This is a genomic window from Paraglaciecola sp., assembly GCF_039942875.1.
Taxonomy (GTDB): Bacteria; Pseudomonadota; Gammaproteobacteria; order Enterobacterales; family Alteromonadaceae; genus Paraglaciecola.
The window spans coordinates 1-230,686 of the sequence record NZ_JBDVBQ010000024.1; the positions used below are offsets into that span (position 1 = coordinate 1).

General features: G+C 38.7%; 221 protein-coding genes, 6 tRNA genes and 1 pseudogene (1 of these 228 cut by a window edge). 122 read left to right on the plus strand and 106 right to left on the minus strand.

Annotated features, from left to right (window positions below):
- Positions 1-81: 81 nt before the first annotated feature.
- Positions 82-1,479, minus strand: coding sequence for an asparagine--tRNA ligase (gene asnS / locus ABJE44_RS06445; protein ID WP_348112246.1), 1,398 nt, complete (start codon positions 1,477-1,479; stop codon positions 82-84).
- A 306-nt stretch (positions 1,480-1,785) separates the two neighbouring features.
- Here asnS and ABJE44_RS06450 point away from each other — a divergent pair, with 306 nt between their 5' ends.
- Entirely contained in the window at positions 1,786-2,178 is a 393-nt protein-coding gene (locus ABJE44_RS06450; RefSeq protein WP_348112247.1) for a hypothetical protein, read from the plus strand.
- 113 nt (positions 2,179-2,291) lie between these two features.
- A complete protein-coding gene (locus ABJE44_RS06455) occupies positions 2,292-2,633 on the plus strand; it encodes a 5-carboxymethyl-2-hydroxymuconate Delta-isomerase (RefSeq protein ID WP_348112248.1) in 342 nt (113 codons plus the stop codon).
- Between the two features lie 8 nt (positions 2,634-2,641).
- Here ABJE44_RS06455 and ABJE44_RS06460 read toward each other — a convergent pair whose 3' ends face one another.
- Positions 2,642-4,099 carry a PLP-dependent aminotransferase family protein gene (locus ABJE44_RS06460; protein ID WP_348112250.1) on the minus strand — a complete coding sequence of 486 codons (1,458 nt, stop codon included), beginning with the start codon at positions 4,097-4,099 and terminating at the stop codon, positions 2,642-2,644.
- 91 nt (positions 4,100-4,190) lie between these two features.
- Between ABJE44_RS06460 and ABJE44_RS06465 the strand changes: the two genes are divergently transcribed.
- The 6 genes from ABJE44_RS06465 to ABJE44_RS06490 all read left to right on the plus strand — a co-directional run bounded on the left by ABJE44_RS06465 (position 4,191) and on the right by ABJE44_RS06490 (position 10,395).
- Positions 4,191-4,811: a GNAT family protein gene (locus ABJE44_RS06465; RefSeq protein WP_348112251.1), complete on the plus strand. Its 621-nt coding sequence runs from the start codon at positions 4,191-4,193 to the stop codon at positions 4,809-4,811.
- A complete protein-coding gene (locus ABJE44_RS06470; protein WP_348112253.1) occupies positions 4,798-5,442 on the plus strand; it encodes an FMN-binding negative transcriptional regulator in 645 nt (214 codons plus the stop codon). The genes ABJE44_RS06465 and ABJE44_RS06470 overlap by 14 nt, the downstream gene beginning before the upstream one ends.
- Before the next feature lie 20 nt (positions 5,443-5,462).
- The gene (locus ABJE44_RS06475) at positions 5,463-5,993 is read left to right on the plus strand and encodes a DUF6817 domain-containing protein (RefSeq protein ID WP_348112254.1); all 531 of its coding nucleotides are present in this window, start codon (positions 5,463-5,465) and stop codon (positions 5,991-5,993) included.
- A gap of 287 nt (positions 5,994-6,280) precedes the next feature.
- Positions 6,281-7,654, plus strand: a complete 1,374-nt coding sequence (locus ABJE44_RS06480) for a Na+/H+ antiporter NhaC family protein (protein WP_348112255.1) — start codon at positions 6,281-6,283, stop codon at positions 7,652-7,654.
- A gap of 514 nt (positions 7,655-8,168) precedes the next feature.
- Complete coding sequence (locus ABJE44_RS06485) at positions 8,169-9,902, plus strand: GGDEF domain-containing protein (RefSeq protein ID WP_348112256.1); 1,734 nt, start codon at positions 8,169-8,171, stop codon at positions 9,900-9,902.
- A gap of 25 nt (positions 9,903-9,927) precedes the next feature.
- The gene (locus ABJE44_RS06490) at positions 9,928-10,395 is read left to right on the plus strand and encodes a DUF2919 family protein (RefSeq protein ID WP_348112257.1); all 468 of its coding nucleotides are present in this window, start codon (positions 9,928-9,930) and stop codon (positions 10,393-10,395) included.
- Positions 10,396-10,430: 35 nt separating this feature from the next.
- Here ABJE44_RS06490 and ABJE44_RS06495 read toward each other — a convergent pair whose 3' ends face one another.
- Positions 10,431-10,844 carry a hypothetical protein gene (locus ABJE44_RS06495; protein ID WP_348112258.1) on the minus strand — a complete coding sequence of 138 codons (414 nt, stop codon included), beginning with the start codon at positions 10,842-10,844 and terminating at the stop codon, positions 10,431-10,433.
- Between the two features lie 94 nt (positions 10,845-10,938).
- Positions 10,939-11,763 (minus strand): tRNA cyclic N6-threonylcarbamoyladenosine(37) synthase TcdA, encoded by an 825-nt coding sequence (gene tcdA, locus ABJE44_RS06500; RefSeq protein ID WP_348112259.1) that lies wholly within the window; start codon positions 11,761-11,763, stop codon positions 10,939-10,941.
- 176 nt (positions 11,764-11,939) lie between these two features.
- Between tcdA and ABJE44_RS06505 the strand changes: the two genes are divergently transcribed.
- Both ABJE44_RS06505 and ABJE44_RS06510 read left to right on the plus strand, forming a co-directional pair.
- Positions 11,940-13,361, plus strand: coding sequence for a mannose-1-phosphate guanylyltransferase/mannose-6-phosphate isomerase (locus ABJE44_RS06505; RefSeq protein WP_348112260.1), 1,422 nt, complete (start codon positions 11,940-11,942; stop codon positions 13,359-13,361).
- Positions 13,362-13,384: 23 nt separating this feature from the next.
- Positions 13,385-14,830: a phosphomannomutase CpsG gene (locus ABJE44_RS06510; RefSeq protein WP_348112261.1), complete on the plus strand. Its 1,446-nt coding sequence runs from the start codon at positions 13,385-13,387 to the stop codon at positions 14,828-14,830.
- Between the two features lie 89 nt (positions 14,831-14,919).
- Here the strand turns inward: ABJE44_RS06510 and lipA are convergent, their stop codons facing one another.
- From lipA to leuS, 14 genes are all read right to left on the minus strand, one after another.
- Positions 14,920-15,882: a lipoyl synthase gene (lipA, locus tag ABJE44_RS06515; protein ID WP_348112262.1), complete on the minus strand. Its 963-nt coding sequence runs from the start codon at positions 15,880-15,882 to the stop codon at positions 14,920-14,922.
- Complete coding sequence (lipB, locus tag ABJE44_RS06520) at positions 15,875-16,534, minus strand: lipoyl(octanoyl) transferase LipB (RefSeq protein ID WP_348112263.1); 660 nt, start codon at positions 16,532-16,534, stop codon at positions 15,875-15,877. Before lipB ends, lipA begins: the two co-directional genes overlap by 8 nt.
- A 24-nt stretch (positions 16,535-16,558) precedes the next feature.
- The gene (gene ybeD / locus ABJE44_RS06525; RefSeq protein WP_348112264.1) at positions 16,559-16,822 is read right to left on the minus strand and encodes a DUF493 family protein YbeD; all 264 of its coding nucleotides are present in this window, start codon (positions 16,820-16,822) and stop codon (positions 16,559-16,561) included.
- A complete protein-coding gene (locus ABJE44_RS06530; RefSeq protein WP_133470896.1) occupies positions 16,822-17,991 on the minus strand; it encodes a serine hydrolase in 1,170 nt (389 codons plus the stop codon). Before ABJE44_RS06530 ends, ybeD begins: the two co-directional genes overlap by 1 nt.
- A gap of 145 nt (positions 17,992-18,136) precedes the next feature.
- Complete coding sequence (locus ABJE44_RS06535; protein WP_348112265.1) at positions 18,137-18,946, minus strand: septal ring lytic transglycosylase RlpA family protein; 810 nt, start codon at positions 18,944-18,946, stop codon at positions 18,137-18,139.
- A 32-nt stretch (positions 18,947-18,978) separates the two neighbouring features.
- Positions 18,979-19,947, minus strand: coding sequence for a lytic murein transglycosylase B (gene mltB, locus ABJE44_RS06540; RefSeq protein ID WP_348112266.1), 969 nt, complete (start codon positions 19,945-19,947; stop codon positions 18,979-18,981).
- A gap of 69 nt (positions 19,948-20,016) precedes the next feature.
- Entirely contained in the window at positions 20,017-21,135 is a 1,119-nt protein-coding gene (gene rodA, locus ABJE44_RS06545; RefSeq protein WP_348112267.1) for a rod shape-determining protein RodA, read from the minus strand.
- Between the two features lie 4 nt (positions 21,136-21,139).
- Positions 21,140-23,065: a penicillin-binding protein 2 gene (gene mrdA / locus ABJE44_RS06550; RefSeq protein WP_348112268.1), complete on the minus strand. Its 1,926-nt coding sequence runs from the start codon at positions 23,063-23,065 to the stop codon at positions 21,140-21,142.
- A 2-nt stretch (positions 23,066-23,067) separates the two neighbouring features.
- On the minus strand, positions 23,068-23,538 hold the full coding sequence (rlmH, locus tag ABJE44_RS06555; RefSeq protein ID WP_348112269.1) for a 23S rRNA (pseudouridine(1915)-N(3))-methyltransferase RlmH: 471 nt from the start codon (positions 23,536-23,538) through the stop codon (positions 23,068-23,070).
- 18 nt (positions 23,539-23,556) lie between these two features.
- Positions 23,557-23,874, minus strand: a complete 318-nt coding sequence (gene rsfS, locus ABJE44_RS06560; protein ID WP_133470890.1) for a ribosome silencing factor — start codon at positions 23,872-23,874, stop codon at positions 23,557-23,559.
- A gap of 53 nt (positions 23,875-23,927) precedes the next feature.
- Complete coding sequence (nadD, locus tag ABJE44_RS06565; RefSeq protein WP_348112270.1) at positions 23,928-24,620, minus strand: nicotinate-nucleotide adenylyltransferase; 693 nt, start codon at positions 24,618-24,620, stop codon at positions 23,928-23,930.
- 3 nt (positions 24,621-24,623) lie between these two features.
- Positions 24,624-25,658, minus strand: coding sequence for a DNA polymerase III subunit delta (gene holA, locus ABJE44_RS06570; protein WP_348112271.1), 1,035 nt, complete (start codon positions 25,656-25,658; stop codon positions 24,624-24,626).
- Positions 25,658-26,200, minus strand: a complete 543-nt coding sequence (gene lptE / locus ABJE44_RS06575) for an LPS assembly lipoprotein LptE (RefSeq protein ID WP_348112570.1) — start codon at positions 26,198-26,200, stop codon at positions 25,658-25,660. Before lptE ends, holA begins: the two co-directional genes overlap by 1 nt.
- Before the next feature lie 5 nt (positions 26,201-26,205).
- The gene (leuS, locus tag ABJE44_RS06580; protein WP_348112272.1) at positions 26,206-28,797 is read right to left on the minus strand and encodes a leucine--tRNA ligase; all 2,592 of its coding nucleotides are present in this window, start codon (positions 28,795-28,797) and stop codon (positions 26,206-26,208) included.
- 377 nt (positions 28,798-29,174) lie between these two features.
- Here leuS and ABJE44_RS06585 point away from each other — a divergent pair, with 377 nt between their 5' ends.
- Both ABJE44_RS06585 and ABJE44_RS06590 read left to right on the plus strand, forming a co-directional pair.
- Positions 29,175-31,562 carry an AAA family ATPase gene (locus tag ABJE44_RS06585; protein WP_348112273.1) on the plus strand — a complete coding sequence of 796 codons (2,388 nt, stop codon included), beginning with the start codon at positions 29,175-29,177 and terminating at the stop codon, positions 31,560-31,562.
- Positions 31,563-31,650: 88 nt separating this feature from the next.
- Positions 31,651-32,142, plus strand: coding sequence for an FKBP-type peptidyl-prolyl cis-trans isomerase (locus ABJE44_RS06590; RefSeq protein ID WP_348112274.1), 492 nt, complete (start codon positions 31,651-31,653; stop codon positions 32,140-32,142).
- A 91-nt stretch (positions 32,143-32,233) separates the two neighbouring features.
- Here ABJE44_RS06590 and yhbY read toward each other — a convergent pair whose 3' ends face one another.
- Complete coding sequence (yhbY, locus tag ABJE44_RS06595) at positions 32,234-32,530, minus strand: ribosome assembly RNA-binding protein YhbY (protein WP_348112275.1); 297 nt, start codon at positions 32,528-32,530, stop codon at positions 32,234-32,236.
- Between the two features lie 456 nt (positions 32,531-32,986).
- Here yhbY and ftsH point away from each other — a divergent pair, with 456 nt between their 5' ends.
- The 6 genes from ftsH (at position 32,987) to ABJE44_RS06625 (ending at position 38,548) form a co-directional block, all read left to right on the plus strand.
- Positions 32,987-34,930, plus strand: a complete 1,944-nt coding sequence (gene ftsH / locus ABJE44_RS06600) for an ATP-dependent zinc metalloprotease FtsH (RefSeq protein ID WP_348112276.1) — start codon at positions 32,987-32,989, stop codon at positions 34,928-34,930.
- Positions 34,931-35,022: 92 nt separating this feature from the next.
- Positions 35,023-35,853, plus strand: coding sequence for a dihydropteroate synthase (folP, locus tag ABJE44_RS06605; RefSeq protein ID WP_348112277.1), 831 nt, complete (start codon positions 35,023-35,025; stop codon positions 35,851-35,853).
- 1 nt (position 35,854) lies between these two features.
- Positions 35,855-37,195 carry a phosphoglucosamine mutase gene (gene glmM, locus ABJE44_RS06610; RefSeq protein ID WP_348112278.1) on the plus strand — a complete coding sequence of 447 codons (1,341 nt, stop codon included), beginning with the start codon at positions 35,855-35,857 and terminating at the stop codon, positions 37,193-37,195.
- 99 nt (positions 37,196-37,294) lie between these two features.
- Positions 37,295-38,041 carry a triose-phosphate isomerase gene (gene tpiA / locus ABJE44_RS06615; RefSeq protein WP_348112279.1) on the plus strand — a complete coding sequence of 249 codons (747 nt, stop codon included), beginning with the start codon at positions 37,295-37,297 and terminating at the stop codon, positions 38,039-38,041.
- 9 nt (positions 38,042-38,050) lie between these two features.
- The gene (gene secG, locus ABJE44_RS06620; protein WP_133470878.1) at positions 38,051-38,449 is read left to right on the plus strand and encodes a preprotein translocase subunit SecG; all 399 of its coding nucleotides are present in this window, start codon (positions 38,051-38,053) and stop codon (positions 38,447-38,449) included.
- Positions 38,450-38,463: 14 nt separating this feature from the next.
- Positions 38,464-38,548 (plus strand) — tRNA-Leu (locus ABJE44_RS06625).
- 401 nt (positions 38,549-38,949) lie between these two features.
- Here ABJE44_RS06625 and smpB read toward each other — a convergent pair.
- The gene (gene smpB, locus ABJE44_RS06630; RefSeq protein WP_133470877.1) at positions 38,950-39,426 is read right to left on the minus strand and encodes an SsrA-binding protein SmpB; all 477 of its coding nucleotides are present in this window, start codon (positions 39,424-39,426) and stop codon (positions 38,950-38,952) included.
- Positions 39,427-39,565: 139 nt separating this feature from the next.
- Here smpB and ABJE44_RS06635 point away from each other — a divergent pair, with 139 nt between their 5' ends.
- The 3 genes from ABJE44_RS06635 to ABJE44_RS06645 all read left to right on the plus strand — a co-directional run bounded on the left by ABJE44_RS06635 (position 39,566) and on the right by ABJE44_RS06645 (position 41,734).
- Entirely contained in the window at positions 39,566-39,997 is a 432-nt protein-coding gene (locus ABJE44_RS06635) for a type II toxin-antitoxin system RatA family toxin (RefSeq protein WP_348112280.1), read from the plus strand.
- A 4-nt stretch (positions 39,998-40,001) separates the two neighbouring features.
- A complete protein-coding gene (locus ABJE44_RS06640) occupies positions 40,002-40,328 on the plus strand; it encodes an RnfH family protein (protein ID WP_348112281.1) in 327 nt (108 codons plus the stop codon).
- 203 nt (positions 40,329-40,531) lie between these two features.
- Positions 40,532-41,734, plus strand: coding sequence for an HDOD domain-containing protein (locus tag ABJE44_RS06645; RefSeq protein ID WP_348112282.1), 1,203 nt, complete (start codon positions 40,532-40,534; stop codon positions 41,732-41,734).
- Positions 41,735-41,762: 28 nt separating this feature from the next.
- Here ABJE44_RS06645 and ABJE44_RS06650 read toward each other — a convergent pair whose 3' ends face one another.
- The 10 genes from ABJE44_RS06650 to ABJE44_RS06695 all read right to left on the minus strand — a co-directional run bounded on the left by ABJE44_RS06650 (position 41,763) and on the right by ABJE44_RS06695 (position 49,617).
- Positions 41,763-42,287: a DUF3833 domain-containing protein gene (locus tag ABJE44_RS06650; protein WP_348112283.1), complete on the minus strand. Its 525-nt coding sequence runs from the start codon at positions 42,285-42,287 to the stop codon at positions 41,763-41,765.
- Positions 42,284-42,820 (minus strand): DUF2878 domain-containing protein, encoded by a 537-nt coding sequence (locus ABJE44_RS06655; RefSeq protein ID WP_348112284.1) that lies wholly within the window; start codon positions 42,818-42,820, stop codon positions 42,284-42,286. The genes ABJE44_RS06650 and ABJE44_RS06655 overlap by 4 nt, the downstream gene beginning before the upstream one ends.
- A complete protein-coding gene (locus ABJE44_RS06660) occupies positions 42,798-44,060 on the minus strand; it encodes a cyclopropane-fatty-acyl-phospholipid synthase family protein (protein ID WP_348112285.1) in 1,263 nt (420 codons plus the stop codon). Before ABJE44_RS06660 ends, ABJE44_RS06655 begins: the two co-directional genes overlap by 23 nt.
- Positions 44,061-44,068: 8 nt before the next feature.
- On the minus strand, positions 44,069-44,794 hold the full coding sequence (locus ABJE44_RS06665) for a DUF1365 domain-containing protein (protein ID WP_348112286.1): 726 nt from the start codon (positions 44,792-44,794) through the stop codon (positions 44,069-44,071).
- Positions 44,791-46,044, minus strand: a complete 1,254-nt coding sequence (locus ABJE44_RS06670; RefSeq protein ID WP_348112287.1) for an FAD-dependent oxidoreductase — start codon at positions 46,042-46,044, stop codon at positions 44,791-44,793. The genes ABJE44_RS06665 and ABJE44_RS06670 overlap by 4 nt, the downstream gene beginning before the upstream one ends.
- A complete protein-coding gene (locus tag ABJE44_RS06675; protein ID WP_348112288.1) occupies positions 46,041-46,766 on the minus strand; it encodes an SDR family NAD(P)-dependent oxidoreductase in 726 nt (241 codons plus the stop codon). Before ABJE44_RS06675 ends, ABJE44_RS06670 begins: the two co-directional genes overlap by 4 nt.
- Entirely contained in the window at positions 46,763-47,191 is a 429-nt protein-coding gene (locus tag ABJE44_RS06680) for a nuclear transport factor 2 family protein (protein WP_348112289.1), read from the minus strand. Before ABJE44_RS06680 ends, ABJE44_RS06675 begins: the two co-directional genes overlap by 4 nt.
- A gap of 146 nt (positions 47,192-47,337) precedes the next feature.
- Entirely contained in the window at positions 47,338-47,982 is a 645-nt protein-coding gene (locus ABJE44_RS06685; protein WP_348112290.1) for a ChrR family anti-sigma-E factor, read from the minus strand.
- Positions 47,975-48,604 (minus strand): sigma-70 family RNA polymerase sigma factor, encoded by a 630-nt coding sequence (locus tag ABJE44_RS06690; RefSeq protein WP_348112291.1) that lies wholly within the window; start codon positions 48,602-48,604, stop codon positions 47,975-47,977. The genes ABJE44_RS06685 and ABJE44_RS06690 overlap by 8 nt, the downstream gene beginning before the upstream one ends.
- Positions 48,605-48,804: 200 nt before the next feature.
- Positions 48,805-49,617 carry a pyruvate, water dikinase regulatory protein gene (locus tag ABJE44_RS06695; protein ID WP_348112292.1) on the minus strand — a complete coding sequence of 271 codons (813 nt, stop codon included), beginning with the start codon at positions 49,615-49,617 and terminating at the stop codon, positions 48,805-48,807.
- 208 nt (positions 49,618-49,825) lie between these two features.
- Between ABJE44_RS06695 and ppsA the strand changes: the two genes are divergently transcribed.
- Positions 49,826-52,198: a phosphoenolpyruvate synthase gene (gene ppsA / locus ABJE44_RS06700; RefSeq protein ID WP_348112293.1), complete on the plus strand. Its 2,373-nt coding sequence runs from the start codon at positions 49,826-49,828 to the stop codon at positions 52,196-52,198.
- A 101-nt stretch (positions 52,199-52,299) separates the two neighbouring features.
- On the opposite strand, the gene ABJE44_RS06705 is transcribed toward ppsA, so the two are convergent.
- Positions 52,300-52,518, minus strand: coding sequence for a tellurium resistance protein TerC (locus ABJE44_RS06705; RefSeq protein WP_348112571.1), 219 nt, complete (start codon positions 52,516-52,518; stop codon positions 52,300-52,302).
- Between the two features lie 250 nt (positions 52,519-52,768).
- Here ABJE44_RS06705 and ABJE44_RS06710 point away from each other — a divergent pair, with 250 nt between their 5' ends.
- Positions 52,769-55,792 (plus strand): FAD-binding and (Fe-S)-binding domain-containing protein, encoded by a 3,024-nt coding sequence (locus ABJE44_RS06710; protein ID WP_348112294.1) that lies wholly within the window; start codon positions 52,769-52,771, stop codon positions 55,790-55,792.
- A 238-nt stretch (positions 55,793-56,030) separates the two neighbouring features.
- On the opposite strand, the gene ABJE44_RS06715 is transcribed toward ABJE44_RS06710, so the two are convergent.
- The gene (locus tag ABJE44_RS06715; protein WP_348112295.1) at positions 56,031-56,816 is read right to left on the minus strand and encodes a DUF2071 domain-containing protein; all 786 of its coding nucleotides are present in this window, start codon (positions 56,814-56,816) and stop codon (positions 56,031-56,033) included.
- Positions 56,817-57,079: 263 nt separating this feature from the next.
- On the minus strand, positions 57,080-57,202 hold the full coding sequence (locus ABJE44_RS06720) for a hypothetical protein (RefSeq protein WP_348112296.1): 123 nt from the start codon (positions 57,200-57,202) through the stop codon (positions 57,080-57,082).
- A gap of 683 nt (positions 57,203-57,885) precedes the next feature.
- Between ABJE44_RS06720 and ABJE44_RS06725 the strand changes: the two genes are divergently transcribed.
- The 6 genes from ABJE44_RS06725 to ABJE44_RS06750 all read left to right on the plus strand — a co-directional run bounded on the left by ABJE44_RS06725 (position 57,886) and on the right by ABJE44_RS06750 (position 64,035).
- On the plus strand, positions 57,886-58,758 hold the full coding sequence (locus tag ABJE44_RS06725; protein WP_348112297.1) for an alpha/beta hydrolase: 873 nt from the start codon (positions 57,886-57,888) through the stop codon (positions 58,756-58,758).
- A 161-nt stretch (positions 58,759-58,919) separates the two neighbouring features.
- Positions 58,920-60,257: a serine hydrolase domain-containing protein gene (locus tag ABJE44_RS06730; protein ID WP_348112298.1), complete on the plus strand. Its 1,338-nt coding sequence runs from the start codon at positions 58,920-58,922 to the stop codon at positions 60,255-60,257.
- Positions 60,258-60,280: 23 nt separating this feature from the next.
- Complete coding sequence (locus ABJE44_RS06735) at positions 60,281-60,910, plus strand: alpha-ketoglutarate-dependent dioxygenase AlkB (protein ID WP_348112299.1); 630 nt, start codon at positions 60,281-60,283, stop codon at positions 60,908-60,910.
- Positions 60,911-61,303: 393 nt separating this feature from the next.
- Positions 61,304-62,098, plus strand: a complete 795-nt coding sequence (locus tag ABJE44_RS06740) for an ABC-three component system protein (RefSeq protein ID WP_348112300.1) — start codon at positions 61,304-61,306, stop codon at positions 62,096-62,098.
- A gap of 18 nt (positions 62,099-62,116) precedes the next feature.
- On the plus strand, positions 62,117-62,350 hold the full coding sequence (locus tag ABJE44_RS06745) for an ABC-three component system middle component 6 (RefSeq protein WP_348112301.1): 234 nt from the start codon (positions 62,117-62,119) through the stop codon (positions 62,348-62,350).
- Positions 62,341-64,035, plus strand: coding sequence for a DUF2326 domain-containing protein (locus ABJE44_RS06750; protein WP_348112302.1), 1,695 nt, complete (start codon positions 62,341-62,343; stop codon positions 64,033-64,035). Before ABJE44_RS06745 ends, ABJE44_RS06750 begins: the two co-directional genes overlap by 10 nt.
- A gap of 279 nt (positions 64,036-64,314) precedes the next feature.
- Here the strand turns inward: ABJE44_RS06750 and ABJE44_RS06755 are convergent, their stop codons facing one another.
- The 5 genes from ABJE44_RS06755 to mnmA form a co-directional block, all read right to left on the minus strand.
- A complete protein-coding gene (locus ABJE44_RS06755; protein ID WP_348112303.1) occupies positions 64,315-65,490 on the minus strand; it encodes a cupin domain-containing protein in 1,176 nt (391 codons plus the stop codon).
- 2 nt (positions 65,491-65,492) lie between these two features.
- Positions 65,493-66,725 (minus strand): adenylate/guanylate cyclase domain-containing protein, encoded by a 1,233-nt coding sequence (locus tag ABJE44_RS06760; RefSeq protein ID WP_348112304.1) that lies wholly within the window; start codon positions 66,723-66,725, stop codon positions 65,493-65,495.
- A 94-nt stretch (positions 66,726-66,819) separates the two neighbouring features.
- A complete protein-coding gene (gene purB, locus ABJE44_RS06765; RefSeq protein ID WP_348112305.1) occupies positions 66,820-68,193 on the minus strand; it encodes an adenylosuccinate lyase in 1,374 nt (457 codons plus the stop codon).
- A 9-nt stretch (positions 68,194-68,202) separates the two neighbouring features.
- The gene (hflD, locus tag ABJE44_RS06770) at positions 68,203-68,850 is read right to left on the minus strand and encodes a high frequency lysogenization protein HflD (RefSeq protein WP_348112306.1); all 648 of its coding nucleotides are present in this window, start codon (positions 68,848-68,850) and stop codon (positions 68,203-68,205) included.
- Positions 68,850-69,980: a tRNA 2-thiouridine(34) synthase MnmA gene (mnmA, locus tag ABJE44_RS06775; RefSeq protein WP_348112307.1), complete on the minus strand. Its 1,131-nt coding sequence runs from the start codon at positions 69,978-69,980 to the stop codon at positions 68,850-68,852. The genes hflD and mnmA overlap by 1 nt, the downstream gene beginning before the upstream one ends.
- 321 nt (positions 69,981-70,301) lie before the next feature.
- Between mnmA and ABJE44_RS06780 the strand changes: the two genes are divergently transcribed.
- Positions 70,302-70,805: an RDD family protein gene (locus ABJE44_RS06780; protein WP_348112308.1), complete on the plus strand. Its 504-nt coding sequence runs from the start codon at positions 70,302-70,304 to the stop codon at positions 70,803-70,805.
- A gap of 61 nt (positions 70,806-70,866) precedes the next feature.
- On the opposite strand, the gene ABJE44_RS06785 is transcribed toward ABJE44_RS06780, so the two are convergent.
- The gene (locus ABJE44_RS06785; RefSeq protein WP_348112309.1) at positions 70,867-71,466 is read right to left on the minus strand and encodes a pseudouridine synthase; all 600 of its coding nucleotides are present in this window, start codon (positions 71,464-71,466) and stop codon (positions 70,867-70,869) included.
- A gap of 261 nt (positions 71,467-71,727) precedes the next feature.
- Between ABJE44_RS06785 and ABJE44_RS06790 the strand changes: the two genes are divergently transcribed.
- Entirely contained in the window at positions 71,728-73,950 is a 2,223-nt protein-coding gene (locus tag ABJE44_RS06790) for an NADP-dependent isocitrate dehydrogenase (RefSeq protein WP_348112310.1), read from the plus strand.
- Positions 73,951-74,068: 118 nt separating this feature from the next.
- Here the strand turns inward: ABJE44_RS06790 and cspD are convergent, their stop codons facing one another.
- A complete protein-coding gene (gene cspD, locus ABJE44_RS06795; RefSeq protein WP_133470293.1) occupies positions 74,069-74,287 on the minus strand; it encodes a cold shock domain-containing protein CspD in 219 nt (72 codons plus the stop codon).
- A gap of 230 nt (positions 74,288-74,517) precedes the next feature.
- Between cspD and clpS the strand changes: the two genes are divergently transcribed.
- Positions 74,518-74,838, plus strand: a complete 321-nt coding sequence (clpS, locus tag ABJE44_RS06800) for an ATP-dependent Clp protease adapter ClpS (protein WP_348112311.1) — start codon at positions 74,518-74,520, stop codon at positions 74,836-74,838.
- A 51-nt stretch (positions 74,839-74,889) separates the two neighbouring features.
- A complete protein-coding gene (gene clpA / locus ABJE44_RS06805) occupies positions 74,890-77,163 on the plus strand; it encodes an ATP-dependent Clp protease ATP-binding subunit ClpA (protein ID WP_348112312.1) in 2,274 nt (757 codons plus the stop codon).
- A gap of 107 nt (positions 77,164-77,270) precedes the next feature.
- Here clpA and infA read toward each other — a convergent pair whose 3' ends face one another.
- The 4 genes from infA to trxB form a co-directional block, all read right to left on the minus strand.
- Positions 77,271-77,489, minus strand: coding sequence for a translation initiation factor IF-1 (gene infA / locus ABJE44_RS06810; protein WP_006010397.1), 219 nt, complete (start codon positions 77,487-77,489; stop codon positions 77,271-77,273).
- Between the two features lie 84 nt (positions 77,490-77,573).
- Positions 77,574-78,272 (minus strand): arginyltransferase, encoded by a 699-nt coding sequence (locus ABJE44_RS06815; protein WP_348112572.1) that lies wholly within the window; start codon positions 78,270-78,272, stop codon positions 77,574-77,576.
- A gap of 2 nt (positions 78,273-78,274) precedes the next feature.
- Complete coding sequence (gene aat, locus ABJE44_RS06820; protein ID WP_348112313.1) at positions 78,275-78,985, minus strand: leucyl/phenylalanyl-tRNA--protein transferase; 711 nt, start codon at positions 78,983-78,985, stop codon at positions 78,275-78,277.
- 69 nt (positions 78,986-79,054) lie between these two features.
- Positions 79,055-80,008 (minus strand): thioredoxin-disulfide reductase, encoded by a 954-nt coding sequence (gene trxB, locus ABJE44_RS06825; protein ID WP_289030878.1) that lies wholly within the window; start codon positions 80,006-80,008, stop codon positions 79,055-79,057.
- A gap of 240 nt (positions 80,009-80,248) precedes the next feature.
- On the opposite strand from trxB, the gene yfbV reads away from it, so the two are divergent.
- Positions 80,249-80,695: a terminus macrodomain insulation protein YfbV gene (gene yfbV, locus ABJE44_RS06830; protein ID WP_348112314.1), complete on the plus strand. Its 447-nt coding sequence runs from the start codon at positions 80,249-80,251 to the stop codon at positions 80,693-80,695.
- Positions 80,696-80,710: 15 nt separating this feature from the next.
- Here yfbV and ABJE44_RS06835 read toward each other — a convergent pair whose 3' ends face one another.
- Positions 80,711-81,202, minus strand: a complete 492-nt coding sequence (locus ABJE44_RS06835) for a SprT family zinc-dependent metalloprotease (protein ID WP_348112315.1) — start codon at positions 81,200-81,202, stop codon at positions 80,711-80,713.
- Between the two features lie 294 nt (positions 81,203-81,496).
- Between ABJE44_RS06835 and rpsP the strand changes: the two genes are divergently transcribed.
- The 9 genes from rpsP to ABJE44_RS06880 all read left to right on the plus strand — a co-directional run bounded on the left by rpsP (position 81,497) and on the right by ABJE44_RS06880 (position 89,938).
- A complete protein-coding gene (gene rpsP / locus ABJE44_RS06840) occupies positions 81,497-81,748 on the plus strand; it encodes a 30S ribosomal protein S16 (RefSeq protein WP_133470301.1) in 252 nt (83 codons plus the stop codon).
- Between the two features lie 27 nt (positions 81,749-81,775).
- Positions 81,776-82,318, plus strand: coding sequence for a ribosome maturation factor RimM (gene rimM, locus ABJE44_RS06845; RefSeq protein ID WP_348112316.1), 543 nt, complete (start codon positions 81,776-81,778; stop codon positions 82,316-82,318).
- Positions 82,318-83,097: a tRNA (guanosine(37)-N1)-methyltransferase TrmD gene (gene trmD / locus ABJE44_RS06850; RefSeq protein WP_348112317.1), complete on the plus strand. Its 780-nt coding sequence runs from the start codon at positions 82,318-82,320 to the stop codon at positions 83,095-83,097. Before rimM ends, trmD begins: the two co-directional genes overlap by 1 nt.
- Before the next feature lie 19 nt (positions 83,098-83,116).
- Entirely contained in the window at positions 83,117-83,476 is a 360-nt protein-coding gene (rplS, locus tag ABJE44_RS06855) for a 50S ribosomal protein L19 (protein WP_133470472.1), read from the plus strand.
- Positions 83,477-83,569: 93 nt separating this feature from the next.
- A complete protein-coding gene (gene rlmF, locus ABJE44_RS06860) occupies positions 83,570-84,481 on the plus strand; it encodes a 23S rRNA (adenine(1618)-N(6))-methyltransferase RlmF (protein WP_348112318.1) in 912 nt (303 codons plus the stop codon).
- A 21-nt stretch (positions 84,482-84,502) separates the two neighbouring features.
- Positions 84,503-85,060 carry a sugar O-acetyltransferase gene (locus tag ABJE44_RS06865; RefSeq protein ID WP_348112319.1) on the plus strand — a complete coding sequence of 186 codons (558 nt, stop codon included), beginning with the start codon at positions 84,503-84,505 and terminating at the stop codon, positions 85,058-85,060.
- 223 nt (positions 85,061-85,283) lie between these two features.
- Positions 85,284-86,372 carry a 3-deoxy-7-phosphoheptulonate synthase gene (locus tag ABJE44_RS06870; protein ID WP_348112320.1) on the plus strand — a complete coding sequence of 363 codons (1,089 nt, stop codon included), beginning with the start codon at positions 85,284-85,286 and terminating at the stop codon, positions 86,370-86,372.
- Positions 86,373-86,385: 13 nt separating this feature from the next.
- On the plus strand, positions 86,386-87,528 hold the full coding sequence (gene tyrA / locus ABJE44_RS06875; RefSeq protein WP_348112321.1) for a bifunctional chorismate mutase/prephenate dehydrogenase: 1,143 nt from the start codon (positions 86,386-86,388) through the stop codon (positions 87,526-87,528).
- A gap of 88 nt (positions 87,529-87,616) precedes the next feature.
- A complete protein-coding gene (locus ABJE44_RS06880; RefSeq protein WP_348112322.1) occupies positions 87,617-89,938 on the plus strand; it encodes a methyl-accepting chemotaxis protein in 2,322 nt (773 codons plus the stop codon).
- A gap of 112 nt (positions 89,939-90,050) precedes the next feature.
- Here ABJE44_RS06880 and pheA read toward each other — a convergent pair whose 3' ends face one another.
- From pheA to yciH, 3 genes are all read right to left on the minus strand, one after another.
- Entirely contained in the window at positions 90,051-91,232 is a 1,182-nt protein-coding gene (gene pheA, locus ABJE44_RS06885; RefSeq protein ID WP_133470309.1) for a prephenate dehydratase, read from the minus strand.
- A 234-nt stretch (positions 91,233-91,466) separates the two neighbouring features.
- Complete coding sequence (locus tag ABJE44_RS06890; RefSeq protein ID WP_133470310.1) at positions 91,467-92,267, minus strand: response regulator; 801 nt, start codon at positions 92,265-92,267, stop codon at positions 91,467-91,469.
- Between the two features lie 22 nt (positions 92,268-92,289).
- The gene (yciH, locus tag ABJE44_RS06895; protein ID WP_348112323.1) at positions 92,290-92,610 is read right to left on the minus strand and encodes a stress response translation initiation inhibitor YciH; all 321 of its coding nucleotides are present in this window, start codon (positions 92,608-92,610) and stop codon (positions 92,290-92,292) included.
- Between the two features lie 127 nt (positions 92,611-92,737).
- Between yciH and ABJE44_RS06900 the strand changes: the two genes are divergently transcribed.
- From ABJE44_RS06900 to purF, 17 genes are all read left to right on the plus strand, one after another.
- A complete protein-coding gene (locus ABJE44_RS06900; RefSeq protein ID WP_348112324.1) occupies positions 92,738-93,043 on the plus strand; it encodes an STAS domain-containing protein in 306 nt (101 codons plus the stop codon).
- Positions 93,044-93,049: 6 nt separating this feature from the next.
- Positions 93,050-94,696, plus strand: a complete 1,647-nt coding sequence (locus ABJE44_RS06905; RefSeq protein ID WP_348112325.1) for a fused response regulator/phosphatase — start codon at positions 93,050-93,052, stop codon at positions 94,694-94,696.
- A gap of 79 nt (positions 94,697-94,775) precedes the next feature.
- Positions 94,776-95,156 carry a GNAT family N-acetyltransferase gene (locus ABJE44_RS06910; protein ID WP_348112573.1) on the plus strand — a complete coding sequence of 127 codons (381 nt, stop codon included), beginning with the start codon at positions 94,776-94,778 and terminating at the stop codon, positions 95,154-95,156.
- Between the two features lie 80 nt (positions 95,157-95,236).
- The gene (locus ABJE44_RS06915; protein WP_348112326.1) at positions 95,237-96,250 is read left to right on the plus strand and encodes an extracellular solute-binding protein; all 1,014 of its coding nucleotides are present in this window, start codon (positions 95,237-95,239) and stop codon (positions 96,248-96,250) included.
- A gap of 109 nt (positions 96,251-96,359) precedes the next feature.
- On the plus strand, positions 96,360-97,931 hold the full coding sequence (locus ABJE44_RS06920; protein ID WP_348112574.1) for an iron ABC transporter permease: 1,572 nt from the start codon (positions 96,360-96,362) through the stop codon (positions 97,929-97,931).
- Between the two features lie 19 nt (positions 97,932-97,950).
- Positions 97,951-98,994 (plus strand): ABC transporter ATP-binding protein, encoded by a 1,044-nt coding sequence (locus ABJE44_RS06925; protein ID WP_348112327.1) that lies wholly within the window; start codon positions 97,951-97,953, stop codon positions 98,992-98,994.
- Positions 98,995-99,081: 87 nt separating this feature from the next.
- Entirely contained in the window at positions 99,082-99,525 is a 444-nt protein-coding gene (locus ABJE44_RS06930) for a TerB family tellurite resistance protein (protein WP_348112328.1), read from the plus strand.
- A 524-nt stretch (positions 99,526-100,049) separates the two neighbouring features.
- Positions 100,050-100,325, plus strand: coding sequence for a hypothetical protein (locus ABJE44_RS06935; protein ID WP_348112329.1), 276 nt, complete (start codon positions 100,050-100,052; stop codon positions 100,323-100,325).
- A gap of 94 nt (positions 100,326-100,419) precedes the next feature.
- The gene (locus tag ABJE44_RS06940; RefSeq protein WP_348112330.1) at positions 100,420-101,829 is read left to right on the plus strand and encodes a HAMP domain-containing sensor histidine kinase; all 1,410 of its coding nucleotides are present in this window, start codon (positions 100,420-100,422) and stop codon (positions 101,827-101,829) included.
- Entirely contained in the window at positions 101,826-102,404 is a 579-nt protein-coding gene (locus ABJE44_RS06945; protein ID WP_348112331.1) for a hypothetical protein, read from the plus strand. The genes ABJE44_RS06940 and ABJE44_RS06945 overlap by 4 nt, the downstream gene beginning before the upstream one ends.
- Positions 102,401-103,747, plus strand: coding sequence for a sigma 54-interacting transcriptional regulator (locus ABJE44_RS06950; protein ID WP_348112332.1), 1,347 nt, complete (start codon positions 102,401-102,403; stop codon positions 103,745-103,747). The genes ABJE44_RS06945 and ABJE44_RS06950 overlap by 4 nt, the downstream gene beginning before the upstream one ends.
- A gap of 113 nt (positions 103,748-103,860) precedes the next feature.
- Positions 103,861-104,646: a tRNA pseudouridine(38-40) synthase TruA gene (gene truA, locus ABJE44_RS06955; protein WP_348112333.1), complete on the plus strand. Its 786-nt coding sequence runs from the start codon at positions 103,861-103,863 to the stop codon at positions 104,644-104,646.
- 171 nt (positions 104,647-104,817) lie between these two features.
- Positions 104,818-105,666, plus strand: a complete 849-nt coding sequence (accD, locus tag ABJE44_RS06960) for an acetyl-CoA carboxylase, carboxyltransferase subunit beta (protein WP_348112334.1) — start codon at positions 104,818-104,820, stop codon at positions 105,664-105,666.
- Positions 105,666-106,958, plus strand: a complete 1,293-nt coding sequence (folC, locus tag ABJE44_RS06965; RefSeq protein ID WP_348112335.1) for a bifunctional tetrahydrofolate synthase/dihydrofolate synthase — start codon at positions 105,666-105,668, stop codon at positions 106,956-106,958. The genes accD and folC overlap by 1 nt, the downstream gene beginning before the upstream one ends.
- 4 nt (positions 106,959-106,962) lie before the next feature.
- A complete protein-coding gene (locus tag ABJE44_RS06970) occupies positions 106,963-107,643 on the plus strand; it encodes an SPOR domain-containing protein (protein ID WP_348112576.1) in 681 nt (226 codons plus the stop codon).
- A 136-nt stretch (positions 107,644-107,779) separates the two neighbouring features.
- Complete coding sequence (locus ABJE44_RS06975; protein ID WP_348112336.1) at positions 107,780-108,268, plus strand: CvpA family protein; 489 nt, start codon at positions 107,780-107,782, stop codon at positions 108,266-108,268.
- A 13-nt stretch (positions 108,269-108,281) separates the two neighbouring features.
- Positions 108,282-109,799 (plus strand): amidophosphoribosyltransferase, encoded by a 1,518-nt coding sequence (gene purF, locus ABJE44_RS06980; protein WP_133470323.1) that lies wholly within the window; start codon positions 108,282-108,284, stop codon positions 109,797-109,799.
- Between the two features lie 86 nt (positions 109,800-109,885).
- On the opposite strand, the gene ABJE44_RS06985 is transcribed toward purF, so the two are convergent.
- The 7 genes from ABJE44_RS06985 to ABJE44_RS07015 all read right to left on the minus strand — a co-directional run bounded on the left by ABJE44_RS06985 (position 109,886) and on the right by ABJE44_RS07015 (position 117,777).
- The gene (locus ABJE44_RS06985; protein ID WP_348112337.1) at positions 109,886-110,485 is read right to left on the minus strand and encodes a Yip1 family protein; all 600 of its coding nucleotides are present in this window, start codon (positions 110,483-110,485) and stop codon (positions 109,886-109,888) included.
- Positions 110,486-110,672: 187 nt separating this feature from the next.
- Positions 110,673-111,386 (minus strand): methyltransferase domain-containing protein, encoded by a 714-nt coding sequence (locus tag ABJE44_RS06990; protein WP_348112338.1) that lies wholly within the window; start codon positions 111,384-111,386, stop codon positions 110,673-110,675.
- 15 nt (positions 111,387-111,401) lie between these two features.
- Positions 111,402-114,602, minus strand: coding sequence for a response regulator (locus tag ABJE44_RS06995; RefSeq protein ID WP_348112339.1), 3,201 nt, complete (start codon positions 114,600-114,602; stop codon positions 111,402-111,404).
- 27 nt (positions 114,603-114,629) lie between these two features.
- Positions 114,630-114,839, minus strand: coding sequence for a hypothetical protein (locus ABJE44_RS07000; protein ID WP_348112340.1), 210 nt, complete (start codon positions 114,837-114,839; stop codon positions 114,630-114,632).
- Positions 114,840-114,891: 52 nt separating this feature from the next.
- Positions 114,892-115,716, minus strand: coding sequence for an SAM-dependent methyltransferase (locus ABJE44_RS07005; RefSeq protein ID WP_348112341.1), 825 nt, complete (start codon positions 115,714-115,716; stop codon positions 114,892-114,894).
- A 291-nt stretch (positions 115,717-116,007) separates the two neighbouring features.
- Positions 116,008-116,991, minus strand: coding sequence for an MDR family oxidoreductase (locus ABJE44_RS07010; protein ID WP_348112342.1), 984 nt, complete (start codon positions 116,989-116,991; stop codon positions 116,008-116,010).
- A 141-nt stretch (positions 116,992-117,132) separates the two neighbouring features.
- The gene (locus tag ABJE44_RS07015; protein WP_348112343.1) at positions 117,133-117,777 is read right to left on the minus strand and encodes a TetR/AcrR family transcriptional regulator; all 645 of its coding nucleotides are present in this window, start codon (positions 117,775-117,777) and stop codon (positions 117,133-117,135) included.
- A gap of 284 nt (positions 117,778-118,061) precedes the next feature.
- Here ABJE44_RS07015 and miaE point away from each other — a divergent pair, with 284 nt between their 5' ends.
- The gene (gene miaE, locus ABJE44_RS07020; RefSeq protein ID WP_348112344.1) at positions 118,062-118,832 is read left to right on the plus strand and encodes a tRNA isopentenyl-2-thiomethyl-A-37 hydroxylase MiaE; all 771 of its coding nucleotides are present in this window, start codon (positions 118,062-118,064) and stop codon (positions 118,830-118,832) included.
- A gap of 10 nt (positions 118,833-118,842) precedes the next feature.
- Here the strand turns inward: miaE and ABJE44_RS07025 are convergent, their stop codons facing one another.
- Together ABJE44_RS07025 and ABJE44_RS07030 are read right to left on the minus strand one after the other, a co-directional pair.
- Positions 118,843-119,604, minus strand: a complete 762-nt coding sequence (locus ABJE44_RS07025) for a FlgO family outer membrane protein (protein WP_348112345.1) — start codon at positions 119,602-119,604, stop codon at positions 118,843-118,845.
- Between the two features lie 10 nt (positions 119,605-119,614).
- The gene (locus ABJE44_RS07030; RefSeq protein ID WP_348112577.1) at positions 119,615-120,211 is read right to left on the minus strand and encodes a FlgO family outer membrane protein; all 597 of its coding nucleotides are present in this window, start codon (positions 120,209-120,211) and stop codon (positions 119,615-119,617) included.
- 170 nt (positions 120,212-120,381) lie between these two features.
- On the opposite strand from ABJE44_RS07030, the gene ABJE44_RS07035 reads away from it, so the two are divergent.
- Positions 120,382-120,933 (plus strand): NAD(P)H nitroreductase, encoded by a 552-nt coding sequence (locus ABJE44_RS07035; protein ID WP_348112346.1) that lies wholly within the window; start codon positions 120,382-120,384, stop codon positions 120,931-120,933.
- 500 nt (positions 120,934-121,433) lie between these two features.
- On the opposite strand, the gene ABJE44_RS07040 is transcribed toward ABJE44_RS07035, so the two are convergent.
- The 3 genes from ABJE44_RS07040 to ABJE44_RS07050 all read right to left on the minus strand — a co-directional run bounded on the left by ABJE44_RS07040 (position 121,434) and on the right by ABJE44_RS07050 (position 124,259).
- Entirely contained in the window at positions 121,434-122,765 is a 1,332-nt protein-coding gene (locus ABJE44_RS07040) for a DEAD/DEAH box helicase (RefSeq protein ID WP_348112347.1), read from the minus strand.
- Positions 122,766-122,879: 114 nt separating this feature from the next.
- A complete protein-coding gene (locus tag ABJE44_RS07045; protein ID WP_348112348.1) occupies positions 122,880-123,536 on the minus strand; it encodes a CoA transferase subunit B in 657 nt (218 codons plus the stop codon).
- A gap of 9 nt (positions 123,537-123,545) precedes the next feature.
- On the minus strand, positions 123,546-124,259 hold the full coding sequence (locus ABJE44_RS07050) for a CoA transferase subunit A (protein ID WP_348112349.1): 714 nt from the start codon (positions 124,257-124,259) through the stop codon (positions 123,546-123,548).
- Between the two features lie 108 nt (positions 124,260-124,367).
- Between ABJE44_RS07050 and ABJE44_RS07055 the strand changes: the two genes are divergently transcribed.
- On the plus strand, positions 124,368-125,279 hold the full coding sequence (locus tag ABJE44_RS07055; RefSeq protein ID WP_348112350.1) for a LysR family transcriptional regulator: 912 nt from the start codon (positions 124,368-124,370) through the stop codon (positions 125,277-125,279).
- 33 nt (positions 125,280-125,312) lie between these two features.
- Here the strand turns inward: ABJE44_RS07055 and ABJE44_RS07060 are convergent, their stop codons facing one another.
- Entirely contained in the window at positions 125,313-126,080 is a 768-nt protein-coding gene (locus ABJE44_RS07060) for a hypothetical protein (RefSeq protein WP_348112351.1), read from the minus strand.
- 52 nt (positions 126,081-126,132) lie between these two features.
- Positions 126,133-126,825 carry a HAMP domain-containing sensor histidine kinase gene (locus tag ABJE44_RS07065; protein ID WP_348112352.1) on the minus strand — a complete coding sequence of 231 codons (693 nt, stop codon included), beginning with the start codon at positions 126,823-126,825 and terminating at the stop codon, positions 126,133-126,135.
- A gap of 237 nt (positions 126,826-127,062) precedes the next feature.
- On the opposite strand from ABJE44_RS07065, the gene cysB reads away from it, so the two are divergent.
- Positions 127,063-128,037: an HTH-type transcriptional regulator CysB gene (gene cysB, locus ABJE44_RS07070; RefSeq protein ID WP_348112353.1), complete on the plus strand. Its 975-nt coding sequence runs from the start codon at positions 127,063-127,065 to the stop codon at positions 128,035-128,037.
- 89 nt (positions 128,038-128,126) lie between these two features.
- On the opposite strand, the gene ABJE44_RS07075 is transcribed toward cysB, so the two are convergent.
- Both ABJE44_RS07075 and pabB read right to left on the minus strand, forming a co-directional pair.
- A complete protein-coding gene (locus ABJE44_RS07075) occupies positions 128,127-128,705 on the minus strand; it encodes a CoA pyrophosphatase (RefSeq protein ID WP_348112354.1) in 579 nt (192 codons plus the stop codon).
- A 1-nt stretch (position 128,706) separates the two neighbouring features.
- Positions 128,707-130,137, minus strand: coding sequence for an aminodeoxychorismate synthase component I (gene pabB / locus ABJE44_RS07080; protein ID WP_348112355.1), 1,431 nt, complete (start codon positions 130,135-130,137; stop codon positions 128,707-128,709).
- A 126-nt stretch (positions 130,138-130,263) separates the two neighbouring features.
- Between pabB and ABJE44_RS07085 the strand changes: the two genes are divergently transcribed.
- From ABJE44_RS07085 to ABJE44_RS07095, 3 genes are all read left to right on the plus strand, one after another.
- A complete protein-coding gene (locus tag ABJE44_RS07085) occupies positions 130,264-131,781 on the plus strand; it encodes a fumarate hydratase (protein WP_348112356.1) in 1,518 nt (505 codons plus the stop codon).
- Positions 131,782-131,869: 88 nt separating this feature from the next.
- Positions 131,870-133,339 carry a DNA recombination protein RmuC gene (rmuC, locus tag ABJE44_RS07090; RefSeq protein WP_348112357.1) on the plus strand — a complete coding sequence of 490 codons (1,470 nt, stop codon included), beginning with the start codon at positions 131,870-131,872 and terminating at the stop codon, positions 133,337-133,339.
- A 135-nt stretch (positions 133,340-133,474) separates the two neighbouring features.
- Positions 133,475-134,491: a LacI family DNA-binding transcriptional regulator gene (locus ABJE44_RS07095; protein ID WP_348112358.1), complete on the plus strand. Its 1,017-nt coding sequence runs from the start codon at positions 133,475-133,477 to the stop codon at positions 134,489-134,491.
- Positions 134,492-134,580: 89 nt separating this feature from the next.
- Here the strand turns inward: ABJE44_RS07095 and ABJE44_RS07100 are convergent, their stop codons facing one another.
- The 3 genes from ABJE44_RS07100 to ABJE44_RS07110 form a co-directional block, all read right to left on the minus strand.
- Positions 134,581-135,675, minus strand: a complete 1,095-nt coding sequence (locus tag ABJE44_RS07100) for a glycoside hydrolase family 5 protein (RefSeq protein ID WP_348120700.1) — start codon at positions 135,673-135,675, stop codon at positions 134,581-134,583.
- 15 nt (positions 135,676-135,690) lie between these two features.
- A complete protein-coding gene (locus tag ABJE44_RS07105) occupies positions 135,691-138,156 on the minus strand; it encodes a glycosyl transferase (RefSeq protein ID WP_348120702.1) in 2,466 nt (821 codons plus the stop codon).
- Between the two features lie 71 nt (positions 138,157-138,227).
- A complete protein-coding gene (locus tag ABJE44_RS07110) occupies positions 138,228-139,781 on the minus strand; it encodes an MFS transporter (protein WP_348112361.1) in 1,554 nt (517 codons plus the stop codon).
- A 701-nt stretch (positions 139,782-140,482) separates the two neighbouring features.
- Between ABJE44_RS07110 and ABJE44_RS07115 the strand changes: the two genes are divergently transcribed.
- The 6 genes from ABJE44_RS07115 (at position 140,483) to ABJE44_RS07140 (ending at position 149,275) form a co-directional block, all read left to right on the plus strand.
- Complete coding sequence (locus tag ABJE44_RS07115) at positions 140,483-143,458, plus strand: TonB-dependent receptor (protein ID WP_348112362.1); 2,976 nt, start codon at positions 140,483-140,485, stop codon at positions 143,456-143,458.
- A 181-nt stretch (positions 143,459-143,639) separates the two neighbouring features.
- Entirely contained in the window at positions 143,640-145,187 is a 1,548-nt protein-coding gene (locus tag ABJE44_RS07120) for a tryptophan halogenase family protein (protein WP_348112363.1), read from the plus strand.
- 37 nt (positions 145,188-145,224) lie between these two features.
- Complete coding sequence (locus ABJE44_RS07125) at positions 145,225-145,953, plus strand: SapC family protein (protein ID WP_348112364.1); 729 nt, start codon at positions 145,225-145,227, stop codon at positions 145,951-145,953.
- Positions 145,954-146,009: 56 nt separating this feature from the next.
- Positions 146,010-147,014 carry a cupin-like domain-containing protein gene (locus ABJE44_RS07130; RefSeq protein ID WP_348112365.1) on the plus strand — a complete coding sequence of 335 codons (1,005 nt, stop codon included), beginning with the start codon at positions 146,010-146,012 and terminating at the stop codon, positions 147,012-147,014.
- Between the two features lie 18 nt (positions 147,015-147,032).
- Positions 147,033-148,532: a tryptophan halogenase family protein gene (locus ABJE44_RS07135; protein ID WP_348112366.1), complete on the plus strand. Its 1,500-nt coding sequence runs from the start codon at positions 147,033-147,035 to the stop codon at positions 148,530-148,532.
- A gap of 17 nt (positions 148,533-148,549) precedes the next feature.
- Entirely contained in the window at positions 148,550-149,275 is a 726-nt protein-coding gene (locus ABJE44_RS07140) for a DUF6445 family protein (protein ID WP_348112367.1), read from the plus strand.
- A gap of 42 nt (positions 149,276-149,317) precedes the next feature.
- Here the strand turns inward: ABJE44_RS07140 and ABJE44_RS07145 are convergent, their stop codons facing one another.
- Positions 149,318-151,120, minus strand: coding sequence for a PDZ domain-containing protein (locus ABJE44_RS07145; RefSeq protein WP_348112368.1), 1,803 nt, complete (start codon positions 151,118-151,120; stop codon positions 149,318-149,320).
- 107 nt (positions 151,121-151,227) lie between these two features.
- On the opposite strand from ABJE44_RS07145, the gene ABJE44_RS07150 reads away from it, so the two are divergent.
- The 4 genes from ABJE44_RS07150 to ABJE44_RS07165 all read left to right on the plus strand — a co-directional run bounded on the left by ABJE44_RS07150 (position 151,228) and on the right by ABJE44_RS07165 (position 154,491).
- Positions 151,228-151,914: a flagellar brake domain-containing protein gene (locus ABJE44_RS07150; protein WP_348112369.1), complete on the plus strand. Its 687-nt coding sequence runs from the start codon at positions 151,228-151,230 to the stop codon at positions 151,912-151,914.
- 104 nt (positions 151,915-152,018) lie between these two features.
- Positions 152,019-152,480 carry an Mpo1-like protein gene (locus ABJE44_RS07155; protein WP_348112370.1) on the plus strand — a complete coding sequence of 154 codons (462 nt, stop codon included), beginning with the start codon at positions 152,019-152,021 and terminating at the stop codon, positions 152,478-152,480.
- 99 nt (positions 152,481-152,579) lie between these two features.
- Positions 152,580-153,683: a histidine kinase gene (locus ABJE44_RS07160; protein WP_348112371.1), complete on the plus strand. Its 1,104-nt coding sequence runs from the start codon at positions 152,580-152,582 to the stop codon at positions 153,681-153,683.
- The gene (locus ABJE44_RS07165; protein WP_348112372.1) at positions 153,673-154,491 is read left to right on the plus strand and encodes a LytTR family DNA-binding domain-containing protein; all 819 of its coding nucleotides are present in this window, start codon (positions 153,673-153,675) and stop codon (positions 154,489-154,491) included. The genes ABJE44_RS07160 and ABJE44_RS07165 overlap by 11 nt, the downstream gene beginning before the upstream one ends.
- Here ABJE44_RS07165 and ABJE44_RS07170 read toward each other — a convergent pair whose 3' ends face one another.
- Positions 154,492-155,475, minus strand: a complete 984-nt coding sequence (locus ABJE44_RS07170) for an ATP-dependent 6-phosphofructokinase (protein ID WP_348112373.1) — start codon at positions 155,473-155,475, stop codon at positions 154,492-154,494.
- 186 nt (positions 155,476-155,661) lie between these two features.
- On the opposite strand from ABJE44_RS07170, the gene ABJE44_RS07175 reads away from it, so the two are divergent.
- The 4 genes from ABJE44_RS07175 to ABJE44_RS07190 are packed head-to-tail and all read left to right on the plus strand — an operon-like array spanning position 155,662 to position 158,542.
- Positions 155,662-156,837: an FAD-dependent monooxygenase gene (locus ABJE44_RS07175; protein WP_348112374.1), complete on the plus strand. Its 1,176-nt coding sequence runs from the start codon at positions 155,662-155,664 to the stop codon at positions 156,835-156,837.
- A 50-nt stretch (positions 156,838-156,887) separates the two neighbouring features.
- Positions 156,888-157,064, plus strand: a complete 177-nt coding sequence (locus tag ABJE44_RS07180) for a hypothetical protein (protein WP_166638760.1) — start codon at positions 156,888-156,890, stop codon at positions 157,062-157,064.
- A gap of 28 nt (positions 157,065-157,092) precedes the next feature.
- Positions 157,093-158,103: a ribosome biogenesis GTPase YlqF gene (ylqF, locus tag ABJE44_RS07185; protein WP_348112375.1), complete on the plus strand. Its 1,011-nt coding sequence runs from the start codon at positions 157,093-157,095 to the stop codon at positions 158,101-158,103.
- A 40-nt stretch (positions 158,104-158,143) separates the two neighbouring features.
- Positions 158,144-158,542 (plus strand): YkgJ family cysteine cluster protein, encoded by a 399-nt coding sequence (locus tag ABJE44_RS07190; RefSeq protein ID WP_348112376.1) that lies wholly within the window; start codon positions 158,144-158,146, stop codon positions 158,540-158,542.
- A gap of 19 nt (positions 158,543-158,561) precedes the next feature.
- Here ABJE44_RS07190 and ABJE44_RS07195 read toward each other — a convergent pair whose 3' ends face one another.
- The 4 genes from ABJE44_RS07195 to ABJE44_RS07210 all read right to left on the minus strand — a co-directional run bounded on the left by ABJE44_RS07195 (position 158,562) and on the right by ABJE44_RS07210 (position 160,455).
- The gene (locus ABJE44_RS07195; protein WP_348112377.1) at positions 158,562-159,968 is read right to left on the minus strand and encodes an alanine/glycine:cation symporter family protein; all 1,407 of its coding nucleotides are present in this window, start codon (positions 159,966-159,968) and stop codon (positions 158,562-158,564) included.
- 207 nt (positions 159,969-160,175) lie between these two features.
- Positions 160,176-160,250, minus strand: a tRNA-Gln gene (locus ABJE44_RS07200).
- Positions 160,251-160,266: 16 nt separating this feature from the next.
- Positions 160,267-160,351: transfer RNA gene (locus ABJE44_RS07205), tRNA-Leu, on the minus strand.
- Between the two features lie 27 nt (positions 160,352-160,378).
- Positions 160,379-160,455: transfer RNA gene (locus tag ABJE44_RS07210), tRNA-Met, on the minus strand.
- 256 nt (positions 160,456-160,711) lie between these two features.
- Here ABJE44_RS07210 and ABJE44_RS07215 point away from each other — a divergent pair.
- The gene (locus tag ABJE44_RS07215) at positions 160,712-161,722 is read left to right on the plus strand and encodes an alpha/beta hydrolase (protein ID WP_348112378.1); all 1,011 of its coding nucleotides are present in this window, start codon (positions 160,712-160,714) and stop codon (positions 161,720-161,722) included.
- Between the two features lie 60 nt (positions 161,723-161,782).
- Here the strand turns inward: ABJE44_RS07215 and ychF are convergent, their stop codons facing one another.
- The 7 genes from ychF to lolB form a co-directional block, all read right to left on the minus strand.
- Positions 161,783-162,874, minus strand: coding sequence for a redox-regulated ATPase YchF (ychF, locus tag ABJE44_RS07220; RefSeq protein WP_348112379.1), 1,092 nt, complete (start codon positions 162,872-162,874; stop codon positions 161,783-161,785).
- Between the two features lie 88 nt (positions 162,875-162,962).
- Positions 162,963-163,562 carry an aminoacyl-tRNA hydrolase gene (pth, locus tag ABJE44_RS07225; protein WP_348112380.1) on the minus strand — a complete coding sequence of 200 codons (600 nt, stop codon included), beginning with the start codon at positions 163,560-163,562 and terminating at the stop codon, positions 162,963-162,965.
- 5 nt (positions 163,563-163,567) lie between these two features.
- The gene (locus tag ABJE44_RS07230; protein WP_348112381.1) at positions 163,568-164,206 is read right to left on the minus strand and encodes a 50S ribosomal protein L25/general stress protein Ctc; all 639 of its coding nucleotides are present in this window, start codon (positions 164,204-164,206) and stop codon (positions 163,568-163,570) included.
- A gap of 402 nt (positions 164,207-164,608) precedes the next feature.
- On the minus strand, positions 164,609-165,556 hold the full coding sequence (locus ABJE44_RS07235) for a ribose-phosphate pyrophosphokinase (protein WP_133470368.1): 948 nt from the start codon (positions 165,554-165,556) through the stop codon (positions 164,609-164,611).
- A gap of 55 nt (positions 165,557-165,611) precedes the next feature.
- Positions 165,612-165,686: transfer RNA gene (locus ABJE44_RS07240), tRNA-Gln, on the minus strand.
- Between the two features lies 1 nt (position 165,687).
- Positions 165,688-166,566, minus strand: coding sequence for a 4-(cytidine 5'-diphospho)-2-C-methyl-D-erythritol kinase (gene ispE / locus ABJE44_RS07245; RefSeq protein ID WP_348112382.1), 879 nt, complete (start codon positions 166,564-166,566; stop codon positions 165,688-165,690).
- Entirely contained in the window at positions 166,551-167,123 is a 573-nt protein-coding gene (gene lolB, locus ABJE44_RS07250; protein ID WP_348112383.1) for a lipoprotein insertase outer membrane protein LolB, read from the minus strand. The genes ispE and lolB overlap by 16 nt, the downstream gene beginning before the upstream one ends.
- Before the next feature lie 192 nt (positions 167,124-167,315).
- On the opposite strand from lolB, the gene hemA reads away from it, so the two are divergent.
- From hemA to ABJE44_RS07280, 6 genes are all read left to right on the plus strand, one after another.
- The gene (gene hemA / locus ABJE44_RS07255) at positions 167,316-168,575 is read left to right on the plus strand and encodes a glutamyl-tRNA reductase (protein WP_348112384.1); all 1,260 of its coding nucleotides are present in this window, start codon (positions 167,316-167,318) and stop codon (positions 168,573-168,575) included.
- 34 nt (positions 168,576-168,609) lie between these two features.
- Positions 168,610-169,695 (plus strand): peptide chain release factor 1, encoded by a 1,086-nt coding sequence (gene prfA / locus ABJE44_RS07260; RefSeq protein ID WP_133470371.1) that lies wholly within the window; start codon positions 168,610-168,612, stop codon positions 169,693-169,695.
- Between the two features lie 17 nt (positions 169,696-169,712).
- Positions 169,713-170,594: a peptide chain release factor N(5)-glutamine methyltransferase gene (prmC, locus tag ABJE44_RS07265; RefSeq protein ID WP_348112385.1), complete on the plus strand. Its 882-nt coding sequence runs from the start codon at positions 169,713-169,715 to the stop codon at positions 170,592-170,594.
- A gap of 97 nt (positions 170,595-170,691) precedes the next feature.
- Positions 170,692-172,236, plus strand: a complete 1,545-nt coding sequence (locus ABJE44_RS07270; RefSeq protein ID WP_348112386.1) for a DUF3369 domain-containing protein — start codon at positions 170,692-170,694, stop codon at positions 172,234-172,236.
- 82 nt (positions 172,237-172,318) lie between these two features.
- The gene (locus tag ABJE44_RS07275; protein ID WP_348112387.1) at positions 172,319-172,693 is read left to right on the plus strand and encodes a SirB2 family protein; all 375 of its coding nucleotides are present in this window, start codon (positions 172,319-172,321) and stop codon (positions 172,691-172,693) included.
- A 124-nt stretch (positions 172,694-172,817) separates the two neighbouring features.
- Entirely contained in the window at positions 172,818-173,636 is an 819-nt protein-coding gene (locus ABJE44_RS07280) for a tetratricopeptide repeat protein (protein WP_348112388.1), read from the plus strand.
- Between the two features lie 36 nt (positions 173,637-173,672).
- Here ABJE44_RS07280 and argJ read toward each other — a convergent pair whose 3' ends face one another.
- Entirely contained in the window at positions 173,673-174,917 is a 1,245-nt protein-coding gene (gene argJ, locus ABJE44_RS07285) for a bifunctional glutamate N-acetyltransferase/amino-acid acetyltransferase ArgJ (protein ID WP_348112389.1), read from the minus strand.
- 161 nt (positions 174,918-175,078) lie between these two features.
- Here argJ and ABJE44_RS07290 point away from each other — a divergent pair.
- Positions 175,079-175,823: pseudogene (locus ABJE44_RS07290) on the plus strand (IS3 family transposase); the annotation flags it as partial.
- 244 nt (positions 175,824-176,067) lie between these two features.
- The gene (locus ABJE44_RS07295) at positions 176,068-176,487 is read left to right on the plus strand and encodes a hypothetical protein (RefSeq protein WP_348112390.1); all 420 of its coding nucleotides are present in this window, start codon (positions 176,068-176,070) and stop codon (positions 176,485-176,487) included.
- 25 nt (positions 176,488-176,512) lie between these two features.
- On the opposite strand, the gene bioA is transcribed toward ABJE44_RS07295, so the two are convergent.
- A complete protein-coding gene (gene bioA, locus ABJE44_RS07300; RefSeq protein WP_348112391.1) occupies positions 176,513-177,790 on the minus strand; it encodes an adenosylmethionine--8-amino-7-oxononanoate transaminase in 1,278 nt (425 codons plus the stop codon).
- Positions 177,791-177,904: 114 nt separating this feature from the next.
- Here bioA and bioB point away from each other — a divergent pair, with 114 nt between their 5' ends.
- From bioB to bioD, 4 genes are read left to right on the plus strand one after another with little or no spacing between them, the layout of a single operon-like run.
- Positions 177,905-179,032 (plus strand): biotin synthase BioB, encoded by a 1,128-nt coding sequence (gene bioB, locus ABJE44_RS07305; RefSeq protein ID WP_348112392.1) that lies wholly within the window; start codon positions 177,905-177,907, stop codon positions 179,030-179,032.
- Complete coding sequence (locus tag ABJE44_RS07310; RefSeq protein ID WP_348112393.1) at positions 179,032-180,204, plus strand: 8-amino-7-oxononanoate synthase; 1,173 nt, start codon at positions 179,032-179,034, stop codon at positions 180,202-180,204. The genes bioB and ABJE44_RS07310 overlap by 1 nt, the downstream gene beginning before the upstream one ends.
- 5 nt (positions 180,205-180,209) lie before the next feature.
- Positions 180,210-181,049: a methyltransferase domain-containing protein gene (locus ABJE44_RS07315; protein ID WP_348112394.1), complete on the plus strand. Its 840-nt coding sequence runs from the start codon at positions 180,210-180,212 to the stop codon at positions 181,047-181,049.
- Positions 181,050-181,058: 9 nt separating this feature from the next.
- Complete coding sequence (bioD, locus tag ABJE44_RS07320) at positions 181,059-181,769, plus strand: dethiobiotin synthase (RefSeq protein WP_348112395.1); 711 nt, start codon at positions 181,059-181,061, stop codon at positions 181,767-181,769.
- A 40-nt stretch (positions 181,770-181,809) separates the two neighbouring features.
- Here bioD and pepE read toward each other — a convergent pair whose 3' ends face one another.
- Positions 181,810-182,544 carry a dipeptidase PepE gene (pepE, locus tag ABJE44_RS07325; RefSeq protein WP_348112396.1) on the minus strand — a complete coding sequence of 245 codons (735 nt, stop codon included), beginning with the start codon at positions 182,542-182,544 and terminating at the stop codon, positions 181,810-181,812.
- Positions 182,545-182,780: 236 nt separating this feature from the next.
- On the opposite strand from pepE, the gene ABJE44_RS07330 reads away from it, so the two are divergent.
- From ABJE44_RS07330 to ABJE44_RS07345, 4 genes are all read left to right on the plus strand, one after another.
- Positions 182,781-183,251 (plus strand): low molecular weight protein-tyrosine-phosphatase, encoded by a 471-nt coding sequence (locus ABJE44_RS07330; protein WP_348112397.1) that lies wholly within the window; start codon positions 182,781-182,783, stop codon positions 183,249-183,251.
- 170 nt (positions 183,252-183,421) lie between these two features.
- Positions 183,422-184,765, plus strand: a complete 1,344-nt coding sequence (locus ABJE44_RS07335; protein WP_348112398.1) for a 3-deoxy-7-phosphoheptulonate synthase class II — start codon at positions 183,422-183,424, stop codon at positions 184,763-184,765.
- Positions 184,766-184,851: 86 nt separating this feature from the next.
- On the plus strand, positions 184,852-185,091 hold the full coding sequence (locus ABJE44_RS07340; protein WP_348112399.1) for a FeoA family protein: 240 nt from the start codon (positions 184,852-184,854) through the stop codon (positions 185,089-185,091).
- Between the two features lie 80 nt (positions 185,092-185,171).
- The gene (locus ABJE44_RS07345) at positions 185,172-186,986 is read left to right on the plus strand and encodes a ferrous iron transporter B (RefSeq protein ID WP_348112400.1); all 1,815 of its coding nucleotides are present in this window, start codon (positions 185,172-185,174) and stop codon (positions 186,984-186,986) included.
- 69 nt (positions 186,987-187,055) lie between these two features.
- On the opposite strand, the gene ABJE44_RS07350 is transcribed toward ABJE44_RS07345, so the two are convergent.
- On the minus strand, positions 187,056-187,529 hold the full coding sequence (locus tag ABJE44_RS07350) for an NYN domain-containing protein (protein WP_348112401.1): 474 nt from the start codon (positions 187,527-187,529) through the stop codon (positions 187,056-187,058).
- Positions 187,530-187,920: 391 nt separating this feature from the next.
- Here ABJE44_RS07350 and ABJE44_RS07355 point away from each other — a divergent pair, with 391 nt between their 5' ends.
- Positions 187,921-188,091 carry a hypothetical protein gene (locus tag ABJE44_RS07355; protein ID WP_289030729.1) on the plus strand — a complete coding sequence of 57 codons (171 nt, stop codon included), beginning with the start codon at positions 187,921-187,923 and terminating at the stop codon, positions 188,089-188,091.
- Positions 188,092-188,290: 199 nt separating this feature from the next.
- Positions 188,291-188,971, plus strand: coding sequence for a hypothetical protein (locus ABJE44_RS07360; protein WP_348120706.1), 681 nt, complete (start codon positions 188,291-188,293; stop codon positions 188,969-188,971).
- Positions 188,972-189,058: 87 nt separating this feature from the next.
- Here ABJE44_RS07360 and ABJE44_RS07365 read toward each other — a convergent pair whose 3' ends face one another.
- The 4 genes from ABJE44_RS07365 to ABJE44_RS07380 form a co-directional block, all read right to left on the minus strand.
- Positions 189,059-190,645, minus strand: coding sequence for an ABC-F family ATPase (locus ABJE44_RS07365; RefSeq protein ID WP_348112403.1), 1,587 nt, complete (start codon positions 190,643-190,645; stop codon positions 189,059-189,061).
- Positions 190,646-190,754: 109 nt separating this feature from the next.
- On the minus strand, positions 190,755-192,851 hold the full coding sequence (locus ABJE44_RS07370; RefSeq protein ID WP_348112404.1) for a transglutaminaseTgpA domain-containing protein: 2,097 nt from the start codon (positions 192,849-192,851) through the stop codon (positions 190,755-190,757).
- Between the two features lie 3 nt (positions 192,852-192,854).
- Positions 192,855-193,874 (minus strand): DUF58 domain-containing protein, encoded by a 1,020-nt coding sequence (locus ABJE44_RS07375; RefSeq protein ID WP_348112405.1) that lies wholly within the window; start codon positions 193,872-193,874, stop codon positions 192,855-192,857.
- A 13-nt stretch (positions 193,875-193,887) separates the two neighbouring features.
- On the minus strand, positions 193,888-194,808 hold the full coding sequence (locus ABJE44_RS07380) for a MoxR family ATPase (RefSeq protein ID WP_348112406.1): 921 nt from the start codon (positions 194,806-194,808) through the stop codon (positions 193,888-193,890).
- A gap of 310 nt (positions 194,809-195,118) precedes the next feature.
- On the opposite strand from ABJE44_RS07380, the gene ABJE44_RS07385 reads away from it, so the two are divergent.
- The 7 genes from ABJE44_RS07385 to ABJE44_RS07415 all read left to right on the plus strand — a co-directional run bounded on the left by ABJE44_RS07385 (position 195,119) and on the right by ABJE44_RS07415 (position 203,387).
- Positions 195,119-195,673: a Negative modulator of initiation of replication gene (locus ABJE44_RS07385; RefSeq protein ID WP_348112407.1), complete on the plus strand. Its 555-nt coding sequence runs from the start codon at positions 195,119-195,121 to the stop codon at positions 195,671-195,673.
- An 18-nt stretch (positions 195,674-195,691) separates the two neighbouring features.
- Entirely contained in the window at positions 195,692-197,344 is a 1,653-nt protein-coding gene (gene pgm / locus ABJE44_RS07390; RefSeq protein WP_348112408.1) for a phosphoglucomutase (alpha-D-glucose-1,6-bisphosphate-dependent), read from the plus strand.
- A gap of 244 nt (positions 197,345-197,588) precedes the next feature.
- On the plus strand, positions 197,589-200,030 hold the full coding sequence (locus tag ABJE44_RS07395; RefSeq protein ID WP_348112578.1) for a glycogen/starch/alpha-glucan phosphorylase: 2,442 nt from the start codon (positions 197,589-197,591) through the stop codon (positions 200,028-200,030).
- A gap of 93 nt (positions 200,031-200,123) precedes the next feature.
- On the plus strand, positions 200,124-201,443 hold the full coding sequence (locus ABJE44_RS07400; RefSeq protein ID WP_348112409.1) for a bifunctional diguanylate cyclase/phosphodiesterase: 1,320 nt from the start codon (positions 200,124-200,126) through the stop codon (positions 201,441-201,443).
- Between the two features lie 119 nt (positions 201,444-201,562).
- Positions 201,563-202,633, plus strand: a complete 1,071-nt coding sequence (gene astE / locus ABJE44_RS07405) for a succinylglutamate desuccinylase (RefSeq protein WP_348112410.1) — start codon at positions 201,563-201,565, stop codon at positions 202,631-202,633.
- Between the two features lie 9 nt (positions 202,634-202,642).
- A complete protein-coding gene (locus tag ABJE44_RS07410; RefSeq protein ID WP_348112411.1) occupies positions 202,643-203,059 on the plus strand; it encodes an HIT family protein in 417 nt (138 codons plus the stop codon).
- Between the two features lies 1 nt (position 203,060).
- Positions 203,061-203,387 (plus strand): heavy metal-binding domain-containing protein, encoded by a 327-nt coding sequence (locus tag ABJE44_RS07415; RefSeq protein WP_348112412.1) that lies wholly within the window; start codon positions 203,061-203,063, stop codon positions 203,385-203,387.
- A 17-nt stretch (positions 203,388-203,404) separates the two neighbouring features.
- Here ABJE44_RS07415 and ABJE44_RS07420 read toward each other — a convergent pair whose 3' ends face one another.
- The 6 genes from ABJE44_RS07420 to ABJE44_RS07445 all read right to left on the minus strand — a co-directional run bounded on the left by ABJE44_RS07420 (position 203,405) and on the right by ABJE44_RS07445 (position 206,709).
- Positions 203,405-203,560, minus strand: a complete 156-nt coding sequence (locus tag ABJE44_RS07420; RefSeq protein WP_348112413.1) for a DUF2897 family protein — start codon at positions 203,558-203,560, stop codon at positions 203,405-203,407.
- Complete coding sequence (locus ABJE44_RS07425) at positions 203,557-204,234, minus strand: M15 family metallopeptidase (RefSeq protein WP_348112414.1); 678 nt, start codon at positions 204,232-204,234, stop codon at positions 203,557-203,559. Before ABJE44_RS07425 ends, ABJE44_RS07420 begins: the two co-directional genes overlap by 4 nt.
- 1 nt (position 204,235) lies before the next feature.
- The gene (dapE, locus tag ABJE44_RS07430; RefSeq protein WP_348112415.1) at positions 204,236-205,369 is read right to left on the minus strand and encodes a succinyl-diaminopimelate desuccinylase; all 1,134 of its coding nucleotides are present in this window, start codon (positions 205,367-205,369) and stop codon (positions 204,236-204,238) included.
- A complete protein-coding gene (locus tag ABJE44_RS07435; protein ID WP_348112416.1) occupies positions 205,366-205,710 on the minus strand; it encodes an ArsC family reductase in 345 nt (114 codons plus the stop codon). The genes dapE and ABJE44_RS07435 overlap by 4 nt, the downstream gene beginning before the upstream one ends.
- Before the next feature lie 109 nt (positions 205,711-205,819).
- Entirely contained in the window at positions 205,820-206,326 is a 507-nt protein-coding gene (locus ABJE44_RS07440; protein WP_348112417.1) for a PTS glucose transporter subunit IIA, read from the minus strand.
- Positions 206,326-206,709 carry an ACT domain-containing protein gene (locus ABJE44_RS07445; protein ID WP_348112418.1) on the minus strand — a complete coding sequence of 128 codons (384 nt, stop codon included), beginning with the start codon at positions 206,707-206,709 and terminating at the stop codon, positions 206,326-206,328. The genes ABJE44_RS07440 and ABJE44_RS07445 overlap by 1 nt, the downstream gene beginning before the upstream one ends.
- Before the next feature lie 226 nt (positions 206,710-206,935).
- Here ABJE44_RS07445 and ABJE44_RS07450 point away from each other — a divergent pair, with 226 nt between their 5' ends.
- The 3 genes from ABJE44_RS07450 (at position 206,936) to ABJE44_RS07460 (ending at position 209,066) form a co-directional block, all read left to right on the plus strand.
- A complete protein-coding gene (locus ABJE44_RS07450) occupies positions 206,936-207,319 on the plus strand; it encodes a VOC family protein (protein ID WP_348112419.1) in 384 nt (127 codons plus the stop codon).
- 51 nt (positions 207,320-207,370) lie between these two features.
- Complete coding sequence (locus ABJE44_RS07455; RefSeq protein ID WP_348112420.1) at positions 207,371-208,438, plus strand: patatin-like phospholipase family protein; 1,068 nt, start codon at positions 207,371-207,373, stop codon at positions 208,436-208,438.
- Positions 208,439-208,643: 205 nt separating this feature from the next.
- Positions 208,644-209,066 (plus strand): universal stress protein, encoded by a 423-nt coding sequence (locus ABJE44_RS07460; protein WP_348112421.1) that lies wholly within the window; start codon positions 208,644-208,646, stop codon positions 209,064-209,066.
- A gap of 14 nt (positions 209,067-209,080) precedes the next feature.
- On the opposite strand, the gene ABJE44_RS07465 is transcribed toward ABJE44_RS07460, so the two are convergent.
- Together ABJE44_RS07465 and ABJE44_RS07470 are read right to left on the minus strand one after the other, a co-directional pair.
- A complete protein-coding gene (locus ABJE44_RS07465; protein ID WP_348112422.1) occupies positions 209,081-209,716 on the minus strand; it encodes a response regulator in 636 nt (211 codons plus the stop codon).
- An 11-nt stretch (positions 209,717-209,727) separates the two neighbouring features.
- The gene (locus tag ABJE44_RS07470; RefSeq protein WP_348112423.1) at positions 209,728-210,909 is read right to left on the minus strand and encodes a PAS domain S-box protein; all 1,182 of its coding nucleotides are present in this window, start codon (positions 210,907-210,909) and stop codon (positions 209,728-209,730) included.
- Between the two features lie 155 nt (positions 210,910-211,064).
- Here ABJE44_RS07470 and ABJE44_RS07475 point away from each other — a divergent pair, with 155 nt between their 5' ends.
- Positions 211,065-211,838, plus strand: a complete 774-nt coding sequence (locus tag ABJE44_RS07475) for a helix-turn-helix domain-containing protein (protein ID WP_348112424.1) — start codon at positions 211,065-211,067, stop codon at positions 211,836-211,838.
- Positions 211,839-211,883: 45 nt separating this feature from the next.
- On the opposite strand, the gene ABJE44_RS07480 is transcribed toward ABJE44_RS07475, so the two are convergent.
- Positions 211,884-212,873, minus strand: coding sequence for a 2-hydroxyacid dehydrogenase (locus ABJE44_RS07480; protein WP_348112425.1), 990 nt, complete (start codon positions 212,871-212,873; stop codon positions 211,884-211,886).
- Positions 212,874-213,008: 135 nt separating this feature from the next.
- On the opposite strand from ABJE44_RS07480, the gene ABJE44_RS07485 reads away from it, so the two are divergent.
- Entirely contained in the window at positions 213,009-213,848 is an 840-nt protein-coding gene (locus ABJE44_RS07485) for a cation diffusion facilitator family transporter (RefSeq protein WP_348112426.1), read from the plus strand.
- A 62-nt stretch (positions 213,849-213,910) separates the two neighbouring features.
- Here ABJE44_RS07485 and ABJE44_RS07490 read toward each other — a convergent pair whose 3' ends face one another.
- The 4 genes from ABJE44_RS07490 to ABJE44_RS07505 all read right to left on the minus strand — a co-directional run bounded on the left by ABJE44_RS07490 (position 213,911) and on the right by ABJE44_RS07505 (position 216,535).
- Complete coding sequence (locus ABJE44_RS07490) at positions 213,911-214,378, minus strand: c-type cytochrome (protein ID WP_348112427.1); 468 nt, start codon at positions 214,376-214,378, stop codon at positions 213,911-213,913.
- A 142-nt stretch (positions 214,379-214,520) separates the two neighbouring features.
- Positions 214,521-214,597, minus strand: a tRNA-Val gene (locus ABJE44_RS07495).
- A 184-nt stretch (positions 214,598-214,781) separates the two neighbouring features.
- The gene (locus tag ABJE44_RS07500; RefSeq protein WP_348112428.1) at positions 214,782-215,750 is read right to left on the minus strand and encodes a DUF3080 family protein; all 969 of its coding nucleotides are present in this window, start codon (positions 215,748-215,750) and stop codon (positions 214,782-214,784) included.
- Between the two features lie 41 nt (positions 215,751-215,791).
- Complete coding sequence (locus ABJE44_RS07505; RefSeq protein ID WP_348112429.1) at positions 215,792-216,535, minus strand: pteridine reductase; 744 nt, start codon at positions 216,533-216,535, stop codon at positions 215,792-215,794.
- 205 nt (positions 216,536-216,740) lie between these two features.
- Between ABJE44_RS07505 and ABJE44_RS07510 the strand changes: the two genes are divergently transcribed.
- Both ABJE44_RS07510 and ABJE44_RS07515 read left to right on the plus strand, forming a co-directional pair.
- Positions 216,741-217,064 carry a helix-turn-helix transcriptional regulator gene (locus tag ABJE44_RS07510; protein WP_348112430.1) on the plus strand — a complete coding sequence of 108 codons (324 nt, stop codon included), beginning with the start codon at positions 216,741-216,743 and terminating at the stop codon, positions 217,062-217,064.
- A gap of 2 nt (positions 217,065-217,066) precedes the next feature.
- A complete protein-coding gene (locus ABJE44_RS07515; RefSeq protein WP_348112431.1) occupies positions 217,067-217,534 on the plus strand; it encodes a hypothetical protein in 468 nt (155 codons plus the stop codon).
- 39 nt (positions 217,535-217,573) lie between these two features.
- On the opposite strand, the gene ABJE44_RS07520 is transcribed toward ABJE44_RS07515, so the two are convergent.
- Positions 217,574-218,224, minus strand: a complete 651-nt coding sequence (locus tag ABJE44_RS07520; protein ID WP_348112432.1) for an START domain-containing protein — start codon at positions 218,222-218,224, stop codon at positions 217,574-217,576.
- 176 nt (positions 218,225-218,400) lie between these two features.
- Between ABJE44_RS07520 and thrS the strand changes: the two genes are divergently transcribed.
- The 7 genes from thrS to ihfA all read left to right on the plus strand — a co-directional run bounded on the left by thrS (position 218,401) and on the right by ihfA (position 225,708).
- Entirely contained in the window at positions 218,401-220,314 is a 1,914-nt protein-coding gene (thrS, locus tag ABJE44_RS07525) for a threonine--tRNA ligase (RefSeq protein WP_348112433.1), read from the plus strand.
- 38 nt (positions 220,315-220,352) lie between these two features.
- Positions 220,353-220,880, plus strand: coding sequence for a translation initiation factor IF-3 (gene infC / locus ABJE44_RS07530; RefSeq protein WP_348112434.1), 528 nt, complete (start codon positions 220,353-220,355; stop codon positions 220,878-220,880).
- Between the two features lie 116 nt (positions 220,881-220,996).
- Entirely contained in the window at positions 220,997-221,194 is a 198-nt protein-coding gene (rpmI, locus tag ABJE44_RS07535; RefSeq protein WP_133470421.1) for a 50S ribosomal protein L35, read from the plus strand.
- Positions 221,195-221,210: 16 nt separating this feature from the next.
- Positions 221,211-221,567 (plus strand): 50S ribosomal protein L20, encoded by a 357-nt coding sequence (gene rplT, locus ABJE44_RS07540; RefSeq protein ID WP_133470422.1) that lies wholly within the window; start codon positions 221,211-221,213, stop codon positions 221,565-221,567.
- A gap of 460 nt (positions 221,568-222,027) precedes the next feature.
- Positions 222,028-223,008: a phenylalanine--tRNA ligase subunit alpha gene (gene pheS / locus ABJE44_RS07545; protein ID WP_348112435.1), complete on the plus strand. Its 981-nt coding sequence runs from the start codon at positions 222,028-222,030 to the stop codon at positions 223,006-223,008.
- Positions 223,009-223,022: 14 nt separating this feature from the next.
- A complete protein-coding gene (pheT, locus tag ABJE44_RS07550; RefSeq protein ID WP_348112436.1) occupies positions 223,023-225,407 on the plus strand; it encodes a phenylalanine--tRNA ligase subunit beta in 2,385 nt (794 codons plus the stop codon).
- A 4-nt stretch (positions 225,408-225,411) separates the two neighbouring features.
- Complete coding sequence (ihfA, locus tag ABJE44_RS07555; protein ID WP_133470425.1) at positions 225,412-225,708, plus strand: integration host factor subunit alpha; 297 nt, start codon at positions 225,412-225,414, stop codon at positions 225,706-225,708.
- 66 nt (positions 225,709-225,774) lie between these two features.
- Here the strand turns inward: ihfA and ABJE44_RS07560 are convergent, their stop codons facing one another.
- The 4 genes from ABJE44_RS07560 to ABJE44_RS07575 all read right to left on the minus strand — a co-directional run bounded on the left by ABJE44_RS07560 (position 225,775) and on the right by ABJE44_RS07575 (position 230,032).
- A complete protein-coding gene (locus tag ABJE44_RS07560; RefSeq protein ID WP_348112437.1) occupies positions 225,775-226,965 on the minus strand; it encodes an amino acid aminotransferase in 1,191 nt (396 codons plus the stop codon).
- Between the two features lie 84 nt (positions 226,966-227,049).
- Complete coding sequence (locus tag ABJE44_RS07565) at positions 227,050-227,811, minus strand: NRDE family protein (RefSeq protein WP_348112438.1); 762 nt, start codon at positions 227,809-227,811, stop codon at positions 227,050-227,052.
- A 20-nt stretch (positions 227,812-227,831) separates the two neighbouring features.
- A complete protein-coding gene (locus tag ABJE44_RS07570) occupies positions 227,832-228,788 on the minus strand; it encodes an FHA domain-containing protein (RefSeq protein WP_348112439.1) in 957 nt (318 codons plus the stop codon).
- Complete coding sequence (locus ABJE44_RS07575) at positions 228,779-230,032, minus strand: serine protease (RefSeq protein ID WP_348112440.1); 1,254 nt, start codon at positions 230,030-230,032, stop codon at positions 228,779-228,781. Before ABJE44_RS07575 ends, ABJE44_RS07570 begins: the two co-directional genes overlap by 10 nt.
- 441 nt (positions 230,033-230,473) lie before the next feature.
- On the opposite strand from ABJE44_RS07575, the gene ABJE44_RS07580 reads away from it, so the two are divergent.
- On the plus strand, positions 230,474-230,686 hold the start of the coding sequence (locus ABJE44_RS07580; RefSeq protein WP_348112441.1) for a cystathionine gamma-synthase family protein. The gene runs 1,026 nt beyond the window's last position; the window shows 213 of its 1,239 coding nt (coding positions 1-213); it begins with the start codon at positions 230,474-230,476; its stop codon lies off the right edge, out of view.

Consider the following 230,686-nt stretch of genomic DNA (forward strand, 5'->3'; position numbering starts at 1 on the left):
ATGGTATTCAATATTTCTAGTGTTCATTAGAAATAAAAAAGCCACCAGTAGGTGGCTTAATTCATACTTCGGACGTTATATCTAGTAATTTGCATTACCTGGGGTTCTCGGGAAGGCGATGACGTCCCTTACGTTTTGCATACCTGTAACATAAGCCACTAAACGCTCAAAACCTAACCCAAATCCTGAGTGAGGGACGGTGCCATAACGGCGTAAGTCTCGGTACCAAGAATAATCTTCTTGGTTTAGGTTCATTTCAGCTAACCGTCTGTCGAAAACATCTAAGCGCTCTTCTCGTTGCGAGCCGCCTATTATCTCTCCAATTCCTGGTGCTAATACATCCATGGCTGCAACTGTTTTACCATCATCATTAATACGCATGTAAAAGGCTTTAATGTCTTTTGGATAATTTTGCATGATGATAGGAGCGCCAACATGTTCTTCTGCCAAGTAACGCTCATGCTCTGAGGATAAATCTACGCCCCAGCTAACGGGGAACTCGAATTTTTTACCACAGTTTTGCAATATTTCGATAGCATCTGTGTAATCCATACGCACAAAGTCTTGGGCTATTACTTTCTCTAGACGACTAATGGCGTCTTTGTTGATACGTTGTGCAAAAAAGGCCATGTCGTCTGGACGTTCGGCTAGCACAGCTTTGAATACATATTTGAGTAAGTCTTCGGAAAGTTGCGCAATATCTGCTAAGTCGGCAAAAGCGACTTCTGGTTCAATCATCCAAAACTCAGCCAAATGTCGGCTTGTATTTGAGTTTTCAGCTCTAAAGGTGGGTCCAAACGTATAAATTTTAGACATGGCTGTTGCATAGGTTTCACCATTTAATTGGCCTGAAACCGTTAAAAAGGTTTCTTTTCCAAAGAAATCTTGGCTGTAATCTACTTCGCCTTTGTCTGTAGTAGGCGTGTTTAACATATCTAGAGTAGACACTCTGAACATCTCGCCAGCGCCTTCGGTATCACTGGCTGTTAAAATAGGGGTGCTTATCCAGCAGTAGCCCTGTTCATAGAAAAAACGATGAATGGCTTGTGATAAACAGTTTCTAACGCGAGTGACGGCACCGCCTACATTGGTTCTTGCTCTAAGGTGGGCGTGTTCTCTAAGGTATTCCATGCTGTGGCGTTTGGGTGCCATAGGGAATGTATCTGGATTTTCAACCCAGCCTACTATTTCAACGCTTTGGGCTTCAATCTCTAACGACTGACCTTGGCCTTGAGACTCTTTTAGAGTGCCAGTAACTATCAATGAACAGCTGGTTGTGAGCTTCTGGATATCTGTATAATTTTCAAGGGAGTTGAGAGCAATCACTTGGATGGGATCAAAGCAGCTGCCATCGTGCACTGCAATAAAAGATAAACCTGCTTTGGAATCTCGGCGAGTACGTACCCAGCCCTTTATTGTAACCTGTTCACCTATTGAATATTTACCGGCAAAAATCTCTGCCACCGGGGCGTGCGCCATCTATATCTCTCCACTTTAATGGGATTTAAGGTCTTTAGACCTGTAATCAAATTTAAACGTCAAATTACCTTGTTATAGTAATTTTTGGGGTATCTAAACCTTGCTAAAACTGTTTACAGATAAACAATTAAAGAAGATAAAAAACTATTGAAATTGTTTTGCTAGCCGAAAACATAGGCGATGTTACTATAAGACTCGACTAACGTTTCATTGGCTATTATTGCAAGGTGTGTAATCTTACGCAGCTAGCGCTTAGACTCAAGAAAAATCGATTTAAAAACACTATTTTGAGAACTTATTTATTGTATGAAGCAAAATCAACCATTACATAGTCGTACCCCAAATAGACGGAGAACTCGTAGAGAGAATGATCTGTTTTTTAGATGCATGGTTTTTGTGAATGTACTAGGCTGGTTTGCATTTATAGGTGCCTTGTTGGTTTTTCATAATGCCAGACCCGAATTCGTATCGGGTGTTCAAGCTTTTTGGGGATTGGAAGGACGACAAGAGTGGTCACAGACTCTAAGTATCTACCTTGTGGCGCTATTAGCTTTATGTGTGGTGATAAGTGTCGCTGTTTTAATCATGAAACGGTTTCGTAACCGACGTGAAAAAGATCATTTTGGGATCAATGGATATGTTTTATTGATAACGGCAATATCTAGTCTGATTATTTTATATTTTGAGTTTAATCCCTGATGTTTTCTGTAATGGTCACTTGGTGTTTTGAAGAGTGAGTCATTAGTTACTTGAAAATATGTTAGTTTTTTCGGAGTGATTTTTAATTACCCTTGCCTTAATTAAGAGGTTTTATGCCGCACTGTATTGTTGAATATTCAAAAAATATTGAAAAAGAATTAAGCCCTGAATCTTTGATTAAATGTATCCATCAAGGAGCTGTAGACTCAGAGTTATTTGAAGAAGCGTCTATTAAAACCAGAGCGATAGCATTTGAGTATTATCAAACAGGGGCAGGCGATATGCCTTTTATCCATGTCAATGTTAAAATTTTACAAGGCAGAAACCATCAACAAAAGAAAATGTTATCTGAGATGATGTTAAATTCTTTGACTAAAATAGCCAGGTCTCCAGTTTCTCTCACTGTTGAAGTGGTCGATATAGAAAAAGTGAGTTACAGAAAAACAATTTTGTAATTGTTTACTTAACTTAATGACTGCGCTTTGGTGTTAATTAACTTGACTAAGATTGATAGTCCCTCATTAAACTTTGTCTCTGGCATACTTGCAAAACCAATTCGTAAATAGTGGTTACGGTTACTTTGAGGAACCGTGTGATACTGTTTTTCGTGTTGAATATAAATCCCTTTATGCCTAGCTAGGGCTGCGAGCTTAGAGGTATTTATTGATGTACTCTTGAGTTTTATCCATAAGGCCATTCCGCCGTCTGGGCATATAAAATCAAATAAATTATATTGTTCTAGGCATTTTATAGCGTTTTCTCTACGTGCCATGTAGATGCGAGTTATACGTTTTAGGTGACGTTCAAATCCCCCTTCTTCCATCCATTTTGCTAGTGCCAATTGCATAAGTGCATTGCCTTTATGAGAGATTATCATACGATACTCGGCAACCGCTTTGGCTAGGGTTTTATTCACTGCTAATATGCCAATTCTCGCGCCTGGAAACATAATTTTAGAAAAGGTTGATAGGTAAATAACTAATTGCTGTGGATCATTTGAAGCCATTGGTGCTAGCGGTTGACAGCGATAATGGAACTCATGATCGTAATCGTCTTCTACAATAGGAATACTATACTTTGCCGCTAATTGGTAAACAGCCATTCTACGAGCAATCGGTAATGTCACGGTTGTCGGGTATTGGTGTAATGGCGTTAGGTAAATAAGTTTAATGCTTCCACTTTGTATTTTTTGCTCCAAGTCTTCAGGAATTATTCCCATCTGATCTTGCTTTATGGCGACTAAATCGGCACCTGCATTATTAAAAACAGCCATAGCTGGCGGATAACCTAGAGCCTCTACTGCCACTTGATCTCCCATCTGTAACAATAACTGCGCAATTATGAAAAGAGCTTCTTGTGAGCCATTAGTAATGATGACTTCTCGGTTTGTTATGGCTCTAGATTTACGAAGGTAATTTTCAATTTGTTGCCTTAATTCTGGTACTCCCATTATTTCACCATAGCTCAGTTGCTCAAGGTTAGGTCTTGTGAGAGTTGCAGACATATGTTGTTTAAATTCGTTGAATGGAAACTTAAATAAATCGGGCTGCCCACCTGAAAAATTATACTCATATTGAGTCGCTGGTGGATAATCGATAGAGGGGCCTGACCTGACTAACCTATATTTAAATTTAGGTTGTTTAGCGTCACTTTCTAATGGCTTTTGACTACCTTCAATGGGGATGTTTCCCCCCACTTTATAACCGACTCGTTGTTTTGACTCTACCCAGCCTTCGGCAATCAATTCTGCAAAAGCTTTCATTATAGTGTGTCGGTTTACATGTAAGTCATCACTGAAGGATTTAACAGAAGGTAAAGTATCTCCGGGTAACAAGTTACCTTTTCTAATATTTTGTTTAACAGACTCTGCTAACTGCAGGTATTTGGGAGTGCCGTTATCGACTAAACTAAATATCTTCATTGGTCTATTTAATTTGTTTTTATTGGTTGTTTACCATAGACCAGTTAGGGGCGATAGTAAATCACCTTTACTTAACTCTTGAGATTAATTGATGTTTACCATTGTTCCTACATTACAAGATGAATATGTAGCTTTAGAGCCCATGACAGTGAAACATATCGCCCCCTTATATAAGACTGGACAAGCTTCTTCTATCTGGGAGTGGACAAGTCATCACTATTGTAGAACTGAGCAGGCAACAAAAAACTGGGTAGAGAAGTGTTTATCAAACAAGCAACTCGGCGTACAAATTCCATTTGTGGTTATAGATAAGTGCCAAAACCAAGTGGTGGGCTCGAGTAGCTTTTTGAACATCGTTAAAGAGCATAAAGCCATCGAGATTGGGTATACCTTTTTAAATCCTAGCGTACAGAAAAGTCACGTCAACCGCAGCTGTAAGTTACTCATGTTAACCTATGCCTTTGAGGTTTTTGAGATGAATAGAGTCGCCTTCCAAACGCACCAAAAAAACCAACAATCTAGGACAGCTATTTTGGGAGTCGGCGCTAAATTTGAAGGCATACTCAGGTGCGCGCGTATTCAACAAGATGGTAGTCATCGTAATAGTGCGATTTACAGTATTATTAAATCAGACTGGCCTGCAGTTAAAGCCGATTTACACGCTAAGTTGACTTTTGCACATAATAAAAGGAATAAAAATGTTTGTTCCTAAGTCATTTGCAATGGGTAATCTAGCTACAATACAACAATTTATTGATGAATTTGGCTTTGGTATTTTAGTTTCGGATGATGCTAGTTGTGTGACTGGAAGCAGGTTACAGGCGAGTCATTTACCATTTTTATTAAAGTCTGATGAAGGTGAAATGGGGTGCCTTTATAGCCATTGCGCTAGAGCTAATCCTCAATGGAAAGTTTTTGATAAAGCCAATGTTTTAATTACTTTTAGCGGCCCCCATAGTTATATTTCACCAAGTTGGTATCAGGCGCGACCAGCTGTTCCAACCTGGAATTATGCAGCGGTGCATGTATACGGTTGTGTCGAGTTAACTTCTGGAAAACAGAGTGCTAAGGCGATCACCGCTCTGGTTCAAAAATACGAACCTGGTTTACTAGATAACCAAGAGGTCATCCCTGAACATTTTGTTGATAAACTACTAGCTGGGATTGTTGGCATTAAAATTAAGATACAAAAAGTTGAAGGTGTGCAAAAATTAGGGCAACAGCGAAATATATCAGACCAACTTGGGGTGTTTAATGGGTTATCAGGGGCTGATCGCTTTGATAGTCTTGCTCTGGCAAATTATATGAGTAAGTCTAATCTTGGGGTTGGAAATATAAAGTAGAAATGGCGTTAGGAGCGACTATGGATATTAAGTTTCGTAAGTTAATTGAGTTAGGAGCAGGGAAGTTTGAACACCTTGATAGTGATTTAATTACTCATCTTGAAAGTACTCGATGCCTACTGAAAGAATGGAATGCTGATTTGGCCCTACAACAAGCTGGTTTTTATTATGCCGCTTATTTAGAAAATGAACTTAATAACAGTCAAATAGAGACTGATTTGAGAACTAGCGTAAAAGAAATTGTAGGTAGTGAGGTAGAAAACATTATTTATTATTTTAGTATTTGGGATAAGACGCATTCTTTTAAGCAGCAATTGGCTACCGGTGACTTTGTTTTTTATAATAAAAATAGTGGCAAAGCGGAATCAATACCCCATTTCGCTTTGTGTCAACTTTGTGAGCTATTTGTGGCAATTGAGCTTGATAGCGTCTTTGAAGGGGCAAATTATGCATCTATAGATAAAAGCCTTGCGAATGATTTCCTTTTTACATTACAGCCATTTTTAAGTGTCCCTGCTAACCGAAAACTTAAGCTAGCTAAGTCTTATTAAGGTATTGCAATATACATGGTCGGTGTCTTTAGATTCAGTGCCTTGAATTAATAATAATAGAAAACGAAATTGTATATAGCGTTCCAGTTACTTAAAGGTACAATTTCTGTTTATGTTTAAAGAAGTAGTGGCACACATATAAGGCTTTGCTGTATTTTATATTAAATGATTAAAGGTGAGTGTGCTTTCCTATAATTTATCCTGTAAATAATGATACATTAAGCTGTCATTATCTGATTCAACTTATCACCATAATTAAAAAAGCTTCATCAAAATAAGGTTCTAGTATGCATTGGTATTCAATTCTCCCTCCTTTAATAGCTATCGTTATCGTTTTTTGGCGTAAAGAGGTCATTTTGGCGCTGGTTATGGCTATTCTAAGTGCTGAATGGCTATTGGCTTTTCAAAATGGCTCTGAGGTCTTGTTTTCGGGGTCAATTGCGTCAATCGAAAGAGTCATCGAAATTGTTACCTCTGGAGGCAATAGCCGAATTCTACTGTTTAGCTTGTTGATTGGTGCCCTGTTAGCTTACATGCGTAATTCAGGCGGGGTAACCGCCACAGTAGAGTTATTGATTAATAAAGGCGTTGCAAAGAGTAAAAGACAAGTTGGTTTGTTAACTATGTTTACGGGCATAGTGGTTTTTATTGAATCAAACTTAAGTGTTCTAGCTTCGGGGATTTTAGCCCGTGGGTTGTTTGACAAGTTTAAGATGAGTCGAGCCAGACTTGCTTATGTGATTGATAGTACCAGTGCACCTATTTGTATTTTAATTTTGTTAAATGGGTGGGGGGCTTTCATTCTTGGTTTATTGAGTAATTATGAAATGGAGCAAAGTGCGGTATCAGTATTATGGGGAACCATCCCGTTTAACTTCTACGCAATTATTGCTCTGGTAATCGTGCTGTATACAATTTTGGCTGACAAAGTACATGGCCCTCTTAAAGAAGCAGATAAAGAATTAGTTCAATTAGAAGGTGAGCAAGGCCAAATTACTGGGACTAAAGCCCGGTTTATGCTGTTACCTCTATTAAGTATGATACTAGGAATGATTGGTTTTATGCTTTGGACTGGGGATGGCGTTTTGGCCAATGGTAGTGGCAGCAAATCAGTACTTTATGCCACAGTGTTTGCTTGTTTTGTTGCGTATATTTTATTGTTAACCTCTAAGCAAAACACCCACAAAGAGTTAGTTGATACAGGCTTCAAAGGTATGGGGGAGATTTTACCTTTAGTTACTATCGTCTTATTTTCACTGACATTAGGTGCAAGTTTAAAAGAGTTGGGAACTGGGGTATTTGTAGCCGGGTTAGTGGGTGATTATTTGCCCCTTAGTTTAGTGGTTCCTGTGTTATTTTTAGCAGGCGCTGTTATGTCTTTTACTACGGGGACATCTTGGGGAACCTTCGCAATTCTTATTCCTATTGGTGTACCTCTTATTGAAACATTAGGGTTGCCTCCCTCATTTGTTATTGCCGCTATATTAGGAGGTGGGGTATTTGGTGATCACTGTTCGCCAATATCTGATACCACAGCTGTATCATCCATTGCTTCTGGTTGTGATTTATTGACCCATGTCAGAACGCAAATGCCTTATGCCCTATTTGGTGGAGCATTGACCTTCATCGGGTATTTTGTTGTCAGTTTGATTATTATTTAAAACCTGCTGGGTTTTGGCCACAAGCTAAGGTTTACGGCTTACCAACAAAGACACGAGTTATTTTAGATTAAAGTAAATAGGCTAATGCAGTTTCGAATGCCTTTGAGTTTAATTTTATAGCTTAGGTAGTTGTCAACTCTTTAAGGTTTACCCAACAACTGTTAACTAAGAATCAAACTAGGCTCCGTAGGGGCCTGATTCTCATTTGATTCGCGAACTGTAAGAGATAGGGTATAATACCAGACATAGAAGGTGTCGGTTTTATGCAGGTTATTTGTAACGTAAACCAAAAAATACTGCAGTCCCGAGATAAATGGCCTTATTGGAGCACTGCTCTTTTAGCTAAGAGTAATAAAGTGATGAACTATTAGCTGTTGGTTAATAACGTATTTTTATTGGTCTGTTTTTCAATTTAGGTAAAGCAAGCAGAACATTTTTGTTCTATTTATAATCGTATATATATGAGGTTACTTTGATCCGATTTGCAAAGATCATAATTTGGGGTTTGCTTTCAATGCAATTGCCATTCAGTGTGTTCGCTGATGATCTTGACGATTTTATAAAAGAGGTGCATGTCTCCACATTTGATTGCCCATCTGATAGCTCTATTACTAGAGTTGATAATTATTTAAAGGACATCAATATCTCTAATGAACAAGCCATTAAATTGAAAGTTCATAAAGCTCACTGGTTAATTTGTGTAGGCAATAGTGATGCAGCACAACGATTAATTGCTAGTTTGTTAGCTAATAAGAGTTTAAGTGAGTCTTCTGAAAGTTATGCCAGTATTCATTATCAGCTAGGGTTTATTTTTGATGTAAATGATGACCCTAGAAAGTGTGAGTATTATCAAAAATCTAAGCAATTATCTAAAGATAAGTTTAGCGATATTTACCTTAGCTCCCAATTAGGCTTAATAACGGAATGTGGAAAAGACAAGCAAGACTTTGGTGTTAAATTAGGCTTACTTTTCTCCTTACTTGAATCCTATTCCAAGCAAGATGATAGAAAAGCGTTGGCACATATTCACAATAATATTGGTTTACTATATAGCTCAATTGGGCAGCGAGTCTTAGCTGCAGAAGAGTACGAGAAAAGTTATCGCTTAGGTCTGTCTGTTTATGAAGAAAAAAATCAACTCGCTCCTCTCATAAGTATTATCTCAGCTTTAACGGGAAGTGGTGATTTTGATAATGCAAAGCGAATGATAGATGAGCTCGGAGAAGGCAATCTGAAAGTGAATACACCATTGACTAATAGTTGGTATCACTTTGCTTTAAGTCGTCATTATTATGTGACTGAAAATTATATAGAAATGAAAAAAAGCTTAAGAACTTGGCAAGCGTTTTTAACTCAAATTTCTAATAAAGAGATGGCTAAGCTATATGAATGGTATGCCACTGCATTATGCCTAAATGAAGCTGATAAAGAATGTGTCAAGGCATTTTTAGATAAACAACAAGACTCAAAAACCGCCATGTCTGGGAGGTTTACAAAACAGGAAAGGTATTTGAGTTTTTTAGTGAAAGCTCATTTATTTATGGGGAATTTAGAAGCTGCTGGGGATAGTTTTGATAAATACGTCGATATAACAGTAGAAAAAATGCAACAACAGCAAGCTTCGGGAAGGGTGTTAGGGGTTGCTAATTTACACAATAAAATTACTGGTCTTGAAACGAATATTGAAGAGTTTGAAAGAAAACGCTGGCAGGCCGTTTTTATTCTTCTGGGGATTACTTTGTGTTTCGCGTTACTGGTATATTGGACTGTAGGTAGAGCTTATTTAAGAAGGTTAGGCTCGGATCCAGCTACTGGCCTTTTGAACGAACAAGCTGTTTTATCTAAAATTCGGAAAATAAAGTCAACAAATAGTGAGCGAGTAAATGCGCTAGCATTGATTAATGTTAATAATTTATGTGATATACAAAGTCAATACGGCTCTACTGAGTCAGATCTTTTGATTACGCAATTGGCTAGCTGTTTAAAACACGCTACTAGAGATTTGGATATCGTAGGTAGAGTGAGTACAGATCAATTTATTGTGTGTATTCAAGATATTCAAGAGTCAATTGCAAAAGATTCCTTTAATCGGATTGAAAGCGAATTGTCAAAAATTGCCGTTGTTACTAAAAATCGTCACGATATAGAGCCCAATATAGTGATGCATATCTATAATGCCAATACCGGGTTGTCAGACGTTGATGAGGTGATATCAGAAATTAGAGAAAGCCGTAACAAAGCGATGTAAAGTGCTTAAAATATTGGATAAATGAGTGAAGCTGTTACTTCCCCTTAAATTTTATGATGCCTCAGGACGAATATTACCTTCGCTAGGTCTATATCTGTGTTTGTTATATTTAAGTCGTAGCTTTTTAATATTTATTGCTTCTTTATCGGGTCGTGGCAGCGGAGATACTCTATTACGAATTTTTTTTCCTGAAACTAACTTTCTTTATATAAGCCTTGCCATTGGTGTACCTGCTTTGGCGGTGCTTGTTATTGTAGGTTTTAGAGAAAAGATTTGGGTCAACAATAAAACTTGGCTGTTTGGGTTTATTAGACCTTGTATGACTATCTCAATATTAGGGGATTTAAGCTTCAATCTGATGTTAGCAAAATTCAATCATTGGCAATTTTCTTGGGCTATATCATTAACTACCTTAGTTAGTTTATTGTGTTTATATTTTTTACTGAAAGATATGCATATTAGATTGATGTTGGCTGATTGGAGAAAAGGGTAAAAACTAATTTACAACATCAATCTAAAACTCCTAAATTACTGCAAGTTATTAGCTACGGCCTCATCAAAGTAATTTTTAATACTTATGCTACTGTCATTGACTAAACGTTGGTAACACACCCCTGCAAATGCGTAGCTGCTGCCTGCATAACTAAGGACGACGTAAGGTGCATCTGGGTTAGACTCATCATAGGTCCAATCTCCACCAATTTTTTCTTTAAATATTTCCCCAACATAGGCCCCATAAATATTGCAAATGGTGAAAACCGCATTTTCTTCCAAAGCTTGGTCTTTATAGCGGCCTAACCATGCTAAAATAACATCATCAACTAAATTAATACTCTCTTCTGAAAAGTCTAAGGTAAGCTTAAATTCTTCTTGGGTCGTCGTTACCGCATTTTGAGCACTATCTAACATTAACTTGGCAAGCTCGGCTGATGTCATTTGCATAATATTTGTCCATTAAATTTATTGTATTCGTTATTGTGTGGTTTATTCGCCAATTTGTCGATGGTAAATAATGAGTGGTATTGTTTAGCCTTACTTATGTATTAGCCTTAGACTTTTTATCAATTAATTTTTCTATCAACCTCGCTGTTGCAACAAACCCAAAAGTAGCGGTGACCACCACTGCAGCACCAAAGCCATTATTACAGTCTAATTTAACACTGCCATCATTGAGGTTTTTTTGTTTACACACATTACCATCGGGTTGGGGGTAATGAAGTTGTTCTTTAGAGTACACGCAGTCAATAGCAAACCGGCGTTTGGGGTTAGTTGAAAAGTTATAGAACCGTCTTAATTCAGAGCGTAATTTTGCTGCCAGCGGATCTTGAATTGTTTTACTTAAGTCAGTTACGGCAATTTGTGTAGGGTCTATCTGCCCCCCAGCCGCACCTATGGTGATAATTGGGATTTTGTTACGTTTACAAAACGCAATCATTGCAGCTTTAGCTTTTATACTATCAGTCGCATCGACGACATAATCATAGTTTGCGGTAATCAATTCAGAAACGTTTTCGGGCGTCACAAAATCTTCGATAGTATTAACTTGGCAAAGAGGGTTTATTAGCTTAATGCGCTCCGCCATGACATCAACTTTCGCTGAGCCAACCGTATTTGTCTCTGCATGAATTTGTCTATTAGTATTGGTAACACAGATATCGTCCAAATCTATCAAAGTTATTTTACCTATGGCTGTTCTGGCAAGTGATTCTGCCACCCATGAGCCTACACCGCCGACGCCAACTACGCACACATGGGCATGGTGTAAAATATTAGTACCATCGACGCCATATACTCGCTGAGTGCCACCAAATCGATTGGGGTCAAACGCTTGATTGTTAACAAGTTGTTTTGAATTTTGCATAAATACTCTTTTATTCTTAACGCTTAGATATTCTATCAGTGCAGTAGTGAAAATTGTTAACGTTAATTTGTCAGTTCTTTATTGAATATGTAGGTAAGCTTTAATACTATTGGTGTTTACTGAATTAGCAGCCACTTCTTGTCTGTCAATATTGGATTAATCAAAAGGAAAGTTAAATGAAACCTGTTGTTTTAGCTGGCGGTAGTGGAAGTCGTTTATGGCCAAAATCAAGAGCTGCATTACCTAAGCAATTTTTGCGATTAACAAGTGACTTAACTATGTTGCAAGATACCATTGAAAGGTTATCTGGTAGTGATGCTGAGCAGCCAATTGTTATTTGTAATGATGCCCACCGATTTTTAGTGGCTGAGCAATTACGTCAACAAGACATCGCACATGGTGGAATTTTATTAGAGCCAATGGGGCGCAACACTGCACCTGCTATTGCATTAGCGGCGTTGCATGCATTCAAAAATGATGAAGATCCAGTTTTATTGATTTTAGCTGCTGACCATTTAATAAATGATGCGCCAGAGTTTCATAGGGCAATTAAACAGGCTGAGTTACTTGCAAACCAAGGTAAGTTAGTGACGTTTGGAATAGTGCCTGATTCTGCTCATACTGGATATGGCTACATAAAGAGAGGAGCGGATGTAGAAGCGGTTGAGGTTGGCTTTGATGTTGCAAGTTTTGTAGAAAAGCCTGGCTTGGCTACCGCGCAACAGTATGTTGATTCTGGTGAGTATTATTGGAATAGTGGCATGTTTATGTTCAAAGCAAGTCGTTATTTAGAAGAGCTTGAGAAGTATGCTCCTGAAATGTTATCTATATGCAAAAAAGCCATTGCCACAGAAGCTCCTGATCTAGAATTTGTCCGTGTAGATGCTGATGTATTTGCAGATTGTCCTGATGACTCAATTGATTATGCGGTAATGGAAAAAACAGACTCTGCTTGTGTAGTGCCGCTAGATGCAGGTTGGAGTGATGTGGGTAGTTGGTCCTCTTTATGGGAAACGGCTAAAGAAAAAGATGAAAACAATAATGTCGTTATCGGTGATGCTATCTTAGACGGCGTGAGTAATAGCTATGTTAATTCTGAACAACGCCTTATTTCTGTAGTGGGTTTAGAAGATGTTGTTGTTGTTGAAACTAAAGATGCTGTGCTCGTATCTCATAAAGATAAAGTTCAAGATATTAAGAATGTAGTTAATAAACTTAAAGCTGAAAGTCGACCAGAATGGCAATTCCATCGTGAAGTATTTAGGCCATGGGGAAGTTATGATTCAATCGATAACGGAGAGCGTTTCCAAGTTAAACGTATTACCGTTAAGCCTGGCGAGAAATTATCAGTGCAGATGCATCATCACAGAGCTGAGCATTGGATTGTGGTATCTGGTACCGCTAAAGTGACAAATGGTGATGAAACCTTATTACTATCAGAGAATCAATCTACTTATATTCCTGTAGGCGTGGTTCATGCTTTAGAAAACCCCGGGCGTATCCCTTTAGAGTTAATTGAAGTGCAATCAGGAACTTATTTAGGTGAAGATGACATAGTGCGTTTTTCTGACCGCTATGGGCGCGTAGCAGCTAAGTAAACTTTAAAAAATAAAGGGAAAGTATGAAAATTACCTGTTTTAAAGCCTATGATATTCGTGGGAAATTGGTTGAACAGCTTGATGAAAATGTAGCTTATAGAATTGGCAGGGCTTTTGCTGAGCAAATGAAAGCTAAGACTGTAGTGGTAGGTGGAGATGTTCGATTAACCTCTGAGCCTTTAAAGTTAGCTTTATCTGCGGGTTTGATTGATGGTGGTGCCATTGTCACCGATTTAGGAATGACAGGTACAGAAGAGATTTATTTTGCTACTAAACACTTAGGTATGGATGGTGGTATTGAAGTCACAGCCAGTCATAATCCGATTGATTACAACGGTATGAAGTTAGTAAAAACTGACTCTAAACCGGTTAGTGGTGATACCGGATTATTTGCAATTCGTGATTTAGCTGAGACCTACGACAACGAAGAAGTACTCGCTAGGTTAGGCTTTTATGCGAATGCAATGGTCTCAGAAAAAGCATTTATATCTGGGGAAAGCTCGGTTGAAATTGATAAGTTAAAAGCTTCAAATCAATACAAAGTTATTAGCAATATGGCTGCATATGTTGAACATATCCTGTCTTACGTTGACTTAAACAATATAACGCCTCTTAAATTGGTTGTTAATGCCGGTAACGGTGCTGCTGGTGATGCATTAGATGCTATTCAAAGTGCATTAGATAATGCGAATGTACCCATTGAATTTATAAAAGTTCATCATACTCCTGATGGTTCATTTCCTAATGGTATTCCCAATCCACTTTTGCCTGAAAGTCGTGCAGATACCGCAAATGCTGTTAAAGATAGCGGTGCTGATATGGGGATTGCTTGGGATGGAGACTTCGATCGTTGTTTCTTGTTTGATGAAACAGGCGAGTTCGTTGAAGGTTATTATATAGTTGGCTTACTAGCGAAGGCCTTTTTAGATAAAGACCCTGGGTCTAAAATTATTTATGACCCTAGAGTCTATTGGAATACGGAAGATATAGTGACCTCAGCTGGCGGTGTGCCGATTAAGAGTAAAACAGGTCATGCCTTTATTAAAGAGCGGATGCGAGCTGATGACGCTGTTTATGGTGGAGAAATGAGTGCTCATCACTACTTCAGAGATTTTGCTTATTGTGACTCTGGCATGATCCCATGGTTGTTAGTGGCAGAGTTGTTATGTACCACTAAAAAGCCTTTGTCACAGCTAGTAAAAGAGCGTATTGCTGCGTTCCCATCTTCTGGTGAGATTAATAGTACGTTGGCTGATCCAGATGCATCTATCAAGTCAGTGTTAGATAAATATGAATCACAGGCTACAGTTATAGATTATACCGATGGTATTGGGTTGGAGTTTGGTACATGGCGCTTTAATTTACGTAAGTCTAATACCGAGCCAGTGGTTAGATTAAATGTTGAATCTAAAGGCGACATAGCTTTAATGGAACAGAAAACAGCAGAGTTATTAGCATTGCTAAAGTAGTTCGCTAATGAGGGAATAAAAAAAGCCCAGTCATTTTTTAATGATTGGGCTTTTTTTATTGTTTGTAGCAACAGTACTCTAAAGAGCTCTTATTTAACTTCTTCGCCTGCTGCTTGTTTATCGGCATGATAACTTGAGCGAACCATAGGACCACATGCTGCGTGGGTAAAGCCTAAGTCTTTTGCTATAGCGTCTAACTCGTTAAACTCATCAGGGTGCACATAACGCTTTAAAGGGAAGTGGTGTTTACTAGGCTGTAAATATTGACCCAGAGTTAACATCTCAACATTGTGGGAGCGTAAGTCTTTTAAAACTTCAGCTATTTCGTGTTTATCTTCTCCCATTCCCATCATTAACCCGGATTTAGTTGGAATGTCTGGGTGTTGCTCTTTAAATTTTTTGAGTAGGTCTAATGACCACTGATAATTAGCGCCAGGTCGACACTCACGATAAAGGCGAGGAATGGTTTCGAGGTTATGGTTGAATACGTCAGGTGGACCTTTCTTTAAAATCTCTAAAGCTCTATCCATACGGCCTCTAAAATCTGGTACAAGTACTTCAATTTTAGTTGCTGGGCTATGCTCACGAATAGCGCTAATACAATCCACAAAATGTTGCGCACCGCCATCCCGCAAGTCATCCCGGTCTACAGAGGTGATAACTACATATTTTAGTTTCATTTCAGCTATGGTGGTGGCTAACTTAATTGGCTCTTCTGCGCTTGGAGGCAAAGGTTTACCATGAGCTACATCACAAAATGGACAGCGCCTAGTACATATATCACCTAAAATCATAAAGGTGGCAGTACCATGGTTAAAACATTCAGCTAAGTTTGGACAACTTGCTTCTTCACAAACTGAATGCAATTTGTTTTTACGTAAGGTTTTTTTGATATGGTCAATTTTATCTGTACTACTGGGTAGACGAATTTTGATCCAATCGGGTTTACGCAACATTTCAGCCTTTTCGGTCGGCATGATAGTAATTGGAATGTGTTTTACTTTTTCGTCGTCCCGAAGTTTTACTCCGGCAACTGGGCGAGCATTAGTCATCAAAACCTTCTCTAAATGTTTTTTTATTTATACCTAATAATGAACATAAATGATTTGTTATCTTAGCTCCAGCCTCATTCAGTGAGGTTGGTCCATTTAATGTGGCGCAATCTATCATTTCTAGTCCTGCATAGCCGCAAGGATTGATACGTTTAAATGGACTTAAATCCATATTTACATTCAACGCTAAACCATGAAACGAGCAGCCCTTACGGATACGCAATCCAATGGAGCATATTTTTTTATGGTCTACGTAAACACCTGGAGCATCTGTTTTGGGGTAGGCTGATATCTTATATTCTTTAAGAGTCTCAACTACACATTCCTCAAGAGCGGTCACTAAATGTCTGACCCCTAATTTATTACGCTTCATGTTAATGAGTACGTACAGCATTTGCTGTCCCGGACCGTGGTAAGTAACCTGCCCACCTCGATCAACTTGTACTACAGGTATATCTCCGGGCAACAACAGGTGTTCTTCTTTACCAGCTTGACCTTGAGTGAATACAGGATCATGTTCTACTAACCAAATTTCGTCAGCACTATTAGCATCTCTATTGTTAGTGAAATCCTGCATGGCCTGCCAAATAGGCATGTAAGGTTGTCGGCCTAACTGCCTGACTATCAAGCTACTTTTAATTACCTCACTCATTTCAATTGACTTTCTAATCGCAATTTATAAAACAACTCGAACTAATTCTATTTTAGCGAGCTCTTTGTATAAAGTTTCCATATGGTCTTTGCTAGTGACTCTCACACTAAGTGATATCGAGTGATAGTTTCCCTTGGAACTAGGTTTCACAGTTGGGTTGTAATCTCCAGGAGCATGCTGTTGAACGCAAGCTATAACATGTTCTGGGAGCTGCGGATCGGCTAGCCCCATAATCTTAAAGGTTTGCTGGCATGGAAAATCAAGTAATTGATCAAATTTAGTATCCATTATTCTAGACCTACTTTTAACTTTACAAAATCAATCATACGGTCGATAAAGCCACCTTCATTCACTTCTTGAAGTGCGACTAAAGGGTATTCCGCAATATCTTCACCTTCTATTTGTAGGTAAAGAGTCCCAACCACTTCCCCCTTAGCTAAAGGAGCCTGCAGATTTTTTTCCAATTTAAAATTTGCTTCTAAATTTTTACTTTGGCCACGGGGAATATTAATAGGTGTGTCTTCTAAAATTCCTAAGTCAACGGTTTCTTTATCGCCCATATAAATTCTATGGGATACAAAACTATCACCAGCTTTATACGGCGTTATGGTTTCAAAAAAGCGGAACCCATATTTAAGTAATTTTTTGTTCTCAATCTTACGAGCGCGCTCACTTTCAGTACCCATAACCACAGATATTAACCGCATATCCCCTTGAGTCGCTGATGTAATTAAACTATAACCTGCATCAGAGGTGTGGCCCGTTTTAATACCGTCAACATTTAAGCTTTTGTCCCACAATAACCCATTACGGTTATATTGCTTAATATCGTTATAGGTAAATTCTTTTTCTGCGTAAAGGGCGTACTCTTCGGGAACATCACGTATGAGCGCAGCAGATAGTAAAGCCATATCTCTTGGGGTAGTGTAATGGTCCGCATCGTGTAATCCATGACTATTGACAAAGTGGGTAGAGTTCATACCTAATTTTTGGGCATGCATATTCATCATAGTTGCGAAGGCGCTTTCACTGCCGGCGATATGTTCAGCCATAGCGACACATGCGTCGTTCCCTGACTGAATAATAATGCCACGATTTAGATCTGCCACTGATACTTGTTTACCTACTTCTATAAACATTTTTGACGAATCTGGAAAATTTTTGGCCCAAGCGTTTTCAGAAATAGTCACTAAATCCGTTTCACTAATATTACCATTGGCAAGTTCTTGACCAATTACGTAACTGGTCATCATTTTAGTTAAGCTGGCTGGTGGAATTTGAATGTCAGCGTTTTGTTCTGCAATGATGTTATTGGTTTGAAAGTCCATTAACACAAAGCCTTTAGAGGCTACACTTGGAGCTGGAGGGATTACCACTGCGGCGGAAGAAGGGAATATACATAAACATATTGCCATGCCACTTAGAAGAGAATTGAAATAAGTTTTTAGGTTACGCATTAAACTACCATTTTTTGATTGAATTTCTAAAATATATGTCGTCTTCTAAGAGAAAATGACAGCTAAAATTTGTGCTGCAATATAGCACTTTTGGTGGATAATTACTGCTTATCAAATAACAATTTAGCAATAAAATCTGAATTTATCAGTCATAAACTTTATAGGCACTAGGGTAGCCATTGGATTTTAAATGGCTTAGTAAATCAATGGCATCTGCTTCATCGGCCAATGGGCCAATCCTGAGCTTATAAACATTGTTCTCGAGTACGCTTTTGAATGGTCGCTGATACAAGGTTTGCAGAGCGCTACCAATCTTACTAATTTGTGTTTTATTTTGCAGTGCGAGCACTTGAATATAAATATCCTTTGTTATGACAACTGTTTCTGTAGAAAGATTCCCTATAGCTTGGGCTCCAATAGTTTTTTGGCCGTTTTTACCAATATGAATCACATCAATTTTTACATCACTTACACCCGTTTTTAGCATATCTAGCTTTAACGCTGTGGCATACGATAAGTCAATCAGTCGACTGCTATGAAAAGGCCCTCTGTCGTTTACCCTAACAATTGCTTGTTTACCATTTGCTAAGTTAGTAATCCGTACAAAAGAGGGGAGAGGCAAGGTTTTATGGGCGGCTGACATTTTAAACATGTCGTATACTTCACCGTTTGCCGTTAAGTGACCATGAAATTTTTGTCCATACCAACTAGCTTTTCCTGTAGCGCTATATCCTTTACCAGTCGACATTGGCCGGTAATTCACACCACGTATCGTATAGGGTTTTAAATTAGCTGCTGCATATGGTTCATATTTGGGTTCGACATCTATGGTGGGGATATGTTTAGGGATCACTTTTGGAGGCGTGTCATGACTTTGATGGTATCGCCCGTTTTGGGCGCATCCAACGAGACTTAATAAAATGATTAATGGCAGAAAAAATTTTAAGATGTTCATAATTAAATTGATTTTAAATTATTGAAATATAGTTAGAGATACATCTCTTGTTTTAGTTGCTCACTAAATTGGTACACAGCCATAGCGTATAAAGGGCTGTGATTATATCGAGTAATTACGTAAAAATTTCTAAGCCCGACCCAGTATTCTTTACTCTCTGGTTGTTTGAAGTCAAACAGTTTTACGGAAGTCTCTGGGGTTAACGTATTATCTATTGCTATGTTCGCGTTTTGAAGTTGTTGCCATTGATGCTCATATTTTAAGGACTTCTTTAAAAATGGTGTATAGTCATTGCCTGTTATATTCGCCTTATAGGCAATGTCTTGACCTTGTCTCCAACCATGTTTTTTAAAGTAATTAGCGACACTTCCAATTGCGTCTACCGGGTTATTTAATAGATCCCGTGTACCGTCATTATCAAAATCGACAGCATAGTGGCGGTAACTAGATGATATGAATTGTCCCCAACCCATAGCACCGGCATATGAACCTTTAATTTCAGTTAAATCAAAATTTTCTTCTTTAGCAAGAATGAAGAACTGCTCTAATTCACTTCGAAAAAATTTACTTCTTGGTGGGTAGTGAAATCCTAATGTGACTAAGGCGTCTAGTACTGGGTAATTTCCTTTATAAGTTCCGTAAAAAGTCTCTACACCAATTATCGCCACAATTATTTGTGCCGGAACACCAGTTTCTAGTTCTGCTCGCTCCAATGTGTCTTTATATGCTTTCCAAAACTCTACACCCTTGGCCAGGCGTTTTTCAGTCAGAAAAATTGGGTAATATTGATGCCAAGGCTTAGCTTCCCATGGTTTGGCGATGGACGAGAGTATCTTTTCATTTTTTACGGCTTTAGCTAGTGAAGCTTCAACAGTCGCGCGCTTAAAATTATGTTTTTCCACCATTTTATTTATGAATTCTTGCTGCAAGGTTTCTGGTGATGAAAGGGCATGGAAGCTTATGAAGAGACTAATCAATAATAAATATACTATATTTTTCATGGTGTTCCTTGCAAACAAAGCCTTATTGCAAAGCAATAAAGTAAAATAGAAGTGCTTATCAAACCTAACTTAAACTCTAGACATAATACGTTTCTGGGTACTGATTGCCATTAAAATTCCAAAACCAGCTAGTAGCGTTACCATTGATGTTCCACCATAACTGATTAATGGTAACGGGACTCCTACTACCGGTAATATTCCAGATACCATTCCCATATTCACGAATACATAAACAAAAAAAGTGAGGGTAATACTGCCCGCTAAAATTTTACAAAATGCATCTTGAGCGCGTATCGCAATCAGCATGCCTCGAATTACAATAAATGCATAAATAGCAAGTAAACCGACCACCCCCCAAAAGCCAAACTCTTCGCTGAATACTGCAAAAATAAAGTCAGTATGACGCTCAGGTAAAAACTCTAATTGAGATTGTGTGCCCTGTAGCCAACCTTTGCCTTGTGCGCCACCAGAGCCAATAGCTATCTGAGATTGAATAATATGATATCCAGACCCTAAAGGATCGCTCTCGGGATTCAAAAAGGTTAAAACTCTTTGTTTTTGGTAGTCTTTCATTAAGAAAAACCACATGATGGGTGTAAATGCTGATACAGCAACGGCTATAAATGAAATAAAACTCCAACTCATTCCAGCTAGAAATAATGCAAATACGCCTGAACTGGCAATGAGCAAAGATGTACCCAAATCAGGCTGGCGAGCAATAAGTAAGGTTGGTACAGCAACAAGCCCTAGACCAACTAATATTTGCCATAGCTTGGGGGGTAAATTAAAACGACTGATATACCAAGCCACCATCATAGGTAAGGCTAACTTCATAATTTCTGATGGTTGAAAACGTGTAACACCCAAGTCTAACCACCGCTGAGCGCCTTTACTTGAGACACCAATAACCAGCACCGCAATTAACATCGCTATACCGGCTATGTAAAAGTAAATGGATAACTTTTGATAAGCTAAAGGTGGTATTTGCGCCACAACTAACATGACTGTTAAGGCTATTCCTAAACGAATTACTTGCCTTTGTATAAGGGCTATATCCTGTCCGCCTGCCGAGTAAATGGTAATTAATCCAACTGCCATGAGTAATAACAAGCCAGATAGTAAAACTCCGTCACAGTGAATTCTAGTTAAGAATGATGGCTGATTAGTTTCCAGTTTAGTTCTCAGCATTTGTTTATTCCCCTTCAGTTTCAATTAGTGGGTTTGACTGAGGAGATTGGCCAAGATGTTCGATAACAATATGTTCAGGAAATGTTCGCTCTTCAAAATAATTATCCATCATTTTCCGTGCTATAGGGGCGGCTTGCGCGCCACCATGACCAGCATTTTCAAGCACGACAGACATAACGATTTCTGGATTGTCATAAGGGGCATAGCCTACATACATAGCATTATCATGGTTTTTCTTAGATAACTTGGTGGCATCATATTTTTCATCTTGAGCGATAGATACTAACTGGGCTGTACCTGTTTTACCTGCAGATATGTAATGGGCCCCTTTAAATGCATTTCTGGCTGAACCTTGTCTATTTACTGTGCCGTACATTGCATCTAGTACAACATCCCAGTTATATTCATTCTTGATGTCGATAGGTCGCCGCTCTTTTATCGCGTTCAGGACTATCTCACCTTGATTTATTTCACCACGAATAACCTGAGGAATGATGCGTTTTCCTTTGTTTACAAGAGTCGTAATAGCCTGGGTAAGTTGCACAGGAGTGGTAGTCCAGTAGCTTTGTCCAATACCTATATTTATTGTGTCTCCAATATACCAAGGCCGATTATACAGCGCTTTTATTATACCTCGGCTGGGCATAATCCCATCAGCTTCTTCATGAAGATCTATTCCAGTGTAGTCTCCAAATCCAAATTCACTCATGCTTCCGCTAATGCGGTCTATTCCTAACTTGTATGCCATATCATAAAAATAAATGTCACATGAAACTTCAATTGCTTTTGTGACATTCACTAATCCATGTCCCCAAGGATTATGATCTCGCCATACTCGTGCGACGTTCTTTAATTGATATTTTCCATAATCATTGATTTGGGTTTCTGGCGTTATCACCTTAGCCTCTAACCCAGCTAAAGCAAGTAGGGGTTTGACCGTGGATGCGGGAGGATATTGACCTTGTGTTGCACGGTTAAATAAAGGCCTATCTGACTTGAGTAATTTTTTGTAATTTTTACTACTGATTCCATGAACAAACAAGTTGGGGTCATAACTTGGGCTACTATAAAGCGCTAAAATGCCTCCATCTGTGGGATCCATGGCGACTATGGAGCCTCTCTCTCCCGCAAAGGCTTTTTCTGCTGCTAATTGTAATTCCACATCTATGTTCAACACTATATCTTGTCCTGGGACTGGTGGATTAAAGTCAAGTGTGCGGATTACTCTACCTTGGTTATTTACTTCAACTTCTTGGTATCCCACTTCTCCATGTAATAGTTCTTCATGGTATTTCTCGATACCTCGTTTACCTACGTCATAGGTTGCTGCGTAGTTAGCTTCAAAACCAGCTTCACTTAACTTTTGTAAGTCTTGCTTGTTAATTTTTGCAACATACCCTAAAACATGGGTTAGGGCACTGCCATAGGGGTAGTATCTTGCCAAGCGAGCTTCAATTGAAACTCCTGGATATAAGTGTTGTTTTGCTGAGAATATTGCTACTTCTTCAGGAGTGAGTCGGTTTATTAGGGTTACAGGTTTAAATCGCCTGATCCGTTTCATATCCGCATGAAAGTCAGCTATGCCGTCATCGTCTATTTTAAGTAAAACGCTTAATCTAGCTAAGGTTAAATTGAGGTTTTTGGTTTCCTCAGGAATAACTTGCAAACTAAATACTGGACGATTTTCAGCTAGAAGTACGCCATTTCTGTCGTAAATTAAGCCTCTGTTGGGAGCAACAGGAAGTACCTTAATTCGGTTTCCATTTGAGCGAGTTTGATAGTCCTCGTAACTACTAATTTGTAAGTAATACAAGTTGGTTAACACCATAGCAATCATAGCAAAGACCACTAATAATCCTATTAGTGAACGCCAAGCAAACAAGTTAGCTTCAGCTGTATGGTCTTTTATCAGAATTCGCTTGGAAGGCAAGATTACTCTCTATGATAAGGATGATTGTTATTTATTGACCAAGCCCTGTATAAACTTTCTGCCACGATAACTCGAACCAAAGGGTGTGGTAGTGTAAGACTAGATAAAGACCACTTTTGTTCCGCAATTTTTATACATTCTGGGGCTAACCCTTCAGGGCCTCCAATTAATAGACTCACATCTCTGCCGTCCATCTGCCAACTTTGCATTGTTTTTGCTAATTTTGGGGTGTCCCAAGGTGTGCCATTAACTTCAAGAGTTACAACTCTATTGCCTTTGGGTATAGCAGCTAAGGTAAGTTCGCCTTCTTTTTGAAGAATACGTTTGATGTCGGCATTTTTGCCACGTTTACCTGCTGCAATCTCAGTTAACTGAAGAGGCATATCGGCAGGGAATCTGCGGCTATACTCGGTATAACCTTGCTCTACCCAGGCAGGCATCTTCATACCCACTGCAATCATTTGGATCCGCACGACTACTAACTCCCTTTGTTAGCTCCAGAGCTTTTCCAATTGGTAAAAGTCTCTAGCATCGTCCTGCATAACATGGAGTATAACATCACCAAGGTCGACTAATACCCAATCGCCAGTTTCTTTACCTTCTACACTTAGGGGAGCAAGACCTGCCTGTTTAGCTTCGACAATAACGTTTTCTGCGATAGACACGACATGACGTTTTGAGTTGCCTGAACATATCAACATGGTTTCCGTGACAGAAGATTTTTCTGCAACATCTAGGTCGATAAAATCTCTCGCTTTTAGATCTTCCGCTTTTGCAATGACAAAGGCTTTAAGTTGTTCGTGATCCAATGAGTTTCCTTAAGGTTTATAAGTTAATGGTAGTTTCATTCGCCTATAGTTTATCAGAGTTTACTACCTTGCTGATAGAGCTTATGTTGCCGCAAGTATTGATTAACGCTAGTTGGGACTAGCTTTTCTACAGACTGGTTAGTAGTTAACATTCTTCTGATGGCACTCGACGATATATTTAATGGGGATGTCTTTGCCATATATATATGACCAGCAAGGGTTTTGTGCAGGTTAATAGGGTCTTTAACTTGCCTTTTCTGTAACAAATTATTAAGCATTATTTGATTCTTTGCAGAGTCAGCCTGTTTATTCACCGCTTCGCTATTTCGTGTGCAAACTATAAAATGGCACATTTCAAATAGGTTTTGCCAACTATTCCACTGAAAAATGTTGAGTAAGGAGTCTGTGCCAATGAAAAAGCATAAAGGTGTATTGGGGAATGTGGCTCTTAATTCACTTAAAGTATCTAGGCTATAAGTTGGTTTATTACGATTAATATCCAATGGCTCTGGATAAAAGATGGGATAATCTTTGCATACTTCTTTGACCATTTTTAATCTTTGTTGACTCGACGCAGTCGCCGCATTTTTATGGCTAGGAACAAAGCATGGGGTTAGTGCAATTTTATTAATACTAGTAATTTTTGCGGCTTCAAGGGTGGGAAATATATGCCCGTTATGAATAGGGTCGAAGGTACCACCAAATATTCCTAAAGGTGCTTCCAGTTGTTTTCCACATTTAGCCATAGGTTATTCTATGCCATAGTCTAATGGTAAATTTTCTAGGGAGTAAGGCATAAACATCATACATAAGTGGCACAATTCTATGTAAGGGCGTACCACTTGAGTTTGTTTTATTGCTACATCAAATGCAGCTAATTTTGTTTGTAATAAGGCCATGTGATCGAGGGATAAACGCTGCATGGCTGATTGGTATAAAGATTGTCTGCTTTTCCAAATACGATATTGATTCCAATTAATATTTTTACCTTGCTGTTTATCAAAAAGGATATTTTGCAGCGTTTGCCATTCTCGGGTTAATGCCCAAGCAACTATAGTAGGCTCTACCCCTTCACTTTCTAAGCGATACAACATTTTAATGGTTTTCTTAGGATCACCAGAAAGTAAAACATCTACTAGGTGAAATACGGTGAAGCGAGACTGGTCAACCACCGCATCACTAACCTGTTCAAAGGTAGGTGCTCCATTAGGGTAAAGTAATTTTAGTTTTTCAATTTCTTGTGTCGCAGCAAGTAAATTACCTTCACAACACTCTACTAATAATTGAGAAACCTGAGGGCTTGCTTGCAGGCCGCTATCAAGCATTTTCTTACCAATCCACTGATGTAGGGCATTACCTTCTAATGGATAGCTTGGAACATAGACTCCATGCTTATCTATTGCTTTGAACCATTTGGTATTTTGAACACCCTTATCAATTTTACCGCCATGAATTACCAACAATACATCTGGGTTTATATTGTCGGTTAGGGAAGTAAGGACTTTGCTACCTTCGGCACCTGGTTTACCTGTGGGTAATTCAAGCTCAATGATTTGTCTACTAGAAAACAATGACAAGGTTTGAGTGGCTTCAATTAAGGTATCCCAACTAAATTGATTATCTGCAACTAGGGACTGGCGCTCATCAAATCCTTGAGCGAGTGCCGCTTTTCTTAGTTGCTCAAGGCATTCTAATTTTTGTTGGGGCTCTTCACCAAATATCAGATAAAAAGGCTTTAGGTGGCTAGTATCTGTTAAATTAAAACGATTAGGATAAACTTGCATTAGCTATGATTTACTTGCTGCCAGCTAGTGTAAGAGCTAGCCAATTGGCTGATAATGCGTAAAGCGGCGGCTTGGCGCATTTCTTTTTGAATCAGGTCTAATTCTCTAGATTTAGCCAAAACCGCATCGGGGTCGTCTTGATATTCACGGGTTATATCGAATTCAATCACTTGAGGATCTTTATCTGGCAGTTGGATCAAATATTTAATGGTATAGACCAATTCGTATTCGGCCACTTGCCCCGTTGAGAACAATGATAATAGTCGTCTCTCTAGTTGATCTGACTTCAGGTATACTCTAGCATCGATATTATCATTAGAAATGTTCGCTTTTAGAGCGTTATCGAAGACTTCAATATCAAAGCCTTCTAACTGTTTGCGCAAAACCCTATATAAAGGAGTGTTTTTTTGCTCAGCGGTTAACTCAAGTTGCTTTATCTCTGAAGGTAAGTTGTAGTCGCCACGCAACTTAAATCCACAGCTAGATAAAAACAATGTCATTAAAGCTGATAATACTAAACCTTTCCCTAATATAAGTTTCATCACGGTTAGTTTGCTACCACATTGAGTAATCTACCTGGAACATAAATAACTTTGTGAATAGTTTTACCCTCGGTATGTTGTTGTACATTAGTTTCTGCTAAACCTAATGCTTCTACTTGTTCTTTTGTAGCATCGGCAGGCACAGTGATTTTAGCTCTAACTTTTCCATTTACTTGTACAATAACGAGTTTTTCGTCTTCAACCATTGCTGCGGCATCTGCGACGGGCCAAGGTGCTGTTTCTACTCCTTCACTATGACCTAAGTCTTTCCACATAACATGACAGATATGCGGTGCAATTGGTGCAAGCAAAAGCACTAGAGTGTCTATTCCTTCACGCAAAACAGCTAAGTCTTGGGTATTGTCTTGAGGCGCTTTTTGTAAATGGTTAAGAAGTTCCATAGTGGCCGCAATAGCAGTGTTAAAAGTCTGACGACGACCCACATCGTCAGTTACTTTTTCTATGGTCTTATGAATCACGCGTCTTAGCTTTTTCTGGTCATTTGATAAGTTTGCTTTATCTAGTGGTGCAATATCGCCAGCGTCTACGTTTTCTTGTACTAGCGTCCAAAGGCGTTTTACAAACCTGTGTGCACCTTCTACTCCTGAATCAACCCATTCTAAAGTTTGCTCTGGTGGCGCTGCAAACATGGTAAATACACGGATAGTATCTGCTCCGTACAAATCGATAACTTGCTGTGGGTCGATGCCATTATTTTTAGACTTCGACATTTTAGTCATGCCGCCATGTACAACTTCTTTGCCATCAGCTTTAAGCACAGATTTAATAATGCGGCCTTTATCATCTTTTTCGCTATCAACATCGGCCGGTGAGTACCAAGTCTGTTTACCAGCTGCATCTTCTCGATAAAAAGAATCCGCTAAAACCATACCTTGGCATAATAAGCGTTTGTATGGCTCATCTGACTCAACTAATCCTTCATCACGCATTAATTTATGGAAAAAACGTGAGTAAAGTAGATGTAAAATGGCGTGCTCGATACCGCCAACATATTGATCGACAGGTAACCAATAGTTAGCTTGCTCTGGATCTAACATGGCTTGATCATTTTGTGCGCTACAATAGCGAGCATAATACCAAGATGATTCCATAAAGGTATCAAAGGTATCAGTTTCACGCAGTGCGGCTTCGCCATTAAACTCAGTTTTTGCCCATTCTGGGTCGGCTTTGATGGGGGAGACTACCCCGTCCATTTGCACGTCTTCAGGCAACTCAACAGGAAGCTGTTCGCTTGGTACAGGCACAGATTCACCGTTCTCTAGATTTAACATAGGGATTGGGCTGCCCCAATAACGTTGGCGAGAAACGCCCCAGTCTCTCAAGCGATAATTAACTTTCTTTTTGCCTTTATTCTCAGTGCTAAGTAATTCAGCTATTTTGTCGAAAGCATCTAGAGAAGTTAACCCATTGAATTCAGCTGAATTGATCAAAGTACCTTTCTCGGTAATGGCAGCTTTATCTAAATCATCATCACCTTGTGAGGCAATGACCTGTTTAATATTGAGGTGGTACTTAGTGGCAAACTCCCAATCACGCTGATCATGAGCAGGAACGGCCATAACCGCACCAGATCCGTATCCCATTAATACAAAATTGGCTACCCAAACAGGTACTTTGTCGCCAGTAAGTGGATGAATTGCGTAATAGCCTGTGGCACAGCCTTTCTTTTCCATGGTAGCTAGTTCTGCTTCTGCTACCTTGGTATTTTTGCATTCATCAACAAAAGCAGCCAATTCACTGTTTGATTTTGCCGCTTCTAATGCAATAGGATGTTGTGCAGCAACTGCTACATAAGTCACACCGTAAAGAGTGTCTGGACGAGTGGTATACACATCAAAGTTTGCTTGGCCAGCAACAGCTTGTTCTAGTTCAAAGGTAATTTCTACACCTTCAGAACGACCAATCCAGTTTTTCTGCATGGCACGAACCTGTTCTGGCCATTCTTCAAGCTGTTCTAAGTCAGTGACTAGCTCTTCTGCATAATCTGTGATTTTAATAAACCATTGCGGAATTTCTTTTTGCTCAACTACTGCGCCTGAACGCCAGCCTCGGCCGTCGATAACCTGTTCATTGGCAAGCACGGTGTGATCAACTGGATCCCAGTTTACGGTAGCGTTCTTCTTGTAAACTAAGCCTTTTTCAAATAGGCGCGTAAAAAACCACTGTTCCCAACGGTAATATTCTTTCTTACAAGTCGCGACTTCGCGATCCCAGTCATAACCAAAACCTAATGTTTTAAGTTGGGTTTTCATGTAATCGATGTTGGAGTATGTCCATTTAGCTGGGGCAGTATTGTGATTGATTGCGGCGTTTTCAGCGGGTAGCCCGAAAGCATCCCAGCCCATTGGCTGCAATACATTTTTACCTAACATTCGTTGATAACGACTAATTACGTCACCAATTGTGTAGTTACGAACATGACCCATATGTAACCTACCGCTGGGGTAAGGGAACATTGACAGACAATAGAACTTCTCCTTATCTGCTTGCTCTGTGGCTTTAAATGTTTCTTGGGTTTCCCAATAGGCTTGAACCTCTTTTTCGATGATTTGAGGTTGATACTGTTTTTCGGCCATTAAAAAGTTCCGTGTCGCTGGGTCAGTCAGGTCAAATGACCTACGTATGATTATTGAAAAATTAGCTCGTTAGAATACCTTAGCGACTTAGTGAGTAACAATAGCAAAACCCTTATTAATGGAGCTATTTAATAACTTTTTATTGTTATTAGGAATAATGGCATTTAACTGCTGATATTTTACACTAACTTTACTTTGATTAAATGGCGAACGCGTAATTGCTTTATTGCTGGAAAGGGCTAAAACCTAGTTATAAAGTGATTTTTGTTTAATTATCAACCAGTAAATAACGTAACTTCACGTATCCGTTTGACAGCTTGTTAATTACGGGTTTCACTACTTGGTAATTATCTATTTAGTCGGCGCCTTATTTTTATATGCAAAGTAACCACGCGTTAACACTTCAGCAATTAACTGCCAAGCCTAGCAGAAGGCTAATCAATCAGGCGCTCAAAGACGAAAGCGCTTTAAGTTCAACATTTATTGGACAGGGTAGGGCTCGAGAGGCTCTGTCTTTTGGACTGGGAATTGATGCTAGAGGCTACAACTTATATGTGATGGGAGAACAAGCCACGGGGCGTTTCACCTTAGTTCATGAGTTTATTGATAAATATGTGAGTAAAACTTCTACCCCAGATGATTGGTGTTACATCAATAATTTTGAGGATGAGAGAGAGCCCTATGCTTTAAAATTACCAGCTGGCGAAAGTAAAAAACTCGCAAAAGATTTAGGACATTTGATTGATGAACTGTTAGATACCTTTCCCGCTGCTTTCGATAACCCCGGATATCAACGTAAAAAAGCCGCTATTACACGAGAGTTTGACCAAGGATACGACAAAGCGATTGCTGATGTTGAGCAAGAAGCTCAAAAACAGGGTATTGCCATGTATGAAGAGGCTGGGGCGATTACCTTTTCTCCAATCATTGATGGCAAACCCATTACCGATGCAGATTTTGCAAAAGTTTCAGAACAAGAACGGCAAACCTTTTACGGTCTAATTGATGTGTTAGAAGATACCCTAAGTGAAGCGTTGATTGAGTTGCCTAAGTGGAAACGTGCTACTGCCGAGCGTCTTAGAGCGTTGAAAAAAGAAACTGCAGAACAAGGCATTAAACCTTTATTGAAGGATTTAGAACACCAATACACTGCAGACTTAGGAATATTAAAATTTCTACGGCAGCTCAAGCCACACTTAGTAGAAACCGTAGTCGAAGTGTTAGCGGACGATAAAAAAGATGACAAGCATGATGAATATGACAAACGTTCTATTTTAGAAGAGCAATATTTACCCAATATTTTGGTTTCTCATACTATTAACAGTGGTTCTCCTGTGGTGTATGAACCTAACCCTACCCATCAAAACTTGTTTGGGAGAATGGAATACACCAATGTTCAAGGCTCTGTTTTTACTAATTATCGTATGATCCGTCCTGGCGCAATGCATAAAGCCAACGGTGGTTATTTATTGTTAGACGTGGATAAGCTGATAGATCAACCTTACGTTTGGGAAACGTTAAAATTAGTTTTGAAATTTGGGCGATTGAAAATGGACTTACCTCAGCATGACGTGGGTATGGTGAACTCGATTACTTTGAACCCTCAACAAATACCTATTGACGTTAAAGTGGTGTTGTTGGGCTCTAGAGACTTGTACTACACACTTCAAGATTACGACGATGAATTTTATGAATTGTTTAGGGTATTAGTTGATTTTGATCATGAAATTCCTTTAGACAAAAAGACCCTATTTGATTTTGTTGGCCGAGTGAGGAGTCAAGTAGTCAGCTTAGGGCTAGAGAGTATTTCAGCTAAAGCTATGTATAGATTGGTAGAATACAGTTTACGTTTGGCTGAACATCAACAACGTTTGTCTGCTCGCTTTTCTGATGTGATTGAATTGCTCCATGAAGCAGATTTTTTTTGCAAGAAACAGCTTAGTCAAGAGTTAGACGTTGGCCATATCGAGGCTGCACTGGCAGCTAAAACCCAGAGAACTGGGCGAGTAAGTGAGGCTGTTCTTGACGATATTAAACAGGGACAAATACTTATTGCCACTGAAGGTCTAGATGTAGGTAAAGTTAATGGCTTAACCGTACTTGAAGTGGGCGATAGTATGTTTGGAACACCGGCGCGTATTACTTCTACTGTTTATGCTGGGGCAAATGGTGTAGTAGACATTGAGCGAGAGGTAGAATTAGGTCAGCCAATTCACTCTAAAGGTGTGATGTTATTGACAGGTTATCTAGGTTACAAGTACGCGCAGCTATTCCCTTTAACCTTATCTGCCAATATTGCCATTGAACAATCCTATGGACATATCGATGGAGACAGCGCTTCGTTAGCTGAACTAGTAGCACTTATCTCTGCACTAACTAGCATCCCCGTACGTCAGGATTTTGCTATAACGGGGTCAATAAATCAGTATGGCCAGGTTCAATCTGTGGGTGGTGTAAATGAAAAAATTGAAGGTTTTTTCAAGCTATGTGAACACAGAGGCTTAACGGGTACTCAAGGCGTGATTATTCCTAAATCTAACCATGTTAATTTAATGCTAGACAAAAAAGTTTTGGCGGCAGTTAAAGCCCAGAAGTTTCATGTTTATGTAGTTGAAACTGTAGATGAAGCCTTGGCGTTATTAATGGACAAAGAAGTAGGAGAGTTAAATAGTAGGGGGCGTTACCCTAAAGCTTCTATTAATTATATGGCAGTGACTAGCTTACTTAATATCGCCAATATTGTGGCAGGCGCTGACGACGAATAGTTCATGTAATCCGATAAACTCATAGCTCCTAGGAGAGTTAGCAGTAATTGTAGGGTTGTTAATATTAAAAAAGGTTAAGAAAAAATTTATGCAAATTACAAAAGGCACAGTGGTGCAATTTCTATATCGAATTAAAGATACTGAAGGCAAAGAGTTGGAATCTAATTTTGATCAAGAAGCTATCGCTTACCTACATGGTTACAACAACATGATGGTAGGTGTAGAAAAATCATTAGAGTCTATGAAAAAAGGCGATGAGATTGAAGTTGTACTAGAAGCGGCGGAGACCTATGGTGACCTTCAACCTGATAGTGAGCAAAGAATATCTATTAAACATTTAATGAGCGCAGATAAAAAGCCAAAATGGAAAGCGGGCATGACGGCGGTTGTTAATACTGAGCAGGGACAACGCGAAGTTACTATCGTGAAAGTAGGTAAGTTTATGGTTACCATCGACATCAATCACCCTTATGCAGGTAAAACCTTACAGTTTGAGCTAAAAGTTGTAGATGTTAGGGCCGCAACAGATGAAGAGATTGAGCATGGACATGCCCATGGAGTTGGTGGACATCATCACTAACGATGACTGTTTATGTCTTTGAAATAAAAATCGGTAGGTGATTAATTAACCTTGTTTAAATTAATCACCATCTGTAGATACTAAAAAGCGTCTATTTTCTTGGCAATTCAATTTTCTTTTCGTCACTTGGTTTGTATATGACTAAAGTATGTCCTATTGCCTGTACTTTAACGGCTCCAGCTTCTCTTACGATAGCATCCATAATGAGGGACTTTTCTTCTTTGTCATCAGTAGGAACTTTTACTTTAATCAACTCGTGATGATTAATCGCTCCTTCGATTTCGGCCATTACGCCCTCTGTTAAGCCATTGTTGCCTAATTGCACTATAGGTTTTAGAGAGTGTGCTAAGCCTTTTAAATACTGCTTTTGTTTGTTCGATAAGGTCATTGGTATTAATTCTTACAAATTTATTCAAGATGAATGGTTGAAAAGCGCTATTCTAGCGCCATCTCACTGTTATTCCTAATTTGAATGTAGTTCTCAGTAAGGAAAAAATAATTTACACTCAAATAGCTTACTAAATTTAACTATTGGGCCAGCAAATTGGGTGGATTAAAGGTAAGTAAGAGCTGCCCGACCTAAGTTTTACATATAGTAGGAGTTTAGACTGGCAGTTGAACAAAAGTGACTTTATTTTCGTACAGGTATCTATGTCCAAGTCGATATTAAGGACGACATCATTTTATAGGTGATGGTTGGGGGTTAACTTATAATAGTGAATCACAACGCTGGCTTACAGATAACTTTATCTGCTAGCAGCATGATATAAATTATAGTAGTCTGCTGGTATACAGGTTAGACAAAACAAAATCGTAATTTTAGAGGTTATATAACTTGAGCGACATGGCAAAAAATTTAATTTTATGGCTGGTTATAGCTGTTGTATTGATGTCAGTTTTCCAAAATTTTTCATCAAATGATTCCAAAGTGGTTTCGACAGACTACACGCATTTTCTCAAAGACGTCAGTAATGGAGTAGTGAGTAGTGCCACCATCGATAGAACCACCGGAGAAATAAAGGGTGTTAAACGAAATGGTGAGGCTTTTACCACTATCATTCCATATACAGACTTAGCCTTAATGGACCAATTGATCGAAAACAACGTTGCTGTATTCGGTAAAGAGCCGGAAGAGTCCTCGTTATTAACTTCAATTTTTATCTCATGGTTCCCTATGCTTCTATTGATTGGGGTATGGATATTCTTCATGCGTCAAATGCAAGGTGGCGGTGGTAAAGGTGCAATGTCATTTGGTAAAAGCAAAGCCCGGTTGCTGGGTGAAGACCAAATTAAAACTACATTTGCTGATGTAGCAGGCTGTGATGAAGCTAAAGAAGACGTAAGCGAATTAGTCGACTTTCTAAGAGATCCAAGCAAGTTTCAAAAGCTTGGCGGAAAAATCCCAAGGGGAGTGTTGATGGTTGGCCCTCCAGGTACGGGTAAAACATTGTTAGCGAAAGCCATTGCTGGTGAAGCTAAAGTACCTTTCTTTAGTATTTCAGGTTCAGATTTCGTGGAAATGTTTGTAGGTGTGGGTGCATCACGCGTAAGAGACATGTTTGACCAAGCTAAAAAATCAGCTCCTTGTATTATTTTTATCGATGAAATTGATGCTGTTGGTCGTAAACGTGGTGGTGGCCATGGTGGTGGTAATGATGAAAGAGAGCAAACATTAAACCAAATGTTGGTTGAAATGGATGGATTTGAAGGTACGGAAGGAATTATCGTTATCGCAGCGACTAACCGTCCTGATGTGCTTGATCCTGCATTACTAAGACCTGGTCGTTTTGACCGCCAAGTTATGGTTGGTTTACCAGATATTCGTGGTCGCGAACAAATTCTGAAGGTGCATATGCGCAAAGTACCTCTAGGTGACAATGTCGAAGCATCCCTTATTGCTCGTGGAACCCCCGGTTTTTCTGGTGCAGACCTAGCAAACTTAGTGAACGAAGCCGCATTATTTGCAGCTCGTACAGATAAACGTGTAGTAAGCATGGATGAGTTTGATAAAGCTAAAGACAAGATCATGATGGGCTCTGAGCGTAAGACCATGGTCATGTCTGAAGAAGAAAAAACCAATACTGCTTACCATGAAGCGGGTCATGCTATCGTGGGGCGCTTAGTCCCTAAACATGACCCTGTATATAAAGTATCTATTATTCCTAGAGGTCGAGCCTTAGGGGTAACCATGTATTTACCTGAACAAGATAAATACAGCTCGTCAAGAGAAGAGCTAGAGTCTCGTATTGCGACACTTTTTGGTGGGCGTATTGCAGAAGAAATTACATTAGGCGCAGCCGGTGTAACGACTGGTGCATCGAATGATATTGAACGCGCTACTGACATCGCACGTAAAATGGTAACCCAATGGGGACTTTCTCCTAAAATGGGACCAATCAATTACAAAGACGATGATAATGAAGCATTTATGGGGGCTGCTCCTTCTTCAATGTCAGCTGAAACTTCTCGTGATATTGATGCCGAAATCAGGTTGTTAATTGATAGAAATTACGCTCTTGCTGAAACTTTATTGAAAGACAATATGGATATTTTAGAAGCGATGAAAGATGCGTTAATGAAGTATGAAACCATTGATGCAAAACAAATCGATGATTTAATGGATCGTAAAGAAGTACGTTTGCCGGCAGATTGGGTGCGTGATGGAAAAACCGATGACTCAGACAAGCCTTCTGGTGGCGCAACTGTTGCTCCAGAAGATAAGAAAGAGGAATCGAAGCCGGAATCTCCCAAACCTAATGTTGGCAAACCAGGTGACGCTACACATTAATCTACAATAACTAGAAAAACGCTTTGTTGCCGGTGCAGCAAGGCGTTTTTTTGTAAGTAAAGCTTCATTCTTTTAAAGAGACAAATTTTTCTATGCAGTTTAAAGATAAATTTTTAGATTTATCACAACCCCGTGTAATGGGGATCCTCAATGTAACGCCTGATTCCTTTTCAGATGGAGGCAGTTTTAATGGTTTAGATAACGCCTTAAAGCAAACCGAGTTAATGTTAGGTGAAGGTGCGGATTTCATTGATATCGGTGGAGAATCTACTAGGCCGGGTGCAAATGAGGTGACCTTGCAGCAAGAGCTTGACAGAGTGTTGCCAGTGATCGAAGCCATTAATGAACGCTTTGATACCCTTGTCTCTATTGATACGAGTAAGGCAAAGGTTATGACTGAAGCTGTAACTGCCGGAGCTGGACTCATTAATGATGTGAGGGCTTTGCAAGAGGGGACGGCCTTAGAAGCCGCTGCGAAGGCAAATGTTCCGGTGTGCTTGATGCATATGCAAGGGCAACCTAGAAAAATGCAACAAAATCCCAAATATAATAACGTTGTTGATGACGTTTTGGCATTTTTAAAGGATCGTATACGCGCATGCCAAAAAATTGGGATCAATCAAGAAAAGATTATAGTTGATCCTGGATTTGGTTTTGGAAAATCGCTGGAGCACAATTATCAACTTTTAGCCGAGTTGGCCGCGTTTAAAACGTTACATGTTCCCTTACTTGTCGGTATGTCTAGAAAATCTATGTTGGGACATTTATTACAAAGAGATGTCAATCAAAGGTTGGCTGGTGGGGTTGCAGTAGCCACTATGGCATTAGAGCAAGGTGCGAAAATTATTCGAGTGCATGATGTAAAAGAGACAGTCGATGCTGTTAAAGTAGTAACCGCAATTAACGCTTATAGGAATATTTAGAATGGGCGAAAGAAAGTATTTTGGTACAGATGGTATCCGTGGGAAAGTGGGTGAGAGTTCGATAAACCCTGAATTCGTTATGAAGTTAGGCTGGGCTGCTGGAAAAGTGCTAGCAAGTACAGGTACTAATAAAGTGTTAATTGGCAAAGATACTCGTATTTCAGGATATATGCTTGAGTCTGCATTAGAAGCTGGCTTGTCTGCAGCAGGTATTAATATAGGGTTATTAGGGCCAATGCCTACTCCTGCCATTGCGTACCTTACTAAAACCTTTCGTTCAGAAGCGGGCATTGTTATTAGCGCTTCTCACAACCCTTATTATGATAATGGTATTAAGTTTTTCTCCGCTGACGGCATGAAATTAGATGATGAGATCGAAACTGCCATTGAAGAGCAAATGGATAAACCTATGGAGTGTGTTGCCTCAGATAAATTAGGCAAGGCTATACGTATTGGCGATGCTGCGGGTCGATATATTGAATTTTGTAAAGGTAATTTTCCTTCAGACTTATCTTTGAAAGGCTTAAAAATAGTAGTGGACTGTGCTCATGGTGCAACTTATCACATTGCGCCAAATGTCCTGAGTGAGCTTGGTGCTGAAGTTATTGAAATAGGCACCAATCCAAATGGTTTAAATATAAACCGTGATGTTGGCGCAACCTCAATGGCGGCGATTACCAAATGCGTGCTTGAAAACAAAGCTGACTTAGGTTTTGCATTGGATGGCGATGGCGATCGCATTATGCTGGTTGATAACAAAGGTAATATTATCGACGGTGATCAAATCGTCTATATGATAGCTAGAGATACCCTTAAGTCAGGTCGTCTGAAAGGGGGCGTAGTAGGAACCGTAATGAGTAACCTAGGCCTAGAAGTCGCTTTGGCAACGTTAGGTGTGCCATTCGTACGAAGTGCAGTAGGCGATCGATATGTGATGGAACTACTGAAACAAAAAGGCTGGTCGATAGGTGGTGAAGGGTCTGGTCATGTCTTGAATTTAGCGGCAGCTTCAACAGGCGACGGGATTGTTGCTGGTTTGCAAATTTTGGCAGCAATGCTTAATGCCGATATGACACTTAATGAATTAAGTCGTGGCATGGTAAAATACCCTCAAACCTTAATTAATGTTAGATTTGAAGAAGGTAGTGCACCTTTAGAAGATGAGTATGTAAAAACATCGGTTGTCGACGCAGAAAATGCGCTTGGTGACAGAGGCAGAGTATTGCTGCGTAAAAGTGGCACTGAACCACTGATCCGTGTCATGGTGGAAGCTAACGATGCACAAGATTCAGCCTCATGGGCTAAACATATTGCCGAAGCTGTGCGTAAAGTGAGCAAATAGACCGTTATAATTCGTATAAATATATAAGTCTCTTGTATAATTTCATTGGGTTGGTTAATATCTCGCGCGCTTTTTTATTGGCGCAATAAGGAGCAAAAAGTGCAAATAAATAGTCGAAGATCTATGGTCGCTGGAAATTGGAAAATGAATGGCGATAAAGCACTTGTCAAGCAGATGGAAAAGCAGCTTGAACAGGCAAGTTTAGACAATATGGATGCGGTAATCTGTCCTCCATTCCCTTATTTAGGAATGTTTGCAGACAGTATTAAGCTAGGTGCTCAGAATATGAGCCAGTTTGATTCCGGCGCGCATACTGGAGAAGTTTCAGTATCAATGCTTAAGGAGTTTGGTTGTAGTTATATTATTATCGGCCATTCTGAACGTCGTGAAGATAACTTTGAGTCAAACGAGATAGTCGCTCAAAAAGTTGAAAAAGCATTAAATGCAGATTTAACACCTATTTTATGTTTTGGTGAGCCAGAAGATATTAGAGACGATGGTACTTTGTTTACCTATATTGCCACTCAGCTAGATGCAGTATTGAAACAAGTCGGTATTGCACAGTTTGCAAAGATAGTTTTAGCCTACGAGCCTATATGGGCTATAGGTACAGGCAAAACAGCTAGCCCTGAACAAGCCCAAGAAGTACATGCTTTTGTTCGAGGCCATTTAGCTAAATTAGATTCAGATATTGCTGCCAAAATTGTTATTTTATACGGTGGTAGTGTTAAGGGTAGTAACGCTGAGGAATTATTTTCTCAGGCAGATGTAGACGGTGGTTTGATTGGCGGGGCCAGTCTAAATCCAGAAGATTTTTTAAGTATTTGCCTAGCGGCAAATCAGTAGAGGCAGCACATGGATTTTTACGAGTTATTAGTTATTGTTTATTTAATTGTCGCAGTTATGTTGGTGGGCTTTGTCTTGATTCAACAAGGTAAAGGGGCTGACATGGGGGCGTCTTTTGGTAGTGGCGGCTCTAACACTGTTTTTGGTTCTGGTGGCTCTGGTAATTTCTTAACAAGAACTACTGCAATATTAGCGACTTTATTTTTTGTTATTAGCTTGATTCTAGGTAACCAAACTGCTGACAAAGAAAAAGGCCTAGGTGAGTGGGAAAACCTTGAAACTCCAGCAGTAGAGCAAACTATAGATTCTGATATTCCTGTAAGTGATGACGCTGTACAAACGATGCAAAATTCAGATGTACCTGTTGTTGAGTCGCCAATTACAGAAGACGACGTACCAAACTCTTAGTTCATAAAGTTTACGCGGATGTGGTGGAATTGGTAGACACGCAGCCTTGAGGGGGCTGTGGCTTAGGCCGTGGGAGTTCGAGTCTCCCCATCCGCACCATATATAAGTAAAGGCCTGTAGCGTTATTCGTTACAGGCCTTTGTTTTTTCTGCTGGTTTATTATAGTCGAAGTAACAATTTGACAAATGACACGGACTAGTTTGATAAACGGGCAATACACATCACTTAATGTCTGTTTATTTTCAGAGCTATATCCTCAAAGCCTCTTGTAACGAACATCAAGTATCTGACATTTTCCGCCAAACTTAATTGGTTTCCATATTTGCTAGTCTATATCGTTATCTTTATGAGGTTTAAATATGTGGGTTGCTATAATGGTGTTTACAGCTTAGAAATATGACATTGGTAAGCTGTAATGTTAACAAGGGCCTAGCGAAGATTCAGTTCTAAATGCATTTATAGAACTTAGGTAATTGCAATAAGAGTGGATAAAGGCCTGTTTAGACCTTATGTTTCATCATGCGCTCTTTGTCTCGAGCCCAATCTCTATCTTTAACTGAGTCACGTTTGTCGTGCTCATGTTTACCTTTACCTAGATATATTTCTAATTTAACCCAGTTGGCTTTCCAGTACATGGCTGTGGCAATTAGGGAGTAACCTTGGCGCTCGACCGAGCCAATAAGTTTATCTAGTTCACGTTGCTTCAATAACAGCTTGCGCTTACGTGTAGAATCACATACCACATGGCTAGATGCTTGGTTTAAAGGTTGAATGGTAGAGCCAATCAAGAAGGCTTCGCCTTTTTCAATTGTCACATAACTCTCGGAAATATTAATTTTACCTGAGCGGATACTTTTTACTTCCCAACCTTGTAAGGCCATGCCACATTCTAGCTTATCTTCAAGGTTATATTGATGACGTGCTTTTTTGTTCAGAGCGATAGTGTTGGTAGTGTTTTTTGACTTCTTTTTATTCATGGGGAGTATTATAGAGATTGTATTTTTAGGCACAACTAAAAAGATGACAAAGACTAATTCTAGGGCCTTAAGTATTAATAATGTTGCCCAATTATGCTAGGCTACAGCGGTTTTCAGCCATATAAGATTAGGAGTATTAATGGCGAATGTATCTCGCAGCGCATTGGTTAGCTATAGCGCTGAGTCGATGTTTGATTTGATCAATGATGTGCAACAATATCCAGAGTTTATTCCTGGGTGTGCAGATACAAAAGTATTGGAACAAAATACTGAGCAAATGCGTGCGTCATTGCTTATATCTAAGGCTGGGGTGAAACAGTGGTTTACCACTCAAAATGCTTTGAAGCGCGGCGAGTATATTAAAATGAATTTAGTCGACGGCCCTTTTTCTAGCTTAACAGGCGGTTGGACTATTCAAGCACTAAGTGATTCAGCATGTAAAATAGAACTGAATTTAGATTTTGCATTTTCTAGTCGTTTAGTTGAAATGGCTTTCGGTCGCATTTTTAATTCCATAGCTGCGAATATGGTGGTTGCTTTTACAGAGCGAGCTAAGCAAGTTTATGGGTAAAGATATGCAAGACACGACAATAACAATTGAAGTCGCTTATGGAACGCCTCAGAAGCAAGCCTTACTTGAGTTTGAAGTTGCACAAGGTGTGACAGTTGAGCAAGCTATTTTATCATCTGGCATTTTATCTCAATTTCCCGAAATTAAACTGAGTACCTCCAAAGTGGGTATCTGGAATCGTACGTGTAAAACATCAGATGTGCCAAAAGATGGCGATCGTATTGAAATTTATCGCCCACTCATTGCAGACCCGAAAGAAGTGCGTAGAAGACGGGCAGAAAAAGCTAAAGAAGAAGGTCGTGCAAATAAGGTTACGGGGGGAAGGGCATAATATAAATAATTAAGTAGGTTTCTCCTTCCTTTTTTGTTTCTCTCTAAAATGTGTACAAACCAAAAAAACTCGTCATTTGTGTTAAAGTTATGTAAGTTAAAGTTACAATTAAGCGAGCTATTACGTCTACTATCCCAAGTATCTCTATCGTGCCACCACGAAAAATAATGGCTAATAGTAAAGCCCGCATTGAAAGGTAATTCATGAGTAAATCTGTGTTATTGGCAAGACAACCAATATTTGATGGCAAATGTTATTTATATGCCCATGAGCTATTGTATCGTAGTGATATTCCTGACTCTCGCAGAGGTGTTTCAAAACCTTCAACACGAGAACTGCTTGTTAATGCTTGTACTACTTTACTAAGTAGTAATATGAACCTCGGTTTGCCTATGTTTGTAAATGTTGATGAAGAGTTTTTATTAGCAGATGATTTTTTCCCGATTGCCCCTCAAAACGTTACCTTTGAAATTCTAGAAGATGTTGAACCAACTGAACAAGTGCTTACACGCGTTCGTGATTTTAAACGTCAGGGGTTTAAGTTTGCATTAGACGACTATATTCTTGAGCAATCAAAAGAAGCCTATTTCAAATACCTAAGTGTTATAAAAATTGACGTGTTAAATGTCGATTTTAAAAGCTTAGATAAAGCTCTGCCTACTTTAAAGCAAACTGGGTGTTTGCTATTAGCTGAAAAAGTTGAAGACCAAAATATGTTTACTCAATGTATTGAAATGGGATTTGATTTATTTCAAGGCTATTTTTTAGAGCGCCCAAGTATCGTCAAAGGGAAAAAAATAGGAGCTAATCAATATGCAGTATTACATCTACTGTCCGAATTGAGTAGAGACGACATAGAAGTAGAAGAGGTTGCTGAGCTTATCTCCAGAGATGTGGGCTTAGTGCTTAAGATATTGGGTTTGATAAACTGTCCCCTTTATCAATTAGTTAGAGAAGTTACCTCAGTTAAAGACGCCGTTATTATTTTAGGGTTAGCCACTGTAAAGCAGTGGGCTATTATTTTGTCATTGGTTTCTGTTTCTACTGCACCCGCCGAATTATTCAGGAGTATATTGATAAGAGCTAAAACGTTATCCTTGTACTCTAGGGGCAGACCCTTTGAGCCATCTTCATGCTTTCTTTTAGGATTATTATCTGGCATCGAGGCGATATTCGAAATTGAAATGAAATTGATTCTTGAGCATCTAAAGTTAGATGAAAATATCAAAATAGCTTTGCTTTTCAAAAACAATGAGCTAGGTGAGTTACTTACATTCTCGATCGGTATGGAACGATTAGATAATGAGGTCCTGGATAATTTCAGCCAAAATGAAGTAACTGCATTAAACCGTTGTTATCAAGAGGCTTTAAAGTGGGCCGATGAAGTGATGAATTATATCGATTAGTCTTACATATCTTAAATTAAGCATACAATTACAGCTTACGAATGGATAAAATTACTTCACCTACATCTAATCCGTATTTTATTATTTGCGATTTATTTAATAATACATCTTTGTCAATCAGATACATCCAGTCGTCTAGTGTTACCACTAACGGTTCACCGTCTACCATTATTTCTAAGTCATATCGCCAATAAAATGCAGATCCGGCAGATTTACCAGTGGCTATACCAATTACATCATTTGCGGTACCTTGATAGCTACCATCTTCTAATTCAGTTAGCTTCCAAACCCTAGTGTCGGTTTCACCATCATCATAAATAAATTGTTCATCTAAGGTACCATTCTTGCCTTGCCACGTGCCTGATATATTGGCTACAAATCGGCGAGTTAGGTCACCATTCATATCCAATACCATTCCGTGAGCGACTAATTCTCCGTTAAAAAATTCATTGAGCTTTAGTTCAGGTGTGGTGTTTTGATAGCTATCAATGTGTGCACTAGAACAGCTTAATAATAATAGTGCTATAAAAAGAAGTTGATAAGTTTTCATCATTTTGTCTCAAATAAGTGTTTATCAGTGGTCTTACTATCAGCCGTGGTATTTCTGTTTAGCCGCAGTGATAGGTGAACTAACAGTGGCAGTAATACTGCCCAAGCCACAGCGAAATAAATAACTTGTTTAATTAAATCCAAAGTTGTATCTATTGCCCCAAATCGTATAGCTGCGGTATAACTAGCACACCCTGATATGGCACCTACCAGGATCAACAAGGGTAATTTGAGCTTTTGCAACCAAAATAAACTGTGGTTTAAAGACACCACAAAAACGCACCATAACAGCATTAGCCAAACAGGTATCCAGCCACTCTCGGTTGTGATGACGGAATAATGAATTAACAGTGAGTCGGTTAACCATCCTATTGGCGCCAAGATTAATAACTTGGCATCCCAGAGTTTTTTATCACTGCATACAAAATGTAAAATTAAGATAAAGCTAATTATAAAAGCTGCATACTGAGTTAATAATGCAGCTGCAAACCAAGCTAGCTGAAAAAGAATGCCATTAATAATCCAAAACTGACGCATCGTTTTTGCCAATAAAGTTCATTTTTCTAGCGGTTATGTGATGTGTGCTAATAGCTCTTTCTAAAAAGGCGCCTTCGCAATAGCAAAGGTAGTAGTTCCATAAACGTTTAAATTGTCCATCAAAACCCGAGCTTGCTAATATTGACCAATTCTGATTAAAGTTTTTGTACCAATGGTTAAGGGTGCGAGCATAATGTAATCCAATATCTTCAACATGGTCGATAACCATGTCACTTTGCTCAGCAAATTGTTTACTAATAATTTGAACTGAAGGTAGGCATCCGCCGGGGAATATATAACGTTGGATAAAGTCGACACTTTTACGGTAATGATCGTAACGGTTGTCAGCGATAGTAATGGCTTGTAATAACATCTTCCCAGAGTCATTCAGCAGGGAGTTACACTTTTTAAAAAACGTAGGTAAAAACTCATGACCTACCGCTTCAATCATTTCAATTGACACTAACTTGTCATAGGTGCCGCTTAGTTCTCTATAATCCTTCTTCAACAAAGTTACTTGTTCAGTTAGCTTGTTCTTTTTGACTTGCGCCTGAGCATATTCATACTGAGCGTCTGATATAGTGGTAGTGGTAACTCTACAGCCATAATGTTTGGCAGCATAAATAGCCAGGCTGCCCCAACCAGTGCCAATTTCGACCAGGTGATCACTTGGCTTCAGTTCTAACTTCTCACAGATTATTTTTAGTTTATTGTTTTGAGCCGCTTCTAAAGTTTGATGTTCTTCATCAAACATAGCGGCCGAATACATCATAGTGTTGTCTAAAAATTGAGTGTAAAGATGATTTCCTAAGTCATAATGACTAAGGATATTTTTCTTTGAACCTGTTTGAGAGTTTTTGTTAGCTAAATGCGCCAACTTATTTTTGACTTTAGCTGGCCATGAAATCGAATCTTCAACTTTGTCTAACTGCTGTTGGTGTTTGGCAAAAATTTGAATTAAACGAGTTAAATTTGGACTAGTCCATTTATGGGCGATAAATGCTTCTGCTGCTCCTATTGAGCCACCTCGAACGAAGTCTCTGTATAGGCTCGAGTCCAACACTAGAATTTTAGATGTCAGTAAAGCGTCGCGGTTGCCAAGTTGATAAGTAGTGTTGGCTTCTTGAATTTCAATACACGCATCTTGTAAAGAGTTGAGAGTATCAAAAACTAATTTTCTACATTTTGTGGTCCACCAATCTAATTGAATAGTCGAACTTAATGTTTGTGTATTTTCCATTAATTACCTCAGTGTTCTGGGTGTGCAACAAAAGGCACTTTTTTAAGAAATAATTTTACAGCTTGCCAATAAATACCTAATACAATCTTTAGCGTCATACTGGGAGTGCTGCACAGGGTAGATAAAATATTTTTCGCGGTGACAGCCTTTTTTGACATGGCTAAGGTCGCATCAAATACTTTTCTGTCTTGATGGTTTTCAATATGTACCAGCATTTTTTTTCCTGGAGGGGTAACACGCCAGTGATAATCCATGTCCATTTCCATAAAAGGTGAAACGTGAAATGTTTTGGGAGTAGGTTTATTATTCGCTAAGTTTACCAAATAGTAATGACGTTCACGCCATGGGGTGTTACTGACTTCTGCCAGCATATATTGACAAAGTAGATTTTGGTCATAACAAAAATAGAAGTTTATTGGGCTAAAATACAAACCTAGACATCTACCTTGGGCTACCATAGTCACTTTGTGTCCATCCCATTTACCGCCTGACTCTACTACTTTCTTTTTTATACGTTGGCGTAAGGTACCCAGTTCACTTTTTATATAATCTTTTTGGTTAAAGCGAATAGGGTGATACCACTTTTCGCCAATCAAAGGTGATTGCTTGAATAATTGAGGAACTTCATCTAAATCAATGGCCAACATGTACAGGGAATAACTAAAGCTATGATTGTTATGTTTATAGCGTCTGTGGCGCACCTTCCCAGCATAAATTCCACTATTTAGTGTCATAAACTAATTCCAAACCTTAGACCTATGTCAGTAGCACTACGCACTCCATCTTCATGAAAACCGTTGTACCAATAAGCGCCTACAAAATGAGTATGATTAACGCCACAAATAGAGTTTCTTTTTTGTTGCGCAGCAATGCAGGCTTGATTAAATACTGGGTGAGCATAGGTGAAATTACGAATTATTTTTTCTGGTGCTATTTGCTCTGATTGGTTTAGGGTTACACAAAAAGTTTCTTTTGACGCTATCCCTTGCAGTATATTCATGTTGTAAGTCACACTCGCTTGGCGGTCAAAATTACCATCAAGTTGATAATTCCAGCTAGCCCATGCGGCTTTTCGTTTAGGTAATAAACTGATATCTGTATGTAGCACCACGTCGTTATTTTGGTAATCAATGTCACCTAATATTTCAGTTTCGAGTGGAGTTGGATCAGCAAGTAAAGCTAGTGCTTGATCTGAATGGCAAGCAAATACCACTTCATCAAAATCCTGACTCGTACCATCTTCAAAATACAATCTCACTTTATCCAACTCTCGGCTAACTTTACTTATGCTAGCGTTTAGATGAATGTCGTTTTTGAACTTCGCTATCAAAGGTGCAATGTACTCCCTTGAGCCACCTGGGATTACATACCATTGAGGTCTGTCACTTACATTCAATAAACCATGATGATGAAAGAACCTAATAAAAAAGCCTAATTCAAACTGACGCATCTCATTTAAACTTGTGGACCATATTGCAGCCCCCATAGGTAAAATGTAATGCTGACAAAAATAGTCATTAAATTGCTCATTATCTAAAAACTCACCCAAGGTTAGGTCCAGTGGAATTGAGTCTTCTGAAAATAACTGCTTACAGGTTTTATTAAATCGCAGAATGTCTAAAATAAGTTTCCAAAATTTTGGTCTTAACACGTTACGTTTTTGAGCAAATAAGGTACTTAAGCTGTGGCCATTGTATTCCAAACCTGTGTTTTGATTTTTCACACTAAAGCTCATTTCAGTTTCTTGAGGGGCAAGTTTTAATTGGGACAGTAATTTTAAAAATCTAGGATAGGTTTTATTATTAAAAACGATAAAACCGGTATCAATCGAGTATTCTTTTTGTTTAATCTTGATGTCTACAGTTGCAGTATGACCACCAATGTAATCATTTTTCTCAAATACGCTAACTTTGTGTTTTTGATTAAGTAAATACGCTGTAGTGAGCCCTGATATTCCTGAACCGATAATGGCTATATTTTTCATTTGTTCACCAAATAAATTGCGATTTTTCGCCACAGCGCAAACGGCAATGTGGACAATAATCTAAGAATGTTGATAAAAAGCGTAGGGAATTTTATCGAATGTTTTCTGGCTTGCATGCCTTTGAATATCGCTTTTGCTGCAAACTCAGAAGTGACCTTTCCAGGCATGTCAAAGGTGTTTTTATCCGTTAATGGCGTTTCTACAAAGCCTGGTTGAATCAAGCTTACCCCGATATCTTGGTTCGCAAGATCTACACTTAGGCTTCTGGCTAAGTAATTTAATCCTGCCTTCGAGGCTCCGTAGGCTTGAGATTGCGTAAACGCTAAATAAGTCACACTGGAACTTACAATGCCTATTTGCCCATTGCGTTTAATTTTAGGTAAGAACGCTTCTAAGCAGTATCCAACAGATAATAAGTTTGTACGTATGACGCGCTCAAATAGGGCACTGTCAAATGGGTTAACTGTTTCCATGTACTCGCAGTTGCCTGCATTTAAGATAAGCTGATCAATACTGTTAACTTCTTCGGCAGCGTCTAAAACTTGTTGCAGTTGTGTGATATCAAAACTTAACGTGTGAATGCTCGGGTACTGCTTTTTTAAGGTCGCTAGTTTTGTTAGGTCGCGACCTGTGGCGACAACTTCGTAGCCATTGTCGATATAAATATCAACCAGAGATTTACCAATACCAGAAGTCGCGCCAGTAATTAACACTCGTTTCATTTACTTGCTCTTTTCTTTAGGTATTTTATGACTTTTCCAACCAAAGGTATGTGTTCAAAAATCATGGTGTTGGTATCAACATAATCTTGATGAAAGATAACCCGTTCATTGTGGAATTTTATGCGGCTATGGCCGGAAACATTGATAGGCTTCCCTCTATTCAGAGATGGGTGGCAATAGGTCATGGTCCAATACAAAAAGCCTCTATCATTGATTTCTACAGACTCATCGATATTGAAGGTTATTGATTGCAGATTACTGTAAAGGTGAGAGAAATACTGCTCCAACTCTTTTAGTCCTTCAACTGTGTGTAGAGGGTCGATAAAGACAACGTCTTGATGATAAATATCTTCTAAAAGGGCTAAATTATCTTTATTTAACTTTTGGTAAATCGTAACAAAATTTTCGATTTTTTTTGAATTCATATCATTTACTCTTCATATATAAGTGACTTTACGAAACGAAAGATAGTGAGGATCAGTTTGTTGAGAGTAAATTTATTATCGGCTGCTCGAAAAGTAAACAGACCCATTTACTGGGCCTGTTCATATCGATTTTTAGTAAGGATGCACTAATAAATGAGTTTGCCAATAGGATTCAACACTTGGCTAATTCCTTGAACAAAATGCATTGAGTTATTGGCAACCGTCAAACATAAGCAACCATCTACCGTGGATGGTGAATGTGTATTGGTATCATTTTGCCAAATAAAGTCTCCAGGTACATAGGTTCCAAATTCATCCTTAAACTCTCCCGCTAATAGCACTGTTAACTCGAACCCTTTATGGGTATGTAAAGGAATCGTTCCGCCTTTTTCAATGTGCAGTAGATTGGTATGCACTTCACCTTCGTTTAGATCAACTCGGGCTCTCGCTAACTTGCCCAATTTTAACCAGTTAGACAGTGAAACAGATTGCAGTGCTCTAGGTAGAGTATAATCATTACCCTTCAAGTTTACTTGAAGCGGCATGCTTTGTTTTGGGTGTATTTCGTAATCGTCATCAGTTATCGATGCGATCATGTCATCATCTTGCCATTCATCTAATTCGCAATCGTCGTCCAGATATTGTGCCGAGGCTTCTTGAAGAGCAAGAACTTGATGGCGACAACACTCGCAATGCTCCAAATGAGCAGATACCGCAATCGACAAGGATGCGTCCAATTGCCCTTGTGTAAAGGCTAGTAATAATGATGGTGTAGGGTGGTGCTTAATCATCTGAGTCTCCCATTAGTTGGCGGAGCTTGTTCAGCGCTAAACGCAACCTAGATTTGACTGTTCCTATTGGTAAGTTAAGTTGTTGCGCTAATTGTTCTTGGGTGACTTGCTTGTAAAAAAGGCCGACAACAACCTGTTTTTGCTTTTCAGGCAGATGGTTTAATAGTGCTTTAAGATTTCGGCTTTGAAGGTGGTCCTCAAAATTGTCGATATCTTCTGACACCAGAATATTATCAGTAGGCCATATATCGTCACTAATTGATTCCGTGCGCTGAGTCTGGATTTTACGGAGCATATCAAAGCTCATGTTACGCATTATCGAATACATCCAAGTAGTTGGCGCACCTTTATCAGCGTGATATAGGTGTGCTTTACGCCAAATGTTCGTCATGGTTTCTTGTACAAGCTCTAACGCTTGCGCTTCATTATTAAATTGTTTGATGCCGAACTGTTTAATGCGAGGAGCAAACCATTTGAAAAGTTTACTGAAGGCTAGTTTATCGCGGCTAATGGCTACGTCTTGCAACCACACGCACAACTCAGGATGCTTAGTGTTACTCACCTGTTTACTAGTAGTTACTACCATATTCACATGATGCGTTCTTAGATTGTTTGCAAGCATTATACTTTTTCCATTAAATCTTATAAACCGAAATACGAGTTAAGATTTAAATAGGATCATTTTTCAATCGAATAACTTATATTAATGGTGAAGAGTATTAATAAAGCTAATTAATGCTTAAACATTAGCTGCTACTCGGCAATTATAGTGAGGCCGTTAATACAGATTTAGCCTCGTTGTTTGTTGAATGAGTCTAACTGTCAATGTTTACGACGTTGTAATCCTGTTTGGGCTAAAATTTTGGCAGATATTTCTTCTACTGAATAATAGGTGCTATTTAAAAAGTGGAGCTTTTCTTTGTGATACATGTTCTCAACTTCTCTTAATTCCATCCTGCACTGCTTCATAGACGCATAGCGGCTATTTGGGCGCCGTTCTGAACGAATCTGGTGTAGGCGCTCAGCATGGATTGTTAATCCAAAAAGCTTATCCTTAAAGCGCCTCAAGGTAGGGGGTAACCGTAAAATATCCCCCATATCGTCTTCAGTAAAAGGATAATTAGCCGCTTTAATTCCAAATTGTAGCGCTAGGTAAAGACTGGTGGGGGTTTTACCGGTACGAGAAACACCCACTAATATGACATCAGCTTCATGGTAGTTTTTTAGGTTCGCACCATCATCGTTGGCTAAGGCATAATTTACAGCTTCTATTCTTATATCGTAGGTTTTTTCGTGAATACTATGAGAGCGGTGTTTTTCAGGTTTACTTGTTACCCCCAACACTTTTTCTAGCGGTGCTACAAATTGATCAAGAAAATTATAATTAATTCCAACTGATTTTGAGATGATTTTGCGGACTTCTGTATTTACCACTGTATAAAATACTAAAGGTCTCTGTTTGGTATCTTGAAAACTTTCAGATATTTTTTGAACTACCTCTTCTGCTTGTTCGGTTGTTTCGACGAATGGAATAGTGACGTGTTTTAGCTCTATCGTAAACAGGGATAGGAGTGCGTGGCCAAAAGTTTCTGCGGTTATGGCTGTTCCGTCTGAAATATAAAATGCTAGTCTCACAACATTTCCTTAACTTTGTTGTAATTTAATTACGAAATGTAATTAAATTTTACTTTCATAATAACAACATTCTAAAATCAGCCGCAAGCAAACACTTATTCATTGAAGTATTTGTTTTATTTACCGTTTTAGCGTCGATTTTGAATTAACTAAGATTAAATTATTAGCTTTGTAAAACAACCAAAAAGTTTTCTAGGAGATAGTAAAAATGCAAGAACATGTGTTGTGGTACCAACAACTTGGGATGGGAGATGTTGGTGTAGTGGGTGGTAAAAATGCATCATTGGGGGAAATGATTTCAAATTTATCAAACGCTGGGGTGCAAGTCCCTGGTGGTTTCGCTACGACAGCTCATGCATTTAATTTGTTTTTAGAGCAAAGTGGGTTAGAGGCAAGGATTCATGACTTATTAGACAACTTAGATGTTGATGATATTCCAGAATTAGCAAAAGCCGGGGAAACGATTCGAAACTGGATCATAGATACGCCATTTTTACCTGAATTAGAAAATGCAATTAGAAGTGCCTTTGAAACCTTACAAGGCGAATCTGGAAATGAAGCTTCTTTTGCGGTTCGTTCATCTGCAACTGCAGAAGATATGCCCGATGCATCATTTGCTGGTCAGCAAGAAACCTTCTTAAATGTGAAAGGTTACGATGCCGTTATGGTTGCCATTAAACATGTTTATGCATCTTTGTTTAACGACCGTGCCATCTCATATCGAGTGCATCAAGGTTATGATCACAAAGGTGTAGCACTATCTGCTGGAATACAACGCATGGTACGCAGTGACTGCGCTACTTCCGGTGTGATGTTCTCAATTGATACTGAGTCAGGCTTTGAAGATGTGGTATTTATTACTTCTTCCTATGGTTTAGGGGAAATGGTTGTGCAAGGTGCGGTTAATCCTGATGAGTTTTATGTACATAAGCCGACTTTAGCCAAAGGTGTGCCTGCGGTAGTGCGCAGAAATCTAGGTAGTAAACTCACCAAAATGATTTATTCAAACGATACTGCTCATGGCAAACAAGTTGAAATTGTGGATATTGACGCTTCAGACAGCTGTTTATATTCGTTAACCGATGACGAAGTAATGGAGTTAGCTAAACAAGCTGTCATTATCGAGAAGCACTATAAACGCCCTATGGACATAGAGTGGGCTAAAGATGGCATAGATGGAAAGTTGTACATAGTGCAAGCTCGGCCTGAAACTGTTCGTAGTCGTGAAGACTTACAAGTCATAGAACGTTTTATGTTAAAAGGTGAGGCGAAAACAGTATGTGAAGGCCGTGCAATAGGGCACAAAATAGGGGCTGGTATTGCAAAAGTACTGAGTGGCGTCGAAGAAATGGACAAAATTCAGCCGGGAGATGTTTTAGTTACAGATATGACAGATCCCGACTGGGAGCCCATCATGAAAAAAGCCTCTGCTATTGTGACTAACCGTGGTGGTCGTACTTGTCACGCAGCTATTATTGCTCGTGAGTTAGGGATCCCTGCAGTGGTAGGTTGTGGTAATGCCACCGCATCCATTGATAATGGTGAAAAAGTCACTGTCTCGTGTGCGGAAGGTGATACGGGGTATATCTATGGCGATGTGCTTGATTTTGACGTTATCACTTCTCGCGTCGACGAAATGCCAGATATTCCACTAAAAGTCATGATGAATGTGGGTAACCCAGACAGGGCTTTTGATTTTGGACGTTTGCCAAGTGAAGGCGTTGGACTTGCACGTTTAGAGTTCATTATTAACCGTATGATTGGTGTACATCCAAAAGCGTTATTGAACTTTGATGAGCAACCTGATGAGCTAAAGAATGAAATCACTGAGATGATTTCAGGATATGCTTCGCCAGTTGAATATTACATCGAAAAATTGGTTGAAGGTGTTTCCACTATTGCTGCTGCTTTCTATCCTAAAAAAGTTATTGTACGAATGTCTGATTTTAAGTCTAACGAGTACTTTAACCTAGTGGGTGGTTACCAGTATGAGCCAGACGAAGTAAACCCAATGTTGGGTTTCCGCGGGGCAAGTCGTTATATTTCTGATGATTTCAGAGAGTGCTTTGCCCTTGAGTGCGAAGCAATAAAGCGGGTTCGTAACAAAATGGATTTGACCAATGTCGAGATAATGATCCCATTCATTCGCACTCTTGAAGAAGGCCAACAAGTCATAGACTTATTAGCAGAACAAGGGTTAGTGCAAGGAGAGAATGGTTTACGAGTCATTATGATGTGTGAGTTACCATCCAATGCACTGCTTGCGGATCAATTCTTAGATATATTTGATGGCTTTTCAATTGGCTCGAATGACCTAACTCAGTTAACCCTTGGATTGGATAGAGATTCAGGCTTGATTGCTCACCTTTTTGATGAACGAAATGAAGCGGTTAAGGTGTTGTTGTCTATGGCAATTCAAGCGGCTAAAAAGCGTGGTAAATACGTAGGAATTTGTGGTCAAGGACCATCAGATCATGAAGATTTAGCTCAGTGGTTAGTAGAGCAGGGGATAGACAGTGTTTCGCTTAATCCAGATACAGTAGTAGAAACATGGCTGTATTTAGGTGAGCAGCACACCTAATAATTACCGAGTGGTTTGCCAACACTAAAAAACCGCATTCTGTTACCAGAGTGCGGTTTTTTGTTAATTGGGCATTTTAAACTTTAAAAAGTAACTTGCTGCTATCCTTTAATTTTACGTCTAAGTAAAAAACGGTCTAAACGACGGGCTGACTTGGACATAGAGTTTTGGCATACCGTTAACCATTGACGGGCTTTGGGTACGTCATAGCTTAGTAGAATTAGACCTAATAACAAAAACAATGAAGAGCCAGGCACAATAAACAGTACCACTCCCATAAGGGCGAATATACTGCCAAAAGCGATCCTAATATTTTTCATCATATGCCTCTGCCTATTTAAAAATTGGTAATATATATAGTCTAACACTCAATAGGACAACGCAAAACAACAGATGTTACAAACTGTTAAAAATTAGACTAATTGACTATAAGAATGGCAGTTCAATCCATTATTGCATAGAGCTTGGTTATGAAACTTAAACGCAACCTAGTACAAAGTGATATAGAGCCTATTGAATCAATTGGGTATAATTAGGCTAATAATTTAGTTCAAGAGCAGTCCTATAACTATGCTTCCTGTGTTAGATCCTAGCTCGATAATTGAGAGCGATTATCAAGAATTTTTAGCGTTACTAAAAAAGTCGACGTTTAGCGGCGATATAGAGTTTAGTTATGCCAGCCGTTTAGCTGTAGCCACCGACAACTCAATTTATCAACAATTACCCCAAGCAGTAGTGCTACCCAAGTCAACTGAAGACTTATCTCTTATTGGCAAAACTGCCAGTCAGTTTGAAAATGTTCGGTTTTCAGCAAGGGGCGGTGGTACTGGCACTAATGGTCAATCGTTAACATCAGGCATTATCGTAGACATGTCTCGCTACATGAATAATGTGCTCGAAGTTAATGCTGATGAAGGTTGGGCCCGAGTACAAGCTGGTGTTGTTAAAGACCAATTAAACGACGCTTTGCGCCCTTTAGGTTTCTTTTTTGCACCTGATTTATCTACCAGTAACCGTGCAACTGTTGGTGGCATGATCAACACAGATGCTTCGGGGCAGGGCTCTTTGGTGTACGGTAAAACCAGCGACCATGTATTAGGGCTAACATCGGTATTGGCTGATGGCACTATTTTAAATACTGCACCCATCACACTGGAAGAAGCTAAAGAACAAAGCAAACAAGACTCTCCTCTAGGAAATATCACCCAGCAATTACTAGATAGCTGCTTAGGTAAACGAGAGCAGATACTGGAAAAATTCCCACGCCTTAATCGCTTTTTAACGGGGTACGACTTAGAAAACACCCTGAATAAAGATTTAACCAAATTAGACCTTAGCCGGGTGATCACAGGCTCCGAAGGCTCATTGGTATTTGTTTCAGAAGCAAAAGTTAACATTACGCCTATCGCGACGTTTAAAGCCTTAGTAAATGTTAAATATGATTCTTTTGAATCAGCACTGAGACACGCGCCAAGTATGGTAGCCGCGAATGCTACCTCTGTTGAAACGGTAGACAGCAACGTATTAAACCTTGCTAAACAAGACATTATTTGGCATTCGGTTGCCGACTTGATAACAGATGTCGAAGGTAAAGAAGTGGTTGGCCTTAATATGGTTGAGTACAACAGCAATGACCAAGCAGACATAGAACAAAAAATTGCTAGCCTCAGCAAAAGTTTGGATGACGCTGAAAGCTTAGGGGTAATAGGCTACCAAATTACCTACGATAAAGCAGACATTACAAAAATTTACGCCATGCGTAAAAAGTCAGTAGGGCTATTAGGCAAAATAAAGGGGTCGAAAAAGCCTCTCGCGTTTGTTGAAGATACCGCCGTACCACCAGAAAACCTCGCTGACTTTATTATGGAATTTAGAGCTTTATTAGACAGCCATAATTTGAAGTACGGCATGTTTGGTCATGTTGATGCAGGGGTGTTACATGTGCGCCCAGCGCTAGATATGTGTGACCCAGAGCAAGAAGCAATGGTGCCAGATATTTCAGATCAAGTGGTGGCACTGGTGGCCAAGTATGGTGGTTTAATGTGGGGCGAGCATGGTAAAGGATACCGTAGTGAATACGCGCCAACATTTTTTGGTGAAGAGCTATATACCGAACTTCGTAAGATTAAAACGGTGTTCGACCCTCTAAACAAAATGAACCCAGGTAAAATCTGTACGCCGCTAGAGTCAAGTGACAGCTTAGTTAAAGTGTCTGGCCTTAAAAGAGGCGAATTAGACAGGCAAATACCTATCGAAGTCAGAACATCATTTGAGCCAGCCATGAGTTGTAACGGTAACGGTTTATGTTTTAACTATGATACGACTTCACCCATGTGCCCCTCATTTAAAATCACCGGTGACAGACGCCATAGTCCTAAGGGCAGAGCGGGCATGGTGCGGGAATGGTTACGTTTATTGTCTAGAAGTAATATTGATGTAAACGAACTAGAGCACAACGAAGATCCGCCTACTTGGTTTGAACGTTTTAGAAACTCCACCGATAAAAAGCCAGATAATGACTTTTCACACGAAGTACTAGAAGTCATGGAAGGCTGTTTAGCTTGTAAGGCATGTTCAAGCCAATGCCCTGTGAGTGTTGATGTACCGGGGTTTAGATCGCGATTTTTAAGCATGTACTACCAAAGGTATATGCGACCTGCCAAAGACATTTTGGTAGGCAATATTGAAAAAATGGCACCGCTTATGGCAAAAGCGCCAGGATTTGTTAACTTATTTTTATCTCAAGACTGGGTGAATACGAGTATCAGAAAAACCATTGGTTATGTGAATACTCCTTTGTTATCACAACCTACTCTCGAAAAAAGACTCAAGCTTAACCAACCACAAAGCACTCAGTTTGATTTAGCCAAGCTACAACGGTTAGCACCAGCAGAATTGACTAAAAAAGTGTGTATTGTTCAAGACCCATTCACCACTTTCTACGATGCCGATGTAGTGGAGTCACTTGTTAAGTTGATCAGTAAGTTAGGTTATGAACCCATATTGCTACCTTTTATGCCAAACGGTAAGCCCCAGCACGTTAAAGGCTTTTTAAAAGAGTTTGCAAAAACAGCTAAAGATGCCTCTGACTTCTTGAGTCAACTAAGCGAGTTAAACGTGCCATTAGTTGGCGTAGACCCTTCAATGGTGCTGTGCTACCGAGACGAATATCAAAAAGTACTAGGCGATGCACGAGGTGAGTTTAAGGTGCAATTGGTACACGAATGGTTAACTCAAATAGAGTTACCAGAGATCAAAGTTACAAGTAATATTGCGTATGGTTTGTTCGGTCATTGTAGTGAAAAAACTGCGTTACCTACCAGTGAAAAGCAATGGCAGCAGATATTTAAACAAACCGGATTAGAGCTGTCTTTGGTATCTGTAGGTTGCTGTGGTATGGCTGGCACCTTTGGCCACGAGTCAAGCCACCTTGAAGAGTCTACCGGTATTTATAACCTAAGCTGGCAACAGGCAGTGGCTAAATTTGCACCTGAACAAGTGCTAGCCACTGGTTACTCATGCCGTAGCCAAGTAGCGAGGTTTGAAGAGTTTAAACCTAAACATCCACTGCAAATTTTAGAGAGAAGCTTGTAGCGTAAAATGAAAGGGTAGTTAAATCACTGCCCTTTTTTCAAAGTAACCAGCCTATAGTACGTCTACAGGATTTTTTAACCATTACATACAGCAAAATGGATTTTTCAATCTTCATCCTTAATATTCAGAGCAATTACTCTCAGGAGATCAAAAAAAAGCACTTTACTCATTTCTTTTACGCATAATGCTTTGCCCCATCAGCGCTTTTTTCGGCGAACTTAGGCAATGTGTGATATTTCTATTTCACGACTTTAGGCGGCAAATAAATAGTAAATTCATTTATTGGTTCAACCAGAACACTATGAGCTGTTAGTTGCTCTTCTTGGGTAACCAAACCTAAACGCGATAATAGTCCAAAACTGGCAAATTCAAGCTCTGCAGAAGACACTTCTAGTTGCTTATGCCAAACTCTATACGTACCTAACTTACCATCACGACGATGATAAAAGCCAGCTAATGGATGAGTTAAATACACTAGCCCTGTTTCAGTATCAGGAAACCCTGGGAGCTCGATTGAAGCACCTTTCGTTTGAGACAGCTCAACACTAGCTGGAGCCCAAGTAGCATCTGTAGTCATTTTATATTTACGATATATCTTTTGTGATTCATCAAAGTCACAATCGAATTTAACTTCACCTGAATACCAAGGTAAATTCCATAAAAATCTTGGTACTGCAAGCGTCCATGAGTCCAATGTAGTTCCTAGAAACCAGACACAGCGTTCGTTGGTTTCTTTATCGATTATATAGATTCGATAATTGGTTTGACCCATAGTGAATTTAGGGAATGAATAAACAGCAGAAGTAAAATCGACGTCGATAAATGGGACGACTGAAATTAAAGATTTTTCGACTCCGTTGATTTCAACGGTATCCAATTTAAAGCGTGCAGGGAAAAGCCCATTAAACCTTGATGGATCTACAGCGTAAGTGATTATTGCAAAATGCTGTAATTTACATAAAACGTCAATACCAGAAGGCGATGGCCTTGGATGCAGGAAATCACTTAATTTTAATAAATCCAACGCTTAACCTTGCTTGAAATATAACACCGTAATAGCCGGCAAACGAAGCGCCAGCGTCGTGAGTCCAGCACGCGCCTTTTGCGTGTGATGCTGATAACTTAGTCGTACCAGTTTTTATAATACGTGAAAGGCTAACTATTTATAAAGGATGATACTTGTAAAGTTCACTTCCATAGGCTGAAATTAAGTTTACCCATGTGAACTAGCCTATTCATAATTAGTTTATCAAATCACAGCGGCAGCTTAGGCCAACCAAGCGAAAATTATTCATCCTTTTTAAGAACGCCACTTTCTTCTAATTTCTTTTTTAGTGATTGGACCTCAGACATTGCGTTTAATGCAAATACAAACGCTAATATGCCAAGTGATAATGCCACAAATTCCATTTTCTACCTCCTATCGAAATTAGTTCCATTTTAAACGCCTAACAACTTACATAGACTCCCAAAGTAATAATTTACTTAAATACTTTCCAATCAACAAGCATAAAGTGGTTTGAATAAGCTCTTTGGTGGTTTTCTACATTTGGGTTTGACAATAATTTGTCGGGTATGGTTTAAATTCACATCAATTACTGACAATACTTAAATTTCGGGCAGCATAACTTAGCCAATGGGCTGGAAAAGAGGACATGGGTTGATGTTGTATTAGCCGTGTTGCAATAACGCTCTAGACCTTGCCATACCTCTTATTTGTCGATGCTCTGTATGGTGTTTAAATTGTTGCAACATATGTTCGCTGCCTACTGCGGTTGAGAAGTGCTGTTCGAACTCTGTGGTAAGCGTGAACCATTGTTCATCGTTTAAGCCTAACCGTTCTAAAATAGTGCTGTGATGGTTTGAAATATGGTCAGCTTTGTCATCTCGTTTATTGTCAGCAAAATCGGGGCATTATACATTTCTATAGTTAGCTCTTGTTCATTTAGCAGTTAGGTCTATCCCAATATCTATTTTTATAAACCCAAAATAAAGAAAGTGACATTTGCCATAGCGAACGAGTGACAATAGACAATATTGTCATTTTAGAAAGAGACGTAAAGTTAGGCCTCAAATCATTTAGGGGAATAACCATGAAACTTACTACTCTTTTAACCTTATGCTGCATCTGTTTAGTTAAGCCATTACTTGTTAGTGCACAAAGCTCAAACTCAATAACTCAGTCTAGCCAAGAATATCCTGCATTTAATGTTTCGGTAGTTGGTATCGGTAAGCCCATTATATTAATTCCTGGTATCTCTTCTTCAGCGGATGTTTGGGAAGATACCATTGATAGGTTGTCTGACAGGTATCAATTGCATGCCTTATCTTTGGCGGGGTTTGCTGGGGTGAAACCCGCAGCACCACAGTCGGTTGGCGCTAATTATCTTGAGTTTCAGAAAAATGCGATTTTAGAATATATTCGTGTAAACCAGTTAGAAGAGGTTGTCATTGTTGGTCACTCATTAGGGGGAACCTTAGCCCTATGGTTAGCTACAGAGCAGCATCCACAAATATCTGCGGTGATTAACATTGATGGCTTACCTGCCTTGGGGGCCTTACTTGGCAGTCAGCAAGCTTCGAGTAGTGATGCCCCTCGTTCGTTTGACCCTAAGAGTTTGGTGAAGTCGATGGCCAATAATGAGGCTTGGCATGAGCAAATGCTTAAGGATATGATGACCTCGGACCCTATGACTTCAGGGCGCGCCTTTGGCGAGCTAATGCAACTTGATATTAGAGATAAGCTTAGTCAAATTGAGCGCCCAGTTCTTACCATAGCTGCACCTGCTCAAGCTGCACCTTACGCAAGTTTTGAATCTACCAAAAACAACTACTTGACCCAACTGGCCAACATACCTCAAAAATTTAAGCATATGGCCTATGCAAAAACAGCTAAACACTTTGTTATGGCAGATGAACCCGAGTGGATGATTGAGCAAATAGAGTTATTTCTTAAAATGAATTAAACGCCCTAAATAACAAAACGCTAAGTTTCATACTTAGCGCTTTGTTAAGTGGTTATCGGTTTTGCCTCTGAAATACACTACTTAAAGCTTCATTAAATACATTGCATAGATTAGCTAGAGCCTTTATTGTTTTTACTCAATATCAAGGAAGGTCTGGCCCCATGAAAAAGAATGTTTACCTGTTTTTATTTATTTGCTTGTTTAGTGTTTCTGCTCAGGGCTTTGATAAAGCCAAGCTCGATCAATATTTAGATGCCTTAGACGTAAACCAAAAGGCAATGCTTAGTTTAGCTATAGTGAAAGATGGAGAGCCTGTTTATCAAAGGTCTATCGGGTATGTAGATGTCGCAAGCAAGCAAAAGCCCAATATAGATACCCAATATCACATTGGCTCTATTACCAAAGTATTTACCTCTACCATGATTTTTCAATTGATTGATGAGGGCAAATTATCACTCGATACTAAGCTAGCTAAGTATTACCCAAAAGTTAAAAATGCTAACAAGATAACTATCTCTATGTTGTTAAATCATAGAAGTGGTATTTATAATTTTACTAATGCTGCAGACTACATTGAGTATATGGAACAGGCTAAAGCTAAAGCTGAAATGATTAGTTTGATAGAAGGCTTAGGCAGTGATTTTGAGCCTGATAGTCAAGCTAGTTATTCAAATAGCGCCTATGTGCTTTTGGGCTTTATTATAGAAGACATCACTCAAGACTCTTACGCTAACCAGCTACAAACACGGATTACAGCTAAGTTAAACCTTAATCGAACGCGTTATGCTGGGCCTATCGATGTAAAAGGTAACCAAGCTAATTCATACTCTTATCAGTCAGCAGGTTGGGTGCCTGCTACCCAGACAGATATGAGTATACCCCATGGCGCTGGCGCGATTATTTCTACGCCTTCAGAAATAGGCAAGTTTTTAACGGGCCTCTTTAATGGTAAGTTGGTGTCAGCTAATTCATTAGATAAAATGAAAGAGGTTAATCAAGGTTATGGCCGAGGATTGTTTAAGTTTCCGTTTTATAAAAAAGTAATTTATGGGCATACCGGTGGAATAGACGGTTTTGTATCACAAGCCGGTTATTTTCCTGCCGACAATGTAGCTTTTACACTCACTTCAAATGGGTTGAATTACAAACTGAACGACATCAGTATTGGTCTGTTAAGTATTTATTATGGCCGACCTTTTGATATACCTGATTTTACTCAAAAGCCGATTAGCCTTTCAGAAAAAAATCTCCTCAAGTATGAAGGAGTGTTTTCTTCTAAAGACATTCCCCTTAAAATCACTTTAAAGTTTCGTGATGGTCAGCTTACTGCTCAGGCAACAGGGCAAGGTCCGCTTAGCCTTACACCTTTTTCTCATTCAGAGTTTCGTTTTGAGCCTGCTGGGATAGTAATGCAGTTTGAGCTTGATGGTGAAAAAGTTGATTATGCTACTTTTCAACTCAAGCAAGGTGGGGGGACTTATCATTTTAGTAAAGAATGACACGTTTTTAATGAGGACATATATTGCAGAATCTAGATTTATTCGCTGAGCCAGAACCCACACCCATTAATATTATCGATTGCGATGGGCTGGTGGAATATCATGGGTTAGTGATCGCAGCTCAAGAGGCCAATCAATTCTTTGATGCTCTGCTTCATAAAATAGAATGGAAAAGCGATGAAGCAAATATTTTTGGAAAACAGATTCTAACCAAGCGAAAAGTCGCTTGGTATGGCGATAAACCATTTAGCTATACTTATTCAAACTCTACTAAAATGGCTTTACCTTGGATTGATGAGCTAATTACACTCAAAGCGATTGTTGAAGATAAAACAGGTGCCAGCTTTAATTCTTGTTTGCTTAATTTATATCACAGTGGCGAAGAAGGCATGGCTTGGCACAGCGATGGTGAAAAAGACTTATTAAAAAATGGTGCCATTGCTTCGTTAAGTTTTGGCGCAGAGCGTAAGTTTTCTTTCAAACATAAACAAACTCAAAAAACGTTATCGGTATCATTGCAGCACGGCAGTTTGTTGGTGATGAAAGGTGAAACCCAAAGTCACTGGCTACATAGGTTGCCTCCCACCAAAAAAGTATCGGCACCAAGGGTTAATTTAACTTTTAGAACTATTGATGAGAGTCGGGCGGTGTGAGAAGAGCAGTGGCTAGTAGATAGAAAAAGATTAAAAATTTTCACCACCGAGGGCATAGAGTACACTGAGAAAAGAACATGATTAGTGGCTGTAATGAGCGAGGAGCGGACATTCAAATAAATAATTTTCTGTTATTTGGTCGTCTACTTTTAAATAATTACGGACTGTCTCTCTAATATTCTCTTGAACATAGCTATATGGATAGGGAACGCAGTGGTATAATCATGAACTAGCGCTTATTTTTGGTTATTTGAAAGATTGATGATGGATATTCCATCAGACTACTATGCAAGCTAGACATTACTTTCGCCGAATATGTATTGGTGTGATAGAAAGGAATATTGAAGTTATATTAGAGGCAAAACTAAAATAATAATCTATCGGGTTGATAAAATGGGAAAACAAGCAAGAAATTACTCACCACTAACAATAAAGAAGCTTTATGCCTTATCAGGTAACGAATGTTCATTCCCTGGTTGTTCTAAACAAATGGTGAATCAAAACACGGCTAAAAATTCTAATATTTGTCATATCGAAGCCGCGAATTCAGATGGACAACGCTATAGAGAAAACATGACGGATAAAGCAAGAGCTGACTATGACAATCTGATTTTATTATGCATAGATCACCACACAGAAACTGATGACGTCGTTAAATATGATGTGGAAAAGCTAAAAGAAATGAAAGACGAACATGAAGCTAAAATTGCTTCAAGAGCCTTAGGTCGCTCTCCTTCTATGTTAAAAACAGCCATAGATAAAATCTCTAAAATTGGCTTAAATGCTCTAAAAGACGCCAATGCAGCAAAAAGTTTTAATATTACAGATAAACTGGATTACAACGACGTAGATACAAAGCGAAGACTAATCAATGATTTAAAGGTTTATTACCACAAATTAAACACTCTTTACGATGAATTAGATAGCGCAGGCTCTTTGAAAAAAGAGCACTTATTAGATAATATTCGCCACATTTATTTGGATGTATCAGGTCGATATACGGGTCAGCATGATGACTATATGCCTATCATAAAGCAGAACTCAGATGCTATCTTTGAAGAAGTCTTTAATGAATTGCTCCAACTTGTTGATTTTGGTGATGTCAATGTTGAAGAACTTTCACCAGCGTTAAGAGTTGTAATGGTTGATGCATTCATGAGATGCAAAATTTTAGAAGAACCGATTTAGGACTAGGGCTAGGCATAGATGATTGTTAGTAAAAATATCAATCCAGATAAAGACCTCTATGTAATTGGAGCTCATATCATTGATGCTCTTCAATCCACTAAAGGAAATTCGATAGATTATTTTGAGCTATACCACAAGCTTAGAGATAACATTGAGGTTTCAATGCAACTATTTTCTCTTTCAGTTAGCTGGTTATTTCTGTTAGGTGTTATTGATAAAAATGGCGAGGGGCATATAACGAAATGTTTTTAGATTCATTAATTGTCAAAAATGGTGATGAAATAATTAGGGAAGTACCATTTCACAAGGGAGTAAATCTAATTGTTGATTACACTGCGCCTAACTCAAAAAAAACTGACTCTGGTAATAGTGTAGGTAAAACAACGGTTTTAAGGTTAATAGATTTTTGCTTAGATGGTAAAGCAAATAATTTATACAGCGACCCTGAATTTAAAGATTCAAACGATAAGATCAAAAACTTTTTGACCCAAAACAATATAAATATAACTTTAAATTTAATTAAAGATATACAAGACCCTAAATCAAAGAAAATTTCTATCTGTAGAAATTTTTTGCCTCGAGCAAAAAAGATTCAAACAATAAATGGAGAAAGTTGCACTAAGGATGAGTTCTCTTCAAAACTAAAAAGTCTTATATTTAAAACGACTTCCGAAAAGCCTACTTTCAAGCAATTAAAATCCAAAAATATTAGGGATGAAAAGAACAAGCTTGTTAATACAATTCGCGTATTAAGTCCGTACGATACAGATGTAGCCTACGAAACACTGCATCTATTTTGGTTTGGTGTCGACATTGACCAAAACAAAGATGAGTTGGTGCGTAAGCAAAACCTAGAAAATAGACTTCAAGCACGTTTGAAAAAAGAAAGTACTCTTTCTCAAGTAAAACAAACACTTCTAATCGTAGATAGTGAAATAGAAAGGCTTACAATCAAGAAAGATAATTTCAATCTTAACCCTAATTATGAAAGCCAATTAGAATCATTAAATAATGCAAAACAGAGTATTAATGCATTAAGCGAAAATATTTCCCGCCTAGAGTTAAGAAAAGAACTTATTCAAGAAAGCGTAGAGGACTTAAATAGAGGTTTTTCAAAAGCTAGTGTTGAACATATAGAAAAAATGTATGAACAAGCTGAAGCATTGATACCTAACCTCCAAAAATCATTTGTAGAAACCCTTGAGTTTCACAATAGCATGATTCAGGAAAAAATTGACTTTATTAGTCAAGATTTAAAGCAGTTGGATGATGAGTTATTTATTAATAAACAAAGTCTTACTCATTTTCTATCTATAGAAGAACAACTATCTACAGAGCTTAAAAAATCTGGTGCGGTAGAAGAACTTCAAGATATCATCAGTGAGTTGAATTCCTTTTATGAACAAAAAGGGAAATTAACTGAACAACAATCAGTGTGGGAAAAAAGTAATAAAGAGCTTGATAAAATTGAAGAATCCCTAAACAAAATGTCTGGCGAAGTAGAGTCAAAAGACATTTTAATCCAAGAAAAAATAGCGGATTTCAATAAGATTTTTTCCAAATTTTCAAGCAAACTCGATGGTGTACATTCATTACTCAGTGCTGAATCTGATAAAGGGACTTACAAGTTTTCAATAACAAATATTGAAGGTAACCCAGGAACTGGCACTAAGAAAAGCCAGATGGCATCTTTTGATCTGTCTTATATAGCGTTTGCCGATGAAAACGAAATACCCTGTTTGCATTTTGTACTTCAAGACCAAATCGAAAATGTTCACGCAAACCAGATAACAAATTTGTTTACGGAATTAGTAAATCAAGTTAACTGCCAGTACGTTCTACCTGTTTTGAGAGATAAGTTACCACATAATATTGATATATCTCACCTTGAAGTTTTATCCCTTTCCAATAAAGATAAATTTTTCAAGTTACCGTAATGAAAAGAACTTTTCGTTCTCCCGTTTTCAAATTACCATGTAGAGCACGCGTAGGCAGGTTGAACGAAGTGAATCCCAACATTTGTATTAAATATGCCACAAGGTTGGGAGCGCCTCTGGCTTGCCAAACATGCAAAAAATTGAGTCATATAAACAGCTGCTTATCACCAGCCGAAAACTTTTGAGCCAACTTCAGCTAATGGCACAAAGCAGTAATTAATTGTCAGATTTGATTGTTCTCTTTAAATCAAACCTGACTAATGAAATTAAGATTCATACTTATTCTTCGATATACCAATGGCCTTTGTTTACCAGCATGGTTAATAGTGCGGTAAAGTGGTTATGTAGAATGTATTGAGGTTGGCCATCATCATCTACTAAAAATTCTTGTGTAATAAATGGTTCTGTTAAAAACTTTTTCACTAAATTAGCTGATCCGCTTGGGCCGGAGTATGCTTCCCCTGCAATGTGAAATGTAAAACTACTTGAAGGTTCGCAAGTCGTCTTTGGCTCTACAAATATAGGTTTTATTCCTGGGGCTCGGTAGAAGTATTCGCCACTTTCTAACATCTCCATAATGGCTTGCTCAGAAAACTCTTCGATTTGTTGGTTTGACTCGTCTTCTGCTTTTTTATTGTCACTTAAAAAAGTGGGTAACCATTTTTCAAATGCGTCACTTTGTAATGATTCAGCAAGTAATGCTTTGAACTGAGCCACTTCTTGTTGTTTGATTTCACCAGAGAATTTGCGAGCTGATAATGCTTGGTCTTGGTAACGGTTGCTGAGTAAGTTGTTATCTATGGCGTAATCTGCGAAAGACGTTAGCATTTCTTGTTGTGAGGGTGCTCTAAAGCCTACTGAATAATTCATACATGGCTCTAACGCTACACCATTGTGGGGATGATTGGCTGGGATATAAATAATATCGCCTGCGGTGAGTACTTCGTCTATGACGGGGGTAAATCCTGTAATTTGTGATAAATCACAGTGGGGTCTTACAGTTTCGTAATCGCTTGGCAACCCAACTTGCCAGCGCCTACTGCCTTTACCTTGAATAATAAATACATCGTATTGATCTAAATGGGGGCCAACACCCGCACCGGTGTTTGAGTAGCTCACCATTAAATCATCCATACGCCATACTGGGATAAAATCAAAGGTATTCATTAATGAATCAGCGTCTGGTACAAAATGATCAACAGATTGAACTAACAAACTCCATTGTCCTAAACAATGTTCGTTAATATCGTCATAGGGGCCGTGTGCGACCTCCCAGATACCTGCTTGATTGTTTACAATACGAGAATCTACTGATTCTTCTTCTGTTAATCCTGCTAGCTCATGTTCATCGATTGGATCTTCAAAGTCTTTAAATCCTTGGCGAATTAATAGTGGTTTTTTTTGCCAGTATTCTTTAAGAAAAACGTCTGTATCTATATTTTGTAGTCTGTACATCTTTATCCAGTTAGTTGTTTAAGGCCCTCAAGCCAATAGGTGGTAACAGGGCCAATACCTTTCACGTGTATCTTGCCTCGCAGGCTGTAATCAAAGGCGTGTTTTGTTAGCTCGTAAGTGGATTCTGTGGTCTGAATTTTATTTGATTGACCGTGACTTTCCATTCGTGAGGCTAAGTTTACCGCTTCTCCCCACATGTCGTAACTAAATTTACTTTTTCCTATGATACCGGCAACTACTTCGCCGCAGCCAATCCCAATACGTAAACCAATCTTTAATTTTTGTAAGCTGCAAATACGTTTAAATTCGTGTTGCATGTCTAATGCACAGTAACAACATTGAATAGCATGCTGTGCGGTTGCTACGGGCAACCCACCTGCGGCCATGTAACCATCACCACTGGTTTTTATTTTTTCTAATCCGTATTTAATGGACAACTCATCAAAACGACAAAATATTTCGTTTAAAATTTTGAATAATTGCTGTGGCGTGCGCTTTTTGCAAAGAGGAGTGAAGTCTTGAATATCTGCAAACAATATACTGGCTTGTGCAAAATAGTCTGCAATGGGCTCATTTGAGTTTTTTAGTCGTTGGGCAATGCTATTTGGCAATATATTTAATAGCAGCTGTTCAGAACGCTTACGCTCATGAGCGAGTTTTTTCCAGCTTTTACTGACGTTCTTTTGAATATGATAACTACACAGTATGCTAGCTAGGGCCAGTAAACAGGCGCTTGCAAATTTAAAACTTTGTTGTGCTGCATCATAATATTGTGGCAAAAAAATTTGATAGTAAATCTCTGTTACCACAAATAACCCACAGAACAGTATTGAGAATGACCATTTGTATTTAGCTTCACGCTCGGTAAAAAAGAACGGACAACAAATCACAGCCAATAAATAAAAAAAGTGAATATATAGATCTAGTTGCCACAAAAAGCAGGTAGCTATTAAATTACATGTGTATACCGTAATTAGCCAAAGTTTAGCGACCAGATACCAAGCATTATGGTTGAGTATAGGTACCCAAATTAGAGTGGAAATAGTGAGGCTGGTGATCAATAACTGATAAGCCCCTTGGGCGTGCCAAAACCAGAGTGCACTAGGGATTTGTAATATAGACACCACTATCACTAAAAAGGCAATAATATTGGTGATGCGAACCGGAGTGAAATATTCATTCGGGTAACGAGCAATGCCTGCCCAAACCCATAGTCTTAATAAATGTCTTAACATTTTTAAATCCTTTTAAAAATCAGAGTGACTACTTAAGTTCTAATAGAAGTTAAGTATAGTTCACTCCAATTTTTATTAAGGATTTAAGGTGAGTTTATTTCTCTAGTTGTTCAACAAACTCTATAGCACGACCGATATAGTTTGCTGGTGTCAGTGCTTTTAACTGCTCTTTAGCAACATCTGGTAATGCTAAGGTATCTACAAACTCAGCCATAATCTGTTGATTCACTTTTTTACCACGGGTTAACTCTTTCAGTTTTTCGTATGGTTTTTCGATACCATAACGACGCATCACTGTTTGTACTGGCTCTGCCAGTAACTCCCAGTTATCATCAAGTTCATCTAATAAACTTTGTTCGTTGACCTGTAGTTTGCTGATCCCTTTAAGCGAGGCTTGATAGGCGATAACCGAGTAGCCTACACCTACACCTAAGTTTCTAAGTACGGTTGAGTCGGTTAAATCACGTTGCCACCTAGACACTGGAAGCTTAGTAGCTAAATGCCCAAACATAGCATTAGCTAGCCCTAAGTTACCTTCAGAATTTTCGAAGTCAATTGGGTTAACTTTATGGGGCATAGTAGATGAACCAATTTCACCCGCAATGGTTTTTTGTTTGAAGTGACCCATGGCAATATAACCCCAAATATCACGGTCAAAATCAAGCAATATAGTGTTAAAACGCGCAATGGCATCAAACAGCTCAGCAATATAATCGTGAGGTTCTATTTGGGTAGTGAAGGCGTTCCATGTGACACCTAAGCTAGTCACAAACTCGTCAGCAAAGTTGTGCCAATTAAATTCAGGATAAGCAGATAGGTGAGCGTTGTAGTTACCTACGGCACCATTAATTTTGCCTAAAATACTGACACTGGCGATTTGATCTCGCTGGCGTTGCAGGCGGATCATCACGTTTGCCATTTCTTTACCCATTGTAGTTGGAGAGGCTGGCTGTCCGTGGGTTCTCGCCATCATTGGCATAGACTTTAATTCAATGGCTAAACGTTTAAGCTCTGCAATAAGTTTGTCGCAATAGGGTAAAACCACTTCGCCACGGGCTTCTGTAAGCATTAAAGCATGAGATAAGTTATTGATGTCTTCAGAGGTACAAGCAAAGTGAATAAATTCATTGATGGCATGTAGTTCTGTGTTGTCAGCTACTTGTTCTTTAAGGAAGTATTCAACGGCTTTTACATCGTGATTGGTAGTACGTTCAATCTCTTTGATTCGTGCGGCATCTTGTTCGCTAAAGTTACTTACTATTGCGTTTAATAATGTGTTGGCTTGACTACTAAAAGCAGGAACTTCTTGAATTTCAGGGGTGGCTGCTAATTTCTGTAACCAGCGCACTTCAACAACAACGCGATATTTTAGTAAACCAAATTCACTAAAAATGTCTCTTAATTCAGCTGTTTTACTTCCATAACGGCCATCTATGGGGGATACAGCAGTTAGTGCAGATAACTCCATGAAATTCTCCTAATTGAGTGTGCTTATTTGGTTTAAAGTGTGTTTGGCGCTGTTTAAAATTTGTGTTCTATTTAATAATATCTGTCTGCGTTTACCGCCAACTTGCCGCCATAATACCGCGGCTCTTACACCTGCTAGTAATGCCGCTCGTACCCGGTGCTGACATTCTGAACGCTGTAATATTTTAGGATCGCCCGCGACTTGAATTTTTCGCGAAATCGGGCTGATGACATCTGAATATATACTGTCTAAATTACTCAGCATTTGGCCATCTGATAAATCTAAATGTGATTTTTGGCGTTGAATATTTACAATACGCTCACCCAATACAGCCATTGTTTTTTTATTAGAACTGAGTTTGCGTTCTATGGATAACAAGTTCGCAATATATCGAGTGACTTCAACATCTTTGACTTTAGATTGATTACCTAACTGCTTAAGAATGGTTTCGTAGCCTAGTTTCAACTGTTTTATATCACCAAATACTTGTTCAGTATTTTCGCTTTCAGTCACCGAAATACTATTTAAAGAAGTGGTTAAGGCTTGTTCGCTGTAATCTGCCCCTCGGGCTATTTGCTTAACTAGGGCTGCTGCTTGGCATACACCAGCCAGTGCAATATTACTCTCATAAAAGCGCATGTTTTGTTTATTACTCATTACCGAATGTAGTTCTCTATAATGCCGCCACCTAAGCAAACGGCGTCTTGATAAAATACTGCTGACTGTCCTGGCGTAACGGCTTTTTGAGGCTCATCGAATTCAACCAGTAAGGTGCCGTCCTCTTTAGGAGTGACTATGCAGGGAATGTCTTGTTGACGATAGCGAGTTTTGACTACGCATTTTATTGGTTGTTGAGGGCCTAAGCGGTCAACCCAATGTAATTGGTTTGCCACTAACCCTTTAGAGTAAAGTCTTGGATGGTTAGCACCTTGGCCGACAATTAGTACATTACGTTCTACGTCTTTATCAACAACATACCAAGGCTCTTCGCCAAATTCCTTCATACCGCCAATAAGTAAACCTTTACGCTGTCCTAAGGTGTGGTACATCAAACCATCATGTTTACCAATGACTTGGCCTTCGGCTGTCTCTATTTCACCGGGCTGTGCGGGTAAATATTGTGCTAAAAAATCTTTGAATTTGCGTTCACCAATAAAACAAATTCCAGTGCTGTCTTTTTTATCGTGGGTCACTAAGTCTTGCGCAAGGGCAATTTCTCTGACTTTCGGTTTTTCTAAATGCCCAATTGGGAATAAAGTTTGCGCTACATGCTTTTCAGCTAGTGTATATAAAAAGTAGCTTTGGTCTTTGTTGCCATCTAAGCCACGTAGCATTTGCCACTTTCCCGATTCGTTGGAGCGCTGCACATAATGCCCTGTGGCGATATAATCAGCGTTAAGCTCCTCAGCAGCAAACTCTAAAAAGGCCTTAAATTTTATTTCTTTGTTGCACATTATATCGGGGTTAGGTGTCCTTCCCGCTTTGTATTCATCTAAAAAATACTCAAATACATTGTCCCAATATTCAGCTGCGAAGTTGATGGTGTGTAAGGTCATTCCGAGTTTATCGGCTACCGCTTGTGCATCTTTTAAATCGTCTGCTGCTGCACAGTACTCATCATTGTCATCTTCCTCCCAGTTTTTCATAAACAAGCCTTCGACTTGATAGCCTTGTTGTTTGAGAAGATAAGCCGAAACCGAAGAGTCAACCCCACCAGACATACCAACCACGACTTTAATTCGGCTGTTATCTTGAGTTTGATCTGTTGATTGAGATTGTTGGGTCATATGCAGAAAATGTATTGTTGTGTGCTAAAAAATGGAGCCGAAGTTTACCAGTTCTAATATGGGAAAGCATTAGCTTAATAAGCGGTTCTAAGTATATTCAATCGTTGAGAGTAATATATAAATAGATTGAGGTTTCGTAATTCAAGATTAAACCCTCAACAAGGCTACTGTTAATGTTTTTTAAGTTCATTTTGCACCTTCGCTTAAAAACATATATAAAAGAGTCACATAACGATTAAATACAATTTATTTGTAACGTTATGGTGGAGTTATTTGGCTAAGTAAGTGGATTTAAGTACCTAGAAAGCAGGAGTAGTATTAATGAGTGAAAACCTATTTACACCGCCAGAGTCAAAATTGGTGGATGAAACCCAAAGTAACCTTGAATCAGTTCTCGCATCTCGGTGGAGAAGATTAGGGGCATCACTTATAGATTCGTTTATTATGATGTTGTTTGTGATGCCTATTATGTACTTTTTTGGATGGTTTGAGTTTATCACAAATGGCGAAGAGCCGCCGTTCATGTATTCATTAGGTATGGGGCTAATGGGGATCCTATTTTTTATTCTGCTGAACTTTAAATTACTAATAAAAAATGGACAAACTATCGGTAAGAAGTTGTTAAATATAAAAATAGTCGATATGGATGGTAACCAAGCTGATTTAAAAAAACATTTATTGAAAAGATACGGGACATACTTTATTCCCAACCAAGTTCCTATTGCGGGAGGTATTTTTCAATTGATTAATATATTGTTTATTTTCAGAAGGGATAAAAGGTGTATTCATGATCTAGCGGGAGGAACACAGGTCGTTTACTGCTAGTTGAATAATGTGTGGCAACCTTCTAGTTTTGTTGTCACACGCTATTTAGTTGTTTTATTACTTATATTTCTAAGTACTCACCGTTATTAATCCCATCTATAGTCCAATTGCCAATACGATAGCGAATTAACCTAAGGGTTGGGTAGCCAATGTGTGCAGTCATGCGCCTGACTTGGCGATTTTTACCCTCCGATATGGTGATAGAAAGCCAACTGGTGGGTTTGTTTTGTCGAAACCTTACTGGTGGATTGCGTGGCCAAACATCAGGTTCAGCCATTTGTTCAACTTTTGCTGGTCGCGTCATTCCATCTTTCAATTCAACGCCTCTACTTAATTGCTCTATTTCTGATTGTTCAGGTTGGCCTTCAACCTGTACCCAATAAGTTTTAGTGGTCTTGTGTTTAGGTGAGGCAAGCCTATTCTGTAACTTACCGTCATTGGTTAAAACCAATAAACCTTCACTATCTTTATCTAACCTTCCGGCGGCATAGATATCAGGTATAGGAATGAAGTCTTTAAGTGTTTGCCTGCCATCTTGGTCGGTAAATTGTGTTAACACATTGAATGGCTTATTAAATAATACTACTTTTTTAGGTGCGTTAGATTTAGCTTGGTTAGCTTTATTTTTATTGTGGTTGTGGGAGTAAAACGAGTTGGTCATAGTAAGCTATAAAATAAAAGTATTACAAAAAATGCACTGATAGGTAGATGGAAGTGTGATTTACAGAATATAATATGCAAGCGAAACTTGTATTTATTTAATTTACCCATATATATCTCGCTGTCTAATTTACGTTAGATAATTTTAAAACTTCGGTACATAACATCAGTTCATAGTGCCACACTGTAGTGGATTAGAGAGTTTTGTTAATACTCTTCGAATATGGATTGTCAGTGCGTTACCACAACCATGAGGCTCATAATGACGATTTCTAAGTCAAAAATTATATACACTAAAACAGACGAAGCGCCGGCTCTTGCTACTTATTCATTACTTCCTATCATTCGTAGCTTCACATCTAGTGCAGACATTGAAGTTGAATTAAGTGATATTTCACTAGCAGCGCGTATTTTGTCTTCTTTTGGTGATGTTTTGCCGGCTGATCAACAAGTATCTGATGCTTTAGCTGAATTGGGTGAGTTGACCCAAGATGCTGCAACTAACATTATAAAGTTGCCTAACGTAAGTGCTTCAATTCCACAGTTGAAAGCTGCTATTAAAGAATTACAAGGTAAAGGTTTTGCTTTACCAGAGTTTCCTGAAGACCCGCAAACTGATGAAGAAAAAGATATAAAAGCTCGTTATAGCAAAGTATTGGGTAGTGCAGTAAACCCAGTATTACGTGAAGGTAATTCTGATCGCCGAGCACCTGTAGCAGTAAAAAATTATGCAAAAGCTAATCCCCATTCAATGGGAGAGTGGAGTCAAGCCTCTCAAACTCATGTTGCACATATGCATGAAGGCGATTTTTACTCTGGTGAAAAATCAGTCACTGTTGAAAAAGCAGGGCATGTAAAAATAGAATTCACTGATACTGCTGGTAATGTCACAGTATTAAAGCCTAAAGTTGAATTATTGGCTGGTGAAGTAATTGATGGAATGTGCATGAGCAAAAAAGCTTTATGTGCGTTTTTTGAAAAAGAAATTGAAGATGCTAAAAACACTGGTGTTTTGTTTTCATTGCATGTGAAAGCTACCATGATGAAAGTGTCTCATCCAATCGTTTTTGGTCATTGTGTAAAAGTATTCTACAAAGATCTATTTAATAAGCACCAAGCATTGTTTGATGAATTAGGTGTTAACCCAAATAATGGTTTGGGTAGTGTTTACGACAAAATTTCAACTCTTCCTGAGTCTCAACGTACTGAAATCGAAAAAGATATCAATGCTTGTTATGCTGATCGTCCGCCGATTGCAATGGTAAATTCTGATAAAGGTATTTCTAACTTGCATGTACCAAGTGATGTAATTGTAGATGCTTCTATGCCTGCAATGATCAGAAGCTCTGGTAAAATGTGGGGACCCGATGGCAAGTTACATGATACTAAGGCCGTTATTCCTGAAAGTACTTATGCAACTATTTATCAAGAAACCATTAATTTCTGTAAAACTCATGGGGCATTTGATCCGACTACTATGGGGACAGTACCTAACGTTGGTTTGATGGCTCAAAAAGCTGAAGAATACGGTTCTCATGATAAAACTTTTGAAATGGTCGCCGATGGTAAAGTACAGGTTATCGATCAAGATGGTACTGTTTTAATTGAACATGCTGTTGAAGAAGGTGATATTTGGAGAATGTGTCAAGCCAAAGATGCACCTATCCGTGACTGGGTGAAATTGGCTGTAAATCGTGCTCGTCAATCTGGTATGCCAACAGTATTTTGGTTAGATGATGAACGTGCCCATGATGCTCAACTAATCCTTAAGGTTAACGAGTATCTTAAAGAACATGATACTGACGGCCTTGATATTTCAATTATGGCTCCTGTCCGTGCAATACGTTTTACTATGGAGCGAGCGATTCGCGGTTTAGATACCATTTCTGTAACTGGTAACGTTTTACGTGATTACCTGACTGATTTGTTCCCTATTTTAGAATTGGGTACAAGTGCAAAAATGCTTTCTATCGTGCCATTAATGGCTGGTGGCGGATTGTTTGAAACTGGTGCAGGTGGTTCTGCGCCTAAGCACGTGCAGCAATTTGTTGAAGAGGGCCATTTACGTTGGGATTCATTGGGTGAGTTTTTGGCTTTGGCCGTATCTCTTGAAGACTTAGCACTTAAAAATGATAACGCTAAAGCTAAAATTTTAGCGAGCACCTTAGATATCGCCACAGAAAAATTATTAACTGAAGGTAAGTCTCCGCTGCGTAAAGCGGGCCAATTAGATAATAGAGGTAGTCATTTCTATCTTGCTATGTTCTGGGCTGAAGCTTTAGCGAATCAAACTGAAGATCAAGAGTTGAATGCTAAATTTAAACCTTTATTCGATACTTTGTCTGCTAATGAAGATAAAATTTTAGCTGAGATTGATGCAACTCAAGGCAAAGCTTCAGATATTGGTGGTTATTATTTGCCGGATGAAGCTTTGATAACCAAAGCTATGTGCCCGAGTGAAACACTAAACGCTGCACTTTCTTAATGTAAATAGTAATACGCTTTATAATTTGTAGAGAGTGTTTTGCAGATACAAAAAAGCAGACGTTAGTCTGCTTTTTTATTACGAGTGATTCGTTGAACTGTTAAAGCTCGGTGATCATCTATCGTTCTGGCTCCCCACTGAAATCTATGTTTTCAGCATGTAAGCCTTTAGGCCCCTGTTGCACCTCGTACTTGACTTCTTGTCCTGCTTTTAACGAGCGGTAACCTTCCATCTGTATCGTCGAGTAATGAGCGAAAATATCTTCTCCGCCATCATCAGGTACAATAAAGCCAAACCCTTTTGCATTGTTGAACCATTTTACTTTGCCGACTGCCATGCTTCTGCTTCCTTAAATCCCTTGAACTAATACAACTTTGACCCCACACTTACTATGAAGGGGGGAGACGTGTTAACTACTCAATACAACCGCCCAATTAAAATGTAGGTTTTTTAAGCTGTTTTTGTCAAGTCGAATTTTTAATTTTAGATGATGAAAATATGCTAAAACCAAGGTAGTTGCTAAACATTGAGATTTTATCTGTAATTTTTGGACCAAATAATTAAGTTATGAGTAAAGATAATACTATTGATATAGAACGCCAAAAAAGCAGGGAAGAGCAAAGAAAGAAAGCGGCTCCACCACCCATGTACAAAGTGATTCTTAATAATGATGACTATACACCAATGGACTTTGTCGTTGATGTGTTGATGCGCTTTTTTAACCTAGAGGGAGAAAAGGCACAACAAATAATGTTAACGGTGCACTACCATGGCAGAGCTGTTTGTGGCATATATACAGCAGAGATAGCTGAAACCAAAGTAATGCAGGTCAGTAGGTACGCTAAAGAAAATCAACACCCGTTAATGTGTACTATGGAACAAGCATGATAGTAACGTTAACAAATCTATCCTATACGCTAGCAGTCAGAGGGCATTCTTATGTTAAATAAAGATTTAGAGCAGACGCTAAACGATGCGTTTATTTTTGCTAGAGAGCATCGTCATGAGTTTATGACGGTAGAACATTTATTGCTTGCCCTACTAGATAACAGTGCCGCTAAAGAAGCCTTAAAGGCATGTGGGGCTGATATTGAAGCGATAAAGCAAGAGCTTACCGATTTTGTTAAAGATACCACGCCTTTGCTGTTAGATGAGCAAGGAAATGAACGTGAAACTCAACCCACTCTGGGTTTTCAACGAGTTCTTCAAAGAGCAGTTTTCCATGTACAGTCCTCTGGTAAAGAAGAGGTGACAGGTGCCAATGTATTAGTTGCTATTTTCAGCGAACAAGAATCACAAGCTGTATATATTCTGAAAAAGTCCGATGTGACTCGATTAGATGTGGTTAATTTTATATCTCATGGTGTATCTAAAGTAGATGACGAATCAGCTTCTGCTGGTGAAACAGAACATGAGCCTGAGCAGGAAGAGTCAGTATCTGTTCTAGATAAATATTCTACAAATCTTAATATCAGTGCTAAAGAAGGCAAGATCGATCCTTTAATAGGCCGAGACAAAGAGCTTGAACGCAGTATTCAAGTGTTATGTCGACGTCGAAAGAATAATCCACTTTTAGTGGGAGAAGCAGGCGTTGGTAAAACTGCTATTGCTGAAGGTTTAGCCTATCGAATCGTTAATAATGATGTACCAGAGGTGATCGCCGATGCAACGGTTCACTCTTTAGATATGGGAGCATTACTAGCAGGCACTAAATACCGAGGCGATTTCGAAAAGCGCCTTAAAGGTATTTTGAAAGAGTTATCAGAAAAACCTGATGCCATCCTATTTATTGATGAGATTCACACCATTATAGGGGCAGGGGCTGCGTCTGGTGGGGTTATGGATGCGTCTAACTTACTTAAACCCAAATTAAGCAGTGGCGAACTTCGTTGTATTGGGTCTACAACGTATCAAGAGTATCAAGGTATTTTTGAAAAAGACCGTGCATTGGCTCGTCGATTCCAAAAAGTAGATGTGGTAGAACCGACGGTTGGTGATACGACTAAAATACTGATGGGGTTGAAGTCTCGTTATGAAGAACACCATAGTGTGCGTTTCACTCATAAAGCCATACGTGCTGCTGCTGAGCTGTCTGCTAAATATATTAACGAACGTCATTTGCCTGATAAGGCCATTGATGTAATTGATGAGGCAGGGGCAAGCCAACGCTTATTACCAGCATCAAAACGGAAGAAAACAATTGGAGTAACTGACATTGAGCAGATTATTTCAAAAATTGCGCGTATCCCAGAAAAATCAGTTTCAGCTTCAGATAAAGAAGTGCTCCAGAATTTAGATCGTGACCTTAAACTAGTAGTGTTTGGTCAAGATGAAGCAATAGTAACCTTGACCGATGCAATACGTTTATCACGTTCAGGTTTAGGAAATGAGACTAAGCCCATAGGCAACTTTTTGTTTGCTGGACCAACAGGTGTCGGGAAAACCGAGGTGTCTGCTCAGTTAGCCAAAATCATGGGAGTAGAGTTGGTTCGCTTTGATATGTCTGAATATATGGAACGCCATGCAATTAGTCGCCTTATTGGGGCTCCACCCGGGTATGTTGGCTTTGATCAAGGTGGCCTGTTAACGGACGCCGTTATCAAACAACCCTACTCTGTGGTGTTACTTGATGAAATTGAAAAGGCCCATAGCGATATCTATAACATATTATTGCAGGTTATGGACCACGGTACATTGACCGACAATAATGGTCGTAAGGTTGATTTTAGAAATGTAGTTTTAATTATGACCACGAATGCTGGTGTTCAAGAGACTATTCGTAACTCTATTGGATTTAAGCAGCAAGACCATAGTCATGACGCAATGTCTGAAATTAAAAAGCTATTTACACCTGAGTTCAGAAACAGGTTAGATGCGACAGTATGGTTTAACCATCTTGATAAAGACGTGATCCTGCAGGTGGTTGATAAATTCATTGTTGAATTACAAGTACAGTTGGATAATAAGGGAGTTTCCTTAGAGGTGACTACGCAGGCTCGCGAGTGGTTAGCCGATAAAGGGTATGACAAAAATATGGGCGCTCGCCCAATGGGACGTGTAATCCAGCAAGAAGTGAAAAAAGAATTAGCAAATGAGCTATTGTTTGGTCAACTGAGTCAAGGTGGCAGTGTTAAAATTGATCTCAAAAAAGGCGAGCTAAGCTTTGAGTTCTTTTCTGACAGTAAAGAAAAGCCTGAAGCCCTTAATTCTTAATCGGAGTAATAGGGTTATGGTATAAAAAAACCGATATCTTACGATATCGGTTTTTTTGTGTCTCTTTATATAGCTTCTTGGGTTTATGAAAAAGCTATTATATCCTTTTATCTGGCACGATAGATGATACGACCTTTGCTTAGGTCATATGGGGTCATTTCGACTGTAACTTTGTCACCAGTCAAAATTCGAATATAGTTTTTACGCATCTTGCCAGATATATGCGCAGTCACCACGTGACCATTCTCTAGTTCAACTCGAAACATAGTATTTGGAAGGGTATCCAACACAGTGCCTTCCATTTCAATACAATCTTCTTTCGCCATCTAACTATGCTACCTCTAATCAATAAAATAAGTGTCAAAAAATGCCGCGCAGATTTTGCCCAATAAGCAGGTCAGTGTAAAGCTTTACACTGAACTTTTTGCAAATAGATGCCATTTATCTTCAAAAAAACGTTCATTGGGTAGAAAATTCTGTTTATAGCGCATTTTTTGACAGTTATCGATCTGATAACCCAGATACAAAAACTCTTTATTCATGGACTTGGCTATTTCTATTTGCTTCAAAATTGCAAAGGTGCCTAATGAGCGCTTTTCTTCGCCTGGTTTAAAATAGGTATACATGGCTGATAATGACCCAAATAGATTGTCGGTAATGGCTACCGCAATTAACTGCTGTTGGTCATGAAATTCTATGAATAAAGTGTCTCCCCAAGGGCTAGGTACAAAACCTTGATATTGTTCTTCACTCGGTGGATACATACTGCCGTCTGAATGACGTTGGTTTATGTATGATGCAAACAAATCATAATATTCTGGTTTATCCTGCTCACTTATCTCTATTCGTAGGTCTTGATTGCGTTTAGCTATCCGTTTTTGACTTTTTGAAGGTTCAAATAAGGCCACAGGTAGGCGGATAGGCTCACATGCTTTACAAGTTTGACAGTGTGGGCGATATACTTGTCCGCCGCTGCGCCTGAAGCCCATACTAATTAGATAATCATATTGATGACGAGTAGGGGAGTTATCTGAGACTAAAACCAATATTTGCTCTTTTTCATCGGGCAAGTAACTACATTGATTTGGTTGAGTAACACCAAATTTCATATTCATGATTCAATCCCTAAGAACCTAGGTATCCATTCACTTTCATGTATCCTCTCTTTGCTATCTTTTTCTAGTTGCTTCAAAAACTCACGTCGTGGAACTTCAATACATCCAAGGCTTTTTAAATGTGGGTTTTGCATTTGGCAATCTATAAAGTTGCAGTGGTTTTTTTGTAGCAACTTAACCAAGTTCATAAAAGCTAATTTAGATGCATTCGTTGCACGATGAAACATAGATTCACCACAAAAAACCTTACCGACTAAGACTCCGTATAGACCACCAACTAGGTTTTGCTGTTGATCCCATACCTCAATTGAGTGGGCGTGCCCCTCCGCGTGAAGAAGTTTATAGGCATTTATCATTTGCTGTGTTATCCATGTACCTGAGTCATTTCTGGGAGTGGTAGCGCAGGTGTCTATTACTTCATTGAAACTTTTATTGACTGAAACGGCATAACCGCAATTACGAGCAAATTTAGCTAAGCTTTTGCTACAGTTAAATTTGTCGAGTGGCAATATGCCTCTTGGGTTAGGAGACCACCACATGATTGGTTCATCTTGACTAAACCAAGGAAAAATTCCCTGTGAGTAAGCAAGTAGCAATCTTTTGGGGGATAAATCACCACCAAAAGCTAATAAACCATTGGGGTCTTCCAGCGCAAAATCAGTATTTGGAAATTGTAATTTTGAGTTTAATTTAGTTAGCGTTAACATTTTCTAAAGTATTTTTTCCCAACAAAAAAGGCCTCGTAAGAGGCCTTTAAGATAGCGCTTAAGAAGATATTATTCTATTGCGTCTAAGAATTTTTCAGCATCTAAAGCAGCCATACATCCAGTTCCCGCTGAAGTGATTGCTTGACGATAAATATGATCACTTACATCACCTGCAGCGAAAACACCTTCGACACTGGTTTGCGTTGCGTTGCCTTCGGTGCCGCTTTGGACTTTTATATAACCGTCTTTCATTTCAAGCTCACCTTCAAAAATAGCGGTGTTAGGTTGGTGGCCAATGGCTATAAATAATCCCATTACGTCAACTTCTTCGGTTGCATCTGACTGTGTATCCTTGATACGTACACCTGTCACACCCATTTCGTCGCCCAAAACTTCATCTAGTTGTCTATTTAAATGCAATACTACGTTACCGTTTTTGGCTTTTTCCAATAAACGGTCTTCAAGAATTTTTTCACTACGGAAAGAGTCTCGTCTGTGAATTACATGCACTTCAGATGCAATGTTAGACAAGTAAAGAGCTTCTTCGACTGCTGTGTTACCGCCACCTACTACCGCTACTTTTTGGTTACGATAAAAGAACCCATCGCATGTTGCACAGGCAGATACCCCTTTACCCATAAATGCGGTTTCAGACTCCATTCCTAAATATTTCGCAGAAGCGCCAGTACAAATAATTAATGAATCACAAGTATAAGTACCTTGATCACCAGTTAGTGTAAAAGGACGTTTTGATAAGTCGGTATTGTTGATGTGATCAAAAATAATTTCGGTATCAAATTTTTCGGCATGCTTTTGCATACGTACCATTAAATCAGGCCCTGTAAGGCCCTCAGGGTCTCCAGGCCAGTTTTCAACTTCTGTAGTGGTAGTCAACTGTCCACCTTGTTGGATGCCTGTTAATAGCACAGGGTTTAGATTAGCTCTCGCTGCATACACTGCGGCAGCATACCCCGCTGGACCTGATCCTAAAATTAATAATTTAACGTGTCGTGCTTCAGACATTTTACTCTCCACAAAATTGTCGAATATTTCTAATTGATAATCACTAAGTTTCTATGTGGGTAGACATGAGGGCATGTCTATTACTTTCAATGTTGCTTTAAAAACTAATTACTATATTTAATTGGTTTTCTTAAATTCTAGGACTAATAATCATTATGCCATTCTATATAACTTGAATGTGTTAGCAGATCGTTAATTAACTAGTTAAACTGCATTACCAACTATATAAGGAGCGTTACTTTGGCTCACACAATTAGTTCTATGCTCAAAGATGGTCAACAGTATTTGCAAACCTGGCCTATGCAAAAACAGTTGTATTCAATGTTTCCTGAATGTCGTGTTATTTCTGCAACTAAATTATCAATTAAGGTTATGCCTGCATTAGCAGTGTTAACTGTTGCTACCTTAATCAATGTGCAAGGATATGACAGGTTGCCACAAGCGCTAGCCTTGGGAGCTTTCTTTATATCCTTGCCTATGCAGGGCCTATTTTGGTTAGGACATAGGTCTAATCAACGCTTACCCCCTTCACTTAATAGCTGGTACTTTGATATTCATCAAAAGATGCAATTGCAGGGGTGCGCCTTACAAAGCCCAAAATCAAAACCTGAATATAAAGAACTAGCTAGGCTTTTAAAAACTGCCTTTGATGAATTAGATAAAACATCTACTAAACGTTGGTTTTAAAATCTCCTAATTAATCTAAATTTTTTGGAGAGTATTTTTGCAACGTCTACAGATATAATTTTGTTTACCTTTCACCACCTTGTTGTGACGTGTAATGCTTAATTCCACTGTGCCACATTGGCATTGATATAAAAATGTTTTACCAGATACTTTACTAATATCCATTTGATGGCGTGTATTAGGCTGTAACTTGAATACATCAATCATAATAGATTGCCATTCTTTACCATGAGGTTTAACTCGACCAAATAGTGAATAGGTTAGTAGATGGGAGACTTCATGAGGGATCACCTCATTTATAAACGTTTCCTGATTATCCTCTAACAATACGGGGTTAAAACGCAACTCATTAGTTTGTAACCTAGCACTACCTGCAATTTTCCCCCTCTGATTAAAACGAATAGTGGGGCGTTCAAAGGAGCGTTTAAAATAGTCAGTAGCCGTTAAGTAACATTGCTCGATTTTTTGTATTACTAAAGTATCAATATTTTGTGTTGATGTAGTCAAGGTAGCTAATGATTTTTCTTTATTACTTTAACTGTCAATTATTAAATATTATTCACTCGTAACCTACTGTTTTTTATATCACAGCTCCAGTTTCTATGCCTAATGGGTGAAATACTTTGTATTTCCCCAAGCCGTAATTCTTTGTAAATTAATTTAATCAGTTAGGTACCTATATTTATTCTTGCATAATAGTTCTAAATCCGTACAATACGGCGGCCTTTTATCTGACTCATAATGGTTAGGTAAAAAGGTAAAATAAGTTAACGTTAACGCTACAACGAGTTTGAGGCATATATGGTTACTATTCGTTTACAGCGTGGTGGCGCTAAAAAGCGTCCATTTTATCAAGTAGTGGTTGCAGACAGTCGTCGTTCACGCGATGGTCGTTTTATTGAAAACATTGGTTTTTTCAATCCAACAGCACAGGGCAGAGAAGAGCGTTTACGCTTAGATCTTGATCGTGTTGATCATTGGGTTGGGGTAGGCGCAGGCTTATCAGACCGTGTTGCACGCTTGGTAAAAGATGCACAAAAAGCAGCTGCTTAATTGCAGTTGCAAAAAAGGGTGTAAGAAATGAGTCATGCGTCTGATACGTCAGTAGACACATTAGTAATAGGCAAAGTCGGCGCACCGTATGGTGTCAAAGGTTGGGTCAAAATTACGTCTTATACCCATGATTTAGAAGGCATATTTGCTTACACTCCTTGGCTATTGGGTCAAGTGCAAGAAGGCAAAGAGTATGTCGTAGACCAGTGGCGAACCCACAATAAAGGTTTAGTTGCCAAACTAGTTGGGGTAGAAACCCGAGATGATGCTGAAAGTATCAAAAATCTCGAGATTTCTATTAAAGCAGCAATGCTACCTCAATTAGATGACAACGATGTTTATTGGCGTGAATTAGTCGGCATGCAAGTTGTTACTGATAAAGGTTACAACTTGGGTGTAATTAAAGAGTTATTCGAAACTGGTGCTAATGACGTTATGTTAGTCAAAGCTAATTTGAATGACGCTTTTGGTCAGAAAGAACGCATGATCCCTTATTTGATTGAGCAAGTGATCAAACAAGTGGATCGGCAGGCGAAAACGGTCACAGTTGATTGGGATCCTGCATTTTAATGCAAGAACCTAATAGGGAACCGAGTCGTTGGTTTGGTGTAATAAGTTTGTTTCCGGAAATGTTTCAAACGTTTACCCAGCAGGGAGTGGTAGGGCGAGCCGTGAAAAACGGATTGTTGCAAGTAGAGTGTTTTAATCCAAGAGACTTTACCCACGACAAGCATCGCACTGTTGACGACCGACCATATGGCGGCGGGCCCGGTATGCTGATGATGGTTCAGCCATTAACAGACGCTATTCTGGCAGCTAAACAAGCTGCAGGAAAAAAAACAAAAGTGATTTACCTTTCTCCCCAAGGGAAAAAGCTAGATCAAGCTGGAGTGAAACAGCTTTCTGAAAATGAAAGCATGATTCTAGTTGCTGGTCGATATGAAGGTATCGACGAACGGGTAATACAAACACAAGTTGACGAGGAATGGTCGATTGGTGATTACGTGTTAAGTGGCGGCGAACTACCGGCGATGATCTTAATGGATGCTGTATCAAGGTTTGTACCCGGTGTATTAGGGCACGAGCAATCTGCTGAGCAAGACTCTTTTAGTCAAGGCTTATTGGATTGTCCGCACTATACCCGGCCAGAAAACTTGAACGGTGAGCTGGTTCCTAAGGTGTTGTTAAGTGGTGATCACGAAAAAATCAGGCAGTGGCGGTTACAACAGTCGTTAGGTAGAACCTGGCAACGACGCCCTGAATTATTAAACGATCTAGCTCTGACTGAGGAGCAGCAAAAATTGTTAGATGTATTTCTACAAAGTTTGCCGCAGCATGATGACAGTTAATCTAGAATGAGAGGATATGATGACTAAAGTAAATCAAGATATCATCAAGAAAATTGAAGAAGCGCAGCTAAAAACTGACGTTCCAGCATTCGGTGCTGGTGACACAGTAGTTGTGCAAGTACGCGTTAAAGAAGGCGAAAAAGAACGTCTTCAGGCTTACGAAGGCGTTGTAATCGCTAAACGTAACCGTGGCCTACACTCTGCTTTTACAGTTCGTAAGATTTCTAACGGCGAAGGTGTTGAGCGTATATTCCAAACACACAGCCCGGCAATCAGTTCTATTGAAGTGAAACGTCGTGGTGCTGTTCGTCGCGCTAAACTTTACTACTTGCGTGAACGCTCTGGTCGTTCTGCACGTATTAAAGAGAAGCTAGGTTAATTTAATTTTTGCGTTACCGTTAACTTATAAGAAAACCCGCCTTTTGGCGGGTTTTTGCTTTTTAATAAGGTTACTAATCTTAAAGGTCTCATTTTGCCCCATAATCGAAACTTACATAAAAATGGTTACCCTATGGCACAACTTGTTGAGTCCTACCCAAGACTGAAAAAGTTTATAAAGAACAAAACTGATGGTGTACAGACCATTCAGTTTTCAGATCCTGACGCAGTAAAGGCTTTAAATGCCGCTTTATTGGCTCATTACTATCAAATACCAAACTGGGATATACCAACAGGTTACTTATGTCCGCCGATACCAGGTAGAGCAGACTATATTCATCATATTGCAGATTTACTTGCAGAAGGTCATGGTAATGAAGTTCCGACCGGTAAGGCCGTTCGAGGACTGGATATAGGGACAGGAGCAAACTTGATTTATCCTATGATAGGCGTTTCGGAGTACGACTGGCAATGGGTTGCTGCGGACATTGATGCGTTATCTATTAAAAGTGCAAGGGCAATAATTGATTCAAACTCTTCTTTAACAAGTTATATAGAGGTGCGTAAACAATCTAACCCATCAAATATCTTTTCTGGTGTTGTTCAACCCGGAGAGCATTATGCGTTTTGTATGTGTAACCCTCCTTTTCATAAAAGCGCAGCAGAAGCAGCTAAAGGATCTGCACGAAAAAACTACAATCTAAACAAGCACAGTAATAAACGAGGCTCGTCCCTTTCACAAAACACAATCACTCGACAGTTGAACTTTGCTGGGCAATCAAATGAGTTGTGGTGTGATGGCGGAGAGTTAAAGTTTATTCAAAGTATGATTAAACAGAGTGCTGAATTTAAAACTCAAATAGAGTGGTTTACTTGCTTAGTATCGAAAAAAGAACATCTAAATAAAATTAAGTTAAATTTAAAAAAAGCATCTATTGCAGATAGTAAGGTGATAAATATGTCACAAGGTCAAAAAATCAGCCGCTTCATCGCGTGGCGTTTTTGAGGAAGCTAAAGGAAATACATAATGGATGAGTTAACCGAAAAGCAAAAAATGTTATTGGGCAATGAATATTTTCCAAGTAATAAAGATTTACAGAAGGAAAGGGCGTTTGCGAAACGTATATGCCACCAATTTAATCACCATGATATAGATGACCGAAAAGGTAGCCGTAAGCTAATTAAACAATTGTTTGGTGTTTGTGGAGGAGCTTGGATAGAGCCCACATTTTTTTGTGATTATGGTTATAACATTTCAACGGGAAGAAATTTTTATGCTAATCATGGTTTAGTGATTTTAGATGCTGCGACCGTAACTATTGGTGAAGATGTAATGATAGGTCCAGGGGTCTTAATATCTACTGCCACCCATCCATTAGATCCTAAGAAACGAAAGCAAGGAATTGAAATTGCACGCCCTATCAGTATTGGAAACAATGTCTGGATAGGCATGGGGGCAAAGATTTTAGATGGAGTGCAAATAGGTGATAACGCTGTCATTGCCGCTGGGGCGGTTGTAAATAAGAATGTAACAGCAAACTCTCTAGTTGCAGGTGTCCCTGCAAAGTTGATTAAAAAACTATAAAGTAACTAGAAACGCCTGAAAAACAGACACTTTTAAGGATGTTAACAATTAAAGCTTGTTGTTGATTTCAATAGCTGTTAAAAAGTCAATAATTCATAGTAAATAAATTTTATTCTTGTGTAAATATAAGTGTACAGTGTTTTTGCTACTGATTAATTTGTATTGAGTTGGTAAATTTTGTTACTCAGTATTACCGTTATTTATATTTAAAAAGAGCCTAGTCATGTTAAGAGATAGCATAAACAACATAAACGTATCTTCTGAAGAGGTTTTAGTTACACCTCAAGCATTAAAAAATGAGCTTCCCGTGAGTCAGTCTGCTTTAGAAGTGATTCAATCTTCAAGAAAAGTAATTAGTGATATTTTGCATCGTGAAGATCATCGCTTTTTGGTTATCTGTGGACCTTGCTCAATTCATGATATCGAAGCAGCCAAAGAATATGCGTTAAAGCTAAAAGAGCTTCACGAAAGCTGTAAAGATACCTTGTATATAGTTATGAGAGTGTATTTTGAAAAACCAAGAACGACTGTAGGTTGGAAAGGATTAATTAATGACCCGCATATCAATGGGACGTTTGATATAGAAGCAGGGCTTCGTAAAGCTAGAGAGCTCCTTATTTGGCTAGCTGAGTTAGAGCTACCAGTAGCAACTGAGGCTTTGGACCCAATTAGCCCTCAATACCTAGCAGAGTTATTCAGTTGGTCGGCTATTGGTGCTCGTACTTCTGAGTCACAAACCCATAGAGAGATGGCGAGTGGCTTATCAATGCCAGTAGGTTTTAAAAACGGAACTGATGGCAGTTTAGGGATTGCGATTAACGCGCTGCAATCAGCGGCATCAGGTCATAGCTTTATGGGAATAAATGGGGACGGCCAAGTTAGTGTTATAACCACTCAAGGTAACCCAGATGGACATGTTATTTTGCGAGGTGGTAAGCAACCTAATTATGATTCAGTATGTGTAGCTGATTGTGAGCAAGAGCTTGCGGATGCAAATTTAGATGCAGCTCTTGTAGTTGACTGCAGCCATGCAAACTCTAGTAAAGATTTTAAGCGACAACCATTAGTCGCTCAGAATGTAGTTAATCAAATTCTAGAGGGTAACCGATCTATTTTAGGAATCATGCTTGAGAGTCATTTAAATCATGGTAACCAAAGTAGCAATGGTAAGACCCCTAAAGAGCTCGATTATGGTGTATCTATTACAGATGGATGCATTAATTGGCCAACAACAGAAGAATTAATTAACCATATGCGAGATAAATTGATTACAGTACTACCTATGCGTTTAAATAAAGTGAACAACACTTAGCAGTAGGACATGTATGCCAGAGTTACCAAGTCAGATAGATGAATTAAATGAAAATATAGAAGTAATAGATAAACAGCTTATTGAGCTTTTGGCGAAACGAGCTGAAATTACTACAAAGATTGGCGAGCATAAAAGTAAAGCTGGCTCCCCAATTTATGTAGCTGAAGCAGAAGCCCAAATCATTACTAACCGTAAAAGTGAAGCTGAAAGACAGGGGATTTCTCCTGTCTTAATTGAAGATTTAATGCGTCGCATCATGCGGGAGTCCTACCATACTCAAAGCGCAGAGTTTTTATGTACCAACCCTGGCATCAGAAAAGTGGTTGTTGTAGGTGGGGCTGGTGCATTAGGTCGGATATTCGTAGATTTATTTGAACGCAGTGGTTATAAGGTCGCAGTCTTAGAGCATAGTGATTGGGACAGGTCTGATACTATTTTAGAAAATGCTGGCTTAGTTCTCGTGGCTGTTCCCATTAAATTAACTGAAAGTGTTATAGCTCGTTTAACAAACCTGCCTGAAAATTGTATTTTGGCTGATATTACTAGTACAAAGCAGAAGCCCTTAAACGCTATGTTAAATGTGCATCAAGGCCCTGTGGTTGGGCTGCATCCAATGTTTGGCCCTGATGTACCAAGTTTGGTTAAACAAGTCGTAGTAGTGTGTCACGGAAGAGAGTCAAAGCAGTATGAGTGGTTATTGCAACAAGTTAGAAATTGGGGGGGGGTATTACAACAGTGTGACGCTAAAGAGCATGATGATGCCATGGTTTTTATACAGGTGATGCGACACTTTTGTAGTTTTGTATTTGGTTCTCACTTAGCCGGAGAAAATCCAGATTTGCAAAAATTAATTTCTTTGAGCTCACCAATATATAGACTAGAGTTAGCCATGGTTGGGAGATTATTTGCTCAAGCTCCTGCATTATATGCCGATATAATTTTTGATAATAAAGACAGTGTCGCCATGCTGACAGAATTTAGCTTGAAATTTAATCAAGCTTTAGCTTTAGTAGAAAACAGTGATAAAGAAAAGTTCATTCAACAATTTACTAAAGTAAGCTCTTGGTTTGGTGACTATGCAAAACAAAGCCTTATTGATAGCAAACAGTTTCTATTAAAAGCTGACGATGGTCGTACATTAATTGAAAACTGCTAAACTTTAAAACTTATTTTCATAACTATCTTTCAGTATAAAAGTTGTTTTTAATAGTGTTAGCGCACATTACCTTCAAGGGGGAGACCTGATGTCTCTAAAGTTACGATTATTATTAGCCACAATCTCATTAGTATTATGCTCTATCGTGTTGATGGGGGTTATTTCGGTCAATGTAGCGGTGCGAGAAGCTAACATAGCATTAACTGATTCTGCTAAGAACCGGTTGACCTCACAAAATGTGCAAACAGTTGAGGCGCTTGATGAATATTTCGATTTTATTACTTCACAAATTAAAACTAAGGCTTTTAACCTTTCTTTAGTTGAAGCCACAGAAGCCTTTATCCCTGCTTATAATCAATATACTTTAGAGAGGGGGGAGATTAATAGTGTTCAGTTTGAGGAGTTATCAAATTATTATTTATCTGATTTTACTACGCAATTTAATAACAGCAATTTTAATCCAATTATTAATGCTGCTGGTTCGCTAAGTGAACTGAATAAAAACGCTTTAGCATTACAATATGATTTTATCGCTGCATCATCCTTTCCTTTAGGAGAAAAGGATGGGTTAACCAACCTAGGTAATAGCTCGGCTTATAGTCAAGCACATAGTAAATATCATCCTGACCTACATAACTTTTTACAAGAATTTGGCTACTACGATATTTTTATAGCTGATATCAATAACGGTAATATTGTATACAGTGTTTTTAAAGAACTTGATTATGGAACGAGTATTAAAAATGGACCATATGCAAATTCTGGGATTGGATATGTATTTGACAAAGCTGTAAAAGCGACAGAGCCAGGTCAGGTTTTTTATAGTGATCTTAAAAAGTACAGGCCATCTTATGATGCCATTGCTGGTTTTGCTTCCACACCAATATTCTCTGATGGTAAACCTATCGCAGTGTTAATTTTTCAAATGCCTCTGGACAAAATTAATGGTGTCTTGACTCACCATGAAAGTTGGGAAAAAAATGGATTTGGTAAAACGGGGGAGACATATCTACTGAATAAAGAAGGCTACTTATTAAGTGAAAGTAGGTCCTTTGTTGAAAACCAAAAGTACTACATAGATAAGCTGAAGAAAACATCTCCTAGCGTTGCTAAAGAAATGGAAGCAAAAGGCACGTCAGTAGGTTTACAGCCAGCAGAATCTGAAGCATCTCAAAGGGCCTTAGCTGGTGAGCGCGGATTCGATAGAATGATTGATTATCATGATGTTGAAGTATTTTCATATTACTCACCAATAAAAATTGGAGAATTTAACTTTGCACTTTTGGCTGAAATGGAAGTGGAAGAAGCGTTAGAGTCGATTCCAATCGTTAAGAGTCATTTAATTACATCTACTTTAATCGAGAGTGTAGTAATTTTAGGCTTATCAATATTGGTTATACTTTGGTTCGCATCTAGGTTAATTAAACCGTTAGAAGAGCTGGGGAGTACTTGTGAAGAGTTATCAGCGGGTGAAGGAGATTTAACTATTCAGCTTAAGGCTTCGGGCATTCCTGAAGTGGATAGAATTTCAGATGGTTTTAACACGTTTGTTCGACAAATTAGAGATATTATTGCGCAGATTAAAATTGATGCTGATAGTCTTTCTTCTGCCTCTCAAGAGCTAACTGTTATAACATCAGAAAGTTCGGATAAAACACAACACCAGCGAGACCAAACTCATATGGTTTCAACCGCCATGAAGCAGCTCAGTGAGGCCGTTTCAGATGTAAGTAAGTCTACCCTCAAGACAAGTCAACAAAGTATTGATGCGCAATCTAGTTTACATGAAAATATGGAAAGAGCTGATTTAGCTGCCGACAATATTAAGTTATTGGTACAACTAATTGACGACTCAAGTTCCGTTATTTTCAACCTAAAAGATGAAGTTAATCAGATAACTACAGTATTAAATGTGATTACTAGTATTGCAGACCAAACTAACTTGTTAGCTCTAAACGCTGCTATTGAAGCTGCCCGGGCAGGAGAGGCTGGGCGCGGATTTTCAGTGGTCGCTGATGAAGTAAGGGCATTGGCTACACGTTCTCGAGAAAGTACGATTGAAATATCTAATTTGGTCGAAGTGATGAATCAGTCTGCTAATAAGTCAGTAAATTCAATGGAGCGAGCAACTGAAGCTGCGAGTGGAGGCATACACTTAGTTGATTTGGTAACAATCGCATTAGATGAGTTATCAGAAAACCTTAAACAGGTATTGCAACTAACTGATACGGTTGCCACTGCCACTGAAGAGCAGTCTCATGCTTCTGCATCAGTCGTTCAAAGTGTTGAAAGTATCAGTGAACTGGCTAAAGATGTTGAATCAGGTTCTGAACAGACAAGTGAAGCTGCGCAAAGCCTAGCCCAAATTGCTGAGCAAACTAGAGAGTTGGTCGCTAGATTTAAAGTTTAAACTTTATAATTTGTGCCGCCCTAGAACAGGTTGACGGTTTTTAAGCCAGCATTTTTTGCTGGCTTTTTTATTAACACATTTTGATTTGCAAAGTTGTAGTTACAATAAGTTATTACTCAGCCAATGCTGTAACTGCTGCGACCTTTGTAGGGCTTACTTCTTCGCTAGGGTAACACCCTAATACTTTGAAATAACGCGTCATTGACTGCAAGGTTTCCAATACACTTTGCATTGGGCCATCCTGTATATTACCTTCAACATCTAGATAAAACATCTCTTCCCAAGGATTGCCTGTAATTGGTCTTGATTCCAGCTTAGTCATATTGATATTGTTATCTCGCAGTACCATAAGCGCTTCTACTAATGAGCCTGGCTTTTGTACGGTAGACATAACTAAGGTTGTTTTCGCTGGTACTTGTAATGGTACATTGACACTTTTTCTAGCGACTACAAAAAATCTACTGTGGTTTTCTTTTTGGTTGGCAAGGTTGGACTGAATTGCATGTAACCCATATAATCTTCCCCCGGTTTCACTCCCCATAGCGGCCGCATTTTCTGACTTAAGTTCCGCCACTCTTAACATAGCTGCAGAAGTGCTGTCACAAGGTTTTACTTCAACATTGCCCAGTTCTGCCAAAAAGTGGCTACATTGCGCGAAAACCTGTGGGTGCGCATAAAGGGTTTTTATGTTACTTATATCAGTATCGGTAGACACCAATAACGCATGGTTTATAGGGTGTGTGAGCTCACCAATAATAGATAAATTGGTATGTTGTAATTGGTCGTATACTTCATTGATACTGCCTGATGAAGTGTTTTCTATTGGAAGTACAGCATAATCAGCTTCGTTAGTTTCTACTTTGGAAATGATCTCAGAAAAACTGTGGCAACCAATCTCTAATAGCTCACCTGGTCGTCTAGAAAAATATTTTTGTGTTGCTAAATAACTGTATGAACCTTTATCGCCCAAGAATGCAACTCTGTTTAAAGGAAGTGTACTTCCTGGGTTGGCTCTTGCGGCTAATAAGGCTTGCTGATTTAAAACTGAATCTTCAATGATTACATGGAAAAGCTGGGTCACATAGTGAGCATCCAGTCCATTTTTTTTGCCTTCTTTTATTAGTCTAATCAAAAGCTGTTCTTCCCGTTTTTGATCTCGTACCGGGATATGGTTTTTAATTTTTGTTTCTGCAACTTGGTTAGTATATTTTTGACGCGTTGCCAAAAAAGTTAACAATTGGGTGTCAAGTTCAGTGATTTTGATTCTAAGTTCTTCTAATTCTGATGATGGCATAGTGCTCACTTGTTTATTTCGAAAAATAACCCCTGTTCAGGCTAATCATCTTGCTACTAGACTCTTCGATGTAGATGACAAATAACGTTGTTTTATGGAGTGGAGATAGAGATATTTCCCATAAATTTAAAAATTTATCTAATATAAGTCAATCTTTTACTTAAGGTTAATTTTGTGTTTTTTGATGATTTGAGAATAACGCTCAAATCATCAAAATGTAGTTAACACTTAGCATTAATTATTTAATAAAGAAGCCAACATTGAGCGAACCTCATTTACCTCAAAAGGTTTATCACATAACGCGTTTACACCTGTTTGATGGATATTGGCCATATGTAAGCTCGATGTAGATTCACTAGTAACCATGATAATAGGGATATGTGCTGTATCTGGATTGAAACGAATAAATTCTGACAGTTCTCGGCCATCCATTTCTGGCATATTATAATCGGTTACCACTAAGTCAAAAGTATTGTCCTTTAGTAAGGTTAGAGCTTGAGCTCCGTTTTCAGCCTGTTCAATTTTTTGTAACCCTAGGCTATTTAGCACTCGACAAATGTGATTTCTGGCCAGTTTACTATCATCTACTAGAAGAACTCGTACCTCGTGAATATCAAACAGCTCTAAATCCAATTCTTCTGAGTTGATTAAATCGAGGGATGCGTTTAATGCTTTTGATAAATTTTCTGGAGTAAATGGCTTCGGAAGAATAGCAGCGACACCTGATTGTTTAAACTCTTCAAGCTTTTCAACTCTATTTTCACTGGATATCAACATAAAAGGAATAGATGCTAATGATTCGTCACTTTTGATTTGTTTAATAATATCTAAGCCTGAGCCATCTTCGAAGTACATTGCACTAACTACTAAGTCTGCACCGTGTTTAGAGACTGCTTCCATTGCTTCCTTAACACAACTAACAGCTTCTACTTGCAGAATATCTGCCGCTGCCAATTGCTTGGTGATTATTTTTCGTTGTGTATCTGAAGGCTCTACTAGAATTATACTGACCTCTGATAAAGATATGTTATACATTGATACTCCAATTAATTATAGGTTAACCGCCTGCTAGCTTTACATTATGACCTAGTTGTTCAAGGCTTGTCTTTATTTTATCCCTATTATCTCCTTGAATTTCAATAACCCCTTCTTTTACCGCTCCTCCAGTGCCACACATTTTTTTTAATGTAGTACACAGGGCTTTAATTTCTTCTGTGGATAGCGGTAATCCACTAATTGTAGTTACTCCTTTTCCTTTTCTACCTTTTGTTTCTCTGCGTATACGTACTACCCCGTCAGTTTTTGGTGGCGTTTTTTTTGTGGGTTGTGCGGAAATTCGTCCGGTTTCTGTACTATAAACTAGGTTATTATTACTCATGCAATTAATATCTCATGTGGTTTTTCAGTTATTTTATAAAAAAAATGTTATTGATTGTAGGAAAAGCTAGAAAACTATTATTTAATGACCTTGTAGGGTTTAGCCTTTAAAAGTAACGGAGTTTTATATGAGTTTAGAACGTGAGTTCTCAGAAGATAAAAAGCAGTTAACTATAATAATGAGCGAAAGGTTTGATTTTAGCCTAGTTCAGGAGTTTAGGTCTGCCTATTCAAACGATACTGATACTGTAAACGCCATAGTCGTTGATTTACAAGTTACTGAATATATGGACAGTTCGGCGCTAGGGATGTTATTGAATATGCAAAAAGTCCTCGATAAACAAGTCTCAAGTTACAAAATTACAAACTGTCGGCCGCAAGTCCTTAAAATATTGAGAATTGCTCGGTTCAGTAAAAAATTCAATATTTGTTAATCTAATATGCGTATATTAGTTGTAGATGATGATTCCTTAAATAGGTTTCTGTTGATGCATATGCTTGAGCAGCAAGGCTATACGGATACACTTGAGGCTGCAGACGGCGTAACTGCTATTAAGCTGGCAGAGCAGTTTCAACCTGATCTTATTCTATTAGACGTTATCATGCCCGGTATGGACGGCTATGAGGTAGCCAAAATATTAAAACATGAAGCCGGTGATATTTATCTCCCTATTATTTTCATTACTGGATTAGACGATGAATCTGCTTTAGTTAAATGTTTAGAAGTGGGTGGGGACGACTTTGTTGCTAAACCTTTTGATAAAGTAATTTTGTCTGCAAAAATTCGTGCTCATGCCAGAACACGTCAATTAAGTAGAAAAGCTAACGAGCAAAATAAACAATTAATATTTTACCAAAATGCTATCGAACGAGAACATCAAATAGTAGAACATATATTCAGCAATGCTTTGGCTACTGATGAGTTTTATACCGACTATATTGACCACTGCCTTGAACCTGCAACTGACTTTAATGGTGATTTATTTTTAGCTTGCGCTAGTCCTACAGGAGGGTTTTATTTTTTAATTGGTGACTTTACTGGTCATGGATTAGCATCTGCTATCGGCGCAATACCTGTTTCTCAAGCTTTCCAAGCAATGTCTAGGAAAGGTTTGTCATTGATGGAAATGGCAGAAACAATTAATAAAATATTACTGACATTGCTACCGGATGAAATGTTTTTCGCTGCATTAATCGTCGAAGTGAGCTGCACTGGTAAGCATATAGACGTATGGAATGGTGGAATGCCAGCCTTACTATTACAAGATACTAACGGTGATATTATAAACCGCTATGAGTCAAGGCACATGGCCTTAGGTATTTTGGACGTGCACGAATTTGAATCAGAAGTTGAGCGTAGCGAAATTAGTTATGGACAAAGATTAATTGGCTTTAGTGATGGGATTGTCGAGTTGCAAACACCTTCAGGTGAGATGTTAGGGGAGTCTGGTTTTGAAACTTGGTTAGTCGAGAAACCAGGTATAGATATCAAAGAGTTGTTAACTAAAGCTGATTGTTTTTTGGATGGGGAAGAGCGAAAAGATGATGTCACTATGGTCATTTATACTAGTCAAATGCTAGAGCCAGTTACTAGAGTCGCTGACGAGTCTAAGCTACCAATAAAGGTTACTAGTAAAATTCCCCCTGAATACATGAAAATTTCCGACCCAATTATTGAATTGGTTAATATTGTTACAAATGAATTAGGTCTGTTTGGTATCCACTCTGAGTTGTTTACGATTTTAAGCGAGTTGTATAACAATGCTTTGGAACATGGGCTATTGAATTTAGACTCTAGCCTTAAACAAAGTGAAGATGGATTTTTAGAATACTATAGTTTACGTGAGCAAAAGCTTGCATCTCTTGAAAATGCATTTATTGAAATCACCATAGAGTACTTTCCTGAGCACAAAAAGTTGGGTTTGCAAATAGTGGATTCTGGGAAAGGTTTTGATCATGCAAAAACAACAGAGGTAACTTCAGTTGAAAATGCATACGGGCGCGGTATTTCGTTAGTAAAAGAGTTATGTGAGTCGGTAAAATATAGTAATCGCGGTAATACCGTGGATGTAATGTTTACACTCTAATGGAGAATAATAATTGTCAAGTTTTGAATTGAGAGTATCGAAGGTCACTGACTTATCGACTTTGGTTGAATTTAATCAAATGATGGCCTTTGAAACAGAGCAGAAAAAACTGGATGAAGCCACACTTACAAAAGGTGTAGCGTCACTTTTGGAGGATAAAAGCAAGGGGTTTTATCTGGTCGCAGAACAAGCCGGGAAAGTCGTTGCAAGTCTTATGGTAACGACTGAGTGGAGTGATTGGCGTAATAGCACTTTTTGGTGGATACAAAGTGTTTATGTGATACCTGAAGCAAGACGGCAAGGGTTATATTCTGCTCTATATAATCAAGTAAAGAAACTTGCCAAAGCACAAGAGGTGTGTGGTTTTAGATTGTATGTTGAGAAAGAAAATAAAGTTGCTCAAAGGACCTATGAGTCTCTCGGAATGAGCGAGAGTCATTATTTGATGTTTGAAGAATAGTTAAATCATTTATTGAGAATGATTCTCAACTAGATTAAAGTTATTGATATAAATAGTTTTAGCGAATTTAAAGGTATCTCTTGAAAAAAATTATAGCTAGTATTTTTGTTGTTTCGTCTATCTTGTCGCCACTCGTTTTAGCTGAGCAAGTTAATCTATACTCTGCACGCAAAGAAGCCTTGATTAAACCTTTATTAGATAAGTTTACTGAAGAAACAGGTATCTCAGTTAATTTAGTAACAGGCAAAGCAGACAACCTCATCACCAGGCTGGCTAAAGAAGGTAAATACAGCCCTGCAGATTTATTATTGACCACGGATGTTGGTCGCTTGTATAGAGCTAAGCAACAAGGGCTAACTCAGGCCATTAGTTCAACAGATGCTGCTGCCTCTGTGCCAAATAATTTTCGTGACACACAGGGACATTGGGTAGGCTTATCTTTACGAGCTAGACCTATTATGGTTTCTACTGAAAGGGTTGATGCCAGTGCAATTAAAAGTATTGAAGATCTTATTAAGCCTGAATGGAAAGGGCGCATATGTATTCGTAGTTCAAACAATATCTATAACCAGTCTATGGTTGCATCACTAATTAGTCAGTTGGGTGAAGAGCAAACCCAAGCTTGGGTCGATCAATTCGTTAAAAACTTTGCTCGACCGCCTCAAGGTGGCGATAGGGACCAAATTAAAGCTGTAGCTGCTGGTCAATGTGACCTAGCTATTGCTAATACTTATTACTTAGCTGGAATGTTGACTTCCAATGATGAAGCCACAAAGGCGCAGGCTCAAAAAGTCGAAGTTGTGTGGCCAAATCAGAGTGACCGAGGTGCACATATTAATATTTCTGGTGTAGCGTTAGCGAAATATGCCCCTAATGCCAAGGCTGCTTCAAAGTTAGTTGACTTTTTGCTAAGTGCTCAGTCTCAGCAGTGGTACGCCATGACTAATCATGAGTATCCAATATTGCCAAATGTAACATGGAGTGACGTATTGAAAAATTTTGGTGATTTTAAAATGGAACAAGTACCTATGACTCAATTAGGGGAGTTGAATACTGAAGCCGTGAAAATTATGGATCGTGCTGGGTGGAAATAAGCATTATTCATTTTTACGACGCCATACCAACTTTTGTTATTTTGTGAGTCAATTTCAGTGGAGTAGTCCTTGGATTTGGGGGATCGGATTTAGTAGCTTAATTCTTGCAATGCCAACTGGTTTGGTATTTGCTAGTTTTATTTACCCTCAATTCGAAGTCTGGCAACATCTTTTTAATACCGTTCTGAGTGATTACGTATTTAATTCACTTTGCCTAGCATTTGGCGTTGGGGCTTTGGTTATTCTGATTGGGACGCCATTGGCATGGTGTATTTCTCGCTATGATTTTGTTGGGCGTAAACATCTGCAATGGCTAGTGCTATTGCCAATGTCCATGCCTGCTTACATTATCGCTTATACATATACAGGAATGCTTGATTTTGCTGGGCCCGCTCAATCTTGGTTGCGAAGTCAGTTTAATTGGGAGTATGGCGATTACTATTTCCCAGAAATACGTTCCTTAACTGGAGCTATATTAATGTTAGCTTTAGTTTTGTATCCATATGTCTATTTGCTAGCTAGAACGGCATTCAATGAACAACCTAGGAGCCTAGAAGAAACAGCAAAAAGCTTGGGGGAGTCTTCATTTGGTTATTGGTTTAAAGTCGCTTTGCCTTTGGCTAGGCCGGCTATACTTATGGGGACTGCTCTTGCAATGATGGAAGCATTTGCGGATTATGGTACGGTTCAATATTTTGGGGTTAGCACTTTTACAACAGGGATATTTCGAACCTGGTTTGGCTTAAATAATGGTATGGCTGCGGCCCAATTAGCGGCAATGTTAACTGGCTTTGTGATTTTACTTTTGTTTGTAGAATACTTTTCTCGACGTAAGGTTAAATATTATTTCCAAGGTCAAGTGGCCAAGTCTAAACAAAGAGTTAAGCTAAATAATGGAGCGGGTTTTGTAGTTTTTGTTTTATGTTTTATCCCAGTGATACTAGGGTTTTTATTACCCTTTGTTCAGCTTATGAACTGGGCAATAGATACTTTCCATGAGCAGTTTACCCCAAGTTTTTTAAAATTAGCTTGGAATAGCTTTATCTTAGCCGCTATTGCCTCAATGGTAGCAGTATCGATAGCACTATTATTTGGTTATGGAAAAAGGCTAAATCAATTTAGGTTTATTCAGGTATTAGTTGGAATGGTAAGTTTAGGATATGCCGTACCAGGTACCGTGATCGCAATAGGCGCATTAATTTCATTAAGTTGGCTAGATTTACGATTAAATGAGGTGACAGAAAGCTTGTTTAACACAAGTGTTGGTTTGGTGCTTTCAGGGTCCCTGTTTTCTTTAATATTGGTATACAGTAGCCGCTTTTTGGCCGTAGCCTTACATAATATTGATACCGGTTTGGCTAGAATAAAGCCTAGTATGGATGATGCAGCTCGATCTTTAGGTTATAAACCAATACTTATTCTTAAAACTATACATATCCCCTTACTCAAAACTAGTGTGCTAAGTGCATTATTGTTAGTTTTTGTTGATGTACTTAAAGAGTTACCAGCTACTTTAATTTTAAGACCATTTAACTTTAATACCTTATCTATAAAAACGTTTGAGCTTGCATCGGATGAACGCTTGGCTGATGCCGCGTTGCCAGCTTTAGCGATTGTTATAGTGGGTATTTTGCCGGTCATTTTGTTAACAAAAATTATTGATAATCCCGTCCATGCTTAAACTATCTTCTGAGGACGCAATGTTAAACCTCCATCATGCTAGTGTTGCTTATAAAAATGAAGTGGTTGTAGATAACGTTAGTATAAAGCTGTTAGCTGGACAAATTGGTTGCTTATTAGGCCCTTCAGGTTGTGGTAAAACCTCTGTATTAAGAGCTATAGCTGGATTTGAAAAGCTCTCATCTGGCAGCCTAATTTTACGAAATACAGTGGTAAGTGATACTCATGTTATGGTGCCAGCGGAAGCTCGTAAAGTTGCTGTTGTGTTTCAAGATTATGCATTGTTTCCTCACCTTACCGTTGCTGAAAATATTACGTTTGGTTTGCATCAACAACAAGCGCTCAAACAAAAACGAATGTTGGAACTATTGAAGTTAGTGGGGTTATTTGGCTATGAAAATCGTCGTCCTCATGAATTATCTGGTGGCCAACAACAAAGAGTTGCATTAGCAAGAGCGATGGCCCCTAAACCAGATTTATTATTGTTGGATGAACCTTTTTCAAGTTTAGATGCCGAATTACGAGATGATCTTGCAAAAGATATACGTAGCATATTAAAGCATGAAAATACTACTGCACTTATGGTTACCCACGATCAGCATGAAGCCTTCGCTATGGCTGATATTATTGGCGTGATGTCGGCAGGACAGTTATTGCAATGGTCTAATGCCTATAGTTTGTATCACAAACCGGTGAATAAGTTTGTGGCTAGCTTTATTGGTGATGGAGTATTTTTACAGGCCCAAGCGCAACCCCATAATATGATAAAGAGTGATTTGGGAGAGTTTGAGCTTAGCTCTGAGTATTCTTTTAAGGTGGGGAGCAGATTAGAATTTCTGGTGCGTCCTGACGATATTATACACGACGATAGCAGTAATACTTTGGCTAAAGTGGTATCGCGGTCTTTTCAGGGGGCGCATATTTTGTATGAGTTAGAGCTGCAAGTTGAAAGTAAACAAACAGTGTTATGTCTAGCCCCTAGCCATCATGACCATAGGGTCGATGAAATGTTTGGTATTCGCTTAGATATTGAGCATTTAATTGTATTTTCAACTGACATTTGAAGTGAGTTTAGAGCAATCGAAATTGGCTCCGAGAAGGGCATATTTTCATGATAGTTAACATATACAACCAACCTACTTGAGGCCAACATGTTATCAGCAATAAATAAGTGGTTTACACAGCGGTTAGAGCTTAACGAACAATCAAGCAAACCAAGTATAGAGCTAGCAACAGCCGTTTTGTTATATGAAGTAATGCGCGCTGACCATAAATTTGAACAAAGTGAGGTTAACAACTACCAAGCGCAATTGAACAAGCACTTTTCTTTGTCTCAATCAGATTTAACTGCTTTATGTGATTTGACTAAGACAGAGGCGGAAGATGCGATTGACTACCAACAGTTTACTCGAGTATTGAATAATTTTTATGGACCAGATGAAAAACGAAACGTATTAGACTCTTTATGGTCAATAGCCTACGCAGACCACGAATTGAGCCCCGATGAAGAATACACTATCCGAAAAATTGCAGATTTGTTGTATATCCCACATAGAGAGTTTATACAAAGCAAACTAGCCTCTAAATCATTGTAATATTCCGTGATTATTTATGATGTCTGCTATATACAACAGCTTTATAGTCTTTAAATTTTACTATTTTTTTTAAATATTCTATATCAATGGAATGGATGTTTTAAGCCATTAGTCTTCGAGTCTTGCCTAAATTGATAGTTCTCTAGGCTTTAGGTATTAAAACGATTTAATCGAATTGAGTTATCAGTCTAAAATTATAAATATTAAGTGTCTTCAGAAAGAAACATTTTTAATTTTAAAGTTGAATATTTAATTTTTTTTATTTTTAAGTTATTGAATATTAAAAGTAATATATATATGGCATGATCTATGAATTGTGTTTTGAGATAATCATACTCAACTTGAATTGGTTCCTCGGGTACATTTATGGATTGAGAGTATGGTGAAGAGAATTAGTGTATTTACATAAATATTGACTGCATTGGCGTTTGCAAACGATAGCATTAGTTCTTTTTAATTAACCAAGGTTAATTTAATTGTGGCATGGATGCCTTATTTTAAAGTGAATTACATAGGTAAAAGGAATGAGAAATGCTAATCGTGTAACTGGAATTTTTTCCTTGGCTTGGTGTTTAATAGTCGTTTTTTCTAGGCCAGTTCTAGCAACAAATGTATTAATTGAAAAACTTGATCTGGATAAAGATGGTCATATAACCCTCAGAGAGTCAGTGGTTGAGCCCAAAATCCTTGCAGCTTTTGGAACAATTGATTGCAATAATGATGGTAAAATTAGTAAAACTGAACTTAAGAAAGCCAAAATTGCTATCGTGCAGAAGCCAAGCACGGTAGAGTCTGACTGAAAAAATAACGAAACGAATAACTTATGTAAAAAGGCCGAAGAACTCGGCCTTTTTACATAAGTGGCTAATTAAAAACTAATTTAAGGATATGGTTATGCAACTTAGCTCGTTACGACAACTTACATTTGTAAGTTTTGTAGTGGTGTTAGTGCCCTTAGCCATGTTGGTTGGCTACAGTCAACTCACCTTTGGTGAGATAGGTGAAATTGCTAACGATGAAGCAGAGTATTCTGTCAATTTAGTTCGTCGAGTAAGCAAAATGGAAAATTTGTCTATCGATATAGAAAGATTGGTTCGACAGTACAATATACTAGAAAAGAAAGCGTTGAAGGACTTAATTGATAAGTCTGTAACTCGTTTCGTAGAATATAAGGATTACATTTGCCAGCAAGTTATCGAACAACAAAATTGTTTGGCTTTAGATGAGCGATTAGGTTGGATTGTTAATTTTTCAGCCGACGAAGATCAGCTTTTGTTGGATGCACAATTTGCTGAGTTTAGAAATCGGCAGTCAGACTTAGTGGTTCAAATAGATGCGCAATTAGATGAACGTATTCATGAACAGCAGTTGTATGTGAGTTCTGTTAGGCAAACTCAATTTTGGCTCACTGCATTTTTAGTGAGCATATCATTTCTATTAATTGTGATTGGTATAAACACTATTTTAAAACCAGTGATTAAGCTAGAGGAAGTGATTAGCGCGATTGCAAGTCAAGATGAAAACTTACCTAATGTCTCTAAATCTGGCCCAAAAGAGCTGATTTCATTAGAGCATAAACTCCATGGTTTAGCGTCAAGGTTATCGCAGTTGGAAAGTCTACGTCATGCTTTATTGCGCCACGCATCCCACGAATTAAAAACCCCTTTAGCCAGTATTAAAGAAGGGTGCTCATTATTAACCGAAGAAGTGGTGGGGGCTTTAAACGAACAGCAAAAAGAAGTTCTACAGTTACTAAACAGCAGTACAGACAGACTGAATCTATTGATCGTGCAATTACTCGATTACAATATTTTATTGCAACAATCTAAGCCAGTATTTTGTGAGTTTGATACACAGACTTTTTTTAATGACTTTATTACAGATAATAGGTTGGCGATTCAGCAGCATGGTAATGAAATTAATATGCAATTAGATATTTCAGTTTTATATGCCGATGAAAAGTTATATCGGAGGATAGTTGATAACTTATTGTCTAATGCTATCGCCCATGGAAGTAAAGGTAGACCAATTGATATTCGTATTTATAGTGATGGAGAATTGCAAATATTAGACTTCTCAAACAGAGGAACGCCGATTGAACCAGAACAAAGAAGTTTGCTGTTTCAACCATTTAGTCGTGGTGAAGGGGTACGTAATGATCGTGTTACGGGCTCTGGCTTAGGGTTATCTATTGTATCTGACTGTGCCAAAATGATGTTCGGTAAAGCATTAATGGTTGATGTTGATTACGCGGATGTGTGTATTAGAGTGCAGATACCAAATAATAAAGAAGTGAGTGTATGAAGTTAAATTTTCTATTTGTTTCATTGCTGTTTTTAATAAGTAGTTGTGAACTTTTACAAACTAATCAAACAGTTAGTCAACCAAAAAACACGCAGACCTATTGTATATGGAAAGTAAAACATACCAATATTGATTGTGATATTCACTATTGGCTAGGGTATTGGGCGGATATTGAAAGTATCGATTGGCCTGAGCGCAAAGCTAAAATAGACACATTAGGCGAAACGGATGCTGATATCTTGAAAAAAGTATTACTTAGTCAGGGGAAAAGTACTCCTTATCAAAACCGTCTGAGAGCGCAAATGTGGGCTGATGTTGTTTTCCCGAAATTAAATGATGGTATGAGAGAGTTTTTAAAAGTGGCTTTGTATACACCGAGTCAGAGTTTGTTGGAATTGGAGTCTGCCCTGGTGACATTAAGTAAGATCAATACTCAAAAAGTAGCGAGTATTGAAGAATGGCGTTTACGATTAGCACAACAAAAGCTGAAATTGGAAGAGCAACAAAATCAAATTGAGCAATTGTTAAATATTGAGGCGTCGATGTTAAAAAATGGGCAAGAGGACAAACAATGAGTCAATCCAATGAATTAGATCCAAGTGTACTGTTGGTGGATGATGATGAAAATTTATTAAGATTAATGACAATCAGGCTACAAGGGGAAGGATATAACGTACAAAGTGCATCTGGGGGCAAAGAAGCATTAAAATTGATAAGTGCACAAAACTTCGATGTAGTTCTCAGTGATTTACGAATGCCGGGCCTAGATGGGCTAAGCTTATTTGAAGAGATGATGGCGCTAAGAAAAGATATCCCGGTCATTTTAATGACAGCTCATGGCACCATTCAAGATGCCGTTGAAGCTACGCAAAGAGGGGTATTTGGTTTTCTTGCAAAACCAATAGATCATGATGAGTTGCGCACTTTAATGACAAAGGCAGTGAGTCAGAAGTCTACCCTTCAAAAGGAACCATGGTGTGAGAATATTATTACTCGCTCAATGCAGATGGAGCAACTTTTAGATCAATCCTTTCGTGTTGCCCAAAGAGATGTCAGTGTACTAATCAGTGGTGCCAGTGGAACAGGAAAAGAGTTATTAGCTGGCGCTATTCATAAGGCGAGTAAAAGAGCAGACAAAGCGTTTGTAGCAATTAATTGCGGAGCGTTACCTGAAAACCTACTTGAATCAGAGTTGTTTGGCCATGCCAAAGGAGCCTTTACTGGTGCTATCAATGAACATAAAGGTCTCTTTAGAGAAGCTGATGGCGGAACGTTATTTTTAGATGAAATCGGCGATATGCCAATACCACTTCAGGTAAAATTGTTAAGAGCACTTCAAGAACAAATGATACGGCCTGTGGGGGGAAGTAAACAAATTCCTATTGATGTTAGAGTGATTTCTGCTACGCATAAAAATTTAAATAAGGAGATGGCAGATGGAAACTTTAGAGAAGATCTATATTACCGTTTAAATGTTGTAAATCTGAGACTACCTACATTAAGAGAGCGTTCAGAAGATATTCCATTGTTAGCAAGACATTTGTTAAAAAGTAGTGCGGCTAGGCACCAAGTTAAGGTCAGTCGTTTTTCAGATGATGCATTACAAATATTGACTACATCGCAGTGGCCTGGAAATGTTAGGCAGTTAGTGAATGTTGTTGAGCAATGCGTTGCTTTAACCCATACGCCTGTGATTGCATCCCATTTAGTGGAGCAAGCTTTATCGGCAACAGATAAAAAATGGCCAACTTTAACTGAAGCTCGAGATGCGTTTGAACATCAATATTTACTTAAATTATTAAAAATGACTGATGGTAACGTGACTCGCTCTGCAGAAATTGCGGGCAGAAATCGTACAGATATGCACAAGTTAATGAAAAAGCATGACTTGCAATCGGCTGATTTTAAGAGAGCCTAAAACCATAGGGATTTAAAGCATTTGTTTAATTGTTTTCTGATTAGTAAAAATCACTGTATTTTGAAGCTAACTTCCTTACAATACGCGCAATTTTGTTGAGGTAGCAGGCATTAATGCGAATTGCTTTGGGTATTGAATATAATGGGGCTCCCTATCATGGGTGGCAGCGACAACAGAGCGTAACCAGTGTGCAACAGCATGTTGAGGAAGCTTTATCTAAGATAGCTGACGAGCCAATTAATATTGTGTGTGCTGGACGCACAGATGCAGGTGTACATGCGACTTCCCAGGTTGTTCATTTTGATACTCTTTGTCAACGACCTGATAAAGCGTGGACAATAGGGGTTAATCGTTATTTACCTGATTCAATCGCAGCAAAATGGGTTCAAACCATGGATGAGAATTTTCATGCAAGGTTTTCTGCCACAGCTAGGCGTTATCGTTACATAATTTATAATAATCGTATGCGTAATAGTATCTTGGCTAAGGGGGTGACGCATATTCATGCTAACCTTGATTCCAAATTGATGCATGAAGCAGCGCAATTTTTAGTGGGTAAGCATGATTTTAGTGCTTTTAGAGCCGTCAATTGTCAAGCAAACACGCCGGTCAGGAGCTTAACGTATATCAGTGTTAAACGTTTTGGTGACTATATTGTAATTGATGTCCAAGCTAATGCATTTTTGCACCATATGGTACGCAACATTACAGGTTCTTTATTAGTTATTGGCCAGAAAGAACAGCCAGTTACTTGGATGAAAACAATATTAGAGGGTAGAGATCGAACTAAGGCTGCTGCTACAGCAAAACCTCACGGTTTATATTTAGTTCATGTTACCTATCCAGAAGAGTTTACTTTGCCAAATCATCCTTTAGGCCCACTTTTTATGGCTGACTAAACTTCTAAGACCAGTTTAAGTTTCGTGATAATTGTAGGATGTGATTTAATAGTGGCTCTTTTGATCGAATGATCAACCATGACGCTCTCGAATAGAAACAAAAAATGCGTTGTATATTATCTAAATAGTTTCAATTTGTTGTTCGGACAGATTGTAAAGTAGGGTTTTGAAATGAGTTGGATAGAAAAAATACTACCGCGGACTAAGTCCTCTACCAAAAGTAATGTTCCAGAAGGTATCTGGACTAAGTGTGGAGAATGTGATGCCGTTTTATATAAAACTGAGCTAGAAAAGCAGCTTGGCGTATGCCCAAAATGTGATCACCACATGAGAATTACAGCACGTGCTCGCATCAATAGTTTTCTTGATCAAGGTGAGCGTCTGGAGTTAGGGGCTGAATTTGAACCCCAAGATATTCTTAAGTTTAAAGACTCAAAAAAATATAAGGACCGTATCAGCGGTGCTCAGAAAAAGACTAATGAAAAAGATGCATTAGTGGTAATGCAAGGTAAGTTGCAAGGTATGCCAGTAGCAGTGGCCGTATTTGAGTTTGCCTTCATGGGAGGTTCTATGGCCTCTGTGGTTGGCGCTAGGTTTGTTAAAGCTGTAGAAGCTTGCCTAGAACATAACATGCCGCTTATTTGTTTTTCTACAAGTGGTGGGGCGCGAATGCAAGAAGCATTACTGTCTTTAATGCAAATGGCAAAAACAAGTGCTGCCTTGGCTAAAATGAGTGAAAAAGGTTTACCTTACATTTCAGTGTTGACAGACCCTACTATGGGAGGAGTTTCAGCTAGCTTAGCCATGTTAGGTGATGTCAATGTCGCAGAACCAAAAGCATTGATAGGTTTCGCAGGCCCTCGAGTAATTGAACAAACGGTTAGAGAAACTTTACCAGAAGGTTTTCAAAGAAGTGAGTTTTTGTTAGAAAAAGGCGCCATTGACATCATTGTTGATCGTCGTGAGATGCGTGATAAAATATTTAGCATATTATCTAAACTCCATCATCAGCATCATTAATGTCCGATATCTCTGCTCCAACACGTTTAGAACAACACACATGGAATTTGGAGACTTGGCTAAAATATTTAGAGTCGATTCACCCTAGTAATATAGAGCTAGGGTTAGATCGTGTTTCCCAAGTCTTTAAAAACCTGAACCTTAGTTTTAGTCATAAAACAGTAGTTACCGTTGCAGGAACAAATGGTAAAGGCACAACCTGTGCCTTTATTGAACAAGCATTATTATCAAAAAAACAGTCGGTTGCAGTATTTAGCTCTCCACATCTAATTGACTATCGTGAACGTGTTCGAATTCAGAATAAAATGTTACCAGAGGCGAGTCATTGTCTTAGCTTTATGCAAGTAGAAATAGCCCGCAAGGATATTGCTCTTACCTATTTTGAGTTTGGTACCCTTGCAGCTTTGTACTTAATGGCACAATCAAATGCTGACTATATTTTGTTAGAGGTTGGGTTAGGGGGGAGGTTAGATGCTGTAAATGTTATCGATCCTGACTTAGCTGTTATTACGAGTATTGGTTTAGATCACCAAGATTGGTTAGGTGAAACTAGAGAAGAAATTGCCATCGAGAAAGCGGGGGTTTTTCGTTACGACATAGATGTTGTAATAGGTGAGCCTGAGCCACCGAAGACCTTACTTGACGAAGTGAAAAGATTTCAAGTTAAAGCTTATTGGCAAGCAAAAGATTTTAAATATTTTGTTGATAATAACGGATTCCACTGGGATGACGGTGTTCATCATCATCAACAAATTTCGAAACCTATGATCCCAGCACAGAACGTGTCAACCGGTTTGAAAGTGCTATCACTACTAGGTCAAACGTATAACGACGAACAACTTTCCAAAATAATTTTGAAAACAAAGTTGATGGGTAGAAAACACTTTATTCAATCTGCACCTACTGTATTACTTGACGTCGCCCACAACCCTCAGGCTACAGCTTTGTTGGCTAATGAAATTGAGGAATTAGGGACAGGTTGTAATCGTGTTATCGCAGTTATTGCTATGTTGGCTGATAAGGATATTAAGGCTAGCTTAAGGCCAATGGAAGATATTGTTACAAGTTGGTATTGTGCAGATTTAAACGTTCCAAGAGGGGCATCTGCAAATGTCATTGCATCTCACTTAACATCGAATAAAAAAGTGGTAAACTTTGATTCCGTTGTTGAAGCTTATAAAAGTGCGCTAGGCACTGCACAACAAGAAGACTTAGTTGTTGTATTTGGCTCATTTTTTACGGTGGCTGAAATATTGAATTTAAAGGGGCTTTCCCTTATTGAAGAGGCGTAATCAATTGACTTCGGCATTACAAAACCGGCTGGTAGGCACAATCATTGTCGTGGCAATAGCAGTAATCTTTCTACCGGATTTGTTAGACGGTAAAAAGCAAACTACACAAAGTTCGTTTGTAGATCTCCCCCCTACACCAGCAACTCACAAAGTAGAAGTGCCAAGTGATATCGATGTTGACAGAATTAAAGGCATTGCAACTCGAAAAGTTGAGGTCGTGTCAGAGCAAGCTTTAGATGATCCTCAAAACGAAAATGTACCGGTGAAAACAACAAACCTGGGGAGTAATAAATCTCAAGATTCAAAATCAGAAAAACAGAAAAATAATAAAAGTGAACTTGAATCTGAACCTATCACCACTCCAGCTAAGGATAAACCTATCGAGCTAGGCCGTTTAGAAAAGGATACGATTGTAGAAGAAAACTCGAAAACCACCGAATTAAGTGCAGGTTGGGTGGTACAACTAGGCAGCTTTCGCCATAAGAAAAATGTGAATGATTTACTTAATGTACTAGAAAAAGCAGGATATCGCGCATTTAGCCGCCCTGTTACTACTAGTTCAGGGGTTTTGACTAAGGTTTTTGTCGGCCCAGATTTGCAAAAAAGTAAATTAGAAGAGTCTTTGTCACATTTAAAAGAAGTGACCAAATTACAAGGCAGAGTGACTCCGTTTACTGTTCAGTAATCTAACAGTAAAATTAGTAGGATTTTCATTTATCCTTTTGATAGAATGCGCGCGATTTTAATTCTTTGATTTATAAACTAATTTATTGACTAAATGGTCTATATTTCATGCCTACAGAGCAATTTTAAAGAATCTTATGAATTGGATAGACTACACCATTATTGGTGTGATTATACTCTCCGCTGTTATTAGCTTAATCAGGGGCTTTGTTAAAGAAGCTATTTCCCTCGCCATCTGGTTTAGTGCTTTTTTTATTGCTAGTCAATTTTATGCTGATCTTGCAACATATTTAACTCGATTCGAGGATGATATGATCCGCAACGGTATTGCAATCGCAATCCTTTTTGTCGCTACCTTGATTGTGGGTGGTTTAGTTAATTATCTTATTTCACAGCTTGTGCAATTCTCAGGACTGGGCGGGACGGATAGGGCACTTGGCTTGGTTTTTGGCGGCTTAAGAGGTGTGTTAATTGTTAGCGCCTTGCTATTCTTTTTAGATACATTTACACCATTGTCTGATTCTGATTGGTGGGGTGCATCAATTCTTATTCCAGAGTTTAGTTTAATTATTGAGTGGTTTTTTGAGTACTTACAAAACAACTCTAGTTTTATAAAGCCCATATAAAAAGGTAAATCGCATGTGTGGTATTGTCGGGATCGTGGGTAAAAGCCCTGTTAATCAGGCCTTATACGATGGATTAACTGTTCTACAGCATAGAGGACAAGACGCTGCAGGCATAGTAACTGTCGATAATGGCGTATTTCACTTACGTAAAGATAACGGCCTCGTGAGGGATGTTTTTCATACGCGTCATATGAAAAGGCTCACTGGGCAATTTGGTATCGGCCATGCTCGTTACCCTACCGCCGGTAGCTCTAGTTCTGCAGAAGCTCAACCATTCTATGTTAATTCACCTTTTGGGATTGCCTTTGCTCATAATGGTAATTTAACCAATGCACATGAACTTAAAGATGAAGTGGCTCAAGTTGCCAGACGACATATTAATACCACATCTGATTCCGAGCTTTTATTAAATATTATTGCCCACGAGTTACAAAATTGTGCTGGGTTACATTTAACGCCTGAAGAAGTTTTTACCGCAGTTTCAGCGGTGCATAAAAAAATTAGAGGTGCTTATGCCGTTGTTGCGGCCATAATTGGCAATGGCATGTTAGCATTTAGAGACCCATTTGGGATACGGCCATTAGCACTCGGAAAACGTAAAACCGAATTTGGTGATGAATATATGGTGGCGTCTGAAAGCGTAGCTCTAGATGCTGTCGGATTTACCTTTATTCGCGACGTAGAACCTGGAGAAGCTATTTATGTTACAGAAGCGGGTGAATTGCATACACAGCAATGTGCAGACAACCCAGTTAATGCTCCTTGTATCTTTGAGTTTGTTTACTTTGCACGACCAGACTCTTTTATTGATGGTATATCGGTGTATGCTTCTCGGGTTAATATGGGACGTAAGTTAGGCCAAAAAATTGCTAAAGAGTGGGCTGATAAAGAAATAGATGTTGTCATCCCTATCCCAGAAACCTCTACAGATGTTGCATTACAAATAGCCATTGAATTGGATAAACCTTATCGACAGGGGTTTGTTAAGAACCGTTATATTGGTCGAACGTTTATCATGCCGGGACAAACTATGCGCCGTAAATCGGTACGTCGCAAGTTGAACGCTATACCGTCCGAGTTCAAGGGTAAAAGTGTGCTTTTGGTAGATGATTCTATTGTTCGTGGAACTACCTCAGAGCAAATAATAGAAATGGCCAGAGAGTCTGGAGCTAAGAAAGTATACTTCGCGTCAGCCGCACCTGAAATTCGTTTTCCAAATGTTTACGGTATAGATATGCCGTCTGTTAATGAATTAATTTCATATGGCCGTGAAATACACCAGATTAGTGAGCTGATTAGAGCTGATGGTCTGATCTTTCAAGACATTAGTGATTTGGTTGAGGCCGTTCGTGAGTTAAACCCCAATATTAAACGTTTTGAGACATCTGTATTTGACGGTAACTACATTACCGGAGATGTTGATCACCATTATCTACAGCGTATTGATGATATGCGAAATGAAGGTGCTAAAAATAAAGGTATTCAAACCGAATTGAGTAACTTAGAAATGTACAATATGAGTCAAGACTAATATCATTTTTAGGTAATGTGAATTTAAAAGCCACTTCAAAATGAAGTGGCTTTTTTAGTTTAAATTAACATTAGGTTTAGGTCTTTTTACATCGAATAAACTGGACCCATACCTAGGCTCCACAAAATAACAGAGGCAGCCATTAAAATAGCTAACAAGACTAATCCACATGTCACTACTGAGCTTGCGTATATAAATCCTTTGCCCTCTGGAATGTGCATTAATATAGGTGTGCCCGTATAGAGTAGATAAACAGAATAGGCTAATCCTATTAATCCAATGACCATGACAAACCAAAGCACCGGATAAAATGCGGCGAAGCCAACCATAAACAATGGAGTTGCAGTGTACGCAGCGAGCTCTAAAGATTGAGTATAGGATGGAGTCGCATCGAAAGTTTTAGCTAATTCATGTATTAAAATTGCCAATGCAATAACGCCAATCATTAAACCAAAATACATACCTATACTCATAAATGCAGCGCTTTTTTGAGTTAGTTTAATAATGTCTCCGACACCAATACTCCAACCCAAATGGGCAGATGAGTAATAACTCATTAAGGCGGGTATCAGTGAAATGATCGCGATGTGACTCAAGCTGTAGAAATAACTTTCGTGGCGTTGATCTATTGATTGCCATTCTTCATTTGGGTGAGCATAAATACCCCACAGGTGGTTTAAAATCATACAATTACCTCTTTTATGTTATCGGATATGAAAATAACCAAACAAAATGATTACATTTAGTTAACATTTATTGTGTTTGAGTATAGTTTAACCGTCAACCTTTTTCATTGATTTACTTGTATGTTTTTTGAACCTGAAGTAGTTGAGATGTATAGATATTTATTTACCTAGCTGAAAAGCGTGAAAGCTAATACCTATACAAAACCGCATTTATAAGGGTTTCTTCACGAGATGTTGGATTTTCAATTCTACCTGTTAATGCTTCCCAAAGCCCTAAATCTGCCCGTGACCACCATAAAAAGGGTCTAGATATTTGTGCTTCCTGAATATTGAAGCCAGTCTTTTCAAGTAAGCTTAAATACTCTAAGTCTGTTTTTTGTACATGCATTGGATGTCGAAATAGCACTCTAATGACCATTGAATGGATATACCTACGGCAGGACTCAGCAAACATTAAACAGCTACCGGGTTTGAGTACTCTGTAGATTTCTTTAATGGCAGACTCTTGATCAACTATATGATGGAAAGTTTGATGACAAAACACCATATCAACGGAATGGTCATCTAGGTCAATTTGTGCCGCATTGTTAACTAAAAATTGAATATTAGATTTGCACTTTTTAGCATTGACATCCGCTTTGTTTATTACATCCGGATCTACGTCTAAACTAATAATAGTATCTGGAGAGAAACGAGCATCTAACTCAACAAGCGAATGCCCAAATCCTGACCCAATATCTAAAATAGTGCCAAATTCTTTAGGTTTATCTGCTGGAATAAGTGTTTGCAAATCATTGAGAGCCCTTTGTAAAACATGAATCAACCAAGTATCAGTATTCAGAAACCAGTCTCCAAATTTGGTTTCTCTAACCCATGCTTTTTTTATATCTACTTTTGCCAAAGTTAAGTCCTATATTTATGAGGTTTTGAGTTTTAATGTTTTGGTAACTTCCAAGGCTGCTTTGTGAAATTCGATAACTAATTCCATTGTGCTATCTGTTAATTTTACTTCTTTTACTCGTAATATATCTAGGATTTGATTTGCTAGGTTTGCGAGCTGATTAGCACCAATGTAGGCAAGAGACGGACTATATAAGTGTATGATTTTATTTATTTTATCTATATCACTATATTTAATAGCTTCAGTAAGCTGATGTAGACTGCTTTCTAATTTAATAAAGTCATTGACTAGTTCCCAATAGGAGTGCTCATCTAATCTAAGTTGTTGTTTGGCTACGGCAAAGTCAACTTGCGTTAGAGACAGAGCGTTGAAGTGTGAAGAGCTACCTTTAAGTGGCGTAAAGTTAGTGACTTCATTTTTAGCTGATAATACGTTATTTAATACCTTATATAAGTAGTCTGGATCGATTGGCTTAGTAATGTGAGCATTCATGCCGGCATCTAAGCTTTTATTAATATCACCAGCCATTGCATGGGCTGTCATGGCGACAATAGGTGTTTTTAGATGTAATTCATTGCGTATTTTGTAAGTCACCGTCAAACCATCCATTACGGGCATTTGAATATCCATTAAGATCAAACCGTATCGCAAAGGTGCCTCTTTGAGCATCTGTAAAGCAATTTGGCCATTTTCAGCCACCGCAATGTCAGCATTAGTATCTGCTAAAAAGCCTTTAGCAACCTTGCGGTTTAATTCATTATCTTCAACCAATAAAATATTTATATCACAAAGGTTAGGAATTTTGGGGAGGGCTATCTTTTTGGTAGAGGTGATTTTTAGGTTTTTATTGGTTAATCTAAGAATCGCATTAAACAAATTACTGCTGTTAATCGGCTTTTGTAAATAAGCGTCAAGGCCGAGAGGTTTACCTAATTCTTGTAGGGTATCCATATCGTAAGCGGAGAGCATTATAATTTGCGGTTTTGGGGAAAATGATTGTTTAATAATTGATGCTACTTCAATCCCATCAATGTCTGGCATTTTCCAATCCAAAATGATTAATTGATATGGAGAATTTTCTTCAACGGCTGAACGGATTTTGTTTATTGCTTGGGTTCCATTTTCCGCAACATCGGGAGTGATATCTAATCTGAATAAAGCATTGGAAGCTGCCTGTCTTGAAAGCTCAACATCATCTACTAATAACACCTTCATCATGGATAAGTGTTCTTCAGATAAGTTTTTGGCTTGCTCTCCATGAATTGCTTCTGTGACTTTTATTGTAAAATAAAATGTTGAGCCTTGACCTAGTAGGCTTTCTGCCCAAATCTCCCCCCCCATTAATTCTACTAATTGTTTACTTATGGTTAGACCTAACCCAGTTCCGCCGAAGCGCCGAGTGGTAGATTCATCTGCTTGTGTAAAAGGGTCGAATAGAGTGTCAAGGTGAGATGACTTGATACCAATGCCCGTATCTTTTACTGCAAATTCAAGTAAAATTTCAGACTCTGAATACTTTTTGTTTACTGACACAGACACCACGCCATGATGAGTAAATTTAACTGCGTTACTAAGTAAGTTGTTGAGTACTTGTTGAATACGCAAAGCATCACCTTTTAATAAGAGGGGCACATCTCTGGCAATGTATTCAATTAGTTCAAGGTCTTTTTTTTGTGCTCTAAGAGTGAGTAAGCGCATGGCTTGATTGACCACTTTGTCTAATTCAAATTCGACTCTCTCAATATGCAAATGACCAGCCTCAATTTTTGAAAAGTCTAAGATATCGTTAATTACTCCTAGTAAGGTATTAGAAGACTCTTCTATTTGTTGCAGATTGGTATATTGCTGAGACTGACTCAAAGAGGGTTTTTTGTTTAACTTAGTTAAACCGATAATCGCATTAATGGGCGTACGGATTTCATGACTCATTCGTGCTAGAAATTCTGATTTAGCCTCCGAAGCCTGTTTTAGGTTATCCGAATACTTTCTGAGTACGCGTTTTTGCAGGTTTGAGCGCCAATACATAAAAAGTAGCAAAGTCATAATGGCGCTACTTAGGGTAATAAAATAAAGTTGATAGGTATTCTGTTGTTTATTTAGTTTTTGGGATAATTCTAACTCTGTGATTTTTTGGTTCTTTTGTGCTAATTCTAGACGTGCACGACTAAAAGCCAACTGTTTTGTTTGTTTCTTAATGAACTCCTGTTCAGTGAGCATTTCATACTGTTTAAAATATGTTAAGGCTAACTTAGGTTCGGATCTTGTTTCATAATAATTTGCTAGGTTTTTAAGGGCTTTTTTTTGGTAAGCAATAAAGTTTAATTTACTTGCTTGAAGGTTTGCATCATGTAAAAGTTTTAAGGCCTCAGCATCTTGATTGTCTAGTAAAAGGATTTCGGCTTTTAATAACTTATAGGATAATCTGCTGAGTGGGGCAACGGCGTTCTTAGTTAATTCAAGTTGCTTGTCTATATAGTATAATGCCAGCTTGTAATTATTAAGTTTTGATTCCGCAAGGGCCGCGTAGTAATAGATGGTAAGACGGTCTTTTTCTGGAGTATTTAATTGTTGTAGTATTTTAGTTACTCGTAAACTAGCTTCTTTATAATCTCCTAACCTGATTAAGCCTGATAAAATAAAGCCATAACCTTCCTCTTCAAAAGTGACATTATTGAAAGCAATTGCTTTACTAACCAACTCTTCGCCGATTTCAATTAAGCTTTTAGCCCAATTATTATTGTTAGAATAAACATTGCCAATAGCATGCAGGTTATGAAGAACATATTTGCTATTTAGTTGCTGGTGTATGGTGAGACTTTTTGTCAGTTGTTCTAATGCATCTGTATCAAAACCTAGCAAAAAATTGATGATGCCCTGTTTACGAATGGCTTCAGCGAGCTGTAATTGGTTGTCAATGTTAAAGGCCAATTGCTCGGCTTTTTTTGCGTTAGCGTAAGCACTGTTTAAATTATGATTAATGAGCTCTAAATGGGCTTGCAGGTTTAACAAGCGTGGCATGTGCTCCAGACTTTCTGTTTCTTCAAGTAAAATTGAGACTTGAGTTAGTAGTTCTTCAGTTACACTGATATTAACAAATAAGTTAGCTTCGGCCTTATTTAATAAAGTATTGATCTTCTCTTCACTTGCAAAGGCCGACATGCAGTTTAGTAGCGGCCCTATTAAGCATAATACCAGTAAGTTCCTTAAATTTTTCATCAACTACCTTGTTGGCCAAATTAAATTTTAGTTAGCATGGTAAATGTGTACCACATCTGCACCTTCTGCTTCTGCCCTTTGTTTCATTGCTTTGGCGTCGTTGTTTACACATATTGCAATGTCTGCTGGTGTCAAACCATAGCTTTCAGCCACAGCTTGCGGGTCGGCTAAATATTTCTGTTTTAAAGCTTCATCTTTATCTAATTCTATTAAAAATGCGATTAAAGGATCTGTCATAATATTCTCCAGTGATTAATATATTAACGATTGTTATCGGGGTTGCTTTTTATTAGCCGTTGTCTGCGGATAATTTTTGTTTAAAGGTATCTGGTGTTAGGCCAAATTTAGCCATAGTTTCAGTATCATATTCTGGTAAACCCAAGCCCGGAACCACTAGGGTACTGATGGTATTAGGCACAATATAGCCGAGTTCATTTAAAGGTATTTCATCAATTCGCGGCGCTACTAAAGGAATAGTCGCGGCCTCGTAAATAATCACTTTGTGATCAGCCGGGTAAAACTTAAGTAACGCTTCCATTAATGTAGCTAAACCCGGATGTTCAGTTTTATTTTTAGGGTGATTGAATTCAGCAATACAACCAATCTGCCAGATAATTTGTAGCATATGTGGGTCTATTGAATAACGACGGAACAAAAATTGGGTGGCTTCATAGGATTGACATCCAAAGCGAGAAGGATCTAGTCCTAAGTCAGCTACAAGGCAGTCTTCGGCTGATATGCCCGGTAACATCCTTACGCTAAACCCTTTATTACGGAGTTCATCAATAGCATCATGGGAAGGGTCAACAAATACCCCAGGGTGGCCATAGAAAGCTGCGACCACTCTTTTACCTGATTCTACTTCATCGACGATACGCTGTTTCATTTTCTGGTAAGTGACTAAACGTGAAGTATTAACGTCATAGAGGTCTCGTAACGAGATGGTATTGCTATTAATATTTTTTAAATTGATAAACGCAGACTGAGTAACTACAGACAATACGATATCAGCATTTTCAAGGACACTTTCTGTGATGAGAGTCATTTGCCCTGAGAGGGTAATTCCCGTGCCTACAATCGTTAATGAGCCTTTGTTGTTAGGGCTGTCCGCCATCTTTGTGTGACCTTTCTATATGAAATGAAGCGAGATGTTATTTTACCAATGTAATCAGTAAATTAACGCTAATGCAAGAAGTTATAAAGAATCGTTATTAAACTAGGACATTTTTGTTTTCTAATGGGATTGCGCGTATCAATTTGTTAAGTCTTTGAGCAATCGTTAAGTGGGGGAGCTAGCGTTGTAAATGATTTTCAACTATGGCAACGCTAGCGGTGTTTTATTAAATAAAGATAAGCCTTATTATCAATACCTATTTATTACTTTAGAGGTTCAATTTACAATAAATTAATGTTGTAAATTGACCATAATACGGCCTCTAATTTTACCTGCTATCAAGTCTTCTGCGGTTGTTAATACCTTATCTAAGCCTATCTCAGTGCCAATGGAGCCTAAGTCCGCATCAGTCAATAGATTGGCTAACCTAGCCCAAGCTTCTTCTCTGTCTGCAATAGGGCGATACACACTATCTATGCCTGCTAGGGCGACTCCACGTAAAATAAAGGGGGCAACACTTGCAGGAAAGTCCATTCCTTGCGCTAAACCACAAGCAGTGACTATGCCACCGTATTTTAAGCCTGCACAAATATTAGCGAGTGTATGACTGCCAACTGAATCTACCGCGGCAATCCAACGCTCTTTGCCCATAGGCCGTCCAGCTTCAGATAGGGTATTTCGATTAATAATCTCTGCTGCCCCCAATGCCTTTAAATACTCACCCTCTTCAGGCCTGCCGGTTGAAGCAATAACACGGTAACCTAATTTAGATAATAGTTTAATTGCGAAACTGCCAACACCTCCATTAGCACCTGTTACTAATACGTCACCTTTCTCAGGTGTTATGCCATGACGCTCTAGTGCAATTACTGATAGCATTGCGGTATAGCCAGCTGTCCCAATTGCCATAGCTTGTTTTGCTGATAATCCTGTAGGTAATTTCAGTAACCAATCACTGTTTAGACGGGCTTTTTCTGCAAGGCCTCCCCAGTGGTTTTCGCCGACTCCAAATCCATTAAGTAGTACTTGGTCTCCTACTACAAACCTTTCACTATCACTTTGAGTGACAGTGCCCACTAGGTCGATGCCGGGAACCATGGGGAAGCGTCGAACAACAGGACTTTTTCCTGTAATTGCAAGTCCATCTTTATAATTAAGAGTGCTGTAACTGACATCTATAGTTACGTCACCTTCAGGTAACTCAGAGTCCTCTAATGAGCGTATTGACACTGAATAATGGTCATTGTTTTTTTCGATTAAAATACCTTTAAACATGATTAACTCCAATTTAGACTGATCGTCTATTTACACCTAAATTTAAGTAACTATTCCTAAGTAATTATTTCTACAACCAGCACGATAAAATTGTCAGGAGCCAATGCTCGCCATCTTTTCATATAGCTAACTCTTAAATATTTAGTTAGCAATAATACTTGTGATAAATGTGTCCATATATAGTTCTAATGGCTGTACTGACTCAAGAAGCTTAGCTCTCATTACTGCCCCTTCCCAACCAATCCAAAAGTATTCAGCTTGTTGGTTGCAGTTAAGTTCGGCTTTTATTTCTGAATGCCGCTTGGCTGCGAGTAAGCATGCTTCTACTTTGGTTTGCCATACAATAAAAATATCTTGTAATTTTAAGCGGTAGCTTTCTGGTAAAATGGCGACCTCTTGACCTAAATTTCCTATTAGACAACCTCTTTTAAATTCAAATTTAACCATGCCTTGTTTGGCATCATTCAGGAAATTTACAAAACGCTGCATAGGCGATACTGATTCATCAAGTAAGTATTTATCGAGCTTAGCAGCAAAGTAATTGGCATAGTTATCAATCACAGCATGACCGAAATCTTCTTTGCTTTTAAAATAATGGTAAAAAGAACCCTTAGGAACTCCTACTTTTTTTAATATTCTATCAATCCCTGCAGAGGCAAAGCCACTTTCAGTTAACACTTCTACACCACTGCGAATTAACAAGGCGCGTGTATCACTGTCGTCTCTGGGTGATTTATGTGGGCGGCCTCTGCGAGGTCTAGTCTGTTGATCAACAATATTTTTCATATTTTTATTATAGACCGATCGTCTAATTAATTGCAATCGTACGTTCTAATCAAGATAGAGGTTTGTTTAAGCGAGCTTAAAAAGCTGTTATTAAAAGTAAAATAAGAGAGTATCTACTTGGAATAAAGCTATGATTGAGTGGCTATATTAATTTTAAAAACCTCTTAATTAGCGCTTGTTTGCTCTTCATATATACGCATAATTGGGCCCATCAGAAACCAGTGTAACTATTTTTAGCAGCAATATTAATATTCTAGGCTGCTTATTTTTAAGTGAGAATTTAATTGAGTACCTTTGAATTATTAGCGCCAATCAATGCCTTTTTACAATGCGAAACACCTCAAGCTTGGATTGATGAAGCTATTAAGCCAGAGAATTTATCTGTCCTATTAGTTGATCATGCCAATTGCGAGTTGAAGGCTGCGCAAACAGCTATGTTACTGTTAAGACGATATGCAGTAGATAAAGAAAGTGGTGAGGCGTTATTAGCTTGGCTTAAACCTTTTGAAGATTTTGTTTATCGTAAAATTGGTACGGGGGATTTTAGCCAGCATGTTAACTTATCAAAAAAATTAATTAGCAAATCTAATTTTGAGCATGGTGATGAGTTAATTAGTAAGATGGTTTTGCTAATAAAAGAAGAACTACACCATTTTCAACAAGTGTTAGAAATTATGCAAAGTAGGGGAGTCGAATATGAAAACCTTACAGCGGCGCGTTATGCTCGTGGCCTAATGAAGTATGTCCGTACCCATGATCCTGTAAAGTTAACAGATACCTTAATTTGTGGTGCATATATCGAGGCTCGTTCGTGCGAAAGGTTTGCTAAGTTAGCCCCCTATTTAGATGAAGAGTTAAATAAATTTTACGTGTCATTATTACGGTCTGAAGCTAGGCATTTTGAAGATTATCTATCTTTAGCCCAGAGAATTTCAAAGGAAAATATATCAGAAAGGGTGTCCTATTTCGCAGAAAAGGAAAAAGCCTTGGTTCAATCAAGTGATCACTTGTTTCGGTTTCATAGCGGGCCACTTGCTGTGGAAGTGGCCAGTTAATAGAATTGGACTAGTTACTGGTTAAAGGCACCATATTACCTTTTGGTGTCTGTGGCATTTCAGGTTTTATATCAGGCTTAAATGAGTTGGCTAGTAGGGCATTGGCCACATTATTCGGAATAAAATTTTGAGCGGTAGCCATAACAGATTTAGAGCTAAAATCAATTATCCTCGCGTTAACTAAGTATCCGTCAGTATGTTTCAATAGGGTACCGCCCACTACAAAGTTGGCAGGTAATTTTGTCCCAAAATCTTCATAGTCTTTACTAAACGCAAAGTCTCCTTGTTCGGTAACGCGAACATAGCCTGTAGTTTTAAAGTCAATGACGGGTATGCCATGTTTATGTACTTCGTGTATAAGGCTCTCCGCAATCTGATTGCCAAGTAAACTTGATTGATTATAGTCACTATCTAACATAACAAAGCTAACAACTGCGACCGGTGTATTGGAATTAACATCTTTAAGATTTGACATTAATTCACTCGTTAGCGTTTTTACATAGTGGTTGACGTTGTGAGTAGATGGGTCAAGGTATGCTGCTTGTGGCTTATCTATCTTTGACTTAAGCTCTTTAGCACTCACGGTTTCTTTATTCGTAAGTTTATTTTCAAAGTGTTTCTGAAATTGTAAACTGGATTGCAATGGCACAGTGCTTGGGTCGTCTTGTCCCAATTCAGCTGAGTAATCATTTTTGTCTTTATCATCACCAAAATTGAAGATAGAACAACTACTAGTAAAACTGATTAATAATATTAATAGAGGGTATTTCATAAAATGCTTCCTAATAACCATTGCGATAAATTTGATTATTTTTTATTGTAACTTTGGTTGCGCTCCACATTGCATCATTTGGCACATAGTCTGTGGCAGCAGCTAAAATAATGTTTTCTGGTACTTTAATTAGCCTTATATTAACTAAAGTACTGCTTTCTTGAAGGGTGTAAGTGCCCGTTAAAAAGTAGTCTGTCGAAATACTTTCAGTTAGATCTTTAATATCTCTGCTCAACATTTCGTCGGCTTGTTTTTTGATTTTAATAGACGGCATAGCTTTGTATTCCACTACGCTTAACCCCGCCTGTGTTATGAAGGTCATAACGCTTTCTTGAATTTGTAAGCCGAGGCTAGCGTGAGCTGGCAATTGTTGGCCGTTATTGTGCTCTGTAGGTAAAATAGTGCCCACTGCAATATTTCCCGATGTGTCAAATGGTTGAGATGTGCTGAGTAGTTGTCTGACAAGCTTTTCGACATGGCCATGTAATGTATTCGATTGGTATTCTTTTGTAAGCTCTTGATTACTTTCTTGAGTTTCATTGTTGCTGATTGAGCTGCATCCTAATAGGAGTAAGCAAATAGCAGCTATTAAATAGTAATATTTCATTTGGTTCACATGTTTTGCCTTACACAGTATATTGTCACAAAGCAATAACCGCGCCATAAAAATTAGCGGTTATAAAGAGATAAAGTAAATAATTAATTCATTGAAATAGTATCCCTAGAATTCATGAGATAATAGAATACTTGTTTAGCTCATTAAAATGATGGATTGTAATGAAAGCACTAGATTTATTATTAAACAGACGTTCGCAACCTAGGTTGCAGGCTCCTGCTCCTGCTGGTGTTGTATTAGAAAATATAAAACAAGCAGCCTTAAGAGCTCCGGATCATGCGGCGTTAACTCCTTGGAAGTTTATTGTTTGTGAAGGAGAAGGGCTAGTTCGACTTGGTGAGCTATATAAACAAGCTGCGATACAATCAAACAAATCAGAAGCTGATATTGCTCGGGCTACCCAGTTACCTCTGCGAGCGCCTATGGTTATTATCGCGATTGCCGAATATACAGAACATGCAAAAGTGCCTTGGGTAGAGCAAGTGGCTTCAGCTTCTTGCGCGGTTCATGCTATGCACTTAGCTGCAATTTCGCAAGGTTTCGACGGGGTTTGGCGCACAGGCAGTTATGCCAAAGATGCAATTGTAAAAAAGGCTTTAGATTTAACTGATAAAGATGAAATTGTAGGCTTTTTATATCTCGGTACATCAGTACTTCAACCTATGCAAAAACCTACCTTAGATAGCAATGACTTTTTTAAAAGCTGGAATTAGTCATGAAATCAAAGTTTAGCCGCCTGCAGAGACTCTTACTTGGTTTCTGCCTGAATTTTTAGCGGCATATTTAGCATGAGCTCAGCCTTAGATAGTGTTTTTTGAAAAGAAGCTAGTGGCTCTTTATTGGTTTAGTCTACTTTCAATATGCTTTAGAAATAGACACTGGCTTAATGAAGGAGGGTAAGCACCGATACGCTGTATGGTTTTATCTAAATCTTTGTTTCATTGAAGAAAGGCTTTGGAGTAGACGCTTTACCATAATGTATAAATCAAGGAGGGGACTGTATTTTACTTAACCATATTAGAAACTGCTTGGCGTAAGTAATCTACTACTTGGTCTGAATTTTCTAAAAAATTCATTTGTCTATCGTGTCCGACAGAAAGTTATAGATTCTTTCTGTAACAAACTCTATGTGATGGCTGATATGTGACTCTAAAGTGCTCCTTAAGTACTTTGGAGTCACATAAAACTATACTCGATTAAAAAAATGAAGGTATTAATTCTCTTCAGATGGCTCTGATGGTGCTTGTCTTGGTTTACGTTTCATTGGCATGTCACCGACCTCTTTACCTTGCATTGTATTTACTCGACTAGCTGTTTGTTGCGGTTTGCTTTGCTTATCTTTATTTCGGTTAGTTTCATTTTTATTTTTAGGTGCTGCTTTTTTAGCAGGTTTTAATCCTTTAAATTTAGCTTCTAAACCTTCAACTACATCTAGCTTAATATTTTGATTCAAAAAGCCCTTAATCGCCAAAAAGCTATACCAATCTTTTGGTCCTACAAATGAAACAGCATTACCTTTATTGCCTGCTCTTCCTGTTCTACCGACTCTGTGAACATATTCGTCTGCCAATTTAGGTAGATCAAAATTAACTACTAACGAAACATTGAGTAAATCTAGGCCTCGAGATGCAATATCTGTTGTTACTAGAATATGCTGTTGACCTCGACCAAACTCACTCATTATGTTGTTTCTCTGCCCTTGAGTTAAATCACCACTTAGGGCAATAGAATGGAATTGCATTTCATTTAGTAGAATGGATAACCGTTCCGTATCGGCTCGGGTAGCAGTAAATATAATAATTTGTCTATGTTCTTGTTGATTAATGATTTTTACTAGTAACGCTTCTTTGTGAGTCACATTGTCAGCTAAATAAAAAGCTTGCTGTATATCTTTATGCTCTTCACTCGAAGACCCAACACTTATCCGTTGCGGCGCTTTAAGTAATAAGTGAGTTAATTCATGCATCGCAGCTGTATCTAAGGTGGCTGAAAACATCATAGATTGTCGCTTTCTGTGGTCAGCCATTTGATTTATTTGTTTGAGTTGAGACGCAAAACCTAAATCTAACATGCGGTCTGCTTCATCAAGGATTAACAATTCTAAGCCGTTTAAAAATAGTGACGTTCCGGATAGGTGGTCAGCGATTCGACCTGCTGTACCTACTACAAATTGTGGATTATGTTTCAATGCTTTTACTTGGTCGTTAAAGTTTTCGCCACCTAACACTAAGGCTGCTTTAAGTGGTTGCTTAGCGATTAACCATTTAAGCTGTAAAAAAACTTGTTTAGCAAGTTCTCGGGTTGGGGCTAAAATTAACACCCTAGGATCACGTTTACTTAAAGGGTGTTTTGTTAAAACTCTATGTACGGCAGGCAGTAAAAAAGCTAGAGTTTTACCTGATCCTGTTTTAGAAGACGCAATTAGGTCTTTACCTAACATGCCATAAGGTATGGACTTTTGTTGTATTTGTGTAGGAGTGTTTAGCCCTTTAACTTCAAGGGCTTTTAATAGAATGTGATGAATACCTAAGTCACTAAATTGCAATGCATATGCTCTTAAAACGGAAATTGCCACAATTATACAAGTTGCAGCCGTTTATACCATCAAAGGATTAACTTACATAGGCACTTGAAGACTTTCTAGCCTTTAGTTACTGGCCTAAAAGGACATATCTGGTGTGTTTTCAGTGATAATCAATTTTCCGGCTGTTTTTGATTCTATTTCTTCTACAGTAACGTCAGGTGCTTTCTCTTTTAAGTGAAAAGCTCCATCTTTAACTTCTATAACAGCTAAGTCGGTGATTATTCGATTTATACAGTTTACGCCTGTTAAAGGTAGGGTACATGAGTCCAATAGTTTAGAGTTTCCGTGTTTATCTGCATGGGTCATGGTGACGATTATATTGCGCGCTCCTGCAACTAGATCCATTGCCCCTCCCATACCCTTAATTAGTTTACCCGGGATCATCCAAGAGGCGATACTTCCAGACACATCTACTTCGAATGCACCAAGTACAGTTAAATCCACATGGCCGCCTCTTATCATAGCAAAGCTCTCAGCTGAACTAAAAATAGATGCCCCTTTGCTAGCTGTAACTGTTTCTTTACCCGCGTTGATCATGTCTGCATCGACTTGCTCTTCAGTTGGGTAGGGCCCCATACCTAATAATCCATTTTCTGACTGCAACATTACTTCAATATCTCTATGCACATAGTTTGCTGCCAGTGTAGGAATGCCAATGCCTAAATTTACATAATCACCATCACTGAATTCTTGTGCCACTCTCATGGCTATTTGCTCTCTACTTAAAGACATTGCTATCTCCTATTGATTATTAGTTGTAGGGGTGAGTATTTTACGCTCAATCCTTTTCTCAAAAGTACCAACTATTACTCGATCTACATAAATACCAGGGGTATGGATTTCGCTAGGGTTTAATGAACCTGTTTCCACAAGTTCTTCAACCTCAACTACTGTTACTTTTCCAGCTGTAGCAGCCATAGGATTGAAGTTTTGTGCAGTATGTCGATAGATACAATTGCCGTACTTGTCTGCCTTCCATGCCTTAACTATTGAAAAGTCGCCAGTGACTGATTCTTCCAATATGTAACTACGGTCACCAAACTTTCGAGTTTCTTTTCCTTCTCCTACTGGGGTGCCATAACCTGTTGCAGTATAAAATGCAGGAATACCTGCACCCCCTGCTCTCATTTTTTCTGCGAGTGTTCCTTGTGGCGTCAGCTCTACTTCTAACTCTCCGTTAAGCAGTTGCTGTTCAAATAATGCGTTTTCGCCGACGTAAGAAGAAATCATCTTTCTAATTTGTTTTTGCTCTAATAACACACCTAATCCAAACCCATCCACACCACAGTTGTTGGATACCACTGTTAGGTTTGTTGTTGCCATTTTATGAATTTGCGAAATTAAACCTTCTGGGATACCACATAAGCCAAATCCGCCAGCAATAATTGTCATATTGTCAGTCAAGCCAGCCATTGCAGCATCATAACTTTCTACAACTTTATTAAAACCTGCCATATTTATCACCTCTCTAAACTCAGTGACTTCAGTTTAGGAGATAATAATTAATAGTAAAATTGAATTAATGTGTGTATTAATAGATAAAATTTATTAATTGGTTTGGCTATGATCAGTAATGTTTCTTTTAAACAATTAAATATATTTGTGTGCATTGCTAATTCCCATACATTTGCAGAAGCCGCTGAAAAAATTTGTTTATCACAACCTGCTTTATCATCAGCCATAAAAAAGATGGAGCTTCAGGTTGGTGGAGAATTGTTTTCTCGGACCACTCGTAAGGTCGAGTTAACGCCTGAGGGAAAATTGTTTATCCCTGTGGCTAAAAGGCTAATTTATGATTGGCAACAGGCATTTTCTGACCTTCATAACTTATTTTCACTCGGGCAAGGTAACTTGTCTATTGCTGCAATGCCCTCTTTTGCTGCAGGTTTATTACCGAGTATTCTGCAAAAATTTACTGGGTTATATCCAAATATTAAGTTAGCGGTTAATGATGTTGTAATGGAACGTGTAATACAGAATGTTCAAGAGGGGCGTGCAGAAATTGGATTTTCATTTGAGTCTGAAAAAATGGAAGGTTTGGAGTTTCATCCATTATTCGAAGATTGTTTCATGGCTGTATTACCTAAATCTCATCCATTGGCTCAACATTCAAGTGTATCTTGGCCGCAGTTAGCATCGTATCCTTATGTTGCTATGAACAAAGGCTCTGCTATTCGGCGCTGGATTGATGCTTACATGGAAACTCAAATTGCTACATTAAATATCGTCGCAGAAGCAAGCCAGTTGGCGACTTTGGGGCAATTTGTGAATTATGATTTAGGTGTCTCTGTGGTACCTGTTTTATGCCGAGAGCAAATGCTAAGTAAAGGATTGACTTGTGTACCCATTACAGAAAATCATTTAAATAAACAAGTTGGTATCATCAGACTTAGAAAAGGTACTCTGTCTTCAGTTGCTCAAGAATTTTGGCGTTGGGTAACAGATAACGTGCATACTGATTTTCCGGCCGAGTAATCGCCTTAAATTTAGGTAACAATCTTTTTTGGGTTACCACTTTTTCTTTTCAGCAAAAAGTTCATCTAATTCATTACGTTCAGACTCTTGTTTTTCGGCAACGTCTTTGCTGTTAGCTGTTTTAAGGTTACTTTCAATCTCTGACAACTTTTCTTGAAGTTTACTTTTTCGAGCGGTGATATATTCATCTTGATTAGGTTGAGAGGATAGGGCACCAATGGCTTTCTCTAGACATTGTCGAGCAGAGCCTAATTGGTTATTTTTTAAGGCTATCTCACCACGGCGAATTAATGTGTCAACATTTGCTCTAAGTTGGAGCCGTTCAAGGAGTTTATCTTCTGCCAAAAACACACGACTTTCGAGTCTGCCCTTTTTAAATTCTGCCCGTAACAGCGCTCTTAGGGTTTTAATCCCTTTAATAAATTGAATCACTTGTTTATCGGCTTGGGGGAGCTTAAATTGATCTTCTGGGGGAGCGGGTTGTGTTATATCAATGGCTTTCAGTTCTTCCTCAAGGCCTTTTATTTGTTGATTATAATTAGTGGTTCCATCGCTTGCGCTTTGCAATGCTTTGGTTGCCATAAAAACCCTACGCCTCATTATAAACAAAAATCTTTGTGTAAAAGGGATACCTTCGGCAGCTTTCAATGCTGCTTCTGTATTCTCAATGATTGCTTTCTGTTTTGATGCTTCAGCCCGACGTTCCGTTTCCATTTTATTTTTATGTTGTTGCATAGCGTTAACAATGACGCCTATAAGCACCAATGAAACGATTAACACTATAATTATTGTGAACATCATAAAAGTATTTTTTATTCCAAAACTAAAGTAATAACTAATTTAAATAAAACTATTAAGGTAATGCTAAAACAAAGACACTGCCACCTAGAGCACCACCATTTCTAAGTGATATAGATCCCGACTTGTTCCCTCTAGTATGAGCTTGAGCTATAAGTCTAGCGAAAAATAAACCCAATCCAGTACGTCCTTGGCTAATATCATATTCTTGCACATTAATTAGAGTAGCCTCTAACATATTTTGAGGATAACCTGGCCCATCGTCTTCTATTTTAAAAATAAGATTTTCTGATTCTTCATAAACACTGAGTAATATTTTTTGTTTGCCATAACGTAAGGCATTAATTAATACATCATTTAATAAGATATAAATCAAATCTGAATCTAGATACCATAATAAATCGGCAGATTTATTAACTTCTAAACTCATATTTTTGTGATTAAGATAACTTTTGTTTGATGTGATAATTTCCTCAAGCATATCTTCAATGCAATGCTCATCAATATTGACAGGTAAATTATCCAGTCTTGCTCTGTACAGAGATAACAACTGAACCAACCCAGTGTTTAGCCTAGCTGCTTCATAATGAGCCGATGCTAGGTGCTCACTAGTAATAACATCGGGGTTTGCAATTGAGCGGCTAATATCCTCGATACTTTTATTTAACAGGCATAGTGAATTCTTCATATCATGAACTGCTGCACCAAGAACGGTTGAAAAATCAATAGCGTCATTGTCATTTGGCATCTGCCCCTCCCATCACTTAACTTTACACTCAGGATAGCCACATTTATAAATTTTTTTTATAGTTTTTAGCATCTTATCAAATTTTTGGAGACCTTTTAGCATTGATTTATAGCAAGTGAACTAGTCAATTTTGCATATAACTAGAACTTTTTTTTAAAATTTTATGGAATTCATTTTGTTAAAGTTATATAACATTTGAATATATAGGGTGTGTCAGTTAACTAGCAAGGTCAAAAAATGAAATTACAACAACTCAGATATATTGTTGAGGTGCTTAACAATAACTTAAACGTGTCTGCCACAGCAGAAAGTTTGTATACGTCGCAGCCAGGGATCAGCAAGCAAGTGCGTATGTTGGAAGATGAGTTGGGTGTGCAAATCTTTGGCCGTAGTGGAAAACATCTCACTCATGTCACTGAAGCAGGGCAAGACGTAATTAATATTTCTAGAGAAATTTTGGCTAAGGTTGAAAGTATTAAAGCGGTGTCTCGTGAGCACACTCTGCCAGATCAAGGTAAATTAAATATTGCTACGACCCATACCCAAGCTCGCTATGCGTTACCAGATGTGATTAAAGGCTTTATGAATAAATATTCTAAAGTGTCTTTACATATGCACCAAGGCACGCCTTCGCAAATTAGTGATTTAGCTGCAAAAGGCGAGGCGGATTTCGCCATCGCAACAGAGGCGTTACACTTATACAATGATTTGGTAATGTTGCCTTGCTACCATTGGAACCGCAGTATTATTGTAAATAGAGACCACCCTCTATCGAAGAAAACCAGTATTACAATTGAAGATTTAGCGGAATATAACTTAGTAACCTATGTATTTGGTTTTACAGGCCGTTCCTCTTTAGATCAGGCGTTTAGTTCAGCTGGAATCGATCCTAAAATTGTATTTACTGCCACAGATGCTGATGTGATCAAAACTTATGTGCGTCTAGGGGTAGGTGTTGGCGTGATTGCTTCAATGGCTATTGATGACAAATTAGATTCTGATTTAGTTAAAATTGATGCAAGTCATTTGTTTGAGTACAGCACGACTAAGATTGGTTTCCGTAAAGGCTCATTCTTGCGTAGTTATATGTATGAATTTATTGAACGTTTTGCGCCACACTTGACCAAGTCTGTTGTAGAGAAAGCAATGATGTTGAAAAACAATGATGAAGTCGAAAAAATGTTTAAAGGATTAACTCTTCCCGTTAAATAAGTCTCGATTATCTGATAACTCTAAATAACCTAATATAAAAATAGGTTATTTAGGGGCATTTCTTTTCAACCTCCCTTTAATCAAATGTTTTATTTATTGCCATAAAAATGGTGGGATAAATTCCTGACAAATGCAGCCGTCGCCCCCCATATATTATGTTGTTGCCAAGGAATAAAGTAGATAGGAGTGTGGTCGTTATTTCGCTTGATCCAATGTATTAAGTGATTCTGGTGATTAAGTAAAAACATTAGGGGAACTTCAAATGTTTCATCGACCTCATTTTTATCTAATACTAAATTTAGTGGACCAGGTAAAAAGCCAATATAAGGGCTCACTTCATACCCACTAACGGTTCGGTATTTAGGTAAACTACCGACGATATCAACTTTTTCGGGTGGGATACCAATTTCTTCATAGGTTTCACGAAGTGCGGTTTGCATTAAAGTCTTATCTGTTTGTTCTTGCTTGCCTCCAGGAAAACTAATTTGTCCACCGTGATGTTTTAGATGTTTTGCCCTTACTGTGAATACTACTTTAAGCTCATTTTGGTATTGTACTATAGGTATCAGAACTGCTGCTGGTTTACCCGAGTTTTTTAAGGGGAAGTCAGGCTCCTTATTAACTAGCCTTATGTGATGAAATTGACGTAAGAACTCGGATTTATTCATTTTAGCCTTGGATATTAGTCGACACCTCAGTATCGAGTATAGGAAGTATTTTTGATACTTTATCTAGGCTTTCTTGATATTCATCTCCAGCTTCAGAATCAATCACTATGCCGCCCCCAGCCCAACAGTAAATCTTATTCTGAATACTACCCTGCTCACACAGTAAAGTGCGGATACATATACTCGTATCCATATCACCTTTAATACCAATATAACCGATACTGCCACAGTATATATTCCGATTGTTAGGTTCTAGCTCATCAATTATTTCCATAGCCCTGATTTTAGGGGCACCAGTAATAGATCCCCCTGGGAATGCGCCTTGTAACAAATCAATAGCGGTTTTATCGGATTTTAGCTGGGCAGTTACCGTGCTAACTAAATGATGAACTGCAGCAAAGGTTTCTATTTCGAATAGTTTTGGTACCTCGACGGTACCAGCCTCGCAGTGTTTGCTTAAATCATTGCGCATTAAGTCAACAATCATCAGATTCTCAGCTTGATCTTTTTGCGAGGTCAGTAAGGATTCAATTTGCTGTTTATCAGCTAAAGGGTCTCTTTGTCTTGGCCTGGTACCTTTGATAGGTTTTGTCTCAACCTTGTTATTCCTAACTAATAGGAAACGCTCAGGTGAAATACTTAAAATACTAGATGTCGGTAAGCGTATAAAAGCTGAAAAAGGAGCATGATTGGCGTTTCTTAATGTTAAATAGGCTCGCCATTCATCACCAGTATAATCGGCTGTAAAACGCTGGGCGAGGTTAGTTTGATAGCAATCTCCGGCATTTAAATACGATTTAATTTTCTCTATTTTTTGATCATATTTTGCTTTTGACATATTAGCTTGCCAAACCGTGGTTAAAGCAAATTTTGCCGCTATGTATTTTTGTGCAACTAAGAGTTTAATGTCTGATGGAGTAGGGTGAGGGTAGCCTTCTAAGCTACAAAGGTAAAAACACTCATCTTGATTATCTTTTATAATACTCCATGTATACAGACCTACTGCCATATCAGGGCTAGTATATTCAGCAAAATGTTTATTAGGTAACGATTCAAAATGCCGTCCTAAATCATACCCAAAGTATCCCAATGCCCCAGCAATAAAAGGAATGTCAGGTAGCCCTGTTTGCGCTAACTGTACCCCTGACAGGTACTGACTAATGAGTTTTTGCAACAAAATCAAAGGATTATCATCGCTTTGTTCTATAGTGTTGTCGATGTGCTTAATTTCTGAATTATTGGCTGTGGTAATAATAGTTGCAATAGGTTTTGCAACCATAATATCGAAACGACCATTCTTATGTTGGCTATTAGATGAATCAAGTAACATCGCCCAACTATCACTAGCGTAATGTTGAAATACTGAGGTGATACAGGTTGAAGCGGCTAGCTCAATTGGGACAATACTGACTAAAGGGTTTTTAATTATCATTGTGAAATTTTCTAGGGACTCAGATAAATGTTTAATGAAATGCTGCAGATTTATCATGGAGCAATTACGCTTAGCAGGTTATCATAACTAAAGAAAATGTAACCTAAGAATATCTAAGAGGCATCCATGACCGTTATTCGTCAGCAAGATTTTATTGATAGTATTGAAGAGTCTTTGCAGTTTATTTCCTATTATCATCCACTCGACTACATCCAAGCAGTTGAAAAAGCCTATAATAAAGAGCAAAGTCAGGCTGCAAAAGATGCCATGGCACAAATTCTCATAAACTCTAGAATGTCTGCTGAAGGCAAGCGTCCCTTATGTCAAGACACCGGTATCGTTACATGTTTCGTTAAAATTGGTATGGGTGTAAAGTGGGATAAAACAGATTTAACTGTGCAGCAAATGGTTGATGAAGGAACAAGGCGAGCCTACTTAAACCCTGACAACCCACTTCGAGCTTCTATTGTTGCTGATCCTGCAGGTGCCCGTAAAAATACTAAAGACAATACACCCGCTGTGGTTCATATTGATACGGTTGCTGGCGACCATATTGAAGTTATGATTGCGGCAAAAGGTGGTGGCTCTGAAAATAAATCTAAAATGGTAATGTTAAATCCTAGTGATGATATTGCTGATTGGGTGGTGAAAACGCTACCGACTATGGGAGCGGGGTGGTGCCCACCAGGCATGCTAGGAATAGGTATTGGGGGCACAGCAGAAAAGGCAGCCGTTTTGGCTAAAGAAAGTTTGATGGACCCAGTCGATATTCAAGAATTGATGGATAGAGGCGCTGAAACTACAGAAGAAAAGTTACGTTTAGATATATTTAAAAAGGTAAACGATTTAGGTATTGGCGCACAAGGGCTAGGTGGGTTAACAACAGTGGTTGATATTAAAATCAAATCATTACCTACCCATGCAGCCTCTAAACCAGTTGCTATGATCCCTAATTGTGCTGCAACACGCCATGCTCATTTTCACTTAGATGGTTCTGGTCCTGCTGATTTTACGCCCCCTAAACTTGAAGATTGGCCAGAGGTAACATGGGAAGTAGCCGAAGGAACACGCCGAGTGAATTTAGACTCTGTGACTAAAGATGATATTCAAGAATGGAAAGTAGGTAAAACAGTACTGCTAACTGGGAAAATGTTAACTGGTCGAGATGCGGCTCATAAGCGCATACAAACTATGCTAGCGAATGGGGAAGGCTTACCTGAAGGTGTAGATTTTGATAATAAATTTATTTATTACGTAGGCCCAGTTGATGCAGTAGGTGATGAAGCAGTAGGCCCTGCAGGCCCTACTACGGCAACACGTATGGACAAGTTTACTGACATGATGCTAGAGAAAACCGGTATCAGTGGCATGATTGGTAAAGCAGAGCGTGGTCCTGCAACTGTGCAAAGTATTGCCAAGCACAAGTCTGTGTATTTGATGGCTGTCGGTGGCGCTGCTTATTTAGTCTCAAAAGCAATAAAAAATGCACGCGTTGTAGCATTTGAAGACTTAGGGATGGAAGCAATCTATGAATTTGATGTGGTTGATATGCCAGTGACCGTTGCTGTTGATAGCAGTGGCGCTAATGCCCATGAAACAGGGCCAGCAATTTGGAAAGTTAAAATTGCAGAAATGGAAAAGTAAGTAACGTTTACTTACCATTAAAATGTACTCTTTAACGGCGGTTTTTACCGCCGTTTTTGTTTTTAAGTTGTGAGGTGTTTTAATTTTTATGAGTCAGTTTAACGATCTTGTTACGTTATTTATATTTGCAGGTCTGTTTATTCTTGGTTTAACTTTGGGGGCTGTATTAATTGCAGTTAGAGCACGTAAAACGCTAAAAAATGCAATGTCGCAGATGACAACTGTATATCAAGAGCAAGAAAAACAGTTACGTGACCAACTTGCCAAGCAAGATATTTTGATTAAAGAAATGAATGCGGAGCAAAAGTCCGTATTAGAACAGCAGCTACAAACACAAAATCGATTGGGGCAGCTAAACCAAAGAATTCAACGTATTCCAGAGCTAGAAATAGAAAAAAATCAGTGGCAACAACAATATAAACAAGAAAATCAGTATGCCTCTGAGCTACGAGTAAAGCTTGAAGCTCAAGCTGCAAAGTTTGAACAAGAGCAATTAGCCAGTATTGAAAAATTGCAACTTTTAGAAGCTGCTGAAAAAAGGCTACAAACTCAGTTTGAAAATACAGCGAATAAGATTTTTCAACAGAAACAAGATACCTTTGCAGAGTCCAGTAAAGCAGGGCTAGATACTATTTTGTCACCACTCAAAGAGCAGATTGAAGGTTTTAAGAAACAAGTTTCTGATCAATATGTAAAAGAAGGTCAAGAAAGAGCTTCTCTGAAAACTGAAATATTAGGTCTGAAAGAACTCAACCAACAAATCACCCAAGACGCAGCAGCATTGACTAAAGCCTTAAAAGGGGATAACAAAGCCCAAGGAAATTGGGGGGAAGTGATATTAGAGCGTGTCCTTAAAGAGTCAGGTTTAAGGGAAGGTCACGAGTTTGACACCCAGGTTTCGTTAAAAAATGAAGCAGGTAAAAGTTATCAACCAGATGTAGTGGTGCATTTACCTGGTAACAAGGACGTGGTTGTTGACTCTAAAGTGTCATTGGCTGCCTATGAGCGTTACTTCAATGAGCAAGAAGATGACGTTGCTAGAGCGACCCATTTACGAGACCACATTACTTCTATGAGAAGTCATATTAAAGAGTTAGGTAAAAAGGACTATCAAGACCTAACGGGCATTCGTAGTCTAGACTACGTTTTGATGTTCATCCCAATTGAGTCTGCATTTATACTTGCCGCAGACCAAGCCCCAGACATACTGAAGTTAGCGTTCGATCACAATATTATGCTAGTAAGCCCAACAAACTTGCTGGTGGCTCTGCGAACCATCAATAACATTTGGCAATATGAATATCAAAATCAAAATGCACAAAAAATTGCAAATAATGCGGCTAAGTTATATGACAAGTTTCATGGTTTTGTAAGTGATATGGATAAAGTGGGTAAAGCTATTGAAGCCAGCCAGAAGAATTTCGATAGTGCCATGAATAAGTTGTCTACAGGAAAGGGAAATATTGTTCGGCAAGTGGAGCAATTTCGACAGCTAGGCGTACAAACAAACAAAAATTTAGATGGTAAACTTTTAGATCGCTCAGATCTTGAGGATTAATTAGCAAGATACTGTTTTAACTATCTTTTAGTGAACATAATTGTAGGTTTAATAGTTATGTTTGTATGTAATTAGTTAAATGAAAACGTTTTACATGTTAATGTTAATGCAACGTTGAATACAGAAGGAAAAACTGTGGCAGCTTTGGGTATAAAAGATATCGCAGCCTTGGCCAATGTGTCGCCAGCGACTGTTTCAAGGGTGTTTAGTGCACCAGAAATGGTCTCTAAAAAAACTTTAGAAAAAGTGCAAAAAGTGATCGATGAGTCTGGGTATAGGCCTAATCGAATTGGGGCCAGTTTACGGACACGTAAAAGCGGTAATATTGTGGCTATTATTCCAGACATCACTAACCCTGTGAATGCGGGGATCATCCGGGCCATTGAGCAAAAAGCCCATACTGCAGGTTATTCTGTTTTACTTGGCGATACGCAAGGATTACACGAGCGCGAACAACACTATGCAGATTTAGTCACCCATGGTCAGGCTGATGGCGTATTACTGTTTTGTTCTAGCATTCCTTTTAAAACGGATGCTACGTTAAACCTAGCTCAGCAATTACCGCCTATGGTTAACGGTAACGAAAAAATAGACTCTGATGAAGTAGTGCAAGTTGCTGTAGATAACGTAGCGGCAGCTAAAAGGGCTGTTAAGCATCTAATAGATCTAGGGCATAAATATATTGCAGCGGTTACAGGGCCAGATGATATTGCGAGCTCTAATGAGCGGCTTGAAGGCTATAGGTCTGCGCTTGAAGACGCTAATATTCCTTTAGATAGTGGGCTTTGTATTCAGGGCGATTACGATGTTGAGTCTGGTATGAAATGTGCGGGGCAGTTGCTGTTATTGCGTCAAAGACCAACTGCTATTTTTTGCTTTAGTGATGATATGGCAATTGGTGTAATGAAATTTGTGCAAAAACAAGGCTTCTCAGTACCTGAAGATATCTCAGTGATGGGCTTTGATGATATTAATTATGCGCAATTGGTTTCACCGGCACTTACTACGGTACATCAGCCCTTAGAGGAAATAGGTGGTTTGTGTATTGAATTACTGCTTAAGCAACTGAAAGGCGAGTATGTAGAACCTGGAAGACGTTTTCTACCCTTTGAGTTAAAAGTTAGGGGGAGTACTGGGCCGGCTCCAACTTAGGTTTCGCAATCTACTTTTAGAGTGTAAAGAAAAAACTAGAGTAACCCCCTACAAGTTACCCTAGCCCCCATTTCCCATGGGCTAAACAGTTAATTTTGCTGTTGAAGTTGTTGCTTGAAAAACGCACCTTGTTCAGTAGGTGTGTAATTCCAATCTTTTATCATGGTCGGCGACCACTGTGGATCAAATGCCCATACTACCCAAGAAATGTCTCTTGCTTCGATAAACTCCATAATTTGAGGCCCATAACTTCCATCATTTATTACTGGAATATGTGCACCTAAACCATCTGCATTCACCCAACCTAATTCTGTTGCGATAATTGGATAGTCTTTCGCCGCAAAGCCCCATACTGATTCCCAGAGGTCAAAATAGTTTTGTTTTGATTTGACCTTAGGTTTAGCCTTTTGAGGGTAGGGATGCACTGCATAAGCAATACCTTGACGGGCAATGGGGGATTGTTTAACCGGACGTAAATCATATGCCCAGTTAAATCCCGCGACTAGTGGGATGACATTCTTATCGTGCGCGTAAATAACGTCAATGAGTTGCTCATTTAAGGCTTTCCAATCATGCCAGTTTGCTTTTCCTGCTCTGCCGCCTTGATCCGTTGGTTCGTTGAATAATTCATATACCGCAATAGTCGATACACCTGAGTAACGAAAAGACACCTCTTTCCAGAAGGTAAAGGTTTCTTTTTTTGTGGTGTCATACATAGGGTGTTGAAACAGTTCATCTGGTAAATAACCAATTGAGTGCCAATCAACGATAAGGTACATATCTAATGAATTTGCCCAAATTACAGCTTCATCAATGATTTTGAAGTACTCTTCTTTACCATTTTTTTTCCAAGAAATAGGGTGAATGGGTAGCCTTACAACATTCGCTCCCCAATCTTTCAGCTCCTTGAATAAAGATAAAGACCATTGTTTTTGAGTAAGTAGTTTATCTGGGTCTGCGATATTTACGCCTCTAAATACAAAAGTTTCTCCATTTTCATCAACGAGTTTGTTTCCTTTTACTTGAATAAACGCTTGTTCATTAACTAATTGACTGCTGTCAAACGTGCCCAGATAGGGCACGTTCCACCAATCTTTCGTATTACTAGAACTATCACTTGCTGCAAAAACACTTACATTAAAAAATAAAGTGAAAAATACTGACGTAGTAATAAGTTTTTTCATCATAAGCCTTAGGGGTTATTTACTTAAGGTTGCGACAATTTTATGGCTTCCAGAGTAAGCGATTGGATCAATCACATTACCTACTATTTCCTGCCCATCAACTGTCAAAGATATAGCACCCTTACTTATTCCTTGTGGATTACGCAATGTAATCTCGTAACGAGCGCCACGGAATTCTCGGTTAATCTTAACATTATCCCAAGCCGGTAAAATGCATGGGTCAATACTTAATCCTTCATAGGTTGGTTTAATACCTAATATATATTGGGTCGCAGCATAATAGTTCCACGCTGCAGTACCGGTTAACCAAGAATTTTTAGCTTCACCAGGATGTTCTGCATCTGCACCGGCTATCATTTGGCTGTATACATATGGTTCTGTTTTATGAAGATCTTGAACATCTTGTAAAAATGCAGGTGTGATTTTACTGTAATATTCATAGGCCTTCTCACCACGCCCAAGCATAGCTTCAGAAATGGTTCTCCATGGGTTGTTATGACAGAAAATTCCTGCATTTTCCTTATAGCCAGGAGGATAAGAGGTGATTTCACCTATATATTTATCATAGCTAGTATAGGCAGGTTGGTTGAGCATGATGCCGAAGTCGGTTGATAGGTGCTCTTCAACCGAATTCATGGCTTGCAATGCTTTACCGTCGTCTAAGCCAATTCCTGCCATGGCGCAGAACCCTTGAGATTCAATGAAAATCTTACCCTCGGTATTCTCATTGCTTCCTATTTTTTCACCTTTAGCGTTATAGGCACGAATAAACCAAGCCCCGTCCCATGCATGCTGTTTTACGGTTTCACGCATTAACTCAACGTGTTGTAAGCAACTGGCTGCTAGTTCGTCTTTGCCTATTTTTTTACATAAATCGACAAACTCTTGACCGTATAACACGAACTGCCCTGCAATCATCACTGATTCAGCAATATCTGATGCGCCACGTTGGGTGGTTTGGTATGACTCATTTGGATCTTCAGAGAAACAGTTTAGGTTTAAACAGTCATTCCAATCTGCTCTACCGATCAACGGCAAACCGTGTGGGCCTAAGTTATTGACTACGTGATTAAACGCGCGGTTCAGGTGTTCAAAGTGGGTGGCAGTGTTATCTAAATCACTGTCAAACGGTACCACTTCATCTAAGATACTAAAATCACCTGTTTCTTTAATATAGTTTGCTGTAGAAAGCACCATCCACATAGGGTCATCGTTAAAATTACCCCCTATATTGGCATTACCTTTTTTGGTTAAAGGTTGATATTGGTGATAAGCAGAACCATCTGTTTTTTGAGTAGCAGATAAGTCTAGAATACGTTCTTTAACTTTCTCTGGCACCATGTGGGCAAACCCTATGGTATCTTGGTTTGAGTCTCTGAACCCCATGCCTCGACCGATACCTGATTCGTAGAATGAGGCACTTCGAGATAAGTTGAAAGTCACCATGTTTTGATACTGATTCCAAATATTAACGGCTCGGTTAAATTTGTCATCTGGTGATTCAACTGTAAATTTACTTAATAAGTTAAACCAATAATCATTAAGCTTTTTAAGTTCAGCTGCCACTTTTTCATCAGTATCAAATCTGCTACTAAGTGCTTCTGCTGGTGCTTTGTTAATAACATTAAGACCCGACCATTTGTTTTCTGGCTCGACTTCACAATAACCTAGTACAAAGACTAGTGATTGGCTTTCACCTGGTGCAAGCTCGACTTTTAGATGGTGAGATGCGATAGGAGACCAGCCACGAGCTAAGGAATTCTTAGTTACCCCAGACTCTACTGCCACAGGACGATCAAAACCTCTATACGGACCAAGAAATGTTTCACGGTCAGTTTCAAATCCAGCTACTTCACGATTCACTGAATAAAAGGAGTAATGGTTACGTCTCTCGCGGTACTCTGTTTTGTGAAAAATAGTACTACCTGCTACTTCTACTTCACCTGTTGAAAGGTTTCTTTGGAAGTTAGCGCCATCATCTTCAGCATTCCATAAACACCATTCGATGAATGAAAACACATCTACGGTTTTCGTTTCTGAGGTGTTATTTGTTAATTTTAAACTATGAACTTCAGCTTTCGTGTCTAAAGGGATAAAGCTAGTGACTTCTGAAGCAATACCGTTTTTACTAGCATTGAAACGGCTATATCCCATACCGTGTCTACAAGAGTATTCATCTAATTGAGTATCAACAGGAAGACCAGTCGCAGACCAATATTGCTCGTCGCATTTTAAGTAAAAATAACGACCACCATTATCTACAGGCACATTATTGTAACGATAGCGGGTTAAACGGCGAAATTTAGGATCGCGATAAAAACAATATCCACCGGCGGTATTTGATATCAATCCATAGAATCCATCGTTTCCAAGATAGTTAATCCATGGAGTAGGCGTGTATGGTGTTGTAATTACATATTCGTAGTTTTCATCATCGAAATAACCGAATTTTTCGTTTGTTTCAGTGGCTGGGTTTTGCATATTTTTCAATCCCTTCTTATTAAATGGTTTAAAATTTAAGGTACTCAATTGTCACTAGTATTGAGTCATAGTTATTCGATGATAGGCGCCGCTGTTTTTCGACGCGCTATTAGTTCTTCCGTCATTTGACGTTGTTTTTGCTCAGTTATCGGATAAAAAAGCATTAATACCGCAGCGGCGAAACCGAAACCTGCAGGTATAAAGCTCATGAGCAAAGCCATAGCAGGCAATGAACCCTCTATGGTTGTTGGGTCCATACCGTCGTATCCGTAACTTGCCAAAACCACTAGCATTAATGCTCCCGCAAATCCGCTACCTGTTTTTTGTACAAAGGTTCCAGCTGAGTAAATTAAACCAGTGGCTCGTCGACCATTTCGCCATTCGTTGTAGTCGGCTGAGTCACCTAACATTGAAAAGAAAAGGGTAGGCATCATGGCTGCGAAAAACTCAGCGCCGCATCCCAGTATGAATATTTGAACCACGCTTGTACCCGGCAGCCAGAAAAAGCCACAAGTTAATAAGCTACTCATTGCCAACGCTATGATAAGGAGGGTTTTACGGCCAATTTTTTCGGCTATAAAGCTAGTACACAAGGCGCCCAAAATAGAGACAACAAGCAAGGCAATAAAATATTGCCCGGCCATAATTTCGTCACCCACGTAATACTTAAAGTAATAGGCGATGACACCGTATTTAATACCGTTGAACATCATGGTTAAAAAGCCGATGCCTAATAAAATCAACCAGGGTTTGTTCGTGATGAGGTCAAGCATGTCTTGTTGTACACCAGACTTAGCCGCTGCATTACTCTCTTGATTTTTTTTGAGTAAACGCTTTACAAACCAAGTCATTAAGCTGATGACTAAGACAAACAAAATACCGGTTATCCAATTGCGAAAGTGGAAAAATGCCGTCATAAACCCAAGTGGCAATAGGATAAAAGGCAACTGCTTGCTAAGGTCCTTCAATTCACTACCTAGGCTTTTTTGCTCTTTTAGTACCGGCATGACTCGTTCTTTGGTGGTGGCAACTGAGATAACCATTAAAGCCATTAATAGCCCAGCAAAGAAATACATAGTGTACTGATAGCCTAGAGCATCATCGCCAGCGCCAAATTTACTGACTAAGGTTGGTAAAAAGCCCATTACGAATAAGCCACCTAAAAATGCTCCGGCAAAACGAAAGCCGCTTAAGCTGGTACGCTCGTTATCATCTTCAGTCATTACCCCCATTAATGCTGAATAGGGAACGTTGTTAACTGTATATGCGAGCGTCAGTCCTATGTAGGTGACATAGGCATAAATGAGTTTGCCGTTTGCTGATAAATCTGGGGAGGTAAAACAAAGGACCATAAATAAACATAGAAATGGGGTTGACCAGAATATCCAAGGTCTAAATTTACCCCATGCTGTATTTGTGCGGTCGGCAATCATACCCATGATGATGTCTGTAACACCGTCAGATAACCTAACGACTAAAAATAGAATGGCTGCTGCAGAAGCTGCCAATCCAAAGGTATCAGTATAAAATACCGCTAGGTATGCTAGAGCCCCGCGCCAAACTAAATTGGCTGCCGCGTCGCCCATGGCATAACCTACTTTTTCATACAGTGGCAATTTTGTCATTCTAAAAACTCCGAAACTTCATCATGTGTATATGCAATTGCATAGGTCGAATTCAATTTTTAGCAGAATATACCAAGGTTTGATAAAAATAAGTTAATGGCGAATATCTACGATGATTAGTCTAAATATTAATGAAAACGTTTTCAATAACTTCTTGTGAAAAAAAAGTACATATTGTAAAAAAATGTTATTTTTAAGTAACGTTTATAAGTTCATTTTAACGATTTAACGGTCCGTTTTGCCGAGTTAATGTTGACTGATTGTAACGTTCGTGTCGAAGCTGCTTTCTATAAATTACATCTTTTGTAGCGATATTGTTAATATTTTTGTTTGGTTTTTTATATTTATTACTTTAATTTCACTTGCCTAACCTATTGTATTTGTTGATTAAAGTTTTTGTTTTTTGACGTTTTATGTATTTGAGGGGATGGTCAATCAACACTTGTTATTGATGATCTTATTTTTTAAATGTAAAATTTGTTGAGTTAAATCATTGACAATTACGCAGAGTGTAAAATAAATGTAAATTTTTATTGACCTGCAGCCAAGTGTTCTTTAATTTAATGAAAGCGTTTTCATAGAAGCTAGAACATTAACTTGCTTAAAGTGAGTATTGAAATCGCTTGGTAGTTACACAATGGAACAAACACACACATTAACAAATCATTGAAAGTTAGAACGAATCAATGAGAGGAAAGACAATGCAGAAACATGGTACTTCATTTACTAAAACACGCTTAGCGGCTAGTTTATCTATCGCTTTGGGCGTGAGCTCGATTGCTCCTGTTGCTTTGGCGCAAGAAGCGAGCGCAGATGACGTAGAAGTTATTAACGTCAAGGGTGTTCGTGGTAGCTTAATTCGCTCCATGGACGTAAAGCGCAGTAGCGACGGTATAGTAGATGTCATATCTGCTGAAGATATGGGTAAGTTTCCTGACACTAACCTCGCTGAGTCTATGCAACGTATTACGGGTGTTGCTATCGATAGAAGCAATGGTGAAGGTAGTGAAATCACAGTTCGTGGTTGGGGCCCTCAGCAAAATTTAGTGTTATTCAATGGTCGTCAAATGCCTAGTTCTACTGGCAGTCGCTCATTTGATTTTGCTAATATTGCTTCTGAAGGTGTTTCTGGCGTTGAAGTTCATAAAACAGGTAATGCGGCTATCGCAACAGGCGGTATTGGTGCAACAGTTAATATTTTAACGAATAGGCCGTTAAACAACGCCGGCACAGTAGCCGTTGTATCTGGCAAGTTAGTCAACGATACCTCAACCGATAAAGGTAGTGTGACGCCAGAGATTTCTGGTATTTACTCTACTAAGTTCGATGACGGCAAATTTGGTGTGTCAATTACCGGTAGCATTCAAAAACGTGAAAGTGGTAATCAACAAGCGCAAGTGGGTACTGGCTGGAGAAATTTTGAAGGCTCTGCTGACAATACGACTGACTGGGGTGGCGTAGCAGACGATTCTACACAAATTAACCGTCCAGGCGCTGATGATGTGTACTCTGTTCCACAAACGACTATTTATCGTTTTGAAGAGCAGCAAAGAACCCGTAAAAATGCTCAGTTAGTATTACAATACCGACCTGTTGATACTCTGACGGCTACTCTAGATTATACATTCTTTGAAAACGCTACCGCTGTTCAGCACCAAGATATATCAGCCTGGTATGGTTTTGGTCCTTCTGAAAACGTTTGGACAGATGGCCCAGTAGCTTCACCATTATTGTACTCTGAAACTTATAGTGCACCTGGCGATTTGTCGATGGCTGCTGGTCAGTCTGCAGGGAAATCTACAACCAACTCTATTGGTCTTAATTTAGAATGGGAAGCCACTGACGACCTTAAAGTTAGTTTAGATTACCACAACTCTGATTCTGAATACGGTGCAGACGGTCCTTGGGGAACGAGCTCAAACTTATCTATGGCAGGCTTTGTACGTACTAGTGCTGCAACCGATTTTACTGGCGATTTACCTATTTTATCAGTAGGTGGTGGCAACGATGTTGAATGGTCTGACATGCGTGTTACCGGAAGTGTTTTTGGGAATGGCCGTAATACTCAAGATATTGAACAAACCCAATTAGACTTCGAATACAACTTAAATGACACAACTAGTATCGATTTTGGTTTAGCTGTAAACGAAGTGAGTAACCGTGTTCAAAACGTTAACGTGCAACGTAACGATTGGGGTGGTGTGGGCGAAGAGGGTGACTTTGAAGAAGAGTGGTTTAAGAGAGACACTATTCATGACAAATTCGATGTTAGCGGCGGCGACTTCAGTGTTGCTAATCAGTTAAATGATCCGACGCTTACAGATTTTAGTATTTTAGATACAATCTTCTTCTGGGATTTCGAAGAAATCAGAGCCAGAGCTGCAGAGCTTTATGATAATACTTCTACCATTATTGGTGATTGTGGAAATTCTTTTTGTCCATCCACACAGTTTGATGCTCAAGAAGATAGAACAACCACTGAAACCAATACCTCTGCATACGTAAAAGTTAATTGGGAAACCGATATCGGTGATATGTACCTAAGACTAGATGGTGGCTTACGTTATGAACAAACTGATGTTAAGTCTACATCAGCTGTCGTTGCATATGATCAAGCCACTTGGGTTGCAGGGACTGAAGTTGTACTTAACGAAAATGGGCGTACTTTTTTAACTCAAGAAGGTGACTATGACTATTTACTTCCTAGCTTAAACGTTTCACTAGAAGTGACTGACGACATAGTTGTTCGTGCTGCATACAGTGAAACCATCAGCCGAGCAGACTATTCTAATTTGTTAGGCGGAACTTCGGTTGCGAGTCTTGCAAATAGAGCGGGCGGTAACGGTAGTGCTGGTAATCCTGGGCTGCTGCCTCTTGAATCGACTAACTTTGACTTATCTTTTGAGTGGTATTACGACGATGTAAGCTACGTGTCTGTTGGTTACTTTACTAAAGATGTAGTTAACTTTATTTCAAGTGACAATGTTGACTCTGATGTGTTTAACCTAGCAAACCCTTTAGATGGTGCTAAGTATGATGCAGCTATAGCAGCACTTCCTGCGGGGGCTACAGGGGAAGAGATTAGAGAATATATCTTTACTAACTTTGCTGACGACCCTTTTGTTGATGTTGCTGCAGGAACTATTACAGGTGACCCTGCTACTGATAATACTTTGATATTTACAATTGGCACACCTACCAACTCTGCTGAAAGCAGAACTGTTGATGGTCTTGAACTGGCAGTTCAGCACTTCTTTGGTGATTCTGGTTTCGGTATTTTAGCAAACTATACCTATGTGGATTCTGACTTAGAATACGATAACACTGTTCTTGATGATCAGGCTGCTATCTTGGGGCTAAGTGATACCGCTAACCTAATCGGTGTTTACGAAAAAGACGGTTTATCTTTGCGATTAGCATACAACTGGCGTGATCAGTTCTTAAATTCTCGTAGTCAAGACACTGGCGGGTTTGCTCCACAATATACTGAAGAATATTCACAGTGGGATCTAAACGCAAGTTATGAAATCCCATCGGTTGAAGGCTTATCAGTGTTTGTTGAAGCATTAAACATTACCGATGAATATACTCGTATTAGCGGACGAGCTACTGAGCAAGTATTGAACTTGACTCAAACTGGAGCTCGATACAACTTAGGTGCTAGATATCGTTTCTAGCGTCTAATTTGACTAAAAAAGGAGCTGCGTAAGTGGCTCCTTTTTTGTTTTTATAGATACTAGGGGCTGTTGATTTTTGGTTTGAGTAAAGTTTATTCATTTAAGATCAACAGCCCCTAGTATCCTAATAATTTGGTATATTATCTGGATATTATGAGTGAGGAAGTGGGAGCAGCAACAGATGACTAAAATTGTGATAGTAGGTGGTGGGTCTGCAGGTTGGATAACCGCAGGATTATTAGCTGCAAAACACAACTGTAAAGAGTCAACATCTGTTCAGGTCTGTGTGATTGAGGCACCTGATATTGCCACTGTGGGAGTAGGTGAGGGCACATGGCCTTCAATGCGCAATACGCTGAAAGACATGGGAGTTTCTGAAACTGAGTTTATTAAGCAGTGTGATGTAAGTTTCAAGCAAGGCTCTAAGTTTGTAAATTGGCAAACTGGGGCGAATGACGCTTACTACCATCCATTTACACTTCCTGTGGGTTTACCTGAATTTAATATTGCGCCTTATTGGTTACCAGTGAAAGAACAAGTTAGTTTCGCTAACGCAGTTTGCTCACAGGGAATATTGTCAGAGCACAACCGAGCGCCTAAACAAATTTCTACGCCAGAATACGCCTTTAATCTTAATTATGGCTATCACCTAGACGCCGGTAAATTCGGTGAGTTTTTAAAACAACATTGCACCAAACAATTAGGCGTTAATCATATTCAGGGTAAAGTGATTCAGATCAATAACGACCCTGAAGGTTGTATTTATTCTTTAGACTTAGACACCCAACAACAAGTATTGGGTGATTTGTTTATAGATTGCACTGGATTTTCATCTCTACTAATAGGGCAGCATTATCAGGTTCCTTTTGAATCTAAAAAGCACATATTAATGAATGACTCGGCAATGGCTGTGCAAGTACCCTATGAGAATGAGTCAAGTCCTATTGCTTCATGTACTATTTCTACAGCACAAAAATCGGGTTGGACATGGGATATTGGTTTACCTTCTAGACGAGGCACGGGGTATGTGTTTTCGAGTGCCCATTGCGATGACTCTGTGGCAGAGCAAACGCTGTTAGATTATCTAAAACGTAAAGGTGTTCCAGCCAGTATCAGAGACAAATTAACCCCTCGAAAAATATCATTCACACCTGGTCACCGAAAAGAGTTTTGGCATAAGAATGTGGTAGCTATTGGAATATCAGCAGGGTTTATTGAGCCGCTAGAGGCGTCTGCACTAGTACTAATCGAATTGTCGGCTCGTATGGTTGCAGAACAATTACCTCAAAACAGGGAGCATATGGCCCTTGTAGCGAAAAGGTTTAACAGAATTTTTAGTTATCGTTGGCAGCGTATAGTGGATTTTTTGAAGCTACACTACGTACTTAGTCATAGAGATGATTCTGATTATTGGAAAGATATGCGTGATCGAGGCTCGGTACCTGATTCGTTAAAAGAACTAATGGATATCTGGCAATTTCAAAGTCCTTCTAAACAAGATAACCAACATGCAGAAGAACTGTTTCCTTTTGCTAGTTTTCAATATGTCTTGTACGGTATGGGTTACGAAACTCAGCTGAGTGAAAGTGATGTTAAACCATACCATGTTCAAGAAAGTCAGCGTTTATTTAAAGAGAATCAACAGCATCTATCTAGGCTACTTCAAGCATTACCTAGTAACAGAGAGTTGCTTAATAAAATTAACCAATATGGTTTATCCCGTATATAAATATAACTAGTCAGTTAGTTGGAGATAAAAGAGTCCTATGACTAATACAGTATTACTTAATAGCATCGAACATAAAGACTTAAAAGTTGTAACCTCCTTTGGTGAACAATATGGTGATAATGTCTGGTACACACCTACCTTTCCACTAGAGTTTAGAAGTATCCAAGCTCACTACCCTATATTCTTCCAAAAAGATCCTAATACTGGTGGCTTTTACCCTGTTGCCATGACTGGTTTTCAAGATAATGAAAACCTATTTCTTGAGGGAGACACATGGAATGCCGGTTATGTGCCATTAATGATTAAGCGTCAACCATTTTTTATTGGTAAACAAGATAAAATAGAAGAGGGTAAAACCACTGAGCATAGAGTGATTCATATTGATTTAGACAGCCCAAGACTTAGTGATAGTGAAGGGCAAGTGTTGTTTGCAGAGTTTGGTGCCAGTAGCCCATTTTTAACTGAAATGGCTGATATGTTAGAGACAATTCACCATGGAATGGAGACTAATCAAGCATTTGTTCAGAGCTTGTTAAAGTTTGACTTAATCGAATCATTTACATTAGATCTCGAACTTAATGATGGTTCACAGCATAATATGATTGGCTTCTACACGATTCAGGAAGATAACTTACGTGACCTTGATAAAGATGCCCTTGCGGAATTACACCAAGCTGGATTTCTAGAATCTGCTTATATGATGCTGGCTTCCCAATCTAATTTACGTAATTTGATTGATTTAAAGAACAAGCGAAATGGTGTGTAAGTTCTATTTATGAGTCTATCGTTATCGACACTAGGCCAATGCTGGAAGTTGCATAAATGAAAAGGGTTGATGTTATTGAAGGGGTTACCCCAGATACCTTGTCTAAGGAGTTATTAAACTCTGATACCCCTATTGTGTTGAAAGGATTCGGTAAGCATTGGCCGTTGCCGCAACTTGCTGGCGAAAATGATAAGTTAGCCATGGATTACCTTATGGGATTTTACCGTGGAATGCATGTGTCAGCAGGTTTGGGAGACTCTAAATACAAAGGGCGGATTTTTTATAATGATGAGGTAAATGGTTTTAATTTTAAAGCCGGAAACGTGCGGTTAAATAAAGTATTCGAGCGAATATTACAGCACAGTCAAGATCAAAATCCACCTGCCGTTTATATCGGTTCTACCAATGTTGAGAAGTTATTTCCTGGCTTTAGGGAGCAGCATTTTGTTGATTTAACTGCCCAAAACGCAGTAACTAATATTTGGATAGGTAACCAGTCTCGCATTGCTGCCCATTACGATTTTCCGGCTAACCTTGCATGTTGTTTATTTGGTCAGAGGCGTTTTACATTATTTCCACCCGAGCAATTAGAAAACTTATACGTTGGGCCCTTAGAGCTTTCTCCTGGTGGCCAAGAAATCAGTATGGTTGATTTTGCCACTCCAGATTATGAAAAGTATCCCAAATTTGCAGCAGCACTGAAGGCTTCAATTGTTGCTGAGTTAGATCCTGGAGATGCTTTAATTTTACCAGGAATGTGGTGGCATCATGTTGAAGCCTTTCAATCTCTAAATGTATTAATGACCCATTGGTGGCGACCTGAGCCTTTAATCGGAGGGCGACCTATGGATGCATTACAGCTCGCCATAATGAGCGTTAGAGATTTACCAAAAGAGCAACGTGAAGCATGGAAAAATCAATTTAATTATTATGTTTTTGAACATGACAAGCATAATCATGTACATATTCCTGAAGGCGCACAAGGAATGTTACACACGCCAATTACTGAAAGTGCAGTAATGAATATAAAAAGAAATGTAATTAATAAGCTTAAAAGCTAGCAGAGTCAGGATTTAAAAATGAATAAGCAACTATCAAAAGTAAAACGTGTCGTCATCGCAGGTGGAGGAACCGCTGGTTGGATGACCGCCGCAGCAATGGGGAAATTGATAGGCAAAACCATTGATATTACTTTAATAGAATCTGACGAAATTGGCACGGTTGGTGTGGGTGAAGCAACCATACCCACTTTACACATATTTCATCGATTGTTAGGTATCAAGCCCGCCGAATTGATGGCTGCAACCAGTGCAACATTCAAACTAGGTATTTCATTTGAGAACTGGCGCCAAGTTGACCAAAACTACATGCATTCCTTTGGTTTTTTGGGGAAAGACTGCTGGGCAGGTGGCTTTCAACACTTTTGGTTAAAGGGCCTAGAAAAAGGTTTTAGTAGCAATGATATTGGGGATTATTGTGCTGAGCATTTAGCCGCTCGCGAAAACAAATTTGCCATCTTAGCCAACCAAGAGTTTAACCATGCTTATCATTTTGATGCTAGCCTATATGCTAAGTTTTTAAGAAAAATAGCTGAGGATAACGGTGTGAAGCGCCGTGAAGGTAAAATTGAAAAAGTGAATGTTGATCCTGAAAGTGGCTTTATTACATCTTTGGATATGGCTGATAACTCTGTTGTTGAAGGTGACTTATTCATTGATTGCAGTGGCTTTAAAGGGTTGCTAATTGAAGAGGCATTACATACTGGCTTTGAAGATTGGTCTCATTGGTTACCTTGCGACCGAGCAGTTGCAGTGCAAACCGAAAATATACAGCCTGCTATTCCTTATACTCGTTCTATTGCCCGAAGTGCTGGTTGGCAATGGCGTATTCCTTTACAAACCCGCACTGGAAATGGCCATGTATTTTGTAGTCGTTATATGTCTGACGATGAAGGCAAACAATTACTCCTTGATAATGTTGAAGGCAAATTATTGACCGAGCCTAGAGTCATTAAGTTTAGAACGGGAACTCGGCGCAAACACTGGAATAAAAATTGTGTCGCAATCGGTTTATCTAGCGGTTTTATCGAGCCATTAGAATCTACCAGTATTCATTTGATACAAAGAGGTATTATTCGATTGCTTCAGAACTTCCCTAAAGAAGGGATCCGTCAACCAGATATTGATCATTTCAATAAGCTTACTGAGTTTGAAACCGAAGGAATCCGTGACTTTATTATTTTGCATTATCATGTAACGGAAAGGCGTGACTCGGCATTTTGGAATTATTGCCGTACGATGCCTATTCCTGATTCTCTGCAACATAGAATTGATTTATTTAAACAAACAGGAAAAGTATTCAAAGAATTAGATGAGTTGTTTGGTGAAAGCTCTTGGTTACAAGTCATGTTGGGGCAGGGCTTAAAACCTGAACAATATCACTCTATTGTCGATATGATGGATGATACCGAGCTTGAAAACTTTTTAGAAGGCATTAGAAAATCAGTGAGAGCTAGGGTGAGTGCATTGCCCATGCATAATGACTTTATTAATCATCATTGCAAATCGAATGTGGTTTAACTTAATGGTTAAACCACTTGTCTAAACCTCGGTCAATTATTGACATTAATCCTAACTCTATCCCTGTTATTCGAAACATAGGTGTTGAGCAAACACCTATTATAGTGATTGATGATTTCGCCTTAGATTTAGATGAAATTAAGTCTAAAGCGTTTAAATCTGAAGAATTTATACAGGTAGAGCAAGGGCAGTCTATGTACCCCGGTGTACGCGTAAAGCTTCCTAAAGGCTATGTGGTAGATATGTTAACGCCGCTACAATCTCTATTTAGAAAAACGTATGAAGTACCACCAACGTTTAGAATGCGACCTAAACTCTATGTTTATTCGTTAATATCTACTCAGCCTCAGGACTTAAGTTTGTTGCAGCGTATGCCTCACTTTGACTCAGTACAGCCTTATTATTTTGCCGCTTTGCATTATTTAAACGAAGGTCCGTTTGGCGCCACTGCTTTCTTCCGTCATAAACCTACAGGTTTTGAAAAAATTACCCCAGATAGAGAGCAAACTTATTACCAATCAGCTAAACAGTTTGTCCATGAAAATGGCGAGCCCCCCCAAGAATATTTTGTAAACTCTAACGATCATTTTGAGTGTTATGATAAAGTCGAATACAAGCCGAATAGATTGGTTCTCTATCCGGGGTACCTACTACACTCAATTTTAATTGATAAAGATACTGATATTGATCCAAACCCGAAAACTGGACGATTAACGGCTAATGTTTTCTTAGAATTTTGCTGAGTTATTTTACGTACTTCAGGCAGTCAGAGTCACTCAGCAGTTTCAAGAGTCACCGAGCCAAGCGGCAACTAAAGACGCATTACTGATTGTTAACGCTACTGTATCCATCGCTGCTGCGTTAGCTATAAAGGCTAGCTGTTTAAACTTTTTGTCTCGCAACACGCTAAGTGTCGCTTTTTGACCAACAGATAAGTGGTTTAATTGGGTTTTCAGGTTATCGGCTGATACTTGCCAGTTGTCTATCGCAATTAAAATATCACCGACTTGTAACCCAGAATTATACGCTGCTGTATCTTCTATCACTTGAGTTAACTCAATACCTATATCTCGTGGTTTTGCCATCGCGCCAAACTCAATTAAGAATGGAGAACTGCCTAAATCACCACCTTTGTCTTGAAGTCCATTTCGAGCAAAAAGTGAGACTTCAATTCCGTATTCAGCTAATAACTTGAATGTTGGCAGCTCTTTTGTTGAATAAAGGGCCATATCTAAAAACTTAGATAGATCCAAGTCCAAGTCTTTTTCAATTATTTGCTGGACGCAATCTATCTTGGTTGGAATGTTAAGCTGCCCATATTGAGTCCATAACCCTTGCATTACGTCATCCAAACTATACTGATTTTTACTTTCTTTTCTGATCATTAAATCTAAGCATAAGGCCAAAATAGCGCCTTTATTGTAATAGCTTACAATGTGATTAATTGAGCCTTCATCTTGTTTATAAAACTTAGTCCAAGCATCAAAACTTGAGTCTGTAATACTTTGTTTGAATCGTCCTTTATTGCGTAATAATCGTGTTAGATTTTGAGCGACAACTTTTAAATATGCCTGCTGGCTAATATGTCCAGTTTTTAACAAACTCAAGTCATCGTAGTAACTGGTAAAACCTTCGTAGATCCATAGTTGTTCGGTATATTTTTCAGAGTTTAGCTTAACGTTAAATAGCTCTTCTGGTTTGGTACGCTTTACGTGCCAAGTATGAAAAAATTCATGGCTACACAAACTTAAAAACACCTGATAGCCATCGGTCATCTTGTCAGATTCCATCAAGTTAGGCAGGTCTTTTCGACTGTACATGAGTGCAGTAGAACTAATATGCTCCAATCCACCGAAGGCATTGTCTGTTAATAGGGTAATAAATAAATATCGACGAATAGGAGAGGGACCATTAAAAAAGCTTAGGTGATAGTTGCAAATTTTTGCAAGATCAGAGGCAATCCTTTGGGTATCGGCCTGATGTCCACCAGCAAGCACCAGCTCAAATTCAACATCTTGGGCTGTAAATGGGATAGTATCAAACTCACCAAACAAAACTGGATGGTCAATAAGCTCATCATAATTACTAGCCCAATATTCGCCAAAGTTGTGAATATTACTCGAGGCTGTGTTTAACGTTGTGGCGACTGTCCAATGCGATAAATGCGTGTCTTCAGGTTTTTTTAAAAGGACTTTAACTGCTGTTTGCGTCTGTCCTTCAACGGCTAAAAACACATTTGTACCGTTAAAGAATGCCATCTCATCATTGATATATGCACCTCTAACGGATAGATCAAATGCGTAAATTTGGTATTCAATATGCAATGGCCCTTCACAAGGTGCTACTTGCCAGCTTTGTTTATCAAGTTTTTTGACTTTTAACTCTTGCAGGTTTTTATCTTGGGCATTAATCCATATTATGTTTTTGGCAAAATCACGCACCATGTAACTACCGGGTATCCATGCGGGGAGTGACAAAACTTGACCTTGTAAGTGAGGTTGCTCAATAGTTAAGCTTACATTGAGTAAATGCCCAGTAGTTGAAGTTAATTTTACTTGGTAATGGATTAGTGGTTCTGTCGTTTGCATGATGTTTCTCTAGTAAGTTATTGCTTTTATATACTTTATTTATTACATATGGCAGGTGTATGCTTGTGATTAGATGATAACAAAAGGTTTTAAGGAGTTAGCGTTAAATGGCTATATTAACGGAAAAAGTTGGAATGACTAATGAAGACCTAAAAAAGATCCGTTCAATGCGCCCCGGTCAACAAATTGATTTACAAGTTACAACAGCAAGCACCACAAAACGCGTTAGAACAGAATTTGTAGGTATAGATGGTACTCGTTCATTAATCATAAAATATCCTGATGAGTCTAAGTGGGGGGGCTTAGGAGAAGCGATATTTAAAGATAAGTCGCTAGTAATGCGTTATATACTCGAGGATGAAACTGGGGTAATTATTGCATTTAAGGTGAATGTTGTTCTAGTTTTAACTAAGCCTAGTCACTTAATTTTTACTAGTTTTCCTTTAGCAATTCAAAGTCATGATTTACGTTCCGAAGGTCGAGCTCAAACTCGTATTGCAACTAAACTCACAGATTCTAAGATAGGTGAGGAGATCTGTGAGGCCATAGTGATTGATATTTCAGTTCATGGTTGTCGTATTCAAGTTGATAAGAAATACCTGTCAAATAAATTGAAGTTAAGAGAAGTTATCAACCTAGAGTTTACTAATGACGCTGATAATAAAGTTCAGTTAGTGGGTATAATTATGAATTTTAAATATGATGAAGTTAACTTCTATTGTGGTATTAAGTTTGAGACAGATGAAGCTATTGTAGATCAATTACTTAAAAATTTGATGTTAACCACAGGTTAGTAAAAGGCTAGATATAAAAACAACATAGCTTGCTGCGTAATTTTAATTGATGGTTAAAGATTAACTTGTTAAGTTATTGTTAATTATAAATAGTTGAGAACGAAATGCGCCAGATAGAAGCCTTGTTAAATGAATATGGTGAAAGCCATACTAATAAAACCAATATTGGTATTCATACCATTGCCGTACCAGCCATATATTTTGTCACTATAGCGTTACTTTGGTCGGCTCCTACTCCATCGTTTTTAGATTATTTTAATGTGACCTGGGCACATGTTGTGCTAGTGCCAACTTTGTATTATTACTTTAAATTATCTGGCCCAATTGGTGCAGCCATGACTTTCCTTTCAATATTGTCATTCTTAGGTATTCAAATATTAGAAGGGCTGGGTGTCGTGGTATGGCAGTTTAGTGTGGCGCTTTTTGTTTTAATGTGGATTTTACAATTTATTGGGCATCATATAGAGGGTAAGAAGCCTAGTTTTATGAAGGATTTGCAATTTTTATTGGTAGGCCCTGCTTGGTGGTGGGTACATTGGTTGAAACGTCTGAATATTAATTATTAGTCTTGATTGCGATAAAATCCCCTGATTCTAAGACTAAGTTTTAAACACTTGGTCTTTCTTTTTGTATACTGCATGTGATTTCACTACTCGGAAAAAATTGTGCCTAACTGGGAAAAGCTAGTAGATAGTCGTGAACGACTTTTTTGGACATTGCATACAGCGGGTTGGGTAGGTTTTGCAATTATCTATTATATTGGTTCATTTCTTCATGATATGCGCAGTATTTGGCTGTTAATTATTATGCTAAATGCCTATGCTGGTTGGTTGTTAACCATCCCTCTGAGATATATTTACCGCAAAGCTTTAACCCTTAGTCCTCTGAAAATGATTGCAATGGTAGGGATATGCTTGTACATAACAGCGTTGGTTTGGGCATTAGTAAAAAATCTTAATTACTGGGAGATATATAAAAAAGGTTATCGACCTGAAGAGTGGTACATGTATTTCACCAATACTATCAATTCATTAATTATGGTGACTTGTTGGACTGGGGGCTATTTTGGTATTAAGAACTATCAGATGCTTTTGAAAGAAAAGCAAAATGTTCTTAGAGCCTCTACAATGGCACATCAGGCACAAATTAGAATGCTACGATATCAGCTCAACCCGCACTTTTTGTTTAATACCCTGAATGCCATATCAACTCTTATCTTGATGAAAGAAAATAAAACAGCAGATGCAATGGTAAGCAGATTGAGCGACTTTCTAAGATATTCGCTTGATAAAGATCCGATACGTAAAGTACCACTGATCCAAGAGGTAAAAGTATTAGAGTTATACTTAGAAATAGAAAAAGTGCGGTTTGAAGATAGGCTAAGTGTAGTCTGGGATATTGATGAAAAAACCAAAGATGCTTTGGTTCCAAGTTTAATTTTACAACCATTAATTGAAAACTCGATTAAATATGCTATCTCAAAAGCCTCAGAAGGCGGACAAATTTGTATTTCTGCTAAGGGTTTTGGTCGAGATCTCATGCTAAACGTGAGTGACAATGGACCTGGTGCTGAAATTACTGATGGAAATTTGCCACCTAGTGAAGGCGGGGGAGTGGGCTTACAAAATATTCAAGAGCGGCTTCAAGCACTCTACTTGGATAATTATGCGTTTGCTATTTCACATAACTACCCTTCAGGTGTTAAAGTTAATATAAGAATTCCCTATGAATTGAGTGAAAAATCGGATGGCTCGCTAGATGAAAATTAACACTATGATAATCGACGATGAGCCACTAGCTCGAAAGGGGTTATCAATGCGGCTTACTGATTTTGAAAATATAAATATAATTGGTGAATGTAAAAATGGGCTCGAGGCCGTTATTGCGATCTCAGAGATGCAACCGGATTTAGTCTTTTTAGATATTCAAATGCCTGGTTTAAACGGTTTTCAAGTTATTCATAAATTACAAGAATTACAGCAACCCCTTCCGTTAATTGTGTTTGTTACTGCCTTTGATTCTTATGCGATTAAAGCATTCGAGGTACATGCATTAGACTATGTCTTAAAGCCAGTAGATGAAAGACGCCTTAAAGAAACAATTGATAAAGTTTTGATAACTCTCGAACAGCAACGTCAAGGTGGAAATAGCCAAAAATTGGTAAAATTAGTTGCTGATTTTACTGGGGATGATTGTGAAGTAATCTTAAAAAAGTTGGCAAATGGAGAAAGTATCGCGACTACCTCGTATCCTGATGTGTTGGCCATTAAAGACGGGTCAGAAATAACGCGTGTGGCAATATCTGATATTCAATGGATAGACGCCGCAGGTGATTATATGTGTGTTCATACGGGGGGAAAAACCCATATTATGCGCCGTACCATGAAAGAGTTACAAAACGAGTTAGATCCTAAAAAGTTTGTTAGGGTACATCGTTCGGCCATTGTAAATATCCGATATGTAGAGAAGTTAGTGAGTCATATTAGTGGCGAATATCACCTTATCCTGAGTACAGGAGATGAGTTAAAAGTAAGTCGCAGTCACAGAGATACGGTTAAAGAGATGATTAAGCTTTAGTTACTTAAAAAGCTGCTGTTGAATTTTAAGTAAATACTCGTCAACTGGTTTCTTGTTTTGCCAGCTAACCGCTAGTTTATGTTTGACAGCTTGGTTGTTTTGCTCCCCAATCATGATGCCATTTTCTCCATTGATTGCTTGTTCAACCCCATAAGCACCAAGTTTAGTAGCTAATACTCTATCTTGGCTGACAGGGGAGCCACCTCTTTGTACATGCCCTAAAATCACTGGGCGACATTCTATTTGGGTTTGATCGGCAATCATTTTCGCTAACGTTACTGCACCGCCTGCGATTAAGTTTTCAGAAGCAACAATTATATAACTTGAAACGCCTCGTTTGCTATAAACGTGTTTTAAATGCTCAATGGTTTTGTCGATTTCATCTTGGATGTTTACACATAGCTCAGGCAGTAGAACCCTATCTGCGGCTGAGGCTATCGCTGCGTTTAATGCGATAAACCCAGCATGCCTACCCATCACTTCTATTAAAAATATTCTCTCAAAAGCATCAGCAGTATCACGTACTTTGTCTATAGACTCCAATGCCGTTTCTATGGCTGTGTAATAGCCAATAGTGGCGTCTGTACCACCGATATCATTGTCTATAGTGCCAGGTAATCCAATGACTTGCCCTTTGTAAAACTGTGACAAATGAGCGGCACCTTTAAAAGAGCCGTCACCCCCGATGACTAATAAAGCGTCTATTTGTAAATCTTCAAGGTTCTTAGCTGCAATACGTGCGGTAATTTCAGTATGAAACTCTGCGCAGCGACCACTTTTTAAAATGGTACCGCCTCTTTGTATAATATTAACAACATCTTTAGCTTCAATGAGTGTGTAGTCTTGTTCAACTAAGCCGTTATAACCGTGCTTGTACCCAAGAACTTCTAAATTATAGTGTTCAGCAGTTAAAACGATTGAGCGTATACAGGCGTTCATGCCAGGAGCATCGCCACCAGAGGTTAATATCGCAAGCTTTTTCATCTACAACACCTTACTAAATAGTGACTGTTAGCAAGAGTAGAGGGTTAAATTCTCTATCTCAAGCAAGATTTAATTAAAACCTAAGCTAAATCAATAACTATTAAATTACCTTGCTTGGCTAGTATCAATATTAACTAGGTTCGAAGTTTGATAAAATTCCATAGAGGATGACATAGGATAAAGCTTTTGTTTGATATATGTGTGGTAGGGGGTGGAATGGTAGGTTCGGCCCTCGCTATTGGTTTAGGGAAGTTAGGCCTAAACGTTGCTTTGATTGAACCTCATATGCCTAAAGCTTTTAATGAGTCTCAGTTACCTGATATGCGTGTTTCGGCTATTAGTTTGACCTCTGGTAAGTTGATTACAGAGCTTGGGGCTTGGGATAATATTGAAGCGATGCGTTTGTGTCCTTACGCTAGGCTTTCTGTTTGGGATGATCCCAGATGTCGGACAGACTTTGAAAGTGCTAGCTTAGGGCAGTCCTATTTAGGACATATTATAGAAAACCGTATTGTGCAATTAGGCTTGCAACAGACATTATCTGATTATTCCAATATTCATGTATTTGCTAATGAAGACGCGACTACAGTGCAGTTAGGCTCAAAATCTAAAATAACGCTGTCCTGTGGTAAAACCATAGAAGCTAAGTTAATTGTGGGTGCCGATGGCGCCCAGTCAAAGGTTCGAAAAGCGGCAAATATTGGTGTTCAGGGTTGGCAATACACGCAGCAAGCCTTGGGTATCAAGATAAAAACCAATGGACCCCAACAAGATATTACATGGCAACAGTTCACGCCAGACGGTCCCATGGCTTATCTACCTTTGTTTGATGGATATGGCTCACTAGTTTGGTATCAAAGTGTCGAGCAAATTACGTTATTAAAAGGCTTATCAAAAACCAAGTTAAAACAACAAATACAACAACATTTTCCCAGTGATTTAGTCGATTTTGAAGTTTTAGATGTTGCAAGCTTTGGTTTAACCCGTATGCATGCAAATCAATATTTTAAAGGGAATACCGTGCTTGTTGGAGATGCAGCACACACGATTAATCCTTTAGCTGGGCAAGGCGTGAATTTAGGTTTTAAAGATGTCTCAGTTCTTTTAGATATTATTGAAAAACAGCAAGCAGAGGCAACATCAGACGCATGGCTTTTAAGCCCTGAAAGTTGGCTTAAAGAGTATGAAAAATGTCGTCGTAAAGACAACCTCATTATGATGAGTGCCATGGATGTACTTTATGCCGCGTTTAGCAATAGTTATATGCCGTTTAAAGTGCTTCGGAACCTTGGATTAAAGTTAGCCCATGCGTCTGGGCCATTGAAAAATCAAGCGATGAAATATGCAATGGGTTTACGTTAAGTGCATCTCATTTTTATAGTAAGTAAAGTGTATCAAGTAACAGGTTCAGTATGACTATACTCATTATTTTAGGTTGTTTGTTTATTGCCTTGTTGGTTGTCATTCCCCTAATTGAGCGTTCAGGATTCAGAATGAGCTCAGAACAAATGGGGCAGTGGGGGCGCTGGGTTTTACCTTTATTGGTAATTTTAGGAATTGTTCAACTAGTGATGTACTACGCGAATTAGAAAGTAAATATTTAAAAAGGCAAATTTAATGGCAGTTCATTGGTATCCAGGGCACATGCACAAAGCCCAGAAAGAAATAAAAGAGGTATTGCCTCAAGTTGATGTATTGATTGAAGTACTGGATGCTCGTATACCTTACTCTAGTGAAAACCCTATGATTGCGGAGCTCCGTGGTGATAAGCCGTGCATCAAAGTGTTAAGTAAAACAGATTTGGCTGACCCTAGTGTAACCGCAGACTGGCAAGTTCACCTAGAAAAAGAAAGGGCAGTGAAAACGTTCGCGTCTACTACCGATGAGCCAGCAAAGATGAAGCAAATTATCGAGCTATGCCGAAAAATGTTGCCAGAAAAAGATGCCAGCGTAAAAACGATTAATACTATGATAGTGGGCATTCCAAATGTAGGTAAATCTACTCTAATTAATATCTTGGCTGATAGAGTTATTGCTAAAACAGGTAATGAGGCAGCCGTTACAAAAAATCAGCAAAGAATTAATCTTGGAAATGGAATTACCTTATTTGATACTCCTGGTATCTTATGGCCCAAGCTAGAAAACCCTAATAGTGGGTATCGTTTAGCCTCTACTGGCGCGATTAAAGATACTGCAATGGAATATGATGATGTGGGGTTTTTCGCAGCAGATTACTTGATAAAAGCCTACCCAGAATTGCTTAAAGAGCGCTATAAGTTAGATGATATACCCGATACTGAAATTGAATTTCTTGAGCTTGCAGCTGCAAGTCGAGGAGCTTTACGAAAAGGTGCTCGGGTTAATTTTCATAAAATTTGTGAAGTGCTAGTTAATGAACTACGTTCGGGACAAATTGGTCGAATTAGCCTTGAAACACCAAAAATGATTACGGCAGAAGTTCAACAAATGGCTGAGGTTGAAGCTAAGAAAGCGGCTGATAAAGAAAAGCGTAAAGAGCGTTTTAAAACAGGTTCGTTAACACCTGACAAGAAAGATCGTAAGGAAAAGCGAGAAATTGATAGGGCTGCTCAATCTGCACGAATGAAAAAGCAGAACCGTAGAAAGTAATAACATAAATTAACTAAATGTGACTTACAAGGAGTAGCCTGTGCAAGAGTGTAACTCCTGCGGTAAATGCTGCATTAAATATAGTGATGGTGATTTGTCTGCGTCAGATGAAGATCTAGAAATGTGGAATTTATTTCAGCCTGATATTGCTGAGTATGTAAAAAATGGCTTGATTTGGTTTTCACCGCAAACGGGTAAGCAACTTCACTTGTGTCCATTTCTTCGTAAAACTCAAAACCCTAAACAATCAAATAAAGTTATGTACACTTGTGATATTTACTATGACAGGCCTGAAGATTGCCGTTTTTATCCGGTCACCGTTAAGCAAATGATCAGTGATGAATGCGAAATGCTAGAGGCTAAAGACTTAGCCAATCCTAAGCAGGCGCAAAAAACGTTAGATAAATTACTAGAAGATAGTCGCCCTAGCTTCGACTAGAGCGACATGTATCCTGATTTTAGTCCCAAATTCCTTTTTCAGATTTACCTTGGATTTCGCAATCACCAGATTTATAGGTGATCTCTTCTCCATTTTCTCGCTTCCTAAAGTAATCTTTACTGATAGACACTATGGTTGGAGTCATCCATACAATGGCTGTAATATTGATTACTGTCATTAGACCCAGTGCCATATCTGCTGCGGCCCAAACCTCTGGTAATGCTGCCATTGAGCCCCAAAGTATCATCAATAAATAACCAGTAGTATAAACCGTTCGGCCAATTTTATTATCTAATTTGAACATATGTAGATTACTTTCACCATAGGCATAATTAGCGACAACTGACGTAAACGCAAATAGACTTATAGCCGCGGCAACAAAGTCTCCGCCACCGGCTCCTAGATGTGTGCTCATGGCATTTTGTGTTAAACGAATGCCTTCCATGCCTTCACCTGATGCGCCTCCGGCCAATAAGATCACAACGGCAGAACAGGTACATAAAATCATTGTATCGATAAATACCCCTAACATTTGTACATAACCTTGAGATACGGGGTGATCAGGATTAGGGCTGGCACTTGCTGCAGCGTGAGGCACACTACCAGAGCCTGCTTCGTTTGAATAAAGGCCTCTCTGCACTCCGTGCTTAAATGCAGCTCCTAATGCTCCTGCGCCAGCTTCTTGTAATCCAAAAGCTGACGATACAATGTCCCATAGCATTGCTGGCACTAAATCAAGGTTAAGAATAGTAATAACTAACGTCACAAATACGTAGGTCACGGCCATAAACGGCACGACCCACTCAGCAAACCTTGCTATGGCACGTAGGCCACCGATAACGATTAAACCCGCTAGTACAATAATGACCAATCCAGAGTATAGGGTGGGGATGTCGTATGCGTGGTTCAGTGCGTCGGTTATAGTGTTTGCTTGTACGGCGCTAAATATGAATCCATACCCTAAGAATAAAAATAATGAAAATATAACAGCTAGCCAGCGCTTATTTAGTCCTTGCTGTATATAATATGCAGGCCCACCACGAAATTCGCCATTAGCATCTTTTACTTTATATAACTGACCTAAAACACTCTCTGCAAATCCCGTTGCCATTCCTAGGATTGCTATGACCCACATCCAAAATATTGCCCCAGAGCCTCCTAGGGAAATAGCTACTGCGACACCCGCTAGATTACCAGTACCCACTCGGGCAGAAAGGCTAGTACATAATGCTTGAAAGGAGCTGATACCCGCTTTATCACTTTTATTACTGCCTTTCATTACAGAAAACATGTGACCGAAGTGTCGAATTTGAATAAAACCTAACTTGACTGAGAACCAGACCCCAGCTGCTAATAACATATAAATCAGGATCTGCCCGTTTCCCCAAAGGATGTTATTAATAAAAGCGACAATTTCGTTAATCAAGATAATACTCACAGGTTATTATAATTATATGAGAAGTCTGCCGCTTAATAGCATTTATGTCTAGGGTGAACTGAAGAAGCTATGAATAAAAAGCTCTTTACAAGTGAAGTCATTACCTTTGGGTTAAATAGATGTAAAGAGTTGTAAAATAGCATACAGAAAATAGAAACAAAAAAGCCTGCGTATAATACGCAGGCTTTTTAAATATGGCTGGGGTAGCAGGACTTGAACCTACGAATGGCGGGATCAAAACCCGCTGCCTTACCACTTGGCTATACCCCAACAATACTTTACAAATTGGTGCGGAAGGAGAGACTCGAACTCTCACGCCGTGAAGCACTGGAACCTAAATCCAGCGTGTCTACCAATTCCACCACTCCCGCATACTTCTATCTTAATCAAGATAAAAGTGGTGGCTACAGCGGGACTCGAACCTGCGACCCCATCATTATGAGTGATGTGCTCTAACCAGCTGAGCTATGTAGCCACTTAATCACTCCGTCTCCGAAGTGGCGCGTATTATGCTGATCTAGCTTTTTGTCGTCAACCGTTTTATTACAATAAAATGTCTGTTTGGCTAGATACTAAGCAACTTAGTGGATTTACGGGTATTTGTTGTTCAAAATTACTCAAATATTTTGAAATTAATCTTGTTTAAATAGACTTTCGAAGCAAATTACTCACTAATAATAAAGTAATCATACATAATATTTTAGAAATTTTTGAAGAATTAGGAAAATGTAATGCTTAAAATATATGCAATAGCAACTTGGCTGAGTTTAGCCATATTTAATTTTTCTGCTGCAGCTAAGAATCTGGACACTCCTCAAAGCTACGACGCTTTGCTTAGTAATTATAAATACACACTGTCAGTGAAAACTATAGAGATAGAGTCACAAGGACTTACCTTGTCAATGTCATATAGTTATATACCCGCTAAAGGAGATAAACCTGTTGTAACACTGCTGCATGGGAAAAACTTTATTGCCGATTATTGGGCTAGCACTGCACATTATTTAAGTAAGCTAGGTTATGGGGTATTAATGCCAGATCAAATTGGATTTGGTAAATCCTCTAAGCCGAAAAATTATCAATATTCATTTCCTGGCCTAGCTCGCCACACTAAAACCCTACTTGACTCTCTCGATATCAAAAAGTCTATTATTTTGGGTCACTCTATGGGGGGCATGTTAGCTAGCCGTTTTGCTCTCATGTTCTCAGACACTGTTGAAAGTCTAATCTTGCTTAACCCTATAGGGTTAGAGAATTACCTTCGCTACGTTGAATATAAAGACACAAACTTTTTCTATCAAAATGAATTAAAAAAGACAGCTCAGAGCGTAAAGAGTTATCAGCAAAAATTTTATTATGATGGCCAGTGGAATGAGCAATATGAGTCATTAACTGATTTTATAGTAGGGCAAATCCATCATAATGATTACAAGGATGTCGCTTGGGTAAATGCCAAGACATATGACATGATTTTTACTCAGCCTGTGGTAACTGAGTTTGGCGATTTTAGCATGCACGTTAGCTTAATTATGGGCACAAGAGACAGAACTGGCCCGGGCCGAAATTGGAAGAAACAAGGTATCAAATATCAACTAGGTCGCTACGACAAGTTGGGTAAAACGGTTATGGAAGTTATTCCAAATGGAACCTTATATGAAATGGAGGGGTTAGGGCATTTACCTCATATTGAGGATTTTGAAAGGTTTATTAAAGTATTGAATAAAACGCTTAAAGAGACTTAGTCGCTATTTATATAATTAAATTTTAGCCAAAACCCATATTGGGTTTTGGCTAAATATTACTTAAACGTTAAATCTAAAGTGGATAACATCACCATCTTTAACTATGTAATCTTTACCTTCTAAACGCCATTTTCCAGCGTCTTTTGCTCCTTGCTCGCCATTAAACTCTACAAAGTGCTCATAGCCTATGATTTCTGCTCGGATAAACCCTTTTTCGAAATCAGTATGAATAACACCTGCAGTTTGAGGGGCAGTAGAACCCTCTTTATACGTCCAAGCTCGCACTTCTTGGACCCCAGCGGTAAAGTAGGTGTTTAGTGCTAATAGTTCGTAACCACTGCGAATTACGCGATTTAAGCCTGGCTCTTCTAAACCCATATCAGCCATAAATTCCGCTTTTTCTTCCTCATCTAGCTCGCCAATTTCGGCTTCAATTTCAGCACATACAGCCACTACCACTGCACCTTCAGCAGAAGCAATTTCACGTACTTTATCTAGATAAGGATTATTTTCAAAACCATCGTCATTAACATTGGCAATGTACATAGTAGGTTTTAGTGTGAGGTAGTTCATATAGCTAATGAGCTTTAGTTCATCTTTATCTAAATCTAAAGAGCGTAATAACTCACCCTCATCTAAGTGAGGTTTGATTTTTTCTAGTACTTTGAGCTCAGCTTTGGCATCTGCATCACCACCTTTGGCGCGCTTAGCAACTCTGTGTAAGGCTTTTTCTGTGGTGTCTAAGTCCGATAGTGCTAATTCGGTATTGATGATTTCAATATCATCCTGTGGGCTGACTTTACCGGCAACGTGAACGATATTTTCGTTGTCAAAACACCGTACCACATGGCCTATAGCATCAGTTTCACGAATATTGGCTAAAAACTTATTACCTAGGCCTTCTCCTTTAGAAGCGCCTTCAACTAGGCCTGCAATGTCTACAAATTCCATAGTTGTTGGAATAGTACGCTTAGGGTTAACGATAGCCGCTAGCTTGTCTAACCTTAAGTCGGGAACAGGGACTACCCCTGTATTTGGTTCAATAGTACAAAATGGGAAGTTAGCGGCTTCTATGCCTGCTTTAGTTAAGGCGTTAAAAAGTGTTGACTTGCCAACGTTAGGTAAACCGACTATGCCGCATTTAAAACCCATTTTGATTTCCTCGTAAAGTGTTTTGATTGAGTTGGGTTGATTGCCAACTAATTAAAATTTGTTTTGTATATATTGATTAACAGTAACGTTATTCAGCTTTAAAAGAATGCAGACGATTCATAGCTTTTTTTAAGTCTTCTTTGATTAATATCTCTACACAACGTGTAGCCTCATCAATGGCATCTTCAATTTGTTGTTGTTCGTGTTGTGGTGCTTTGCCAAGTACATGGCCTGTCACGCGATTTTTGTCACCGGGGTGACCGATGCCAATACGTAACCGTAAAAATCCTTTTTGATTTGACATTTTACTGACGATATCACGGATCCCATTCTGACTAGAACTACCACCTATCTTAAATTTAGCTACGCCAGGAGGCATATCTAATTCGTCAAAAGCAACGAGTAAACCTGACAAAGGGACGCGATAAAATTTTGCCATAGCTGCTACAGCTTGACCGCTTTTATTCATATAAGTCGTTGGGATAAGGAGGCGGATATCTTGTCCACTAATCGAGATGCGACCAGTGTAACCATAAAACTTGTTTTCAAGTTTAAGGGGGCAGTTGTATATTTTTGCTAGTGATTCAACGAACCATGAACCTGCATTATGACGGGTGTGCTGATATTCAGGGCCTGGATTACCCAGGCCCACAATTAGGCTAATAGGCGCTAATTGTTTATCAGTCAAAGCAATTATTCCGCAGGTGCTTCTTCTTCAGCTGAGTCATCTTCATCTTCAACTTTAGGACCTTTAGCAATTTTAACAGTAACAACAGCTAAATCGTGAGATTCGCCTTTGTTTAGTTCAACTAAAGAAACGCCTTCAGGTAGAACTATATCAGTCAAATGTAATGTTTGACCTAATTCTACGTTTTGTAGATCAACTTCAATGTACTCTGGTAAGTTACCAGGTAAACAACTAATCTCAACGTCAGCCATGTGAGTTTCAGCATGACCGCCCTGAACTTTAACTGCTTCAGCTGTGTCTTCATTTATGAAGTGAAGCGGCACATTAGTGTGAAGTTCTTTGTTTGCATCTACACGTAAAAAGTCAAGGTGCATAACAATTGGTTTAAATGCATGACGCTGCATGTCTTTAACCAATACTTCAACGCTTTCACCTTCAATATTCAAGGTTAAAACATGAGAGTAAAATGCTTCAAATTCTTGAGCTTGAAACACTTTGTTATGAGTAAGGGTTAAAGATTTCGCTTCTTTGTCAGCGCCATATAAGACAGCAGGTACTTTACCGGCGTGACGTAGGCGGCGGCTCGCACCTTTCCCTAAATCAGTACGGATTTCTGCGTCTAGAGTAAAAATTCCATCAGACATTGTGGTAACTCCAAAAAATAAGTAAATGTGTGTAGATTTTTGCGACCAAAATCTACGTAAATAGGCATACTCCACCAAGGAATAGCACTACCCCATAAAATAGGGCGGCGCATGTTAACATTGGCTTACTTGATGGACAAGTAGAACATATGATTAATTCTATTCAAAACAACTAAAGTTAAGATCCAGCGCAGATATAAACAAGCCGGCTAGGTAAATTTTAAAAGTTTTTAAAGAAGTAAGTAGTGGGTCTCTATTGTCATCATTGTCTTGACTGTTTTGTTGAATATGTAGCGAGCTCTCTGGCTGATGAGTTTTGATGATAGGTAATGTTTTAGCTGTAAAATGAAAAAAACCGCTGAAAGTCAGCGGTTTTCTGCGTTAATGAGGTTTATAGTCTGTTTAATATTCAAACATTGCAGAGATAGACTCTTCATTGCTTACGCGGCGAATAGCTTCAGCAAGCATATTTGAAAGAGTGAGTTGTTTAACCTTAGGTATGGCTTTTATTTCTGGGCATAAAGGAATGCTATCAGTGATAATAATTTCATCGATAACAGAATCTCTTAAGTTTTGAGCCGCATTACCAGAGAAAATAGCGTGTGTTGCATAAGCATAAACGTTTTTCGCTCCATGAGCTTTTAATGCTTCAGCAGCTTTTGCTAATGTACCACCAGTATCAATCATATCATCAACAATAATACAGTCTCTATCTTGTACATCACCAATAATATGCATGACTTGGGCAACGTTTGCCTTAGGTCGGCGTTTATCAATAATGGCTAGGTCTGTATCATTCATTAGCTTAGCTAGTGCGCGAGCTCGGACTACACCACCAATATCAGGTGATACAACAACTGGGTTGTGGAAGTCACGTTGACGCATATCGTCTAATAAAATAGGTGTACCAAAGGCATTATCTACTGGAACGTCAAAGAAGCCTTGAATTTGCTCAGCATGTAAGTCTATGGTTAACACACGGTCAACCCCTACGTTGGATAAGAAGTCTGCGACTACTTTTGCTGTAATGGGTACCCGAGCTGAACGAACTCGTCTGTCCTGACGTGCATAACCAAAGTATGGAATAACTGCGGTAATTCTGCCGGCCGATGCGCGACGAAAGGCGTCAATCATAACAATCAATTCCATTAGATTGTCATTGGTAGGGGCACATGTAGATTGCACTATAAATACATCAGAACCACGAACGTTTTCGTGTACTTCTACGCTTATTTCTCCATCGCTAAAACGTCCAACACTTGCATGCCCCAGCTTAGTGTAAAGCCTATCAGCTACTTTTTGAGCTAATTCAGGTACTGCATTTCCAGAGAAAATCTTCATATCCGGCACGATAAAACCCTCGGTGCGTAGTAATAGATAGTTATGCTACCTATTATTGATAAAATGGCTGGGGTAGCAGGACTTGAACCTACGAATGGCGGGATCAAAACCCGCTGCCTTACCACTTGGCTATACCCCAATTAAACGTGTGATTGGATTTGGTTATGTAAAGGGGATAAATTTACCCCGTTTGCAATGAAGCTTGTCATTTCATTTGGCAATAAAGCTTGAACTTTTAATGCTTCCTTTCTATGTTCAAAAATTGCAAATATACAAGCGCCAGTACCGGTCATCCTCGACGGCGCGTATTCTAACAACCAGTGTAATGTCTTTGCAACATCCACATGCCTTTCACAAACTAATTTTTGACAATCATTTCTAGTGTTAGCAAATTGATATTCTGAAAAATCTATTTTTGCAGTGTTTCTAGGTAAATCTGGATGAGTAAATATCTCTGCTGTGGACACATGGCAATTTGGAAAAACAACTAGGTAACATGTGTCTGCTAGGGGCGTAGGGCTTAGCTTTTCACCCACACCTTCAGCAAATGCCGTTTTGCCATAGATAAAGATAGGTACGTCGGCCCCTAAAGATAAGCCTAATTTAGCAAGGGCTTGCTCATTTAATTGACAATTCCAAAGTTTGTTCAACACAACTAGTGTGGTAGCTGCATTCGATGAGCCGCCACCAATACCGCCACCCATGGGAAGGTTTTTCTTTAAATGAATAGTACATCCCATTTTTTGGGGGCTGCCGCTGTTGATTTCTTGCTGTAATAACTTTGCCGCCTTGATGATTAAATTATCTGCATCAGGTACGCCTGAAATAGGGTCGGCTAATGTTATGAGTCCTGTTTCATTAACTTCAAATGCTAATTCATCCCCATAATCGAGTAATTGAAATAAGCTTTGTAATTGATGATACCCATTTTCATATTGGCTATTGATATGTAAAAACAAGTTTAATTTAGCTGGACTCGACCACCATGTTAAATCTTTAGGTTTTATTTTAGTGACCATGTATTAACCTTAATGAGCAGTTGGCTGTTATTTGATTGATTATTTAAGGTGATTTTATGGGGCAACCAAATATCTTTTACTATTTGATAATCGTCATAATCGATTATCCAATTTGCACAGTGAGTACAATCCGGGATTAGTTGTGTCACCCAACCTTGCTCACTAAGAGTAATTTGATCGTTCACACCATATTGACCTTTTACCCAGAATTGTAAACTCTCTACTGGAAGCTCCCATCCGGTAATTCGTGATATTAGTTTACTTGCATTAGTATCCTTATAGGTGCCATCGTCGGTGATTAAGGTGGAGAACTGGTCGCTTCCAGACATTTTTAAAATGGATGTACCAATAATGGTGGTTAAATTTAATTGGTATTCGGAAAAACTTTGCTGCCAACGTAAGTTTGCACTTTGTTTCTTGGTATTATTTTTGAATCCAATTTTACCTTTGAGCAGCCAACTTTTTTGTTCTGCTAATTTCAATTGGTGGGCATCTACCTGCAATTTCACTTCGGGAATTTGCTGTGTGGCGCAACTCGAAATAACAAAGACAAACACAATGGTAAGGCTATATTTGTAAATATAATGAGATGAATTTAATAAAATTTGCACAATTTATTTTGGGTTTCGATAATGTATACGATAACTAATGGGAACATACAAAGCACACACCTTTCAATATATTTACCTTTTGCGTACAATGCCGCCCTAAATTAACTGAATTTATGCTGTAGTTTACCTGACCACTTCATGACCCTTATTGCTTTTGGTATTAATCACAAAACCGCACCTATAGAATTGCGGGAGAAAATCGCGTTTTCTCCTGATGCTATTGTGCAGGCGTTAGCTTCATTGGGAGTGCAAACAGGCGCAGCTGAATCCGTTATAGTCTCTACGTGCAACCGCACCGAAATATATGCTCAACTTGAACAGCCCAATAAGTCTTTTATTTCAACTTGGTTAGCCAAGTTTCATGCTGTGGATCAACTTGATGTAGACAATAATAGTTATTTTTATACAGAACAAGACGCTGCAATACACATCATGCGGGTAGCGTGTGGCCTAGATTCTTTGATGTTAGGTGAGCCGCAAATTTTGGGGCAAATTAAGCAGGCTGTTACCCATTCTAAAAATATTGGTGTCATAAAAGGTAGTTTTGACCGACTTTTTCAACATACTTTTTCTGTTGCGAAAAGAGTGCGCAGTGAGACAGATATTGGTGCCAATGCAATTTCAGTTGCCTATGCATCTGTACAATTAGCAAAACATATTTTTTCTTCCTTAGAACGTAGTCGGGTACTATTAATTGGAGCAGGGGAGACCATTGAATTAGTTGCTAAACATTTAAGCGAACAAAACGTTAAGTCATTGACCGTGGCCAACCGTACGTTAGCAAGAGCCCAAGCAGTAGCAGAGCCACTAGGTGCTTCAGTTTTAACTTTGGCCCAAATCCCTCAACATTTGAAAGATGCTGATATTGTGTTTAGCTCTACTGCGAGTCAGTTGCCCATTTTAGGCAAAGGTTTGGTGCAAAGAGCACTAAAGGAGCGTAGGCATAAACCTATGTTTTTGGTGGATTTAGCGGTACCAAGAGATGTAGAGTCGGAAGTTGCATCCTTAGATGATGCGTATTTATATACAGTTGATGACTTACAACAAATAGTGGAACAAAATCTAGCTAATAGGCAAGATGCTGCCGAACTTGCCCATCAAATGGTAGAAGAACAGGCACAGCAATTTATGCGCTGGCAACAAAGCCAAGCGTCAATTGATGTATTGAAAAGCTTTAGACAACAGAGTGAGTTACAGAAAAAGACACTAGTTGAAAAGGCTTTAAATCAGTTAGCAGATGGAAAAAACTCTGAAGATGTTGTCCTAGAGTTAGCTAACAAATTAACGAATAGTCTTATCCATGCCCCTACTAAAGCACTTCAGAAAGCGGCAAGCGAACAGGATTTAGAACAACTTTCCCTATTAAAAGACGTTTTGGCGTTGAATAAACAGGACTAATTAGCGGCAGATATGTCCCGCTTACAGGAAAATAATGAAAGAATCGGTACAACGAAAATTAGAGTCACTAATCGAGCGTTTTGAAGAAGTTCAGGCTTTACTTGGCGAGGCTGAGGTCATTGCAGATCAAGATAGATATCGCGGTTTAACAAAGGAATATTCACAGCTAGAGGATGTAGTGAAGTGTTTTCGCGATTATCAACAGGCTCAGCAAGATTTTGAGTCTGCTCAGGAGATGATGCAAGAAGACGACGCAGAAATGCGTGAAATGGCCCAAGAAGAATACAAAGCTGCAAAGCAAGATATAGAAGATTACACCCAAGCATTGCAAATTTTGTTACTGCCAAAAGACCCCAATGATGATAGTAATTGTTTTGTAGAAGTTCGTGCTGGGGCAGGTGGGGATGAAGCCGCTATCTTTGCCGGTGACTTGTTCCGCATGTACAGTCGTTATGCTGAAAAACAAGGCTGGAAGGTCGAACTAGTGACAGCCAATGAAGGTGAACATGGTGGATACAAAGAAGTCATTGCTAATATTTTAGGTGATGGCGCATACGGAATTATGAAGTTTGAGTCTGGTGGACACCGAGTGCAACGGGTACCAGAAACAGAGTCCCAAGGTCGAATTCACACTTCAGCCTGTACTGTGGTGGTAATGCCAGTTGTACCCGAGTCAGAGGCCATAGAAATTAACAAAGCTGACTTAAAAATAGATACCTTTAGAGCGTCTGGTGCAGGTGGTCAACACGTTAACAAAACGGACTCTGCTATTCGTATTACACACAATCCTACGGGGATTGTAGTTGAATGTCAGGACCAGCGCTCGCAACATAAAAATAGAGCCCAGGCTATGGCTATATTACAGTCTCGTTTAAATCAGTTAGAAGATGAAAAGCGTATGGCAGAAGAGACTTCAACACGTCGAAACTTAGTGGCAAGTGGTGACCGTTCTGAACGTATTCGTACTTATAACTTCCCTCAAGGGCGTGTTACTGATCACAGAATAAATCTGACGCTTTATCGTTTAGACGATGTAATTGCAGGTGAACTTGGAGCAATTTTAGAGCCTATCAGACAAGAGCATCAAGCTGACTTATTAGCGTCACTTTCTGATGAATAATTGTTGGGCTTGTTAGATTGTTAGAGCCTAATTCAACTGTTGAACAGGCCCTTAAGTGGGCCCGTCGCAAATTAACCGAACACCAAATTAGCGACGATGGTAGCTACGATTCTGCAGCAATTGATAGCAAAGTTTTGCTTTGTGGCTGTCTTGATTGCGAACAAATTTATCTACATACCTGGCCTGAAAAACAATTAACAATGGAGCAAATTAACACTTTTCATCATATGCTTGAGAAGCGCATTTTAGGCTATCCAGTCGCCTATATCGTAGGCTTTCGGGATTTTTGGTCTTTACGTTTAGCCGTATCTGAAGCCACTCTCATTCCTCGCCCTGAAACAGAGCTTTTAGTTGAACTTGCGTTAGACTTAGCCTTGGACGACTCGATACGAGTTCTCGATTTAGGTACGGGGACTGGAGCCATCGCATTGGCATTGGCTAGTGAAAACAAGCAATGGTCAGTTATTGGTATAGAGAAAAATTATGAAGCTGTGAAACTAGCAACATTGAATGCCACAAATAATCAACTACCCGATGTTGAATTTATCCAAAGTGACTGGTTTTCATCAGTAGAAAAACAAAAATTTGATCTGATTGTTAGTAATCCTCCGTACATCGAAATTAATGATCATCATCTAACCCAGGGAGATGTTCGTTTTGAGCCATCTTCTGCTTTAACCTCAGGTAATGATGGCTTAGATGATATTCGTTTTATTATCGCTAATAGTGTGAATTATCTAAATCATAAAGGCTGGTTGTTGTTAGAACATGGAAATGAGCAAGCTGAAATTATTGCTAATTTGTTAACCTTGAATGGGTTTTTAAATGTTCGCACAGAGTGCGATTTAAACGGTCAACCTAGAGTTTCCATGGGACAATTAAATGGGCTCAACTCTTAAACTATTTGCATAAATGTAACAATTTGTTGATGAAGCATTGTTTGTTTGCCTTTAGTTTACTATTGTATTTAAGCATCTGTTTTTAAGAGTAAATATAATGTCAGACGAAATATTTTTCGCGGAAGACGACGAAGTAGAAGTGCAGTTTCATGGAACATGGAAAGTGTTAATCGTAGATGACGAACCTGAGATCCATGCGGTAACCAAACTTGCCCTTGGTGATTTTGTTTTTCAAGATAAAAGAATAGAGTTTATTAGTGTATTTAATGGAGCTGAAGCTAAAAAAGCTTTTATGGAACATGACGACATATCAGTGGTTTTACTCGATGTTGTTATGGAAACAGACGATGCAGGGTTAATCGTCGCAAACTTTATAAGGAATGAAATTAATAACCATTTTACTCGTATTATTTTACGCACAGGTCAACCCGGACAAGCACCTGAGCGCGATGTTATAGTCAATTATGATATCAATGACTATAAATCAAAAACTGAATTAACCGCACAGAAATTATTCTCCGTCGTTATCGCAGCACTTCGCTCATACCACGACATCAACGTAATCGAAGAAAATAGAAAAGGTCTAGAGAAAGTTATCGCGGCGTCTGCCGATATTTTTACCTTGCAATCTTTTGAAAGTTTTATCGAAGGTATAGTGCAACAGTTATCTTCTTTATTAGGTGGAACCAAAGATGTCGCTTATCTTACTTCTGCGGTGATGGGGCCAAAACCTATTAACCAATATAACTCCACTGAGCTATTTGTATTTACTGGAAAAGGTGAGTACGAAAATAAAGAAGGCTTGAGACTCGAACAAGTGATTAGTGGGCCGCAATTGAGCTCTTGCATGTTGGCCTATGCAAATAAAAGCTTAATTTATGAAGACGAATATATGGTGGCTTATTGCGATAGTAAGTCAAAGAGAGGTTCTCTTCTTTATTTGTCTGGTTTACCTTCAAAATTAAGTCAAAATGATAAGAAATTAATAGAGTTATTTTCTCGTAATGTGCAAATTGCTTTTGATAATATTTTATTTAACAAAGAGCTCCAAGAAACACAACAAGAAGTAATTGAAAGGTTGGGACAAGCACTTGAACAAAGTAGCGAGCATGGGCGCCATATTTTAAGAATTGTTAAAATAAGCCAAATCTTAGCCCGTGAAATTGGTCTATCAAAAGAAGAGTCTGAGACATTAGGGTTAGCAGTACCTTTACATGATGTTGGCAAAATAAAAATACCTGAGAATATTTTAGTCAAAAGTGAAAAATTAACACCGGAAGAAATCGAAGTGATCCGTCAACATGCCGATTTTGGGTATGATCTTCTTAAGGATTCAACTAGACCATTAATTAAAGCCGCAGCTTTGATTGCTAGAGACCATCACGAATACTGGGATGGAAATGGGTATCCTAGAGGTAAGTCTGGTGAAAGCATTCATATCTATTGCCGTATAACGTCTTTGGCAGATGCTTATGATGTTATGAGGCATAAACACAGTTATCAAGAAGCTTTGTCTGCAGAGGAATCATTACGCTTAGTTTTAGAGCAGAAAGGTAAGCAGTTCGATCCTACTTTAGTCAGAATACTTGAAGAAAATATTAATAAAATTGAAGAAGTTATTACTTTATACCCTGATTTCTAATAATCTTCGCATCTTGTTTTAATCTACGACTCTGATGAGGTTACGTCAGAGTGTGTTTTTATTATCATATAAAGGCCTTCTTATGTACGAAATCGTCAAAATTACTCATATGTCTGCAGTAGTAATGAGTGTTTTACTGTTTTTAATTCGCTTTACTCTGACTGTAATTAAATCAGACAAATTACAGCTGAAATGGTTGAAAATCCTTCCTCATATTGTATACACAGTGTTGTTAGTAGCCGCTATTGCGTTATGCATTTTTATTCAACAGTATCCGGTCGTTAATGGATGGGTAACGGAAAAATTTGTGGCGTTTTTCATGTACGCATTTATGGTTGTTTTAGCGTTAAAGCCCGAACAGACTCCTCTAATGCGAGGTGTTGGGTTCATAGGTGCATTGAGCTGGATAGCTTATGCAGGATTTGTGGCAGTCACAAAACAGCCGTTAATTTTCTAAAAATTGTTGTTTAAATAACCAGTTAGTTTTTGTTTCCATTATTTTGGCGTTTTTGTAATATTTTTAGTAAAGGTAACCCTAATAAAACCGATAGATAAGAGAGAGGTTTTTATTAGGGGGTCCTGTGAAGGAATTACAGCAAGCTATTAGAGAGCAAGATTGTTTACTTGCCGGATTACAGGTAGCTACTACATTTCAAAATGGCGTAGGGTGTTTAAACCACTATCAACAACAATTATCACAGTGGAAAGCTGACGCAGAGTTATATATTGATTCTCCAGATATAAATGCAGTTAGTTTTAGTCGTTTTATAACCTTTTTTTTCGTTGAGTTAGCGTTTAGCGGAAGTGAAGAAAATTATTTTTCTAGTCAATATAGTTTAATCAACAAAGTCTTGGAGTACCGAACGGGTATGCCTGTTAGCTTGGCGATTGTATTTCAATCTCTAGGAAAATCTTTGGGGTTTGATATACAAGGTGTTAATTTTCCAGGGCATTTTTTGGTTAAATGTAATTTTGATGATGGAACTACGGTATTTGTTGATCCTGTGAACGGAAAACAGCTGAGTAGAGATAATTTACAGGCATTGTACTTTTCGATTTTAAATGAATTCGAAGACGAAGAAATGCCAGAGGAAGCCCTAAACGAAGCATGTTGTGAAGAAACCCTAGTGAGGTTACTGCATAATTTAAAAAGTGCATATATCTCTGAGAAAAAATATGCAGAAGCTTTAGGTGTGGTTGAAACTTTGGTGCAACTTTGTCCTAACGACCCTTATGAAAGGCGGGATCGCGGCTTTTTATTACACCAGTTAGATTGCACCCAAGTGGCAATTGCCGACTATCAATTTTTTATCAGGCAATGTCCAAAAGATCCCGCAACTCAATTGCTACAAGCTCAATTACAACAACTTTCTGAGCAGGTTCCTGTCGTATTGCATTGATGAGTGGGGGCGGCTTAGTCGCTTCTGCCTTCGCTCTTAGGTTCGGTATTCTGCATTAATACGCACATAGTCATAGCTAAAGTCACAACTCCAAATTGTGGCTTTGTCATTACCTCGGTTAAGAACCACAGAAATGTCTATTTCAGAATTGTCCATGATTGCTTGGCCCGCTTCTTCGGTATAGGAAACAGCACGTCCACCATTTTCAGCCACTAAAACATCGCCAAAATACAGCTGAATATCATCAACATTAAGGTCTTCTAAAGACTTACAATCTCTGGAGGCATATCCTATTGCAGCTAGAACTCTGCCTAGGTTTGGATCTGAAGCAAACATGGCCGTTTTGACTAAAGGGCTCTTAGCTATGGCATAGCCAATGGCTTTAGCTTCTGCATTACTTGTCGCGCCTTTTACATTTACAGTAATAAATTTAGTCGCCCCTTCACCATCACGCACTATAGCTTTTGCTAAATATTGTGCAGTTTCAAGCAGAGCGTTAAAAATATCCTGGTAAGCAGGATCTTCCTCGGAGGCTATTTCTGCATTGTTGGCTTTGCCAGTCGCCATAATAATGAAAGAATCATTGGTTGATGTATCCCCGTCCACAGAAATACAGTTGAAAGACAAGTCTGCAATTTGCTTGGTAATAGCATCTAATATCGGCTGTGAAATAGCCGCGTCAGTTGCAATAAAGCCTAACATGGTCGCCATATTAGGGTGGATCATTCCAGCCCCTTTTGAAATCCCAGTTATTTGAATGTCTTTACTCTCTACTGTCACTGACGTGGCATAGGCTTTTGGGGCGATATCAGTGGTCATAATGGCCCAAGCCGCTGACTTCCATGAGTTTGCATCTAAACGTTTCACTGCGGGCGCTAAACCTGCTAACAATTTTTCCATTGGTAAATGCTCTAAGATAACCCCGGTAGAGAAGGGTAAAATAGAGTTGATTGGCGTATTTAATTCGGTTGCAAGATGCGAACAGGTGGTCAGGGCATCTTCTAGCCCTTTTTCGCCAGTTCCAGCGTTTGCATTACCTGTATTAATAACTAACGCTTTGATTTGCTTTGATTCACTTAAATGTTTTTTACAAATATGAACGGGGGCTGCGCAAAATCTATTTTGGGTAAACACTCCAGATACTCGGCTACCGTAATCTAATTCGATGACTAATACATCTTTACGGTTTTTCTGCTTGATATTGGCTTCAGCCCAGCCTAAACGTATTCCAGGGACTGGGGGTAATGTTTGATCATCAATAGAGGGGAGGTTTACAGGCATAGTCTTTAAAATTTAGCTTATTTGTTAAGTGGCGCGATGTTACTTTGGTACGAATTAATATGCAAAATTAACGAATAATATTTCATCGTCTAAATATTTAGGTATTACAGATAAGTTACTTTATAACTGAAAATTCAAGTTTGAAGCAGAACAATTAGGCATTTTATGCTTGGTTAAAACAAACAGATAAATTGATTACAGCAGAGCAGCTGCATTTATATCGTAGAGTCAAAGCTTTGTTCGAGCAAAGAAAAAATAGCTTAGGTTACCGAGCGTTATATAAACGGTTATGCACAGAGGGCTTTAATGTGAGCAGTTATGGGGTTCAAAAGCTTCTTTTAAGCTTAACCTAAGGGGACTCAGCGAGTTGCCTACAGGATCACAACTAAGAGAAAGTACAGTGATGCGGTGTCTGATAATCTACTCAACCAAAACTTCAATCCTATTGCACCGAACCAAATATGGGCTGGATGTATCTAGCTATTGTTATGGATTTATATTCTCGTGGCATTGTCGGGGGCTATTGATAAACCCATGACGACAGACTTGGCCAGTAAAGCTATGATGAAAGCGTATAACTTAAGTTAGTCTCCAGAAGGGTCGGTATTTCACTCCGATATAGGCTCACAATATACCAGTAAGCAATATCGAAAGTTATTGAATAGCTATAGCGTGAGAGAAAGTATGGATGATGTGTGGGCGTACTGGGACAATGCTGTTGTTGAACGATTTTTTGGCAGTTTAAAATACGATTGGCTATTGAAAAAAACGCAGTCAACTAGTGAGCACATGAAAAATGATGTGACAGCGTACATGCGTTATTACAATTTAGAGCTGCTTTATACAACTAATGATGATCTGTCACCAGTAGAGTATGGGCAAAATCTCTTAAGAAAAGTGTTCTGAATTACTTGTGCAGAACAGTGGTGCTAAAAAATTTTGAGTAAACTTCACGTGTTTCTTATTATTTTAAAACGACTTGATTTTTCATTTATATGTACAGTTAGTTACTGATATTAATTACTTTTTAGGTTTAAACTATAGGTTAGGCGAATAAGAGAAGTGCTTTTTAGACTTAAAAAATTTTGAGTTTGTTACAGTTTACATTTTTAGCCAAAATGGCATAAATAGACATAAGGGTATAGCGTCAATGACAGAACAATTGGATTCTACAAAAGAGCTCATTATCACTACTTTATTTTCACCTATTGACGAACTATCTGGGCACACAGGATCTTCGAAATTTAAAGATGAGGCCATTTCAATTGAAGATTACAATGGGTTGATTATTTCCCCTCGAATGACTGCGCAAAATTTTCGGCACCGGGTCAGTGAACCGGGTTATTTTACTGATTGGCATATGGCTGGGGATGCCACCATGATAATTATTCGTTCTGGGACATTAAGTTTAGGATTGCGCTCAGGTGAGCAGCGCCATTTCAGCGCAGGTGATCTTTTTATTGCAAAAGACTGCTTGCAATCAAACGAAGAGTTTAATCCAAATATTCATGGCCACACCGCTGAGGTTGTCGGGGAGCAGAGCTTAATGGCGGTTCATATAAAGCTTTAACTCTTAACCTTAATTATTCTAACAGTCAGCTTGCATTGAGTACCTCATAGATACTTGTTGTTAGCTGGCGTAACTGCCCTTGAGTAATTATATAGGGTGGCATAATGTAAACTAGTTTGCCAAAAGGGCGTATCCAGACTCCTTGTTTCACAAATTCTTTTTGAAGCTTTGCCACATCAACTATCGTTTTAGTTTCAACTACACCGATAGCCCCTAAAACTCTCACATCAGCTACGGCTTCTAGTGTTATACAGCGTGTAAGCTCTTCTTGTAGTTGTTGCTCAATATTAGCGACCTGTTGCTGCCAATCCCCTTTTTGAATTATGGATAAACTTGCATTGGCTACTGCACACGCTAAAGCGTTACCCATAAAAGTTGGGCCGTGCATAAATACTCCTGGCTCGTCTTGACAAACTCCTTGAGCCACATCTTCTGAGCATAATGTGGCGGCTAGCGTTATGTATCCACCAGTAAGTGCTTTGCCTAAACACATAATATCAGGGCTAATATCAGCATGCTCACAGGCGAATAACTTGCCTGTTCTGCCAAATCCTGTGGCTATTTCGTCACAAATTAAAAGGATATTGTAATCATCACATAACTGTCTACAGCGCTTTAAATACTCGGGATGATAGATACGCATTCCACCTGCATTTTGCACTATAGGTTCAATAATAAGCGCCGCTAATTCATTGTGATGGCTAGAAATGAGTTGTTCCAGTGGCTTTATATCGTCTTCATTCCAAGGTTTATCAAATCGAGTCTGCGGTGCCGGAGCAAAAATTTGTTGCGATAAGGCGTCAGAAAATAAGCTGTGCATACCGTTGATGGGGTCGCAAACCGACATAGCGGCAAAGGTATCGCCATGATACCCGTTACGAGGAGTAATAAATTTATGCTTATGGTTATTGCCTTGACAGGCCCAAAACTGCAACGCCATTTTCATTGCCACCTCTACAGATACTGAGCCAGAGTCTGCTAAAAATACTCTATCTAATCCCATTGGGGTGATATCGATTAAGGTACGGCACAAATCAACGGCTGGCTGGTGGGTAAGACCGCCAAACATTACATGCGAAAAGTCGTCCACTTGAGTTTTTAGTGCCGTATTTAGCAAAGGGTGATTGTAGCCATGTATGGCTGTCCACCATGAAGAAACACCATCAACTAATTTTTCGCCACTCGATAAATGTATAAAAACGCCCTCAGCCTTTGTTACAGGAAAACAAGGAAGCGGATTGATAGCCGATGTGTAGGGGTGCCAAATATGTTCTTGGTCAAAAGATAAATCTGATTTGTTCAATTTTTATTCGCTTGTAAAGTTTTGAATTTAAATGTGGTTGACAATGGGGCTGCGACACATAGACTAAGCGCCACATTTAGCAGTGTAAAGTTAGAATATTCTATAGGTTCAATTATGTCTACGTCACCAAGTTTAAGTACATCATCTCTATCACCTTCTGATGCTATTGCAGCTCCTCGTCATGATTGGACAATTAAAGAGGTGAATGATTTGTTTGATATGCCTTTTAACGACTTAATGTTTCAGGCTCAAATAGTTCACCGAAAGCACTTTGACCCAAACCAAGTACAAGTTAGTACTCTGTTATCTATAAAAACAGGTGCCTGCCCTGAAGATTGTAAATATTGCCCCCAAAGTGCCCGTTACGATACCGGGCTGGAGAAAGAACGTTTACTTGAAATAGACAAGGTCATTCAACGAGCAAAAGAAGCCAAAGCTGCGGGTTCTACACGTTTTTGTATGGGAGCAGCATGGCGTAATCCAAAAGACAGAGATATGCCTTATGTCACTGATATGGTCAAAGAAGTTAAAAAACTAGGATTAGAAACATGCATGACATTAGGCATGTTGACCACAGAGCAAGCTGTTGCATTAAAACAAGCTGGACTGGATTATTACAATCATAATTTAGATACTTCTCCAGAGTTTTATGGGGATATTATCACTACACGAACTTATCAAGATAGATTAGACACACTCGATAATGTAAGAGAAGCAGGTATGAATGTGTGTTCTGGCGGAATCGTTGGCATGGGTGAGACATCTGATGACCGTGCGGGCTTGTTGACCCAGTTAGCGAACTTAGATCATCATCCGGAAAGTGTACCTATTAATATGTTGGTTAAGGTAAAAGGCACACCAATGGAAAATGTCGAAGACCTTGATTATTTTGAATTTATACGAACCATAGCCGTTGCCAGAATAATGATGCCAAAATCTTATGTACGTCTATCTGCTGGTCGTGAAGCCATGAATGAACAGATGCAGGCTATGTGTTTCATGGCTGGGGCAAACTCCATTTTTTATGGGTGTAAATTATTGACTACCTCGAATCCTGATACCCATGAAGATGTCATGCTATTTAATAAGCTCGGTATTAACTCAAAACAAACTCGGGAGTACTCAGATGAGGCTCATGAGGCCGCATTGTTAGAGGAAATAGATGATAGATCAGGCAAAAATATGGCTGATAACTTATTCTATGACGCAACGTTAAAGCAAGCAGAAACAGTCAACAACTAATGGCATTTAAATTTATATCTGAAGCATTGAAAACCCGAAGCCAAGATGGCTTGTTGCGTCGTAGACAAGTGGTTGAATCTGCGAATGGGCCCATGATCCAAGTCGAAGGTAAGCATTATATAAACTTTTCAAGTAATGACTATTTGGCTATGCGTCGCTCTACTGTTGTAATGCAAGCCTGGGCCGATGGTCTAGCAGAGTTTGGTGCTGGTAGCGGGGCTTCACCTTTAGTCACTGGTTACACCAATGCCCACCAGGCCCTTGAAACATACCTTGCAGAACGCTTAAATCGAGAGAGCGTGTTGTTATTCAATTCTGGGTTTTCAGCCAATCAAGCTATTTGTCAGGGATTATTTGGCCACACCCATCAAAAAAATCCAGACATGATTATTGCTGACAAGCTTATGCATGCTTCTTTTGTTGAAGGCGCTCAAGGGGTAAGTGCTAAATTTAGCCGTTTTAAGCATAACGACGCATCTCATCTTCAGGAGTTACTTAGCAAAAGCAATACAGAAAATACCTTAGTTGCGACTGAGGGGATATTTAGTATGGATGGCGATCACGCTCCACTGACTGATATTGTTCCAATAATTAATACTGAGTCTACTTGGCTTATGGTGGATGATGCCCATGGTTTTGGGACATTAGGTGACAATGGTCTAGGAGTCGTCGAAGTATTTAATTTTTCTCAACAACAAGTGCCTATTTTGATGGGGACTTTTGGTAAAGCTATTGGCACCGCGGGGGCTTTTGTAGCGGGAAGTGAGGACTTAATTAACTACCTGATTAATTATTCTCGTCATTATATATACAGTACTTCAATGCCAGCAGCACAAGCCTATGCAACTCTAATGAGTTTACAAGCAAAGCTTGGACATGAGCGTCGCCAAGTATTAAAGGAAAGAATTGAGTTGTTCAAAGCCTTGGCAGATAAAGCAGGTATAACATTAATGCCCTCAGATACCGCTATTCAACCAGTATTTATAGGGTGTCCAGAAAAAGCGGTAGCGGCAAGTGGGCGATTAAAAGACTTGGGAATTTGGGTGACTGCGATTCGCTACCCTACAGTGCCAAAGCATACAGATAGACTACGTTTAACCTTAAGCGCAGCTCATGATGAAAGGGATATTTATGCATTGGTTGACGCTTTACAATTGACATTACTGTCTTGAATCAGATGATTAGTTTGCCTGCTAATTATAAAGCTAGAATAGCAAAACAGTTTAGCCGAGCGGCTCATACCTACAATACTGCTGCGGATGTCCAATTAGATATTGCCTTTGATGGTTTAAATTTGCTGCCCAATATTAATGGTTTGGGTCTAGATATAGGGTGTGGTACTGGCCGCATTAGTCAACAATTAGCCAAAAAATGTAATAAGTTGTTCGCTATGGATTTAGCTTTTGGGATGCTTGAGTATGCCCAAAAAAATAATGCAACTGATGACAACTTGGCTAGACGTCAGTTTATTCAGTGGTTGCAAGGTGACGCAGAGCATTTGCCTTTGTCTAATGAATCAATTGATTTAGTGTTTTCATCTATGGCGTTACAGTGGTGTAAGGATGAAACAAAAGTTTTGTCTGAAATAAGTCGAGTGATGAAGCCCAAGGCTACTGCAATATTAGCCATTATGTGTGCAGGCTCGTTTTATGAGTTAAACGATAGTTGGCTTGAAATTGATGAGCAGCGTCATACTAATGATTTTAAAACGGCAGATAATTGGCGTCAGGCTGCTACGGAGCAGGGGCTATTGGTTAGTGTTAACAATAAAAAGTATGTGACATGGCACCAAAATGTGCGACAGCTCTTAGGCTCAATTAAATCGATTGGTGCTAATGTTGTCTTATCATTAAATAGTGAACGAGTTGCGCCTAATAAAAGTACACATAAAATCAATAAACCTCTTAGTCGTGACACCATCAGAAACTTAGAGGTTACTTATAAGCATAAATATTCTAAGAATTCTCAGCTTCCGCTGACTTATGAAGTGTGCTTTTTGCAATGTATTAAGCCTTAAGGAGTATGTATGGGGAATTTATCATCTAATAGTCGTGCCTTTTTTATAACAGGAACCGATACCGAAGTAGGGAAAACATTTATTGGTACCGCTTTGCTTAAAGCTTTGGCCGGCAAGCAATATAAAACCGCTGCTTATAAGCCTATAGCTGCAGGATGTGAGCGAACAGATAGTGGACTACGCAACGAAGATGCAATGGCCCTTTTGTCTAACGCAAGTTTAGCCTTGAGCTACGATGAGGTTAACCCGATAGCTCTTGAGCCTCCTATTGCGCCGCACTTAGCAGCAGATGATGCACAAGCTCTAATCTCACTCGATCGTGTTCGTGAAGGTTTTTTACATTTGATAGCAAAGCAACCCGATGTACTTATTGTGGAGGGGGCAGGGGGCTGGCGCTTACCTGTTAGCTCACATTATGATGGCAAGCCAAGATACTTATCAGAGTTTGTTATTGAGCGTAATTTAGCTGTTATTTTGGTGGTTGGAATGCGATTAGGTTGTCTTAACCACGCAGTATTGACTGCAGAGTCTATACAACAAGATGGCCTAAAAATAGTCGGCTGGGTAGCAAACCAAATTGATCCCAATATGGCAATGTTAAGCGAAAATATAGATAGCTTAAAAACTTTGATTGATGCGCCATTTTTAGGAGCGGTGCCTACCCTTGATAAACCAGATGATGCACCTGAATATATTGATTTAGCCTTACTAGGTCTATAAATTTTAGTGGTGACAAAAAGGGTACGACCAAGTACCCGTTTTAACGTTTTACCTGTAAATACTGACTGATATCTTGACCTGGCTTGAGCACATTCTGGCTTATTGCTGTTACCCCAACTTCGCCTGTCTGGTTGAGTTCAAACACCACACTTTCTAGCTCACCTTTTAGTGTTAGTTGCTTATCTTGTAACAGCAATGCACTGCCTTCACGAATGCCGATGACAGGCATTTTAGGGTTGAGAGTACAAAACTCTTCAATTCGTTGTGCTCGTGTTTCACCATTGTGGCCTGGTGGTTGGTAGTCTGTGTAATGTGGGTTTAACTGAAACGGGACAAAATTCAACCCGTCAAAACTTGGCGGCTGAATTATAGGCATATCGTTAGTCGTGCGTATACTGTTGCCACATATATTAGAGCCAGCACTCCAGCCAACATAAGGTGTACCTTGTTTAACACTTTGTTGTATATCAGTTAAAATATCTTGCTTATAAAGTTGCGATAAAAGATTAAACGTATTGCCTCCTCCTACAAAAATGGCTTTAGCATTATTAATCGCTTCTTTTGCATTAGGATACTCATGAATACCAGAAATTGTTAGGTGGGGGAGTGCGTCCTGAACTTTTTGGGTGTAATCATCCCAGCTTAGCGTTACACCCGCATAAGGAATAAACAGTATCTCTTTAACTGTTAATATATGCAGGTCAATCATGGGTAGAGCATGACTCAAGTAACTTTCGTCAGCTGTACGAGAGCTACTTAGCATTAACACTTTCATTTTATTTTACTCACTGTTGTTGTTAAGTATGTATTGAATTGTCCAGCATTATATCTGCTGCGTTGCCTATGTCACGTTACTCAAAACCAATAGGGGCAATAGGTAAACTAGGTTCTACTTTGCAATACTCATCAATTTTTAACGTGTGTTTCAATCTATTCACCTTCTAGCTATAGACTCACTAAGCTATCTCGTTAAAATATCGAGCAAGTTTATTCAAAATCAATGTGAGATACATGCAAGGTAAGAAAATCTCAGTACTGTTTGTTTGTTTAGGAAATATATGCCGTTCACCAAGTGCTGAAGCTGTGTTTAAAAAGAAAGCTTTAGAAGCGGGGTTAGATTTAATTATCGATTCAGCTGGTACGGCTGGCTATCACACTGGCGCATCCCCAGATAAACGTTCACAAAGCGTGGGTATTCAACGTGGATACAGTTTTGAAGGGATTAACTGTCGTAAAGTGGCGAAACAAGACTTTGAAAAGTTTGATTACATACTGGGTATGGACAAAGAAAACATTGCAAATCTTTTAGCAGTCTGCCCAGAAGGGTATGAGGGTAAAGTTGAGCTTTTTCTTAATTATGCTCAAAGTGAAGAAGACCAGGTCCCAGACCCTTACTACGGTGGCAAAAGAGGTTTTGAATACGTGTTAGATTTGATTGAATTAGCTTCAACGGGGCTAATACAACATATTAAAAGTAAATAATGGGCAAAGCCTAGTATTTCCTATTATTTAAAATAGAAATGTTGCAAAATACTGTGCTTATATATTGCTATTTAGCGTTATACCCACTATGTTCTGCACCCCATATATGATGGTTAACAAAGTCATTAAAAATTGTTACATCATTTAACCTAATTTTACGAGGAAAAATCGTGAGTCAGTGGCAACCAGATAGTTGGCGTTCAAAGCCAATTTTACAACAACCTACCTATCAAAATAAACAGCACCTACAAGACGTTGAAGGCAAATTAAAAACGTATCCCCCTTTAGTGTTTGCTGCAGAAACTCGAGACTTATTTAGTCAATTAGGAAACGTAGCTGAAGGCAAAGGCTTTTTGTTGCAAGGTGGTGATTGTGCTGAGTCATTTGATGAATTTAATGCGCCAAAAATTCGCGATACTTTTAAAGTTATTTTACAAATGGCCATTGTCCTTACTTATGCAGGTCGTTGTCCGGTCACTAAAGTAGCACGTATGGCAGGGCAATACGCCAAGCCTCGTTCTGGTGATTTTGAAACCATTAACGGCGTATCTTTACCGAGCTACCGTGGTGATATTATCAATAGCTTTGAGTTTACAGAAGCGGCAAGGCAACCCGATCCAGAGCGTATGATAGAAGCCTATCATCGCGGTGCTTCTACTTTGAATTTGTTGCGTGCTTTCTCGCAAGGTGGACTAGCCGATTTACATGAAGTCAATCGTTGGAATATGGCGTTTGTTGAAAATAACCCTTTGAAAAGTCGTTATCAAGATCTCGCTAAGCGAATCCAGGATTCATTAGAGTTTATGAATGTGATGGGGATTAATTCTACAAATACCCCCACATTGCATGAAACCAGTCTATTCACGTCGCATGAAGCTTTGTTACTAAATTATGAGCAAGCCCTAACTAGAGTGGATACCTTGACGGGTAATTGGTACAACTGTTCAGCACATATGCTTTGGATTGGTGAACGTACTCGTCAGTTGGACCATGCTCACTTAGAGTTCTTCCGTGGTATTCATAACCCAATTGGTGTAAAAGTTGGGCCAAGCATGCAAGAAGATGAATTAATCCAATTAATCGATGCATTAAACCCCAACAATGAAGCAGGCCGTTTGACCTTAATCACGCGCATGGGGGCTGATAATCTAGAAGCTAACCTGCCTAAGCTATTACGCAGAGTGAAGCAAGAAGGGCGTAAAGTTGTGTGGAGCTCAGATCCTATGCATGGCAACACGTTTAAAGCCTCGAGTGGTTACAAAACTAGAAACTTCGATGCCATTCTTAAAGAAATTCAACAATTCTTTGCGGCTCATAAAGCTGAAGGCACACATGCAGGTGGTATTCATTTAGAAATGACTGGCCAGCACGTGACTGAATGTACTGGTGGCGCATATCAAATTGGTGATGATGACCTAGCAGAAGCATACAAGACACAATGTGATCCTCGCTTAAATGCTGACCAAGTTTTAGAAATGGCATTTTTGGTTGCCGATCACCTGAGAACAAACTAAAAATCTAGCTTTGTGGGGTGTAACTGATTGCACTCCCACTGTGCTAATGTTATAAATAATAATGATTTCTATTTGTGATACTTAGTATGAGTCAATTAACTCTTTGGGACATTAAAAAGAAGCAAGTTGCTAAGGTTGATGGATTAGATCCAACTCTAACGCCTTCGGTTCAAAGACGTTTAAGTGAAATGGGGTTTTCGTCAGGCCAAGATATTCAGTGCTTAAGACGTAGTCCATTTAAAGGCCCATTAGTTTTACAGTTGGGCGATTGCGTTTATTCGTTAGAGCAAGATATAGCTAACCGTATCAATATTAGCGCTAGTTAATTTTTTATTAGGTTTTATTTCTACTTTAGTCCACCCCTTAGGCTGTCTCTGTATCACACTTTCTTTTGTGAAGGCGTTCAATGAAAAATATCATCTTGGTTGGAAAACCCAACTCAGGTAAAAGTCTCCTCTTTAATCAGTTAACAGGGCTACGACAAAAAGTAGCAAACTTTCCTGGCGTAACTGTCGAATTAAAAAGCGGTACGTTTGACCAGTATAAATTGGTTGATTTCCCTGGTACTTATTCTTTAAAAAGTTTGTCTAGAGATGAAGAACTGGCAATTGAAAAACTTCACGAAGCCATGCTCAGTGATGAAACGTCTCTTGTGGTTTGTAATTTGGACGCGACTCGATTAGAAAGTAGTTTGGTGTTTGGCTTACAAGTCAGAGACTTAGCCCTTCAACATAACAAAGGTATTATATTTGCCTTGAATATGATTGATGAAGTGCAGCGGTTCGGGCACGAAATTGATACTGAAAAATTAGCCACTGATCTAGGGTGCGCGGTATTTGCACTCTCGGCAAAAACACTTATTGGATTACACGAATTTAAGCTAGCGTTAATTGATGCAGCAAAACGTCCACAAGATTTTCTACCTTTACTTCATACCGAAGACAAATCATCTGTATTGGAAATCAGCCGTACCTTATCTAAACGCTATGGCGTCAAAGCGGATGTCGTCTTAAAAAAGCAAAACCGAATCGATGGGTTTTTATTAAATAACCTGATGGGCGGAGTAATATTCTTGGCCATCATGTTTTTGCTATTTCAAAGTATATTTACATGGGCAAGCCCACTAATGGACTTTGTAGAAATGGCACTGGCTGAAAGTTCCGTTAAAGTCAGTAACTTTTTGCCTGATGGCGTGGTGAATGATTTTGTTACCGATGCTTTATTTGGTGGAGTAGGGTCATTCTTAGTCTTTGTACCACAAATCATGGTACTAACGTTTGTTATAGGGCTTTTGGAGGACTCGGGTTATTTAGCCAGAGCAGCATTAATATGTCATAAACCCTTAAGTTACTTTGGGTTGTCGGGCAGAAGTTTTATTCCTTACTTATCCGGACATGCCTGTGCTATACCGGCCATAATGGCTGCTAGAACAATAGAGTCACCTCGTAAAAGGTTGATCACTATGATGACTATTCCTTTAATGTCATGTTCAGCTCGTTTGCCCGTGTACGCCTTGTTAATTGCTGTGTTAATTCCCGATACACAATATTTTGGTGGGTTGGTGAATTTACAGGGTATTACATTTTTTATACTGTATTTTATTGGGATCCTAACCGCACTACTAGTCAGTACATTACTGACCAAATTAACTGACGTTGATAAAGATAAAGCTGAAATGCCGTTTGTTTTAGAGTTACCCACTTACCGCTTACCTCATTGGAAGCCCTTGGGACACAGAATTTTAACTAGTGCAAAACAGTTTATTAGACGAGCCGGTCCTGTCATTTTTATGGTCTCTGTTGTTATTTGGTTTTTGGGCTATTTTCCAGAAAACGGGGTATTGCAGTCGTCGTATTTAGCTATGTTAGGTCATTGGATAGAGCCTATATTTGAGCCTCTTGGTCTCGATTGGCGTTATGGTGTTGCTATTCTCGTTTCTTTTTTAGCGCGAGAAGTATTTGTTGGAGCTCTAGGGACATTATTTGGAATTGAAGGAGCTGACGAAAATATCTCTGGTCTTGCCGCTAATATTCAAGCTGATGGGCTAACTCTAGGGGCAGGTATTGGCTTAATGTTGTTTTATGTTGTAGCCCTGCAGTGCGTTGCCACAGTTGCCACCTTAAAAGGCGAAACAGGAAGTAGAAAGATAGCCTGGGGATTATTTGTTGCCTATGGTGTGTTGGCATATTGCCTAGCTTGGTTAGCCGCAAGTTTAATATAAATATAAAGGTTAGCGATGTGGCGTAAGGCCACACCGCTATTTTAGATATGTTAACAAGTGTTAAAGATACTAAAGCAATAGATGTTCATCTATCTTGAAGAATGTTTGGCAAGCATTTATTAGTGAATTCGCAGTTAGCTCTGGGACACCGTACACTTCAGTTTGGCAATCATATTTTTCATTTACTTTTTTTAGTAATAAATCAAAATCTCCATCCCCAGATAGTAAGACGATAGTGTCTACATTTTCTGCTGCCTCTAATACATCTATTGCAATTCCTACATCCCAGTCACCTTTTGCTGAGCCATCGCTGCGCTGTATATAGGGTTTAAGCTTTACATCAAAACCAATATGTTTAAGGGCACTTTGAAATTTTTGCTGTTGTTGATCGCCTTTGTCTATGGCGTAAGCGTTAGCGACAATAATATTACCTTGATGGTTTAAGTGTTGCCAAAAACGTCGGTAGTTAAATTGTTTTCCGTACGCTTGGCGGGTGGTGTAGTAAATATTTTGTACATCTACAAAAATAGCAATACGTTGCAAATTTAGGCCTCTATATTTGAAGGTTTAGATAATAATAACAGCTTGTGAGTGAAAAATTTCACGAATAGTTGACTAAAAGGTCTAATAAATAGTTGCGTAGTAAATGAAAACAGGTTAACTTGGTTGTCGGTTTGTTGACCTCTCTCTATGCAAACCTTCGATGTTATGTCTTTCTTTGATCCAGTCAGCCAACATTAAAAACGTGATATTTAGACTAGAAACTAAATAATCACAATAACAAGCTGAATTATTGTTCGACGAAATATTCAATATTAGGCACTCAGTGAAGTTTTATACGAGTGCGCAGTAAAATGTAAAATTTTAGTTATCGTCAAAACTGTAATGGGCTTATTTTAAAATATGCGCTTAGCATTTTATAGTGAGTTTTATTATGTCATATACATATAACGGAACGCAGATCCGTGTGGAGTGCCCAGTGCACAACATATCTGTAAATAAACAAAAAGTGGTGTTTGCCGACGTATCAGGGCAACAAACGAATACATTTTCGAATACCTCGGAAGCTAGATTATTCGTAGACTGGTTACTTCAAATCCACTAACCATAAATATACTAAGCCACCTAACACATTGTTAAGTGGCTTTTTTATTATGTACTCCCTGTCCACATGATTGATTCTTTTTTAACATTAAACCTAGTACTTAAGGCATCCTTAATACATTTGTATCAAGCGCTATACCTGTAAGCACTTTTTCTTAAAGACCTTTCAACTCATACTGAAGCTGTAAACTATTAATTTTATGGCAGCTTTAACTATGTATGTGCTCAAGCTATTTAGTGTGCTTTTAATCATAAATCTTTCTACTAGTGCTCTAGCTTCTACAAACTTAATTTCAAATGTAAGTTTTGAAAATTTTGGAAGAGCTAGCACCTCATGGACTTGGTTTAATTCAAATGTTAGGACCCCTTCAGGCGACTCTAGCTTAGATTTTGGGCATTCATTCAAACCAAGTTCTGTTAATGTTGGTAGCCAAAATTCTAGACTAGATATTTATGGGAACCGACAATCACCTTATTTAATTTCTAAGGTCTTTGAATTTGAAGGTGACGAAGTTGATGGTTTTTCATTGTCATACAGTGCAAAGCACAGTAACAAAGAGACGGTTAATGTAATCGCAGAGGCAGACGATAAAACAAACTTGTTTTCTGATTTGTTGAGCTATCACCAGTTACAGCAATCAAACACATCTAACACTAGCTTGGGTGGTGCTGATCGTAATAGGATACAATACTTAGATTCAGCAATACCTTACTGGGATTCTATAGATAATGTTTGGAATAATAATGCAGTTTATCTAGTATTTACTTCTCAGATGCTTACTAAAATACCAGAGCCTCTAGGTATGTTATTTTTAGGTATAGGTATTTTAGCAATGATGCGAAATTGGCTACTTAAGTCTATCGAGAGCAATAACAGTTAAATGGACTCTATTAAAAAAGCATCCCTTGTATGGATGCTTTTTTGATATCTGATTTAAAAGGTGGGCGTAGTTACTAATGTATTAGTATTACATACCTTGGCTGGCCAAGTAACTTTCGTAATCGCCTTTAAAGTCTACTATACCGTCAGGTTGAATATCTATAATGCGAGTTGCTAGAGAGGATACAAACTCTCTATCGTGACTTACAAATACCAAGGTACCTTTATAGTTTTCTAGTGCTAAGTTAAGTGACTCAATAGATTCCATATCTAAGTGGTTAGTGGGTTCATCCATAACTAATATGTTTGGCTTTTGCAGCATTAATTTACCAAATAACATACGGCCTTGTTCTCCACCAGAAATCACTTTTACGGATTTATGGATATCGTTTTGGGAAAATAATAAGCGCCCTAAGGTACCGCGCATCACTTGTTCATCATCCCCTTCTTGGGCCCATTGATACATCCAATCCATCAATGTTTTGTCTTCTTCAAAATCTTCTGCGTGATCTTGGGCATAGTATCCAATATTTGCATTCTCTGACCACTTGAGTGTTCCCGCGGTGAGTTCAGTGTCACCCACTAAACATTTTAGTAATGTTGTTTTACCTACACCGTTAGGACCAATGACAGCCACCCGTTCTCCAACTTCAACCATAAGGTCTAGGTCTTTGTACAATTCTTCATCATAACGCTTTGCTAAGCCTTCAACCTCTAATGCTAAGCGATGTAATTTTTTAGATTCTTCAAATCGAATAAATGGGCTTTGGCGGCTAGAAGGCTTCACTTCGTCTAATTGAATTTTATCTATTTGTCTAGCTCTAGAGGTGGCTTGTTTTGATTTTGAAGCATTTGCAGAGAAGCGACTAACGAAGGCTTTAAGTTCTGATATTTGGGCTTTTTTCTTAGCGTTGTCTGATAATAAACGCTCGCGAGCTTGAGTTGATGCCGTCATATACTCGTCATAATTACCTGGGAACAAGCGTATTTCACCGTAATCTATATCTGCCATATGAGTACATACAGAGTTTAAGAAGTGCCTATCATGGGAAATTATGATCATAGTACAATTGCGTTCGTTTAATACGGTTTCTAACCAACGTATTGTGTTTATATCCAAGTTATTCGTAGGCTCATCTAGCAGCATAATGTCGGGGTCAGAAAACAAAACTTGAGCAAGTAGTACTCTTAATTTCCAACCTGGGGCAATTTCACTCATGGGGCCAAAGTGTTGCTCAACTGGAATGCCGACACCAATTAATAATTCACCAGCTCTTGATTCTGCGGTGTAGCCGTCCATTTCTGCAAACTCGGATTCTAAATCTGCTACGCGAATACCATCTTCTTCAGTCATTTCAGGGTTAGCGTATATAGCGTCTCGTTCGGACTTTACTGCCCATAATTCATTGTGTCCCATTACAACTGTATCGATAACGCTATATTCTTCATAGGCAAACTGATCTTGTTTGAGTTTACCAATTCGCTCTCCAGGGTCGACTGATACATTTCCAGCTGTTGCTTCTAAATCCCCACCAATTATTTTCATAAAAGTTGACTTACCACAGCCATTTGCCCCAATTAGGCCGTATTTATTACCATTACCAAATTTGGCAGATACGTTTTCGAATAAAGGCTTTGCGCCAAATTGTATTGTGATATTAGCAGTGGTAAGCACGTTCGATTCTCTATAAATAATGTTTATGGATTGGGTACTGTCTATTAACTAGGCAGCCAGTAAAATTCGGCGCAAATTATGCCATAAAATTAATTGGCTAGCGATTAAACTAAAGGGGGCTTTTATTATTTTTTATTATTTCTTTTTTGAGTTTTTGTAAGTGATTACGCATTAGTTTGTGGGTGCGCTTGGTATTTAAAACAGAATGTTTGTGTTTATTGGTATCTTGATATTGTATCCGCAGATAAAGTTGAGTGATCTGATTAAAATGATTACTAATGGTAGCAGGATATTGTTGTTGAATGTCTTCACTAAAGCTTAAAGGAGCCTGCCAATTTGGGCGTATAGTGCCGGCACTTTCGAATACATCTAGAGCTTTAAAATACAGCCTTTGTGTTGTGTCCATTCTATTTTTTAACCAATGGGGTAAAAAAAACAAACAAAGTAATAAGGCAACTAAGCTAATAATACCTAACCCTAGAAGCGACAACCTGTCTGGCGTTACTTTTCCTAAAATAAGCTTAAATAAATCCTTTTGTTTTGTGTCGTCAAAGCCCAATACAAAACGGCTCCAGTCGTAATCTAAGTCTGCCAGAAACAACCTAAGATTATTGAGCCAGGCTACATTTGACATGCGGGCCAAAGAAAATGGAGAGTCAGCCAAAAAGCTTCCTTCGTTTTGCATGGCCTGTTGTAAACCAAATTCAATTCGCTCTGGGGCAACTAACGCTGTGGGATCGAATCGTTGCCAGCCTCGTTGTTCTGTCCATGCTTCAACCCAAGCATGGGCATCATACTGATAGATACTTAAATAGGGTGCTTGGTTGTTTTCTTTAACTAGCTCTCCCCCTTGATAGCCGGTTACTACTCGAGCAGGAATATTTCCCAAACGTAACATATATGCAAACGCACTCGCATAATGGCTGCAAAATCCAGCTTGATTTTCAAACAAGAAGGTATCAATAGGATCGCTCAACATTAATTTAGGGCGTAGCGTATAAACGAAAGGTTGCTGGGTAAAGTACCTTAATACTGCTTGAATGAAATCATCATCAGATGGGTTTGACTTTCTTTGGAAGGCCACCCAGCTTTGGGTCTTGTTATTGCCTGACACTGGAACGTCTAGATTGAGGCGCTGGTCAATCTGGGTAAATCTTTGGTTAGCCATAGCTTGTGGATAAGACCGCACCGAATATTCATATTTACTGAGTAATGTTTGGTTGCTAATCAACTGATAGTTTGAACTTTGCCAAATCTCATTAGCACTTTTTGAATTATTAGGAGTAGCGAGATCTAATGCGAATAGCCAGTTTTGATGGGTGGGTTCTACCATTATATCGTATTCAGTATATGACCCTGTCACAGCAGGTGAAAATTCTTTGTTCTGGCGCTTTAATTGTTCTTGTATCTTTTTACGTAATGGCGCTGTGCGCCAAGTTTTGCCATCAAACTCTTCCATGACAATGGCGCGCCAGTATCTATCTTTAGGCTCTGGTACTGGCCCTTGAAAGGTTGCTCTAAATGCGAGGTCACTCGATTGGGACAACTGAGCTATATCACCTGGCGTAATATTATCTGCTAGACCAGTTTCAAAACTCTTTGATGTAGGAACTTGCCATAAAGGAGGCAGGTGCGGTAAAACTAAAAACAATAAAATACTAATAGGTAAGGCTTGTAAACTGAGTTTTAGTACTGTTTTACATTGTCTTTGTATTGACAGGCTTGGAGCTTGGAAACAAGCTAGACTAATTAATAAAGTTAGGCTCAAGAGGGTATAAAAAACATAAAAGCCAATTGACTGGTTAAAAATGAATCCACAGCCAATTACAAAAAATAAACTACTAACTAATTGATAAACGTCTCTTTGACTTCTAGCCTGCATAAGCTTTAAGGCACAAGCTAACACTAGTAAGTTAACCATAATCAATAACAAACTTTCGTTAAAGCTAGAGTAGGTAAGCCCTAAAATGCTCAGTACTGCTAATAAATTCAAGGTGCGTATGGTGGGAAGGTGTTTGTAATATTGAAAGTAAATTATGGCTCTGATAACACCACTACAGCCAATGATTAACATTACCCAGGTAAATACGGATTCATATAGGCTCAGGCTAACTAACACCAATTCAAAGGCGAGAATAAGCAAAGTGATGCTTTTTACTGAATGCTTTGTAGCAAGCTGTTTATTGGGGCGGTGAGCTTTAATCACGTATTAATCCTCACCATAAGTCGCTAATGCGATTAAACAACTTTGGCGGTGGTCCATTCCTGAACTCGGAGCGATTTTAGTGTTCCCCAAGTCCAACCCAAACACTTGATTTTTCCTACTTAATTCAGCTACTTGGTAACATAGCTTACCCAGTTTGGTTTCTAACATATCAGCTTGTGATAAACCCACTGAAGCGGCAGTATGCTGTAAACTAAGCCAGCCAATTTGACTTTCTTCAGAAGCAAATTGTTTACTCACCATGCCCCTGCCTTTCGCCAATTGTTTCCACGCCACATGATTTAAAGGTTCACCTAATTGATAACTTTTTAAATGTGAAAAGTCTTCTTGCCCTAATGATTGTTGGCAAGTTTTGCCCGATTCTCCAGATTCATTCAGACTTTTTTCTGCTAACGCTATATCGCAAGGTATAGGTTTAGGAAAAACGATTATATTATGTGGGAAGGATAGGTGGGTCCAACAACGATACAAGCCCAGTGGGTAAAAACATTCAACGGAAACTCGAGATAAATTTATTTTGCCCCTTTTGGGGCAAAGTAGGTTTAACGTTACTGGGTTTGTAAAATTATTTCCGTCTATTTGATTGCCATTACTGGATAAACTCTTACCAATATTAATTTTTATTTTGTCTGATTTGAATTTGAAGTTAATTAAGCCATTGGGCTGGAGAGTCTTTTGGTCTGCATTTAACCACATTGGAAAGTGTAAATTATCTCCTACAAACACTTCTGAGGTTTTCCCCATTTGAAGGTGGATTTTCGCAAAATTTATATAACTTGCCAAAAGGCTAACCAAAAATATGGATACTAAAAAATAGCAAAGTAACAACATCAAGTTATTTTGATAATTGGTACCAAGTAAAAATAATAATCCACAAAGTCCTAGAAATAATGCGCCAAATTTAGAGGGGAGAATAAATATATTTTTATGATTTAACTGATATTGATTAGCCGTTGGAATACGCTTGTCTAACCATCTATTAATTTGTTTTTGGATTATCGACATAGTTCAATCGCAACTAAAGGGCGATAGGGTCAATCGCTTCTAATAGCATCTGACTCAAGCTACCTTGGGTGCTGAAATCACTAGAAGCACTGCGAAGCCTATGTTCTGCGACGGAAGGTAATACGGCTTGAACGTCTTCAGGAATTAAATAATCCCTATTATTTAAATAGGCCCAGGCTTTTGCGGCACTTAATAGTGCTTTTGTCGCTCTGGGAGATAAAGGGTTTGCAAATTGATTGCTTTCACGGCTATGGGTGACCAGGGCTAAAATGTAATTCAGTAGCTCATCAGAGGCATGAACCTGGGTTGCAGACTTTTGAGCTTGAATAAAGTGATTAAGGGGCATTACAGGTTTTATAATTGCTTTGTTATCACCAATCTGTGCAGTCAACATGCTTTTCTCCGCTTCTTTATTTGGGTAGCCTAGTTGAATACGCATTAAAAATCGGTCTAACTGTGATTCTGGTAATGGGTAGGTGCCCGATTGATGTTGTGGATTTTGTGTTCCTATTACAAAGAATGGTTTTGGTAAAAGGTGGGTTTTGCCATCTAAGCTAACTTGCCCTTCTTCCATGGCTTCAAGCAAAGCACTTTGTGTTTTAGGACTAGCACGATTAATTTCATCAGCTAGTACTAATTGGCTAAAAACAGGTCCAGGATGAAAACGAAATTCTTGTTCTTTGTTGTCAAAAATATTAATACCTAACATGTCTGCGGGTAATAAATCTGAAGTAAATTGAATGCGAGAATATTGCAAACCTAATACCATCGCGAGGGTATGGGATAGGGTGGTTTTCCCCATTCCAGGAAGGTCTTCAATTAACAAATGGCCATCTGCAATCAAGCAAGTTAATGCAAGCTGTACCTGTTTTGGTTTACCAATAAGAACTTGGCTAATAGTGTTAGTTGCATTTGATAATGGGTTTTCGTTCATGGGGATTATACTTGGTTAACTAAGTGACATTATTCTAGCCTAAGTAAATGAGTTTTCAGATTATTATACTGATACTTGGGTATGAGATTAGGGGCTGTTTATCTTTCGGGCAACGTTTGAGCAATACCTCTACTACCTCAGCACTTATTCATGTAGAACAACTACACATCACTCGCGCTTCATTGTATAAATACTGCACAGCTCGCTGTGAAATATTCATGAAAGATAAACAGCTCCGAAATTAATCGGTGAATTGATCGTACCAATCCGTATAATTACTTATTATGTTGTATTAATTAAAAAGAAATTAATGAAAAGTATTCAGATAGATGATGATTTATACCATTTCATCGCTTCTCAAACCCAAGATATAGGTGAAAGCGCTTCAGATATTTTAAGGCGTCTTGTTATGCCAAGTGATAGCAAGCCTTCATCAATAAATGTTACAGAAGCAGATAATGTTGCGCCACTAGATGTTCCAAGTGCTGAACTTTCACAAGGACAATGTCAAGCAATGGCAGTATTTGAGGAGTTACAAGGACAACAACTTGAAGCAATACCCAAAATGGTTGAGCGATGGTTATTAGTTTTATCTATTATTCATAAACATCATCAAGGATTGTTTAGTAAAGTATTGGGTATGAGCGGGCGAAATAGAACGTATTTTGCTACAAGTAAAGAAACCTTATTGGCAACGGGCAGCAGTACTAACCCTAAAAATGTTCCCGGTTCTGAGTATTGGGTCATTACTAATAACAATACCGTGAAAAAGATCAATATGCTAAAGGAAGTAGCACATACTATGGGATTTGATGGACCTCAAATCGAACGTCTAATAGCAGTTTTTGCACCTGAACACATATAACAATATATAAGGATCATTATGGCTCTGCACCCTGAAGCTGGAAAACCCGCATCAAAGCAACAGTTAGTTAACGTCGCAAAATTAACAAGCGCTTATTACACCGATAGACCCACTAAAGGCGATAGCACCCAAGCGGTTTCTTTTGGAACGTCTGGACACCGTGGTAGTTCGTTATTGTGCACGTTTAACGATGCCCATATTGCTGCTATTTGTCAGGCTTTGGCGGAGTTTCGATTAGAACAAGGGATTACTGGGCCGTTATTTATGGGTATGGATACACATGCCCTATCTGAAGCTGCGTTTTCTACAGCAGTTGAGGTATTTGCTGCTAATGGTGTGTCTCTAGTGGTTCAAGAAAACCGAGGGTATACACCGACACCGGTTATTTCACATGCCATATTAGAATTTAATGCTAGTGACGCTGAGTTGATAGGCGATGGTGTGGTGATAACACCTTCACACAATCCTCCTGAAGATGGAGGTTTTAAATATAATCCACCACACGGTGGGCCAGCAGATAGCGATGTCACCAATATTATCCAACAACGTGCTAATGAAATCATTGGCAATGATTTGATGGATGTTAAGCGCATTAGTCTTAGTGATGCGTATGTGTCTGACTCTGTAAAAGAAATCGATTTTGCAGAGAATTACATTGCTCAACTAGGCGAAGTCATTGATATGGAAGCCATTAAAAATGCTGGTTTAGTGTTAGGAACCGATCCCTTAGGAGGTGCTGGGCTTGGGTACTGGGATAGAATAGCCGAAAAGTACGGTTTAAATATCGAAGTTGTTAACCGTAATGTGGACCAACAGTTTGGATTTATGCGCCGTGATAAAGACGGTAAAATTAGAATGGATTGTTCATCGCCTTATGCAATGGCAGGCTTAATTGATTTAAAAGATAAGTTTGATGTGGCTTTTGGCAATGATCCAGATTTTGACCGTCATGGCATCGTAACTCGTAAAAGCGGTCTGATGAATCCTAATCACTATTTAGCGGTAGCAATCCAATATTTGTATCAACACCGAACTCAGTGGCCTGAGAATATTAAAGTGGGTAAAACATTAGTATCAAGCAGTATGATTGACCGTGTAGTTAAAGGTTTAGGTAAAGAAATTGCTGAAATGCCTGTAGGTTTTAAATGGTTCGTACAGGGGTTGTTAAGTAGTGAAATCGGCTTTGCAGGTGAAGAAAGCGCTGGTGGTATTTTCTTACGCCGTAATGGTAAGCCATGGGCTACGGATAAGGACGGAATCATTCTTTGTTTATTGGCGGCTGAAATTATTGCAGTTACAGGTAAAGATCCTGGAGAGCATTATCAAGCCCTTACAGAGAAATTCTCGGCACCTGTCTATACACGTATTGATGTCGCTGCGACCCATGCCCAAAAACAAGTATTGAGTAAAATGGATAAAAGTGTCATTCAGTCAAAAGAGTTGGCTGGAGAAGCGATTACCAATATTCAGACTCATGCGCCTGGTAATAATGCAGCAATTGGAGGAGTTAAGGTCAGTACTGAAAATGGCTGGTTTGCTGCTCGCCCCTCCGGTACAGAAGAAATCTATAAAATTTACGCTGAGAGCTTTAATGGTGAAGAGCATTTATCTTTGTTAGTTAAAGAAGCTCAGAGTTTGGTTGAAAGTGTATTTAAATCTGCAAGCGTGTGACCTGAAAAACAGTTAATGAAACGTATTAGGCCGCGCTTGGTGATGATTCATTAGGCGCGGTTTTGTTTTTTTAACATTTTTTTAATATATATTCCTCAGAATTCCTGTTAAAACTAGGTCACTGAATTTTATCCTGTACTTGTCTTGCCTCAATTTTAACAAGATGAAAATCTAACTAGATAAAACTGCTTATTTTTTAATGAGGTCGCAAATGTTAGCCAAGCCCCAAAAAACAATCAAAACCATGCATCTTAGTAAGAAAACCATTAAAGATGCCATTGTACGTCACCTACATTGTTCACTTGGAACAGACGAAAACAAAGCTAATAATCATGCGTGGTGGAAGGCAACCTGTGCTGCTGTTCAAGAGCAAGTCTTAGAGCAACTTCGTAAAACTCAAAAAAGCCATTACTTCAATGATACCCGTGCAGTTCATTACTTTTCTGCTGAGTTCTTAATGGGTCGCTTGATGTCAAACAACCTCCATAACCTTGGGTTATTTGAACGCACCGATATGGCATTGCGAGAGTTAGGGGTTAACATTACTGATATCATGGAAGAAGAATCTGATATGGCGCTAGGTAATGGTGGGTTAGGGCGTTTAGCTGCATGTTTTATAGATTCCTTAGCCACTCTGGATCTCCCAGCTATCGGTTATGGATTGCATTATGAAAATGGATTGTTTCGCCAAGAAATAATCAAGGGTAAACAAATAGAGCGTCCAGATAGTTGGCGTGATTATGGTAACCCATGGGAAATCTGCCGCCCCGAGTCTATTCAGGAAATATCATTAGGTGGATATGTTGAAACTAAATATGGTGTCGATGGGCAAATTGAAAAAGAATGGCACCCAAGCTTTATAGTCAAAGGCTTACCTTGGGATATACCCATTGTTGGCTATGGAGGTAAGACAGTAAATGTACTCAGATTATGGCAAAGCCAAGCCTCTAATTATTTTAATTGGGATGTATTTAATGCGGGTGGATATGTCGATGCCCAGAAAGAAAGGGTGCAAGCTGAAACCATATCTAAGGTTTTATATCCTAATGACGAAACTGAAGCAGGTAAACAGCTACGTTTAATTCAACAGTACTTTTTCAGCGCATGCTCCCTTAAAGACATTATTCGTCGCTATAAACGCGCCAATGGGGACGATTGGAAACGTTTTTCGAGCCAGGTTGTTATTCAATTAAATGACACTCACCCAGCTATAGCTATACCTGAGTTAATGCGTATCTTAGTAGATAGAGCTAAGCTCGATTGGGATGCTGCTTGGGGCATTTGTACTAAAACCTTTGCTTACACTAACCACACACTGTTGCCTGAAGCGCTTGAAAAATGGCCTGCCAGAATGATTGAGAAAATCCTGCCCCGGCACCTAGAGATTATTTATGAAATTAATCACCGTTTTATGATGGAAGTGGAGTCTTTGTGGCCTGGTGATGATGCTAAAAAACGAAAATTATCTGTGATAGAAGAAGGTCACGATAAAATGATACGTATGGGAAATTTATCAGTGATAGGTTCTTTTGCTGTGAATGGCGTGGCTGAAATTCACTCGGCTTTAGTAAAGAAAAACCTCTTCCCAGAATTTAATGAATTATGGCCAACTAAGCTAACTAATGTCACTAATGGCATTACACCTCGTAGATGGCTGAAGGCTTGTAATCCAAAACTGTCAGCGCTAATAGATAAAAGTATTGGAGATGATTGGCCGTTACATCTAGAGAAACTTGGAGAATTAACCAAGTATGCAGAGAATCAAAGATTTCAAAAACAATTTATGAAAATTAAGTTTGAGAATAAAGTTATTCTGACAAAGGAGATTTTTAATTTAACTGGGATTGAAGTCGATCCAAACGCTATATTTGACGTTCAAATTAAACGTTTACACGAATATAAGCGTCAGCATTTAAACTTGCTGCATATTATGGCCTTGTATCATAGATTATTAGAAAACCCTGAATATGAGATGCATTCTAGAGTATTTATTTTCGGCGCTAAAGCCGCTCCTGGATACAAGCTCGCAAAAGATATTATTTACGCAATTAATCAAATTGCTGAAAAAGTGAATAACGATGTTCGAATAAATAACAAAATTAAAGTTGTTTTTTTGCCTAATTATCGCGTTAGTTTAGCTGAGAAAGTCATCCCCGCCGCGGATGTGTCAGAACAAATTTCAACTGCGGGAAAAGAAGCATCAGGCACGGGTAACATGAAGTTGTCACTAAATGGGGCATTAACTGTTGGCACCTTAGATGGGGCGAATATTGAAATAGCTGAAGAAGTAGGTGCTGATAATATTTTCATTTTTGGGTTAACGGTAGATGAAGTAAAAGATTTAGATGCTAAAGGATACAACCCATATGAACATTATGAGAAAAGTAAAGAATTAAAAATAGTATTAGATTGGTTAGACTCTGATTATTTCACTCCAGGCAAGCCTGGAGTGCTAGCTAGTCTTAAACAGAGTTTGTTGACGGGAGGTGATCCTTACAAAGTTCTAGCTGACTTTGAATCATACTCACAAGCTCAAATTAAAGTTGACGCCGTATATGGCGATAAAGAAACATGGGCAAAAATGGCAATATTAAATACCGCACGTATGGGAAAGTTTACCTCGGATAGATCCGTTGAAGACTATGTGGATAAAATTTGGAAGTTAACCCCGTGTGCTGTTGAATAAGTTTAAGTCGTTAGTGGAATTATCAATATAATGGCATGCAACAAATTATATGATGTTTTAGATTTAATTCGTTTTTTTGAGTAATAGTATTTAATGCAGAAAACATACGAGTCTCTTAATTCAATCCCAAATCGATATGCATTATTGGACGATATTGAAGAGACATTGGTATTTGATTCCTGTCAATCGTTGTTATTGATTGATGTGGTTCGTTTCTCAGATGTTAGTAGTAACTTTGGATATGAGTTTGGTGACCAGATATTGCTCGAAATCGCTAACCGGATCCTATTTCTATTTGGTGATACTGTCATATTTGGGCGGATAAGTGGTGATACTTTTGGCATGGTGCTGTCTGGTATTCACCATAGGCGAGACTTATATCAGTTTTATACTCATTTAATTGAGCATTTTAAAACACCAATACAGTGTGAAGAACATGCTTTTATTGTTGATTTTAATGTAGGCGCAACGGCAAATCCTAAACAAAACACTAATGTGAATGCCTTTTTCTCTTTGGCTGAAATTGCCTTAAAACAAGCTAAAAGTAATAAGTTTGATAACTTTCAATATACCCATGAATTAAAGAATGAAGAAAGTGGCCGCTCTCTAACATTAAAAGCGGATTTAAAGCGTGCCTTAACTAATCAAGAACTTGAAATTTACTTTCAACCAAAAATTGAACTCAAATCACTCGTTATTGTTGGCGCGGAGTGTTTGTTGCGCTGGAACCATCCATTAGACGGTTTATTGTTTCCTGGTGCTTTAATCGAAGCGGCTGAGTCCTATAATATGATGAATGAACTCGGATATTGGACATTAGAAGAGTCTATTAAAGCTTCTGTATATCTATCAAAAGTGGGTTTATCAATTAAGCTTTCGGTAAATATGTCTCCAACCCAATTATATGATTTAAATTTTGTTTCAACCCTAACTGCATTAGCTAAACATTATAGTTTTAACTTATCTCTTTTAGAGCTTGAGCTAACTGAAGATGTGGCCTTATCGAATTCAGTATTAGTGAAAAAGCAACTCTCAGACATTAGACAGTTAGGGGTTAGTATTGCTATTGATGATTTTGGAAAGGGGTATTCAAACTTAGGCTATTTACGAGATATTGACATCGATTGTATTAAAATTGATAAATCATTTGTTATGGGAATAGATAATAATCCAGTCAATAAAGCAATAGTTGAAGCCAGTCAAATTATTGCTAAAGCAGCAAATTGTGAGTTAGTTGCTGAAGGCATTGAAAATATTCAACACCTACATATTTTAAGAGAGTTGGGAGTCTCTACTGGGCAGGGGTTCCTGTTTTCTAAAGCTGTTTCATTAAGTCATTTTGAGGAACTAGCCAGTAAAGATATTACTGTTGGTACCTCCTATGTGCGAGAACAAGCATTAATTTCTAACTGATAAAATATCTACAATAATTGTTACATAGCGCGCTTACTAACACCTATTAAATATCGAGTTACGATTCTGCATAGCGTATTATGGGCTTTTATTGTTACTTTCAAGACCTTGCTCTAATAATGACCCAAAACCAATCAACCGTATCTAGTTCTGACATTATTCAAAGATTAAAGAAAAAAGGTGATTTTTTACACCTTTCTAGGCAGCAACCTAGGCTTTTCTCTAAACCTACCGATTTTATGTTATCCCAGCACACCAATGTGAAAATCATTGCTGAGGGCATTATATGCTTTGAGCCTTTAAGTTTAACAGACAAAGACATAGTGCTGTCATGTGGAATACATGGCAATGAAACCGCTCCTATTGAAATTTGTGATGATTTAGTCAGAGATATTTTAATTAGTAAAATAGTCGTAAAACAAAGAGTGCTCGTTATTTTTGGAAATTTAGCCGCTATGGATATAGCACAGCGCTTTGTCACTGAAAATATGAATCGATTGTTTAGTGGTGAACATGAAAATATTATTGAAGATAAAGTGGTTAATGATGAAAGACGCCGTGCGAGTCAGTTAGAAGAAGCGGTTAAACAATTTTATTCTGACCGCGATAGTAGGCAGCGGTGTATACGTTATCATTATGATTTACACACAGCTATTCGACCCTCTAAAAATCAAAAATTTGCGGTCTACCCATTTCAACATGGCAAACCATGGGATAAAGAGCAATTACAAATTTTATTATCTTGTGGGATAAATACGATTTTATTATCGGGTAGTCCAACTACCACTTTTAGCTATTATTCAGCCAGACAGTTTGATGCGCATGCCTTTACGGTGGAATTAGGTAAGGTTAAACCCTTTGGTGAAAACAATATGTCTGACTTTAAAGAGGTCATCGACACCTTAACTAAAATGCTGTGTGGCCAGAGCCTTGAACTCAAAGCTTTTGAGCAAGCAGATTTTTTAATTTACAAAGTGAATCAAGTGATTAACAAGCAGCAAGCAGATTTCGTTCTTAATTTTGCTGATGATATGCCCAATTTCAGTGACTTTGCTAAAGGTGAGGTATTGGCCGTTGAAACTGGAGCGATCTATAAAGCTGAGCATGATGGTGAGGCAATAGTATTCCCTAATGCAAGCGTAGAAATTGGCCAACGGGCAATTTTAACGGTTATACCAACAACAATCTAAGGACTCACTATGGTTAAATTTATACTAGATCCACAACTGGATAAGGATAGTGCTTGGATAACTGACTTGCCTTTGTGCACTGTCCGTTTAATTAATGATGGAAATTATCCATGGCTAATTTTAGTCCCTAAGGTGGCGAACATATGTGAAGTGATTGAGTTAACCCCTTTGCAGCAACAAATACTATGGCAGGAGTCAGCGTTTATTAGTCAGGTTATTACACAATTGTTTACACCTGATAAGTTGAATTTAGCTGCTTTGGGTAATATGGTGCCTCAACTCCATTTACATCATATTGCTCGTTTTAAAGATGATGTAAGTTGGCCTAAACCCATTTGGGGGCAATTTCCAGCTAAGCCTTATACTGAAACTGAGATCAAAAAGCGTATTTCGTTAATACGAGCAGCCATAAATAAAGGAACTTAAAATGATAGTAACAACAACCCATAGCCTTGAAGGCAAAAATATAGAGCAGTATTTAGGAATAGTAGTAGGTGAAGCAGTAATGGGAGCTAACTTGTTTAAGGACATATTCGCTTCAATAAGAGACATAGTTGGTGGGCGTTCAGGGGCGTACGAAGATGAGTTAACTAAGGCCCGCAAAATTGGATTTCAAGAATTAGAAAGTGAAGCCCGATCAATCGGTGCTAATGCCGTTATTGGAGTAGATATTGATTACGAAGTGGTAGGCAAGGGCGGCACTATGTTGATGGTAAGCATCAGTGGTACCGCAGTGAGATACTCAGACCAATAGAAAACTAAAGAGTAGATTTAGTCGTCTTTATCTTCAAACCTATCGTAAGATTCGTTGTTGTCCTTGGTAGGCTTAGATAATTTTTGATTCGCACTTTGTTTCAGTAACAAAATATTGCCAATAATTAAGCCCAGTACTAAGACGATGATGGCGACAATTATCCAAATATTCATGGGTTTCCCTGATTTAATATAAAGCGAGAGTATATTTCTGGCATGTTTTGCACTACAGCTGCTAGTCCTAGTACCTGTGATTGCTTCAATGTGGCAAGCAACATTTCTGGACTTAACTGTTTAATAATAGGTTCAGATAAATCTTTGTAACTCAAATGCCAAGGTTCACGGGCAATACCACCTTTATAAACAGAGTAGGGACGAATAAACCCAAAGTCAGCAGCGTATTTTGCTAACCATTGATTAAGCTCAAAACAAGGGCCGTTTTTATCATATTCACTACAAACTAGTTGTAAAGGGCTACCAGACTCATCTATTTTTGTTTTGTCGTAAACATCTAAATCTGTGCCCCAATGATGACGACTGGCCCCAGGTAGAGCAGACCAAGTTAAAATGGTCTGAATTTTTTGCCAATCTGTCAAAGTACTAAGGTCAACTGGATTTTCATTTGCATCTAGTAGCTGTGTCTTGCCTGACCATTTATTTTCCCAAATACGTTTTTGTCTATCAAAACTGCGATAACTACTGGCAATTTGGATGTCTATGGAATCAAATTTTGCTGCCTGCTGCAGCGCGTTGAAGGCCTCTGCGACTTTAGGCAAAATTAGAAAACCATTGGCTAATTCGACTAGCTGGCTTTCGTCTTTGCCTAAAATTTGCGCTTGAGTAATCACACTATGCGCCTAACAAGCGTTGCAATATGTCTTCATAGATTTCTGCTAGTGTTTCTAAATCAGACATTTTCACACATTCATCTATCTTATGAATAGTGGCATTGACTGGGCCTAACTCAATCACTTGTGCCCCAGTTGGTGCTATAAAGCGTCCATCAGAAGTACCGCCAGCCGTGGATAGAACTGTTTCACGACCAGTACAGTGTTTTATTGCTTGTTGAGTCGCCTCAACCAAATCTCCAGAGTCTGTTAAAAAGGGTTGGCCATTATATGTCCAGTCAATTTTGTAATCTAATTTGTGAGAATCTAGTATGTGAGTGACTCTATCTATTAACTCTTGATCGGTCACCTCTGTTGAAAACCTAAAATTAAAGCATACGTCTAACGATCCTGGTATTACATTACCTGCACCTGTTCCTGCATGAATATTCGATATTTGAAAGCTTGTTGGAGGGAAGGATTCATTGCCATTGTCCCACTGTGTATTGGCTAATTCTGCAAAGGCTAATGATGAATCATGAATAGGATTCTTGGCTAAGTGTGGGTAGGCAACATGGCCCTGAATACCGTTTACTACTAGATCTCCAGTTAAAGAGCCTCTACGACCATTTTTAACTATATCACCCACTTCATCAGTGCTAGAAGGCTCTCCTACTAAGCACCAAGTGATTTTCTCGTTGCGGGCTTCCAACGTATCTATCACCTTAGTAGTACCATTGATGAAAGGACCTTCTTCATCACTTGTAATCAGAAAGGCAAGGGAACCTTTGTGTTCTGGATTATTCTTAACAAAGTTTTCAGTAGCGACTAACATTGCAGCCAAACTACCTTTCATATCTGCAGCCCCACGACCATGAAGGTAGCCATCTACTTCAGTTGCTTTAAAAGGTGGGGTTTGCCAGTTTTCTGGCGGACCTGACGGGACTACGTCAGTATGGCCTGCAAAGCAAAAAACAGGAGACTCTGTGCCTTTTCTTGCCCAAATATTTTTAGTGTCAGAAAATGTTAAGTCTTCAACTATAAAACCTAAGGGCTTTAAAATACTTGCCATTAATTCCTGACAGCCAGCATCTTTAGGCGTGACAGATTGTCGGTTTATAAGATTTTTTGTTAGATCTAATACGTTATGGCTCATGCAAATACCTCTGAGTATTGGTCGGGCTTAAAGCCAATGTAATAACTATCATTATGTATCAAGATAGGGCGTTTTATCATAGCTGAGTATTCTAGCATCAGAGCCATTGCACTCTCTTTGTCTACATTTTGTTTTTGTTCTTCGCTAAGTTGCCGAAATGTAGTGCCACGTTTATTTAGCATTTGTTCCCAGCCTAATGCTTGCTCTGCTTTATTTAGCCATTCAGCATCTAAACCGTCTTTTCTATAATCGTGAAAAGTAAATTCTATCTGCTGTGCAGTTAGCCAAGCTCTGGCCTTTTTGATCGTGTCGCAATTCTTTATGCCAAATAAAGTGGTCATAGCTTCCTAAGTATTTAAATCGTTTGAGGACGGACTATAGCGAGAAAAGGGCAGGTAGGTAAAGAGGTTGTAATGACCATTTTAATTGTAGATATACTATTAAATAAATTTAGATATACACACTCATGATTTTGTCTTCTTTTGCCCTGACTGAATAATAGAAGGCTTGTACGCCTTTTACCTTTTCACTATTCAATATAGTAATTGGACATAAGGTGCTCATTAAAGAGTTTTTCATTTTGTGGATGGCAAACTCAGCAATAACTTGACCTTGTTCAAATGTTTCACCTTCTTTTACCAATCGCTTGAAGCCTTCAGCCATCATAAGGTGTGAGTCCATTCCTAGTTGAATTTGAACTTGTAGTCCATTTATTGCCTTAAAACGCATTTGGCAGGCCAACTCAGGAAAATAAAGCATTTTTCCTGAAAATGGAGCAAAAACTTGATAGCCAGATGGGGCAATTGCCACGCCCTCTCCAAATAGGCGCTGCGTATAAATAAGTTCAGGGACGCTATCCAAGGTGACAACCTTGCCATTTAATGGGCTCAATATATCAAAGGTTTTAGCATGCTTGGGTATATTATCGGGGGTAACTAAACGGTTATATGATCCCATTATTTTTGAACTTTATATCCACTTTCAATTAAAGCAGTAGATGCTGTTTCTAGGTCGTTTTGCTTTACTAAAAAGAAGTCTGTCTCAAAAGTTGACAGCACGAAAATACTCACTTTTGCGGCCGCTAATACGCCGCCAATTTGTGACATGATCCCAACCATGCTTAAGTTCAGTGGTCCCAGTACTTCAAGAGCTATCCAGCCACTATCTTTATCATCGCTATTAATTTTAATCGTTTCAGGTACGACTAATGATAATTCTTCGTTAGTTTTACCAATAAAATATACAGGTGCTTTAAACACCTCAGCGGGTATTGTGGCATCATCTGGCAAACTATGGATGACGAAGATCTCTGGCAAGATCGCTAGTGTTTGTTTAGGCATAAAAATTTAATTGGTAAATTTATTTATTACAGTAGGAAACCAGTCGGTAGTTGTTATGTCAAGTTGGCTTTATCCACGTAATCTGTGGATAAGTCTGTTGAGTACTGTTTATATAGTGTTTAATAAGCTGATATATATAGGAAAATTACTACTGGTTGTAAAATGCCCGATAATAAAACGAATGCTGTATTTTACAGCGTTTGTTTCTATAAACAGGAGATATACTATGAATAAAGTCGAAGTCGGTAGTATCAAATGGCGGGATCTAACGGTTGATAATGCAACAAATGTTGCTGCCTTTTATCGATCTGTAGTGGGGTGGCGATCATTAGCCATAAGCATGGGTGAATACGATGATTATGTCATGCAAACACCAAGTGATGACTCCGGTGTAGCGGGTATTTGTCACGCTAAAGGCCCTAATACAGGGTTACCAGCTCAATGGTTAATGTATGTAAAAGTAGCAAATTTAGATGAATCACTAAAACAGGTTTCTATACAAGGCGGTAAAGTATTAACTGAAACGAAAAAATTAAGTGATACTAGCAATTATGTTGTTATTGAAGATCCCGCTGGCGCCGTATGTGTCATTTATGATGAGCAGGATTAGTTTTATTACAAATATAGTTATGCACATTATTAGAATAGAAGTTGTTGATAAATGAGTTTATTCAATATTTATGCAGGCAAACATGCCTTGAGTAGGATTAAACGTGAAGGCTTTCACCCAGGTTTATTTGACTATATGCTTGGCGCATCTGGTGGGCCTAAATGGTTTGTATTAGCAGGATTAGACCGTTATATTTTTTCAGAATTCTTTAAAGGCCGAACTAAACCCATAGATATAATTGGATCTTCTGCAGGAGCGTTTAGATTTGCTTGTTTTGCACAGCAAGATCCTGTTTCAGCTATAAATCGCTTAGCGCAACGTTATTCCACGACAACTTACTCAGATAAACCCACAGCCAAAGAGATCACAGATAAAGGTACCGCTCTGCTTGATTACGTTTTAGGTAATACTGGCGTGCAAGAAATAGTAAACAACCCTATAGTGAAAGCGCATTTTATAGTGGCTAAATGTAAAGGGTTAACCCAATTTGAAACTAAATCTTTGCAGTTAACTGGGCTCATTGCTAGTGCTGGCGCGAATGCTATAACACGTCGCTGGTTAAATAAATTTTACCAGCGTTATGTTTTTTCTGCGCCGGGGAGTGAGTTAACTATTTCTGATCCCTATGGGATGCCATCTTATTCGGTGCCATTATCTGCTGGTAATTTACCTAAAGCTTTGATGGCTTCAGGATCAATACCCCTGATTATCGAGGGTGTGCAAAATATTCAAAATGCACCAAAAGGGATGTATCGTGATGGGGGGATTATAGACTATCACTTTGATCTTAATTTTGGGCCTGAAAAGGGCTTGGTACTTTATCCACACTTTAATAGACGTCCCATACCAGGCTGGTTTGATAAGTCTTTGAAAAAACGTTTGCCCCATAATACAAGTTACGATGATGTGGTAATGTTAGTGCCATCTGAAGAGTTTATAAGCCAGTTACCATACGCCAAGATACCCGATAGAAAAGACTTTGAAACTATGCCAGCTGAACAGCGGATCCCTTATTGGGAGACGGTAATCAATCAAAGTGACCGCCTAGGGCAAGCATTTGCAAAGCTGTATGAATCGCAAACAATAATTGAACATGTAAAACCGTTCGAGTTTCTCTAAAGGTTGATTATTCTATGACTGAGAAATTAGCTATTGATTAGTCATTAATTTTTAGTGACTGCCGTTATTTTGATGTGGATCAATACACATTTTTCTCAATACTCTTAAATAACCTACATGCAAATGATTAAACTACTAGATGTAATGGTTCATTTTACAGATCAGTAGTTTTAACTGGATAAAATCAACTTAAAGGTATGGGGATATGGACCATTATAAAAAAGTTATTGTGGCAATTGATATTTTTTCAGAACATCAAAAAGTATTGGAACGTGCTCAAAAGCTCGCTAATAGCCCCGAAGATTTAACCTTGATTTATGCTACGTTACCGCAACTATATTTCGAATCTTATGGGTATTCCTTAGGAACCGACTTTATCAGTGATAACCAAAAAAATGCTAATGAAGCGCTAGTTACTTTAGCTCAGAAACACGATATTCCTGATGGCCAAGTATTTGCCCCCATTGGTGATCCTGCGGATGAGATCCATGCTCTTGCGGAAAGGTTAGAGGCTGATTTAATTGTCGTAGGCACCCATGGTAAAAGTGGTTTGAAATTACTATTAGGCTCAACGGCAAATGCTGTTTTACATGGTGCTAAATGTGACGTTTTAGCTGTTAAAATATAAAGGTTACAACTACGCTATTGGCAAGATAAGCCCATAACTACAAGCTCTGCTAAGGATTTGGCTTGCATTTTTTCCATTACATTAGCCCGGTGGATTTCTATGGTACGTTGGCTTAAGTTTAATTCGTTGGCGATAAATTTGTTGGCGTGACCGGCGATCACTTTTTCCATTATTTGTTTTTCTCTTTTAGTTAAAGTGTCTGCACGTTTTTGTATTTGTACTTGTTGCAACACCTCAGTTTGGCTAGCTTGATTATTGGCTAATACATGTTGAATACAATCTAACAGTGCTTGTTCTCTAAATGGTTTTTGAATAAATTCCACTGCACCTTGTTTCATAGCTTCAACTGCTAATGGCACATCACCATGGCCAGATAAAAAAATTATCGGCAAATGGCAGTCCAGTGTTTTTAGTTTTTGCTGACATTCCATGCCACTCATCCCGGGCATCCTTATGTCCAATACTATACACCCAGCTAAAATGGCAAAGTCATTCTCATCATAGGCTTCCAGAAAAGCAATAGCATTAGGGTAGGTTTTGTTAGCAATTGACATTGAATCTAACAATAAACTGATGGAGTCAAGAACGGCTTCGTCATCGTCAATTAAATGAACTAGTGAATCTGTCAGGCCTTGTGGGTTAGTAGTCATATTTTTTATTACTATTTTTCAATGTGAGGTAAGGTTTTGGCACCAGTAGCAGGCAAAGTAAAGGTAAATATACTGCCAGATGGTTCACCTTTAAGATAGGTAAGTTTGCCCCCATGGGCTTCAATGATAGTTTGACTAATAGATAAACCAACTCCCATTCCAGATGCTTTAGTGGTGAAAAAGGGTAAAAATAACGACGCTTCTTGTTCTTTGCTTATCCCGACGCCAAAGTCTTTTACTGACACTTCTATATTTTTTTCGCCCACCCAATGAGTACTGATCTGAATTGCCGCAGAAGGGCGCCCTTGAAGAGAATCTATGGCGTTGTTTATTAAATTAAATAATACCTGTTGAATCTGAATATCGTCAATATTAACCATAGGACGTGGGTCATTTGAAAGCTTTAATTTAATGCCATGCTCTAGTATGCGGGTGTCTATTTCAGCTAAATTAAGGGTGTTTCTTATTAAGGAGCTTAGGTTAACTGTGGTACGGATAACCTGTCCTTTTTTAACAAAATTTCTAAGACGGCTTATTACTTCGCTAGCGCGGTGGGTTTGAGCACTTATTTTGTCTAAGGTAGCTTTAACTTTAATTAATGATGGATCATCTGATTTTGGTTGATATTGCTCAATAAAGTTTCGGCAGGCTTGTGAGTAACTAGTGATTGCTGTAAGGGGTTGGTTGATCTCATGGGCAATGCCTGCAGCCATTTCGCCCATAGTACTTAACCTAGTAAATTGGGCTAACCTTTCTCGACTTTCATTTAAATCTGCTTGTACCTTCATACGATCACTAATATCTCGAATGATACCAACAAATTGTGGATGGCTAGATTTCTTGACTTCGCCAACCGACAGCTCAATAGGGAAAATTTCACCACTACGTTTTTGAGCTTTTACTTCACGGCCAATACCAATTATGCGAGCTTGGCGGGTATGATTGAAATGCTCTATATAGCCGTCGTGAGCATCTTGATAGGGTTGTGGCATTAAAACTCGAACGTTTTCACCAATGACTTCTGTTGCTTGGTATCCAAACATTCTTTCAGCTGCATGATTAAAAACCTCAATTGAACCCAGATGATCTATTACTATCATTGCATCAACAGCTGCATCGAGTAAGGCTAGAAACTGTGCATTGGTATCAAGTGGATTGGATTTGTGAAGGCTAGTTGGATCGATATTTTTCAAATAAAACGCTCCTAAATAGGCAAAACTAGGTATTAACCGAAATAAATTACGCAGAATAACGAATATATCAGTTCCAAGCTTACCGCTAGTATTTATCTAAAGGCTGATCTAAATCAAGGGCAGTCAATTTATAACATTAATGCGAGGAGTGTAAAATGTCTCAATATGTTGCTCAACAATCATCATTATGCCAAAAATGTTCTATGTCGGCTATGTGTATAGAAAAACCATGTGATAGCAAGGTTAACGTAAAAGTGAGGTCTCATAAGATATTTCATAAATCAGATGCATTATTTCGAGATGATGAGAGATTCGACGCTATTTATATTTTACGTTCTGGTTCAGTTAAATCATCATTGTTGTCTGGGACTGGCCAAGAACAAATCACTGGATTTTATTTTCCAGGTGACTTACTGGGACTAGATGGGTTTGAAAAAGGTGCCCATAGTCAAACCTTGAAATTTTTAGAGACAAGCAGTGTTTGCCGTATTGCTTTTAGTGAGTTAGACGCTGCCATGGCAAACTCTCAGAGTATTAGGTTCAATTTATTACAAGGTATGAGCCAAGCTCTTAACGATGATGATAAGTTTTTACTTAATGCCCATTGCATGAATGCCAGTCAAAAATTTGCATCATTTTTACTTAATTTATCTAATAAGTTCGAGAGTCGTGGGTTATCCAGTCATAATTTCGATTTGAGTATGAGCCGTGTGGATATTGCCAATTATTTAGGTATGGCTGTTGAAACTGTAAGTCGTCAGTTAACACAATTGCAAAAAGATCACATCATAGAAGTAAACAAACGCAACATTAGTATTATTGACGTTTCACGATTACAAGATTGCTTAAATAGTGAAAAAGCTATGTCTAAACACTTTATTCCATTAATGAGTAAAGGGTTTACAAGCCAAGTTTCAGCATCCCATTAATAGCACTTGGCGACAAGTTTTGCTTAGACCTAAGCATAAATCTGTTTAGGTCACCTTATTCTGTATACTTCCATCAAGTTCGAACTGATTGATATTGGCTATGGTGGTTTCTGCGATATTTAGCATAGCTTCATGGGTAAAGAACCCTTGATGACTGGTTATAATAACATTTGGGAAGCTTGTTAATCTTGCTAGTACATCATCTTGAATGCCTCGAGCGGATAAGTCTTCAAAAAACAGGGTTTCTTCTTCCTCGTATACATCTAAACCTATTAAGCCCACCTTACCTTTTTTAAGTGCGTGGATCATGGCTTTACTATCAACTAATTTGCCGCGGCTAGTGTTAATGATAGATACACCATCTTGCATTTTTTCAAGAGCCGCTTCATTTATTAAATGATGTGTTTCAGGCGTTAACGGGCAATGTAATGATACTACATTGGCCTGAGTATATATTTCTTCGAGTGACACATAACGTGCTCCTAATTTTATGCAGTCATCGCTTGGAAAGGGGTCATATGCTAGTACTTTACATCCAAAACCATTCATGATTTTTACAAATGCTTGACCTATTTTTCCGGTACCAATTACGCCTATGGTTTTATTGTGAAGGTCAAATCCCATCAAATTGCTAATTGAAAAATCACCTTCACGAGTTCGGTTAAAGGCACGGTGTATGCCTCGGTTTAAACAAAGTAACAAACCTACAGCGTGTTCGGCAATAGAATAAGGAGAATAAGCAGGAACTCGCACCACGGGTAAATTAAGTCTTTTCGCGCAAGGTAAATCTACATGGTTAAAGCCGGCCGAACGCAGTGCGATTAACTCAACGCCTTTATCTTTTAAAGTAGTAAGTACATCAGCGTCTAAAGTATCATTGATAAAAGCGCACACCACTTTTGCATCTTGAACTAAAGACGCAGTCTCTTTATTTAAGTGACAAGAAAGATAATGTACTTCATGTCCAGATTTTTGATTGGCTTTGTCAAAATATTCTTGGTCATACTGCTTGGTATTATAAAAAGCAATTTTCATTTTTCTCTCTTGTATGTTGTAGTTAAACTAAACAGTTGAGCCGTATCATACATCTAGTTCATATTATCTCATTGACTTAAATCAACAAGAAAATGTATTTGGGGTGTTTAACAGTTCGTGTATAGGTGACGTATTTTGAATGTTAGAAAAGTACTATTAGTTGAAGGGTGTGTTAATGCCATTATCTCCTTAAGCAAGTTTGCAGTAGGGCTAAGTACTGGGTCAGCGGTTATTGTCGCAGATGCGATCCATTCTTTAGCAGATTTAGCGAACAATATTTTTGCTTGGCTAGCAGTTAAGATTGCTCAGACTCCAGCAGATGATGACCACCCCTATGGTCATCAAAAATTTGAGCAATTAGCTATATTCGTTTTGGCTTCTTTACTAGTCGTTGTGGCCTTTGAGGTTTTGGTCAGTGCAGTTAAGCGCTTTGGTGAGCCTGTCACCCAAAGTAAGTTAGGTTTGATTATTCTGATGACTACTGTAGTGCTCAATATTGGGTTGACGCTATGGGAGGGTTATTGGGCAAGACGTCTCAATTCAGATTTATTGCAAGCAGATGCAAGTCATACATTGTCTGATGTCATGACCAGTATTGCTGTGATTGTTGGTTGGCAACTCGCAGCGTTAGGCTATTTTTGGGTTGATAGTGTGTTTGCCATGATTGTCGCTAGTATCATCTTTTACTTGGCGTTCTCTCTTTTCAAACGTGCCATACCAATACTTGTAGACCAAAGTCAGTTTGGTCGTGGAGAATTAATGGCAGCCATAGAAAAAATCCCCGCAGTTAATACTGTGCTAAATGTTCGTTCTCGTGATTCAGGGAAGGGACAGATAGCCGACGTGTCAGTGACAGTTTCTGCAAGTTTAAGCACAATAGAATCCCACAAAATTGCTGACTCTATTGAACAAGTTTTAGCAGAAAAATTTGATATCCAAGATGTTATGGTACATATCGAGCCAGACCAACATTAATGGCGATTACTAGAGAATAAATCGGTTAAATTCAAATGTAGCAAAAAATAATGAATTTGAAGTTACAGGGCTCTATATTGACCATAATGAGTATAATTGATTGGCTCAACTTTATATTTAGGTTGCAGAAAAGCAATGAGATCAATGAGCTCTTGTACTGTCATAACATCGTTAAAAACTCTCATCTTGGAAGTACCATCAGGGTTAACTACCTTTTCATCTAAATTGTTGTACCTTGGTACCAGTTTATGGGAGGGGTTGATAACCGACGTGACAAGTTGAGCATAGGTCTTAACGATAGATGAGGTTCCACCTAGAAGTACTGGAGTGTCAAACTCCTTAATCAAAGTTTTGTCTTGATACCCTTCTAATGAATGACACGCTAAGCATTTATATTCCATAAATACTTTTTCACCAGCAACAATATCACCTTTGGGTAAACTAAATCCCTTGGGAGATTCAGGACCAAACTCACAAGCACTAATACCTAGAAATATCGTAAAAATCATAATAAATCGTATTAATTTCATTTTATGCAACCTCTTTCGATGACAGAAGGGATAAACATAGTTGCAGATAGGCATCTTGGGAAAGCAAGCATGGTAGTTTATTGATGTATGTCAATTTACTAAGAAAAAGAGGTTTTTTAGGTTAATTTGAGTTTATTCAAATTGGTACAACCGAGTGGACTCGAACCACCGACCCCCACCATGTCAAGGTGGTGCTCTAACCAGCTGAGCTACGGTTGTATTGATATAGACACTTTAAGACTGTGCTATGAAGCGGCGCGTATCATAACTATGCCTTAATTACTCTGCAAGCCTTTTTTATCTCTACAGGTTTAATCGAGCAGCATTCATACAATTGTCACTATTAGATTAGATATCGCTAGCTGCAAATAACACTTTAGAATATTTGGGTTTAAATTAATGGCTAAATTTGCTGCGGTGAAATATTACAGTTTTTGAATAGCTCTTGCCAAAATCTTAAATGCTCTGTCATTGCATTTGAATATTCATCAAACCCTAAAGTGTGTTGGGTGTGAATATATTGTTTAAAGCTTGGAGAAAGGTGAGGGTGGTTTACTAGCTCTTCAAATGTTGGTGTGAGTTGATAGTGATAATGGTTTAGTTGCCCTGCGATAGGCTGTATTTTTTCTATAAAAAACAATCTGAATACGTTGGTGAGGTAGTCAAGCTTTTCATTTTTTTTGCCACTTTTGCATTGTAATTGAGATGCTTGGTTTTGTAGCCAGCTCGTTAGTTGGTCTAGCTGTATGCCAATTAATAGTTGTGTGTGCCACATTCTTGCAGGTAACGGGCTGTCTAATAATTGTTTTAATTGGGATTCCAATTTTGCGTTTGCACTATGGTTGTTGGTTGATAGTTTTATTAAATAGTCTACAGCTGTTTTTGTTTCATTTAAACCGTCACTAGGAGTGCCATAAATGAAGCCTGTGTTTGTTGCTAAGCTGTGTTTTATTTCATGGCTGGTTTGTATCAGATTGGCCCATACTTTAGGCCGTTGTTTTTCTTTTAATGTTAACCAATCTGTTAGCTTAGATTGTAATTGTGGATCTGTGGTCTCGATTAGGCATGCTTGTAGTGCATTAATTAGCTCTGCCTCATACATATAACGTGTTGATGGGAGTTGTATTCGCCCAAGAACAGTGTTGCGCTGGGCCACTAGTGAGTATAGTTCACAATGTTTAAGGCCATAAAAATCAGTAAGCTTGATGGTAGTAGTGGGGATATTTTGCTGCAAACTGGTGATTTTAGGGTAGGGCGGAAGGCTTACTTGCAGCAGTTGCTGTGGTTCGGCTTCAAGTATGTTTGCCATACGTTTAGCGTATTCGTATAGATGGTCGTCTATAGTATCGGCACGATTACACGCTAATAACACGCACCCTAAGGCGGTGAGTGTTGTTAACTGTATTAAATGTGCTACGCCTTTGTATGTGAAGATAAACTGCGCCCTCCATCTACTGCTAGGATTTGTCCCGTTACATAAGATGCGTCGATTAAAAAGGCAATAGCATCCGCAATATCTTGCATATGCCCTAAACGCTGTAAAGGAATTTGTTTTAATATTTGTTGTTTATCATCTGGTTTTAACTCTGTTTCGGGCCACAATATTGCGCCAGGGGCTATTCCATTCACCCTTATCTTAGGGGCAAGTTCTATAGCTAGGGATTGAGTCATAGTGACAAGGGCTGATTTAGCCATGCAATAAAGTGTATGGCTTTTTAATGGTTTAGCCGCATGAATGTCGACCATATTGAGGATCACTCCATTATTTAACGCCAGTGTGTTTGCACAATATTGAGATAAGAATAATGGCCCTTGCATATTGCTACCGACTAAACTGAACCAGTCTTCTGCAGAGATACTGCCTATTGGTGTGGGGTAAAAAGATGATGCGTTATTAATAAGTACATCTAAACGCCCAAAGGCATTGATAGCCTGTTTTCCAATCCTCTCAACAGCTGTTATATCTGACAAACTTCCTTGAACAAGTGCTGTTGAGTTAGGTCTGATTGCATTCAATTGCTGGCTAAGAGCTTCAGCTTCTACTTTGGATTTATCAAAATGAATTACGATGTTTGAACCTAATGAGTGCAGATGCTTTGCTGTATGCGCACCCAGTCGTTTAGCACTGCCCGTAATAAAGGTAACTTTGTCTTTCATTAAATGTCATTAATTAAGTGGAAACCAGAAGGATATATCTGAATAAAGTCAAAGACTAGGGGATTCTCTTTAACAACATTACCCATAAAAATATTACGCGAATTTTCAATAACTTAATATTTAAGGAGGAGTGAGGGGGGATTTACTATTTGTATACCTTGTAGTTCTATGAATAGTTATACATAGAACTACAAGGTATTAAATTATGGGTTTGTCTAAAGACTTAGTGGCGGCTTCTTCAACTCCTCTTATATTGTCAATTTTAAATAAGGGCGAAAGTTACGGTTATGGGATTATCCAACAAGTGCATGATATGTCAGATGGAGACATTTCTTGGGCAGACGGCATGTTGTATCCCATTTTGCATCGCTTAGAAAAAAAAGAATGGATCGAATCATTTTGGGGAAAAGCTGAAACGGGTCGTAAACGTAAATATTATCGTTTGTGCAAAGCTGGGCTTGATGAGTTGAAGCTACAACGAAAGCAATGGAAGCAATTGTCAAATATGATCAGTCAATTGGAGGGGTAACAATGTTCAATTTAGATTTAGCGGTACACCAGTGGTATGCTGAGGTTTTGAGTTCTTATTCCATTAAGAATAGAAAAATAGATGAGTTGAAAGACCATCTATATTGTTTAATAGAAAAGCATGTAGGTGATGGTTTAAGCGAGCAAGATGCCTTTTCAGAAGCCGTTAAAAATATTGGTACCCAAGAGGAATTAAAATCTATGTTTGACCAAGACTTAACTTGGCTTAATAGATTGTGTACTTTCGAATATGGCTCAATAGCCAATCACTCACAACTAGGAGAATCCCCTATGAAGTTATATAAAAATATTCAAATTACTCAGGCTATACTCTGGGCAGCTGCATTATTGGCTAGCGCTTGGGTTCTCCAAGGAAGTGAACAAGCTTACACAGTGACTATGTTGATATTATTGCCTTTAGCAACGGTAAGTATTTTATCGATACGTAAACATTCTTCAAAACGTACCTAAGTAAGCTGACGGCAACTACTTTGCCTATAGTAATGGTTTCTAATGAGAAGAGCTCTCGGCTCCTTTCGGTTGGTATTTCTCTAAAGGCATTATTTCTTTGAGGCTAAGTAGCGTGTTGTATAGTGAATTAACCAATTCTCTATTGGCCAAAAATGTAGGCAGCTTGCCACCTGGATCTCCTCCGCCTTGATAACTCACTTCTGTCATACCGTTTGATATGGGGGTGGCTTTCCAAATGCCATGCATCTTTTTCATCCTAACAAATTTGGTGTGTTCAGGTATTGCTTGGTTTTTGTCTGTTAATTCTATAGTGACAGAATCATTTATAAAAGAAGTGGTGGAGTAGGTCACCATGTCACGGTCTCTTACTGGCCATGGTGCATCGAAAAAAGTATTCACTAGGCTTTCGGTTGCCGATACTTTTTCCAATATACTGACTGCAATACAGTTGTGGATCCACTTGGGACACGCTTCTATATCGTCAAATAATGCAACCAATGCTAAAGGGGGCGCCTGAACTTGGGTTTTAGCGAGTACTTGATCGTATCCAGACTCAGTTTTTTGACTATAAACACTAACATTATGTTTTTGTTTTTTTAGGTTCCAAGCCTCAGCGTATGTTTGATTGCTTAGTATTGAACACATTGAGAGTATTAGGTAAGCCACTGTTTTTGATGTTGAGCATTGCATCGATAAACCTTATCTCGTTATAATATGTGCCGCTTTGATAGTAGCAGAGCGTATTTGTTATAAGCACCCTTTTTGGGTGTTTTTTATTTTTATCAATCGGTTTAAAAATATAAAACTGATTCAAAATATTCGCATGTGGCGCTTGGTAGGTGTCACCACTGCATTAAGGATTTTATATGCCCGTAATTACTCTCCCCGATGGCAGTCAACGCCAATTTGATCACGCAGTTTCTGTACTTGATGTTGCAAACGATATAGGCCCAGGTTTAGCTAAGGCTACAATAGCCGGCAAAGTAGACGGCGTTCGCGTTGATGCTTGTGACCTTATTGAGCAAGATGCAAAACTACAGATTATTACAGCAAAAGATGAAGATGGTCTTGAAATTATTCGTCACTCTTGTGCGCATTTAATTGGTCATGCAATTAAACAACTGTATCCAGATGTAAAAATGGCAATTGGTCCTACTATTGATAACGGCTTTTATTATGATATCGATATGGAACATTCATTAAACGATGATGACTTAGTAAAAATAGAAAAGCGCATGCTACAACTTGCAAAAACTAATTACCCTGTTGTTAAAAAGGTTGTTAGTTGGCAAGAAGCTCGCGATGCTTTTGAAGCTCGTGGCGAAACGTATAAAATTCAAATTCTTGATGAAAACATCGATAAAGATGACAAACCTGGTTTGTATCATCACGAAGAGTATATCGATATGTGTCGTGGGCCTCATGTCCCTAATATGCGCTTTTGCCAGCACTTCAAAATAATGAAAGTGGCAGGTGCGTATTGGCGTGGCGATAGTGACAATAAAATGTTGCAACGAATTTACGGCACCGCTTGGTCTGATAAAAAACAACTTAAAGCGTACTTGAACCGTTTAGAAGAAGCAGAAAAGCGCGACCACCGTAAAATTGGTAAAGCCTTAGATTTATTCCATTTTCAAGATGAAGCGCCAGGCATGGTGTTTTGGCATGATGCTGGTTGGACTATTTACACTGAACTTGAAAAGTTTGTGCGAACTAAGCTTTCAGAATACGGCTACGGAGAAGTAAAAGGTCCATTAATGATGGACAGAAGCTTATGGGAAAAATCAGGCCATTGGGATAAATTTGGTGATGCCATGTTTACCACTGAATCTGAAAAGCGTGAATATGCTATTAAACCTATGAACTGCCCGGGTCACGTACAAATATTCAACCAAGGCCTTAAGTCTTACCGTGATTTACCACTTCGTATGGCTGAATTTGGCTGTTGTCACCGTAACGAACCATCTGGTGGCTTGCATGGTTTAATGCGAGTTCGTGGTTTTACTCAAGATGATGCCCATGTTTTCTGTACTGAAGAACAAATTCTTGAAGAAGTAGGTAGTTGTATCGATATGATCTACGACGCCTATAAAACTTTCGGTTTTGAAAAAATCGTAGTTAAGCTTTCAACTCGTCCTGAAAAACGCGTAGGTAGTGATGAAGTTTGGGATAAGGCAGAAGCAGAACTGGCAGAAGCGTTAAAGCAAAAAGACATAGAATTTAGTTACCTACCAGGTGAAGGAGCTTTTTATGGTCCTAAAATTGAATTCACTTTATACGATTGCCTAGACAGAGCGTGGCAATGTGGAACTGTGCAACTAGATTTCTCTATGCCTGGTCGTTTAGGTTCAACTTATGTTGCTGAAGATGGTGAGCGTAAAGTTCCAGTTATGATTCACAGGGCTGTTCTTGGCTCTTTAGAGCGTTTTATTGGTATTTTGATTGAGGAATATTCTGGGCTGTTTCCATTATGGTTGGCTCCAACACAAGCTGTTGTGATGAATATTACTGATAAACAGGCCGATTATTCGAATAAAGTAGTGAAAAAGTTAAAAGAAAGTGGATTTAGGGCTAAGTCGGACTTGAGAAATGAGAAGATAGGCTTTAAAATCCGCGAGCACACGCTTAGGCGTGTCCCATATTTGCTTGTTGTTGGCGATAAAGAGATGGAAAGTGGGGAAATCGCAGTACGTTCGCGTAAAGGTGATGACCTCGGGAAAATGTCTATAGATGCGTTTATAGAGATGGCCATGTTAGAAGTCAACAGCAAAGCTATTTGATTAATCTTTTGGAGGAATAACATATTAAAGGCGCTAACATGAAGGCTAAAGATTCGAACAAAGCTCGAATCAATGAAGAAATTACATTAAATGAGGTTCGTTTAGTAGGTAAAGATGGTGAACCATTAGGCGTTGTGTCTATAACAGAAGCCATGGGAACCGCTGAACAAGCAAATTTAGATTTGGTTGAAATTAGCCCTAATGCTGAGCCGCCAGTATGTAAAGTAATGGATTATGGTAAGTTCTTGTTTGAAAAAAGCAAGACACTTAAAGAGCAAAAGAAGAAGCAAAAGCAAATTCAGGTCAAGGAGATTAAATTTCGCCCTGGCACTGATGAAGGCGATTACCAGGTAAAACTGCGCAACCTGCGTCGCTTTCTAGAAGCGGGTGACAAGGCCAAAGTAACGATACGTTTTCGCGGTCGAGAAATGGCGCACCAAGAAATTGGCATAGAACAGCTAAAGCGTGTAAGAGCGGATTTAGAAGATATTGCTAACTGCGAGTCTTTCCCACATAGGGTTGAGGGTCGTCAGATGATCATGGTGCTTGCCCCAATTAAGAAGTAGTTAAGGTTTACAAGTAGTTCGGACTCTGCCCCCGTCCTCACCTTGCTGCTAAACATGAAACTTAGACTTTGCGTTTCTGCAAAACAAAAAGTCATTAACAATGCGGAGTTTTAGCAATGCCTAAAATGAAATCCAACAGTGGAGCAGCCAAGCGTTTTAGAAAAACCGCTTCTGGTCGCTTTAAAAGCAAACAGTCTCACTTGCGTCATATTTTGACCAAGAAGAGTTCTAAGCGTAAACGTCACTTACGTGGCAAAAAACTAGCCCATGTGGCTGACACTGCGTTGATTCAACGCATGTTACCTTACGTTTAAGACAGGAGACTAGAAAATGGCAAGAGTAAAACGTGGTGTTGTTGCACGTGCCCGACATAAAAAGGTACTGAAGCAAGCCAAAGGTTATTATGGAGCTCGTAGTAGAGTTTATCGTGTTGCTGTACAAGCAGTAACAAAAGCTGGTCAATATGCATACCGTGACCGTCGTCAACGTAAACGTCAATTCCGTCAATTGTGGATTGCACGTATAAACGCGGCGTCTCGTCAAAATGGTTTGTCTTACAGCCGTTTCATCAATGGTTTGAAAAAAGCCTCTGTTGAAATCGATCGTAAGATTTTAGCCGATATTGCGGTACATGATAAAAATGCATTTAGCGCATTAGTAGATGCTGCTAAAGGTGCATTAGCTTAATTCTTTAAACAATTAAGTTTAAGTTCTTTCAGGAAACGGCGAGCCAGGATGGTTCGCCGTTTTTCTTTGTGCGTTTTAAAGTTAAAGCCTGCGGCTTAGTCTAGGAAATAAAACTCCATTCAAGGAGTTGGGTGGCTTTATTCAATATAGCACTAACTCAATACTCTAAATATACTCCCTTTCTTTTTTGCCGATAAATACCTTCGAATAATTATTATCCAATGTACCTAATTGGATTTAGATGTTTTCGAATGCTTAAAGCCTGTAAACCCTAGTATTCGCAAGTTCACTTTGAATATTCAATTTAAAACAAAAAACCTTTAAAAATCCGTAGTTTCCGCATATTTCGTATAGCCTGACTATATAGCTTTCGTGTAGAATTACCGGTTCTTAAAATGTCTGTTCATATGCTGTCACTTTATGGCCAGATTTAATATACAAATTGTAATTCGAGGAAACTATGGATCTTGATGCCATAATCAAAGAGGCCGAAACACAAATTAACCTTGCACAAGATGTAAATACTCTTGATGGGGTACGTGTGGAGTTCATGGGTAAAAGAGGTCGAATGACAGAGTTACTTAAAGGTTTAGGTAAACTGTCGAATGAAGAACGCCCAGCCGCAGGCCAAAAAATCAATATGGCCAAGCAACAAATTCAAAAGTTAATTCAAGCTAGAGGTGATACCTTACGCACTCAAGAGTTAAATCAGAAATTAGCTGCTGAAACCATAGACGTTACTTTACCGGGTAGAGGCCAAAGTCGCGGTGGCTTACACCCAGTGACACGTACTATTAATCGTATAGAAAGCTTTTTTAATGAATTGGGCTTTAGTGTTAAAACCGGCCCAGAAGTAGAAGATGGGTTCCATAATTTTGATGCTTTAAATATCCCAGCTAATCACCCAGCAAGAGCGGATCACGATACTTTTTATTTTAATCCTGATGTTATGTTACGTACTCAAACCTCTGGTGTACAAATACGTACAATGGAACATGAACAGCCGCCCTTACGAATCATTTCTCCCGGTCGAGTTTATCGAAATGATTATGATCAAACCCATACGCCTATGTTTCATCAGGTAGAAGGTTTGATGGTTGATAAAAATGTAAGTTTTGCTGAGTTAAAAGGGATCTTACATGATTTCTTAAACAACTTTTTCGAGCAAGATTTACAAGTCAGATTTCGCCCTTCCTACTTTCCATTTACAGAGCCTTCAGCAGAAGTAGACGTAATGGGTAAAAACGGCAAATGGTTAGAGGTACTAGGGTGCGGCATGGTACATCCTAATGTATTGAAAGCGGTTAATATCGATCCTGAAGTCTATACCGGTTTTGCTTTCGGTATGGGCGTAGAACGTTTAACTATGTTGCGTTACGAAGTGAATGATTTACGCGCCTTTTTTGAAAACGATCTTCGTTTCCTCAAGCAGTTTAATTAGGTCGAGCTAAGAATATGAAATTTAGTGAAAAGTGGTTAAGAGAGTGGGTTAATCCTGCAATTTCTACTGAAGAGTTATCAGAGCTGTTAAGCATGGCTGGCCTTGAAGTTGATGGGGTTGAAGCGGTAGCTGGAGAGTTTTCAGGTGTAGTAGTGGGTGAGGTGGTTGCATGTGGCCAGCACCCAGATGCAGATAAACTGCAGGTGACAAAAGTTAATGTTGGTGAAGATGAGCTACTCGATATTGTTTGTGGCGCACCTAATTGCCGTAAAGGTCTTAAGGTTGCAGTGGCAAAAGTTGGCGCGGTATTACCTGGTAACTTTAAAATCAAAAAAGCCAAATTAAGAGGGCAACCATCGTTTGGAATGTTATGTAGCTTTTCTGAGCTAGGTATATCTGATGATCACGACGGCATTTTAGAATTGCCACAAGATGCTGAAGTTGCCAAAGACATCAGAGAGTGCCTAGAGCTTGACGATGTATCAATTGAAGTGGATTTAACACCAAACAGAGCTGATTGTCTTGGAATAAAAGGCTTGGCCCGTGAAGTAGGTGTGTTAAATCAAGTTTCAGTTACTGAGCCAGAGGTTACCGATGTTGCGGTAAATATTGAAGATACTCGTAGTATAGTTTTAGAAGCGCCAGAGGCCTGCCCAAGATATCTAGGGCGCGTAATCAAGAATATTAACGTTAGTGCATCTTCACCTTTATGGCTGGTTGAAAAGCTACGTCGTTCAGGGATTAGAAGTATTGACCCTGTGGTTGATGTGACTAATTTTGTATTACTAGAGTTAGGTCACCCAATGCACGCTTTTGATAATGATAAAGTGGTGGGCGACGTAATTGTACGTTTAGCTCATGATGCTGAAAAACTGACATTGTTAGATGGCAATGATGTGTCATTACAAAGCAACACTCTTGTTATTGCTGATAGTGAAAAAGCGTTAGCTATGGCCGGTATTTTCGGTGGCCAAGAGTCAGGGGTGACAGCCGAAACTAAAGATATATTTTTAGAAAGTGCATTTTTTGATCCCGATTTAATTATGGGTAAAGCCCGTCAATACGGATTACATACTGACGCATCACACCGCTATGAAAGAGGGGTTGACCCTCAGTTACAAAAAGTCGCAATGGAAAGAGCAAGTTCGCTACTACTTGAAATTGTTGGCGGAGAAGCTGGACCAATTGTTGAAGCTGTGGCTGAATCTCATGTACCACAGAGTCGTTCAGTGACACTGAGGCACAGCCGTTTAACCAAAGTACTTGGTATCGAAATTGCTTCTGATAAAGTGACAGATATCATTGAACGTTTAGGGTTTGGGATTTCATTCGACAGTCAAGTTTGGCAGGTAAGTGTTCCGCCTTATCGTTTTGATATCAGTATTGAAGAAGACTTAATTGAAGAAGTAGCTCGTGTGTATGGTTACAATAGTATCCCGCACATCGCTCCAGTTTCTAGTTTGCAAATGTCTAAGCATCAAGAGCAGAAAGTACAATTAAGTGAACTGAAAAGCAGTTTAGTAGAAAGTGATTATCAAGAAGCAATTACGTATTCCTTTATTGATCCTAAGGTCCAGTCTGCTTTATATCCTGATGTACAAGGTTTGGCGTTGCCTCATCCTATCTCATCTGAAATGTCGACGATGCGAGTGAGTTTATGGACCGGTTTACTGCAAGCTGTGTCTTATAACCAAAAGCGTCAACAGCCTAGAGTGAGATTATTTGAATCAGGCTTACGATTTATACCTGACACCACTGAAAAAACTGGCGTGAAGCAAGAGCTTGTTATCAGTGGTGTAGTGGCAGGACCTGTAACAGATGAAAGTTGGGATAATACAACTAAAGCGGTTGATTTTTACGACGTTAAAGCTGATGTTGAAAATTTACTTGATACAGCTGGTGTAACCGATTTTAGGTTTGAATTGTGTGCTCATAGTGCATTGCATCCGGGACAAAGTGCCGCCATTTTTGTGGAAGAAAGTCTAGTGGGTTATTTAGGGGCGGTTCATCCACAATTTGAAAAATTACTGGGGCTACATGGCCGAACATTTGTATTTGAACTTGAAATTGCAGCCTTAGGCCTTAAAAAGTTACCTGTTGCGGAAGAAATTTCAAAATTTCCTGCAAATAGACGTGACATTGCAATTGTTGTAGACAATGATAAAGTAGTAGGTGATATATTGAATTGCATAGAAAAATCTAGCGCAAATCAATTGGTTGGCCTAAACTTGTTCGATGTATATACAGGTAGCGGAATTGCAGAAGGAAAGAAAAGTTTAGCAATTTCACTTACTTTACAGGACAAAACTAGAACACTAGAAGAAAACGATATTCAGGCAGCGGTTGATGATATTTTAGCTGTTCTGTCTGAAAAGTTTGAAGCATCTTTGAGGGATTGACGGTATGGCGTTAACCAAAGCCGAAATGGCAGAACATTTATTTGAAAAACTAGGGATTAATAAGCGCGATGCTAAAGATCTTGTTGAGACTTTTTTTGAAGAAGTGCGTGAAGCCCTAGAGTCAGGTGAACAAGTAAAATTGTCAGGCTTTGGTAACTTTGACTTAAGGGAAAAAAGTGAAAGGCCAGGAAGAAACCCAAAAACAGGGGAAGATATTCCGATTAAGGCTAGAAGGGTTGTAACTTTTAGGCCGGGCCAAAAACTTAAAAGTAGGGTAGAGAGCTCTAAACCTACAGATTAAAATATTTTGATTATAAAAAAACCGGTTAAGGTGAATACCTTAACCGGTTTTTTATGATGCTATTTTTTATAAAACAGACACTAAAGCCTTAGCTAAGGCGTCTACGTTAGTTTTACTGATCCCCGCAATATTTACTCTGCTTGAACCCACAAAATAAACACTGTGTTGGTCTCTTACTGCTTGAACTTGTTCAGGCGTGATACATAAGAATGAGAACATACCTTTTTGTTTCTTAACAAATTCAAAGTCTTTAGTTGCACCATACTCGTTCATCTTTGCAACTAATAATGAACGTAAGTCTTGCATACGGGTACGCATTTCTTCAACTTCTGCCATCCATTCATTTTTCAACGTTTCATCATTTAGAATGATGTCAACTAAAGCACCGCCATATGAAGGGGGCATTGAATAGATACCACGAGCAATCGCTTGAATTTGAGTTTGTATCGCCTGTCGAGTTTTAGTGTTTGCTGTCACCATAACCGCTATACCTACTCTCTCACGGTATAAACCGAAGTTTTTAGAACAAGAGGCCGCAATTAGCACTTCTGGTAGGTTGTTAACTAATAAACGCATACCGTAGGCATCTTCTTCTAGTCCGTCACCAAAACCTTGATAGGCAGTATCTACGAAAGGAATGAAGCCTGTTTTTTGCGCTAACTCTAAAACCACTTGCCATTGTTCTTTACTTAGATCTGCACCAGTAGGGTTATGGCAGCAGCCGTGTAATAATACTATGTCACCTTTTTTTACTTTGCCTAGGCAGTCAGCCATGGCGTCAAAATTGATAGATGCGTTTGATTTATCAAAATATGGGTAAGTTTCTAGCTTCAGTCCTGCATTACCAATCAAAGGAATATGATTCGCCCAGGTTGGATCACTCACCCATACAGTTGTGTTTTCGTCACAACGTTTTATGAGCTCTGCTAAAATACGCAGCGCTCCACATCCACCAGGTGCTTGAACTGCAGCTATACGGTCAGCTAATAATACTGGGTTACCTTTTCCCAGCATTAGTTCTAACATGCCGTCAATATAACCTTGTACGCCCTGTGGCGTAATATAGGTCTTTGAGTCTTCTTTACCCAATAAAATAGTTTGAGCTTTAGCTACTGAGGTAAGAATGGGTGTATGGCCTTGTTCGTCTTTATAAACGCCAACACCTAAGTCAATTTTATGTGGATTAGTATCAGCTTTGAACGCCGTGGATAAACCTAAAATAGGGTCGGCTGGAAGTTGCGGCAATACGTCAAACATGATGTTCCTTAAATGATCTTTAAAAAAGGGCTGAATAAGCGCGTATTATGACATCGCGCCTTGAAAAAACGAGTTGATTTTGCACTAATTTATATTGAAATTAAAATTTCTACTGGAAGTACAATTTGCTTCACTATCATAAGTCTTTTCGTGCCAAAAAACATTTTGGTTTTTATCAACTTTTAAAACAGTGGATGAACGCGTTCCGTAGTCTTTTCCTTTAATAAAGATAGAAGATACATAACGTTCCCATTCTATTGAGACCCCTGTTTTTGGAAGTTCTTCATCGGGCGCTTTAGAGGTATCTAATAGCAGTTCAAATAAAATATTAGAGTGAATGTCATGGCCATCCTTACAATAGGCTTCAAGAGCGGCTACGCCTTTATTAATTTTAGGCCAAGGACTATTTAAATCTGCATTAGACAGGCCGTAATATCCATCTGTTAAAGCTTGTAATTCGTTATTGTGATTATTGTATACAGCTAAGCTGTTCCATTTACCAAATAAAAGGTTGTAACCATTGTAGTTTTGCCTAGTACTAGACAGTTGTTCTTTGTAATTATCAATGGGCTGTTTTAAAAAGTGACTGACTAACTCACCTCGAGAAACTGCATCTGGGTTCACTTTTTCAGGGTTACGAATATTCGTTAAAGAGGCTAAATAACCTTGTTTGTTGATCCCCATCCAAGTGCCGCCAGCCACTCTATCTTGACCGGCTAATATTTGCTGATTTGGCGGCCAAAAATGAGACTCTGTGGTTTCTCGATTAAAAAACTCATCGCGGTTAGCAGCAATGACTAAGGGGTAGTCTTTATGCTGATTAACCGCTACAAATAAAATACACATTGATTAAGCTGGCCTTACAACTATTTAGTTTTTAGATTATCAACTTCGATAAACAAGTTTTCTGTTTTTTCAACAAATTCTTGAGTATCAATACTACCCGTTAAATTATAGGTCGGGGGTAATAATATTGGGTCGTATATTGGACGAGGGTTAAAGTCTCCGCTGTTTAAAAATCCTAATACATAAATCGGTGCGATGATCGTGGTGGTCATTAAAAATGATATGATATTTCTGCGTCTATTGGTTTGGTGAAAACCAATAAATAAGGTCAACCAAATAAACCCAGCCGTCAGACCTGCTAACAACAACAGCTCAAACCATGCAAACCAAGCGCCGGGGTGAATATTAAATATCACCACATTTTTACTTAATAGCAGTAGGTTAACGAATAAAAACATCATTAACGTTAAATTGACCTGATTAGTTAAGTGGCTTTCTTTTTTGACGACTTTTGCAAGTACCGCAAAACATAAAGGCCATAAACAATAAGCAGCTAATTGTCCAAGCTCAGTGGGTAAGGCTTTAAGTATATTAAATTCATTTACGCTGCTAAAAAACTGTAGTGCTAACATCAAGCCTAAACACATAAAGGACAAAGCGACAGCAAGGGGGGCTCTGTTTAGCCAACTTAAGTTTTCTTCTAATTCACTTAGGGGAATAGCTTCTGCCAATGGGGCTTTTGTATCGATAATTCTTAAGCGAGTTCGGCCGACTTTAATAATATCTTGGGGGTTCAGCTTCGCTTGAGTAACAAACTTGTTATTTACTTTTATGCCGTTTGCAGATTTGCAGTCGTTGACCATAAGTAGACCTGATTCAGGGTCCATGGCAACTAACATATGGCTAGGGCAGACGTAAGGATCATCAAGACGTAAATCATTATTAAAATCACGACCTACATTCACATAATCTTGTTCAAATTTAAAATGTTTGAGTGGGATATTTTTTCGAGATAAAAGCTCTAAAACTATTGCCATGATATTGCATCCATAAATTTTTGAGAGAATGCCAAAGCAGAGTCTTTGGTCACGCCGGCTAGAGTGTAGTGGCTTAATAAACCTTTATTTTGATGATCGATGCTGGCCCCAACAAATAACACATCATACAATTCATCAAATTCCTTGTAAGCTCTCACGCAAAATACCGTTTTATTAGTAACGCCATGGCGATTTGTTACTTTATCTTCTTCACATTCAAAGTTCGTTACATCATCTTTAGAGGCATTGTTACTCGGACCTGCACCGGTAATACTTTGAGTGAAAAAGTTATAAAAGCGATGTTTTCCAAGTGATTTTCCATCTAACCACTCAAATTCAAGTTCTAAACCTCCGGTACGTAATCCGCTGTGAACATAAATTTGCTCGTCAAGTTGGCAACGACTTTCTACTGATAAATACAATGCTTCTCTGTCACTAGTATTTGAGCCACCCCAGCAGGAAATGAACTCAGTAATATTAGCGGGTACTAATGCCTCTCCCAAAATACTGGTGGGCCAGTCTCGCATTTTTAATCTATCAATAAGTACTTGCTGGTTGGCTTTTATCTGCTGTTGCAGGCGAGGCTTTAGTTGCTGGTTACTAAGAGGCTCTGCATGCTGACTTTCCAATAAACCCATTACTTTTGATAAGGGAATTAAAAAGCCTATTTGGTTTCCAGCTGTTGCTACATTAACCCCCATTACTTCACCTAAGTCATTGACAACTGGGCCTCCACTCATTCCTGGGTTAATTGATCCGGTAAAGTGTATGCGTTGGTAAAAACTATTTTTCTTTAATCCATTAAAGGTGCCTGGAACCACTATCATGCCTAAGTCATGGGGGTTGCCTAAAGAATATATATCGCTGCCTTGCTCCGGTAAGGATGATGCAATTGGAAAAGCTGCCTCATCAGCTAGTTGTAACTTTCTGACTAAGGCTAGGTCATTAACAACATCTATATCAACTAACTGCAATTGACCTTCAGAACCATCATTTGCCATATATTCAATGCGAAATTTATCTGGGTTGTAAACATACTCAGAAACAACATGATAATTAGTGACAATGTTACCTTCGAGATCAATTTGAAATCCTGAGCCAATAGATGACTTATTGCCTGATTCAAGTTCGATAATTTTTATTTGATATAAAGCGGTTCGATGTTGCCCAAAAAGGCTTTGAGCTGTTTGTTGGCTATGCACAATGGGACTAAGCAAACATAACAAAAATATAAAAACTTTCAATATATGGCTTCCAATGAAAATGAAGTGGAGCTCATGCGGACATTAGTTTTCAAGTTAACAGGAATGTTTACAGATGACATAACGACTTGCATGAGCAATTATCCCCCTAGTGTAAATTGCACACGAGCATATTGAAATGGTTGATAGTATAAATACCGTAATTCTTTATATAGACTTGCTTAAATTTCTATAATTAATGGCTATCTGTTTTACAATAATATTTGAGAACGCTATTAACACTCGAACGTATTAAGTGATGGTTATCAATTTATTGACTCCATAAACTTTTTTATAAGTAAAAACAGATCAAATTTGGTGCTTTTATAAATTTAAGTAACAATACCTCTAGTTAATAAGATAATTTGCCACTTAGGTAATATAAGTGGGTTAAATCACATAAAGTACATTCACTAATATCGTGCCAGCCACGGAGAGAAAAGATTGAAAAATAAAGGTTTTACTACCCGTCTAGTACATGCAGACCGCATGGTAAATGCACCAGAAAGTGGTGCGGTGCATCAAGCGACTACCAACTCAGTATTATTTGAGTTTAAAGAAGCTCAAGATATTGTTGATGTATTCCAAGGTAAAAAAACTGGACATGTCTATGGACGTTCATCCACAGGTTCTAATGTGGCACTTCAAAATATACTT

Coding starts and splice junctions, on each gene's coding strand:
- asnS (WP_348112246.1), bottom strand. CDS start 1,479: ATGGCGCACGCCCCGGTGGCAGAGATTTTTGCCGGTAAATATTCAATA.
- ABJE44_RS06450 (WP_348112247.1), top strand. CDS start 1,786: ATGAAGCAAAATCAACCATTACATAGTCGTACCCCAAATAGACGGAGA.
- ABJE44_RS06455 (WP_348112248.1), top strand. CDS start 2,292: ATGCCGCACTGTATTGTTGAATATTCAAAAAATATTGAAAAAGAATTA.
- ABJE44_RS06460 (WP_348112250.1), bottom strand. CDS start 4,099: ATGAAGATATTTAGTTTAGTCGATAACGGCACTCCCAAATACCTGCAG.
- ABJE44_RS06465 (WP_348112251.1), top strand. CDS start 4,191: ATGTTTACCATTGTTCCTACATTACAAGATGAATATGTAGCTTTAGAG.
- ABJE44_RS06470 (WP_348112253.1), top strand. CDS start 4,798: ATGTTTGTTCCTAAGTCATTTGCAATGGGTAATCTAGCTACAATACAA.
- ABJE44_RS06475 (WP_348112254.1), top strand. CDS start 5,463: ATGGATATTAAGTTTCGTAAGTTAATTGAGTTAGGAGCAGGGAAGTTT.
- ABJE44_RS06480 (WP_348112255.1), top strand. CDS start 6,281: ATGCATTGGTATTCAATTCTCCCTCCTTTAATAGCTATCGTTATCGTT.
- ABJE44_RS06485 (WP_348112256.1), top strand. CDS start 8,169: ATGCAATTGCCATTCAGTGTGTTCGCTGATGATCTTGACGATTTTATA.
- ABJE44_RS06495 (WP_348112258.1), bottom strand. CDS start 10,844: ATGCAAATGACATCAGCCGAGCTTGCCAAGTTAATGTTAGATAGTGCT.
- tcdA (WP_348112259.1), bottom strand. CDS start 11,763: ATGCAAAATTCAAAACAACTTGTTAACAATCAAGCGTTTGACCCCAAT.
- ABJE44_RS06505 (WP_348112260.1), top strand. CDS start 11,940: ATGAAACCTGTTGTTTTAGCTGGCGGTAGTGGAAGTCGTTTATGGCCA.
- ABJE44_RS06510 (WP_348112261.1), top strand. CDS start 13,385: ATGAAAATTACCTGTTTTAAAGCCTATGATATTCGTGGGAAATTGGTT.
- lipA (WP_348112262.1), bottom strand. CDS start 15,882: ATGACTAATGCTCGCCCAGTTGCCGGAGTAAAACTTCGGGACGACGAA.
- lipB (WP_348112263.1), bottom strand. CDS start 16,534: ATGAGTGAGGTAATTAAAAGTAGCTTGATAGTCAGGCAGTTAGGCCGA.
- ybeD (WP_348112264.1), bottom strand. CDS start 16,822: ATGGATACTAAATTTGATCAATTACTTGATTTTCCATGCCAGCAAACC.
- ABJE44_RS06530 (WP_133470896.1), bottom strand. CDS start 17,991: ATGCGTAACCTAAAAACTTATTTCAATTCTCTTCTAAGTGGCATGGCA.
- ABJE44_RS06535 (WP_348112265.1), bottom strand. CDS start 18,946: ATGAACATCTTAAAATTTTTTCTGCCATTAATCATTTTATTAAGTCTC.
- mltB (WP_348112266.1), bottom strand. CDS start 19,947: ATGAAAAATATAGTATATTTATTATTGATTAGTCTCTTCATAAGCTTC.
- rodA (WP_348112267.1), bottom strand. CDS start 21,135: ATGCTGAGAACTAAACTGGAAACTAATCAGCCATCATTCTTAACTAGA.
- nadD (WP_348112270.1), bottom strand. CDS start 24,620: ATGGCTAAATGTGGAAAACAACTGGAAGCACCTTTAGGAATATTTGGT.
- holA (WP_348112271.1), bottom strand. CDS start 25,658: ATGCAAGTTTATCCTAATCGTTTTAATTTAACAGATACTAGCCACCTA.
- lptE (WP_348112570.1), bottom strand. CDS start 26,200: ATGAAACTTATATTAGGGAAAGGTTTAGTATTATCAGCTTTAATGACA.
- leuS (WP_348112272.1), bottom strand. CDS start 28,797: ATGGCCGAAAAACAGTATCAACCTCAAATCATCGAAAAAGAGGTTCAA.
- ABJE44_RS06585 (WP_348112273.1), top strand. CDS start 29,175: ATGCAAAGTAACCACGCGTTAACACTTCAGCAATTAACTGCCAAGCCT.
- ABJE44_RS06590 (WP_348112274.1), top strand. CDS start 31,651: ATGCAAATTACAAAAGGCACAGTGGTGCAATTTCTATATCGAATTAAA.
- yhbY (WP_348112275.1), bottom strand. CDS start 32,530: ATGACCTTATCGAACAAACAAAAGCAGTATTTAAAAGGCTTAGCACAC.
- ftsH (WP_348112276.1), top strand. CDS start 32,987: ATGGCAAAAAATTTAATTTTATGGCTGGTTATAGCTGTTGTATTGATG.
- folP (WP_348112277.1), top strand. CDS start 35,023: ATGCAGTTTAAAGATAAATTTTTAGATTTATCACAACCCCGTGTAATG.
- glmM (WP_348112278.1), top strand. CDS start 35,855: ATGGGCGAAAGAAAGTATTTTGGTACAGATGGTATCCGTGGGAAAGTG.
- secG (WP_133470878.1), top strand. CDS start 38,051: ATGGATTTTTACGAGTTATTAGTTATTGTTTATTTAATTGTCGCAGTT.
- smpB (WP_133470877.1), bottom strand. CDS start 39,426: ATGAATAAAAAGAAGTCAAAAAACACTACCAACACTATCGCTCTGAAC.
- ABJE44_RS06635 (WP_348112280.1), top strand. CDS start 39,566: ATGGCGAATGTATCTCGCAGCGCATTGGTTAGCTATAGCGCTGAGTCG.
- ABJE44_RS06640 (WP_348112281.1), top strand. CDS start 40,002: ATGCAAGACACGACAATAACAATTGAAGTCGCTTATGGAACGCCTCAG.
- ABJE44_RS06645 (WP_348112282.1), top strand. CDS start 40,532: ATGAGTAAATCTGTGTTATTGGCAAGACAACCAATATTTGATGGCAAA.
- ABJE44_RS06650 (WP_348112283.1), bottom strand. CDS start 42,287: ATGATGAAAACTTATCAACTTCTTTTTATAGCACTATTATTATTAAGC.
- ABJE44_RS06655 (WP_348112284.1), bottom strand. CDS start 42,820: ATGCGTCAGTTTTGGATTATTAATGGCATTCTTTTTCAGCTAGCTTGG.
- ABJE44_RS06660 (WP_348112285.1), bottom strand. CDS start 44,060: ATGGAAAATACACAAACATTAAGTTCGACTATTCAATTAGATTGGTGG.
- ABJE44_RS06665 (WP_348112286.1), bottom strand. CDS start 44,794: ATGACACTAAATAGTGGAATTTATGCTGGGAAGGTGCGCCACAGACGC.
- ABJE44_RS06670 (WP_348112287.1), bottom strand. CDS start 46,044: ATGAAAAATATAGCCATTATCGGTTCAGGAATATCAGGGCTCACTACA.
- ABJE44_RS06675 (WP_348112288.1), bottom strand. CDS start 46,766: ATGAAACGAGTGTTAATTACTGGCGCGACTTCTGGTATTGGTAAATCT.
- ABJE44_RS06680 (WP_348112289.1), bottom strand. CDS start 47,191: ATGAATTCAAAAAAAATCGAAAATTTTGTTACGATTTACCAAAAGTTA.
- ABJE44_RS06685 (WP_348112290.1), bottom strand. CDS start 47,982: ATGATTAAGCACCACCCTACACCATCATTATTACTAGCCTTTACACAA.
- ABJE44_RS06690 (WP_348112291.1), bottom strand. CDS start 48,604: ATGCTTGCAAACAATCTAAGAACGCATCATGTGAATATGGTAGTAACT.
- ppsA (WP_348112293.1), top strand. CDS start 49,826: ATGCAAGAACATGTGTTGTGGTACCAACAACTTGGGATGGGAGATGTT.
- ABJE44_RS06705 (WP_348112571.1), bottom strand. CDS start 52,518: ATGAAAAATATTAGGATCGCTTTTGGCAGTATATTCGCCCTTATGGGA.
- ABJE44_RS06710 (WP_348112294.1), top strand. CDS start 52,769: ATGCTTCCTGTGTTAGATCCTAGCTCGATAATTGAGAGCGATTATCAA.
- ABJE44_RS06720 (WP_348112296.1), bottom strand. CDS start 57,202: ATGGAATTTGTGGCATTATCACTTGGCATATTAGCGTTTGTATTTGCA.
- ABJE44_RS06725 (WP_348112297.1), top strand. CDS start 57,886: ATGAAACTTACTACTCTTTTAACCTTATGCTGCATCTGTTTAGTTAAG.
- ABJE44_RS06730 (WP_348112298.1), top strand. CDS start 58,920: ATGAAAAAGAATGTTTACCTGTTTTTATTTATTTGCTTGTTTAGTGTT.
- ABJE44_RS06740 (WP_348112300.1), top strand. CDS start 61,304: ATGGGAAAACAAGCAAGAAATTACTCACCACTAACAATAAAGAAGCTT.
- ABJE44_RS06745 (WP_348112301.1), top strand. CDS start 62,117: ATGATTGTTAGTAAAAATATCAATCCAGATAAAGACCTCTATGTAATT.
- ABJE44_RS06750 (WP_348112302.1), top strand. CDS start 62,341: ATGTTTTTAGATTCATTAATTGTCAAAAATGGTGATGAAATAATTAGG.
- ABJE44_RS06755 (WP_348112303.1), bottom strand. CDS start 65,490: ATGTACAGACTACAAAATATAGATACAGACGTTTTTCTTAAAGAATAC.
- ABJE44_RS06760 (WP_348112304.1), bottom strand. CDS start 66,725: ATGTTAAGACATTTATTAAGACTATGGGTTTGGGCAGGCATTGCTCGT.
- purB (WP_348112305.1), bottom strand. CDS start 68,193: ATGGAGTTATCTGCACTAACTGCTGTATCCCCCATAGATGGCCGTTAT.
- hflD (WP_348112306.1), bottom strand. CDS start 68,850: ATGAGTAATAAACAAAACATGCGCTTTTATGAGAGTAATATTGCACTG.
- mnmA (WP_348112307.1), bottom strand. CDS start 69,980: ATGACCCAACAATCTCAATCAACAGATCAAACTCAAGATAACAGCCGA.
- ABJE44_RS06780 (WP_348112308.1), top strand. CDS start 70,302: ATGAGTGAAAACCTATTTACACCGCCAGAGTCAAAATTGGTGGATGAA.
- ABJE44_RS06785 (WP_348112309.1), bottom strand. CDS start 71,466: ATGACCAACTCGTTTTACTCCCACAACCACAATAAAAATAAAGCTAAC.
- ABJE44_RS06790 (WP_348112310.1), top strand. CDS start 71,728: ATGACGATTTCTAAGTCAAAAATTATATACACTAAAACAGACGAAGCG.
- cspD (WP_133470293.1), bottom strand. CDS start 74,287: ATGGCAGTCGGCAAAGTAAAATGGTTCAACAATGCAAAAGGGTTTGGC.
- clpS (WP_348112311.1), top strand. CDS start 74,518: ATGAGTAAAGATAATACTATTGATATAGAACGCCAAAAAAGCAGGGAA.
- clpA (WP_348112312.1), top strand. CDS start 74,890: ATGTTAAATAAAGATTTAGAGCAGACGCTAAACGATGCGTTTATTTTT.
- infA (WP_006010397.1), bottom strand. CDS start 77,489: ATGGCGAAAGAAGATTGTATTGAAATGGAAGGCACTGTGTTGGATACC.
- ABJE44_RS06815 (WP_348112572.1), bottom strand. CDS start 78,272: ATGAAATTTGGTGTTACTCAACCAAATCAATGTAGTTACTTGCCCGAT.
- aat (WP_348112313.1), bottom strand. CDS start 78,985: ATGTTAACGCTAACTAAATTAAACTCAAAATTACAATTTCCAAATACT.
- trxB (WP_289030878.1), bottom strand. CDS start 80,008: ATGTCTGAAGCACGACACGTTAAATTATTAATTTTAGGATCAGGTCCA.
- rpsP (WP_133470301.1), top strand. CDS start 81,497: ATGGTTACTATTCGTTTACAGCGTGGTGGCGCTAAAAAGCGTCCATTT.
- rimM (WP_348112316.1), top strand. CDS start 81,776: ATGAGTCATGCGTCTGATACGTCAGTAGACACATTAGTAATAGGCAAA.
- trmD (WP_348112317.1), top strand. CDS start 82,318: ATGCAAGAACCTAATAGGGAACCGAGTCGTTGGTTTGGTGTAATAAGT.
- rplS (WP_133470472.1), top strand. CDS start 83,117: ATGACTAAAGTAAATCAAGATATCATCAAGAAAATTGAAGAAGCGCAG.
- ABJE44_RS06865 (WP_348112319.1), top strand. CDS start 84,503: ATGGATGAGTTAACCGAAAAGCAAAAAATGTTATTGGGCAATGAATAT.
- ABJE44_RS06870 (WP_348112320.1), top strand. CDS start 85,284: ATGTTAAGAGATAGCATAAACAACATAAACGTATCTTCTGAAGAGGTT.
- tyrA (WP_348112321.1), top strand. CDS start 86,386: ATGCCAGAGTTACCAAGTCAGATAGATGAATTAAATGAAAATATAGAA.
- ABJE44_RS06880 (WP_348112322.1), top strand. CDS start 87,617: ATGTCTCTAAAGTTACGATTATTATTAGCCACAATCTCATTAGTATTA.
- pheA (WP_133470309.1), bottom strand. CDS start 91,232: ATGCCATCATCAGAATTAGAAGAACTTAGAATCAAAATCACTGAACTT.
- ABJE44_RS06890 (WP_133470310.1), bottom strand. CDS start 92,267: ATGTATAACATATCTTTATCAGAGGTCAGTATAATTCTAGTAGAGCCT.
- yciH (WP_348112323.1), bottom strand. CDS start 92,610: ATGAGTAATAATAACCTAGTTTATAGTACAGAAACCGGACGAATTTCC.
- ABJE44_RS06900 (WP_348112324.1), top strand. CDS start 92,738: ATGAGTTTAGAACGTGAGTTCTCAGAAGATAAAAAGCAGTTAACTATA.
- ABJE44_RS06905 (WP_348112325.1), top strand. CDS start 93,050: ATGCGTATATTAGTTGTAGATGATGATTCCTTAAATAGGTTTCTGTTG.
- ABJE44_RS06910 (WP_348112573.1), top strand. CDS start 94,776: ATGATGGCCTTTGAAACAGAGCAGAAAAAACTGGATGAAGCCACACTT.
- ABJE44_RS06920 (WP_348112574.1), top strand. CDS start 96,360: ATGCCAACTGGTTTGGTATTTGCTAGTTTTATTTACCCTCAATTCGAA.
- ABJE44_RS06925 (WP_348112327.1), top strand. CDS start 97,951: ATGTTAAACCTCCATCATGCTAGTGTTGCTTATAAAAATGAAGTGGTT.
- ABJE44_RS06930 (WP_348112328.1), top strand. CDS start 99,082: ATGTTATCAGCAATAAATAAGTGGTTTACACAGCGGTTAGAGCTTAAC.
- ABJE44_RS06935 (WP_348112329.1), top strand. CDS start 100,050: ATGAGAAATGCTAATCGTGTAACTGGAATTTTTTCCTTGGCTTGGTGT.
- ABJE44_RS06940 (WP_348112330.1), top strand. CDS start 100,420: ATGCAACTTAGCTCGTTACGACAACTTACATTTGTAAGTTTTGTAGTG.
- ABJE44_RS06945 (WP_348112331.1), top strand. CDS start 101,826: ATGAAGTTAAATTTTCTATTTGTTTCATTGCTGTTTTTAATAAGTAGT.
- ABJE44_RS06950 (WP_348112332.1), top strand. CDS start 102,401: ATGAGTCAATCCAATGAATTAGATCCAAGTGTACTGTTGGTGGATGAT.
- truA (WP_348112333.1), top strand. CDS start 103,861: ATGCGAATTGCTTTGGGTATTGAATATAATGGGGCTCCCTATCATGGG.
- accD (WP_348112334.1), top strand. CDS start 104,818: ATGAGTTGGATAGAAAAAATACTACCGCGGACTAAGTCCTCTACCAAA.
- folC (WP_348112335.1), top strand. CDS start 105,666: ATGTCCGATATCTCTGCTCCAACACGTTTAGAACAACACACATGGAAT.
- ABJE44_RS06975 (WP_348112336.1), top strand. CDS start 107,780: ATGAATTGGATAGACTACACCATTATTGGTGTGATTATACTCTCCGCT.
- purF (WP_133470323.1), top strand. CDS start 108,282: ATGTGTGGTATTGTCGGGATCGTGGGTAAAAGCCCTGTTAATCAGGCC.
- ABJE44_RS06985 (WP_348112337.1), bottom strand. CDS start 110,485: ATGATTTTAAACCACCTGTGGGGTATTTATGCTCACCCAAATGAAGAA.
- ABJE44_RS06995 (WP_348112339.1), bottom strand. CDS start 114,602: ATGAAAAATTTAAGGAACTTACTGGTATTATGCTTAATAGGGCCGCTA.
- ABJE44_RS07000 (WP_348112340.1), bottom strand. CDS start 114,839: ATGACAGATCCTTTAATCGCATTTTTAATAGAATTAGATAAAGATGAA.
- ABJE44_RS07005 (WP_348112341.1), bottom strand. CDS start 115,716: ATGGCGGACAGCCCTAACAACAAAGGCTCATTAACGATTGTAGGCACG.
- ABJE44_RS07010 (WP_348112342.1), bottom strand. CDS start 116,991: ATGTTTAAAGGTATTTTAATCGAAAAAAACAATGACCATTATTCAGTG.
- ABJE44_RS07015 (WP_348112343.1), bottom strand. CDS start 117,777: ATGAAAAATATTGTTGATCAACAGACTAGACCTCGCAGAGGCCGCCCA.
- ABJE44_RS07025 (WP_348112345.1), bottom strand. CDS start 119,604: ATGAAATACCCTCTATTAATATTATTAATCAGTTTTACTAGTAGTTGT.
- ABJE44_RS07030 (WP_348112577.1), bottom strand. CDS start 120,211: ATGAAATATTACTATTTAATAGCTGCTATTTGCTTACTCCTATTAGGA.
- ABJE44_RS07035 (WP_348112346.1), top strand. CDS start 120,382: ATGAAAGCACTAGATTTATTATTAAACAGACGTTCGCAACCTAGGTTG.
- ABJE44_RS07045 (WP_348112348.1), bottom strand. CDS start 123,536: ATGTCTTTAAGTAGAGAGCAAATAGCCATGAGAGTGGCACAAGAATTC.
- ABJE44_RS07050 (WP_348112349.1), bottom strand. CDS start 124,259: ATGGCAGGTTTTAATAAAGTTGTAGAAAGTTATGATGCTGCAATGGCT.
- ABJE44_RS07055 (WP_348112350.1), top strand. CDS start 124,368: ATGATCAGTAATGTTTCTTTTAAACAATTAAATATATTTGTGTGCATT.
- ABJE44_RS07060 (WP_348112351.1), bottom strand. CDS start 126,080: ATGATGTTCACAATAATTATAGTGTTAATCGTTTCATTGGTGCTTATA.
- ABJE44_RS07065 (WP_348112352.1), bottom strand. CDS start 126,825: ATGCCAAATGACAATGACGCTATTGATTTTTCAACCGTTCTTGGTGCA.
- cysB (WP_348112353.1), top strand. CDS start 127,063: ATGAAATTACAACAACTCAGATATATTGTTGAGGTGCTTAACAATAAC.
- ABJE44_RS07075 (WP_348112354.1), bottom strand. CDS start 128,705: ATGAATAAATCCGAGTTCTTACGTCAATTTCATCACATAAGGCTAGTT.
- pabB (WP_348112355.1), bottom strand. CDS start 130,137: ATGATAATTAAAAACCCTTTAGTCAGTATTGTCCCAATTGAGCTAGCC.
- ABJE44_RS07085 (WP_348112356.1), top strand. CDS start 130,264: ATGACCGTTATTCGTCAGCAAGATTTTATTGATAGTATTGAAGAGTCT.
- rmuC (WP_348112357.1), top strand. CDS start 131,870: ATGAGTCAGTTTAACGATCTTGTTACGTTATTTATATTTGCAGGTCTG.
- ABJE44_RS07100 (WP_348120700.1), bottom strand. CDS start 135,675: ATGAAAAAACTTATTACTACGTCAGTATTTTTCACTTTATTTTTTAAT.
- ABJE44_RS07105 (WP_348120702.1), bottom strand. CDS start 138,156: ATGCAAAACCCAGCCACTGAAACAAACGAAAAATTCGGTTATTTCGAT.
- ABJE44_RS07110 (WP_348112361.1), bottom strand. CDS start 139,781: ATGACAAAATTGCCACTGTATGAAAAAGTAGGTTATGCCATGGGCGAC.
- ABJE44_RS07115 (WP_348112362.1), top strand. CDS start 140,483: ATGCAGAAACATGGTACTTCATTTACTAAAACACGCTTAGCGGCTAGT.
- ABJE44_RS07120 (WP_348112363.1), top strand. CDS start 143,640: ATGACTAAAATTGTGATAGTAGGTGGTGGGTCTGCAGGTTGGATAACC.
- ABJE44_RS07125 (WP_348112364.1), top strand. CDS start 145,225: ATGACTAATACAGTATTACTTAATAGCATCGAACATAAAGACTTAAAA.
- ABJE44_RS07130 (WP_348112365.1), top strand. CDS start 146,010: ATGAAAAGGGTTGATGTTATTGAAGGGGTTACCCCAGATACCTTGTCT.
- ABJE44_RS07135 (WP_348112366.1), top strand. CDS start 147,033: ATGAATAAGCAACTATCAAAAGTAAAACGTGTCGTCATCGCAGGTGGA.
- ABJE44_RS07145 (WP_348112368.1), bottom strand. CDS start 151,120: ATGCAAACGACAGAACCACTAATCCATTACCAAGTAAAATTAACTTCA.
- ABJE44_RS07150 (WP_348112369.1), top strand. CDS start 151,228: ATGGCTATATTAACGGAAAAAGTTGGAATGACTAATGAAGACCTAAAA.
- ABJE44_RS07155 (WP_348112370.1), top strand. CDS start 152,019: ATGCGCCAGATAGAAGCCTTGTTAAATGAATATGGTGAAAGCCATACT.
- ABJE44_RS07165 (WP_348112372.1), top strand. CDS start 153,673: ATGAAAATTAACACTATGATAATCGACGATGAGCCACTAGCTCGAAAG.
- ABJE44_RS07170 (WP_348112373.1), bottom strand. CDS start 155,475: ATGAAAAAGCTTGCGATATTAACCTCTGGTGGCGATGCTCCTGGCATG.
- ABJE44_RS07180 (WP_166638760.1), top strand. CDS start 156,888: ATGACTATACTCATTATTTTAGGTTGTTTGTTTATTGCCTTGTTGGTT.
- ylqF (WP_348112375.1), top strand. CDS start 157,093: ATGGCAGTTCATTGGTATCCAGGGCACATGCACAAAGCCCAGAAAGAA.
- ABJE44_RS07215 (WP_348112378.1), top strand. CDS start 160,712: ATGCTTAAAATATATGCAATAGCAACTTGGCTGAGTTTAGCCATATTT.
- ychF (WP_348112379.1), bottom strand. CDS start 162,874: ATGGGTTTTAAATGCGGCATAGTCGGTTTACCTAACGTTGGCAAGTCA.
- ABJE44_RS07230 (WP_348112381.1), bottom strand. CDS start 164,206: ATGTCTGATGGAATTTTTACTCTAGACGCAGAAATCCGTACTGATTTA.
- ispE (WP_348112382.1), bottom strand. CDS start 166,566: ATGGTCACTAAAATAAAACCTAAAGATTTAACATGGTGGTCGAGTCCA.
- hemA (WP_348112384.1), top strand. CDS start 167,316: ATGACCCTTATTGCTTTTGGTATTAATCACAAAACCGCACCTATAGAA.
- prfA (WP_133470371.1), top strand. CDS start 168,610: ATGAAAGAATCGGTACAACGAAAATTAGAGTCACTAATCGAGCGTTTT.
- ABJE44_RS07270 (WP_348112386.1), top strand. CDS start 170,692: ATGTCAGACGAAATATTTTTCGCGGAAGACGACGAAGTAGAAGTGCAG.
- ABJE44_RS07275 (WP_348112387.1), top strand. CDS start 172,319: ATGTACGAAATCGTCAAAATTACTCATATGTCTGCAGTAGTAATGAGT.
- argJ (WP_348112389.1), bottom strand. CDS start 174,917: ATGCCTGTAAACCTCCCCTCTATTGATGATCAAACATTACCCCCAGTC.
- ABJE44_RS07295 (WP_348112390.1), top strand. CDS start 176,068: ATGACAGAACAATTGGATTCTACAAAAGAGCTCATTATCACTACTTTA.
- bioB (WP_348112392.1), top strand. CDS start 177,905: ATGTCTACGTCACCAAGTTTAAGTACATCATCTCTATCACCTTCTGAT.
- ABJE44_RS07310 (WP_348112393.1), top strand. CDS start 179,032: ATGGCATTTAAATTTATATCTGAAGCATTGAAAACCCGAAGCCAAGAT.
- ABJE44_RS07315 (WP_348112394.1), top strand. CDS start 180,210: ATGATTAGTTTGCCTGCTAATTATAAAGCTAGAATAGCAAAACAGTTT.
- bioD (WP_348112395.1), top strand. CDS start 181,059: ATGGGGAATTTATCATCTAATAGTCGTGCCTTTTTTATAACAGGAACC.
- pepE (WP_348112396.1), bottom strand. CDS start 182,544: ATGAAAGTGTTAATGCTAAGTAGCTCTCGTACAGCTGACGAAAGTTAC.
- ABJE44_RS07330 (WP_348112397.1), top strand. CDS start 182,781: ATGCAAGGTAAGAAAATCTCAGTACTGTTTGTTTGTTTAGGAAATATA.
- ABJE44_RS07340 (WP_348112399.1), top strand. CDS start 184,852: ATGAGTCAATTAACTCTTTGGGACATTAAAAAGAAGCAAGTTGCTAAG.
- ABJE44_RS07345 (WP_348112400.1), top strand. CDS start 185,172: ATGAAAAATATCATCTTGGTTGGAAAACCCAACTCAGGTAAAAGTCTC.
- ABJE44_RS07355 (WP_289030729.1), top strand. CDS start 187,921: ATGTCATATACATATAACGGAACGCAGATCCGTGTGGAGTGCCCAGTG.
- ABJE44_RS07360 (WP_348120706.1), top strand. CDS start 188,291: ATGGCAGCTTTAACTATGTATGTGCTCAAGCTATTTAGTGTGCTTTTA.
- ABJE44_RS07375 (WP_348112405.1), bottom strand. CDS start 193,874: ATGTCGATAATCCAAAAACAAATTAATAGATGGTTAGACAAGCGTATT.
- ABJE44_RS07380 (WP_348112406.1), bottom strand. CDS start 194,808: ATGAACGAAAACCCATTATCAAATGCAACTAACACTATTAGCCAAGTT.
- ABJE44_RS07385 (WP_348112407.1), top strand. CDS start 195,119: ATGAAAAGTATTCAGATAGATGATGATTTATACCATTTCATCGCTTCT.
- pgm (WP_348112408.1), top strand. CDS start 195,692: ATGGCTCTGCACCCTGAAGCTGGAAAACCCGCATCAAAGCAACAGTTA.
- ABJE44_RS07395 (WP_348112578.1), top strand. CDS start 197,589: ATGCATCTTAGTAAGAAAACCATTAAAGATGCCATTGTACGTCACCTA.
- ABJE44_RS07400 (WP_348112409.1), top strand. CDS start 200,124: ATGCAGAAAACATACGAGTCTCTTAATTCAATCCCAAATCGATATGCA.
- astE (WP_348112410.1), top strand. CDS start 201,563: ATGACCCAAAACCAATCAACCGTATCTAGTTCTGACATTATTCAAAGA.
- ABJE44_RS07410 (WP_348112411.1), top strand. CDS start 202,643: ATGGTTAAATTTATACTAGATCCACAACTGGATAAGGATAGTGCTTGG.
- ABJE44_RS07415 (WP_348112412.1), top strand. CDS start 203,061: ATGATAGTAACAACAACCCATAGCCTTGAAGGCAAAAATATAGAGCAG.
- ABJE44_RS07420 (WP_348112413.1), bottom strand. CDS start 203,560: ATGAATATTTGGATAATTGTCGCCATCATCGTCTTAGTACTGGGCTTA.
- dapE (WP_348112415.1), bottom strand. CDS start 205,369: ATGAGCCATAACGTATTAGATCTAACAAAAAATCTTATAAACCGACAA.
- ABJE44_RS07435 (WP_348112416.1), bottom strand. CDS start 205,710: ATGACCACTTTATTTGGCATAAAGAATTGCGACACGATCAAAAAGGCC.
- ABJE44_RS07440 (WP_348112417.1), bottom strand. CDS start 206,326: ATGGGATCATATAACCGTTTAGTTACCCCCGATAATATACCCAAGCAT.
- ABJE44_RS07445 (WP_348112418.1), bottom strand. CDS start 206,709: ATGCCTAAACAAACACTAGCGATCTTGCCAGAGATCTTCGTCATCCAT.
- ABJE44_RS07450 (WP_348112419.1), top strand. CDS start 206,936: ATGAATAAAGTCGAAGTCGGTAGTATCAAATGGCGGGATCTAACGGTT.
- ABJE44_RS07455 (WP_348112420.1), top strand. CDS start 207,371: ATGAGTTTATTCAATATTTATGCAGGCAAACATGCCTTGAGTAGGATT.
- ABJE44_RS07460 (WP_348112421.1), top strand. CDS start 208,644: ATGGACCATTATAAAAAAGTTATTGTGGCAATTGATATTTTTTCAGAA.
- ABJE44_RS07465 (WP_348112422.1), bottom strand. CDS start 209,716: ATGACTACTAACCCACAAGGCCTGACAGATTCACTAGTTCATTTAATT.
- ABJE44_RS07475 (WP_348112424.1), top strand. CDS start 211,065: ATGTCTCAATATGTTGCTCAACAATCATCATTATGCCAAAAATGTTCT.
- ABJE44_RS07480 (WP_348112425.1), bottom strand. CDS start 212,873: ATGAAAATTGCTTTTTATAATACCAAGCAGTATGACCAAGAATATTTT.
- ABJE44_RS07490 (WP_348112427.1), bottom strand. CDS start 214,378: ATGAAATTAATACGATTTATTATGATTTTTACGATATTTCTAGGTATT.
- ABJE44_RS07505 (WP_348112429.1), bottom strand. CDS start 216,535: ATGAAAGACAAAGTTACCTTTATTACGGGCAGTGCTAAACGACTGGGT.
- ABJE44_RS07510 (WP_348112430.1), top strand. CDS start 216,741: ATGGGTTTGTCTAAAGACTTAGTGGCGGCTTCTTCAACTCCTCTTATA.
- ABJE44_RS07515 (WP_348112431.1), top strand. CDS start 217,067: ATGTTCAATTTAGATTTAGCGGTACACCAGTGGTATGCTGAGGTTTTG.
- ABJE44_RS07520 (WP_348112432.1), bottom strand. CDS start 218,224: ATGCAATGCTCAACATCAAAAACAGTGGCTTACCTAATACTCTCAATG.
- thrS (WP_348112433.1), top strand. CDS start 218,401: ATGCCCGTAATTACTCTCCCCGATGGCAGTCAACGCCAATTTGATCAC.
- infC (WP_348112434.1), top strand. CDS start 220,353: ATGAAGGCTAAAGATTCGAACAAAGCTCGAATCAATGAAGAAATTACA.
- rpmI (WP_133470421.1), top strand. CDS start 220,997: ATGCCTAAAATGAAATCCAACAGTGGAGCAGCCAAGCGTTTTAGAAAA.
- rplT (WP_133470422.1), top strand. CDS start 221,211: ATGGCAAGAGTAAAACGTGGTGTTGTTGCACGTGCCCGACATAAAAAG.
- pheS (WP_348112435.1), top strand. CDS start 222,028: ATGGATCTTGATGCCATAATCAAAGAGGCCGAAACACAAATTAACCTT.
- pheT (WP_348112436.1), top strand. CDS start 223,023: ATGAAATTTAGTGAAAAGTGGTTAAGAGAGTGGGTTAATCCTGCAATT.
- ihfA (WP_133470425.1), top strand. CDS start 225,412: ATGGCGTTAACCAAAGCCGAAATGGCAGAACATTTATTTGAAAAACTA.
- ABJE44_RS07560 (WP_348112437.1), bottom strand. CDS start 226,965: ATGTTTGACGTATTGCCGCAACTTCCAGCCGACCCTATTTTAGGTTTA.
- ABJE44_RS07565 (WP_348112438.1), bottom strand. CDS start 227,811: ATGTGTATTTTATTTGTAGCGGTTAATCAGCATAAAGACTACCCCTTA.
- ABJE44_RS07570 (WP_348112439.1), bottom strand. CDS start 228,788: ATGGCAATAGTTTTAGAGCTTTTATCTCGAAAAAATATCCCACTCAAA.